The sequence below is a fragment of the Corynebacterium fournieri genome (assembly GCF_030408775.1).
GTDB classification, from domain to species: Bacteria; Actinomycetota; Actinomycetes; order Mycobacteriales; family Mycobacteriaceae; genus Corynebacterium; species Corynebacterium fournieri.
Genome location: NZ_CP047210.1, coordinates 1351247 through 1581932, shown reverse-complemented (window position 1 = coordinate 1581932; position 230686 = coordinate 1351247). Strand labels below are relative to the sequence as shown.

The window sequence follows — 230686 nt, the reverse complement described above, 5'->3', positions numbered from 1 at the left end:
ACGAGCATGAGCACCGAAAATACGGAGCGTGTCCAGTTCAGGACGGTGTTGTAGCGGAACGTGTCGTCGAAAAGCTGCAGCAACGGCGTGATCAGCTCCGCGGCGAAGGTGGGCCCGGCAAGCGGGTTGATCACCTTCGAGTTGCCCGTAATCTCCTCGAGCCAGCCCCAAGTGGTGCCGGACACCCAGGTGACCAGCTGGATGACAGCGACGTTGACCGCCAGCGCCCAGGCGCCGCCGGCGACGAGCACGCCCACCTGGCCAGCAGGTGTGGCGGCCTGCCGCTTGACTATCAGCCAGACCACGAACGGCAGGGCTACGGCAGCGGTGGCTTTGAGCGACACCGCCAGCGCAATCAGGATGATGCCCGGGGTGCACCAGCTGCGGCGCAGGCACGACAGCAACCCCGCGCTGACCAGGCCCACCATGACAGCCTCGTTGTGCATGCCGCCAATTAGATGCAGCAGCATTACGGGGTTGGCCACGCCCAGCCACAGCGCGAGCGCCGGGTCGCCGCCGACCTGTTTGGCTATGCGCGGCACAGCCCACATGATGAGCGCGAACCCGGCTAGAGAGATCAGCCGGTAGACCATCAGGCCCGCGGTGACGTTGTCGCCGACGAGCCAGGTCACTGCCTTGCCCAAGCCGAGGTGCAAAGGCCCGTAGGGGGTGGTGGTGTTGCGCCAGTCGTGCGAGACCTCCCACAGGTACGGGCCCGGGTTGACGGCGGCGCCTTCGGAGTAGGGGTCGAATCCGTCGCGCAGCATCGCGCCCTGCATGAGGTAGGAGTACACGTCGCGCGAGAGGATGGGCGCGCACAGCGCGAGAATGCCGGACCATAAACACACGGCGCGCCGGACAGCGCCCTCGGCGGGGCGGGCCTTCCACAGCATCACCCATGCGGCGATGAGCGCGAAAATGCCTGCGGTGAGCAGCAGATCCATGAGCGCGCGTCCGTGGCCGTAGGAGAGATGCTCCAACCCGGCGGCGCGCAGCGCACCGCCGCGGTAGCGGGTGGCGCCGGCGCCATAGGAACCGACGGTGATCAGGGCGCATGCAACAACGCCCAGGTGTTGCGGGCGCATCACATCCGCCGGTCGGTGGCTTTGTGCGCGAGCACCGTCAGCGCTTCTACCGTGGCGTCGTCAATGCCGGCGCCGTCCAGGTAGTCGAGGCCGGAGCGGGTCAGCTCAGCAATGCGCGCCTCCACGGCTTCTTCGGCGCCGCTGTCGCGGATGAGCTCTGCTAATCGACGCAGCTCCGCTTCATCTGCCGCCGTTCCAATTCCGTCGCGCAACTCCTGGGCGCCGGCCGGGTTGGCCTGGGAAAGTAGGTCGAGCGCCGTGGCGAACAATTCGGTGCGCTTGCCTTCCCGGAGGTCGTCGCCAGCCGGCTTGCCCGTAATTGCCGGGTCGCCGAAGACCCCGAGGAGGTCGTCGCGCAGCTGGAAGGCGATGCCGATGTCGCGGCCGTAGCCGCGGAACGCGTCGATAAGCGAACTGCTCGCACCCGCGAGAGCTGCGCCCAAGTGGAGGGGGCGCTCGATGGTGTAGGCCGCGGTCTTGTAACGGTTGACGCGGTTGGCCATCTCCACGGACTCGCTGCCGAGGCTTTCCAGCATCATGTCCAGCAGCTGACCGCCTATGACCTCGGTGCGCATGCCCACCCACGGCTCCGCCGCGCGGGCCAGCGCCTCCTGGGAAACGCCCGAATAGCGCCACATATCCTCCGCCCACGCGAGCGCGAGATCGCCCAAGAGAATTGCGGCGTTCGTGCCGTACGCCTCAGCCGTGCCGAGCATGCCCTGCTCGCGATGCTCGGCCTCGAGCGCGCGGTGCACCGTCGGATTGCCGCGCCGGGTGTCGGAGGCGTCAATGATGTCGTCGTGCACCAGCGCGCAAGCCTGAATCAGCTCCAGCGAGCTCACGGCGCGCAGCACGGCCTGCGGGTCTTCCGCTCCGTCCAACCCGCGGGCGCCGACGAAACCCGCCCAACCGTACGTGGGGCGAACCCGCTTGCCGCCGTTGAGAACGAAGTTGCGCAGGTGGCTTACCGCGTGGGCGACAGGCCCGCCGATGGTTTCGACCGCAGCTTCGCGCCCAGTGAAGAACTCCGCGAGGTTGTGCTCCACCTGCTGCGGAACGTCCTTGAGCCCCAGATCTTTCACGCCCACGCTCCTTGTGCCGAAGTGTATTGTCCTCCCGCAACCCTACCCAGTGCGGTTTTCCAGATCGAGGGCGAGGATGGCGAAGGGGCGTTTATCGCCGTAGTAAATGAAGTTGCGGGCCACGTCTCTGAACCCGAACTTGCGGTAGAGCGCGAACGCGTTGTTCGCCTCGTCGGCGACTTCGGGGGTGGACAACAGTGCCCAGCGCGCGGTCGCTTGCGAAAGTAGCGCCGAAAGCAGTTGGGAGCCGAGGCCTTCGCCTTGCCTGCTCGGCGTGACGTGCACCTCCGCGACTTCGAAGTAGTTGCGGAGCATCTCGCGGTCGAGCTCCGTGATGCCGCCGTTGGAGTCCATCGCGCGAATCAGCTGCCGGTCCCACCAGCGCTCCCGTGTGCCGATGAAGCCGTAGGCGATGCCGATGACTTGAGAGCCGTCAACTGCGGCAACGGCGGCGAAGCCGGGGGAGCGCACCTCGCCTTTCCAAACCTGGATGCGCTGGCGGCGCATGGAACGCGGATAGCCCATGGCCTCTATATAGATATCGACAAGCGTGGGGACGAGCATGACGAACTCGGCCGCAGTGAGGCGCTGGATTGAGGCAGTCACCCCTCTATGGAATCACTTTGGAGGCGAAAGGGGGAACGATTGTCGAAATTGCATTCGAACAGACGTGCTAAAGGGGTAGCGGTGGTGTCGAACGGGTGTTTTAGGTTGGGGTCATCGCAACGACAAAAGTGCAACTTGAACAGGAGAAACTCATGACGGGTAGCGTAATTTCAGCAACCACCGGCGCCGTATACGGGCAGGGCGCAAGGGTGAGCCGTGCCGACCAATTCCTCGCTGCCGCAGAAGGGCTGATTTCGCAGGCGCACGACGACTTTGAGGCGGGGCGCTACGACTTGGCGATGGAAAACGCGTACCGCGCCGCCCTCCGTGTGGCGGGTGCGCGCAACAGCGCGTCGCCTGTGGTGTGCAAGCGCAAACGATTGCCCACGAGTGCGTGGGACAAACTTGCGCTGACCGGTCTTGATGGGAAGCGCTGGGCGGAGACATTCAAGCGATATTCGGCGCAGCGGGGCCGCGTGGCCTCCGGCATCGAAACAGACCCCGGTGCGGTGGTGGTGCACCGTCTGCTCGCGGATGTCGAAGACTTCTACCTGGCAACGCGGGGCGGGGAGGTGCCAATGGCCGCCTAGGGGCTCGAAAAGTGGGGCACGGGAACAATCTGCGTACCATGGCCGTTATACGGATATTGTCAGTCCGCCATTGGTATCTGGAGAGTGAGCAGTGTCTCTATCAGAGCAGGAAATGCGGGCGTTGCGCGAAATTGAGCAGTCGCTCTTCGCGGACGACCCGAAATTTGGCAGCAGTGTCGCCACTGAGCCTGGCTTCGGTTCCGCGCCCAAAACTGGGCAGCTGACTATGCGTAGCTTTGCGTTGATCGTCCTCGGCCTGGTGCTCCTCCTTGGCGGTGTCGCGCTGGCGAGTATGAGTACGTGGACCATCGTGCTCAGCATCATCGGCTTCGCGGTGATGCTTTTCGGCGGCATCATGGCGCTTCGCACCCCGAGCCAGTCCGCGGTATCTTCGGCCCGCGCCTCCCGTCAGGTAAAGCCTCGGACGCAGCGCAGCGTGAATATGGAAGAAAGTTTCCGTCGTCGGTTCGAGGATCGGCAGTAGCGCAAAGGCCCATTTCTCAAACGCCTCCCCGGTGATCTGGGGAGGCGTTTTTCGTGCCTGCCCAAAATCCCCCACTTCTCCCCACATGTGGCCATTTCCGCGTGAAAAGTGGCTTGGGTGGCTCCACTGTCTATGTAATGAGTGGGGCAAAAGGGGTGAATGGTGGCGTGTGGTGGCTGTGTTTCGCACCTGTGCGGGTAGATTCCCCACCGCTAAAAAGCTGCTCTGACCTGCCGTTTGGTGGCATGTTGAAGTGAAACACGCCGAAGGTGTGGCGTTTGTGGGGGAAAGTGGGTTAAAGTGGGGGCCAGCGGAGTGATGTGGCGCGCATCTTGACTACGTGCGCGGCGCAGAGCGAAGCCGAGAAAATTTCACAGCCAACGTCAGAAAGTGAAGGAAGGTAGGTCGCCGGATGTTTCTGGGAACCTACACTCCCAAGCTCGACGACAAAGGTCGCCTGACGCTCCCCGCGAAGTTCCGTGAGGATCTTGCGGACGGGTTGATGGTGACCAAGGGGCAGGACCACTCGCTGGCGGTGTACCCGCGTGACGAGTTCGCCGCCCGCGCCCGCAAGGCCGCAGCGGCATCCCGCACTAACCCGAAGGCGCGCGCCTTCATCCGCAATCTGGCTGCCAGTGCGGATGAGCAAACGCTCGACGGCTCTGGTCGGATCACCCTGTCCCCGGCACACCGCGAGTACGCAGGCCTTTCCAAGGAGTGCGTGGTCATCGGTTCGGTGGATTTTCTCGAGATCTGGGACCTCGAGTCCTGGAATAAGTATCAAGAAGAAACTGAAGCCGCGTTCTCCGCGGCGGATGACGACGACATTCTCTCCGGTCTGCTGTAGGGCTGACTACCCCGTAGCAGGCAACGACTACGGAGAGCGTGTACGGACTCTGTCCGGGGCGTGAAGCGTTCTGGTGTACTTCCCCGACATCAGAACAGCCGCCCCGGGCAGGGCTCTATGCGCTCCCCGCGCTGACGACACTGACCGGGCCGAAAAGCCGCATACGCATGGGACACCGAAAGACACGGAGGGCACGCAATGGCGAACTTCACGCTCGCTGACGACCCGCACGGTCACGTCCCTGTGATGCGCGACCGCATGGCGGAGCTCCTCGAGCCCACAGTGGAGAAGTTCGGCGCAACCGCAGTGCTTGTCGACGGCACGCTCGGCGCCGGCGGCCACACTGAGCACTTCCTCACCGTGTTCCCGCAGGCTCGTGTGATTGGTGTGGACCGCGACCCGATCGCGCTCAGTCAGGCGTCGCAACGCTTGGCTCCTTTCGGTGACCGGTTTGCTGCGGTGCAAGCGCGCTTCGACCACGTCGACGACGCCATCGCTGACGGTGAGGGCGAGATCTTCGATGTCGCACGCGAGCACGGCATCGCTGGTGCATTGTTCGACCTCGGTGTTTCTTCCATGCAGCTGGACCAGGAAGAGCGCGGCTTTTCCTACCGCGGCGACGCGCCGCTGGACATGCGTATGGACCAGACCACGGGCATTACCGCCGCCGAGGTGCTCAACACCTACAGCCACGGCGACCTGGCCCGCATTCTGAAGAAGTACGGCGACGAGCGCTTCGCCGGGAAGATCGCCTCCGCAGTTGTGGCGCAGCGCGAGCGCGAACCGTTCGACCGCGCAGCCCGGCTGGTGGAGTTGCTCTACGACACCATCCCGGCGGCGACCCGCCGTACCGGGGGCCACCCCGCGAAGCGCACCTTCCAGGCGCTGCGAATCGAGGTGAACCGGGAGCTCGAGGCCGTGGAAAACGTCGTGCCCGTGATCACCGGTTTGCTCGGTGTCGGCGGGCGCGCGGTGTTCATGAGCTACCAGTCGCTGGAAGACAAGATTGTCAAGGCCGCATTTACGGATCTGACCTCATCCAAAACCCCGGTGGGGCTGCCGATGGATCTGCCCGGCACCGAACCGGCGTTTCGCACCGTCACCCGCGGCGCGGAAAAAGCGCCCGCGGAAGAGATCGAACGCAACCCCCGCGCCGCGCCCGTGAGGGTGCGCTGCATTGAAAAACTCCGCACCACCCACTAACCGCCCACCAACACAGCCCGACAAAGGACGGACACCATGGCAGCACGAGCAACGCGATCGGCAACGCTAACCCGCACCCCGAGCCGTACCCCGCGCCGCACGGAGCACCCCTCGCAGCGGGTGCGCACGATGCCGGGCGTCAAGCCGCACGTGGAACACCCCAAGTCCCGCGGCCGCCTGGGGTCCAACCAGGTCGTGTCCGTGCGCGGGCGCAGGGTGGCCACCGCGAAGGCCCGTTCGAAATTTTCCTCCCTGTCCCAGATTGCGTTGCCGCTGCTGTTTGTGGGCATTGCAGTGGCCATGATCCTTTCCGGCATCGCAACGTCGCAGACGTTCACCATCCAGGAGCTGCAATCGAAGGAGCAGCAGCTGGCCAATGAGGTGGAAACGCTCAACCGCGACTTGGAAGACCGGCGTTCTTCAGCCGAGCTGGCGCAGCGCGCGGACTCGGCTGGCATGGTGCTCGCCGGTGAGCCGGGCGTGGTTGCTGTGGATGAGGCGGGCCATGCGGAGGAGCAGCGCCCGTTCAACCCGGAGTCTGCGACCAAGATCGTGGATGTCAACGGAGAGGGCGTTGCAAACTCCCGCGCGTCTTCCGATGACCGCGCAACGAAGGAACTCGAGGATCTGCTGACGCAGCGCCCGGGCCGCACCGGCAACCCGTCGCGCGTTGCCAATCTGGCGCCGTACCAGGCCAACGTTTCGGCACAGCCGTAACGGCTGGCGTGGCGCACCCCGGTATCCGCCTGGGGCGGTGCATGATGGTTGACGATATGAAGGTGGATACCAGCCGGTGGATACGGGAGGTGAGCAGCGAAGGTGCCACGCACTAGCGTGAACGCGCAGAAGCGGACCCAACAGGGACCTGCAAAGAAAGCGCAGACTTCCCAAAAGCGCATCACGGGTGCGCGCGTCTACTGGCTCGGCATCGCCTTTCTGGCGGTGGCGGCCCTGCTTATCGGCCGCCTTTTTTGGGTACAGGTAGTCATTGGGGACGAACTGCGCGCCCAGGCGAACGATCAGCGCAGCCGCACCTACGTGGACCGCGCCCGTCGCGGCGAGATTGTGGACCGCGACGGCAACAAAATGGCCTACACCATGCAGGCGCGCTCTTTGACGGTTTCTCCCGAGCAACTGCGTAAGGAATTGAAGGAGCAGCAGGAGCTGGAGATGCGGATGGACGGGATGTCCGCCGCAGATATCGCCGCTCAGGTTGACGCGCGTGTGGAGGACACGCTGCGCACGATGGCAAACGAGATCCCGGGCATGATCGGCGACGGTGAAGTGGAACGCGACGCCCCGGCAAGCACCGCCACCGCCGAACCGACCACGAAGGTCGGCCATGTCAGCGCCAAGGAGATTCTGGATAAGCTGCACGCGGATTCCAGCTACGAGGTCCTCGTGCGCAACGTGGACCCGGATGTGGCGGCCACAGTTGCGGACACCTTCCACGGCATTGCGGCCGACCACCAGGACATCCGCCAGTACCCCAACGGCGCGGTGGGGGAGAACATCATCGGCAAGGTCTCCATGGACGGCCAGGGGCAGTTCGGCCTCGAGGCGTCACGGGACGCGGACCTGACTGGCATCGACGGCCGTTCCACCGAGGACGTCTCCGCCGGCGGGCAGTCGATTCCGGGCTCGCTTCGCGACGTCGTTCCGGCTGTCGGCGGCTCGCAAGTCGAGCTCACCATCGATCTGGACCTGCAAACGTACGTGCAGCAGGCGCTCGAGCAGGCGAAAAAGAACTCGCAGGCCAAGGAAGCGCAGGCGGTCGTGCTCGATGCCCACACCGGTGAGGTGCTGGCGATGGCGAACACGGACACCATCAACCCGAACGGCGACGTGGACAAGCAGGTGAAGCAGGGCCGGGATTTTGAGAACCCGAGCGTGTCCCACCCCTTCGAGCCGGGGTCTGTGGCGAAGGTGATCACCGCCGCCGCAGCGATTGACCAGGGGCTGACGGACCCCTTCGAGGTCCACCAGGTGCCCGGCTCCATCGACATGGCGGGTATTACGGTGCGCGATGCGTGGGAGCACGGGGTGATGCCGTACACCACCGCGGGCATCTTCGGTAAGTCCTCCAACGTGGGCACGCTCCAGTTGGCCCAGCGCCTGGGCGAGGAGCGGTACTGGGACTACCTCAACCGTTTCGGCATCGGCCAAAACACCGGCATCGAGCTGCCGAACGAGTCTTCGGGCCTTTTGCCCGTGCTCGAGCAGTGGTCCGGTGGCACGTTTGCCAACCTGCCGATTGGCCAGGGCATGAGCTGGACTGCGCTGCAAATGGCGAGCGTGTTCCAGACCCTGGCCAATGACGGTGAGCGCATCCAGCCGCGCATCATCTCCAAGATTACCGGCCCGGATGGCGAGGAGATCCCGCAGGAAGAGCCGCAGCGCTCTCGAGTGGTCAGCGAACAAGCTGCCCGCACCACCGTGGACATGTTCCGCTCCGCATTCCAGGAGGATCCGAGCGGCGTCAACAGCGGAACCGCCCAGGGCAACACGCTGGAGGGCTACCAGTTCTCCGGCAAGACGGGTACCGCGCAGAAGGTCAACCCGGACACCGGCGCATACTCGCAGAGCGCCTACTGGATCACCTTCGCCGGTATCGCGCCTGCGAACGACCCGCGTTTTGTAGTGGCCGTCATGCTGGATGAGCCACAGCGCGGCGTGCTCGACGGCGGCAGCGGCGGCCAGTCGGCGGCGCCGATTTTCAAGCAGATTGCGGGTTGGCTGCTCAACCGCGAGAACGTGCCGTTGAGCCCGCCGGCAGAACCCTTCCCGTTGCAGGGCCAGTAGAAGCAGATAGAGGAGAAGAAATGACCAGCTTGCAGCAGCTCGCAGAAATCGCCGGGGCGCGTATTGTCCACCCGCCGTCTGCGCCGCTGCCGGTGACCTTTGTCGGCCTCGATTCCGCCAACGTGGAGCCCGGGGGTCTGTTTGCGGCCTTGCCCGGCACGAGGGTGCACGGTGCGACCTACGCGTTCGACTCCGCGGCGGGGGCGATCCTCACCGACGAGGCCGGCCTGTCCATCATCCAGCAGACCGCCGACCGCCGCCCGGTGCTGGTGGTTGAGGATGTTCGGGCAGTGCTGGGCCATGTGGCGGCTGAGGTGTACGGGCACCCGTCGCAAAGCTTCACGCTCTTGGGCGTGACCGGCACCTCCGGCAAAACCACGACCACCTACATGCTGGAAAAGGGGCTCACGGCCGCCGGCTGCAAGGTGGGGCTGATCGGCACTACCGGCACCAAGATCATGGGCCGCGACGTTGCCACGAAGCTGACCACGCCGGAGGCGCCGATGCTGCAGCGCCTGTTCGCGCAGATGCGTGACGAAGGGGTCACCCACGTGGTCATGGAGGTCTCCTCGCACGCGTTGATGCTCGGTCGCGTGACGGGCGCGGACTTCGACGTGGCCGCGTTTACGAACCTCTCCCAGGATCACCTGGATTTCCACCCGACCATGGAAGATTACTTCCAGGCCAAGGCCCTGTTTTTCGATCCTGCCAGAGAGCTGCGGGCGAAGCGCAGCGTCATCTGCGTCGACGACGAGTGGGGCACGCGCATGGCGGATCTCGCGCAGGACCCGGTCACTGTCGCCACCACAGCGCAGGCGGATGTGACCGCGGAGCTTGTGCGTATCGACGACCAAGGCCGCCAACGCATCAGCTTGCAGGCTGGCGAGAACTACGAGTTCACGCTGCCGATGCCGGGCGCGTTCAATGTGGCCAACGCCGCGCTGGCCGCCGCCATCGCGACAACCGCGGGCGTGGCGCTGCCGGAGTTTCTTGCAGGCCTCGAGCAGGCGGCGGTGCCGGGGCGTATGGAGCGCATCGACGAAGGCCAGCCCTTCGTCGCGGTGGTGGACTACGCCCACAAGCCGGCCGCGATCGGGGCGGTGCTTGCTACCCTGCGCGGTCAGGTGGAAGGCCGCATCGGGATCGCCGTCGGTGCGGGCGGCGACCGCGATTCGTCCAAGCGCCCGCTGATGGGCGCCGAGGCCGCAAAGGGGGCAGACTTCGTGGTGGTCACCGACGACAACCCGCGCACCGAGGACCCCGCCACCATCCGCGCCGCGGTGCTGGAGGGCGCACGTCAGGCTGGCACGGACGCAGAAATTGTGGAGGTCGGCCCGCGCGGCGAGGCCATCGACGCGCTGGTGGCCTGGGCGCAGCCCGGCGACGCGGTGATCGTGGTTGGTAAAGGCCACGAGGTGGGCCAGCTCGTGGGCACGCAGAAGCTGCACTTCGATGACCGCGAGGAGATGCGTAGGGCACTTTCGGAAAGGGGAGCGCAAGCATGATCGACATGACCGTGGCGCGCATCGCCGAGATCACCGGCGGGCGCCTGAGCAAGGAAGCGGACCCGGAAGCACACGTGACCGGGTTTGTGGAATTCGATTCCCGCAAGATTGGCCCGGGCGGGCTGTTTATCGCCTTCCCGGGCGCACGCGTCGACGGCCACGACTTCGTGGGCAAGGCCGCAGAGGCCGGTGCCGCCGCGTCGCTGACCACCAGGGAAGTGGGCGCGCCTGCGGTGATCGTCGAGAAGCGGCCGCCGCGCGAAGGCGACAACTCTGACCTCGCCACCAACGACCCGGACGGCTCCGCCGCAGGCGTGGTGGACGGCATGTCCAAGCTCGCCGCGGAGGTCGCGCGCGAGCTGACCGCCCACCATGGGCTGACCATCGTGGGCGTGACCGGCTCTGCCGGAAAGACCTCCACAAAAGACTTGATCGCCGCAGTGCTCTCCCGCGCAGGCGAGACGGTGGCGCCTCCGGGCAGCTTCAACAACGAGATCGGCCACCCGTACACGGTGCTGCGCTGCACCGAGGACACAGACTTTCTGGTGGCCGAGATGTCTGCGCGCGGCATCGGGCACATCGCGCACCTGGCCACCATCGCGCCGCCGAAGATCGGCGTGGTGCTCAACGTCGGCTCCGCGCACATCGGCGAGTTCGGCTCCCGTGAAAACATCGCGAAAGCCAAGGGCGAGCTGGTGGAGGCGCTGCCGACGGACGGCGTGGCGGTGCTCAACGCCGAAGACGAGCTTGTCGCGGGCATGGCCCCGCGCACGAAGGCGCGCGTGGTCACCTTCTCTGAATCCGGCAACACGGCGGCGGACTACTACGCCACGGATGTCCAGCTCGACGCCGTGGCGCGGGCCTCGTTTACCATGCACACACCGCAGGGCAAGCCGCAGCGCGTGGAGCTCGGCGTGTTCGGCGCGCACCAGGTGGGCAACGCGCTGGCGGCAGCTGCCGTGGGCACCGAGCTGGGCATGGATGAGGCCACCGTGGCGCAGGCTTTGTCCGCAGCCAGCTCCGTATCCGTTAACCGCATGGACGTGAACACGCGTGCCGACGGCGTGACCGTGATCAACGACGCGTACAACGCCAACCCCGAGTCCATGCGCGCGGCGATCGCGGCGCTGGGCTACACCGCCGCAGCCCGCCCGGGCGTGCGCTCGGTTGCCGTGCTCGGAGAGATGAGCGAACTCGGTGCCGGAGTGGTGCAGGCGCACGCGGCGCTCGCGGACGAGCTGGCGCGATACCGTGTCACCCACCTCGTCGCTGTGGGCACCTCCGAGGCGATGGCGGAGCTGCGTGACAACGCGGAACGCCGCGGCATCACAACCGTGGCAGTCGGGGACACTGACGAGGCCGCGCGTGCGGTGCGCGAGCTGCTCGCGCACGCGCCGGCGGGCGAGGACCGCTGGCACGAGCGCGAAGACCGTGATGTAGTGCTGGTCAAGGCCTCAAACGCGGCCCGGCTGTGGGTGGTGGCGGAAGCGCTGCTGCAAGGGCATACGCTTAAATAGAAACTCGACGTAGAGAAATAGCAAGGTAAAACTTCCATGGTTCAAGTTATCTGCGCCGGAATCATCAGCTTCCTGGTTTCGATCTTCCTCACCCCTCTGCTCATCCGGTACTTCAACCGGCGGGCCATGGGCCAGGAGATCCGCGAGGACGGTCCGGCGTCCCACGCCCGCAAGCGCGGCACTCCGACGATGGGCGGTATCGCCATCCTGGTCGGCATCACCATGGGCTATTTGGGCGGCAGCCTCGCCGCGTTGATCACCGGGCACGCGGCATTTACCGCCACCGGCCTGATCGTGCTGTTTCTCACCCTTTCCCTGGGCTTTGTCGGTTTGGCCGACGACGGCATCAAGCTGTTCATGCACCGCAACCTGGGGTTGAACAAGACGGCGAAGCTCATCGCCCAGCTGGTCATCTCCCTGGTGTTTGGCATCCTCATCCTGCGTTTCCCGGACGAGAACGGTCTGACTCCTGGCTCGCAGTTCCTCAGCTTTGTGCGCGACATGGAAACGATCGACCTCAACTTCGGCGGTGGGGCGTTCGGCACCGTTATCTTCCTCGTGTTCATCTATATCCTGCTGGCCGCCTGGTCGAATGCCGTCAACCTCACTGATGGCCTGGACGGCCTCGCCGCCGGCACCACCGCGCTGGTGATGGGTGCCTACGTGGGCATTACCTTCTGGCAGTTCCGCAATTCTTGCGACGCGGTCGCCGCGGCCGGCTGCTACAGCGTGCGCGACCCGCTGGATCTGGCCATCCTGGCGTCCGCAGGGTTCGGCGCATGCGTCGGGTTCCTCTGGTGGAACGCGTCCCCGGCGAAGATCTTCATGGGTGACACAGGCTCGCTCGCCCTCGGCGGGTTGGTTGCAGGCCTGTCCGTGGGGTCGCGCACCGAGCTGTTGATGATCATCATCGGCGCCCTGTTCGTGCTTGAGGCAGCCTCTGTGGTCATTCAGGTCGCCTCCTTCAAATCCACCGGCAAGCGCGTCTTCCGCATGGCGCCGTTCCACCACCACTTCGAAAACGGCGGGTGGCGCGAGACCACCGTGGTGGTGCGCTTCTGGATCATTTCCGCGATGGCGGTCATGCTCGGCATGGCAGTGTTCTACGGCGAGTGGCTTTCCCAGAACGGGGCGGGCCTGTGACGCCGGCGATGCTGCCGGACTACACCCTCGTCGCTGGCGCGGGCGTGTCGGGTTTGGGGGCCGCGAAGCTGCTCGCGCATGTCGGCGCGCGGTTCAGCGTCGTCGACGACAACGAGCAAGGCCGTGAGCGCGCCGCCGCCCTCGGCTACGACACGTGCACGGGCGACGAGGCTCGTGCGCGTTTCACCGAAGTGGGTCTTGTGGTCACCTCACCCGGGTGGCGGCCGGATACGCCGTTGCTTGTCGACGCTATGTCGGCCGGCATCGAAGTCATCGGAGATGTGGAGCTGTGCTTCCGCCTCGACCGCGCCGGCGTGTTCGGCGCGCCGCGGACGTGGCTGGTGGTCACCGGCACGAACGGCAAGACCACCACGACGGGCATGCTCGCGCAGATGATGGCCGAGGCGGGCAAGGACACCAGTCTGCGCGCGGGTGCGTGCGGAAACATCGGTGTCGCGGTAGGCGAGGCGATGATGGCGCCTGAACGCTTGGACGTGCTCGTCGCCGAGCTGTCCAGTTTCCAGCTGCACTGGTCGTCCGAGCTAGTGCCGGACGCGGGCGTGCTGCTGAACCTCGCAGACGACCACATCGACTGGCACGGCAGCTTCGCCGAGTACGCCGCGGCGAAGGCGAAGGTGCTCAGCGCCCCGGTGGCGGTGGCCGGCATCGACGACGCGGAGGTCGCGCGCCTGGCGGAAGCGACCGGCCGCAGCGACATCATCGGCTTCACGCTGGGGGAGCCGGCGGACAGCCAGGTCGGTGTCGCCGACGGGCGTGTCGTGGCCAAGTTGGACGGCAAGACGGTGGACGTCGCAAGCGCCGACGGCATCGAGCCTGCCGGTGCGGCGGGTGTGCTCGACGCACTCGCAGCCACCGCGGTGGCACTCACACAAGGTGCCACCGCGCAGCACATTCAGCGTGCACTGGACGCCTACCAGGTGCAGGGGCACCGTGGCGCTGTCGTGCACTCGGGCGGCGGTGTGAACTGGGTGGACAACTCCAAGGCCACAAACCCGCACGCTGCGCACTCGGCGCTCACGGGTGCGGGCACGGTGGTGTGGGTCGCCGGCGGCCAGCTCAAGGGCGCGTCTGTGGACGCAGTGGTGAAGGCGCACGCGGAGCAATTCCGCGCGGTCGCCCTGCTCGGCGTGGACCGCGAGCTCATCCGCGCTTCGGTGCAGCAGGTGGCGCCCGAGGTGCCGGTGTTTGTCTCCGATGCGCAGGACCCGGAGCAAGCGATGGATGAGGTCGTGGCGTGGGCTGCGACCCAGGCGCAGCCGGGAGACACGGTGCTGCTGGCGCCGGCTGCTGCGAGTCTGGACATGTTTTCCGGCATGTCGGCGCGTGGCGACGCCTTCGCGGCCGCCGCAATGCGACACTGAGACTCGCACAGCAAGTAAGCTCAACTAGAGGTTGAGGTTTTCTTCCGCGGTTCCAATCGAAAGGGCAGCATGACGGTTCAACGCGCACCCCGGCAGGCCGCGCCGCGATCGGCGGGCCCGGCTGCAGAATCCAAAATCAGCGTGGCCGTTCGGCGCATCCGCGACGCGCTCGACGCCCGCCCGTTGATCGACTACACCATGATCCGCAGCATCGTGCTGTTCCTCGCCGGACTCGGCGTGGTCATGGTGATGAGTTCGTCCATGGCGACTTCCTTCGCGGCCAGCGCGAGCGTGTGGTCGCAGGCGGCGCGCCAGTGTGTGATGGTCGTGCTCGGTTTGCTCGCGTTCTGGGGCGCGCTGAAGACCCCGCCCGAGCATCTGCGGGGTTTGAGCAACTGGCTGATGGTCATCGCCGTGTTGCTGCTTGTGGCCGTGCTCACCCCGTTGGGCACCGGCCGTGAAGAGGTCGGCTCGCAATCCTGGCTGGTTGCTGGCCCGCTGCGCCTGCAGCCCTCGGAGTTCGCGCGCGTGGCCATCGCCATGTGGGGCGCGAAGATTCTGGCAAACAAGGATCCGCGCCGGTTGAGTGCACCGGAAAATGGGTTCCTCGCGTTTCTGACTGTCTCGCTCATCTGCGTCGGCCTCATTGCCATGCAGGGGGACATGGGCATGGCGCTGTCCTTCGCCGTCGTGGTGGCGTTCATCCTCCTATTCGCCGGCGTGTCCTTGAAGGCGGTCGGCGTGGTGGTCGCATCGGGCTTTTTGGCGATGGTGGTCATGTTCCTCTCGGGCGGCTTCCGCTCGAACCGCTTCCACGTCTACTTCGACGCGCTGCACGGCCACTTCGACGACACGAGGGGTGTTGCGTTCCAGTCCCACCAGGGCTTCCTTTCTCTGGCGGACGGCCACATCTTCGGCGTCGGCCTGGGGCAGTCCCGCGCGAAGTGGTTCTACCTGCCGGAGGCGCGCAACGACTTCATCTTCGCCGTCATCGGCGAGGAGCTCGGCCTGTGGGGCGGGGCGCTGGTGATCATCCTGTTCGCCCTGCTGGGCTTTTTCGGGTTGCGCACCGCGCGCCGCGCGCAGACGCAGTACCAGACGTTGATGGCTGCGTCGCTGACCGCGGCTGTCGTCTCCCAGGCCTTCATCAACATCGGCTACGTGGTGGGCCTGCTGCCGGTGACCGGCATTCAGCTGCCCATGCTGTCTGCCGGCGGCTCCTCCGCTGTGTTCACCCTCGGCGCGATGGGTGTGCTGGCATCGGTGGCCCGCCACGAGCCGGACGCGATTTCCTCGATGCAGAACTACGGCCGCCCCGTGTTCGACCGCGTCTTTTTCATCGGCGAGCCCCGCGCGCGCAAGCAGTCCCGCCCGGCACCGGCAGCCGCTCCGCGCCGCGAGCGCTACGGCACACCGGTGACGCAGGCATATCATGGGCAGCCACACCGGCCCACCCCGCGGCGTTAGGAGAGTTATGCCGAAAGAGACATTCAGTGTTGTTGTCGCAGGCGGCGGCACCGCAGGCCACATCGAACCCGCACTCGCTGTCGCGGAGGTGCTTCGCGACGCCTACGGGGCCCATGTGGTCGCGCTCGGCACGGAGCGTGGGTTGGAGACCACGATCGTGCCTGCCCGCGGCTTCGAGCTCGCGTTGATCGACCCAGTGCCCATCCCGCGGAAGAAGCCGTGGAAGCTGGCGGCGGTGCCGTGGAAGCTGCGCCGCAGCGTGCACCAGGCGCGCAAGGCCATGAAGGTCACGGGCGCGCAGGCGGTGTTCGGCACCGGCGGCTACGTCGCCGCGCCGGCGTACCTTGCCGCGAAATCGCTCGGCCTGCCGTTCTTCGTGCTCGAGACGAACGCGCTGGCTGGCATGGCCAACAAGCTCGGCGTCAAACTCGGTGGCACGGGGTTTAACGCGGTGCCGAACTCCGGCATGGCCGGGGATGTCGTCGGCGTGCCGGTGCGCCCGGGCGTGGGCGTGGACCCGGACGGTGCGAAGCGCGAGCGGGGCCTGCGCATGTGGGGCCTGGAAGACAACCGCCCCACGATCCTGGTCACCGGCGGCTCCCAGGGAGCAGTGAGCATCAATACCGCGCTCGCCGGGGCTGTGGAGCGGCTCACCGAGGCGGGGTATCAGATCCTGCACGCCTACGGGCGGAAAAACGACGCGCCCGCCAAGCACGACCATTACACGGCGGTGCCGTACATCGACGATATGGAGGCCGCCTACGCCGTGGCCGATGTCGTGGTGTGCCGCTCCGGCGCGATGACGGTGGCCGAAAACTCCGCTGCCGGCCTGCCCGCCATCTACATCCCTCTGCCGCACGGCAACGGCGAGCAGGGGCTCAACTCCGCCCACCTGGTAGCCACCGGGGCGGCGCTGCGGATCGACGATGCGGCGCTCGACGGTGACGTGCTCGTCGACAAGCTAGTGCCCCTGCTGGACCCCGAGGCACGCGCAGCAATGCGCGCCGCTCTGCAGGATTCCGGTGCCGGAAGTGTTGCCGAAGACCTCGCCGCGCGCATCGCCGCGGCAGCTGGAAAGGACAAGTAAATGACAGATCTCTCCCGCGTCCACCTCATCGGCATCGGCGGCGCCGGCATGTCCGGCGTCGCGCACATCCTGCTGGACCGCGGTGCGACGGTCACCGGCTCCGATGCGAAGGATTCGCGCCCGGTGCGCGCGCTGAAGGCGAAGGGGGCGACGGTGGCGCTCGGCCACGACGAGGCCAATCTGGAGCTTTCCGGCGAATTGCCTACTGCCGTGGTGACCAGCTTCGCCGCCATCCCGCAGGACAATCCGGAGCTGGTGCGCGCCAAGCGTGAGGGAATCCCGCTGTTGCGCCGCTCCGACCTGCTGGCGGAGCTGATGGAAGGCTCCACCCAGATCCTGCTTGCCGGCACCCACGGCAAGACGTCGACGACCTCCATGGCGGTGGTGGCGCTGCAGGCGGCGGGGGAGGATCCCTCGTTCGCGATCGGTGGCCAGCTCAACCGCGCGGGCACGAACGCCCACCACGGCCAGGGCAACGTGTTCGTGGCAGAGGCGGACGAATCTGACGCCTCGCTGCTGCGCTACGCACCGGATGTGGCCGTGATCACCAACATCGAGCCGGACCACCTGGATTTCTACGGCACGCGCGAGAAGTACTTCCAGGTCTTCGACGACTTCGCTGACATTGCCAAGCACGTGGTGGTCTGCCTCGACGACGACAATGCCGCCCCCTGCGGCGAGCGGGCCCTCGAGCGGGGGCTGACCGTGTCCGGCTACGGCACGGCGGAGGCCGCGGCGCGCCACCCGCAGATTCCGGCGGCGGCTGTCATCACCGGCGAGCGCCAGGAAGGTGAGCGCACCGTGGTCGACGTGGAGCTGCGCACCGAGCGCATTTCCGGCGAGGTGCTGTACACGATGGCCATTCCGGGCCGTCACATGGTGCTCAACTCTGCGGCCGCGCTGCTGGCCGGCGTGCTCGTGGGCGCGGATCCGGCCAAGCTCGCGCAAGGGCTGAGCGAGTTCACGGGCGTGCGGCGCCGTTTCGAGTTCAAGGGCGAAGTGGGCGGAACCCGCGTGTACGACGACTACGCTCACCACCCGACCGAGGTCGCCGCCGTGCTCACCGCTGCGCGCGACAAGGTGGCCGCGGAGGGCGACGGCGCACGCGTTGTCGTGTGCTTCCAGCCGCACCTGTACTCGCGCACCCAGGAGTTCGCCGCCGAGTTCGCCGAGGCGCTTTCGCTTAGCGACGAATGCATTCTGCTGGACATCTTCGGTGCCCGAGAGACCCCCGTGGAAGGCGTGACCTCCAGGATCATCGCCGAAAAGATGACTGCGCCAGTGCGCCTGGAGCCGGACTTCTCCGCAGCGCCGGCCACGGTGGCTTCCGCAGTCAAACCCGGGGACCTGGTGCTGACGATGGGCGCTGGCAGCGTGACCTTGCTCGCCGACGAGATCCTCGCCGCGCTGCAGGAGGCCTAAGTGTCGCGCCGCACTATCGCCATCGTCGCCGGCTGTATCGCGTTCGTGCTCGCCGTCGCGGCAGCCTTGCCCTTTACCCCGGCCATGCCGGTGGACTCCGTCAATGTGGACGGGGCCGTGAACCTGCCGGTGCAGGAGGTGGAGTCGCTCGCGGGAATTGAAGCGGGCACCCCGATCGGGCGGGCGGATGTGCGCGGCGCGGCCCACCGCGTCGCGGGCAACCCGTGGGTGGAGTCCGCCACCGTGAAGCGCAACTGGCCGAACGCGGTGGATATCTCTGTAGAAGAGCACACGCCGGTGGCGTGGATCGACCAGTCCGGGCAGCCGCACCTCATCGACAGTGAGGGCACGGATTTCGTCGTGGCTGAGCCGCCGGTGGGTACCGTGCAGCTGGTCAACATCGGAGAAGGTCAGATGCGCCAAGCTGTGGAGGTGGCCTCCTCGATCAGCGACCCGGCCCGCCCGCAGGTCCGCGAACTGACCATGGAGGGGGAGCACAGTTTCGTGCTCAAGCTGCAGGACGGCCGCGCGGTGACGTGGGGCGCGTCGGAGGACAACCGCAATAAGGCGCTCGCGCTTGAAACGGTGCTGCAGTTGCCGGGAGAAACATTCAACATTTCCAACCCGGAACTGGTCACTTCGCGCTAAAACCGCAGGTCACAACCCTAAAGTATAGGTTTAGGGTTGTGACACGCCGACCCAGAAAACAAAAATCGGCGCGCTTTCACACAAGATGGGTAGCAACTGTAAAAACCAACTTGTGAAAGGCGAGACCACCACCATGACCTCTCCCGCCAACTACCTCGCCATGATCCGCGTCGTCGGTGTCGGCGGCGGCGGCGTCAACGCCGTCAACCGCATGATCGAGGAAGGCCTGAAGGGCGTCGAGTTCGTTGCTATCAACACCGACTCGCAGGCGCTGCTGTTTACGGATGCAGACACGAAGCTCGATATCGGGCGCGAAGCCACCCGCGGCCTGGGCGCAGGCGCGAACCCGGAGGTCGGTCGCACCTCCGCCGAGGACCACAAGCAGGAGATCGAGGAGTCCTTGAAGGGCTCCGACATGGTCTTTGTCACCGCCGGCGAGGGCGGCGGCACGGGCACTGGCGCCGCCCCGGTGGTGGCCGGCATCGCCAAGAAGATGGGCGCGCTGACCATCGGTGTGGTCACCCGCCCCTTCACCTTCGAGGGCAAGCGCCGCACCCGCCAGGCACTTGAGGGCATTGAAAACCTCAAGGAGGTCTGCGACACCGTCATCGTCATCCCGAACGACCGCCTGCTGCAGCTCGGCGACGCGGAGCTGTCCATGATGGAAGCGTTCCGCGCGGCGGACGAGGTGCTCTACAACGGTGTTCAGGGCATCACCAACCTGATCACCATTCCGGGCATGATCAACGTGGACTTCGCGGACGTGCGCTCCGTCATGGCGGATGCGGGCTCCGCACTCATGGGCGTCGGCTCCGCCCGCGGCGAGAACCGGGTGATGACCGCAACTGAGCAGGCCATCAACTCCCCGCTGCTGGAGACCACCATGGAAGGCGCCAAGGGCGTGCTCATCTCCGTCGCCGGCGGCTCCGACCTGGGCCTGATGGAGGTCAACAACGCAGCTTCCATCGTGGAGGAGAAGGCCGACGAAGACGCCAACATCATCTTCGGCACCATCATCGACGACAACCTGGGCGACGAGGTCCGCGTGACCATCATCGCCACCGGCTTCGACGAGAAGGCCAACGCGCGCCAGGTCGAGCCGTCCGAAAAGGAGGCCCCGCAGCCGGAGCCGACCTCCAGCAAGGTTGTGGAGGCGGAGCCGAAGCGCGAGGACTACCAGCCGCGCCACCGCTACGAGCCGAGCAGCCGCAGCGGCCTGTTCACCGAGCGTGAGCGCGAGCCCCGCGAGCCCCGAGACGGCGGCTTCGATGGTGGTTTTGACGGCGGCTTCGATGACGTCGATGTGCCGGACTTCATGCGCTAGTTAAGCTGGCGACATGCCAGATACTTCCACTCGCCCCGTCCGCATGGTGTTTACTTCCCGTGCGGGCGGGGTTTCTGCTGCCCCTTATGATTCCTTCAACCTGGGCACCCACGTCGGCGACGACCCCGCGGACGTCGCGGCGAACCGCTCCCGCCTCGCCGGCATCCTCGGCCTGCCCGAGGACCGGTTCGTGTGGATGGAGCAGCTGCACACCAACACAGTCACGCTTGTCGACGGGCCTTCGGAGCACCCCGTCGAAGCTACCGATGCCCTCGTCACCAAGGAGAAGAACCTGGCTCTGTGCGTGCTGGTGGCGGATTGCACCCCGGTGTTGCTCTCCGACCACACCGCCGGCGTGATCGGCGCGGCCCACGCCGGCCGCATGGGCGCGCGCAACGGGGTGGTGAAGAACACGGTCGAGGCGATGGTGGAGCTCGGCGCGGACCCTGCCCGGATCCAGGTGCTGCTGGGCCCGGCGGCGGCCGGTGCGTCGTACGAGGTCCCGCGGGAGATGGCTGTAGACGTCGAAAAGCATCTGCCCGGCTCCCTGGCGAAGACGAAGAAGGGCACCCCCGGCATCGACGTCCGCGCGGGGCTGGTGCGCCAACTGATGAGCCTGGGTGTGACCCACATCGACGCCGATCCGCGCGACACCATCACGGACAACGCATTCTTCTCCCATCGCCGCGAGGGCGTCACCGGGCGCCAAGCTGGCGTAATTTGGATGCCCTATGTCTGATCTTGACCGCAACATCGATACTGTCCGCCAGCAGATCCGCGACGCAGAGCGTGCCGCGGGCCGCCCCGAAGGCAGCGTGGCGCTGCTGCCGGTGACCAAGTTCCACCCCGTCCAGCGCATCGTCGAGCTGGCTGAGCGAGACTTCACGCTGGTGGGGGAGAACCGCGAACAGGAGGCGCGCGACAAGGCGGCGGAACTTGACGGCCGCTGCGGCATCGCCATGATCGGCCAGATCCAGTCCAAGAAGGCCAACTCCGTCGCGCGGTGGGCCGCGGAGGTGCACTCCCTGGATTCGCTCAAGCTCGCCCACGGCTTGGAGCGCGGCATGGCGCTCGCGCTCGAACGCGGAGACCGCACCACCGCCACGCTGCCGTGCATGGTGCAACTGTCTTACGACGGCGATTCCGCCCGCGGCGGCGCACGCCCGGACGATGCGCCCGCGATCGTGGAGGCGGTCGAAGATGCCGAGCATCTGACCATGGCCGGTTTTATGGTCGTTCCGCCGCTCGACGCGCAGCCGCGGGAGGTGTTTGCAGCAGCACGCGAAATGACGGACTCGTATGGGGCAGAGCTCAACCGAAGCTTGAGACTTTCCGCAGGTATGAGCGGTGATTTCGCCGACGCCATCGCCTGCGGCTCCGATATCGTGCGTGTCGGAACAGCCCTCCTCGGGCCCCGCCCCGTACGCTAAAATCCACCGCGAATCACCCCCATCAAAGGAGCCACCCGCATGTCCTTTTTCGACAGCGCTAAAGACTTTTTTGGCCTCGGCCCCGTCGACCACGGCGAGGACGATGCCTACTACGACGACCCGCAGTACGGCGCAGCCGCGGCCGGCGCCGCAGCCGCCGGCTCCACCGCCTACGACCGTGCGGACCGTGCAGATCGTACGGAGCGCCCCGAGCGTCCGTCGCGCGTCGAGCGCCCCATCCACACCGAGCGCCGCGATTACGGCCGCGAAAGCGTGCGTCCGAGCTACCGCTCCACCACGCACATCGTTACCGCCGCGCCGCGCAACTACAACGACGCCAAGGAGATCGGCGAGCCCTTCCGCGACGGCGACGCGGTCGTCATGGACCTGACCGACCTGGACACCGCCGACGCGAAGCGCATCGTGGACTTCGCCGCGGGCCTGTGCTTCGCCCTGCGCGGCGGCATGCACAACCTCTCGCGCGACTCTGAGACCCGCAAGCGCGTATTCGCCATCGTGCCGGAGAACGCGAACCTGCAGAAGGAAGACCTCAAGCGCGCTGCCGGTCTGCGCTAGCCGCTAGGGTGTTGTCGCGTGGCACTTTTTGGAGCAATTCTTTACGCCCTGGTGGGGCTTTACTCGCTGCTGGTGATCGTGCGCATCATCATTGAGATGGTGCAGTCGTTTTCCAAGCAGTTCGACCCGCCGCACTGGTTCATCATGGTGGCCGAGCCCATCTTCCGGGCCACGGATCCGCCGGTCAACGCGCTGCGCAAGCTGATTCCGCCGCTGCGTCTCGGCGGCAGCGGGGTCGGGCTGGATGTGAGCGTCATCGTCCTGTTTTTTGTGCTGATGCTCGTCCAAATGCTCATCGGTGCGACGATGATTAATCCGGCGCTCCGTTAGCTTTACTTGAGCTTGAACCCAGCTTTCTGGCTAGGCTGGGCTACACTCGTCGAGCGAAACCGTTACAATTCAGCAGATAATGCTTCGCGCGAGCGAGTACTCACACGATTATCGAAGGGAACGCAAATGCCGCTGACACCAGCAGACGTGCACAATGTCGCTTTCAGCAAGCCGCCGATTGGCAAGCGAGGCTACAACGAGGACGAGGTGGATCAGTTCCTCGACCTCGTGGAGGACACTCTTGCGCAGCTGCAGGATGAGAACGACGAGCTGCGCTCCCGCCTCGAGGAGGGCGGCACGGGCGCTGCCGTTGCAGCACCGGTAATCCGCTCGAACGAGGCCAACGAGGTCGACGAAGCTGCAATCCGCCGCGAGGTGGAGCAGAAGCTGCGCGCGGACTTCGACGCTCAGCTGCGTTCCGCGAAGCAGGCCCAGGAAAAGGCTGAGGCCGAGGCACGCTCCGCCAAGGACGAGGCGGCCAAGGCCCGCAAGCAGGCGGAGGAGTCCGCCAAGGCTCAGAAGCAGGCCACCGCACCGGCTGCTGCCGTGTCCCAGTCCCAGCCGTCCAACGGTGAGAGCTCCGCAGACACCCACGTCCAGGCGGCGAAGGTGCTCGGCCTGGCGCAGGAGATGGCGGACCGTCTGACCAGCGACGCTCAGGCGGAGGCTTCCTCCATGCTGGCTGACGCTCGCGCTGCTGCAGAGCGCGAGATCGCCGAGGCCGAGAGCAAGTCCAAGAAGCAGCTCGAGGACGCCCAGACCCGCACCCGCACCCAGCTGCAGGAGGCGGAGACCCGCTCCAGGCAGCTCGTGACCGACGCCCAGAAGAAGGCGGAGGAGACCACCAGCGAGGCGAACTCCCGCGCCGAGGCGCAGATCCGCCAGGCTGAGGAGCAGGCCAACAAGCTCAAGGCTGACGCTGAGCGCAAGCACACCGAGATCATGAACACGGTGAAGCAGCAGCAGACCGCGCTGGAGAACCGCATCGCTGAGCTGCGCACCTTCGAGCGCGAATACCGCACGCGTCTGAAGACGCTGCTGGAGTCCCAGCTGGAGGAGCTGGAGTCCCGCTCTACCACCGCGCCGAACGAGAAGTAGCCTTCTCGCTCTAGCCAAAACGCCCGGCATCGTTGTACGATGCTGGGCGTTACTCGTAACACGCGTCGATCCGGCCATCACCGGGGAGCGTTTCCGGAAGAACGGCAATTGGCTTATTAGACCCGGACGTCGCACACGGAAGACGACACTTCCTTCACCGCAACGAAGTGGGAGCGCGCTTTAGCGCTCCAAGCAGGGTGGTACCGCGCAGCAATGCGTCCCTGCACGGCTGAAGGAGTGATTCCATGGTTGGTAACGTCTACCCCAAAGTTGATATGACGGGCGGCAGCGACCGGTTCCCGGACATGGAACGCGTCGTGCTGGATTATTGGAACGCCGACGAAACGTTCAAGGCATCCCTGGAGCAGCGCGAGGGCTGCGAGGAGTACGTGTTCAACGACGGCCCCCCGTTCGCTAACGGCATGCCGCACTACGGCCACCTGCTCACCGGCTACGTCAAAGACATCGTTCCGCGCTTCCGTACGATGAGCGGCTTCCACGTCCCGCGCGTGTTCGGCTGGGACTGCCACGGCCTGCCGGCGGAGCTGGAGGCCGAGAAGCAGCTCGGCATCACCGACAAGGCCCAGATCGAGGACATGGGCCTGGAAAAGTTCAACGAGTACTGCGCCAAGTCCGTCATGCACTACGCGGGCGAGTGGGAAGACTATGTCACCCGCCAGGCGCGCTGGGTGGACTTTGAAAACGGCTACAAGACGATGGACCCGGAGTACATGGAGTCCGTCATGTGGGCATTCAAGGAGCTCTACGACAAGGGCCTGATCTACCAGGGCTTCCGCGTCCTGCCATACTCCTGGGCCGAGCACACCCCGCTGTCCAACCAGGAGACCCGCCTGGACGATTCCTACCGCGACCGCCAGGACCCCACCGTCACCGTCACGCTGCCGCTGACCGGCGCGCGCGCCGGCTTCGCGGCCGAGACGACGTGGGCCGAGCACCCTGAGCTTCACGACGCCGCCGCCATTGCCTGGACGACCACCCCGTGGACCCTCCCGTCCAACCTGGCGCTGGCCGTTCACCCCGAGGTGGAGTACTCGTTGGTCAAGGTCGGGGCGGATGGGGCCGAAGGCTTCGTCGATAAGCAGCTGCTGCTCGCTTCGAGCCTGCTGGGCGCCTACGGCAAGGAACTCGGCGACTTCGAGGTCGTTGCCACCTACACTGGCGCGCAGCTCGAGGGCCTGGAGTACGAGCCGGTCTTCGACTACTTCCGCGACCACGACAACGCGTTCATGATCCTCAACGCGGACTACGTCACCACCGAGGACGGCACCGGCGTCGTCCACCAGGCACCCGCCTTCGGTGAGGACGATATGCTCACCTGCCAGAAGTACGGCATCGACCTAGCCATCCCGGTCGACGCCGACGGCAAGTTCACCTCGCTCGTGCCGGAGTACGAGGGCAAGCTCGTCTTCGACGCGAACCGCGACATCATCCGCGACCTGCGCGCGAAGGGCCGCGTCGTGCGCGATCAGACCATCGTGCACTCCTACCCGCACTCCTGGCGCTCAGGCGAGCCGCTGATCTACATGGCGCTGCCGGCCTGGTTTGTCAAGGTCACGGACATCCGCGACCGCATGGTGGAGCTGAACCAGGAGATCGAGTGGATCCCCTCGCACATCCGCGACGGACAGTTTGGCAAGTGGCTCGAAGGCGCCCGCGATTGGAACATCTCGCGTACCCGCTACTGGGGATCGCCGGTGCCGGCGTGGGTCTCGGACAACCCGGAGTACCCGCGCGTGGATGTCTACGGCTCGCTCGAGGAACTGGAGCGCGACTTTGGGCGCCGACCCGAGTCGCTGCACCGCCCGCACATCGACGACCTGGTGCGACCCAACCCGGACGATCCGACCGGCAAGTCCATGATGCGCCGCGTGCCGGACGTGCTGGACTGCTGGTTCGAGTCCGGTTCTATGCCGTTTGCGCAGTACCACTACCCGTTTGAAAGCCGCGAGGAGTTTGATACCCGCCAGCCGGCGGACTTCATCGTGGAGTACTCCGGCCAGACCCGCGGCTGGTTCTACGTGCAGCACGTGCTGTCGACCGCGTTGTTCGACCGCGTGGCGTACAAGAAGGTGGTCGCGCACGGCATCGTGTTGGGTTCCGACGGGCAGAAGATGTCCAAGTCCAAGGGCAACTACCCGAACGTGATGGAGGTCTTCGACCGCGACGGCTCCGATGCGATGCGTTGGTTCCTCATGTCGTCGCCGATCCTGCGCGGCGGTAACCTGATCGTCACCGAGCAGGGCATCCGCGAGGGTGTGCGCCAGGCGCTTCTGCCCATCTGGAACGCGTACACCTTCCTGCAGCTGTACTCCTCCGAGGAAGCTGTCTGGTCCACCGAGTCCGACAACGTGCTCGACCGCTACATCCTGGCCAAGACGCACGACCTGGTTGCCGCTTTGGGTGAGGCGTTGGACGACACCCGCATCGCCGACGCCTGCGACGAGGTGCGCCGCTACGCCGACACTCTGACCAACTGGTACGTGCGACGCTCCCGCGATCGTTTCTGGGCGGGCCAGGAGGAGCACCCGGAGGCGTTCAACACCCTGTACACGGTGCTCGAGATCGTCTCCCGCGCGGTGGCTCCGCTGCTGCCGTACGTTGCCGAGGTGGTCTGGCGCGGGCTGACCGGCGGGCGTTCGGTGCACCTGACCGACTACCCGCAGGCCTCCAACTTGCCGGCCGACGCCGAGCTCGTGGCTGCGATGGACGCGACCCGCGCGGTGTGCTCCGCTGCGTCGTCGGTGCGCAAGGCGAACAAGCTGCGCAACCGCTTGCCGCTGCCGAAGCTCACCGTCGCGCTGCCGGACGCCGCGTTGCTGGAGCCGTTCCGCTCCACCATCCGCGACGAGGTGAACGTGAAGGATGTCGAGCTGACTGACGACGTCGATTCCGCCGGATCCTTCGAAGTCGTGGTCAACGCCAAGGTGGCCGGCCCCCAGTTGGGCAAGGACGTGCAGCGCGCGATCAAGAACGTCAAGGCCGGCAACTACGAGCGCCGCGGCGACGACGTGGTGGTCGACGGCGACATCGTGCTCACCCCGGAGCTGTACACCGAGCGGTTGGTGGCGGAAAACCCGGACAGCACCGCGCGCGTGGACGCCGATGGCACCGTCGGCCTGGTCGTACTGGACACCGAGGTGACCGAGGAGCTCGAGGCAGAGGGTTGGGCAGCCGATGTGATCCGTGGCCTGCAGGACGCGCGCAAGCGCGAAGGCCTGGAGGTCTCCGACCGCATCGCGGTTGTACTCGCGGTGCCGGCAGATAAGGAGGAGTGGGCCCGCACTCACGCCGAGCACATCGCCGCCGAGACCCTGGCAACCTCCTTCGAGGTGGTCACCGAGCCCGTCGAGGGCCACGACGTGATCGACTGCGTGACCGCCACCGTGCGCAAGAACAACTAACGCGAAAGTTCTTCACCGACTATGCCGCTGCATAGTGGTTCCTTGTTGGGAGGCCATTATGCAGCGGCATAGTTTTTACGGCTGTGCTCGACCCCGGAGCCCGCGTCTGGCGGGGTGGTTGGGGGGAGAGACGGTTTACTATGCAGCGGCATAGTAAACAGATACTGCGTTCGAATTAGAACGTGGGTTCTTCGTCCCACAGTGTCCACTTCAGTGAGCATTTTTCTTTGTACCGTTGACTCGAACATATGATCGGGCTATAAAGGTGGCAATGTACATGAGTGAGGGGCGAGACCATGACATTGGCAGTGGACGAACAGGTAGAGGGCGGAACGGACGGGCGATCGGCGGAGGTGCTCGAGGACCAAATAAAGTGCAACTACTTGTCGGCGAACCATCACCGAGCGCGGATGCTCGAAGCGATTGCGCAATTCGATGAACTGGAGCTTGCGCAGCAGGTGGGGGAGCGGTCGACAGCAGCGTGGCTGTGCCGGGAGCTGAACCTGCCGGAACCTACAGCGTTTGAGTACGTGCGCGTTGCCCGGGGGCTGAGGCAGTTTCCGCAGCTGTTCAGCGCGTTTGAATCTGGCGTGATGTCGTACTCCACGGTGCGGTATCTGCTCCGGTATTTGACAGAGGAAAACGAGGCTGACGTCGTACACCTCGCCCTGACGCTCTCGTTTGCAGAGTTGAAGCTGGTGCTCGCTGGTGCAGGGCCGGAGGAAGAGGAGCCGACGGAACCGTACCTGACCACCCGGGAGCGGCAGGACGGCATGCTACGCGTCGAAGCGCTGCTTCCGCCGGTGACGGGGCAACAGCTGCTGACGGCGTTGAAGATTGCACAGCTTTCTCTTTTCGGGTTCGACGATGTCGAGCCCGAAGACCTGCAGGACCCGGAGAAAGTGCAGCAGCTTATCGACGCAGCTCACGCTGAAGATGCCGTCCCGGCCGAGCAGACTCGCGCGCCGCGTAAACGCACTGGCATATCGATCAAAGACATCCTGGGGCCGCAGTCGCGCTACGGGCCTCCGCAAAAGCAAGATTTGTACGATGCGTTCGTGGCCATGATCTCCATGGTCCGGTCACATCCGATCAGCGCTCTTCGCTGCCCCGGCGTGCAGGTGAATCTGATGGTCAATCAGGCCGGGGGCTGTTGGATGGCAGAAAACCAATCTGCCCGCTCCGAGGTGGTGCGCAGCTACCTTGCCAATGCTGTCGTGCGTCTGCACCGCCTGACTTCGAGGGGGCTGACCCTGAGTGTGGGACGTGCGCAACGCTTCGCCACTGATGGGCAAGTGCAGGCGCTGCTCGCAGTTTGGGGGTACCAGTGCGCGATGCCGGGATGCGCGCACAGACGTTTCATCGAGATGCACCACATCAGGGAATGGGACCACGGTGGCGAAACGAATGTGGATAACCTCATCCCGTTGTGCTCCAGCTGCCACTCGAGGGTCAGCCAAGGTGTGGTCCGAATTGAGCACCTGGGCGACGATATCGTCTTTACCTTCAACAATGGTGCCCGCTACGTCTCCCGCGGGCGGGGGTTGCCCCGCCGGCGAAGCAACAGGCAAGAGTTCGCATTCGATGATTGAGGCAATTGGTGCTCGGCAGGTTTTGTCGTGCACAGTGGGGGACATGAACCGCTGGGTGCTTCACATCGACATGGATGCGTTCTTCGCATCGTGCGAGCAGCTCACCCGGCCAACGCTTCGAGGCCGTCCTGTCCTCGTCGCCGGGGTGACTGGACGCGGCGTAGTAGCCGGGGCGAGTTATGAAGCGCGCAAATACGGTGCACGTTCGGCGATGCCCACGCACAGAGCGGCGCGGTTGGTGGGCAGCAAGGCGGTTCTGGTCGCGCCGCGCCGGCCGGTGTACGTCGCGGCGTCGCGGAGGGTGTTCGAGGTTATCGGCAAGCACGTCGACGTGGTCGAGCAACTTTCCATCGACGAGGCGTTTATGGAGCCCGCGGAGCTGGCCGGGGCGAGCCCCGAGGAGGTGGAGCAGTGGGCGAACGAGCTGCGCGCGGCAATCAAAGACGAGACCGGGTTGCCCAGCTCCATTGGGGCGGGGCCGGGCAAGCAGTACGCGAAGATCGGCTCGGGGCGCGCGAAACCGGACGGAGTCTTTGTCATCCCGCACGACAAACAGCTGGAAATCTTGCACCCCATGCCGGTGAGTGAGTTGTGGGGTGTGGGGCCGGTAACGGAATCCAAGCTGCTGGCCGCGGGAATTGAGACCATCGGTGATCTAGCCAACTTGAGCGAGAAAGAGCTGGACATCGCCATCGGGGGCGCAGTGGGCAGGCAGCTGTGGTGGTTGGCGCGCGGAGTAGATGAGCGCCCCGTGGCACCGCGTGCCGAATCGAAGCAGATCTCCTCGGAACACACGTATCCGCAAGATCTGACCACGCCGCCGGAGGTGGATGCGGCGCTGGAGCGCGCGGCAGCCGAATCGCACCGCCGGTTGCTCAAAGACGGCCGCGGCGCGCGCACCGTGACGGTGAAGCTGCGGATGGCGGATTTTCGCATCGAGTCGCGCTCGGCGACGCTGCCGTATGCAACAGACGACGCCGACACGCTGTTGGCCACCGCTTTTCGCATTGTGCGATACCCGGATGAGGTAGGTCCGATCCGTCTTGTGGGGGTGTCGTACTCGGGGCTGGAGGACACACTGCAAGGGGTGCTGTTTCCGGAGCTTGACCAGGCGATTGTCAAACCGGCGCCGGTGATCACTGACTATGAAACAGGCGTGAGTGACCACGAATCGGACTTTGACACCCAAGTAACGCACGAGGTCGAGGTCCCGCGCGCCGGGTGGCGGGCCACCCAGGACGTCTACCATCCAGACTATGGCCACGGCTGGGTCCAGGGGTCGGGAAAAGGCTGGGTGACGGTGCGCTTTGAAACGCGCGCGACCGGGCCCGGGCGGATTAAGAGCCTGCGCGCAGACGATGCGCAATTGCAGCCCGCGGACCCGCTGGATTCACTCGCGTGGGAGGACTGGTTCTCACAGGAGTGAGCGGGGGTTCACCCCAGTCGCCAGCGCAGTAGCTAAGGCGATGCGGGCTTGCCCGGCGCTGAGGTAGCCCGCAGGCAGCGCGCCGAGTGCTCCGAGGGTGGAGCCGCCGCCGGCGCCGCCGTAGGCGAAAGAGACCTCGCCGTACGGCACGGACGTGGCGACGACCACAGGTATCCCACGGCGCAGCAATTTGGCTACGGCTTCGCCCATCGCCGCGGACACATTGCCTGAGCCGAGGGCTTCCAGGATGAGCCCGTCGACAGGCCCAAGTGCCTCGATGAGGGAGCTGTCCGCGCCTGCCCACGCGCGCACGATGGGGATGTTCAGCCCGTCGAGCGGGGCGGGGGCGACCGCCATCGGGCGCGGCAGCGGGGAGGGGCTGGACAGGGTGAAGGCGTCGTTCGCCGTGGTCTGCGTCTTCATCAACCCTCGCGCCGGGAATGTTCCGCCCGCGAAGTGGACGAGCACGCCAGTGCCGCGCTGGGTAGCTGCCGTCTCGATGGCGCCGCGCAGGTTCGCCGGGCCGTCGGGGCGGGGGTGATCGGCGGAGTGCATCGCTCCGGTGAGGACAACGGGGCGGGCATCGGTGTGGACGAGGTCCAAGGCGAGGGCGGTCTCCGCCATGGAGTCGGTGCCGTGGGTGATGACGATGCCGGTGACGTCTTCGTCGAAAAGCGACTTGCGTACGGTGCGTCGAAGCATGTCCACCTCCGCCAAGCCCATGGAGGATGAATCGAGGTGTGCCACGTCCACCGCGCGCACCTTTCGTGTGGTGCCGCAACCGGCGACGAGCTCCTCGCCGGTGAGCGTGGGCACGAGTGCGCCACGGGCGTCTGCGGTGGAGGCGATCGTGCCGCCGGTTGAGATCACTAACACGTTCATGCACACAGAGTGCCAGAAGGTTGCGGGTGTGCAGTAACGTGAAGCAAGAGATTTACGCTACGCAAGGAGAACACGTGAAAGCACCGAAACTTGCCGCAGCCGCCGCTGTTGTCGGCCTCGCACTGAGCATGACGGCTTGCTCCGAAGACTCGGACAAGACTGAGAGCACCGACGCTGCGTCCTCTGCCGCTGCCTCCTCCGAGGCTGCGCCGGTGGCAGCCATGCCGACGGCGGAAGAACTCAACGCCGTGTTGCAGCGCGCCGCTGATCCCAACCTGCCCATCGCAGAGCGCGCGAACACGGTGCAGGGCGGCGAGACCACGCCTGAGCTGTTCGACCTGATGACGCAGTCGCAGCAGCAGTCCGGCGCGAACTTCCAGGTGGTCAACCCGGTGCTGCCGGGCTACACCGCAAACTCTGTGCTGGCTACCGTTAACTTCACCCGCCCGGACGCGGAGTCCCAGCTGGCGGAGGACGTGGAGTTCGTCAACGAGGACGGCCAGTGGAAGATCTCCAAGAGCTGGGCATGCTTCCTGGTCAGCAACACCCTCCCGCCGGAGCAGGTGCCGGAGATGTGCGACAGCGGTGCACCGGCGGCGCCTGATGCGCCGGCAGCGGACCCGGCAGCGCCGGAGGCGCCGGCAGAGGCCCCTGCGGCGCCTGGCCTGTAAGCCTTAAACTCCGTACTGCACAGCGCGGGTGATGTCCTGGACCACCCGCGCTTTGTCGTCCCCGCCGTAAATCAGGCGCGTGGTCCACGCCGTCTCGCCGGACACCGGCAGTGGGCGGGAGAGATCCACCACGATGCGCCCCTCGGACGTGGTGTTGGCGGACTGCACCTGCACGCTTTCGCCGTCATCGAGCGTGACGCTGCTTTGCTGCGGGCGCTCTTCCATCTTCGTGTCCAGGGTCAGCGTGTCGCCGTCCCGGGAGACCAAGGTGTAGGTGGTGGTGCGCTCCATGGCGGTGTCGCCCGCCACGCGGCCCTTGACGGACCAGGTCGCGCCGGGGCCGATCGGTTCGTCGGGGAAAATGACGGCGTTGTTGACCAAGGCGAGCAGGGCAGGCTCGACCTGCTGGAGGCCGCGCTCCGGGGCGTCGGCAGGCGCAAGCAGCTTCAGAGTGGAAACGCGGCCGGGTGCGTCGGTGCGCCAGCTCATGCGGAAGCCCTCGGTCGCGGCGACGTCTTGGCCCACGTCCAGATCGGAGTGCTTGCCGGCACCCACCACAAAGTCAACGCGGTTATCCGCGTCTTCTTCACCTTGGCCTGGGGCGGGCGCATCGGCGGCGGTGATGTGCAGCGGCAATGTGGTTTTGTGCACGTCCCCGCCGGCGGGGGAGTTGGCCGCCTCCGCTTCGCCGGGGGCGGCGACATGCTGGTCCACGCCCGAGGACACGGCAACGGTGGTGTCCCATTCTTGCGCTGGCGTGTAGCGGACTTCCTGGGGGTTGTCGCCTGGGGTGGAGAGGGTGACCGAAGGTGCGTCGATAGGAAATGCCGGCACCTCGGCCACCGGGTCGTCCTCGCTGGAGGAGCAGGCGGTGAGCGCGAGGGCGAGGCCGGCGGCGGCGGTGATCGTGCGGATGCTGCGGAACATTCTTACGAAGCTACCTGGCGTGCACCGTCGAATACAGGGCGGGCACGCGTAACCGGCTAAGGTAGGTCGGCGATGGAACAGGCAAACACACCCGACCGAACGCCGCGCTACCTCCGCACGGTGGTTGCGGTCATGCTTGCAGTTGCCGCGGTAGACCAGCTGGTCAAACAGCTGATACTCAACTGGTTGGAGCCCGGTGTGCCCCAGCCTGTGATCGGTGACTGGTTCCGCTTCCACCTGCTGTTCAACTCGGGCGCCGCATTTTCCATGGGGCAAAGCCTCACCGGGGTGTTCACAGCTATCCAGCTGCTGTTCGTGCTGGGAGCGCTGTGGTTCGGCCCGCGCATGTCCTCGAAGTGGGAGGCGTTGGGGCTCGCGCTGGTCGCGGGAGGTGCGATGGGCAACCTCATCGACAGGCTGTTTCGCGCCCCGGGCTTCTGGTTCGGCCATGTGGTGGATTACATCTCCGTGGGAGACTTCGCGGTGTTCAACCTGGCGGACGCGGCCATTACGATTGGCGTCGCCGTATTTATCGTGGCCACGCTGGCAGTGGAGCTGAAGGGAGGCGCCGATGGGCGGTGAGTTCAGGGCTCTGCCGGTGCCCGAGGGGCTCGAGGGCATGCGGGTGGATGCCGCCATAACCAAACTGTTCGGCGTGTCCCGCTCCGTCGCCGCGGAGATGGCGGCGCAGGGCGATGTGCTTGTCGACGGCGCGGCCGCCCAGAAATCCGAACGCGTCACGTCGGGCTCGCTGCTGGAGGTGACCCTGCCCGAGCCGAAGCAGGCGCCGCAGCCGGTGACGGAACTGGTGGACGGGCTAGAGATCCTCTACCAGGACGCCGACGTAATCGCAGTGGATAAGCCCGTCGGCGTGGCTGCCCACCCCACACTGGGGTGGGAAGGCCCTGACGTCGTCGGCGGTTTGCAAGCGATGGGATTTACCCTCCCGGACGCCGGCCCGCCGGAGAGGCAGGGCATTGTGCAGCGTCTCGACGTCGGCACCTCCGGTGTGATGATCGTCGCGGCGAGCGTGCCCGCCTACTCGGTGCTCAAGCGCGCGTTTAAGGAACGCACCGTGGACAAGACCTATCACGCGCTGGTGCAAGGCTTGCCCGACCCGATCGAGGGCACCATCGACGCACCCATCGCGCGCCACCCGTCGGCGGGCTGGAAATTTGCCGTCACCCAGGACGGCCGGCACAGCGTGACCCACTACAGCGTCATCGAAGCGTTCCGCCGCGCGAGCCTGTTGGACATCCATTTGGAAACAGGCCGCACGCACCAGATTCGCGTGCATATGTCGTCGGTGGGCCACCCGTGCGTGGGCGACCCGATGTACGGCTCGGACCCGAAGTTGTCCAAAGAGCTGGGGCTGAAGCGCCAGTGGCTCCACGCCACAAAGCTGGGCTTTGCCCACCCGCGCACCGGCGAGTACATGGAGGTCACTTCCGAGTACCCCGAAGATCTGCGCACTGCACTGGATCGGGTGCGGCAGGGCTAGATGCGCGGCATCGCACCGGTTGTTGCCGCAGCTCTCGCGGTGGCCGGGCTGTGGGCCGTGGGGGTCGTCAACCCGCCCGCCACGCCCGTGATGCAGGGCGACGAGCTCGGTGCGCGGCAGGGGGAGTCGCAGCAGCAGTACGCGCAACGCGCGGCGGCCACGCTCGACCATGAAGAGGCGTCGTTTGCGCTGGTGACGTTTTCCCGGCCAGTAAGCGCGGAGACGGCCGTCGAAGCGCTCGCGGCGGCCCCGCGCGTCAGCGCGCTTGTGGTGCCGGGGCAGGCTCCGGTGGTGGTGCCGGAGGCGTCGACAGGCAAAACGCGTCTCGACGTCCTCCGGTCCGCCACCGACTCGCCACTGTCTGCGGCAGTGGTATTTGCCACACACGGGCAGCTGGAGCAGATCAGCGCCGACAACGCGGTCCTTGCTGTGGAAATGCTGCCAGCAGATGCGGTGTGGGGGGCGTTTGCTCTCACCCCGTCAACGACAGGTGGGCGTGTATAGTTTGCGGAGTTGTACGCAGGCCCGTCTTAAACAAAGTTAAGCGAGGAGAGCACTTGATTTCCCACACCGACAGCTCAACCGGACACGCACGTCTTACTCGCGCAGGGCTGGCGGTGGTGACTTCCTCCGCGCTCTTCCTCGGCGCCTGTGGATTCGGCGGAGGCGGCGACGAGGGGGCCGAAGGCGCCGGACTCAACCCCGGTGACTACACCGTGGCCACCAACGAGGGAGTCACCGACAGCGTGGTGGTCAACGGCACGATTGAGCCGATCCGCTCCGTGAACATCTCCACCCCGGTGCAGTCTGAGGTGGAAAAGGTAGCCGTCAAGGCTGGCGATCGCGTTCAGCCGCAGCAGTTCCTCGCCTCCATGAACTCCGAGCAGCTCGAGCGCCAGCTTGAAGTCCAGCAAAAGCAGCAGGCCAACGCTCAGGCGGATGCGCAGGCGCAGGTGGACCAGGCACGTGCCGCGCTCAACGCCCACCAGGAAGGCATCAACAACGGCACCAACCAGGGCATCCGCGCAGCGCAGGCCCAGGTGGATCAGGCTCAGGCCGCTTACGACGCAGCGGTCGCCGGCAGCGGCGGCGCCCGCATCGTGGGCCGGGGTCTGGCGGCGGTGGAGCACGCTGCCGGCAACATCTCCTCCAACCTCGGCATCCGCACCGCACCGCCGGCGGCTCCGGAAGCTCCGGCGGCACCGGCACCAGGGGTTGCTCCCGTGCCCGGGCAGGATGCCAATGCAGTGCCCGGCCAGCTTGGCCAGCCGGGGCAGCCGGGTCAGCCGGGTCAAGACGGCCAGCTCACCCCGGACCAGCTGGCGCAGCTGACTGGAGAAGGCGGTGGCGGCGCCCCGGTGGGCGCGAACATGAGCAAGGACGAGGCCTACGCGGCACTGCAGGACGCGAAGGCGAACCTGGCAGCGGCACAGGCGCAGGCGGCGCAGGAACGCGACCAACTGCAGGCGCAGCTCGACTCGGCCTCGCGACAGGCTGAGACCGCCCAGCTCGGCGACGGCGACGGCACCCTGGAGTACCAGGTGCGGGAGTCCACCGTCTACGCCCCGATCGCGGGCCTGATCACCAGCGTTGATGTGCGCGAAGGTGATATCCCGCAGGGCAAGCTGCTCACCATCGCGGATGATTCGCGTTTGGTCATCCGCACCGAGGTCCGCGAGGCCGACATCCCCAACATCAAAGAGGGCGACCGTGTGAGTTTCACCTCGACCGCAACGGGCAAGAAGACGTTCAACGGCAAGGTGTCCCGTATCGCGCCCGCCTCGGACTCCGTGGCGAGCGGGCAGAACCAGGGACCGCAGGGCATGGCCATGCCGCAGCAGGGCAACAAATCCAACGAGGTCACCTTCCCGGTGGAAATTGAAATCACCGGCGACAAGGAGGGGCTGCTGCTGGGCGGCAGCGCCCGCGCGGAAATCATCACCGCCGAGGCCAAGGACGCGCTCAACGTGCCGCTGGATGCCGTCTACGGCGAGGACAACGACAAGAAGGTTCTCGTGATGGCCACAGACGGCGATGACGCAACGTCAGGCAGCGTGGAGGAGCGTTCCGTGAAAACGGGCGCCACCAACGACGTGGACGTCGCCGTCACCGGCGGCGACCTCAAGCCGGGCGACATCGTGATCAACTGGCCGGACGAGTACAAGGACCGCATCGGCGAAACAGTGGAGATTTCCGACCCGAACTTCGACGCGGAAAAGGTCCGCCAGGCGAAAGAACACAAGGAACGCACCACGGCCACGGTGACGACCACCAGCACGCGTCGTGCGGCCGAGGGGCAGTAGATGACTCAGGCTCCGAAACATGGTGGCATGGCCGAATCCGGCCTGCTCATTGACATGCGAAACGTAGTGAAAACCTACAACGTCGGCGAGCCCAGCGAGCTGACGGTTCTGCACGGCGTGGATTTTTACGCCGACCAGGGAGAGTTTGTCTCCATCGTCGGCCCGTCCGGCTGCGGCAAGTCCACGCTGATGAATCTGATTGGCATGCTGGACCGGCCGACCGAAGGGGCCTACGCCTTCAACGGCGAGCCGGTCTACGCCAAAGAAGACAAAGAACTCGCCTCCTACCGCAGCAAGAACATCGGCTTCATCTTCCAGAACTTCAACCTGATCGGTCGCATGGATGCGCTGCAGAACGTGGCGATGCCCATGATGTACGCGGGCGTGGAGCGCAAGGAGCGCGACGAGCGAGCCGCCGAACTGCTGGACCGGATGGGGATGGGCGATCGTCTCCACCACAACCCCAACGAGCTCTCCGGCGGTCAGAAGCAGCGCGTGGCTATCGCGCGCAGCCTGGCCAACGACCCGGATCTCCTGCTCGCGGACGAGCCGACCGGCGCGTTGGATTCCAAGACCGGCCGCATGGTGATGGATTTGTTCCACGAGCTCAACCAGGACCTGGGTAAGGCCATCGTGTTTATTACCCACAACCCGGAACTCGCCGAAGAGACCGGGCGTGTGGTGGAGATGATGGACGGCCGCATCGCGGGCGTGCGTGAACCGGGAGGAGCGAGCTAGATGAACATCCGGGAATCCATGCGGTTGGCCTTATCCAGCCTGAACACGAACAAGCTGCGTTCGCTGCTGACCTTGTTGGGCATCATCATCGGCATCATGGCCGTGATCATCATCATGACGCTCGGCCGCGCGCTGGAAAACGACGTCATGGGCGGCCTGCAAGATGCCGGCACCACCACCTACCCGGTGATGGTGCACGAGCGCGCCGAGGAGGGCGAGGGCGGCGACGACCCGTTTGCGGGCTTCGGCATGGCCGGGCCGACGGAAGAACGAGACGGCATGAGCTTGGACGACCTCGACGATCTGAGTGCCTCTTTCGGCGACCGGCTCCAAGGTGTCGACATCGACATCTCTGGTCAAGGCGAGGGCAGCACTGGCGACAACTCCCTGTCCGTGGGCATCAACCCCGCTCTCAGCGGCTCGCTCGATATGCGTAGCCTGAAAGTGCAGTACGGCCGCGGTATCACGCAGGACATGATTGACGGCCGCCGCCCTGTTGCGGTGGTTTCCCCGGAGCTCGTGGAGGCGCTTTTCGACGGCGATTCCGCCGCTGCCCTCGGCTCCCGCTTCGACGTCAATGTCGACAACAACACCAGCGTGTTCACCATCGTCGGTGTGCTGGAACGGGCGGACAAAGACCCGGCGTTCGGCCCGTCCGCTGCCGCCGAGATCTTTATTCCCGCCACGGCGGCGGACCGGGTGGGGCTGGACGCGAACTGGACTTCGTCGTTTAGCGTCCGCTCCGCGGCCAATGAAGATCCGGAGGTCTTCCGCGCCGACCTGCAGTCCTACCTGGACCGCAAGTACGCCAGCAACGAGAACTACGAGGCTGAGGTTTTTGACATCTCCGCGAGCCTTGAGGGGCTGACCACCATCTTCCGCACGCTGTCGACTGTGCTGTCGGCAATCGGCGGTATCTCGTTGCTCGTGGGCGGTATCGGCGTGATGAATATCATGCTCATCACCGTCACCGAGCGCACCCGCGAAATCGGCGTGCGCAAGGCGCTCGGTGCGACGCAAAACGACATCCGTGTGCAGTTCATCGTCGAGGCGATGCTCGTGTGTCTCATCGGCGGCATCATCGGCGTGATCCTCGGTGGCGCCATCGGCATGATCGCCAGCTCCGCTGTGCTGGACTTGACCTGGCCACCCATCAGTGCCGTGATTTTCGCGCTGTTGTTCTCGCTGGCAACGGGTGTGTTCTTCGGCGCGTACCCCGCCTCGAAGGCGGCGAAGATGCAGCCTATCGACGCCCTCCGGTACGAGTAGCAGAACGGACTTTCGAGGGGGTTCGCGCCTGTCGGCCGGCCGTCTAAGATGAGCCGCATGGCCAAAAATTCCTCCTTCGTGCACCTGCATAACCACACCGAATTCTCCATGTTGGACGGCATGGCGAAGGTGGATCTGCTCGCGGAGGAGGTCGTCCGCCAGGGCATGCCAGCGGTGGGCATGACCGACCACGGCAACATGTTCGGCTCGAACGCGTTTTACCGGCGCATGGTCGATGCCGGGGTGAAGCCGATCATCGGTATTGAGGCGTACATGGCGCCAGAGTCCCGTTTCAACAAAAAGCGTGTGCAGTGGGGCACCCCAGACCAAAAATCTGACGACGTGTCGGCCTCCGGCGCGTACCTGCACCAGACGATGTTGGCGGAAAACGCCACCGGCCTGCGCAACCTGTTCAAGCTGTCCTCGCTCGCGTCCTACGAAGGCCAGCTGGGCAAGTGGCCGCGCATGGATGCGGAGCTCATCGCCGAACACGCCGACGGCATCATCGCCACCACCGGCTGCCCCTCGGGGGATGTGCAGACGCGCCTGCGCCTGGGTCAGTACGACGCGGCCCTGGAGGCGGCGGCGATGTGGCAGGACATCTACGGCAAGGACAACTACTTCCTGGAGCTGATGGACCACGGCCTGCACATCGAGAAGCGCGTCCGCGATGACCTGCTGCGCATCGGCAAGACGCTCGATCTGCCGCCGCTGGTGACCAACGACTGCCACTACGTGCTCGAGTCCCAGGCACCCGCGCACGAGGCGATGCTTTGCGTGCAGACGGGCAAGACGCTGCTCGACCCGGACCGGTTCAAGTTCGGCGGCACCGGCTACTACATCAAATCTGCCGAGCAGATGCGGGAGCTGTGGGATTCCATGGTGCCGGACGGCTGCGACAACACCCTGTGGATCGCGGAGCGCGTGGGCGACTACGGCGAGTTGTGGGAGGAGCACCCGCACGACCGCATGCCGATTGCGGATGTGCCCGAGGGGCACACACCGACGACGTGGCTGCGCGAGGAAGTGCTGCGGGGCTTGAAGGACCGCTTCGACGGGGGAGACGTTCCGGAGGAGTACCTCACTCGCGCGAGCTACGAGATCGACGTCATCGACATGAAGGGCTACCCGTCCTACTTCCTCATCGTCGCGGAGCTGATCAAGCACGCGCGCGAAGTGGGCATCCGAGTGGGGCCGGGACGTGGCTCTGCGGCGGGTGCTTTGGTCGCGTACGCGCTGACCATCACCAACATCGACCCAATGGAGCACGGCCTCCTCTTCGAGCGATTCCTGAACCCGGAGCGCCCGTCCGCGCCCGATATCGATATCGACTTCGACGACCGCCGCCGCGGCGAGATGATCACCTACGCCGCTGAGCGCTGGGGCGAGGACAAGATTGCCCAGGTGATCACCTTCGGCACCGTGAAGACGAAACAGGCGATCAAGGACTCGGCGAAGGTGAACTTCGGCCAGCCCGGCTTCCAGATGGCGGACCGGATCAACGGTGCGCTGCCGCCGGCGATTATGGCGAAGGACATCCCGCTGTCAGGCATCACCGACCCGGAACACGAGCGCTACGCGGAGGCCGCGGAGGTGCGCTCCCTGATTGAGACGGACCCGGACGTCGCCAAGATCTACGAGACGGCGAGGGGACTGGAAGGCGTCGTCAGGCAGGCAGGCGTGCACGCGTGTGCCGTGATTATGGCGTCGGTGCCGCTGATGGAGCACATCCCGATGTGGAAGCGCCCGGCCGACGGGGCGATCATCACCGGATGGGACTACCCGGCGTGCGAGGCCATCGGCCTGTTGAAGATGGACTTCCTTGGTCTGCGCAACCTCACCGTGCTGGGCGACGCGCTGGAAAACGTGAAGAAGAACCGTGACGAGACCATCGACTTGGAGGCGCTGGACACCGACGACCCGGCGGTCTACGAGCTGCTGTCCCGCGGCGACACCCTGGGCGTGTTCCAGCTGGACTCCGGCGGCATGCAGGAGCTGCTCAAGCGCATGAAGCCGACCGGCTTCAACGATATTGTCGCCTCGCTCGCGCTGTACCGCCCGGGTCCGATGGGCGTCAACGCCCACTGGGATTACGCGGACCGCAAGAACGGGCGCAAACCGATCACGCCGATCCACCCGGAGCTGGAAGAACCGCTCAAGGAGATTCTGGACGAGACCTACGGCCTGATCGTCTACCAAGAGCAGATCATGAACATCTCGCAGAAGGTGGCGAATTACACGGCTGGCCAAGCAGACGGCTTCCGCAAGGCCATGGGTAAAAAGAAGCCGGAGGTGCTGGCGAAGCAATACGAGACGTTCTCCGCCGGAATGTTCGACAACGGCTACTCCAAGGAAGCCGTGGACGCGCTGTGGGGCACCATCGAGCCGTTCGCGTCCTACGCCTTCAACAAATCCCACGCAGCGGGCTACGCGTTGGTGTCCTACTGGACGGCGTACATGAAGGCGAACTACACCGCGGAGTACATGGCTGCGCTGTTGACGTCTGTGGGCGACAAGAAGGACAAGTCCGCCATCTACCTCTCCGACTGCCGCCACCTGGGCATCAGCGTGCTGCAGCCGGACATCAACGAGTCTGAAGAAAACTTCATGGCAGTCGGCGAGGACATCCGCTACGGCCTCGCCGCGGTACGCAATGTCGGCGTCGAAGTGGTGGAGTCCATCAAGAAGACCAGGAAGGAAAAGGGCAGCTTTACTAGCTTCTCCGACTACCTGGACAAAATTGAGCTCGCAGCCTGCAACAAGCGCATCACCGAATCGCTGATCAAGGCAGGTGCCTTCGACTCGTTGGAGCACCCGCGCAAGGGCCTCATGCTCATCCAGGAAGACGCGGTGGACTCGGTGCTTGCCACGAAAAAGGCGGCGGACAAAGGTCAGTTCGACCTCTTCGCCGGATTCGGCGGGGAGGACGGCGCGGACAATTCCGCGTTCACTATCGAGGTTCCGGATGATGAGTGGGACCGCAAACACAAACTCGCCCTCGAGCGCGAAATGCTCGGCCTCTACGTCTCGGGCCACCCGCTCGACGGCTTTGAAGAGGCCATCGACGCGCAGACGGACACGCAGCTGACCACGATCCTCTCCGGTGAGCTGCGCAACGGCGCCGAAGTCACCATCGGTGGTTTGATCTCGTCGGTGGACCGACGTTTTTCCAAGAAGGACGGCTCCCCGTGGGCGATTGTCACGATTGAGGACCACCACGGCGCGCAGGTAGATGTGCTGCTGTTTAACAAGGTTTACGCGCTTGTTGCTCCGCAGATCGTGGAGGACAACATCATTTTGGTCAAGGCGCACGTGTCCATCCGCGACGAACGGATGAGCCTGTTCGGCGACGACGTGAAAATCCCTGAGCTTGGCCCTGGCAACGGGGCAGGCTTGCCGCTGCGCCTGACCATGCGCACTGACCAGTGCACGGCGGACAACATCGCCAAGCTTAAGGGGGTGCTGGTAAACAACCCAGGCGACTCAGACGTCTATCTGAACCTGGTCAACGGCGAGCACAGCCAGCTGATGATTTTGGGCGACCACCTACGAGTGAAGCGATCCGCGAGCCTCATGGGCGACCTGAAGGCGACCCTGGGGGCTGGCATCCTGGGGTAAGTGGGGGATAAGGAAAACCCGCCCGGTGTGTGCCGGGCGGGTTTTTACAACCTTTTCGTGGTGCGTTCTACTACTTGAATGCACCAGTCATCTGCTTGAAGTTATCCTTCAGGCCCGGGATAGCGCCTGCAAGCACCATCAGGGCGCTGATGGCTGCACTGAGGGCACCAACCCACACGGAGATCTTAGAGATGACCTCCAGCGCCTGATCCTCGTAAGAGGACGGCTGCAGCCACTCCGGAGCGGTGTTCGACGGCGTAGTGGTGATGGTCACCATCGTGCCAGTCGGCTTCTTCTCCTTCGTGGTGGTCGGGGCGGTCGTCTCGGACGCCTTCGGCGTGGTGGTCGCCGGGGTCGATTCAGTCGTCTTCGTGGTAGTCGAAGGAGCGGTCGTGTTCGACGGCGTAACCACGGACGGCTTGGTGGCCGTCGTGGACGGCTCTGCGCTGCTGGACTGGGTCGTCGTCGAAGCTTCAGATTCGGCGGCGGCTGCGGCGCCCGCGAGGGAGCCTGCGGCGATTGCGGTGGCCGCGAAGGACACGGCTACGAAACGGGACTTCATTGATTGACCTTCCTCAGACGAGTGAGCGTGTGGGTTAGAAGGGGAGCTGGAAGTTGGGCAGCTCGATCTTCGGGGTGTGCAGGTGCGGGATGCCCAGGCCGAACTGGCTGTTGACCATGTCGATGATCTTGTTCGCGCCACGCGGGTCGGAGAACACGATCAAGGTGGTGGTCAGCACCGCGCCCAGGGTACCGGCGAAGAGGCCGACGATGGTGCCCTGGGAGGAACCGGACTGCTTGTTAGCGTTGTTCGGCTTCTCCGGGGTGGTGGTCGTCGGAGCGGGAGTGGTGGTGGTCGCCGGAGCGGTCGTATCAGTCTCCGGAGCGACCGGGGTAGTGGTTGCCGGAGCGGTCGTGGTGGTCGACTCGGTCTCCGGAGCCTTCGGGGAGGTCGTCGCGGTCGCCGGAGCAGACGGAGCGGTCGTGGTGGTCGACTCGGTCGTCGTGGCGGTGGTGGTCTCCTGAGCCATTGCCGGAACGGTGGTCAGGGACAGAGCGGTCGCGGCAGCGACGGCTGCGGTGGAAATACGCTTCATATGATCTCTTATTCTCCTCGTAGAAGATCCAAAACTGTCGTTACGGGCGCTGTGCCCGACATGACACCTGGAAGAACCTAGCAGGTTTACCGTTAAATATGTAGTGAAGTAGCGGCCTTTGTTTCATGAACAACCGTTGGCCGCCGTTCGCCGTCTACCTTGGCAGAACTGCCGCCATAGCGTTGCCTACCAGGCCCAAAGCACCGATTACCAGGGCTACTGCGGATAGCGCGAGCGCAATCACGCCGCCCCTGGACAGGCTGCTTGTCGCAGAGTTGTCCTCTGCAGAATCGGAGGGGGCAGGCGCTGTGGGGCGATCCTGCTCGATCAGGGAATCAACCTGGAACACGGTGGTGGTGCCGGAGACTTCGTTGCCCACAAGCAGAAGGTTCTCGCCGTTGGGAGAGTCTGCGGCGGGCACGAACGTCAGGCCCTCTGCGCCGAGGTCGCCGACTTTATCCAGGCCGGCTTTCACGGCGTCGTCGCCCTGCTCCGTGAGTTCTTCCATGTTCACGGTGAAGTCGCGGTTGTTGATGTATGCCTGGTAGGTCGCCTTGGCGGGGTCCGTGATGTCGTAGACGATCACCCCGCCGAGGCGCTCGAAGCCGATGAACGCGTAGGTGCGGCCGCCGATCTCTCCGATTGTGACGCCCTCCGGCTCCGGGCCCTTGTCGTCGGAGCGGGACTCGAGCTCGTTTTCCGTGTGGTTGGTGTTGAAATGCTCCGGAAGAAGTTTGGCCGTGATCTGTTCGAACTCGGCGCCGGAATCAAACACGCGTGTGCCGTCTGCGGTGAAGATGGAGAAGCTGCGGCCGCCGAACGTGTAGAGGTCTTCGAAGCAGTTTTTCTCCTCGTTCAGGCCAAACGCTGTGGTGATCTTCAACCGGCCCGCGTTTTCGTCCTCTTGGAAGTCCTCGATCTCGGCGGCGGTCATGCCTGCGTAGCCCTCGCAGATTGGCGGGACGTCCTTCTTGCCGAGCTTCTTTACGCGCTCTTCTTCGGAGTAGCCCTCCCAGTCGCGGCCGTCGCCCTCGTTTGCCAGTACCAGGTAGGTGGTGCCGTCCACCTCGTAGGCGGCGATGGAGTCCGGCTGCAGGATGCCCTTGACCGGCGCGGTGCGGACGTCGATCTTTTCGTCCTTGTCGGAAAAGTCCATGGGCACTTCGCGGCGGTCCGTGTAGCCCAGCGGCCAGACGTCCTCGACGGTGGCGGTGGCGATGTCCACCACGGCCACGGCGTTGTTCTCCTGCAGCGTCACGTACGCCTTGCCGCCTTCGACCGCGATGTATTCCGGCTCTAGGTTCTGCGCCTCGGTGGTGGAATCGCCCACCTGGCCGAAAATGTGCACGCCCTTCGCAGCCAACGTGCCCTCGAATGCGCGGAAGTCCGCGATGCGCACATCGGACTGCTTTGCGGCGCCCACAGCGGCAGGCAGCTTGACGACGGCTACGCTACCCTCCGGGTCGTAGGAGTAGTCCTCGGCTGGCTCACCCTCGTTCGCCACCAGGGCGTACTGACCATCCGGGGAAATGGTCACCATGTCCGGCAGGGCACCCACGCCGACCCGGCCAAGCACCGTGCTCGGGTTGGCGGCGTCGAAGAAGATCAGCTCGCCGTCGTCGGTCTTGTTTTCCGGCTCGACGGTGGCGACCGCGAGGCCGTCGTCACGCACCGCAACGGAGTTGATGGTGGTGTTCTCGCCGCCGGAGACCTCGCCGAGCTTCTTCGGTGCGCTCAGGTCGGTGGCGTCCAGCACGTCAATCTTGCCGCTGAGCGCGTTGACGGTGAGGATGTGCTTGGAAGCCGGGTGGAACGCCACAATTTCTGCGGCGGACTGCTCAAACGCGCCGGCGTCGTAGGAGCCGAGCACGGAGATGTCGGCTGTGGCGCCGTCGGCGAGGTCTTTCACCGGCTCAGCAACGACGGTTGCCCCAACGGGGGAGGCCGCACCGAGTGCGAGTGCGGCAGCGCAGGCGGCGGCGAGGCCGGTGCGGCGGATGCGCGATCCAGACATGGATAAACCTTTCATGGAGGCTGGGAGATTAGCTACGTGTGAATGTGTACAGCCTGAACATGGGCGCGAAGTTACGGTGAGGTGAAGGGGGAGTGAACGAACGGGCCGACTGTAGACTCGCTAACCATGCGCACAGCCACCCCAGAAGATTCCGACGACGCCTTCGATGCTGTCCACGCCGCGGACATTCGTTTCGCGCAGGGCCGGATCTCCTCGGTGATTTCTCCGACGCCGCTGCAGTACTGCCCGCGATTGTCGGAAAAGTACGGCGTGGAGGTCTACCTCAAGCGAGAGGACCTGCAGGACGTGCGCTCCTACAAGATCCGCGGCGCGTACTTCGCCATCACGCAGCTGGGGCCCGAGGAACGCGCCGCCGGCGTGGGCGCGGCGTCTGCGGGCAACCACGCCCAGGGCGTGGCCTACGCGTGCCGCGCAATGGGCATGAAGGGCAAAATCTTCGTGCCCAAGCCCACCCCGAAGCAGAAGCGCGACCGCATCCGCGTGCACGGAGGCGACGCGATCGAGCTCGTGGTTACGGGCAACACCTTCGACGAGGCCGCGCAGGCGGCCCGAGAGGACGCGCAAGCGCGCGGCGCGACCGTGATCGAACCGTTCGATTCCCGCAACACCGTCACCGGCCAGGGCACCGTCGCCGCGGAGATCGTGGCGCAGCTGGCCAGCATGGGCAAGGAAGTGGACACCGTGCTCGTGCCCGTGGGCGGCGGCGGGCTCATCTCCGGCGTGCTTTCCTACCTGGCGGACATGTCGCCGGCGACAAAGGTGGTGGGGGTGGAACCGTCAGGTGCTGCGTCGCTAAGCGCTGCAAGCAACGCCGGCGAGCCCGTGACGCTGGAGACGATCGACCCCTTCGTCGACGGCGCCGCAGTCAAGCGCATCGGCGACGTGCCGTGGCGCATCTTCAACGCCCACCGCGACGCGACGTCGCTGTACACAGCCGACGAGGGCGCGGTGTGCACCGAGATGCTCGAGCTGTACCAAAACGAAGGCATCATCGCCGAGCCTGCCGGCGCGCTGTCTGTCGCCGGGCTGGGGCTGGCGCAGCTGGAGCCCGGCTCGACCGCAGTGTGCATCATCTCCGGCGGCAACAACGACGTGCTGCGCTACGCCGAGGTGATGGAACGCTCGCTCGTGCACCGGGGTCTGCGCCACTACTTCCTGGTCAACTTCCCGCAGGAAGCCGGGCAGCTGCGTCACTTCCTCAACGACATCTTGGGCGAAGAAGACGACATCGTGCTGTTCGAGTACCTGAAAAAGAACAACCGCGAAACCGGCGCGGCGCTGGTGGGGCTCGAGCTCGCCCACGCCGAGGACCTCCAGCCGCTGCTGGAGCGCATGGACGCCTCCGCGATCGGCTGCCGCCGCCTGGAACCGGGCACGCCGGAATACGACTACATCGTGGCGGGCTAACGCATGCAGCAGTCGTACACCCGCCCCGCCGACACCCTGGCCACCCACGAGATCGAGATCAAACGCTCGCGCTTCATCTGCTGGGTGGCGCGGGCAGAAACAGAAGCGCAGGCCCGCGAGGTGATCAACGCAGCCCGCGAGCAGTACCCGGACGCGCGCCACCACTGCTCCGCGTTCATCGTGCACCAAGACGGCGCACAGCCCATCGAGCGCTCCTCCGACGACGGCGAGCCCTCCGGCACCGCCGGCAAACCCATGCTCGAAGTGCTCAAAGGCTCCGGGCTCAAAGACGTCGTCGCTGTGGTGATCCGCTACTTCGGCGGCGTCAAGCTGGGCACCGGTGGCCTGGTCAGCGCCTACACACAGTCCGTCTCGCTCACACTCGAGCACGTCGAACGCGTCACCCGCGAAGTGCGTGAGCTGGGCACGGTGGACTTCCCGCACGCCGAGGCAGGGAGAATCGGAGCGGAGCTGCGCACCGCCGGCGTCGACGTGGTCGATGTCGCCTACGGCCGCGCCGCCACCTACACCCTCGCGTTCGCGCCGGGGGAGCGCGAGCACATCGACGCATTGCTGGCCGCCGCCACCCACGGCGGGGCCGAGATGAAAGAGGCCGGCCAGCACTGGGTCGAACGCAGCCAATAAGGCGCTACACTTAGGCCCCATGACGATGCAGCCGCGCCCCAACGACCCGATCGCACAGCGCAAAGCCGCCGTGCGCCAGTACTCCAGAAACGCCGTCCTCTGGGCCGGCGGCGGTGTGGCCGGCGGCATCGCCTTCGGCTTGATCTTCAGCTCGTGGACCATCCTGGTGCTCGGACTCGTGGTGGCAGTCGCCGGCGGGTTCACCAACTGGAACAAGGTCCAGAAAATCGTCAACCACAAGGACCAGTACTAGATTGACGCAGCCAACCGCGGCGGCGGTGCGCATCGACGTGTGGCTTTGGGCCGTGCGCATTTTCAAAACCCGCAGCCTGGCCGCCGAGGCGGTGCGCGCCGGCCACGTCAAAATCGACGGCAAAGCGGTGAAACCCGCCCAGCAGGTGGTGCCGGGGGAGACGGTGCGTGTGTGGAAGGACCACCGCGAATTCATCCTCGAAGTGGCGGCGACCGTGAGCAAACGCGTCGGCGCGCCCATCGCGCGCTCCTGCTACATCGACCACTCGCCGCCGCCCCCGCCGCGCGAACTGTTCGCCGCTCCGCCTGTGCGCGAGCGCGGCACAGGCAGGCCCACCAAGAAGGAGCGGCGCCAAACCGACCGGCTTCTGGGCCGGCGCAAGTAGCTACTCGCCGCGCAGCTGCGCCAGGCGGTTAGTCAGACGCTTGCGCCGCACCTGCGGGCGGTTTCCGGCATCCCAGGTGCGCTCAATGTGCTCGGTGCCGTAGCGGTTGAGCAACAAATCATCCACGATGCGCACCTGGCCCGGCACGAAGGGGTAGGACAGCGAGTTGGAAATCGCCTCGATGTCCGCCGGATTGGTCAGCTCCGCCACGTCCGAGACGTGCTCGATGCCGTGGGCGCGCAGCAGTTCCGTGCAGAAGCGGTAATCACCCGCCCGCGACAGCGGGAACTGGTTGCCCAACAAGACGGTGAGGATGCCGGGCAGCGTCTCCGGAGATATCTCGGCGTCGACCTCGGTGTTGACCTTGTCGTCCGGGGCGTCCGGGTTCGCCAGCGCCGCAATCTGATCGAACTGCTGGTCCGCCAGCTCGATGAGGCCGGCGGCGAGGGTAAAGGCGCGATCTACCTGCGGGTTAAGATTCTCGGTGGCGCGCTTGTAGCGGATGTCGTGCTCGAACTCCGCCCACGCGTGCTGCAGGACGGTGCGGATTTGCACCTCGAAGACCTGCCCGACAAACTCCTCCAGCCCCTCGGACTGCTCCTGCACGCGAACCACCATGTGGTGCGAGCCGTAGCCGAATCCGCCGGCCACGCGTGTTTCTTCGGCTTTGTCCACGCTGCGCAGGACCTCGAATTGGTCCGCCAAAAGCCGCTGCACGGCCGGGATTTCGGTGGAGTGCAGCACGGTGACGCGCGCGCCGACGATGTCCTTGATGTCGTGCCACGGGTCGGGGTAGACCATCTCACCGTCACCGCGGACCTTGCGGGCCTTTTCCTTCAGCGACGTCCACGACTTCACGCGCGCATCCACACGGTCGAAGTTCACGCCGGCGTCGCGCATGAGTTCGTGCAGGGCGTGACGGAACGTCGTCGCGGCGTCCTCGTGCTCGCGCACCCAGGCGAAGTAGGTCGACCCGAGGCGCGCGATAGTGTCGTCCACCACCTTGTTGCGGGCCTTGCGGCCCTTGGCGGGGTGCTTGTCAGTGCTCATAACGGCCGGTTAGCTTACATGGTCAACAGCACAGCGGGCAGGTCGGCGCACAGGCGCGCCACCGCCACGGTTCCCGAGAACTCGCGGCCGGTTAACCGATCTGTCCAGATCCCCTCCGGCAGGGTGACGGTGGTGTCGCGCCAACCGCCGGAGCGTTCCAGGGTCAGCGGCTCGCGGGTAGCAAGGGCGATGACCTGCGGTGCGCGCTCGCGCACACGCGCCATGGCCACCACGTGCCTGCTCGCTGCGCCTTCGGCGAAGACCGCTTCGTAGCCGCCCTCGAGGAAGAGCTCAGGCCGTTCGCGCCGTAGGGTCAGTGCTTCTCGCACAATGCGTTGCTTATCGACGTCCTCCGGTGCGCCCTCACCCCGCAATCGCGCCGTGTAGTCCACGAACCTGCGGTTATCAGGATCCACCAGGGAAAAGTCGAGAAACTCGGTGCCTTGGTACGTGTCCGGGACGCCGGGGCCGACCAACTGAAGCAGCTTGCGGCCCAGCGACACCACCACGCCGGCCCGGTCCAGCGTCAAGGCAAAGTCGGCCAGCATGCGGGCGGCCGGCCCGTGGGTGATCTGGCCGATCCACTCGGTGAGCTGGGCCTCGTAGTCCAGGTCGTTGTCGTACCAGCTGGTTAGCACGTCCGCCTCGCGCGCCGCCTTCACCGCGTACGCCTTCATCCTGTCCACGAACTCGGAGGTGACCTCGCCGTTACGCGGCCACGCGCCGAGGAGGTTTTGGATGAGGAAGTAGCCGGTGGCGTGATCCGGCGGGGAGGCAAGCGCGAACACATCGCGGACCAGCTGAGCGAACTCGCCGGGCACCTCCGCGATGCACAGCATCCGCGCGCGGGTGTCCTCGCTGCGTTTGGTGTCGTGTGTGGTCAGGGCAGTCATGCTGCGCGGCCACAGTCGGGCCCGCTCGTCCTGCAGCAGGTGAAACTCGGCAGGACTCACACCGAAGCGGCCGGGCGCGCCGCCGACTTCCTGCAGCGCCACCAGCCGGCAGGCGCGGTAGAACAACGTGTCCTCCACACCTTTCGCCATCACGGCGCCGCAGACCTGGGCGAAGCGCTGAGCCGCCTCGCCGTGGGCGGCCAAGGCGGCTGCAACGATGTCGAGCGCGGCCGGCTGCGACGTTGCTTGCGCCAGCTGCGCCACGACGGTGGCGCCCACCCGGGACAGACTGCGATAGTCGGCGCGGTAGACGGGCATTCGGGAGATCAGCTCCACCAGCACCTCGCTCACCTGCGCGTCGCTGACCTGGCGCGCTGCAGTGGTGAGGGTGTCGCGCCGCACCGCGCGCACCAGCCTGCGCACCTCAGCGGCGAGCTCCTCTTCGGCCACCCGGGCTTTCAGCGCCCACTCGGATTCCTCCACGGCCCGCGCGTCCCAGGTGGAGCCGGAGTAATGGCGGGCAGTCTCGCCCAAGGCCTCGGCGCTGTCCGGGCGCACGAAGATCCCGTCGAACTCGCGCAGCGCGTCGTAGCCGGTGGTGCCGTCGATGCCCAACCGCGGATCCAACGGCTCGTCCACCGCCAGGATCTTCTCCACAATCAACCACGTGTCGTGCCCGACCAGCTCGCGCAGTCGGGTGAGGTAGCCGAAGGGGTCGGTCAGGCCGTCGGGGTGGTCGACGCGGACGCCGTCGATAAGCCCCTCGCGCACGAGCTCACCCAGCTTTACATGCGTGGCGTCGAAGACGTCCTCGTCCTCTTGGCGCACGCCGGCGAGCCCGTTGATGGAAAAGAACCGCCGGTAGGAGATGATGCCGTCGCGCCAGTACATCAGACGGTAGTGCTGGCGCTCGTGGACGGCCGCCGGGTCATCGTTGAGGTCGGTGTATGTGCCGGGGCACAGCGGAAAGACGTGGTCGTAGTAGGTGAGTACGTCCTCGCCGTCGATGTGCTCAAGATGCAGCGCGTCCGTGTCACCGGGCGCGCCGAGCACCGGCAGCCCAAGCTTGCCGTCGGCGCCGTTGTCGGCTGCCCAGTCGATGTCGAAAAAGCGCGCGTACTCGGAGGATTGGCCGTGGGTGAGTACGTCCCACCACCACCGGTTTCGCCTGGGCACCTCCACGCCGAGGTGGTTGGGTACGATGTCCACCACCAATCCCAGCCCGGCGTCGTGCGCGGTGCGGGCCAACAACCGCAGCCCGTCGATGCCGCCGAGTTCTGGGTTGACCACGGTCGGGTCGATCACGTCGTAGTTGTGGTTGGACTCGGGCGCGGCGGCGAAGATCGGGGAGAGGTAGAGGTGCGATACTCCAAGGTCTGCGAGGTAGGGCACAAGCTCCGCGGCCTCGGCAAAGCCGAACGTGCGGCCCTGCTCGTCGGCGCGAGGCCCGCGCAACTGGAGGCGGTAAGTGGAGGTGATGGGGCGCTTCACGCCTCACACCCTAGTGGTCTTTCGCGTGGCACAGCAGGGGAAAGCCCACCGAGTAGGCCATCACGTCCGCGCCGGGCAAACAGCGAGCCACCTCGGCGGGCTCAGCGTCGAACACGAACAGCTCGCGGGCGTCCCGGGTGGCATACACCAGGCCGTGTTCTGGTTTCAACACGGCCTCGAGGTGGCGCTGAAGCAGGGTAAACGGCTGCGGGTGGGCAAGCCACCACGCGGCCGGCACGCCGTGGCCGTCCACCTCGAAGCCCCGCGGCAGTTCCGCACAGTCAAGTGCGGCGCTGGGGCAGCGCACCAGAAATTCCGCGCCCTCAGGGCGTTGGGCGCGGCCTGCGAGCTGGTCCGCCGCGGCGTTCCACAGCTGGTGGGCGCTTAAGCCCGCCGCCCCGATCTCCTGGTGGGTCAAGCCGGAAGCGGTGGGCGAGTCGAAGACGCACACCAGCCCCGGCGAAAGGCTGATAAATGCGGTGGAGGAGGCGAACCCGGCGGCGATGCACGCGCGCGTTTCCGCGCTGTCCACCCGCGCCAGGCGCAGGGCCACCCCACCGAGGGAAACTGGCGTTGAATCAAGGAGCTGCATGGCCATTTAGACGTTGGCCCAGCCGCTCCGGTTCCGTCGGGTGCGAAACTTTTTTAAAACGGCGGTTGCTCGTCCAAACCGAGCGCTTCGAAGAGCTTTGCCGCCTGCCAGATCTGAATGTCTTGGCCCTTGTCCTGCAGCTCGCGGGCCCGCTTTTCCTTCGAGGTCACCGTGGCCCATTCGCCCACCACCAGCAAGGTGGTCTTCTTGGTCACGTTTTTGCCCACCTGCGCGCCTTGCTGCGCAATCTTGGCCCACAGCTCGCCCTTGTCGTGGGGCTCGAATTCGCCGGTGAGCGTGACATGCTCGCCGTAAAGTGGCGCGTTCGGGTCTGCGTCCGGGTTCGGCTCCGGCACCGTGTCCGGCGTCGCCACGGACTGCCAGGGGGCGGGCTTGGAGCTTTTGCTTTGCGACGTCTGCTTCGCCGGGCCAGCCTGATTGGATCCACGCGGCGCTGCGGTGGCCCCGACGGCGGCGGCGACACCGCCCTGGGCGGCGTTTTGCGCCTGCATCGCGCGGCCCGCGCCGGAGCGGTCGCGCAGCACCGGGGTCACGCGCGTCTCATCGATGGAGCCGAGAGTGAACCCGGAGTCGTGCACGAAGCTCATCAGGCTGCCGGTGTGGCCAGCCTGCCGCGCCAGGCCCACCATCACGCCGGCGCAGGCAGCTGCGTCCTCGCAGGCGTCGTGGTGGTTGTCCAAGGAGGTGCCGAAGTGCTCCGCCAGGGTGGGCAGGCGGTGATTGGCCACGTCCAGCTTGGTCGCGCGGGCCTGGGCCAGGGTGCAGGCGAAGAGCATCTTTGGCGTATCGATGCCGCAGGCCAGGCAGGCGTCGCGCAGCGCGGAGGCGTCGAACTGGGCGTTGTGGGCCACCAGCGGCAAGTCGCCGACGAATGTCACCATGTCGGCGATGCAGTCCTGCACGTCCGGGGCGTCGGCGACGTCCTGCTCGGTAATGCCGTGGATGGCCACGTTGCCCTCTTCGAACTGGGCGAGCGAGGCCGGCGGCTTGCACAGCCAAGACACGCGGTCGACCTCTTCGCCGTCGATGATTTTGACCAAACCGATCTGGCAGATGGAACCCCAGCGGCGGTTAGCGGTCTCCACGTCGAAGCCGACGAAGGAAAAACCCGGAATGCCCGCTGCGCCAGCCACGGCGGAGGTGGCCGGGGCGTCGCCGCGCTTTGCGTCGTCGAGAAGCTGCAGCAGCTGCGCAGGACCCTGGTCGTCGCCAGGAACAAACAACACCGTGAGTGCCTCGGCACCGGCGTCGATGTCCACGCGCGAGCCGGTCCACGCGTCGCCCGGGGTGGGCGTGGTGCCGGCGATGTCGGCGATGGCGACCGAGCGGCTGGCGCTATCGCCGCGCAGTGAAGCAGCCAGAGAAGTAGGCGTGAGGGTCAGCTCCTCATTGGTCACAGTCAGGGTCGCGCCGTGCGCGGTGATCATTACTTATCGGCCTCCGAATTTCCTTCGCCTGCTGGTGGTTGAGTGCGGCGCAGCACCACAGTTGAGCGCTGGCCGACGGTAACGGACGTGCCCGGCTGCACCGGCTCTTGGTCCTCGCGCACGCCGAGTGCGGCGGTGGTGTCGACCAAAACTTCCCACTCGTCGCCGAACGCCGCGTCCGGGACCGTGAAGTCGATGTCCTCGAAATGGGCGTTGAACATGAGCAAGAAGGAATCGTCCACCACGCGCTGGCCGCGTGCGTCCGGCTCGGCGATGGCTTCGCCGTCGAGGAAGACCATCAAGGCGCGACCGAATGGGGCGTTCCAATCGTCCTGCGACATCAACGTGCACCCCGGAGTCAGCCAGGCGATCTCGCGGCCGTGCTCCTCGTCGCCGAGGGCGCCTCCGGCGAGGAATCGGCGGCGGCGGAACACCGGGTGCTCGCGGCGCAGCTCGATGAGGCGGCGGGTGAAGTCGAGCAGGTCCGCGGACGTTTCCAGCAGCGACCAGTCCATCCAGGAAATTTCGTTGTCCTGGCAGTAGACGTTGTTGTTGCCGCCCTGCGTGCGGGCGATCTCGTCGCCGTGGGCGAGCATCGGGGTGCCCTGGGACAGCAGAAGGGTGGTGAGGAAGTTGCGGCGCTGGCGCGCGCGCAGCTCGAGCACCTCCGCGTCGTCCGTTTCGCCTTCCACACCGCAGTTCCAGGATCGGTTGTGGCCCTCGCCGTCGCGGTTGTCCTCGCCGTTGGCCTCGTTGTGCTTGTCGTTGTAGCTGACCAGGTCGTTGAGGGTGAAGCCGTCGTGAGCAGTGATGAAGTTGATTGAGGCGGTGGGGCGGCGGCCGTTGTGCTGGTACAAATCCGACGACCCGGTCAGGCGCGAGGCGAACTCGCCCAAGGTGGAATCCTCGCCGCGCCAGAAGTCGCGCATGGTGTCGCGGTACTTTCCGTTCCACTCGCTCCACAGCGCGGGGAAGTTGCCCACCTGGTATCCGCCTTCGCCGACGTCCCACGGTTCGGCGATGAGCTTGACCTGGCTGACCACGGGGTCTTGCTGCACAAGGTCGAAGAAGGTGGCGAGGCGGTCCACATCCGAAAACTCGCGGGCGAGGGTGGACGCCAAGTCGAAGCGGAAGCCATCGACGTGCATGTCCGTGACCCAGTAGCGCAACGAATCCATGATCAGCTGCAGCGAGTGCGGGTAGCGCACATTAAAGGAGTTACCGGTGCCGGTGTAGTCCATGTAGTGGAACTTGTCCTCGTCCACCAGGCGGTAGTAGGCCTCGTTGTCAATGCCGCGAAACGCGATGGTGGGGCCCATGTGGTTGCCCTCTGCGGTGTGGTTGTATACCACGTCCAAGATGATCTCGATGCCCGCTTCGTGGTAGGCGCGCACCATCTGCTTGAACTCCGCCACCGCATCGCCCGGAGCGGTGGAGGAGGCGTAGTTGTTCTCCGGGGCGAAAAAGCCGAACGTGTTGTAGCCCCAGTAGTTGCGCAGGCCCAGGTCGCGCAGGCGGTCGTCCTGGAGGAACTGATGCACCGGCAGCAGTTCGATGGCGGTCACGCCTAAGTCGGTGAGGTAGTCCACCATCACCGGGTGAGCCATGCCGGCGTACGTGCCGCGCAGCTGCTCCGGAATGCCCGGGTGGGTCTGGGTCATGCCTTTGACGTGGCACTCGTAGATGACGGATTCTTCCTCCGGGATCTTCGGCGCGCGGTCGTCTCCCCAATCAAAAAACGGGTTGATCACCACCGACAGCATGGTGTGGCCCAGCGAGTCTTCTTCGTTGCGGCCCGTGCCCGGCTCCTCTGCGTGCACGTCGTAGGAGAACAGGGAGGAGTGCTGGTCGAACTCGCCGTCGAAGGCGCGCGCGTACGGGTCCACGAGCAACTTGTTCGGGTCGCAACGTTTGCCGGCGGCCGGGTCCCACGGCCCGTGGACGCGGTAACCGTAGCGCTGGCCCGGGCTCACTCCCGGCAGGTATGCGTGCCAGACGTGGTTGTCCACCTCTTCGAGCGGAATGCGGGTCTCTGCACCCTCGTCGTCGATCAGGCACAGTTCCACTTTTTCCGCGACGCTGGAAAACAGCGCGAAGTTTGTGCCTGCGCCGTCGAAGGTGGAGCCGAGCGGGTATGCGGAACCGGGCCAGACGATGGTCTCACTCATGGGGCCACAGCTTAGTGCGCCCTCAGACGCTTCGCTTCAGCCCGTCGAGCAAGAACCCCACTGCCGCTGCGTGTTCGGCGGAACCGTCGGTGCGGGGTGCGGCTCCAGTGGCCTGCGCAAGTTGCGCGGCGGACTGTTGGACGGCGGCGTCGCCGAGCGTGAGGTGCAGCAGCCCTCGGGCTGCGACGCGCACATTCTCCTGCTCGTCTGCATCAGCCAAAACGGCCCTCACCGAGGCGGAAAACCGCGTTTCCAAGGACTGCCGCACGAGCGAATCGGGCTGGCTCACGGCGGCGACAACCACCTCGGCGCCGTCGCGCACCGACAACAGCGCCTCGCGCAGCTCGCTGCTGAGGCGTGCGGGGTCGGGCACCGCGCCGTCGACAAGCGGCTGCACGATGGCCTCCGCCATGAAGCCGATGAGCTCCTGCTTGTTAGCGATGTGCCAGTACAACGCGCCGGGTGCGACCCCCAACGAGTTGGCCACGCGGCGCATGGACACGTCCGCGAGACCGTAATCACCGAGGATGGCCAACGCGGCCTCGGTGATGCGCTCGCGGGTTAGTTGCATTCCTCAAACATATCCAACTCTCTGCGAACGCAGCGCGGGTACAGATGCCTCCGCGCGGAAAATGCCTCTACGAAAGCTCACAGAAACCATCCAGAATGCTTGTATAGATGTCCTACGGGAGCGTCAGTGAGTAGTTGGTACTATTTCCGACAGGTCTACACCACGACTGCATTTCGGCATATCGCAAACGCATATCGCAAACACAGTCGCTGGTGCCAGCCCGCGCCGAAAGTACGGCCGGGTCCGACAACGAGAGGTACAGGTATACCGTGAAGTTGCAATCGAAAAAGAGCATGGCAGTAACGGCGACGGCGCTCGCCCTCGTACTCCCGCTCGCCGCCTGCGGGTCCGAAGACGAAGGCACCTCCGGCGGCCTGTCCACCGCTGCCGAGGCCCCGTCTTCCGCATCCGCTGCTAACTCCGAGACTGCAGCAGACGCATCCTCCGAGGAGAGCTCCGACAAGTCCACCGTCACCGAGACGACGAAGAAGAGCGCGGACAAGGAAGCCAAGAAGGACAACAAGGACGCGAACAAGGACAACAAGCAGTCCGACAACGCTCAGGGTGCGGACGGCGAGCAGCCGCCGACACTGGTCAACCCGTTTGAAAACGGTATGCCGGAAAACACCAACCAGCCGCTGGCTGGCGGTGAGGAAGGCAGCGAGGAAGACCGCAAGCAGATGGAGGACGTCGCCCGCAACGTGCTCAACCCGGGCTCCTTCGCGGACTGGACCCCGACCATTTTGGAAAACTCCTGCAAGGCCGTCACTGAGCCGATGCTCGCAGAGCTGGAGCGCCAGGGCATGACCCTGGAGCAGGTGGAAGAGGCGAGCCGTCTTGCTGAGGAGCAGGGCCAGGGCATCGACCTGCCCCAGACCGAAGTGAGCCTGACCGACGTGCGCGTCGAGGGCGACCGCGCCTCCGGCAGCCTGACCGCAAAGAGCGACCAGGGCGAGGACACCCAGACCATGATCTTCCAGAAGGAAGACGGACGCTGGAAGCTGTGCAACTAGCTGCAACTAGCACAGTGCAGCTGAAGAAGACATCCGCACTGAGCGCCGGAGCAGGGCTCCTGGCGCTCGGTTGCGTTTTGGGGATCGCCGGTGGCGGCACGTGGGCGCTGTTGCGCCCCGCCTACGTGGGCGAAATCGCAGAAGGCGGAGTCAAGCTCGATCAATCGCTCAGCCCCGCCAACGTCGAGTTCACCGGCTTCGGCACATTCGCTCTGCTCTCCACACTGGCTGGGGTCGTGGTAGCTGCGGTAGCGCTCAACTCCGCCCGCCGCGGCAGGGTCCGCGGTTCCGTGGCCTGGCTGCTATGGGCTGGTGTGGTCAGCGCGGTCTCCGCACTCGCCCTCTACATTTTCGGCGACTGGTTCGTGGCCGTGCTGCACCCGGTGCCGGATTTGGACACCATCGCGCAGGGCGACGCCGTGACCATGGTCCCGCCCGTGCGCCCGGGGGCGGCCTGGGCGGCGGCACCGTTCGCGTCGGTGCTGTTGTATTGGGTAGTCAACCTGCTGGCGTACACCACGGAAAACGCAGATTAGTAAGTCGAGCTAGTGTCGGCCCGGCCAATCCACCACGGACTGGCCCGCCGCCTGCTGGCTGACGTGGTCGATCGCCGCCAGACACGCCGCCATCGCGGACACAACAAACTCGCTGACCTGCGCCTGCGCCGCGCCCTCCGCCACAAGCATGGTGGACTCCGCGTGCACATGCACAACGCCGTCGAACTCGTGCAAATACACCGTGGTTGCGCTGGTGCGCTCGTTGACGTCGTTGCACACCAGCCACAACGGGAGGAAGGCTGCGAGCGCGTCGCGGCCTGTGTCCCACATCCCCGTCACCCGGGCGTACTGGGGGCCGGGCTCACCGTCGATGGACAACGCGAACGCAACACCGTTGACCCCGGTGGCGATCACGCCGTCCTCGCTCAGGCCGTAGCGGAAGTCGAGCAACTCTAAGGCGGCCGAAAGTTCGTGCAAGTCCACCGGCGCCACAGCCCCTGCTGGGCCGTTTGCTTCCGCGTAGAGCTCGGGCACCGTCGTCACCTCCTGCCGGCCCCCGCGGGGCAGGTGGCGCAACGACGGATGGCGGCCCAACAGCACATTCGTGTCCTGGACCCGCATGAGCTGCGGTGGCAGCGGCTGGTCCAGGGCCGCGTCCAAAAAACGTTCGCGCAGCCGCTGGTAGAACGCCGCCGCGTGCTCGAAGGAATCGACCAATTCGGCGGCCAACTGGTCGTCGCTAAGCCCGTGCTTGATGTGGATGCCACGGCGCATCCGCGCCTGCAGATCACCCGATTCCAACAGGCGGTACGACGCCCAAGGGCCGACCCGGTCGTGGTTCCACGCGTTGATGAAGCGGGCGAGATCCGTGGAGTGCTCGAAGGCGGTGGGGATGCGCTCCGCGGTATCCATCACCAGCGACATCGGGCGCGCGTAATCCACCCACAGCGCCACGGTGAACGCGTGCGCGCCGACAACGAGACGGTCCGGGCGCACCAGAGGGTCGAACCCGAGTCCTTCCAGCACCGCGGCCACGTGGTCGAGGTTGACCTCTGCCGGGCGTTGCTCGCCGGCCGGTGCTGCGTGCTTTCCCATACAGCGAGCATAACGCCCGGCTTCGAGCTGGCGCCGGTGGAATCCCCCGCAGCGTCTACAATGTTCGCGGAATCGAGTCGGTTGCGAAGGAGGTCATCGCGGTGTCCGCTGTCGGGAACCCGGTACTGGTGGTCGTGCTCAGCATTATTGCTGGGCTTCTCGTCGGCGGAGTGTGGTCCACATATCAGCGTGGCGCGCCGCGTGCCGTGACTGCGGTGCTGGCGCTTTTGGCTGTCATGGCCGTGCTCTTCGCAGCTCTCACGCTTGTGGAGGTGATCTGAGATGGCATGGTCCAACCCGCCGCTGACCCGCGGGGAAGTTGAGTCGCTGACAAACGTGTGGCGCGCGCGAGGTCTGATCCCCGTGCTCGTGGCCGTGGCGTCCGCCTTCGCCGCGTGGGCGCTGCTGCTGCCGGTGGTGCCCACCGCCGTGATCGACGCCGGCCAGCCCGCCTCCCTCGCGGGACTTTCCACCGGCGTGTTCATGTTCGCCACCGTGATCACCCAGATGTTCACCCCGAAGGCGCTCAAGACGTTCGGCTTCGGCTGGGTCCTCGCCATCGCGTCGCTGCTGTTGGGCATTCCGGCGCTGGGCTACATGATCGGGATGGATGCGGTGCCGCTGCTGACCGTCAGCGCGATCCGCGGCATCGGCTTCGGCGCGTTGTCCGTTGCAGAGGCCGCCATCATCGCCGAGCTGGTGCCGTTGCGCCTGTTAGGCAGCGCCACGGGCATCTTCGGCATGGTGGTGGGCCTGGCGCAGATGGTGGCGCTGCCGTCCGGCCTCGCCCTGGTGGAAGTCATCGGCTACAACTGGGTCTACGTCATCGCCACATCCATCGGCGCAATCTCGTTGGTGGCGTGCATGGCTATCCCCCCGATTCCGCCGGCGGACCCGGACGCGGAATCGCAGCAGAGCGTGCGCGTTCCTATGTGGCACCTGGCGCTCGTGCCAGCGCTCGCATTGATGTTCGTTACCACCGCGTACGGCGCAATCACCAACTTCCTGCCGGTGTCCATGCGAGAGCTCGATCCGGTCTCCGGTGCCACGCTTGCGGGCGTGATGCTCGCGGTGCTCAACTTTGCCGCCATGGTGTCGCGCTACGTGGCCGGCCGGATTATGGACCGTCGCGGGTACCCGGGCTCTGTGATCATTCCGTTCCAGATCCTCGCCGCCGTGGGTGTTGCGCTGATGGCCATGATCTTGGCCATGGAGCTGCCCGCTTGGACCATGCTCATTGCCGCGCTGTTTTACGGCGCTGGATTCGGCGGCGTGCAAAACGAGGCGCTGACGCTGCTGTTCTACCGTCTGCCTCGCCATAAGACGTCCGAGGCATCTGCGATCTGGAACATCGGCTTCGACGGCGGCACAGGTTTAGGTTCGACCTTCTACGGCATGTTGGTGGCCCAGATGGCGTTCGCGCCGGTGTTCGGCATCGCGTCCGGCGTGATCACCATTGGTCTGGCCATCACTTTGCTGGATCGGCAGCTGGGCCGGCACCGCGTGGTGGAGGTCAACAACCTCTCCGCCCGACTCAAGGCAGTGCAGGCGCCGCGGCGCTACCCGCGCAAGCGCCAGTAGGTCCGGCGACGGCTAAACTACGCACCCATGAGCGAGAAGACCGCCAGCCTGGCAGCCCCCGCAGTGGCCGTGTTCGACCCTTTTGCGGGCGCAAACCAGGCCGTTGAGAAGGTGCGCGCCGCTTTGCGTGCGCAGGGGGCGAACGCGGTAATTACCGACGATCCCGCTGAAGCTGTCGCGGCCGACGGGCTCGTGCTCGCGGCGGACGGCGACGCGGCGGAGGCGTTGCGCGCGCTGCACGCGGCGCAGACGGGGCGCATTGTCGGCCAGCGCCTGGCGGGATCGCGCCCCGTGCTCGCGGTCGGTGCGGCGATGGATGCGCTGTTCGAGCGCGGTGCGGACGGGAAGGCCGGGTTCGGGGAGTGGCCGGGGGACGTCGCAAAGCTCGCAGCTCCCGTTGAGCGCGCAACGGTTCAGGCGGCGGAAGGCTCGCGACTGCTGTCCGGCTCGCACGAGTTCGTCTTCGATGCTGCCACCGGCGCACGCAACTTCGAACTCACCGAAGACGAGTTCATCGCGTACCCGACGCTGAGCTGGGCCGAGGGTGTGCTGGCGGCTGTAGAAAACGGCCCGCTGTGCGCCGTGCGGTTCCACCCCGAAGCATCCGGCGACGCCGGCGCGGCAGTGCTTAGCAACTGGATTGCGCGCCTGGGGCAGTAGCGATGAACGATGTGACGGGGAGCCTGCACGCCGCGGAGGCGGCAGTTGACGCTGCCCGCGAGATCTTCGTCAACGAACTCGGCGCCGCCCCGGCATTGCACAAAACCTCCGGTGACTTCGCCACCGCCGCCGACATCGCGGTGGAAAAACTCCTGCGCACACATCTCACCCGGGATACCGGCATCGGTGTGTACGGCGAAGAGCAGGGAGGCGCACTGGATGAGCACGCGTGTTGGGTGGTCGACCCCATCGACGGCACGTCGAACTACTCCACGGGGAACCCGAACTGCGCCATTTTGGTGTCCTTGCTGGTGGAGGGCCAACCGGTGGTGGCGGTGGTGGACGCGCCGCTTTTGGGCATGAGGCTCACGGCAACCGACGGCGAGCCGGTGCACCTCAACGGCCGTGCGCTGCCGCCCATCCGAGTCTCTGATACGGCGCCGCACGTGGGGATCGGTTCGCTATTTTCCCGTGGCACCGACGACATGCCGTCGCACCGGCGCCTGCAGCTGGTCGGGGAGTTGGCCCGGGCGCACCTGCGGCCCCGCATCAGCGGCTCGGTGGGCATCGACCTCGCCTTCGTGGCGCAGGGGATCTACCAGGCCGCGGTGAGTTTTTCGCCGAACGTGTGGGACAACGCCGCCGGCATCCTGCTTGCGCGCAGCGCCGGCGCCGTGGCAACCGCCGGAGACGGCACCGAGTGGCACCCCGGATCAACCGGGGCCGTGGTTGGCACCGCCAAGGCGCACGCCGCGGTGATGGGTGCTTTTGGCGCAGTGCACAAGGACGCGAGCAAGAAGGAGCAGCGATGACTACAGCGAGCGCAACCCCCGACAAGAAAGCGGCGCGTGCAGGCGCCGCGACGCTGGGTGTCGCTGGGGCGCTGACCTGGGCCGCCTCCCGGATGGACTGGGTGCGCGCCGACTACCTCGACGACATCTCCGGCGGCGGGTCCGCCACTGTCAACGGCACGGATTGGTCCACGGAGACCACCGCGGTGGCGGTGTTGCTCATCGCTGGCATGGTCGCAGCGTTTGCTTTGCGACGCTTTGGCCGCCGCGTCGTCGGCGCCATCTGCGCCGCGGCGTCCGTCGGATTGGCTCTCCCCGCGGTCCAGCTGTTCGTCTCGGGCGCGGACCCGGAGCGCGTCCACGCGTTGCTCACTGCCGGTGCGGATCAGGCCCAGCAGGCGAATTCCACCCCGGCGATTGCGGAGTGGGCGGAAATCACCTCCACCGCCGTGCAGCCGCTCGGGCCCGCACTGACGCTGCTGGCGGCGCTGCTCGGTGTGATCGGCGGCGTGGTGCTGATTTCTCGCCCGGGCACCGATTCGCCGAGGCAGAACAAATACGAAAAAGAAGCGGTGCGCCGGGAGAAGGTGCGCGAGGATTTGGAGGAAGACCCCCAGTCCGGCCGGGTGCTGTGGGACGCGATCAGCGCCGATATCGACCCGACGGATCCGCGCGGCGGCGAGGGTGGACCGGATTTCCGCTCCAGATAGGCCACCGGCTAGCCTTATCTGGGATAGGCCAGGGCCCCTTTCGACTTGGAGGTAGCCATGCCGGCACCGGGCACACTCGACGACGTTGTCGCTGGTGTGCTCAGCGACGTTGCGAAGCGTGAGGCCGCCGTTTCCTTCAAAGAGATCAAAGCGCGTTCGCGCGATATGGCGCCGACCCGAGACGCTCGGGCGGCGCTTTTGCGTCACGGCTGCAGCGTGATCGTGGAGATTAAGCGAAACTCCCCAGTCTTCGGCCCCACCGGCGCAGGCTACGCGCCCGTGACCACGCTGGCGCAGGACATCGAGGCTGGCGGAGCGCACCTGATTGCGTGCCAGACGGAGCGGCTGCGTTTCGACGGCTCCCTCGCGGACATGGCCGAGGCTAGGGAAGCGGTGGAGCTGCCCATGGTGTGCCGCGACGTGATTGTGGACCCGTACCAGATCCACGAGGCCCGCTGCTACGGCGCGGACGCGATCCCGCTGCAGGTGGGCATTTTGGACCAGGCTCGTTTTGAGGCGCTGCTGGACCGGGCCGAGTCCCTCGGCATGGCCGCTGTGGCGGAAGTGCGCAGCCCGGAAGAGGCGGACCGCGCGTTGCGTGCCGGGGTGACTGTGGTGGCGGTGAACTCCTGGAGCTTCGACACCAACGACTTGAACCGCAACGCGTTCGCAGAGATTGCCCCGGGGCTGCCTAGCGAGGTAATCAAGATCAGCTTGGGCGGCGTGTCCACCCCGCGCGATCTGATCAACGCCGCTTCGTGCGGCGCCGACGCGGTGCTCGCCGCGGAAGCGGTGATGGCGGCGGGAGATGTGCTTTCGGCGACACGCTCGCTGGCCACGGCGGGACAGCATCCTGCGTGCCCGTCTCGGCGGTAGGTGGCACACTAAGTGGCGTGCAAACGCTGAATTTGGCCAACATCCCCTCGCCGCCGCAGGGCGTGTGGCATATCGGTCCCATCCCGATTCGCGCCTACGCTCTGTGCATCATCACCGGCATCATCGTCGCGATAGCGATATCGCTGCGCCGCTACAAAGCGCGCGGCGGCAACCCGGAGACGGTGTGGGACGCCGCAATTGTGATCATTCCCGCCGGCATCATCGGTGGGCGGCTCTACCACGTGATCACGGACCACCAGAAGTACTTCGGTGAGGGGAAAAACCCCTGGCAAGCGTTCAACATCACGGCGGGCGGTCTCGGCATCATCGGGGCAGTGGCGCTTGGCGCACTCGCGGTGTGGGTGATGATGCGGCGCAAGGGGCTGCCGATTGCGCCGCTGGCAGACGCGGTGGCGCCGTCCGTGATTCTGGCCCAAGGCATCGGTCGCTTGGGCAACTACTTCAACCAGGAGCTCTACGGCGCGGAGACCACCGTGCCGTGGGCGCTGGACATCTATTACCGCGTCAACGAGGCAGGGCAGTACGCGCCGCTGACGGGGCGTTCCACCGGCGAGGTCATCGCCAGCGTGCACCCGACGTTCTTGTACGAGTTGTTGTGGAACGTGGCGGTGTTTTTCGTGCTCATCTGGGCCGACCGCCGCTTCCGCCTCGGGCATGGGCGCGTGTTCTGGCTCTATGTGGCCGGCTATTCGCTGGGCCGCTTCTTCATCGAGCTCATGCGCCGCGACGAGGCGAACCTGATCCTCGGCCTGCGCGTGAACACGTGGGTCACGGCGATTTTGTTCCTCACAGCGGTGGTGGTGTTCCTGCTGCTGCGCAAAGGCAGGGAAACCCCGCAGGAGGTGGACCCGGTGTTCAACGAGCAGCCCCCGGCAGACCCGCAAAATCGAGAGTACGGTGTGGCGTTGAACGACACGCAAGAAACCTACGAAGGCGAGGTTGGTACACGTGGATAGAAGGACGAAGATCGTCTGCACCCTCGGTCCGGCGGTGGCCAGCAAGGATGCGATTTTAGGGCTGGTGCGCGACGGGATGGATGTCGCGCGTTTGAACTTCTCGCACGGCGACTACCCGGATCATGAGCAGAACTACCGCTGGGTGCGCGAGGCCACCGACGAGACTGGCCACGCCGTGGGCATCCTGGCGGACCTGCAGGGCCCAAAGATCCGCCTCGGCCGCTTCGAAGGCGACGGCAAGACGTACTGGGAGACCGGTGAGACTGTCCGCATCACCGTCGACGACGTCGAGGGCACGCACGACCGCGTGTCCACCACCTACAAGCAGCTCGCCCAGGACGCGAAGCCGGGCGACCGCCTGCTTGTCGACGACGGCAAGGTCGGCCTCGTGTGCACCGACATCGACGGCAACGACGTGGTCTGCCGCGTCACCGAGGGCGGCCCGGTATCCAATAACAAGGGTGTTTCCCTGCCGGGCATGGACATCTCCGTGCCAGCTCTGAGTGAAAAGGACAAGGAAGATCTGCGCTTCGCGCTGCAGCTCGGCGTGGACATCATCGCCTTGTCGTTTGTGCGCTCCCCGGCGGATGTGGAGCTGGTCCACGAGATCATGGACGAGGTTGGCAGGCGTGTACCGGTCGTCGCAAAGCTTGAAAAGCCCGAGGCTGTGGACGCGCTTGAGTCCATCATCCTCGCCTTCGACGCTGTCATGGTCGCCCGTGGCGACCTGGGCGTGGAGATCCCGCTCGAGCAGGTACCCGCGGTGCAAAAGCGCGTGATCCAGATTGCTCGCGAGAACGCGAAGCCGGTGATTGTGGCGACGCAGATGCTCGACTCCATGATCGAGAACTCTCGCCCGACCCGCGCCGAGGCTTCCGACGTGGCCAACGCGGTGCTCGACGGCGCGGACGCGGTGATGCTCTCCGGCGAGACGTCCGTGGGCGTGGACCCGCACAATGTCGTGCGCACCATGAGCCGCATCGTGCGCTCCGCAGAGACCATGGGCACGGTCCCACCGCTGAACCACATCCCGCGCACGAAGCGTGGCGTCGTGTCGTACTCCGCCAACGACATCGCAGACCGTCTCAACGCCCGCGCGATTGTCACCTTCACCACCTCCGGCGACACCGCCCGTCGGGTGGCGCGCCTGCACCCGGACCTGCCGCTTTTGGTGTTTACGCCGGTGCAGCAGGTGCGCTCACAGCTGGCCATGACGTGGGGTGCGGAGACGTTCCTGTGCGAGCAGGTGCACAGCACCGACGACATGATCAAGGTGGTCGACAGCCAGCTACTCGCCATGGAGCAGTACAACGAAGGCGACACGATGGTCGTGGTCGCTGGCACCCCGCCCGGGGTCTCCGGCACGACGAACACCATTCACGTGCACCAGCTCGGCGAGGACACGCAAAAGGGCTAAGCAGTTACTCTGGTGGGCATGCCTGGAATTGAAGTTCGCGATGCCCACCTACACAATCTCCGCAACGTGGACGTGGACATTCCGCGTGGCACGCTCGTCGCGGTAACCGGGGTGTCGGGCTCGGGGAAGTCCTCGCTGGCATTCGGCACCATCCATGGCGAAGGCCAACGGCGCTACCTGGAATCGGTGGCGCCGTTCGCGCGCCGTCTCATCGGCTCCGCGGTGGACCCGCAGGTCGGCTCGGTGGAGGGCCTGCCGCCCACTGTTGCGCTGCAGCAGTCCACCTCCGGCGGCGGTGCGCGCTCGACGGTGGGTACCGTCTCCGCACTGTCCAACAGCATCCGCCTGTTGTACTCGCGCTCCGGCGACAACCCGAAGGGGCTGTACTCCGACTCGTTTTCTCCGAATACACCGGAGGGCATGTGCCCGACGTGCCAGGGCACGGGTGTGGTGCACGAGCCGACCGAGGAATCGATGGTGCCGGATCCGACGCTGTCCATCGAGGACGGCGCCATTAAGGCCTGGCCCGGCGCCTGGGCGGGCAAGAACTTCCACGACATCCTGGCCACCCTGGGCTACGACCTGGATTCGCCCTGGCAGGACCTGCCTCAGAAAGACCGCGAGTGGATTCTGTTCACCGACGAGCGCCCCGTGGTCACCGTCAAGCCGCTTCGCGGCGAGGATCAGATCCAGCGCAACTACAAGGGCACGTGGCGCTCCGTGGCGTCGTACTTGACCAACACGCTCGCGGAGACCAACTCTGACACGCTGCGCAAACGCGTGCTGTCCTACATGGAATCGCGCGTGTGCGAGACCTGCCGCGGCCGCCGCCTCAATCCGGAGGCGCTCAAGGTCACCTACGCAGGCATACCTATCGACGAGCTCGGCGCCCTGCCGCTGGACCAGGTCTACGAGGTGCTCTCCGCGCAGGATCCGCAAGAAGGCTCCGCCGAGGATCTGCTGCTCAGGCAGATCCTGCCCGCGCTGCAGTCCGCGCTCGATTTGGGCCTGGCGCACTTGAGCCTGGACCGCCCCGCGCCGACGCTGTCCGCCGGTGAGCTGCAGCGCATCCGGCTCTCCGCCCAGCTGCGCTCGGGCTTGTTCGGCGTGGCGTACGTCCTGGACGAGCCGTCTGCTGGCCTGCACCCCGCCGAGCGCGGCGCGGTGCTGGATATCTGCCGCCGCTTCATCGATGCCGGCAACTCGGTGCTCTTAGTCGAGCACGACATGGAGCTGGTCGCCCAGACCGACTACTTGGTGGACGTCGGCCCGCTCGCCGGCGAACGCGGCGGCGAGGTGGTCTATGCCGGTCCCACCAGCGAGTACACCGGTGACGCGCCCACCGCGAAGGCGTTGGCGAACCGGGCACTTTCGCTCAACGACGACCCGCGGTCCGCCACCGGCCAACTGTCGCTTTCCGGCGTGCACGCGCGCTCCATCGACGGCCTCGATGTGGACTTCGGCCGTGGCCAGTTCACCGCCGTGGCGGGCGTGTCCGGCTCCGGCAAATCCACGCTGGTGAGCACCGTGCTCGCCGGGGTGCTGCGCGAGGCGGCGTCCACCGTCGTCGATGAGGACGATGAGGTAGGGCAAGACGGCGAGTGGGTCGTCGATAAGCAAGAAGGCTTTGATGCTGTCAGCCGCGTCGTGCAGATCACCCAAAAGCCCATCGGGCGCACGCCACGCTCGACGCTGGCGACGTACACTGGGCTTTTCGACGGCGTGCGCAAACTGTTCGCCGGCACCGACGAGGCGAAGCACCGCAAATGGACCGTGTCGCGCTTTTCCTACAACGTGAAGCAAGGCCAGTGCCCCACCTGCGGCGGCGCCGGCAAGATCGAGGTTGAGCTGGTGTTTCTGCCCGGCTCGTACACCACCTGTCCGGACTGCGGCGGTGCGCGCTACAACGACGAGACCCTCGAGGTGACCTGGGAGGGGCTGACCATCGCGGAAGTGCTCGAGCTGACTGTCGACGAAGCCGCGGACGTGTTCGCCGACGAACCGAAGATCCTGCGCGCCGTGGAAACCCTGCAAGCCGTTGGGCTGGGCTACCTGCGGCTGGGCCAGGGCGCGCCGGAATTGTCCGGCGGCGAGGCGCAGCGCATCAAGCTGGCCACGGAGCTTCAGCGTTCCCGCAATTCGCGCCGGGGCCACACCGTGTACCTGCTGGACGAGCCGACCACCGGCCTGCACCCGGCCGATATTGCGCTGCTGGTGCAGGAACTCAACAGTTTGGTCGATGCGAGCCAAACCGTGATCGTGGTCGAGCACGACCTTTCTGTCATCGCGCAAGCGGACCGCGTGATTGAGATGGGCCCAGGCGCCGGCGCCGACGGCGGGGAAGTGGTCGCTGCAGGCACTCCGGCCGAGTTGGCTGAGCGCGATACCGCGACCGGGAAGGTGTTGGCGGAGCGGTCAGCCTAGATCGGTGTTGGTGGGGACTATGCAGCGGCATAGTCGGGAGGGCTTGATTCTCTATGCAGTGGCATAGTTTTTCCCGAGTGCGAATCACTATGCAGTGGCATAGTCTGGCGGGCTCGATTTACTATGCGGCGGCATAGTCGCGTGAACGGGGAGCTCACTATGCAGCTGCATAGTGTGGCGGACGCCACGCGAACTGGATGGTCTGACGCACCGGTAACTAGTCGTCGAATTCGATGCCTGCTGCTTCGGCTTGCTCGACCAGCCCTGCGATCTTCGACGGAGTTTCAGCGATTCTCCTGAAAGCAGTCTGGGCTTTCTCGACGTGTGCGGGGTTGCCGTAGATGCCGATGCCTTCGCCTTCTGGGTCGAGTTGGAGGCTGGGATCAATGCGGTCGGCTGATTGGAGGTAGCACGCCAGTCCTTCGAGGAAGTAGCCGTTTGCTTCGTGTCCGGTGGCGGTGATCGCATGGTCGAGTTCTGTATCGACGAGCACTTGGATGTAGACGGTGTGTTGGCCTTCGAGTTCACCTGTCGAGGCGTCGAGTTCTACCTTGCGCATTTTTAGCCCGGTCGGCGTTTCCGATTCTTCGGCGTCGTGGTCGATGTCCTCGTCTGGTGGGCTTAGCTCTGCTGGGATGTCTTGGTCGAGGTGGTAGCAGCGGTACTGCTCGAGCCACAGATCCAGGAACCCGAGCGGATAATACGTCCAGGGGATGAGCTGGTAGGAGCGTTCTTCTTCGGTGGCGGCGCGAGTTGCTGACCCTCCGACCCACATCTCGATGTCCCAGTCTGTGGGGTCGACGCTTTCGACGTTGAGAGGGATGTCATCCTTCAATTCGTATGGAATGTACGCTGGCGGTCCCGGGCGGTACTGCTCTCCGCCTACGACGACCTTCTGGGGGTCGAATCCGTCTGGGATGTGTTCTATCTTTCCGTCGCGGATGAAGGGTCCGCCTTTACGGAAGGCGCTCTTCAGCAGTGGGAATGGTGGAATGATCCATGGTGACTGCTTCCCGGTGTTGGCGGGAAGACCGAGCACCGCCAGGTTTTCAGCCGTGCGGGGGACGCCGACCAACGAGGCGCCGCCGCTTCGGTGTTTTGCTTCGTAGACGTGGACTTCAACGTCTCCGGTATCCGTCGGCATGCGCAGACGCGTGTTGTCGGACGGGCGGATCGCCTTCATCGACTCATCAAATCGCATGAAGTACGTCATCGGGGAAGTCCCTAGTTGTCTTTCCAGATGCTCAGCAGCTGGTTTTCGGTGTAGGCGAAGTCCGGGTCGACCGCCTCGATCGCGGTGGTGAGACGTTCCTCCCACTGCCTCATGATTTCGGTGCCGACTGGTCCGATCGGCCCATCCGGATATTCAACTGCGGCCTCGAGCACGATGCCGGCAATCTCAACGTCGGGGCGTACCCAATTGTGCCCGTCGCTTACCTCCAAAAAGGCGCGACAACCTGCGAGCGCCGTATTCGGGTCATCGAGTGGTGCTTCGTTGTGCAGCATCGCGGTGGCCCAGTGGTGCATGGCAAGAAGTTCATCGCTTTGCGACGGCGCTTCCGCCGCCTCGACGAACCGGTGCAGATCCAGCGGAGAATACTGCGCTGCCTCGTAGACCTGAAGCATCATCACCGCCCAGAGAGCGACAGGGGAGTCGGCGAGCAGGTCTAAGACTTCCTTGCCGGGGATGCTGCGGGAGGTGCTGAAATTGCGCGCGAGTGGGGCAATGACAGCAACGTGCGTTTCTGGGTCGTTGGACTCGGCAAAGATCGCCTTGGCTTCCTCCCACGCCAGGTCGGGCATTGGGGCGGGTTCGGTGTCGGCGAGGTACTGGTCGAGGTTGATTGTCGGCGAGGACATGGCAGCACTCCTATTTTTTGTCGGGTCGGTAGAAGTAGGGGTCTTTGTCAACCAGCCGAATGCGGGTACCACGGGTGTCGAAGTTTGCTTTGAGCCATTCTGCAAATTCGGCGGTGTAGTACTGGTCCATCCACAGGTCGGGGTTGTCGGGTGAGGTTCGGATTCGGAACACCGGAGTATGGGGTGTGTCCTCGAAGAGGTTGAATGCGCGGAAGCCGACGTAGTCGCCGAACTGGCTCGTCAGCGTGCACTCGGCGATGCGGGCACCCTGCTGGTTGAGAGCGTCTCGGATAGCGGGGGCTGCATCGGCTGGAGCGATAAGCATGCCGATGGATTCGGTAATGCCGTAACGCGGGTAGGGGGATCCGTCCGAGGCGTAACAGCTTTCCAACACGTCGAAATGCTGGCCGTCGATCATGCTGAAATGCTGGGCTTCTTCCATATCCAACATGGAGATCGATGGGTCGAATACAAAGTCCACCGTGCCGATCGTGTGCTCAATTTTGTGGCAAAGCACCGTGTTCTCCTTGACTTCCTGAGTTAAGCAACGGATGGGCGTCCTGGGTAGACACCTTCGGCGACACCGAGTTCGTGGAGCTTGCTCAAAATGTCGTCACCGGCGAGGTATGCCTGCAGCTCGTCGGCGTAGAGGGGGTAGACGCCGAAGAAGTGGACGGCTTCGTCGCCCACGGGGGTGCGCAGAAAATCTCCTTCTGCATCAACCGTCAGTGCACCGCCGATGATGAAGCCGGAGAATTCGCTGCCCGGATAGGTCTCGCTCGGGTCGAGCCCCGCCTGGCTCGAGGTTCCGTAGGACAGCCATGTCTCCATGTCTTTGGGCAGGCGAGCGGTGGACTTGAGCAGGGTTACTGGCCAGCTGATCGCGTCACCTTCGGGGCCGTTTTGAGAACCGATCTCTGCAAGCGGCCAATCGTCCGGAAGCGTCATCACCAGCTCTGTGCGGTTGAACTCTTCCTTTCCGGGTGGCATCTGCATCCGGTACTCGTTCATCCCCGAGGTGCACAGCGTCCAGAATTGACGCTGCTCGGTGGGGGCCCAGCAATATACGTCGATGTGCAGCTCGTCCGAGATGAGCTCGTGGAATACCGAGTATTCTTCACCCAACAGTGGGGCAAGGCGGTAGTCGACAATGTCCTGTGGGGTCTGCGCGTTGGTCATGTGACCGAAAATACACAAATCGCGAGAGTGTGACTGATAGTGAGCTGTCAGTTCTCCGTGATGTGTTCAAACTCGTGTGAGAAGCCGCCCCACCACCAGTCGCGCCATTCGTCGGAACAGGGGTGTGCCGGGGGAATGATCACGGCGTCGCCTGTGTGCAGCTCGCGCACCGGGCTGATGCCGTGCAGGGAGTTGAGGAACCACAGGGGGTGCTCGGTGGCGAGTTCGGGTGTGAGCCGACGCCGCTCCACGCGAATGCCTAGCCGCTCAGACCGCGCAAGAACCTGGTGCAATGTCACGCTCGGCAGCCACACCCCGTCGGGCAGACACAGGGTGTCGCCGTCCCACATCACCAGCGCGCCGGTGGTGGTCTCCAGCATCGCGCCATGCTTATCGATGATCACCGTGTCGTCCGTGCCCGCCACCTGGTACCGCGAACGGTATGCGCGAAACGCGGCGAAGTCGGGCCCCTTCACCTCAGGACGGGTGCGCGGGTCCGGGGCAGGGGCATAGGTCAGCGAGGTGGTGGGGCGTGCGGGAGGGGCGGGGCGGACGTCGAGAAGCAAGAGCCCCTGCAACAGCGCGATGCGGGGGAACAGCTCGCCCTCTCGCAGGAGAGGCATTAGCTTATCGACGAATCCTTCGGGCAACCCGCCCGCCGCACGAGAAAACCGCTGGAGGTGCAGGTCGAGGCCGTTGGTGCGGCCGTTGGAGTGACGCCAGGAGTCGGCCACATCGAGGGGGCTGTCGAGGGGGCCGTCAGAGGCAGCGGACTCCTTGAGCGCACCGCGCCAGACGTACCTACACATCCCATGCTCCCAGCACCGACTGGGCTTTGAGGTTGCGCTCGGCGAGCTCAGCGTGTGCGTCGGAGGCGAGCACGACCGCGCCGCCAGCGCCGACGGTGACTGTGTCGCCGGCTCGCACAGCGGTGCGGATGACCACCGATAGATCGGCCTGACCATCGAAGCCGAAGTGCCCCAGTGCGCCGGAGTAGACGCCGCGCGGGGAGGTTTCCAGCCTGTCGATGATCTCACAGGTGCGCAGTTTCGGCGCGCCGGTCATAGAGCCGGGCGGAAACGTCGCGCGCACGGCGTCGACGGCGGTGAGCCCCTCGCGCAGGCGACCGGTGATGGTGGAGACCAACTGGTGCACCGTCGCGTACGACTCCACCTGCATCAGCCCGGGCACGCGCACGGTGCCGGGGTCGCAGACGCGGGAGAGGTCGTTGCGCAGCAGGTCCACAATCATGAGGTTCTCGGCGCGGGTTTTGTCGTCGCGAAGCAGCTCCGGATCCTCGTTTGCGGCGATGGTGCCCTTGATCGGCTTGGCCTCCACCTCGCGGTCGCGCACGGTGAGGAAGCGCTCGGGTGAGGCGCTGGCGACCTCCACGCCGTCGAAGACAAGGTGCGCGGCGTACGGCGCGGGGTTGTGCTCGCGCAGCGGTTCGTACAGCTCGCCGGTCGCCTCGGCGGTGTAGGTGTCGGTCAAACACACCTCGTAGCTCTCACCCGCGCGCAGCAGTTCCTGCGCCTTGTCGATGCTGCCCAGGTAGTCGGGGTTGCTCCAGGAGCCTTTGCTTCTCGACGCACCTTCGGCACCGTTTGCGCCCTCAAGCATCCGCTCGAGCCGGTCGAGGAGCTCCTCCGAACCCTCGCCGGCCAAAGCGCACAGGTGCGCGGATTCAGCGTCGTGGTCGTAGACGATGAAGGACTGCGGGCGGACAAAGTAGGCGTCCGGGTACGGCGAGGTGTGTGTGAGCGTGATCGGGAGCGTCAGCTGCGCACACTCGTAGCCGAGGTAGCCGATCCACCCGCCGGTAAACGGCAGGTCCGGCGCGCCGTGGATGGGGGTGGATAGCTCCTCGTTGAGGGTGTGCAGAATGTCGCCGTCGTCAAGCGAATAGCAAATGGAGCGTGACAGCGGGCCCGCGGTGTCGCCAAGGATGGAAAAACGGCCGCGCGCGTCGGAGGAGTCGAGGAAGAACGCGTCGCGGCCATCTTCGCGGATGGCGTTGAAGACCCGCTGGCAGTCCAGCGCACCTGGCACCTCCCGGTGGATAAGACGCCAGCCGCCAATGAAGTTGCGCATCAGCGCCGCTCCGTGCTGGGTAAGCACGGATTCAGGGTGGAATTGCACGCCCCAGTGCTCCCGCCCGTCGACCTTGAGCGCCTGGACCACGCCATCTTCGCTGCGCGCGTGGACGGTGATGCCGGGGGCCTCCTCAACATCACAGCCGACGTGCAGGGAGTGGTAGCGCACCACCTCAAAATCCTGCGGGATGCCGGCGAAGATGCCCTCGCCGGAATGGGTCACGGTGGAGATGAAGCCGTGGCGCGGCTCGGGCGCGCGGGCGACGGTTGCACCGGCGAGCATGGCGAGTCCCTGGTGGCCCAGACACACCCCGAGCAGTGGGACGTCCGCTTCCGCCGCCGCTTCAATCACGCGGCGTGAGGCGCCGAAGTCCTCCTCGCGCTCGGGTGTGCCGGGTCCGGGGGAGATGACGACGTGGCTGAACTCGCCTGCGCGCACGCGCCGGGGAAGATCAGCGGCCTCGCCCGCGGGCACGACAAGCGGTTCGCGTCCGCTCGCTTCGGCAATGAGGTGGGCGAGGTTGAATGTATATGAGTCGTAATTGTCAACGAGCAGAATCATTGTGCCGAAAATCGTATAGCGTGGTGGCGCATGGACGCCACCATCCGGCCAGCGCAGCCAAGCGATGCTGCCACAGTCGCCGACGTGCACAACCGCTCCCGCGCCCAAGCCTTCCGCGGCCACATCGCCGACGAGGTGCTGGACAATCACGCGCCCCTCGAGCGGGAATGGGAGGAGTATTTCCGAGCGCCGGACGGGCGCGTCTTCATCGCCGAGGTTGACGGACAAGCAGTGGGGATCGCATACGGCATCCCCGCCCAACACCCCGGCGAGCGCACTGAGCTGCGCAACCTCTACCTGCTTGAAGCGGCCGCCGGTTCGGGCGTGGCGGTGCAGCTCTTAGACGCGGTTGTCCGCCCCGGCGAGCCTGCCTTCCTCTGGGTGGCGGACTTCAACGACCAGGCAAAAGCCTTTTACCGCAAGCACGGCTTTTCCTTCGACGGGGAAGATTCGCACCACGCGGGCGACGACATCACCCTCAAGCGCATGGTGCGCGGCTAGTTAGTTAATCGGGGTGGGCGCGATCTTCCACACCTCTTCCGCGTAGTCGCGGATGGTGCGGTCGGAGGAGAATCGTCCGGACTCGCAGATGTTGATCCAGCACATCCGCGCCCAGCCGTCCGGGTCGGAGTAGTAGTCCGCGACCATGCGGTCGCGGGTTGCGCGGAAGTCCGCGAAGTCGCCCAACACATAGTAGACGTCCTGCTCGCCGTAGCCGTTGTCCTCCAGCAGGGAGGCGCGGATGTCGTGGAAGGCGCCGGTGCCGCGGTCGTCCAACGTGCCGTCCACAAGCGCGTCGAGCGCGCGCATCAGCCCCGGGGTCTGCTCCGCCACCTGGCGCGGGTTGTAGTGCGCCTTCAGCTCCGGCAGCTCCTCCTCGCGCGCGCCGAAGATGTAGGCGTTGTCCTCGCCGACAGCGTCGACGATCTCCACGTTCGCGCCGTCCATGGTGCCCAGGGTCAGCGCGCCGTTCATCATGAACTTCATGTTGGAGGTGCCCGATGCCTCCTTGCCGGCAGTGGAGATCTGCTCGGAGACATCCGTGGCCGGGATGATCTGCTCGGCGGGGGAGACGTTGTAGTTCTCCACAAACACCACGTGGATGTACTTCGAGGCCACCGGGTCGTTGTTCACCAGCTCAGCGATGGTGTTGATGAGCTTGATAATGCCCTTGGCGGCGACGTAGCCGGGGGCCGCCTTCGCGCCGAAGATGAAGGTGCGCTTCGGCACGTCCTGCTCGCCGTCGACCGTAATGCGGAAGTACAAATCCAGGATGTACAGCGCGTTCATCAGCTGGCGCTTGTACTCGTGCAGGCGCTTGATCTGGGTGTCGAAGATGGAGTTCGGGTCGATCTGGGCGCCCTGGCGGGCTGCGATCCACTCGGCGAAGTCGCGCTTGTTCGCGGCCTTGATCTCGCGCAGCTCGTTGAGCACCTGCGGATCGTCGGCAAGCGGGCGCAGCTCCTTGAGCTTGTCCAGGTCGGTGACCCACTCGTCGGAGCCGGAGAGTCGGTCCAGCAGCTCCGAAAGGCGCGGGTTGCACATGCGCAGCCAGCGGCGCGGGGTGACACCGTTGGTTTTGTTGTTGAAGCGCTCCGGGTAGAGGCCGTGCCAGAAACCGAGGGTGTCGCGTTTGATGATGTCGGTGTGCAGCGCCGCCACACCGTTGACGGAGTACGAGGCGTAGCAAGCGATCCACGCCATGTGCACGCGCCCGTCGTGGACCGGGGAGTAGTGGTGCGCGGTTTCGGCGTCGACGCCGCGGCCCTCCATGTCCAGGCGGTAGCGGCGGTCGATCTCCTCCACGATCTCCCAGATGCGCCAGAACAGCTGCTTGAAGATGGACTCCTCCCACGTCTCCAGCGCCTCTTGCAGCACTGTGTGGTTGGTGTAGGCGAACGTGTGGGTGGTCACCTCCCACGCCTCGTCCCAGCCCAGGCCGTGCTCGTCCATGAGCAGGCGCATCAGCTCCGGGATGCCCAGGACCGGGTGGGTGTCGTTGAGCTGGATCGAGTTGTACTCGTGGAAGTGGCGCAGGTCGTCGCCGTGGGCGGCGACGTAGTCGTCGATGAGCTCCTGCAACGAGGCAGAGCAGAAGAAGTACTGCTGGCGCACGCGCAGCAGTTTGCCGGCGTAGGTCGAATCGTTCGGGTAGAGCACGCGCGTGATGTCGTGGACGGCCTCGCGCTCCAAAATCGCGTCGGCGAAGCGCTGGGAGTTGAACGCGTCGTAATCGAACTCCGCGATCGGGGAGGCGTCCCACAGACGCAACGTGCCCACGTTGTCGGTGCCGTAGCCGGTAATCGGCATGTCGTAAGGGATGGCGCGCACGTGCATGTCGTCGAACCGCACGATGCGCTGCTCGGAGCCGCGGCGGATGATGAAGGGGTAGAACGACTCCTTCCACGCGTCCGGGTGCTCGCGCTGGAAGCCGTCCTCGAACTCCTGGCGGAACAGGCCGTAGCGGTACAGCAGGCCGTAGCCGGTCAGCGGGTAGTCCTGGGTGGCGGCGGAATCCAAAAAGCACGCCGCGAGGCGCCCCAGGCCGCCGTTGCCGAGGGCGGCGTCATGCTCGGCTTCCAGCACGTCCGCCAGCTCGAAGCCGTTGTCCTTCGCAATGGCCTGCGCCTTATCGACGAGCCCAAGGTTGGTCAAGTTATTCAGCAGCGCCCGCCCTTCCAGGAACTCCGCCGAGAAGTACGCGGCGCGCCGGGACTTTTTGTAGGTGGTGCGGGTCTTTGCCCAGTCGTCGGCGAATTGCTCGACGGTGGCGGCGGAGAGCCCCGTCCAGAACTTCTTCACCGTGGAATCCTCCGGCGCGCGGCCGGAGAAGGCGCGGACGTGGCCCGCGACGGTCTGCTCGAATGCTGGCGTGGTAGCAGTCATGTGCCCCGAGCGTACCGGCGCGCCGGGGTGTGTGCAGGTGCTACTTGCCCAGGTACGTCAGCACCGCAGTCAGGCCCGCGCGGGTGGAGGCGCTGATGGTCGGCTCGAATTCCGGCAGGAACGTGGACATGTGGTTGACCGGCACGTCTTCGCCCACGCGGTCTTCTTCCACAGCCTTGTCCCACACGTCGTGCGGGGTGCAGCCGATGAGCCAGAAAAAGTACGGGGCGCCGAAGGCCTGGCCGATGACGGGGAAGTCCTCGGAGACGGTCTTCGGGTCGGCGGTGACGGATTCGGCGCCGAAGACTTCGTCGAACTGTTCGCGGACGCGGGAGAAGACAGCCTCGTCGTTGTCCAAAAGCTCGCCGTGGGCGAAAAAGGAAATCATGGCTTGATCCAGCGAGCCGGAGGCGAGCACCTCGGCGTGCACCACCCGCTTGATTGCGGAGTAGACCTTCGCTTTGACCTTGTCGGAGTAGAAGCGGCAGTTGAGCACCAGCTCCGCCTCGCCCGGGATGATGTTGTTGGTGGTGCCGGCGTGCATGCTGGCCACGGTGACCACGGCGAAGTCGGCCGGGTTGACCTCCCTGCCCACAATCGCCTGCAAGCGGGCGATGATCATCGCCGCCGTGTAGGTCGGGTCGATGGCGTTGTGGGGCATGGAGCCGTGCGCGGCGCGGCCCGGGATGAGGATGCGGATGGAATCGCACGCCGCGAACTGGGGGCCGGGTTTGGACATGACCTCGCCTGCGCGGCCGGGCATGACGTGCTGGCCGAAGACGACGTCGGGGGCGGGCACCTTCTCCGTCAGCCCGTTGTCCGCCATGTCCTGGGCGCCGGCGCCGATCTCCTCGCCGGGCTGGAACAGGGCGATGAAGGTGCCGGACCAGTGCTCGCGGGTGTTGTCCAAAAAGTCGCACATGCTCAACAGTGCGGTGGTGTGGATGTCGTGCCCGCACGCGTGCATGGTGCCCACCGTCCGCCCGTCGGCGGTCTTGACCACCTTGTGGGAGGCGTACGGCGCGCCGGTCTGCTCGGTTACAGGCAGGCCGTCGAAATCCGCGCGGTGCATCACGGTAGGGCCTTCGCCGTTTTCAAAGATGGCGCAGATGCCGAACTTGCCAATCGGCGCGACAACTTCGCAGTCGAAACGCGACAGCTCCATCATGAGGCGGCTGTACGTTTCCTCCTCCTGCAAGGACAACTCCGGGTTGGCGTGCAGCAGCTCGTACAGGCGGCGCTGCCAGACCTCGTCCACGGAGTAGGAGTTCAAAACCTCGGAAATATTACTCACTATTCATCCCTCCAAATTCGGGTTATAACGCAAAAGGTTCGGAGCCGGGGTGCATTCCTCGGCAATGCGGATGGCGGCGACGCGCCCGTCGTTACGCAATGTGCGAAGCGCGGCGGTGACGCGGTCGCGCACGTCGAACGGCGACAGCGTATTCACGTACACCTGCGTCCCGCCCTCGAAACCGGCGAGGGTGGAGATGCGCCACTTTAAGTTGATCCGCCACGGCATGGGCACATCAAGATCCATCGGCCGGTAGTGCCACTCCTCGTTGGTGGCCACCTGCCCGCCCGTGGCCGCGTGCGCCGCGTGCAGCAGGTCGGACACGCCCCGCACCTCGTCTGCCGTGTGCTGCCACGGCTCGCTGGCGCGGGACTTCGAATACACCGTCATGGTGGGGTAGCGGTGGCCCACGCCGGCGGTGAGGATGGCGTGCTCGTTCTCCGCGATGACCAGGTTGTGGTAGAAGGCGTGGTTGACGCCCCAGTCGTTGTACAGGTTCACATTCTGGCGCAGCTTCGCGGTCTCGGTCTCGGCGTTGACGCCTCGTTCGTCGATAGCAACTAACTGCTTGTGCAGGTGCTCGAACGACGCACCGGCGGGCGAGAGCCAGTTCTGGAACACCACCACGTAGCGCGCGTAAGTGTGCTGCTCAACCAGGTCGCGCAGCGAATCGACGGTAAACGCGATGAAGCGGTAGTGCTCCTCAGGGCTCAACGCGCCTGAACCGGCGAGCTGGTCGGAACGCTGCGCGCCGTCCGCGTAGTGGCGCCGGGCGATGATCACGTCGTGGCCGCCGCCGAAGTACGCCGGCGCCAACTCCAGCAGCTGTGCGTCCGGCATCTGAGGGTCTTGGCCCGCGGCGGCAAGGCGGGTGCGCACCGTCTCCAGCACGTGGCTGCGGCCCGCAGGGTCGGCCAGGTAGCGCTCCATGTGCTCGCGCCTCGCGTCCGGCATCTGGTAGCCGTAGTTTTTCCGCCAGTAGTCGTAGGAGACGATTTCGAACAGGTTGGGCACCCGCCGAAACTGCGCGATTGTGTCGTCCAACTCGCCGGGCATGACGTCGCGCAGGATGGCAAAGCCATCGCCGCTGTCTACCAGTCGCGCCTTTTCCGGGGGCGTGCGCAGTTTGCGCGCCTCGCAGAAGTTGCAGGTGTCCGTGTGCGCGCCGGGCTGAAGCGGCTCAGGCGGCGCGGCTGGGGCGCCGAGGGGACGGTTGCCGCGGCCGGGAACCGTCCACACCTCCGTGCCGGAAAACGGGTTGACCTGCTTCAGCGTCCCGTCCGCCATGGTCCGCAGCGCAACGTGGTACGAGTGCGCTGGGTTCACGGCGGGGTTGGACATGCCCGCAACCTTACCGGTTAGCCTTACACGCATGTCTGTGATCCAATTCGACGTCCTTGTCCCGCCCGCCGCCGCCGGCGAGGTCAACGACGCGTTCCAGCGCGCCCTGGACATCCTGGTGCGCCGCGAGATGCTCACTGCGGGCACTGTGGGCATGGAGCGTGTGCTTATCGACGACTTCGTGCGCGCCCAACTGGCAGAAACCTACGAGCGAGACCGCGGCGAATCCCCCGAAGGCGCAGAAGTGCACCGCTACCGAATCGAGGTGGACGGCGCCGACAGCCTCAACAGCTTGGCCATGGGCCTGTCGCGCATCCTCACCCCGAAGGCGGAGCTGCCGCGCGACCCGGTGATGCTGGAGGACCAGGACCGCTTCGAGGCGGCCTCGATCTACCCCTGGACCGTGGAAGTGTTTAGGTAGGCCACGGCAATCTCTGCGCCGGCCTGGACGAGCTGCTCGCGCACGTCGTCGATCTCGGGCAGCGTCACTGCGATCGTGCCCTCGGCGGGCTGCTCGTCGAAGCGCCCGGCAGCAACGGCGAACGACGCGCCAGCCTGAGCCGCCAGCTCGCCGACTACTGAAGCGACCTTGCCGGTGCCCGTCTGGCCGTCAAAGCGGCCTTCGCCGGTGATCACGAGCGCGGCGCCGTCCACCTGCTCCGACAAGCCGTTGGAGTCTGCCACCACCCGCGCGCCGGGCAGGATGTGCACGTGGGAGGAGTCCCCGCGCAGCATGGTGGACAGCCAGGTCAGACCGATGCCCACGCCGCCGGCCGCGCCCAGGCCCGGGGTAGCAGGGTCGACCTCGGCGACCTCGCACAGCCGCGCCAAGCCGCGGTCCAAAACCTCGATGTCCGCCTCCGTGGCGCCCTTCTGCGGGCCGAAGACATGGGCCGCGCCGTGCGGGCCGGTGGCGGGCGCGGTGGTGTCCGTGAGCAGGACCCACTCCACGGCGCCGGCGGGGACGTTGACCTTCGCGGTGTCGAAGTCGGCCAGCTGCTCCAGCGCGCCGCCGCCGGGTTTGAGCTGGTAGCCGTCCTTGTCTAAGGGGTTGGCGCCCAGGGCGACGAGGATGCCGGTGCCGCCGTCGATCGTTGCGGTGCCGCCCAAGCCCAGCACGATGCGCTCCGCGCCGCGCGTCTGCGCGTCCGCGATGAGCACTCCGGTGCCGTAGGTGTCGCCGGTCAGCGGCACCGGCTCGCCCTCGACTGCGGGCAGGCCTGAGGCGGCGGCGACGTCGATGTAGGCGGTGCTGCTCGGTGCGTGGAAGGTGTATTCCGCCTCTGTCAGGCGGCCGGCCGCGGTCGTCGTCGGCAAGCAAATGCGCTCGCCTTCGAACAACGAGGACGTGCCCTCGCCGCCGTCCGCCATTGGGGTGAGCACGATCTGCGCGTCGCGAATGACGGAGCGCACGCCTTCCGCGAGCCACTCGGCGGCCTCGGCTGCGGTGGCAGTGGACTTGAAGGAATCTGGTGCGACGACAACTTTGGGCGACGGTACTGGGTCGAGGGGAGAAGCCATGCGGGAAATTTTAGCGGGCGCCAACGAGGAGCCGTCGAGTGCTGTAAAGTTCCTCCGGTACGCAATTCTGCCCGTCTATAGATATCGGAGGGAATGCCCATGAGCACCATTGATCAGGAAGTTGCCGGCTACTACCAAAAGTTGCTGGAGCGCAACGCGGGTGAACCAGAGTTCCACCAGGCAGTGGCCGAGGTGCTGGATTCGCTCAAGATCGTCTTGGGCAAGGACCCGCACTACGCGGACTACGGCCTGATTGAGCGCCTGTGCGAACCGGAGCGCCAAATCATCTTCCGCGTGCCCTGGCTCGACGACGACAACAACGTGCGCGTCAACCGCGGCTTCCGTGTGCAGTTCAACTCCGCGCTCGGCCCCTACAAGGGCGGCCTGCGCTTCCACCCGAGCGTGAACCTGGGCATCATCAAATTTCTCGGCTTCGAGCAGATCTTCAAAAACTCGCTGACCGGCCTGCCCATCGGCGGCGGCAAGGGCGGCTCCGACTTCGACCCGAAGGGCAGGTCCGACGGCGAAATCATGCGCTTTTGCCAGTCCTTCATGACGGAGCTGTGGCGCCACATCGGCGAGTACCGCGACGTGCCGGCTGGCGACATCGGCGTCAGCGGCCGCGAGATTGGCTACCTCTTCGGCCAGTACCGCCGCCTGGTCAACCAGCACGAGTCCGGCGTGCTCACCGGCAAGGGCCTGACCTGGGGCGGCTCCCTGGTGCGCACCGAGGCGACCGGCTACGGTTCGGTGTACTTCACCGACGAGATGATGCGGGCCAAGGGCGACTCCATCGACGGCGCGAAGGTCATCGTCTCCGGCTCCGGCAATGTGGCCATCTACGCCATCAAGAAAGCCCAGGAGCTTGGCGCGACCGTGGTCGGTTTCTCCGATTCTTCCGGCTGGGTGGAAACGCCGAACGGCGTGGACGTGGAGCTGCTGCGCGAGGTCAAGGAGAAGCGCCGCGGCCGCGTGTCCGAGTACGTCGAAGAGACCACTGGCGCGACCTACCACTCGGACGGCTCCATCTGGAGCCTCAAGGCCGACGTCGCCCTGCCGTGTGCGACGCAGAACGAGCTGGACGGCGACCACGCACGCACGCTCGTCGACAATGGCGTGCGCTACGTGGCAGAGGGTGCCAACATGCCGTCTACCGCGGAGGCGATTGAGGTCTTCCGCGACAAGGGTGTTTGCTTTGGCCCGGGCAAGGCCGCCAACGCGGGTGGTGTGGCCACCTCCGCGCTGGAGATGCAGCAAAACGCCTCGCGCGACTCCTGGTCCTTCGACTACACGGACGATCGCCTGCAGAAGATTATGTCCAACATTTTCAAGGTCGCCAGCAATACCGCCGAAGAGTACGACCGCGCGGGCGACTACGTGGTGGGTGCGAACATCGCCGGTTTCAAAAAGGTCGCTGACGCGATGCTTGCTCAGGGCGTAATTTAGCGTCTGGGCGGGTACGCTTGGGCACCATGTACCGCGTTTTTGAAGCCCTGGATGAGTTAGTTCAGACGTTGGAGCAGGCCTATGGCGTGCCCATGACCTCCAACTGCATGGTTCCCCGCAACGAGATGCTCGGGCTTCTCGACGACCTCCGAAACGCCCTGCCCGTCGACCTCGACGACGCGCAGGATGTGCTGGACAAGCAGGACGAGATCCTGCGCGGGGCGCAGGACCGCGCTGACGTGCTCGTCGGCGACGCGGAGGAGGACGCGCGCCGGATTGTCTCGGACGCGCACTCCGAATCCGAGTCCATGCTCTCTGACGCCCAAGCGCGCGCAACCGCGTTGGTCACCGACGCGGAAGAAGAGTCCAACATGATGGTCACCCAGGCGCAGAACGTCGCCGAGATGACTGTGAATAACGCGCAGCGCGAGGCGGACAACATTGTCGAATCGGGCAACGCGGAGTACCAGCGCTCCGTGGACAAAGGCCTCGCCGAGCAGGAGCGCCTCATCTCCGAGTCCGAGGTCATGCGCCGCGCGGACGAGGAGGCGCACCGTCTGGTTGACGACGCCACCGCGGAGTCGAACCGACTGCGCTCCGAGTGCGACGACTACGTCGATTCCAAACTGGCCGAGTTCGAGGACGGGCTGCGCAGCGTGCTGCAGACCGTCTCTTCTGACCGTTCCGCGCTGCGCCGCGGCGCTGGCGCCGCAGGTGCGGCAGCCCGTGGCCGCCGCACCGAGTACACCGACCGGTCCAGCAGCTACAGCGACGAGTACTAATCGGGGTAATCTGTGGGGGCTATGTCTACCAATCCTTTCGTTTTCGATGTCAGTGACGTGCTCGGCGGGGACGGCACGCCAGAGACTGTGACGCTTAAGGGGCCGTCGCCCTCGCGAATCGGTCCGGAAATGATCGCCATCCCGGAAGGCCGCGAAGTCGAGGTTGAGGCGACGTTGATCCCGCTCGGCTCCGGCGTGATGGTGGACGCCACCGCCACCGCGCAGCTCGAAGGCCAGTGCGTGCGCTGCCTGGCAGAGCTCACCCCGACGGAGACGCTGCGGGTCTCCGAGGTGTTTTCCGCCTCCGACGACTTCATTACCGGCGACAGCGAGTCTGAGGAGGACCAGGGCTCCGGCGACGAGGTGCGCAAGGTTGTCGACGGCACCGTCGACCTCGAGCAGGCGTTTGTTGACGAGGCCGGCCTGAACTGGCCGTTCAACCCCACGTGCCAGCCCGAGTGTAAGGGCGACACCGACGTGCCTTCGCCGGACGCGGTCGAAGGCGAGGAGCAGAACCTGGTCGATCCGCGCTGGGCTGGCCTGGAGAAGTTCCTGTGAGCCGCTCGCGCAAGAACAAGGCAAACGCGGATGAGTCGTGGGAGGCGGCGTTCGACGCCGTCGACCACGCGCCGCTGATTGAGCGGCTCGGCGTGGACATCGAGCGCGACGGGTTGAAGCTCGCGCTGACCCACCGCTCTTTCGCCAACGAGCACGGGCACCTGCCCAACAACGAGCGGCTGGAGTTTGTCGGCGACGCCGTGCTGGGGTTGTCCGTGGCCACCAAGCTTTTTCAGCTCTACCCCTCGCGCCCTGAGTCCGATCTGTCGCCGATGCGCGCCGCAATTGTGTCGCGCTACGGCTTGGCCGACATCGCCCGCGAGATCGATTTGGGCAAGCACGTGCTCATCGGCAAGGGCGAAGAGCTCACCGGCGGCCGCGAAAAAGAATCCATTCTCGCAGACACCACCGAGGCGATCTTCGGCGCGATCTACCTGCAGCACGGTTTCGAGGCCGCGCGCGACGTCATACTCAAGCTTTTCGACGAAAAGCTTCGCACCGCCACCGTGAACAAGAAGCACCACGACTGGAAGACGGACTTGCAGGTGCGCCTTGCGGAGCTGAAACTGCCTGTGGCGGAATACGTCTCCGAGGCAGAAGGCCCGGAGCACAACCAGACGTTTACCGCGCAGACGCTGGTGGGCGGTGTAGCCCGCGGCACTGGCACCGGCCCGAACAAGAAGCTGGCGGAGCAGGAAGCGGCGCACCAGGCCGTGCTCTACCTGCGCGACCACGCTGCGGAGGCCGTGCGCGACAATGCCTGAGCTGCCTGAAGTTGAGGTGGTTCGGCGCGGTCTGGAAACGCACGTGGTCGGCCGCACCTTCGGCCGCGTTGACGTGCTGCACCCGCGAGCGGCCCGCGGCAACACCGTGGATTTGGAGCTCACCCTGCCGGGGCTGACCGTGACCGGCACTGGCCGCCGCGGCAAGTACATGTGGCTGACGCTTTCCGACGGCGCCGCGTTGCTTGTGCACCTGCGTATGAGCGGGCAAATGCTCGTTGCCGAGCACGGTGCTGTCACCTCGCCCCACCTGCGCATCCGCGCCGACATGGGAGAGGTGGAGCTGGACTTTGTGGACCAGCGCACCTTCGGCTTCTGGCAGTACACGCAGCTTGTCAACGGCATTCCGGAGCCAGCGCTGCACATCGCGCCCGACCCCTTCGAGACCGACTTCGATCTGCGGGAGACCGCGCGTGCGATGCGCCGGCGCAAGTCGCCGCTGAAGAATGTGCTGCTCAACCAGGAGGTCGTCAGCGGAATCGGTTCCATCTACGCCGATGAGGCGATGTGGGCCGCACGCCTGAAGCCGTGGCGCCTGACAAAAACCATGCGGCAGCGCGACGCGGAGGCAGTGCTGGACGCCTCGCGGGAGGTCATGGCCCGGTCGCTGGAGCAGGGCGGCACGAGTTTCGATGCGTTGTACGTCAACGTCAACGGCGCGTCCGGGTACTTCTCCCGCTCACTCAACGCCTACGGGCAGGCGGGCAAACCCTGCGCCCGCTGCGGCACCCCGATCGAGCGCGTTGCGGTCGGCGGCCGTTCCAGCTACTTCTGCCCGGCATGCCAGGTGTTGTAGCGCGCGAGTACGGTGGTGCGACATGGTTGATCAGTCAGCATTCAAAGACGCAATGAGCCAGCTGGCTGCCGCGGTGGCGATCGTGACCACCGGTTCTGCGACGGACCCGCACGGCACCACCGTCAGCGCTTTCATGTCGCTCTCGCTGGATCCGCCGATGGTGCTGGTCTCGCTGGATCAAAGGTCGTCGCTGTTGGCGTTGTTGGCCGAAGGGGCGTCGATAGGCATTAATGTGCTCTCCACCGAGCAAGACGTGCTGGCCCGGCGGTTTGCGGACAAGGCCATAGACCGGTTCGCGGGAGTGCAGTGGTCCATGGTGGACGGGGCGCCGCAGCTGGCTGGCAACCACACATGGGTCGCGGGCACTGTCTCGCAGCTGATTGCGGCGGGCGATCATGTGCTGGTGCTGGTTCGCGTGGAAGCGACGGAAGTGGACTCGAACTGCCCGCTGTTGTACTGGCAGCGCGAGTTTGGCACCCACGGCTCGATTCGCGCGGGACAAGTGCACACCCAGGCGGTTGAGGGGGAGAACGATCCCGCTGGCCCCCAAGTTGGGTATGGTGCCGTCCGGGAATAGGTGTGCGTGTTATGTGAGTAACACATTCTGGGGATACACTGCCCGCCATGGATACAGCCACATCATTCGTTGAGGATTCTCTCAACGGCTTCATCTGGAACGTCGTTCCAATCTTCCTCATTCTCGCGGGTGTCTACTTCGGTCTTCGCACCTTCTTCGTCCAAATCCGCATGTTCCCGGACATGCTCAAGGCAGTCGCCGAAACACCGAAGGGCAAAGACCGCGAAGGCCGCGACCTCGACGAGGACTTCGGTGGCCTGTCCGCCTTTAAAGCGTTCACCATCTCCGCCGCCTCCCGCGTGGGCACCGGCAACATCGCCGGCGTGGCGCTAGCGATCTCCATCGGCGGCCCGGGCGCAGTGTTCTGGATGTGGATGCTGGCGCTGCTCGGTGGCGCCACCGCATTCGTGGAATCCACGCTGGCGCAGCTGTGGAAGACCAAGGACGCCGACGGCCACTACCACGGCGGCCCGGCCTACTACATGACTCGCGGCCTGGGCTGGAAGCCACTCGCGGTAATCTTCTCCGCCTTTTTGGCCATCACCTACGGCTTCGTCTACAACGCCATCCAGACCAACTCCATCGCGGAAGCCGTCGGCGGCTCGCTGGGCAACGACTCGGTGGCGATCAAGGCAATTGTCGCCGGTGTTGTGGCTCTCCTGACCGCGCTGATCATCTTCGGCGGCGTGACCCGTATCGCCTCCTGGACGCAGATCATCGTGCCGTTCATGGCCGGCGCCTACATCCTTCTCGGCATCGCGGTGCTGGTGATCAACTGGCGCGAGATCCCGGGCATGATCGAGCTCATTGTCGGACACGCGCTCGGCCTGAAGCAGGTTGTCGGTGCCGGCGTGGGGGAGGCCTTTACCCAGGGCATGCGCCGCGGCCTGTTCTCCAATGAGGCCGGCATGGGCTCCGCACCGAACGCGGCTGCAACCGCCACTGTGTCCCACCCGGTCAAGCAGGGCCTGGTGCAAACACTCGGTGTGTACTTTGACACGCTGCTGGTGTGCTCCATCACTGCATTCGTGGTGCTGCTCGGCCCGGCCGTCTCCTACGGCCGCCACGATATTCAGGGCGCGTCTTTGACCCAGTCTGCCCTGGCGAATTCCGTGGGTGCCTGGGGCGCGCACGCCATCACCTTCATCCTTTTCTTCCTGGCGTTTTCCTCCGTGATCGGTAACTACTACCTCGCGCAGGCCAACTTGGAGTACCTCACCGATTCCAAGACCGCCATGACGGTGTTCCGCATCGTGGTCATCGGCTTCGTCATTTTCGGCGCGTTCGGCTCCGTGCCGCTAGTGTGGGCGCTCGGCGACACCATGGCCGGCCTGCTTGCCATCTTCAACATCGTCGCCATCGTCCCGCTGGGCGGGGTGGCGCTGAAGCTGCTGAAGAACTTCAACCAGCAGCGCCGCAAGGGCATCGACCCGGTGTTCCACCGCGACATGCTCCCGGAGCTGAAGAACGTAGAGTACTGGGACGGCTCCGACCCGGTGACCCGCCGCAGCGAAGGTGACCGCATCGTGGCGGATTACAGCAACGACTAGCGGTCGTCGGCACTACGCTTGGGCGGCATGACAATGACACGCATGACCGCCCACGTCCGCGGCCACGTCCAAGGCGTCGGATTTCGTTGGTGGACCCGCTCCCGCGCGCTCGAGCTGGGTCTTACCGGCTACGCCAAGAACCTGAGAGACGGCCGCGTTGAGGTGGTTGCGGAAGGTGCCGAAGGTGACGTCGCAAAGCTGAAAACGCTCCTCGAAGAACAGCCCACCACCACTGGTCGGCCCGGTAACGTCGAGCACGCGCAAGCGCAGTTTTCAGCGCCGAAGGGCGCGGAAGGGTTTGAAGAGCGATGAAGAAGCGAATCGCGGCAACCGCTGCGGCAGTGGCACTCGCAGCGGTCCCGGCACCCGCCCAGGCGCAGGACCTGTCTTCGAGCATGGCGGCCATGAGCAGCCTGCCCACCCGCCAATACGACCCCGGTCTGCCGTGGGACGTGGCGGAAGCATCGCGGGCGAAGACGTACCGCAACATCAACTTCTACCGCATTCAAAACGGTCGCCTGCCGTGGCTGCGCACCCGCCAGCTGGACGCGCAGGCGCAGGCGTGGGCAGAAGAGCTCAGCCGCACCAACAGCTTCCGGCACTCTGAGGCGAACCTGCACGAAAACATCGCGTTTAGCTCCCACAGTCCGGAGGCGGCCTTCGAGCAGTGGCGCAACTCGCCGGGTCACAATGAAAACATGCTCTCCAACGCGACAACGGTCGGCATTGGCGCGGCGCACGCGTACGTCGACGGCCGCGGGTGGGGCTTCATCGTGGTCATGCAGGCGCGCTAGCGCGTTGCCGGTAACATCCACAAAATGCACCTCAAATCGCTGACGCTCAAAGGATTCAAGTCCTTCGCGTCGGCGACCACGATGAAATTCGAGCCCGGCATCTGCGCCGTGGTGGGGCCGAACGGCTCCGGCAAATCGAATGTGGTGGACGCGCTCGCCTGGGTGATGGGCGAGCAGGGGGCCAAAAACCTGCGCGGCGGGAAGATGGAGGACGTCATCTTCGCCGGCGCGGGCGCTCGCAAGCCGCTCGGGCGCGCGGAGGTCACGCTCACCTTCGACAACACCGACAAGCGCCTGCCCATCGACTACACGGATGTGGCCATTACCCGCCGCATGTTCCGCGACGGCGCGAGCGAGTACGAGATCAACGGCTCCAAGGCGCGCCTGATGGATATCCAGGAGCTGTTGAGCGATTCTGGCATCGGCCGCGAGATGCACATCATCGTCGGCCAGGGCAAGCTCTCTGAAATCCTGGATTCGCGCCCTGAGGAGCGCCGCGCCTTCATCGAGGAGGCCGCGGGTGTGCTCAAGCACCGCCGCCGCAAGGAGAAGGCGCAGCGCAAGCTCACCGGCATGCAAGCGAACCTGGACCGCCTCACCGACCTCACGGAGGAGCTGGGCAAACAGCTCAAACCGCTGGCACGTCAGGCCGAGGCCGCAAAGCGGGGTGCGGCAGTGCAGGCGGAGCTTCGCGACGCAAAACTCAAGCTCGCCGGCGACCAGGTGGTGCGCCTGCGCGCGAAATACGCCGATGCGCAGCGCGCGGCGGAGATGCTGGCGGAGAAGGTGGAAACCGTCACGGCCACGCTGGAGACGACAGTAGAAGAACAGGAAAGCGTCGAGGCGCACCAGCAGGAGCTGCAGCCGCAAGCGGAGCAGGCGCAGCAACTGTGGTTCGCGCTGTCCACCCTGGCCGAGCGGGTCAGCGCCACGCAGCGCATCGCCTCCGAGCGTGCCCGCAGCTCCAACGCGTTCGCGCCGTATGCGGGCCAGGACCCGGAGGATCTCGAGGCGCGGGCGCAGCTTGCCGACGAGCGCTACGCCGAAGCCCTCGAAGCCGCTGAGGAAGCCGCGGAACGGTTGGAAACCATCCGTGAAGAGGTCGCCGAACGCCAGGAGGCTTTCGACGCCGCCGAGCGCGAGCACATGGCGCAGGTGCGCGCGATTGCGGACCGCCGCGAAGGCGTGGTGCGCTTGATCGCGCAGGAGGAATCCCAGGCAGCGGCCGTGGAGGCGGCGCAGGAGGAGGTCCGCCGTTTCGAGGAAACGCTGGCAGAGACCAAGCAACGCGCCCGCCAAGCCGACGCGGAGGTTGCTGCGGTGGAAGAGCGGATTGCCGGGTTTGAGGCCGAGCGCGCGCCTTTGGACGACGCCTTCGCCCGCGCCCACACCGAATCCGACGCCGCCGATAAGCGCTTGGACCAGTTGCGCGCGCAGCAGCGCGAGCACGAGCGTGCGGTGGCCACGCTGCAGTCGCGCATCGACACCTTGGCGGAGCAGGCGCCGAAGCACTCGGCCGAGGACGTGCTCGACGGATTTGTCGCGCTCGCCGGGTTAGTCACGGTGGAGCCGGGGCTGGACCGGGCGCTCGCCGCGGCGTTGGGGGAGCACGCAGAAGCCCTCGTCGGTGAGGTCACCTCGGATGCGATCAAAGCGCTGGAGTCGGCGGCGCGCACGGTGGTTGTGGACCGCCGGGGTGGTTCCGCCTGGCGCCTGGACACCGATAGCGCGGTGGATTGGCTGCTCGACCACGTCACGCTCGCCCCCGAGGTACTCGGGCCGGTGACCCGCCTGCTCGCAGACGTGGTTGTATGTTCCGACCTGGATGCGGCGCGCGCCACGGCGGAGCAGGACCCGCGCCTGCGCGCGGTGACAACTGACGGTGTCCTCGTCGGCGAAGGCTGGGTCGCCGCCGGGACCGGCCAAACCTCCGCAGTGGAGGTCACCGCCCGCATCGAGGCGGCGAAGCTGGAGCTGAACCAGGCGCAGCAGCGGTTGGACGAGCTGGCCGGCACGCTCGAGGGCGCGACCGTGGCCGCGGACGAGGCCCGGGTGCACGCCGCGTCCGCCAAGGCCGCCCTGCGCGAGCACGACACCGAAGTCGAATCGTGGCGCCGCGACCGCGCCCGCCTGGTCAAGCAGAATGAAGTGAACAAGTCCGAGCACGAACGCGCGGCAGCCCGCGCGAACGAGGCGGACGCGCGCCTTGCGCAGCGCCGCACCGAGCTGGAAGAGACGCGCGACCGCCTGACCCGCGTGGACACCGACGTGGCGGCCTCGCCGGAAGAGCCGTCGACGGAGCAGCGCGACCAGGCCAGAAACGCGTTGAACAACGCGAAGTCGCTGGAAATGGAGGCAACGCTGGCCTCGCGCACCGCGCAGCAGCGAGCCGAGGCAGAAGCCGGTAAGGGCGACGCATTGCGCCGGCAGGCGGAGCAGGAGCGGCAGGCGAAGGCCCGGCATGAAGCGGCGATGGCGCGCCGGAGGGCGGAAGCGGAGTTGGCGGGCGCCGTCGAAAAGCATGCACGCGACTTGTCCGCCCGCATCGACGACGCACTGGCCCGCGCCACCGCACAGCGCGACGAGCTCACCGCGCAGCTGAGCAGCCTGCAGGGCAAGGTGCAGCAGGCGCGCCAGCAAGTTAACGCCACCCGCCAGCAGCTGGCGCGCCTGACGGACAGCGCGCACCAGTCCGACATCGCGCGCTCGCAGGCGCAGGTGCGCATCGACGAAGCGGAAGCGAACATCACCTCGTCCCTGGGTATTGCCGTGGCCGATCTGCTCGCCGGATACACCCCGGGCGAGGACTTCGACCGCGAGGCCGAGCAGGCCCGTTTGAAGCAGGCGGAGAAAGACCTGCGCGCCCTGGGCAAGGTCAACCCGTTGGCGCTGGAGGAGTTCAAGGCGCTGGAGGAGCGCTACACCTTCTTAAGCACCCAGCTCGACGATGTGATTCAGGCGCGCAAAGACTTGACCGGCGTGATCGAAGACGTCGACGCGCAGATCTTGCAGCTGTTCACAGACGCGTGGGCGGACGTTGAAGCGGAGTTCCCGCGCGTATTCCAAACGCTGTTCCCGGGCGGCGAGGCACGACTCGTGCTCACCGAGCCGGATGACATGCTCACCACCGGCATCGAGATCGAAGCACGCCCGCCCGGCAAGAAAGTCAAGCGTCTGTCCTTGCTTTCCGGTGGCGAGAAGTCACTGACGGCGCTGGCGTTTCTGGTGGCCATCTTCCGCGCGCGGCCCAGCCCGTTTTACGTGCTCGACGAGGTCGAGGCAGCGCTTGACGACGTCAACCTCCGGCGCCTCATCGCACTACTTGAGGAGCTGCGCCAGGATTCCCAGCTCATCGTGATCACCCACCAGAAACCGACCATGGACGTGGCCAACGTGCTCTACGGCGTGACTATGCGTGGCGACGGCGTGACACGAGTGCTTTCGCAACGCATGCAGCCTGCGGGGGCTGCGCCCGCGTGATGTCGGCTGGGCTGGCACACTAGAGCGCATGGATCTCAACGCCTTAATCAACAGCACTGCGTTCTGGATTGTCCTCGCGGTCGTCGTCATCGCGCTGATTCTTATCGGCATCGTCTCTGCCGGGAAGAAGCGCAAGGAGTCGAAGACCGTTTCCTTTGACAAGGTCGAGGAGCCCAAGGAGCTCACCCAGCAGGAGAAGTCGGGCAACTACCAGGCGAAGGGCGGCTTCAACTTCGCCCAGGCGGACGCCCAGCCGAAGCAGCCGGAGCCGGTGCGCCGCGAGCAGCCCAAGACTGAGGCGAAGCCGCAGGCGGCAGCCGCTTTTGTCCCGCCGGAGCCGAAGGAGCCGGAGACCCCAGAGCCGAAGGACGAGGAAAGCGTCATCGAACGCGCCATCGCGCGTGACGACGAACCGCAGGTCCCCACCGAAACCGTCGAGCAGACTCCGGCGGAGCCGGTGGTAGAGGAGCCGGTGGTAGAGGAAGCGGAGCCCGTCGAGAAGCAGCCTGCAGCTGAGCCGCCGCGCGTCGATGAGGAGATGCGCGAGCAGGAAGAAGAACTGCCCGCCGCCGAAGAGGTCGTGCAGGAACCCGCCGCCCCAGCTGAGCCGGAACCCTCCGACTCGAAGGCGGAGGCCGAGGAAGCCGCCGCGGCAGCTGCTGCGGCGCAGGAAAGTGCGGACGAGGCGCGCCAGGACGGTGCCGAGGTCTCCGATGACGCCGTGGTAGTTGAGGCGCCGACCGAGGAGCCGCTGGACGACATCGCCCCGGCCGCAGGCCGCATGGGCAAGCTGCGCGGGCGCCTGTCGCGCTCCCAGAACGCGATCGGCCAGGGGCTGCTGGGCATCCTCACCGCGGGCGACCTGGACGAGGACGCCTGGGAGGAGATCGAAGACACGCTGATCATGGCGGACCTCGGCGCCGAGCTGACCATGAAGGTCACCGACTCGCTGCGCGAGAAGATCGCCGAGCGCGGCGTGGAGACCGAGGACCAGGCTCGCGCAATGCTGCGTGAGACGTTGATCGAGGCCGCCCGCCCGGAGCTGGACCGCTCCATCAAGGCCATGCCGAACGACGGCAAGCCTGCCGTGATCCTGGTCGTCGGCGTCAACGGCACCGGCAAGACCACCACCACCGGCAAGCTCGCACGCGTGCTGGTGTCTATGGGCCACTCCGTGGTCCTCGGCGCAGCCGATACCTTCCGCGCGGCGGCTGCGGACCAGCTGGAGACCTGGGGCAAGCGCGTCGGCGCGTCCACCGTGCGCGGCAAGGAGGGCGCAGATCCGGCGTCCGTCGCCTTCGACGCGGTGGCCACCGGTGTGGCTGAGGGCGCGGACGTGGTGCTCGTTGACACCGCGGGCCGCCTGCACACCTCCACCGGTCTGATGGATCAGCTGGGCAAAGTCAAGCGCGTGGTGGAGAAGAAGAGCCACGTCGACGAGGTCCTGCTGGTGCTCGACGCCACCGTCGGCCAGAACGGCATCATGCAGGCCCGCGTGTTCCGCGAGGTCGTGGACATCACCGGCGTGGTGCTGACCAAGCTGGACGGCACCGCCAAGGGCGGCATCGTCTTCCAGGTCCAAGAGGAGCTCGGCGTGCCCGTCAAGCTCGTCGGCCTGGGCGAGGGCGCGGACGACCTCGCCCCCTTCGAGGTGGAGAGCTTCGTCGACGCGTTGCTCGGCTAAGCAGAAGCTTTACGACGCCTTCGCGCCCCCGGTGATGTGCCCATCGCCTGGGGCGCGCGCTAGTCTTGTGGGGATTATTTTCCGCTAGCAGCACAAGGGAGCGTGCACACCGTGTTCGAGTCACTGTCCGACCGGCTTCAATCAGCCCTCGGCGGCCTGCGAGGCAAGGGCAAGCTCACCGAGGAAGACATCAACGCCACCGCGCGCGAGATCCGTCTCGCGCTGCTGGAGGCGGATGTCTCGCTGACGGTCGTACGCGCGTTTATCAAGCGCGTGAAGGAGCGCGCCCTCGGTGCAGACGTCTCCGCGGCGCTGAACCCTGCGCAGCAGGTGATCAAGATCGTCGACGAGGAGCTGACCAACATCCTCGGCGGCGAAACGCGCCGGCTGAACATGGCGAAAAACCCGCCGACCGTGATCATGCTGGCCGGTCTGCAGGGTGCCGGTAAGACCACCCTCGCCGGCAAGCTGGCCAAGCACTTGGCCAAGCAGGGGCACACGCCGATGCTGGTCGCCTGCGACCTCCAGCGCCCGGGCGCGGTGCAGCAGCTGCAGATCGTTGGCGAGCGCGCCGGCGTGCCCACCTTCGCACCGGATCCGGGTACCTCCCTGGACTCCTTCGAGCACGAGATGGGCACCTCCCACGGCGATCCGGTCGCAGTGGCGCAGCAGGGCATCGAGTACGCCAAGCAGCAGAAAAACGACGTGGTGATCATCGATACCGCGGGCCGGTTGGGCATCGACGAGACGCTGATGACCCAGGCGCGCAATATCCGCGACGCGGTGAACCCTGACGAAGTCCTCTTCGTCATCGACGCCATGATCGGCCAGGACGCCGTCAAGACCGCCGAGGCCTTCGCCGAGGGCGTGGACTTCACCGGCGTGGTGCTGACCAAGCTCGACGGCGACGCCCGCGGCGGCGCGGCGCTGTCCATCCGAGAGGTCACCGGCAAGCCGATCCTGTACGCCTCTACAGGCGAGAAGCTGGAGGACTTTGATGTCTTCCACCCGGAGCGCATGTCCAGCCGCATCCTCGGCATGGGCGACCTTCTCTCCCTGATCGAGCAGGCGGAGCAGACATACAACGACCAGGACGCAGAGGCGGCGGCGAACAAGCTCGCCTCCGGCGAGCTCACGCTCGAGGACTTCTTGGACCAGCTGCTGATGATTCGGCGCATGGGCCCCATCGGCAACCTGCTCAAGATGATGCCCGGCGGCAAGGCCATGAACGAGATGGCGGACATGGTCGACGAGAAGCAGCTCGACCGCATCCAGGCCATCATCCGCGGCATGACCCCGGAGGAACGCCAGAACCCGAAGATCCTCAACGCGTCGCGCCGCAAGCGCATCGCCAACGGCTCCGGTGTGAAGGTCTCGGACGTGAACCAGCTGGTGGACCGCTTCTTCGAGGCGAAGAAGATGATGGGACAGATGGCCAGCCAGTTCGGCCTGCCGGGCATGCCTGGCATGGGCGGGGGCCGCTCCGCCACGAAGAAGAAGCCGAAGGGCCGCAAGGGCAAGAACGGCAAGCGCAAGCCGCCGAAGCGCGGAGGCGGCATGCCCAAGATGCCGGGGATGCCGAAGATGCCGGGTATGCCTGGCGGCATGCCGGATCCGAAGGAGCTGGAGAAGCTCCAGGAACAGCTGCCGGCAGGCATGCAGGGCATGGATCTGAACAACCTGGACTTCAATGAGGCGATGAAGCGCATGCAGAAGGGCAAGTTCTTCTAGCTCGCCCACGCACCAGGAGTAGGAAACCCCGAGAAGGCGCGATTTCGGCGCAATCTCGGGGATTTTTGCGTGTGTGTGCAGGGCAAGGGATGCCGGTGAGAGCTACGGGGTGGCCGGAGGTGCGTCGAGAAGCGAAAGCCCGTCGAAGATGGGCAAGAGCTGCTCCCACAGCAACGGCGTCAGCGATTCCGCGTAGGCGTTGGAGATGTGGTTCTGGTCGCGGTAGATGTACACGTTGCCGATCTGCGGCGGGCAGACGCCGTCGACGCAGTACCAGCCGGCGGTGTCGATGGCCCACTGTGAGAAACCGCCGTCGACGAAGAAGGCGGCCGGATCCTCTGGCGCGTAGACCATGTCCGCGGCCATGGAGCACGCGTACTCCGGATACCCCTCGACCACGCACAGGTTCGGGTCCATCTGCTCGCCGGTGGGGGTGAACATCCACGGGTTGTCGCGCAGGCCCACAAACGGGATGCCCGATTCAGCGAGGCGCTGCCACAGGTTCGCGTAGGCGTCCGGCACGTAGTCCGCGGATACGAGGCCGCCGCCTGCGTGCCCCGCAGGGCGGGTGGACGTGGAGATAACCATGTCGGGCGAGAGGTTGATGATCTCCTGCAGCGCATTTTCGCCCCACTCGGCGCAGGCGGGCGAGACGATGTCGTTGGCCGGATCCTGCGGTCCGCCAACCACCAGCGGGCATTCCTGGCGCACGTATGCGGCGACCTTGAAGTGGTGCTCTTTGCCCAGCTTGTCCAGCGGGATGATGAACGGCTCGATGTGGGAGCCGCCGGCGAGCACGATGGTGGTCTCCGCATCCACGTCGCCGTAGACGCAGTCCGGGCCGGGCATGGAATCCGGCGCTTCGGGCAAAAAGATCATGCAGCCCTCCTCCCCGATAGGCGGGAAGACGCCGGCGATGAGGTTGGGGTTCGGTCGTGCCTCCACTTCCGGTACCTCAGCGCCGAGCAGTGCGCGGGCACCCGGGTAAACGGCAGGGTCCAGCGGCTTTTCCTCCCGGTCGACGCGGTGGTCCCAGTACGGCTGGACCGCAAGAGCCGCTGCAAAAAGTGCTGCCGCGAGCAGACCTCCCACCGCGCGGAACGCCCCGGACAGGGTACGCATGGACCCCATTGCGTCAGCCACCGGAGTGTCATCGCCGCGGGGGCGGGAACGGTGCTGGCGCAGCGGGTCTTCCACCAAAGTGTGGGTGACGTGGGCCAGGCACAGCGACACCAGGATCACCAGAGAGCCCAGCCACGCCGGCGGGGTGTCGTAGCCGCCGATGACTGTGACGATGATCAGCAGCGGCCAGTGCCACAGGTAGAGGGAGTACGCCACGCTGCCCAACCACGTCATGGGTGCGGACGCGAGCACACCGGAAACGGGGTTGGCGTTGCCGGAGAGAATCACTAGCGCCGCACCAACCAGCGGGATCAGCGCGACCGGGCCCGGAAAGGCCAGCGAGGTGGGCACGATCAGCCCGGTCACGGCGATGAGAACCACGCCCAAAAGCGCGGTCAGCCACGCAGTGGATTGGGGGAGGAACCGCTTTGCGGGCACGAATGCCAGCAGCGCGCCGAGGGAGAGCTCCCATGCGCGCGAGAAGGTGGAGTAGTAGTTCTCGCCCGTGCCTTCCAACCCGAAGCGTGACGCCCAGGCGAAGGACGCCACCGTAATGACAGCCAGAAGCACGATGGCACCCCGGCGGGCGTGCTCCGGCTTCGCCCGCAGCTTGGTCACCGCTACCGCGATGATCCAGCCGAGGAGAATGCCAAAGACGTAAAACTGTCCCTGCACGGACATGGACCACAGATGCTGCAGGGGAGAGGTTTCCTGGCTGGCGGCGGCGTAGTCCGCGTTTTGTGCCATCAGCTCCCAGTTTTGGAAGTAGAGCATGGACGCGGTGACCTGGCGGGCCAGCTCCGTGTTCATCAACTCAGGTGTCAGCGCCAGCACGATACCGATAACGGACATCACAACCAGCGCCAGCGCCGGCACCAGCCTGCGAATCGTGCGCCACAGCGGCCACCACGGGTTCAAGTTGGGGTTCGGACGCAACGCGTAGCGCAGCTGGCCGCCCAGGAAGAAGTAGCCGGACAGCAGGAGAAACACGTCCACGCCGCCGGAGACGCGGCCGACAAAGACGTGGAAGAGCACCACGAGCGCGATGGCGAAACCGCGCAGGCCGTCGAGGTCGACTCGGTAGGCGGAGGAGCCTTGCTTCGGCTGTGGAACTCGCCCTGCCTTCGTGGTCAACTCCGTCTCCAACCCGTCGCGCCGTATCTGTTGTTGTGGCTACTATCGTCACAAGCGGTTTAGCACCTTACCGTTCCTCAGACCCGGCACCGAACTGGATGCGAGGCGGTGGGGTTTTGTCTCTGTCGGGATTGCGCGTAGAGTGCAACGGGTTGTCTGGCGTATTTCGATATGCCGTGGCACCGCAAGTTCATAACTGCGTACGCGCCGGATCCGTCTTGCCCCTCGTCCCAAGCGAGGCAGGTCGCCCGGCCAGGCACGCGCAGGGTAAATAAGAAGGGTTGAACCGGCTCGTCGGCAAGCGGCGAGTGTCTGCACTGCCCAGTGACCTACAAGGAAGTACATCATGGCTGTAAAGATCAAGCTGCAGCGCGTTGGCAAGATCCGCAACGCGCAGTACCGTGTCGTCATCGCTGATGCCCGCACCCGCCGCGACGGTGCCGTCATCGAGAACATCGGCATCTACCACCCGAAGGAAGAGCCGTCGCTCATCCGCATCGATTCCGAGCGCGCACAGTACTGGCTGGGTGTCGGCGCACAGCCGACCGAGCCGGTGCTCGCACTGCTGAAGGTGACCGGCGACTGGCAGAAGCACAAGGGCCTCGACGGCGCTGAGGGCACCCTGAAGGTGGCCGAGGAGAAGCCGTCCAAGCTCGACCTGTTCAACCAGGCGCTCGAGGAGGCCAAGAACGGCCCGACCGCCGAGGCCATCACCGAGAAGCGCAAGAAGGCCAAGGAAGAGGCTGAGGCCAAGGAGGCCGCTGAGGCCGCCGCCGCTGCCGAGGCTGAGGTTGCCGAGGCTGAGGGCGAGTCCGAGGCTTCCGAGGACGCTGAGGCTGAGGAGAACTAAGCCTTTCTCACCTCACGCGAATAATGCCCAGCGGTTTCGCTGGGCATTATTGCTTTTCTACGCCTTTCCGCGCGCGGTTTCCCGAAACGCCTCTGCCGCCAGCACGTGCTTGCACGGACCCCGGGTATCCTTGTGTTTGGCAAACCAGAAACAGGTGCATGCGAACGCGTAAGTCTCGTGTTCGAGCCTCACCGTGTAATCGTTGGAGCCGGAGCGCACCGTGAACCCGTCGTCCCGACCGGCGAGCGGGGAGACAGCGTTGCGGGTCAAGAGCTCCTCGGCGTTAGCGAGGCGGGGGTTGAGTTTGCCCACCACATCGGGGTCGAGCGGCAGCGGGCGGTGGAAATATGCGCCCAGGGTGAGGTCGTAGCCAACCTGGCCCGTCGACGCGAGGACTTGGAGTGCGTCTTCAACACGGTCTGGAGTGAGTCCGGTCTCCGCCACGAGGTGGCGGACGTCAATGCGGGGATCGAACGCCAGAACTGCTGAGACTAGGTCAGCATCATCGGCTGCGTGCCGGCTGTTCAGTGACATCAACAATGCGCCTTCGCCGGAAAACCCGCGGGTTTTTGCCGGGCTGATCACCACTGTGAATCGCGCGCCAGGAAGCTCAAACACCCAAGCGGACGACTTTGGTTGGGAATACGTGTCGCTCTCGGTGCTGTAGACCGACAGTTTTGTCACGTACGGCAGGAGGGGGATGAGTGGTTTCAACCGCTCCGGCCCGGCTAAGCAGACCGCGCCTTGCGACGGCTTCGACGCCAGGCGCAGACTCCGCAATGCGGGCGTGGCCCACATCACGGATTTTGGTGAAGTTGTCCCGGGCAGCGACGTGATGAGCTTTGTCGTTTCCGGCCCCGTGAGTTCCAGCTGTTTCGTCATGGAGGCGCTAATTCGCTGCGACTCTGCAAGTCCTTTTACCCACCGCAGCGGCAGGTCGACCCTTTTCTCGTCCAGTGTGGTGTCCATCGTCGTGACGTGAAGTGCGTCGTCGGCAATGGTGAGGCGGAGTGGCGAGCCCGGTGTGATTGCCGTAAGAGCCTCACGCAGCGGGAGATTGATGTCCACGTTGGTGACGCCTGACTGTTGGGATTGCGCGTCAAGGTCGGTGACATCCAAGCGGGCGTAGGTGCTGCAGCAGCCTGAGAACGATTCGAACCGCAGACCTTCCGGAGTGGAGGTGACCACCGGGTCCAGCGCGGCGATAGCCGCGGTGTCCACCGGAGTGTAGAAACGTTTCGCGGCGTAGTCCGCGACGGTGAGCACCCCGCGCGCGACGATGTGGGGGTTTTCTACGAATCCGCTGAAAAAGTGCGGTTCGTCCACTCGGTAGAGCGTGCCACCACTGGTGGCCAACTGCAGGCCCTGGTCAGTCACGGCGGACGGGTGGGTGTAGGAGTAGTGCACCTATGCCTCCTTGAGCAACGCCGACGCTGCCAGCGCTGCCTTTGATTTCCCGTTGAAGTTTGCAAGCCACTCGCGCAGCCCTGCACCAAGCTCCGATTCTCCGGTTGCTAGTCGCACGTTTCGGTACAGCTCAATGAGTTTGCCGAGGTCGCGCGACTTGTGATCCAACTTGGGCAATAACTGCGCAAGGAGATCACAGACGTAGATTGGGTTAAGCGTTGCGGCGTCTTCAAGCGAGGCAGCCCATCGGCCAAGGATGACGTCTTCTAACTTGGACCATTCTTCCGCGGCGGTGTCCGCCCCGATGGCTCGTGGGAGTGCAGTCGCCACAAGCTCGGTGGCGATTGTGCGAATTTCAGTGTCTTTGTTTGCCATGGCTTTGCCCAAGAACCGGGCGGTGTGCGGCGACCATTCTCCTGGGTGCCAAGTGAGTACGTCGACAATGGCGGGATCCTGCTTTTCTGGGTAGTTCGACATCCCGTCGTCCAGGCCGCTCTCCATGTCGTGGGTGTAGGCATCCAAGCAGCTCGGGGCGACGATGGCGCGCCCGGCAGCGGAGTAGGTGACGCTGAACGGGGCGGAAGCCAGAAATGGCAGCTTCTCTTCGAGCTGTGTGCTTTGGTGTTTCCACCCTTGTGAGGTGCGGAGCCATACGCGGCTTTCACCGCATCCGGTGCATCGGTCTTCGGGCGGGGTCCACAGGACGCAGTCGCACCCAGCTCGCACTCCCTGTAGGGGCACACGTCCGGTGCTGTCTTCCTGAAAGTCCACTAATCGCAGGTGGGCGAGGAGGGCATCGTCGGGCCAGACGTCTTCGGGGTTTGAATATGTGGCGAGGCGGCGGGCGAATTCCTTGTTGTCCACGCGGCCGAAGGTGTCCGTTGGCGTTGAAAGTAGGGTGCGCGTGGGTTCGAGCCCATGCACGATGGCAACGACCCGCAGGAGCGATTTCCTCCTCATATCAACCGTCAGCCGATACGCGTTGGCTTCTTCTACCTCGGCAGGAGTGCTGCGGCATTGCACCAATAGCCACCGCACATCGGGGAGAGTAGACGACGGGCTGTCGTTCGGCAGCACCGGTTTGAGAATCTCCAGCGCGCGCGGCCCAGTTTCCGCCAGCCACGCAACGAGCAACGCAAAGCCCACCGCGTCTGGTGCGGCGAGCAACTCTCGGGTGCGAAACAAAGCATCCTCGTCCGTCCACGGGGCGACAGGTTGCGCTTCAGCGGGCTGCCCTAACGGTGCGGAAGTCTCTGTGGGGGCTTCCGGGCTGGTGTACCGGGGGCCCAGCAATTCGAGCGCCATGACAGGGGACAGGACGTCGCGGGCGGCGTCAACGAGCTCCTCTTTGCCCAACGTGCGTAGGAGCGCGGCACTGCGTCGTACGACGTCGTCATTTGCGTGGTATAGGCCGGTTTGCGCGGCATCAGCGATCCCCGCGGCCAGATCTTCGCGCTCGGTCGCGATCTTCTCCAACATTTTCAGCGCCGTGATTGCAGTCGTCTTCGACCCGCTCAGGGCGTGGGTGCCGGCGGCAACAAACCCGTCCGCATCCAGCTCCGACAGGCGAGAAAGTTGCTTGACTGCGAACGTGGTAGTAGAGCCGATCCCCGAGCCCATAGCGGCGATGAGCAGGTGCTGTCGCTTCGTGGTTTCTTCCTCGGTCGGCGCGAAATCCTCGTAATGCTGGGTAAACCAGCGAACGCGGTACGCGGGGAAACCCCGGTTCAGCGCCGTGAGCATTTCGTCGAGCAGGCGTTCGCGGTCCAGCAGACCTTCGTCCACCAGCGCAACAAGCGATTCTGCCCAGCCTGGCCAGTACGTCTTCTCCATGGTGGTGAAACTGACTTCTTGGGTGCCCGCGAGCGAGAAGAGCGGCCAAATCAGTTCTTCTCGGAGTTCGGTGTCGTGCCAGAGAAGAAAGTCGCGCTCAAATCCGGCCTGGCCCATCAACCCAATGAAATACGGATCGCCGTGCTCTATTGCGTATCCCTCGAACAGTTCGCGCAGACGAATCTGGATGAACGTGTCACCTCTGAATTGGTTCCACGCCCCCTGCTCGGGCTGGCTCGGGTTCTCGATCTCGTGTTTTTGATCAATTGGGAGGGCACGAATCGTCTCGTAGGCTTCTTCCAAGGTCATGCCGGGGCGCCACCATTTGACGGACATCAAATGGTCCTTTTCCGACATGTCTTTGGCAAGTTGCTCGAAGTAGGTCATGTTGCTTCCTTAGGAATCGACTGAAGCATTTGCTCGTCGACGGTTACGTGACCGGCATAGTGACACAGATTACGCTCTGGCTCAACAGTTGGGCTGCGTCGCAGCTTTCTGCTTAAGGGGGCGAAGTGGTCGCATTCACCGCTGATAGTCTTGGCACCCATGGAGCTGCAGATCGGCCGCGTGGTCAAGTCCCACGGCGTGAAAGGTGAAGTTGCCGTCGAGTTGTTGGCGGACGAGTCGGAAGAACGCATCGTCGTCGGCGCTGTGCTTGCCGGCCGCCAGGCGGGCAAAGAGCGGGAGCTGACCGTAAAGACGGTGCGCCCGCACCAGAAGCGCCTGCTGGTCAGCTTCGAAGAAGTTCCGGACCGCACCGCGGCAGACAGCCTGCGGGGCATGAAGTTCTTCGCCGAGCCGCTGGAGCGTGGCGAGGACTCTGACGAGTACTACAACCACGAGCTGATCGGGCTGAAGGTCCGCCACGGCGACGAAGAGGTCGGTGAGGTCACCGGCGTGATGGATGTGCCGAACCGGAAGATCTTGGAGATCGACTACAAGGGCAAGGACGTCATGGTCCCGTTCGTGATGGACTTCGTGCCGGAGCTCGACGCGGACGCGGGCTACCTGGTTATCACCCCGCCTGAGGGCCTGCTTGATGTCTAACCCGCAGCTGCGCTTAGACGTTGTCACCATCTTCCCCGAGTACCTCGACCCGCTGCGCCACGCGCTGCTGGGCAAGGCGATCGAACAGGGGATCCTCTCCGTGGGCGTGCACGACCTGCGTGATTGGGCGGAAGGCAACCACAAGTCCGTGGACGCACCGCCGCTGGGAGGGGGACCGGGCATGGTGATGAAGCCGGAGGTGTGGGGGCCCGCACTCGACGAGATCGCGAAAGGCCGCACCGGCACCGACCTCGATTCCGCTGTCGCTCACCGCAACGACAAGCTGCGCCACGACGACGTCCACGCGGTGGCTCCCCGTCCGTACGGCGAGGGAGAGGACTCGGACAAGCCCTTGCTGCTGGTACCCACCCCGGCCGGTAAGCCGTTTACGCAGAAGGATGCGCAGGCCTGGTCGCGCGAGCGCCATATCGTGTTCGCGTGCGGGCGCTACGAGGGCATCGACCAGCGCGTCTTCGAGGACGCCGCACATCGTTACCGGGTGCGCGAGGTCTCCATCGGTGACTATGTGCTCATCGGCGGCGAGGTCGCCGTTCTGGTCATCGCGGAGGCCGTGACGCGGCTGATCCCGGGCGTGCTCGGCAACACGGAAAGCCACGAGGAAGACAGCTTCTCCGACGGCTTGCTCGAAGGGCCCAGCTACACCAAACCGAGGGTGTGGCGCGGCATCGAGGCACCGGCGGTGCTCACGTCCGGCGACCACGCCAAGGTGGAAACCTGGCGCCGCGAGCAGTCGCTGAAGCGCACGCGTGCGGTCCGCCCGGAGCTGTTGGAGCAGGCAAATCTCAGCGACGACGACCGGTTCATGCTCGACGCCCGCGACGTGGTTACGACGTTGCAGGTGGGTGGGGCGAAGCGAATCGTCGCAAAGCAAATGCGCAGGGCGCTGAAGAAGGCGGGATACCGGGCAACCCGGATTGCGCAGGAGGGCGGCGTGCTCACCGTCGAGGGGAGAACCGCGTTGCCGCTGGAAGAGGCCACGCGCGCGGTCGGTGATGTTGTAGGAACCTGTGAGTCGGGGCGGACCGTAGAGGTTTAACCGATCTGGTGGCTAACATCACCCTGTGAGAATTTAATGATCTGACCATATCTGCATAGGGTTGAGAGTGTTACGCGTGTTCACAAGAAAGGACACCCATGCTCGCGTCAGTGCTCGACCCAACCTCCGCGGTCGCCATCGTCCTGCAAATCGTCATCATTCTCGGCGCCCTGCTGCTTGGCACCCGCTACGGCGGGCTGGGGCTCGGCCTCATCTCCGGCATCGGCCTGATGCTGATGGTGTTCGTCTTCGGGCTCGAGCCCGGCGAACCACCCGTCGGCGTGATGCTCACCATCATCGCCGTGATCGGCTGCGCCGCGACGCTGCAACAATCGCGCGGACTGGAGGTGATGATGCAGCAGGCGGAAAAGGTGTTGCGCGCCCACCCCGAGCGCATCACCATCCTCGCGCCGCTGACCACGTGGTTTCTCACCGTGCTGTGCGGCACCGGCCACGTCGTCTACACCATGTTCCCGATCATCGAGGACATCGCGCTGAAGAAGGGTATCCGGCCGGAGCGCCCCATGGCTGTCTCCTCCACCTCGGCGCAGATGGGCATCACCGCCTCCCCAGTCTCGGTGGCGACGGTGTCGCTCGCGTCCATCCTGGCTGAAAATGCGGGTGTGATTGACAAGGCATACTCCATCCCGCAGATCCTCATGGTCGCCATTCCGGCGTCGCTGTCCGGTGTCATCCTGGCCGCGCTGTGGTCGCTGCGCCGCGGCAAAGACCTCGACCAGGACCCGCACTTCCAGGAGCGGATGAAAGACCCGGTGTTTGCGCAGTCCATCAACCAGTCCAGCCACTCGCTGATGGACGAGGTCTTCCCGCGCACCGCCAAGAACGCAGTGTGGGTGTTCCTCGCCGCGATCGCATTCGTGGTCGTCCTCGGCGCCTTCGAGGGCCTGCGCCCGGCGTTCTACGACGGCGAGGGCGGCATGAAGCCGCTTTCGATGAACCTTGCCATCCAGATGGTGATGCTGTTCGCGGGTGCGTTGATCCTGCTGTTTTGCAAGGTAGACCATAAAAAGATCGCCTCGACCCCGGTGTTCAAGGCTGGCATGACCGCGGTGTTTTCGGTCTTCGGTGTCGCCTGGATGGCGGACACGTTCTTCGCGGCGCACATCGACCAGCTGGAGGAGGGGCTCGGCTCGGTGGTGGAGGCCGCGCCGTGGGCCTACGCGATCGTGCTGCTTATTGTGTCCAAGCTGGTCAACTCCCAGGCTGCCGCACTCGTGTCCATTGCCCCGATCGGTCTGGCGCTGGGCATCGACCCGAAGGTGATCGTGGGCTTCTACGGCGCCGCCTACGGCTACTGGATTTTGCCCACCTACCCGTCGGACCTGGCGTGCATCGGCTTCGACCGCACGGGCACGACGCGCATTGGCAAGTACGTGATCAACCACTCCTTCTTAGTCCCGGGTGCGATTTCGGTGTTCACCTCGTGTGTCGTCGGTTCGGTTCTGGCGCAGGTTCTGCTGTAAAGCTGGCCCAAAACAGGCGCGACTAAACTCGCCCGAATGACATCAATCGCAGCCACCATCGCGAAAGAACTCAACGTTCGGGACAACCAGGTCGAGCAGGCCCTCAAGCTGCTGGCTGAGGGCAACACCGTGCCGTTTATCGCCCGCTACCGCAAGGAGGTAACGGGCGGCCTCGACGACGCGCAGTTGCGCCACATAGAGGAGCGCAACACCTATCTGGTCGAGCTCGCCGAGCGCAAGCAGGCAGTGCTGGAAAGCATTGAGGAGCAGGGCAAACTCACCGACGAGTTGAAGCAGGCGATCCTCGCCGCCGACACCAAGGCGCGCGTGGAAGACCTCTACCTGCCGTACAAGAAGCGTCGCAAGACCAAGGCAGACATCGCGCGCGAGGCGGGCCTGGAGGCGCTTGAGCAGCAGCTTATCGACGACCCTTCGGCCGACCCCGAGCAACTCGCCCAGGCCTTCCTCTCCGAGGGCTTCCCGGATGCGAAGGCCGCGCTCGAAGGCGCGCGCGCCATTTTGGTGGACCGCTTCGCCACCGACGCCGACCTGGTGGGCGAGGTGCGCGACCGCGTTTACGGTCAGGGCGCGATGCGCTCTGCGGTGGTGGAAGGCAAGGAGACTGAAGGGGCGAAGTTCGCGGACTACTTCGAGTTTTCCGAGCCGTTTGAAAAACTGCCCAGCCACCGCATCCTGGCATTGCTTCGCGGCGAGGCGGAAGGCGTGCTCACGCTCGATATGGATCCGGGGGAGGAGACCGTCTACGAGGGCATGATCGCCGAACGCTTCGACCTGCCAGTGCAGGATTCCCAGTGGCTGGCCAAGGCCGTGCGCTGGGGCTGGCGCACCAAGCTGCAGGTTTCTGCGAACTTGGATACCCGTATGCGCTTGAAAGAGAAGGCGGAAGACGGCGCGCTGCAGGTGTTCAAGACCAACCTGCGCGACGTGCTGCTCGCTGCGCCCGCCGGACAGCGCGCCACCCTGGCGCTGGATCCGGGGTACCGCAACGGTGTCAAGTGCGCGGTGGTGGACGAGACCGGCAAGGTGCTGGCCACCACCATTGTTTACCCGCACCAGCCGCAGAACCGTTGGGACGCCTCCCGCGCGGAGCTGGCGTCGCTTGCCGCGCAGCATGGCGTGGAACTGATTGCGGTGGGCAACGGCACCGCTTCGCGCGAGTCGGAGAAGCTCGCGGGCGAGGTCGCGGATCTGATTGCGCAGGCCGGCGGGAAGCGGCCCACCCCGGTGGTGGTCTCCGAATCCGGTGCGTCGGTGTATTCCGCCAGCCCGATCGCGGCGGAGGAGTTCCCGGACATGGATGTCTCGCTGCGCTCCGCGGTGTCTATCGCGCGGCGCTTGCAGGACCCGCTGGCGGAGTTGGTCAAGGTGGACCCGAAGTCCATCGGTGTGGGCCAGTACCAGCACGACGTGAACCAGACCGCGCTCGCGCAGACGCTGGATGCGGTGGTCGAAGATGCGGTGAACTCCGTCGGTGTGGACGTCAACACCGCCTCCGCGCCGCTGCTCGAGCGCGTTGCCGGCCTGTCCGGCACGGTGGCGAAAAATATCGTGGCCTACCGCGACGAGCACGGCCGGTTTACCACCCGCAAGGAACTGGGCAAGGTCCCGCGCCTGGGTCCGAAGGCGTTCGAGCAGGCTGCCGGCTTCTTGCGCATCCAGGGCGGCTCAAACCCGCTCGACGGGTCGGCGGTGCACCCGGAGGCCTACCCGGTAGTCGAGCGTGTGGCTCAGGCCACGGGGCTCAACACTGAGCAGCTCATCGGCAACACGGCGGTGCTGACGAAGCTCAAGCCCGAGGACTTCGCCGACGCCACCTTCGGCGTGCCCACCGTCACCGACATCCTCGCCGAGCTGGATAAGCCGGGCCGCGACCCGCGCCCGGAATTCAAGACCGCCGAGTTCAAGGAAGGCGTCAACGAGGTCAAAGACCTCACTCCGGGCATGATCCTGGAAGGCACGGTGACCAACGTCGCCGCCTTCGGCGCCTTCGTCGACGTGGGCGTGCACCAGGACGGCCTGGTCCATGTCTCCGCCATGAGCCACTCCTTCGTCTCCGACCCGCACGAGGTGGTGCGCTCGGGTGAGGTGGTGAAGGTCAAGGTCATGGACGTTGACGTGGCCCGCGACCGCATCGGGCTGAGCTTGCGGCTTGACGACGAACCCGGCCAACCCGCACCGAAAAAGGGACGCAACCAGGGTGGCAAGAACCGGCAGGGCAAAAGGAACCGTGGTGGAGGGCGGCCGGAGGAGCGTCGTCAAGCATCCGGCTCCATGGCGGACGCGCTCAAGCGCGCCGGATTTGGCAAGTGACCGGCGCGTATGTAACATCTTGCAGGTTCTTGTAATCGACACGAACCGGCCGAGCGCCCCAGAGGGGAAGTGCCGCCAGGGTCCTCTGTCCGAACACGTAAAGGATTGCTTTCATGAGCAACGGCATCATTGATCTTGTCGACGCAGGCCAGCTGCGCGACGACATCCCGGACTTCCGCCCGGGCGACACCCTCGACGTCCACGTCAAGGTTATCGAGGGTTCTGTGACCCGTACCCAGGTCTTCACCGGCTTCGTCGTGCGCCGTCAGGGCGCTGGCATCCGCGAGACCTTCACCGTGCGCAAGGTCTCCTTCGGTATCGCGGTTGAGCGTACCTTCCCGGTGCACTCCCCGAACATCGAGAAGATCGAGGTTGTGCGCAAGGGCGACGTCCGCCGCGCCAAGCTGTACTACATGCGCAACCTGCGCGGCAAGGCTGCCCGCATCAAGGAGCGCCGCTAGTTTCAGCGCGTACCAGTGCCCCGTCCGAGTTGTCTCGGGCGGGGCGCTTCGCATTTGCGGCGCACCGTTGCTCGTCGGGCAGTATCGGTGGCGTCGGTGGCGGTGCTAACGTATCCCGGGTGACCAACGTGAACGGACCCGCAGGCGAACCGAACGCTTCCACGCCTGCACAGCCCCGCAACCCCTACGCCGCGGCCGACTCGCAGTTCGAGGTCGAGGCCCAAACCACAGCCCGGGAAGAGAAAAAGGAGCTTCCCTGGTACGTGGAGATCCCGGTCGTGGTCGTGCTGACGCTGCTGATCATGTTCGTGATCCAGACGTTCATCGGCCGCCTCTACGTCATCCCGTCCGCCTCCATGGAGCCCACGCTGCACGGCGAGGCAGGCTCCGGCGACCGCATCTTCGTGGAGAAGGTCAGCTACTACTTCTCTGACCCGGAGCCGGGCGACGTGATCGTCTTCGCCGGCACCGACTCCTGGAACACCGGGTTTGACTCCAATCGTTCCTCCAACCCTGTCGTGCGCGGCATGCAGGAGGTCGGATCCTGGGTCGGCTTAGTGCCGAAGGACGAAAACACTCTGGTCAAGCGCATTATCGCCACCGGTGGACAGACCGTGTCCTGCCAGGCGGGGGACCCGGCGATCATGGTCGACGGCAAGCCGATCGACCAGTCTTACACCCTGCAGCCCAACTTCTACCCAGTGGACCTGACAACGGGCTCCGACGCGTGCGGCGGGCCTTACTTCGGCCCTGTGACGGTGCCGGAGGGCAACTACTTCATGATGGGCGACAACCGCACCAACTCCCTCGACTCCCGCGCGCACATGGGTGACCAGTTCGAGGGCACCATCCCGGAGGAGAACATCCGCGGCAAGGTCAAGGCCGTGGTCTTCCCGGTCAACCGCATGCAGGGCGTGGACGACCCGGACATCCAGCAGTAGCGACGTGCGCCGCCTGAAGCAGCTGCGCACCTACGAGGTCGCCTTGGACAAGGCCGGCTTCGGCCCGGTCGCTGGGGTGGATGAGGCAGGCCGCGGCGCTTGCTTCGGCCCCGTGACCATCGCCGCGTGCGTGCTTCCGCCGGCCCCGCAGGCGGCGCTCGAGGGGCTCACGGACTCCAAAAAGCTCACCGCGCGCAGGCGCGAGATCCTCTTTGATGCGGTGGTGGATATCGCGGTAGCGTTTTGCGTCGTGCACATCCCAGCGGCCGAGATTGACCGCCGCGGCATCCAGCACGCCAACATCGACGGCGCGCGCCGCGCCATTGCGGGACTGGCGGTGCAGCCGGGCTATGTGCTTGTCGACGCGTTCCGTATCCCCGGCCTGCCCTCACCCCAGCTGCCGGTGGTCGGCGGCGATTACACCGCCCGCTGCATCGCCGCCGCGAGCGTGCTGGCGAAGGTGAGCCGCGACCGGCTGGTGTGCGAGATGGCCGATGAGTATCCCCAGTACGGGTTGGAAGGCCACAAGGGGTATTCCACGAAGGTGCACATGGACGCGGTGCGCCGCCACGGTGCGAGCCCTCAGCACCGTTATAGTTATGCAAACGTCAGGGACGCTGACGACTTCTATTGGCAGTCCAGCATGAAGGGGCACGAATGAGCGCCGAGGATCTTGACAACTACGAGGCTGACGTCGAGCTTTCCCTCTACCGCGAGTACCGGGACGTGGCCAGCCAGTTCTCCTACGTGGTGGAAACGGAGCGGCGTTTCTACCTGGCCAACGCGGTGAAGTTGATCCCGCACACCGAGGGCGGCGACGTCTACTACGAGGTGCTCATGTCCGACGCGTGGGTGTGGGACATGTACCGTGCGGTGCGTTTCGTGCGCTACGTCCGCGTGATCACGTACAAGGACGTCAACATCGAAGAGCTGGACAAACCGGAGTTGACCTTCCCGGAGTAGCTTCCGGAGGCCGGGAGCGCACCGCCTGCGCCCGGTCCATTTTTCGCGCCTGATGGAACCGAGGCGCTCTTCCTTGCGTCATATGGGAAGTCAGTTGTTGATTTTCCAAACGTTGGGGAGGCACCGTGCACGTGGACTATAAAGCCCAGGACGCGCTGGGCAAGGCGGGGGAGCACGCCGCCATCAGGTGGTACGAACAGGAGGGATACACCCTCCTCGGGCGCAGGCAGCGCATGCGCGCCGGCGAAATCGATGCCGTGGTGGAGGCCGAAGACGGCACCGTGGTGTTCGTGGAGGTCAAAGCGCGCCGCGGCAGCGCCTTCGGTGCCGCTGAAGCTGTGGGGGAGAAGAAGCTGCGCACGATGCGCCGGTGCGCGGCGCAGTGGTTGGAGCAGCACTCTGGCGGCGAGTTCCGCCCAATCCGCTTCGACGTGGTGGAGGTGGTCCGCGACGGGGAGGACTTCGTGCTGCGCAGGTTTCCGGGGGTTGAAGATGGCGCTTGCTAGCACGATGAGCGCCACCGTGGAAGGGGTTGCCGCCCGCTTGGTCACGGTTGAGGCGAATGTGGGGGCGGGCCTGCCGGGGATGCACATGGTGGGGTTGGGCGACGCGGCGGTCAAGGAATCTCGCGAGCGTATCCGCACGGCGGTGGCAAACTCCGCGCTGCCGTGGCCGCGCACGAAGATCATGGTGTCGCTGTCTCCCGCACACCTGCCAAAGGCCGGTTCGCACTTCGACTTACCCATCGCCCTCGCGGTGCTGGGCAGCCTTGATCCGCGGGTTGAGCCCACGTTGCAAACCACAATGTTTTGCGGCGAGCTCGCGCTGGACGGCACTTTGCGACGGGCCGAAGGCGTCCTGCCCATGCTCCTTGCAGCACTGCACAACGGCGAGGGCGGAATCGGCACCATCGTCGTGCCGCGGGCGAACGCCGCGGAGGCAGCCCTGCTCGGCCGCCGGAATATTGTGGTGGCGGATTCGCTGCTCCAGGTCTGGAAGTGGGCCGCAGGCGAGGCGCAGCTCGAGCACGCTACCGCGCCAGCGGCTGTAACCGCGCCGCCCGCCGCTCCCGATTTCCGGGATCTCGCGGGCATGTCCGAGGAACGCGAGGCGCTTCAGGTCGCCGCCGCGGGCGGGCACCACGTGATGATGATCGGCCCTCCCGGCTCCGGCAAGTCCATGCTGGCGGAGCGCATCCCTTCAATTCTGCCCGCGATGGATGTGGCAGAGATGGTCGAGGTCACCGCCATCCACTCCGCGGCGGGGGTGTCCGGAGGCGGGGTCGTTGCCTCGCGGCCGTTTATCGCGCCGCACCCGTCGCTGACCCGCGCCGCGTTGATCGGCGGCGGCAGCGGCATCCCCACGCCGGGGGCAGTGAGCCAGGCTCACCGCGGGGTGTTGTTTTTGGACGAGGCCTCCGAGATTGCGGCGCCGGTGCTCGACGCGCTTCGCATCCCGCTAGAAAAGCGCGAGGTGCGGCTGGCTCGAGCTCGCAGGGAGGTGGTCTACCCGGCCGATTTCCAGCTGGTGCTGGCGGCGAACCCGTGCGCGTGCCAGCGCATCAAAGGTCAATGCGTGTGCAAGTCGACGCAGCTCGCCCGGCACTTGAGCAACCTCTCCGGCCCGCTGAAGGACCGGCTGGACGTGTTCATCACCACCTCGGGCGAGACAAAGGTGCTCAGCCCGGATGGGGTGGAGCCCTCGAGTGTGATTGCCCAGCGCGTCGCTGTGGCGCGTGAGCGTGCCGCTGCCCGGTGGGCGCAGGCGGGGTTGGAAGAGTCCGTCAACGCCCGGGTGCCGGCGACAGTGATCAGGCGCCACTTCCCGGCCCGCGAATCGGCGATGGCGCTGCTGCAGTCCCACTTGGTAGATGGAGTGATCACGCAGCGGGGCGTGGATAAGTGCCTGAAGCTCGCCTGGACGTTGGCGGACCTGGAGCAGGAGGACCAGCCCGACATCGACCACGCCTACCGGGCAGTGCAGATGCGCGCGGCGCAACTGCAGCAGGAGGTGGCGTAGATGGCATCGCAAGCATCATGGGCTTATCTCAGCAGGGTGGTGGAAGGCCCGTCCCACCACATCCAAGCCCTGCTCAGCGTGGGCAGGACTGCTGACGAGATCGCGCACGGAGTGCGCACCCGCGCCAGCTGGGTAGGCGGGCTGCTCAAGCAGACGGAAAACCGCTACTCATGGGACCGCCCTACGCACGACCTCGAACAGGCGGCGGAGCTCGGCTTCACACTGCTGACGCCTGAGTCGCCGCACTGGCCGACAGAGGCGATCCAGCGCTCGTTCGGCTGCCAGCAAACGGGCGCTGCCGCCAAAGAAAGCCATCAACCGGACGGGATCGCCCCGCACGCGCTGTGGGTACAGGGCAACGCGAACCTGGCCGGATTGTTCGCTCATTCTGTGGGCGTAGTAGGCACACGCCACGCCACCAAGTACGGCCATGTGGCGACCAAGGACTTGGTGGCGGGACTCGGCGGGCACAACTACACCGTTGTCTCCGGCGGCGCGCTCGGCATCGACACCGTGGCGCACCAGACGGCGATCGACGTGTGCACGCCCACCGTCGTCGTCGCCGCCTGCGGCCCAGGCGAGCACTACCCGCGCTCCAACAAGGCGTTGTTCGAACGCGTGGTGGCGCGCGGTGGTGCGGTGGTGACTGAATATCCGCCTGGGACGACGCCAGACCGGCACCGGTTCCTCACAAGAAACCGCTTGGTGGCAGCGCTGACTCTGGGCACTGTCTTGGTCGAAGCCCCGTTTCGCTCCGGGGCGCTGAACACCTTGAAGTGGGTCAACGTGTTCAACCGCAAAGCGATGGCGGTGCCGGGGCCGATCACCGACCCGCAGTCCCTCGGCGCAAACCTGGCCATCCGCAGACAGGAGGCGCAGATGGTGCTCAACGCGGACCAGATCCACGAAGAGCTTTGCGCAGTCGGCGAGTTTGACGCACAAGAGCAGCTGGAAATGCAGTTTCCGCCCAGCGTGGTGCAGCAGCTTTCCCGCAACGAACTGCGCATTTACGACGCGCTTCCGCCCGTGGGCCGCCAGGGCCGGGAAGCGGAAGCTGTCGCCGCCGACGCAGGGCTATCAATCGCGCTGACGGTGCACATCCTGATGGATCTGTCTAAGCGCGGGCTCGTGCAACGTGACAAGCGCGTGTGGTCGCGCGTGGAGCAACCCGAGCAGTGAAGTGAGTAGACTGCCGTGACATGAGTGAACAGCTGGGGCAGTTGCAGGCGGCGGTGGAGGACTTCGCCGAACATGCCGAACTCGTCCTCGGCCGCTCCCCGAACACGGTCAAGGGCTACGTAGCGGACCTCAAGGGGCTTGCCGGCTACGCGGACACGTTCGACGCGTTTACCCTCGACGCTCTGCGGCGCTGGCTGGCTGACGCCCTCGCCGCCGGCAAAAGCCGTGCGACCCTGGCGCGCCGCACCGCCGCCGCCCGGGCGTTTTCCACGTGGGCGTACCGCCAGGGATACATCGGCACCGACGCCGCCGCGCGCTTAAAGGCTCCGAAGGTGAACCGTCCCTTACCCGCCGTGGTGCAAGGCGAGCGCGCCGGAAAACTCGTGGAGGCGGACACGGCCGACGACGCCCACCCGGCCGAGCACCTGCGCGACAGGGCCATGCTCGAACTGCTCTACGCCACCGGGATCCGCGTCGGCGAGCTCACCGGACTCGACATCGGCGACGTGGACCTTGCCCGTGGGCTGGCCCATGTTACCGGCAAGGGCAACAAGCAGCGCGTCGTGCCGTTCGGCAGCGAAGCTGCGGCCGCGGTGTCTGAATGGCTCGAATTCGGCCGCGGCGAACTCGCCGGCGAAACGTCAGCCATGTTCGTCGGCTCACGGGGCGGACGCATCGACCAGCGCCAAGTGCGGCGGGTGGTGGAGCGCGCCGGGCAGCGCGCGGGCGTGGAACAGGTCAGCCCCCACACACTGCGCCACACCACCGCCACCCACATGCTCGAGGGCGGGGCAGACCTGCGCGTCGTGCAAGAGATGCTCGGACACACCAGCCTGCAAACCACGCAGATCTACACCCACGTGTCCGCGCAACGGCTCAAGCGCGTCTACGACCAGGCGCATCCCCGCGCGTAGTGGCACCGTCCAGGGGCTTGAGGCGGATGCGCGGCGACTCGAGCAGCGTCAGCGGGTCGATGTACGAGTCCTTGCCTGTCAGTGCGCCCCAGTGCAGGCCGTCGTGGGAGCCGGCAAACCCCGCGGGCGCGTGCACGAGGGTGCCCACTTCTTGGCCTTCGCGCACCTGCTCGCCGACCTTGAACGTGGTGCGCACCGGTTGGTAGGTGGTGCGGATGCCGCCTGGGTGGTCGATGGAGAGCACGGGCGTGCCGGCGACCGCACCGGCGAAGGCGACCACGCCGTCGCCTGACGCGAGCACCGGCTCGCCGACGCGCAACGGGAGGTCGACGCCTCTGTGGCCGGGCTTCCAGTTCTGCTCCGGGATGTCCGCGGGGCGGGCAACGGCAGCCGGATACGGCGTGCCGGCGGCCGGGTCGACCCAGGCCGCTGCCGGGGCGGCGGCGAGAAGGGTGAAAAAGAGGGGCAGGGAGAACAAGGCGGTGGTGGGCCGAAGGATCGTCGATAAGCGCATGGCTCGAATCTGAGCACGGCCGGGCCAGCTGCGCCAGGGGCTCAGTAGCGCATTGTGGATAACCGGTCGTCCGCCCGGATGTTATCCACAGAAGGTGCAGTTGAGATTAGGTTTTTGGGCCGTCAGAGGGTAGTGTTGCACGGGCAGCTTTTATGGGCTGACTACGCGCGCCGGATAATGCCTGCTCAGCGACGGTCCCTCTCACAGGGGTGCAGGGCGAGCACGGTGCCAGGGTGCGGGATAAAAACCCGCATGTGAGACAAGCAAGAAAACCGAACTACTTTCTCCGAAGGAGACAAAACCATGGCAGTTGTAACCATGAGTGAACTCCTCGACGCTGGTGTGCACTTCGGCCACCAGACGCGTCGCTGGAACCCGAAGATGCGCCGCTTCATCTTCACCGACCGCAACGGCATCTACATCATCGATCTGCAGCAGACGCTGACCTACATTGATGAGGCATACGAGTTTGTCAAGGAAACCGTCGCTCACGGCGGCACCATCCTGTTCGTCGGCACCAAGAAGCAGGCACAGGAGCCGATCCAGGAAGAGGCGCAGCGCGTCGGCATGCCGTACGTCACGCACCGCTGGCTGGGCGGCATGCTCACCAACTTCCAGACCGTGTCCAAGCGCATCGGCCGCATGAAGGAACTGCAGGCCATGGACGCAGCCGAGGACGGCTACGCCGGCCGCGGCAAGAAGGAAGTCCTCATGCTCACCCGCGAGCGCATCAAGCTCGAGCGTGTGCTGGGCGGCATCGCCGACATGACCAAGGCGCCGTCTGCGCTGTGGATCGTGGACACGAACAAGGAGCACATCGCCGTCAACGAGGCGCAGAAGCTGCGCATCCCGGTTGTGGCAGTGCTGGACACCAACTGCGACCCGGATGTCGTCGACTTCCCGATCCCGGGCAACGACGACGCCATCGGCGCCGTGAAGCTGCTCACCCACATCGTGGGCGAGGCTGTCATCGCCGGTAAGCAGCAGCGCGAGGAGCGTAAGCTCGCTTCCGCACGCGACGCTGCAGGCGACAGCGACGCAAAGCGTCAGGCTGAGGCCTCTGAAGCTGCTGCCCAGGCTGCAGCTTCCGAGGAAGTCTCCGCCGCCGACGCAGCGAAGGCTGCTGCCGCTGCCGAGACCGCAGCTCCGCAGGAGGTCGCCGAGGTCGAGCAGCCGCACGCTGTCCGTGCAGCTGAGCAGGCCAAGGCCAACGAGTCTGGCGACGAGTCTGCAACCCAGGCGTAAGCTTTCGGCTCACGCCACCTGCACGCGCACCCCGCGTCCCGCTCACGCCCGCCGGCTTTCGTGCCCCGGGAACGTGCGGGCGCGGGGTGTTTTGCGTGTCACCCCGGTTCACGCCGTGCCATAACGGAAGCTGTCGGCTACGCTTGAAACGGTTTGAAAACTTTTAGCAACACATTCACGAGGAGGATCGCCCACTATGGCGAACTACACTGCTGCTGACGTCAAGAAGCTCCGCGAGATCACCGGCTCCGGCATGCTCGACTGCAAGAAGGCACTCGAGGAGACCGACGGCGACTTCGATAAGGCCGTCGAGAACCTCCGCATCAAGGGCGCGAAGGATGTGGGCAAGCGCGCTGAGCGCAACGCCCTCGAGGGCCTGGTCGCCGTCTCCGGCAACACCATCGTCGAGATCAACTCCGAGACCGACTTCGTGGCCAAGAACCAGGAGTTCAAGGACCTCGCCGCTCAGATCGCTGACGCTGCCGCCGCTGTGAAGGCGAACTCCGAGGAGGAGCTGGCGAACGCAGACGTGAACGGCGAGACCGCGCACGACGTGCTGGAGCGCCTCTCCGCAAAGATCGGCGAGAAGCTGCAGCTGCGCCGCGCCGCCACCGTCGAGGGTGACAAGGTCGAGGCTTACCTCCACCAGAAGGCCGCGGACCTGCCGCCGGCCGTCGGCGTGCTCGTCGCTTACACCGGCGACAACGCTGAGGCCGCACACCAGGTCGCTCTGCAGATCGCCGCGATGAAGGCTCGCTACCTCAACCAGGAGGCTGTGCCGGCGGACGTCGTGGAGAAGGAGCGCGCGGTCCAGGAAGAGATCACCCGCAACGAGGGCAAGCCGGAAGCTGCCATCGCCAAGATCGTCGAGGGCCGCATGGGCGGCTTCTTCAAGGACGTCGTGCTGCTGGACCAGCCGTCGCTGGCCGACTCTAAGAAGACCGTCAAGCAGTACACCGAGGAAAACGGCATCGAGGTCACCGACTTCGTCCGTTACGAGGTCGGCCAGGCGTAAGCCTGTCCACCTTAGTGCAGCTGCCCTGGCTTCGGCCGGGGCTTTTGCTTTGCGACGAAGCTCCGCCCGCCTACCAGCCGGTCAGTTCCCACGTCCTGCCGTGCTTTTCGAACGTGAGCGACCCGTCGGTGCCCACATCTTCGGCAGCGAACGGGGCGCTGGCGCACAGGTCAATGTCTGCACGGTGCATTTCCACTTTGACCACCCTGCCGTTGGGTTCTTTCACGGCAACCCAGTTGCTGCCCTCCGATGTGTCTTCGGGGACCGTGAACGTTTCGAAGCCGAGCAGCTTGTTGGCTGCGGCGCCGCCATAGGGGCACACCAGCACGACCTGATGCGTGTCGGGGTAAATCTCCCTGACCGGCAGTGTGATCGGGCCGTTGCCGTCTGAGGCTTCGAGGGCTTCCGCCAGCGCCTCGGCGCGGTCGGCGTTGGCCTCGATGATCCCGCACCCGATGAGGGACGCACCGGCCGCTGCGCACGACGCCAACGCGATCGCTGCGCGACCGTGGCCGCGCCGCCCGCTGGGGAAATGGGTGTTGAGCCGGTACATCGGGATCTCCGTTCGCTCCGCGTAAGATGACGTTGAGCGTAACCGTACCCCAGATGACAAGGAGCTGAAATAACGTGACTGAGGCGCTAACGCGTACCGGTTTCAAGCGAGTGATGCTGAAGTTGGGCGGTGAAATGTTCGGTGGTGGCAAGGTCGGCATCGACCCGGACGTGGTCGAGTCCGTTGCCCGCCAGATCGCCGATGTGGCACGCGGCGGCACCGAGGTGGCAGTGGTCATCGGCGGCGGCAACTTCTTCCGTGGTGCGCAGCTGCAGCAGCGCGGGATGGACCGCGCGCGCTCGGACTACATGGGCATGTTGGGCACGGTGATGAACTGTCTCGCGTTGCAGGACTTCCTTCAGCAGATGGGCGTGGACTGCCGCGTGCAAACCGCTATCAATATGGCGCAGATTGCAGAGCCATACCTGCCGCTGCGCGCTGCGCGTCACCTGGAGAAGGGCCGTGTGGTCATCTTCGGCGCCGGCATGGGCATGCCTTACTTCTCCACCGACACCACGGCCGCACAGCGCGCCCTGGAGATCGGCTGCGAGGTGCTGCTGATGGCCAAGGCGGTCGACGGCGTGTACGACTCCGACCCGCGCGAAAACCCGGACGCGAAGATGTACTCGGAGATTTCCCCGCGCGAGGTGATCGAGCACGGTTTGAAGGTGGCCGACGCCACGGCGTTTAGCCTCTGCATGGACAACAACATGCCCATTTTGGTGTTCAACCTGTTGGAGGAGGGCAACATTGCCCGCGCTGTCTCCGGAGAGCAGGTGGGAACGCTCGTGGCCTAGTCGGTGAGCAACCGCTCGGCCTCTAGCGCCAGGCCGAGCAGCTCCGGGCCAGACAGCCGCAGGCTGCCGAGGTGTACATCCGCAAGGGCAATGGCGGGGGTGCCCAGCATGTTGAACACCGAGCACCACGGCGACCACTCGGTCTGCGCGTGGAAACTCTCCGCGGGGCTCAGCGCGGAAAAATAGCCGAGCGGCGGCGGGTCGTACGCGAGGGTGGGGCAGAGCACCGCATCGACGTCCCATTGCGCCGCGACAAGGCCAAGCAGTTCACCCGCGTGCGCGCGCGCCGCGCCGATCTGTTCCGGGGTGAGCCGCCGCGCCATTTCCCACAACCACCCGATGTATTCGCTGTCCAGCGGATCGACGGATTTGAACGAGTGCTGGATCAGGGTGCTGAAGTGGGCGTAGGTTTCACGCGATTCGGCGTAGGGGGAAATTTCAACGACGTCGTGGCGGCGGCCTAAGAGTGCAGCGAGCTTTTCGACGTCAGCTCCGCGCCTGTCCGAGACTTCTGGGCGGGCGAACACGCCGCGGGTGAGCACGCCGATGCGCAGCCTGCGCGGAGCCGGAACCTCCCAGCCTGTGAGTGAAATTAGGTCTCCGACGTTGCGGGTGAGAAAGCCGTGGGCGGGGAGTTGCCGGCTGGCAAGCTTCAGCCCCACCACCCCGCAGGCGGCGGCTGGCACACGGATGGACCCGCCCGCGTCGGTGCCGTGCGCCGCGCGTTCCGTCCCGTCGGCTACGACCACTGCGGCGCCCGCGGAGGACCCGCCGGGAGTGCAGCCGGGGTAGGCAGGGGACTCGAGCACGGGCACACCAGGTCGCTCCGCGTAGCAGGTAGCGCCCAGTTCAGACGTCAACGTTTTGGCGGTCACGCTTGCGCCTGCGTCGATAAGCAACTGCACAAACGGGTCCGTGTCGCTCGCGGTGTACGCGCGGGCGGGGTTGCCGTTAGTGGTGGGCATGCCCGCGACATCCGTGCCGTCCTTGACTGGGATCCGCCAGCCAGAAAGACGCCCGCCGGCCGGCCCTGTCAGCGCAGTGCCCGCTTCGGCGACGAATGTGAAGGCTGGGTGCGGCATGGCGACAGTCTAGGCTCGCGCTCCGCGCTGGTAAGTTAAGGGGGACGCAAACCCGAGAAAAGATAGGGGTAACACCATGATTGATGACGTTTTGCTGGACGCTGAAGAGCGCATGACCTCCTCCGTCGAGCACACCCGCGACGAGCTTGCCACCATCCGCACCGGCCGCGCGAACCCGGCCATGTTCAACGGCGTGATGGCGGACTTCTACGGCTCGCCCACCCCGATCAACCAGATGGCCACGATCTCGGTGCCGGAGCCTCGCATGCTGCTGATCAAGCCGTACGACATGTCCACCATGGGCGAGATCGAAAACGCCATCCGCAACTCCGACCTCGGCGTCAACCCGACGGACGACGGCCAGGTCATCCGCGTGACCATCCCGCAGCTGACGGAGGAGCGCCGCAAGGACCTGGTCAAGATGGCCAAGCAGAAGGGCGAGGAAGGCAAGATTGCCATCCGTAACGTGCGCCGCCAGGGCATGGAAGCGCTGAAGAAGATTCAGAAGGACGGCGACGCCGGCGAGGACGAGGTCACCACCGCCGAAAAGGCGCTGGACAAGTCCACCCAGGGCTTTGTCGGCCAGATCGACGAGCTTGTGCAGCGCAAGGAGTCCGAGCTGCTGGAGGTCTAAACCGACGTGTCTGAGGCGCAGACGGACCCTACTGAGCCGACCCAAGCAGCGGAACCCGCAGAGGCATCGCCGAGCCGCTGGCCCACCCATGCCCCGAAACCGAAAAATAAGGCGGGGCGCGATCTGCCGGCCGCGATCACGACGGGGGTGGTGCTCGGCGCGCTGGTCATCGCCGCCGTGTGGATAGGTCCGGTGGCGTGGTACCCGCTCGTTGCCGCCGCTGTGGCGCTGGCGATGTGGGAGGTGATGACGCGGCTGCGCGAGGCCGGCTACGTCCAGCCCCGCACGCTGCTGATCATTTTGGGGCAGGCCATGCTGTGGTTGTCTGTGCCCTACGGCACCTCAGGGTTGGTGTCCGGATTCGCCTTCACTGTGCTCGTGGTGATGTTCTGGGGGATGTTCCACCGCGGCAGGCACGCCCGTCCGGAGAACTACTTGCGCGATACCGCGGTGGCGATTTTTGTGCTGGCGTGGATCCCGCTGTTCGGCACATTCGCCGCGATGATTTCCCTCATTACCGAGGCAGGGGTGGACGGCTCCGCCTACATTGTCGCATTCATGCTGTGCGTGGTGGCCAACGATGTCGGCGGTTACGCCGCGGGCGTGATGTTCGGCTCACACCCGATGGCACCAGCGGTGAGCCCCAACAAGTCCTGGGAGGGCTTTGCCGGGTCCATGACGGCCGGCATCGTCACAGGGGTCCTGGTGGTGAACTTCCTCATCAATGGACCGTGGTGGATGGGCGTCGTGCTCGGTATCGCCTTGGTCATCTGCGCCACGATGGGCGACTTGGTGGAAAGCCAGTTCAAGCGCGAGCTGGGCATTAAGGACATGTCCAACTTGCTGCCTGGCCACGGCGGGATCATGGACCGCCTTGACGGGATGCTGCCGGCGGCCGCCGCCACGTACATCCTGCTCACCGCCATCTCTTTGATGAACGGCTAACTGCGGTTTGTAGCGCGTGCCCGGCCAGCGCCAGATTCGAAATTCCCGGCACAGCGTGCCAAGATGGGGCGCACTATGAGCGATTTCCCCCAGATCCAGCTGCTCGCGCCGAAGCGCGGCATGCCGCCGAAGCATTTCGCAGACCTGACCAAACAAGAGCGCATCGACGCGCTCAAGGAGCTTGGCCTGCCCAAGTTCCGCGCAGACCAAATCGCGCGCCACTACTACGGCAAGTTCGAGGCGGATCCGTTGACCATGACGGACTTGCCCGAGACGCAGCGCCAGACCGTCAAGGACGCGCTGTTTCCCACGCTGCTCACTCCGGTGCGCACGATTGAGACCGACGAAGGCGATACGACGAAGACGCTGTGGCGGCTTCACGACGGCATCCTGTTGGAATCCGTACTCATGCGCTACCCGGGCCGGGCGACCCTGTGCATCTCCTCCCAGGCTGGCTGTGGCATGGCCTGCCCGTTTTGCGCGACGGGCCAGGGCGGCTTGGACCGCAACTTGTCCACCGCCGAGATTGTGGACCAGGTGCGCGCAGCCGCGGCAATGATGCAGGCCGAGGGCTCGCGCCTGTCCAACATCGTGTTCATGGGCATGGGGGAGCCGCTGGCCAACTACAAACGTGTTGTCTCCGCAGTGCGGCAGATTACGCAGCCTTCCCCGGACGGCTTCGGCATTTCCCAGCGCAACGTCACCGTCTCCACCGTGGGCCTGGCGCCGCAGATCCGCATGCTCGCGGACGAGGGGCTGTCTTGCACCCTGGCTGTGAGCCTGCATACGCCTGACGACGAGCTTCGCGACGAACTTGTCCCGGTGAACAACCGCTTCGAGGTTGCGGAGGTGCTCGACGCTGCCCGCTACTATGCGGACCAGACCGGCCGGCGCGTCTCCATCGAGTACGCGTTGATCCGCGACATGAACGACCAGGATTTCCGCGCGGACATGCTGGGCAAGAAGCTGCACTCGGCGCTCGGCTCGCTGGTGCACGTCAACGTCATCCCGCTCAACCCCACGCCGGGCTCGAAGTGGGATGCCTCCCCGAAGGCGCGTCAGGACGAGTTCGTGCGCCGGGTGGCAGCTCAGGGCGTGCCGTGCACAGTGCGCGACACCAAGGGGCAGGAGATCGCCGCCGCGTGCGGTCAGCTCGCGGCCGACGAGAAGGCGGTGTAGCTCGCCGCCTCTTTGGGGACGGAAAAACCCCGCCGGTTGGATAACCGGCGGGGTTTTCGTCGTCAGGCTTAGATGCGGTGCTTGCCGTGGGTCGGCTCGACGGTGACGACCTCGACGTCCTCGCGCTGGTGCGCAGCCTCGACCGGGCGGGCGGCGGTGCGCTCGACCACGCGCTCCTGGCCGTGCGCCGGACGCAGGTGAGCAACGCGGCCCGGCTCGATGTTGAGGGAACGCAGCTGGGAGTCGGTGAGGTTTTCGTACACGTCACCGGAGAGGGTGGCCTGGTTGTAGATCCAGTCCGGCTCCTGGTGGCCCACCGGCTTGTTGTGGGAGGTGACGGTGCGCACCTGGCTCAACTTCGGCTTGGTGGCGTGCAGGATCAGGCCGAGTGCCAGCAGCACAGCGAGGGCGATGAGCCAGATGGTCTCAACGTGGCCCTGGTGGTTGCCGAAGTTGTAGGCGATGAGGAACAGGACGGAGATCCAACCAGCGATCTGGATGGTGCGGTCAGTGAACGCGCTCCAGCCGAAACGAGCGGACGGAACATCCGCCTCAGAAACGCCGTTGTACACCTGCGGTGCGTTGTCCTTCGCGTGGGCCACTGGAATGCTCCTTCAAAGCGTGGGTAGCGGTTGCCAAGATTGGTAAAAACTGTCAGCGCCTATCATCGCACACAGGGTGGACGAACGGGGACACGTTACCCCCAATGTGTTCAAACTTTCGCACCACCGTCCACGCGATTGTGGCCGCATAGTGCCAGAATGCGCCCATTCATGGCACAATGGGTGCGTGAAGAATGTAATCATCTTGGGCTCAACTGGTTCGATCGGTTCACAGGCGATTGATGTGATCCGCGAGCATCGCGACCAATTCAACGTGGTCGGCCTTGCCACCGGCGGGACTCGTCCCGACCGGGCGATCGAGCAAGCCCTTGAGTTTGGGCTGAGCGCTGACCAGGTCGCTGTGCGCGACTTGGAGGGCGCGAAGAAGGTGTCCAAGGAGCTCGGCGGTTTCGTCATCACCGGCGACGCGTGCGCGGCCGCCTTAGTGGAGTCGCAGGAAGCGGACTTAGTGCTCAACTCACTCGTCGGTTCCGCCGGATTGCCGGCCACGCTGGCGGCGCTGAAAGCGGGGGCGACGCTGGCGTTGGCGAACAAGGAGTCGCTTGTCGCTGGCGGACGCTTCGTCTTGGAGGCGGCGCGCCCGGGGCAAATCGTGCCCGTGGATTCGGAGCATTCCGCTATGGCCCAGGCGCTGCGCTCCGGCAAGCGCGAGGAAGTGGAGTGTTTCGTGCTCACGGCGTCCGGCGGGCCGTTTAGGGGCAAGTCTCGCGAGCAGCTGATGGATGTCACGTTCGAGGAAGCGCTTGCACACCCGACGTGGTCGATGGGCTCGATGAACACGCTGAACTCGGCCACGATGGTGAATAAGGGCCTCGAGTTGATTGAGGCCTCGCTGCTGTTCGACGTCGAACCGGACAAGATCGACGTGACGGTGCACCCGCAGTCCATCGTGCACTCGATGGTCACCTTCAAAGATGGCGCGACTATCGCCCAGGCGTCGCCGCCGTCGATGCTCCTTCCGATCTCTCATGCGCTGAATTGGCCGAACCGCATCCCCGGGGCGCAGCCGGCGCTGGACTTCTCCAAAGCTTTTGAGTGGACTTTCGAGCCGCTTGACGACGATGCGTTCCCCGCGGTGCGACTGGCCCGCCAGGCGGCACAGCAGGGGGATCCGTACCCGGCGATCTACAACGCGGCGAACGAAGTTGCTGTGGACGGCTTCGTGCAGGGCCGGTTGAAGTTCCCCTACATCGTCGACGTGATCGCGGAGGTCCTCGACGGTGCCGGGGATTTCGCGGAGGCTCCGGCCGACGTCAACGCTGTGCTGCGCACCGAGGCTCGCGCCCGCGAGCGCGCCGCAGCTGTGGTCGAGCGTTTCGCTGACGCGTAGCGTCAAAGGGGTTTTGTGGGTGCTCTAGGCATTGTGGCGTTCGCTCTGGCGATCGCCGTGTCCATCGCACTGCACGAGGCCGGGCACATGTTCACTGCCCGGGCCTTCGGTATGCGAGTGCGACGCTACTTCATCGGTTTCGGCCCCACGGTGTGGTCGACAACAAAAGGCAACACCGAGTACGGCATAGCCGCGCTGCCGTTCGGCGGTTTCTGCGACATCGCGGGCATGACCGCGATGGATCCGGTCACGCCGGACGAGGCGCCCCACGCGATGGTAAACAAGCCTGCGTGGCAGCGTGTCGCCGTGCTTTCTGGCGGCATTGCGATGAACCTGCTCATCGGCGTGGTCATCACCTACTTCGTGGCCATATTCTCCGGCATCCCCAACCCTGACGCGGACTTCACCCCGCGGGTGGGTGAGACGGTGTGCGTTGCAGACCAGGTTGATGCGCAGACGCTGGGGGAGTGCTCCGGGCCGGGGCCTGCAGGGCAGGCCGGCGTGCGCTCGGGAGACACGCTTGTCGCGCTGGACGGGCAGGAGCTCGAGCGGTTCGCGGATCTGCGCGAGGCCGTCGCTGACAAACCCGGTGAGACGGTCACGCTCGACGTTGTGCGCGATGGCCAACCGATGACCATCGATCTGACCGTCGGCGAGGTCGAACGCATCGATCCGCGCACCGGTGAGCAGATAGCCGCCGGGGCCGTCGGCATCGTCGCCGCCCCCGTGGAAGACGCGGTAAAGGCGTACGGGCCTGCTGAGGCCGTGCCCGCCACGCTGCGATTTACAGGACAGATGCTGCGTGCGACGGTGGACGGCATCGTGTCGTTCCCCGGCAAGATCCCTGGGGTGGTGGCCTCCATCTTCGGCGGGGAGCGCGACATCGACGGCCCCGTCAGCGTGATCGGCGCCTCGCGCACCGGCGGCGAGCTGGCGGAGCAGAACATGTGGTCGGCGTTTTGGATGATGCTGGCCAGCCTGAACTTCTTCCTCGCGCTGTTCAATCTCGTGCCGCTGCCGCCGTTGGACGGCGGGCACATTGCGGTGGTGCTGTACGAAAAGATTCGCGATGCCTTGCGACGCCTCCGGGGCCTGCCGCCCGGGCCGCCCGCCAACTACGAAAAGCTCATGCCCTTGACGTATGCCATGGCTGCGCTGCTGCTTGGAGTGGGTGTGCTGGTGATGGCCGCGGACGTGGTCAACCCCGTCAGAATTTTTGGCTGACGGTGCTAGAGTTAGCCACCATGAACACCCCCATCGGATTAGGTATGCCAGAAGGCCCGGCACCGACGTTGGCTCCGCGCCGCCAGACTCGTCAACTGATGGTGGGGGATGTCGGCGTCGGCTCCGATCACCCGATCTCCGTGCAGTCGATGACCACCACGAAGACGCACGACGTCAACGCCACCTTGCAGCAGATCGCTCAGCTGACCACCGCTGGCTGCGACATCGTGCGCGTAGCTTGCCCGAAGACGGTTGATGCGGACGCGCTGCCGGCGATTGCCGCGAAGTCCCCGATCCCGGTGATCGCGGACATCCACTTCCAGCCGAAGTACATCTTCGCCGCGATCGACGCTGGCTGTGCCGCGGTGCGCGTGAACCCGGGCAACATCAAAGAGTTCGACGGCCGCGTCAAGGAGGTTGCGAAGGCAGCTGGAGATGCGGGCATCCCAATCCGTATCGGCGTCAACGGCGGCTCGCTCGACCCGCGCCTGCTGGCCAAGTACGGCAAGGCTACGCCGGAGGCGCTCGTCGAGTCCGCGATCTACGAGGCCGGCCTCTTTGAGGAGCACGGTTTCGGTGATATCGCCATCTCTGTGAAGCACTCGGACCCGGTGCTGATGGTGGAGGCTTACCGCCAGTTGGCGGAGAAGACCGATTACCCGCTGCACTTGGGTGTCACCGAGGCGGGCCCGAAGTTCATGGGCACCATCAAGTCCTCCGTCGCCTTCGGCGCGCTGCTGTCCCAGGGCATCGGCGACACCATCCGCGTGTCCCTGTCCGCGGACCCAGTGGAGGAGATCAAGGTCGGCGACCAGATCCTGCAGTCGCTCAACCTGCGCCCGCGCAAGCTGGAGATTGTTTCTTGCCCGTCTTGTGGCCGCGCCCAGGTGGACGTGTACAAGCTTGCCGAGGAAGTCACCGCGGGCCTCGACGGCATGGAGTTCCCGCTGCGTGTCGCCGTGATGGGTTGCGTTGTCAACGGCCCGGGCGAGGCGCGCGACGCGGACCTCGGCGTGGCCTCGGGCAATGGCAAGGGCCAGATCTTTGTCAAGGGCGAGGTTGTGGAGACCGTGCCGGAGTCCAAGATTGTGGAAACGCTCATCGATTACGCGCAGCGCATCGCTGAGGAGGAGGGCCTCGAGGAGGTCGCCGGCGCCAAGGCAGAGGTCAAGGTCACGCGCTAATATGCTCCGTCGCAGTGTTGCGGGGGTGGCGGTGGTGGCGCTTGCGGCGTCGATAAGCAGCTGCACCCCGCGCCCTAATGATGCTGAACCCGCCGCTGCGTCCTTTTTGAGCGCGCTTGAAAAGCGCGAGGTGAACGCCTCGCTTATCGACGATCCTTCGGCCGCCGACACCTCCCTCAACGAAACCTGGGGCGGGCTGCAGGCGGATGGGCTGGAAGCCACGCTTGAAGACGTCCACCAAGACGGCAACCTGGCCACCGCCACCTACGAGATGCACTGGCAGCTGCCGCGCGAGCGCGACCTGACCTATCAGGCGCAGATGACGCTGACGCAAAGCGGCGACGAATGGAACGTGCGCTGGCAGCCGTCTCTTCTGCACCCGCGCCTGGGCGCGAACCAGCATCTGGAACTGCGCGCAGTCGCTCCCGCACAAGCCAGCGTGGTCTCCTCCGACGGCGTGGAGTTGCTCAAGCCGGGCACGGCTTACCGCGTGCTGGTGGATACCGACGCAATGCGCTCTGCCAGCGCCGCCGCGGAGGGAATCAGCGCTGCGTTGGCTCAGGCCCACGAGGCTGACCGTGGCGTGCCGCTGCGCGACGCCGAGGGCCTGGCTAAAGACCTCGAAGGCGCCTCCGGTACCTTTTCGGCGGCAGTTGTGCCTGCGCCTGCGCGCGACGCGTTCGAGCAGGCGCTGGCTGGCGAGCCGGGGGTGCGCCTCAACGAAGAGGCGGCGATGGTCAACGCGCAGCCAGAGTTTGCCCCGGACATCATGGCCCGGGTGGGCGAGCTCGTGCGCGACGACCTGCAGGGCGACTCCGGTTGGAGCGTCGACGTGGTCAACGAAAACGGCGCGTCCTACGAGGAGATCACACGCGAGGACGCCGCCCCGGCACCCGCGGTACACATCAGCTTGGACCACCGCGTGCAGCGCGCCGCCGAGATGGCGCTTGAGCCGGTGGCGGGCCAACAAGCCATGATCGTGGCTATCCGCCCCTCCACCGGAGGCATCCTGGCCATCGCGCAGACACCAGCCGCCGACGCGGAGGGCAACTTGGCCACAATGGGCCAGTACCCGCCGGGGTCGACCTTTAAGATCCTGACAGCTTTCGCCGGGCTGACCAAGCAGGGGCTGGTGCCCGGCTCGTCCGTGCCGTGCCCGGGCACGATGAACATATTCGGGCGCACCGTGACTAACTACGCGGGGTTCGGCCTGGGCACGGTGCCGCTGGAAACGGCGTTCGCGCGCTCATGCAACACTACTTTCGCCGACATCTCCACAAAGCTCGCGCCCGGCGAGCTCAAGGATGTGGGCAAGCAGTTCGGGCTCGGCGTGGACATGGAAATCCCGGGTGTGGAGACCATTACTGGCTCCATCCCGGACGGCGAGGAACCGCTCGACCGCACTGAGGCTGGCTACGGCCAGGGCCTGGACTTGGCTAGTCCCTTCGGTATGGCGCTCGTTTCAGCGGCCGCCGCGCGTGGCGCGATGCCAGTGCCGTTTTTGGTGCAGGGGGAGCAGACTCAACTCAGCGAAGCTCCGGCACCGCTTGACCCGGGGGCCGCAGATGAGCTGCGCCAGCTGATGGCGGCCGTGACCGGCCCTGGCGGCACCGCAGGCGGACTGACTGCGGGAGGCGACATACGGGGCAAGACTGGCGAGGCCGAGATCAACGGCGGCTCCCACTCGTGGTTTACCGGGTACCGGGCGGACGACGACATCGCCTTCGCCACTCTCGTAGTTCTCGGGGGCGGCTCTGAAGCGGCGGTCGCCTTGACCAACCGGATGCTGCTGAACCTCGACGCGCCTGCACAGTAGGACTGCCTGCTTGCAGGTGCGGCACTGTTTGACCGCAGGACTACCATTGAGACCATGAATAAACGAGGTCTACTCACCCCTGGAAAACCCACCCCCGAGCGCAAGGTGCCGAAGTCCATTGAGCGCCCCGAATACGCATGGAAGGACGAGGTACAAGAAAACGTCGGTGAGCCGGTCATTCAAACACCGGAGACCATCGAGGCGATGCGCGAAGCCTCCAAGATCGCCGCGAATGCGCTCGCGCTCGCCGGCGCCGCTGTGGCACCGGGCAAGACGACAGACGAGATCGACGGCATCGTGCACGACTACCTTGTGGAGCACGGTGCCTACCCGTCCACGCTGGGCTACCGCGGTTACCCGAAGTCCAGCTGCATCTCGCTCAACGAGATTGTCTGCCACGGCATCCCCGACACGACTGTGATTCAGGACGGCGACATTGTCAACATCGACGTCACCGCGTACAAAAACGGCGTCCATGGCGACACGAACGCCACGTTCTTCGCTGGCGAGGTGGCGCAAGAGCACAAGGACCTCGTCGACCGCACCTACCAGGCGCTCATGCGCGGCATCAAGGCCGCGAAGCCCGGCCGCGAGATCAACGTGATCGGCCGAGTCATCGAGTCCTACGCCAAGCGCTTCGGCTACAACGTGGTCACCGACTTCACCGGCCACGGGGTGGGCACCACGTTCCACAACGGGCTCGTGGTGCTGCACTACGATTCTGACGCCTACACGGACGTGCTTGAGCCGGGCATGACGTTGACCATCGAACCGATGATCAACCTCGGCGAGCTGCCGTACCGTGTGTGGGACGACGGCTGGACGGTGCAGAACATCGACGGTGAGTACACCGCGCAGTTTGAGCACACCCTCGTCATTACCGAGGGCGGCAACGAAATCCTCACCATCCCGGATGCCGATGTGGCCGCAGGGCAGCACATGTTAGGGGAGTAGCGTTCTCTAGATAAAAGCAACGGGTCTGTACGGATGCTCCGTGCGGACCCCATTTTTGAGCATGGTTGTATAAAGAGAAACCCCCGTTGCCAGAGGCAACGGGGGTTTCAGGCTCTAGGCCGCAAAGCTTACTTGCTCAGCGGGTGCTGCAGCCAGCCATTGTAGAAGGCGTAGTTGGCGCCAGCAATGATCAGGCCAACCAGTGCGCCGATGCCGGCAACGATGGAGCCGTCGATCCAGTAGCGAGCCCACTGCGGGACCTCTTCAGCGTTCGTCTTCTTGCCGAAAGCGTCGGTCGGGAAGAACGGCTCTTTGGCGTCGTCGAAGTAGTGGGAGGAGCCCTTCTGATCAGCAGAACCCTTGGTGCCGTCGGAGATGACCTCGCCGAAGGACTTGTCGCCCTCCTGCTTGCCAGCGAAGATGACCTGACGGTCCTTGCTGTCGGTGGTGGCAGCCTCTTCAGCGGAGGCGATAGCGGTGCCGCCAGCGATGACGGTCAGAGCGGTTGCAGAAGCAACTGCAGCGGTGCGGAAGTTACGCATCGTATTCCTTCTTTCGAAATGTGAGTTGGAAGTGGTTTGCGGAAATCCGCGAACTTAGATGTTGAAGTCGCCGTGGACGAAGTAGTTGTACAGCGGGCCAACGACCAGACCGATGATTGCGGACACAACGGTGAAGATGGTTGCGCCGTATGCCACCTTGGCGTAACGCGGCTGCTCCTCGAAGCCCTCCTTGGAGGAGCCGAAGAGAGCCTCACCGTCGGTGCCCTGGAGCTGGTCGTCCTTGCGGAACTCGAGCCACTCGCTGTTAGCGATCTTGTTGGAGGAGCCCGGCTCGACGCCTTCCTTGCCGTCGACGGTCTTGTCCACGGGGCGGGTATCGCGCTCGGCGGTGGTGGTGGTCGCGTCAGCTGCGGGGGTGGTGGTCTCGTCCGCTGCAGTTGCGACTGCGGTGGAGCCGAATGCCACTGCGGCGGCGGTAGCGCCAGCGAGGGCTGCCTTACGGAAATTACGCATGAAACGAAATCCTTCTCTGATAGTTCTTGCACGACGTCCGGGTGGAATTCAAAGAATCCCAGGGGCATTGAGCTCCTAGGACCGTAGCAAGCCCGGTGGGCTCGGTCCCGGTGTCTGCTCCGACAATAGCCGACGGGTTCCAGCTGAATGCAAGTTGGGCACGAAAGTTTCCCAAAAGTTCAACCAAAGGTTGGAAACCTTGGCATTTGCTGAAAAGCTTTGGGTAATGCAAATAACGCTTACGTGGCCTTTTCGACTGTTGTGCTGGATATGTCGTATCTTTTGGTGCTTTCCCCCGAAAGAGGGGGTGAAGTGAAGGTTTAGAGTTCTTTGAAGGTCAAGTCAAGGCCGAGGATCGCGTTTTCAGTCACCTCAGCCAGGGCCGGGTGGATCCAGTACTGCGACCGCGGGAACTCGCGAAGATCCAGGTCGTAGGCCATTACCGTGATCATCTGCTGAATCAGAGTAGAAGCCTGCGGCCCCATGTAGTGTGCGCCCAGCAGCTTGCCGGTGGTCCGATCTGCCACCAGCTTCACTATGCCTGTGGAATCCTCCAGGCCCCAGCCGTAGGCGACATCGCCGTAGTTCTGCACCTTCACGGTGACATCGAAGCCAGCCTCTTTTGCTTGTTGCTCTGACAGTCCCACAGTGGCGATCTGCGGGTGGGTGAAGATCGCGGAGGGAACATGATCGTGCGGCATCGGTACGAGGTTCGCATTCTCGCCGCTTTCCCACGCCTGCAGCACGTTGTACGTGACGGCGCGCTGCTCGGCGTTCGCGACGTGCTTGAGCTGATAGGGGGAAGAGAGATCCCCAAGCGCCCAAACACCCTCTGCGGTTGTGCGCCCGAACTCGTCGACGACGACGCGGCCGTCGGGGTGGGTGTCTATCCCGCCGGCGGCAACATTCAGGATGTCGCTGTTGGGCACACGCCCGGTCGCGATGAGGAGGGCTTCGGAGGTGACCGTGGTGCCGTCGTCAAGCGTGAGCGTGACGCCCTCATCGCTGTTTGAGGCGCTTTCGACGGTGCGCCCGATGTGGGTGGAGTAGCGCTCGGTGGCGAGGTCGTTGAACGCCGTCGCCAAGTCCTGATCGAGCTGTCGCAGCAGCGGCGAACGGTTCACGATGGTCACTTCCGTTCCCAGTGCGTCAAAGACGTGCGCGAACTCCATCGCGATGAAGCCGCCGCCGACGATGGTCAAAGACTTCGGCTGGCGCTCGAGCCGCATGATGTCTTCGTTGGTGTGGAACGGCACAGCGTGGGCCCACTCGGGAATGAACGGACGTGCGCCCGCCGCGAGGATGATCGTGTCGGAGGTGATGAATTCCTCGTCGTCGCCACGTCCAGTCTTCAGGGTGCGGGGTCCGACGAAGGACGCCTCCATGTCGTAGACGGTCACGTTCGAGCAGCCGTTGCGGCGGTAATCCTCGCCGCCTTTCGCGATCAGGTCGATGCGGTTGTCAAAGACGCGTTCCACGATGGCAGGCCAGTCTGCACCCTTGTACTCCAAGGCGATACCGAGCTTGCCGGCCTCGCGGGCGGCGTACGCCTTTTCGGCGGCGAGCACGTACATCTTGGTGGGGATGCAGCCGACGTTCAGGCACGTGCCGCCGAACGCGCCCTTTTCCACCATCGCGACCTTCTTGTCGTCGAAGTCGGGAGTGAGGATCGAGTTGCCTGAACCCGCCCCCACAATGATCAGGTCGTAGCGTGTGGCATCCTGCAAGTCGCTTGCGAGAGCGGGCATGATCTTCTCCTCTATATATATGTCTCTTTCGCGTGTAGACGTTACTGCGCGAATTTATGGCCGTCGAGCCACCCGAAAACTGCCTTGAATGCGGCTTCGCGGGCGTGGCGCTCAGACAAGAACACGTCGTGGCGTGCGCCGTCGATGACCTGCACCTGCGAGTCCTGGGCCAGGGTGGGAGCCCAACGCTGAATCTGGTCCACATCCAGCACCGTGTCTGCCGTGTCGGCGGCGGGGGAGTAGTCCTCGCCCAAATACGAGTGTGAGGACCGCAACGTCAGCATGGGCACACCAGTATCAACCTCTCCCGCGTGAATCTGTTCCTGGCCTTGAATGACCGCGCGCATCCACCCCAGGTACTTGCGGTGGCCGTCCAGCGGCTTCCACGTCGTGTTGAAGTCCCACTCGCCGTGGGCAGCTTTGTGGATTGACTCGCCGTACGTGCCTTCGCCGCGCTGCAATAGCGGCAACGACGGAAAAATCGCCCCGAGTGAGTTGAGCACGGGTTTAAGCGCCACCACCTGCCACCGCGGGAACTGCAGGTCCAGCCACGGGCTATTCAAAATGATGCCGGCGAGCTTCGCGTGATCTTCAGGCTGCTCACGGCGCAGGTGGTCAGCCCACAGCGGCACGATGAGCCCGCCGGTGGAGTGCGCGAGCACCACCACGGAACCGTGGTTGGCGGCAAGAATGCGCAGCGCTTGCGTCAGTTCCGGATAATAACGACTCATAGACAGCGTGAAGTGGGCACGCTCGCCTCCCTTCAGTGCGCGGCCGCAGCGGCGCAAATCCAGCGCGTAAAAGGGGTAGCCGTGCCGGGAGAACTCATCGGCCACGTGCGCCTGGAAAAAATAGTCGGACATGCCGTGCACCCACAGCACCGCCGGCTTGCCGTGGCGCTGTGAGCTTTGTTGCGCCCTCACGTCCCGCACCAGCACCGCATCCACATTGGTGCCGCTGTCCGGGTCCTTGCCTTGAGGGAGAACGGCCTGCTCAAAGCCGTCTCCGAGGGGATCTGGCTGCCAATTGAGATGGAGGTCACTGTCGTTCATGCGCACGATGATACTGACAATGACGTGGGGGACCTGTGGTCGTCGTCAAGCCTTTGCACTCTTGCCATCGACGCGACGTAATATGGTCTGCACTCCCCAAAAGTCGAAAACCTCAAAGGATGACTACGAATGTCTGACAACGGTGGTAATAAGTACGCGGACGAGGTGGACATCCTGCACGTCGGCGCTGGCATCATGAGCGCGACGCTGTCCTCGATGCTGCACGAACTGGAACCCGAGTGGTCCCAGATGATCTTCGAGCGGCTTGACGGCCCAGCCGAGGAGTCCTCCTATCCGTTCAACAACGCTGGCACCGGCCACTCCGCGCTGTGCGAGCTGAACTACACGCCCGAGAAGAACGGGCGAGTGGATGTGTCCAAGGCGATGGCCATCAACGAGAAGTTCCAGCTGTCGCGCCAGTTCTGGTCCCACCAGGTGGAAAACGGCGTGCTCACGGACCCGCGTGCGTTTATCAACCCCGTGCCGCACGTGTCCTTCGCCCAGGGCGAAGACCAGATCAAGTACCTGCGCAAGCGCTACGACAAGCTGTCGGCGAACCACATGTTCCCCAACATGCAATTCGCGGACGACCGCGACACCTTCGCACAGAAGCTGCCGCTGATGTCGCAGGGCCGCGACTTTGACGCCGAGCCTGTGGCAATCTCCTGGACCGACGCGGGCACAGACATCAACTACGGCGCGTTGACCGAACAGTTCCTCGACGCCGCAAAGCGCAACGGCACCGAGATCCGCTACGGGCGCGAAGTGACCAACATCAAGCGCGAAGGCAACTTCTGGAAGGTCACGGCGAAAAACGTCCACACCGGCGACAAGCAGGTCGTGCGCGCACGCTTCGTCTTCGTCGGCGCCGGTGGCTACGCGCTGGACCTGCTGCGCAAGGCAGGCGTGCCCGAGGTCCACGGCTACGCCGGCTTCCCCATCTCCGGCATGTGGCTCAAGACCACCAACCAGGAGCTTGTGCAGCAGCACAAGGCCAAGGTGTACGGCAAGGCCAAGGTCGGTGCCCCGCCGATGTCCGTGCCGCACCTGGACCTGCGCGTGGTCGACGGCGAAGAGTCACTGCTCTTCGGCCCGTACGGCGGCTGGACCCCGAAGTTTTTGAAGCAGGGCTCCTACCTGGACCTGTTTAAGTCCATCCGCCTCGATAACATCCCGTCCTACCTGGGCGTTGCCGCCACCAACGTGGATCTGGTGAAGTACCTGGTGCAGGAAGTCTTCCGCGACTTCGACGGCAAGGTGGACGTGCTCCACGAGTACTACCCGGCCGCCGAAGGCAAGGACTGGGAGGTCGTGGTCGCCGGCCAGCGCGTGCAGGTGATCAAGCCCGCCGCATTCCCGCGCTTCGGCACCCTGGAATTCGGCACCGCCCTGGTCAACGACCAGAACGGCACCATCGCCGGCGTGCTCGGCGCATCCCCGGGCGCATCCATCACCCCGGCCGCAATGATCGAGCTGCTGGAGCGCTGCTTCGGCGAGCACATGATCGACTGGGCCGACAAGCTCCACGAAATGTTCCCGACGTACGGCAAGTCCCTCAAGCGCGACAAGGACGCCTACGACGAGCAGTGGGCGTGGACCCAGAAGACGCTTCAGCTGGACACCAACGAGAACACGCTGTAGAGCTCCTTCGTCGCTCTACAGGGGCATGCAGGGCCCTACGTCCCGCAGAAAGTGACGTAGGGCAGCTGCCCCTCAGGCCGGGCCATCCATTCGGGCCCGGCTTTTTCGTTGTACGGGTCGCTCACCGCGGCGAGCAATTCGTCGTATTTCGTGTAATCGCCGTGGTTTTCAGCCGCGTCGATCGCCGCTTGCAGCAGCTGGTTTCGGGGGATGAAAAGCGGGCCCGGTTCGCCGCCGATGCCGTGTGTGCGGTTGTAGGTGGTGATGTCGGCTGCAGCGTTGAGCCCGTCGTGGTCGTCGCCGATCCATTTCGCCCAGGCCTCGTTCCACAACGACTGCACGGTTTTTACGTACGCGTTGACCTTCTGCTCGCCGAGCAGCGGGTAGAGCGCTTCCGCCAGCCGCGCCATATTCCAGGCGATGATGTTGGGCTGGTTGCCAAATGCGTAGCGTCGCTGGCGGTCAATCGAGCTGAAGCTCGCGTTGCCGTCGAACCGCTCCGTAAACGCGCACGGGCCGTAATCGATGGTTTCTCCCGACAGCGCAACGTTGTCTGTGTTCATCACCCCGTGGACGAATCCCAGACGCATCCAGTGCGCCACCAAGTCGAACTGGCGCCGTGTGACCGTTTCGAGCATGTCCTCCGCATCGCTGAAGCCCGCGGCGTGGACCACCTTGTGCACGAGCTCCTCCGACTGGGTGGCGGCGTATTGCACCGAACCCACCCGCAGGTGGCTTTTCGCCACACGCACCACGATGCCGCCGGGGACCGCTCCCTGCTGGCGGATCACCGTGCCGCCGGTGGTCAACACCGCCAGCGAGCGGGTGGTGGGCACGCCGACCGCGTGCATGAACGTGGAGATGAGGTGCTCGCGCAGCATCGGGCCGATCGCGCCGACGCCGTCGGAGCCCGGGCGGGAAAACGCCGTCAGACCTGAGCCTTTGAGCTGGATTTCGCGGCCGGCGATATCGCCGAGGAGCAGGGCGCGTCCGTCACCGAGCAGGGGAACGAACTGGCCGAATTGGTGGCCTGCGTACGCCATGGCGTGGCCGCCGTCGGCACCGGTGAGGAACTTCAGGCCTGCGTCAGACTGCAGCCACGCAACATCGAGGCCGAGCTCGGCGGCGAGCGGCTCATTGAGCGCGACAAGCTGCGGGTTTTCAAACTCCGTGCCGGTCTCTTCGTGCGCGAGCTCCGGCAGGGCGTCGGCAAGCGTGTGGGCGAGCTGGGGTCGTGTCATGGCTCCACCCTAAACTGATGAGCTATGACTACCGGCCACATCACACTCGTAGGCGGCGGCCCAGGCGCGTGGGACCTGCTGACCATTCGTGGTTTGCGCGCGCTCGAATCCGCCGATGTCATCCTCGCCGACCACCTTGGGCCCGCGGCTGAGTTGGAGCAGTTTCTGGATCTGCGAGGCAAAGAGGTCGTGGACGTGGCCAAGCTGCCGTACGCGAAGCAGGTCGCGCAGGAGCGCATCAACGAGATGCTGGTGGAGTACGCGCGCGCGGGCAAGCACGTGGTGCGGCTCAAAGGCGGGGACCCGTACGTGTTCGGTCGCGGGTTTGAGGAGCTGCAGGCGTGCGCGGCTGCCGGGCTGGGGTGCTCGGTGGTGCCCGGGGTGACTTCCGCGGTGTCCGTGCCAGCGGCCGCTGGGGTGCCGGTGACGCAACGCGGGGTCACGCACGGGTTTGCGGTGGTCTCCGGGCACTTGCCGCCCGGCCACGAGAAGTCGCTGGTGGACTGGGCAGCGCTTGCCCGAGTCGGCGCAACGATCGTGGTGGTCATGGGTGTGCGCAACGTCCGCGCGATCACCGCGGCGCTGGTGGAGGCCGGTATGGATGGGGCGACGCCCGCCGCCGTGATCCAGGAGGGCGAAACGGACTCGCAGCGGGTCTACTTCGCCACCGCAGCGAGCTTGGCCGACGTGATGGAGGCCGAGAGTGTCGCGGCGCCGGCCGTATACGTGGTGGGGGAGGTCGCAGGCCTTGCGCACGCTGGATAGCTTGATCTGGGGTACCGCTTTCGGGGACGGCGCTCCGGTCGCGCCCGCCGCTGCTGCACACCCTGGGCGGCAAACCCTGGGAACGGCGCAAAATCGGCCGATGACAGGGTCTGGCTCCCAGGGGTTGGGGGAGGTGGACCAGCAGACGGTGCTCATCTGCCACGACCTGACGCTGGATCTCACCCGCGCGGCGGTGGCGACGGGCGCGCCGGTGGTGTTTCTGGACTCGGACTATGCGCGAAGCCGGAAGGCGTCGGCAATGGGCGCCGAGATCGCGGGCGACGTGCGGTTGGACGAGTTCTTGGCCGGGGCAACTGGTTCAGCCGTGGCGATCGGGGAGATGCCCAAGTCTCTGGCCCGGCTGGACTACCTGGCGCGCTCCATCGCAGGCGCGGGCTACGACGGTGTGCGTGTTGTGCTCGGCGCGAATAACAAGCACCTCGCACGCAGCATGAACGCGGTGTTGGAGGAGTCCTTCGACGACGTTTCAGCGTCACTCGGCCGCGGCAAGTTTCGCTGCCTCGTCGCTTCCGGCCCGCGCGAGGTGGCCTACGAGTCAACGCTAGGTGACGGCCTGGTCGCCGTCGGCGGAGTCTTTTCCGGCGCAAAGCCGGACCGGGGTGGGCAGCTGCTTCGCTCCTGCCTGCCCGCCGCTCCCGGCCGCCTGCTCGACCTGGGCTGCGGCAACGGCTCGGTCACTCGGGGGATGGGCGGGGTGGCTACGGACGCGGACGCGGACGCGGTAATTTCCGCGCGCGCCATCGGGCTGGAGGCGACGTGGGACGACGCCGGCTCACGCTTGCCGGATGCGTCCTTCGACACGATTGCGCTGAACCCGCCGTTCCACGACGGCACCACCGTCGACGCCACCCTCGTGCAGCACCTCCTTGACGCCTCCGTGCGTCTGCTTGCACCCGGCGGTGCGCTGTATTTGGTGCACAATTCGCATCTGCGCTACCGCGGCGAGGTGGAGCGCAGATTCGCATCCGTGGACCAGGTCACGCGGGATACAACCTTCACGGTGCTTCGGGCAACGCGCTAGCCCAAGAGGGCAGGCAGGGCGTTGGCGGCGGTGTCCTCAACGACCACGTCGGCCAGGTGGGACAGATCCGTGCGCATCGGGGTGACCTCGATGATGGGGATTTCGCGGGCATGTGCCATTAGTGGCAGGCCGGCGGCGGGGTAGACCACCCCGGACGTGCCCACGATCACCAGCGCGTCGGCGGTGCGCATGCGACGCTCCGCCTCTTTCCACTCGGCTTCCGGCAGGGCCTCGCCGAACCAGACCACGCCTGGGCGCACGGAGCCACCGCAGACCGGGCAGGCCGGGGGAGTGATTGCCGCCACGGGTTCTTTGGGGAGGTCGATGGGTTGGGCGAAGTTCTCGTCGCAAAGCGAGCAGCGAAAGTCGAACAGCGAGCCATGCAGGTGGACGACCTTCTTGCTGCCTGCGCGCTCGTGGAGGTTGTCGATGTTTTGGGTGGTCACCGTAGTCTTCGGCGACTTAGCGACGGCAACGTGGCCCGCGTTCGGCTCCGCCTGCTGCGCGAGGTGCGCGCGCCAGAGGTACCACGCAAACATGGTATCCGGGTCGTTGTGCCACGCGTCGATGGACGCCATGTCCTGCGGGTCCACGTTCTCCCACAGGCCGGTCTGGGCGTCGCGGTAGGTGGCGATGCCACTGTCGGCGCTCATGCCAGCGCCGGTGAAGACCTCGATGTGGGAAGCGTCGGCGAGAAGCGCGCGGGCTGTGTCGATGGTGGTGTGGGAGGACATGGCTGCGACGGTACCCCGAAACGAGCAGGCTTTAGCCGATTTGGACCTTTGAAGCGCAGTCGATCTTCGCGTACCGGCGCCCGTTTTTGTCCACGTTGTTGAGGGCGTAGTTACCTCCGTAGGCGCGGCAGCCCGTGTATTTGTCTGAGGAGGGCGCAGGCGGGGCGGCGGGAACCGGGACTTGCTGCTCCTGTTCGCTGCGCAGCCGCTCGCGCTCACGGTCCTGTGCTTCCTGCATGCGTCTAGCTGCTTCGCGCTCAGCTTCGGCTTGTCGGGCCGCTTCGCGCTCGGCTTCGGCTCGTCGGGCTGTTTCGCGCTCAGCTTCGGCTCTTCGGGCCGCTTCGCGCTCAGCTTCGGCTTGCCGGGCTCGTGCCTCGGTGTCGTCGACCTGCGTGGCAGCAGCACCGGCACGTCGTTCAACGTCGTCGAGGAAGCGCGCCATGTCATCTGTGTAGAAGAAGTCGTTGCTGCTGGTGCTCGTCCGCACTCTGCGCAGTACACGGTCGATGGTGCCGAGATGCTTTCGGGCCGCAGCCACGGAACCGGGGTCATTGAGGTCGAGGGAGCGTATGGTGCGGTCCTCCCGATCAAGCTCGTCGAAGTCGGCTTGCAGCTCACGGTCAGCGGCAAAGCAATCAGCGCTCGCCGCAAAGATCTTGGATCCCGCGTTACGGGGCGCTTGCTCCGCCGCCCGGATCCTCTCAAAGAAGCGGGAGTTCGGCTCGACCAAAATTGCGCGCGCCAGCCCTTCGCTCGCGAGCTGCTCGTTGACGAAGGTGTCATCTCGAAAAACCCCGGCCAAGGTACGGCCGTACTTGTCCGTGCGCTCCACGTCGTACTCCAGGTGGATCTTTGCACCGGGCGGGACTAGCGCTTCCAAGCGCTGCTTAGCCTCCTCGGCGTAGCATTCGCTGGGATTGCCGTCGTGCCCGAGCTCAGGGGTATCGATGTTGAGCAACCGGATACGCACCGTCTCCCGTGCAACCGAAGCATCCAATGTGTCGCCGTCGACGATGCGTTGCACCGTCACATCCTCATCCCCGCCCGAAACAAGCTGAACGCCGCCCCACGCAACGGCGCAGGCGACAATGAGGGCTACAAGTTTTTTCACCCGCCCAGTATAGGTTTCCCGCATTTGGCAAAACGCCTCACCGCAGCAGGCTGAGGGCTAGCTGATCCGCTGCGGCCGGCCCCGATCCAGCAGGTATTGGCCGAGGTAGGGCTGCGCGAACTCGACCACGCCCCAGCCGGCGGGTGTGATCAAGTCACGCTCAATGAGCCGGGCCCGGATATCGGAAAGCGACGTGGCTGGGCGGCCAAGGTGCTCCGCCAGCGCCGAGGTGGCAATCTCGCCTAAGCCTGTTTCGTTTTCGATGGCGGCCATGGCCTGCAGGTAGTCCATTTGCCGTGCGGGAACGTCGCGGATCGCAGGCTGGTGTACCTGCACGCCGAGGCGTTCGAGCGTGCGCGGGATCGCAGTAGAGACAGCGTGGGCGTCGATGCGCTCCAGCACGAGTTCGTCCGCCGCCTCCCAGGACAGGAAGCCGACCAGCTGCACGAGATACGGGTAGCCCTTGGTGAACTCGGCGGCGCGCCGGGCGTCGTCGAAAGGCCTGCCGCCGTCTTGGGCGGTTTCCGCGAGCGCACTGTGGGCGTCTTCAAGCGTGAGCGGCCCAAGCTCGTAGTGGCGGGCGCGGCGCAGGAATGTCGCGCCGGGCAAATCCAGCAGCGCGTTGATGCCGTGCGTCAGGCCCGCCATGGCCACGGCCACGGGTAAGTCGTCGCGCACCAGGTCTTGGTAGGCCACGGCGACCTGGGTGAGGTCCTCCGGGGAGGCGTCCTGCACCTCGTCGATGGTGATGAGCACACCCGTGCCGCGCAGGTGCGAGATGAGTTCGCGCAGCTGTGTGGTCAGCCGGGGGACGGGATCGTTGGATTCCATGTCGGTGCGCACCGACCCGATGCCGGCGACCGATACTCCGGTGATGCGGCGGCGCTGCGGAGGTGCGAGGCGGTTGATGGCTTCCGGGATCGCGGACTCGATGAGGGATTGCGTGATCTTCTCTCTGGCCGATGCGCGCAGCACGAGCCACCCCTGCCGTGCCGCGATGTCCTCGAGCTCGGTCAGCAGCACGGTTTTGCCGATACCCCTGGACCCGGAGATCAGAATCGACCGGTCCGGGTTGCCTGCGGCGCCTGTGATCGCGCGTTCGAAATCGGTGAGCACAGTGGCGCGGCCGGCCCAGACCAGTGGGCTGGCCCCGAACGTCGGACGAAACGGGTTGTTCATGCCGCTCAGCCTAGCGCAACCGATAAACCGATAAAGTGCCCGGAGCCGATAAACCGATAAATCGATATCTTCGCGGCGGTGGCACGCGTGAGCTACACCGCGATCGCGACGGCCACGCACGCAACCACGATCACCACCACGCCGAGGGCCATGCGACGCAGGTAATGCTTGCCCGGCGCGTGAGCGGTGTTCACCGCGATCTTGCCCGGGTTCGACGGCAGCACTGCCGCCACCATCGGGTCGTGAGGCGCTGAGTACGTGCCCATGCCCCCTTGGTAGCGCAGCTGAACGTTGCGGGCCTGTTCATCCGCATCGGGTTCGAGGCCGTCTTGGGCGGAGGTCACACGCAGCGCGACAACCACCGTATAAACGATGAAGCCGATCCACATCGCGAGCTCCAGCCAAAACGGGAGGGCGGCATCCGGCACCACCAAGGAGATGTTCGTCACCGCGAACAGTGCGGCCAGCGCGAGGATGATCTTGGACATCACGTCTGCGGTGGCGTGACAAAGCTTCTCGACGCGCCGGGCCGCCGTCTCCGAAAACGGCAGCGTATCTTCGTTCGGGACATCGACGGTGCGCCGGGCAAGCGCCCGTGGCGGCAGACACAGCGGCAACGCCGCCGAGATGATAATGCCGACGACCATCAGCACCGTAGTGCTGAGCAGCGTCTTTGCCGCGAACCCGTCCGCCTCGCCGGTGGGGCCGACGTGCACCGGCACCGGGTCGGGGATGGTGTCCCAGCGCAGCAAGATGTACGCGAACCCGGCTGCGTAGATGAGCGCGGTCGCGGCGTAACGGCGGTAGTGGGAGGGCATGGCTGTCACTGTATCCGTCTCCGCTGTATCCGCCTCACACGCGCATGGTCAGCAGCGTGCCGTTGAGGGCAACGTTGAAGCTGGCAGCGGCGGCAATGTCGGCGACGTCTTCGGCGCACGCGGCGAGATGTGGCGCCAGCGCTTTGGCCAACTCGCCCTTGTACTTCTTGTTGAAGTGGCTGACCACCTTGCCCGTGACTGCCTGTTCCACGCGCACCGTCACCGCGCCCGGCACAGGGCCGAGCTGCTGGTAGGCGCCGGAGCGCATGTCCACCACGAAGTCCTGCTCGGCCAACGCTTCCGTCACGGCCGAGCCCCACCACGCCTTCATCGTTGTCCCGCCCAGCTTGGAGCCGCCGGAGACGCGGTAGCGGGGGATGAGATCCCCGGCGCGAACCAGCCCGAACAACGCCGATCCCACGGCAAGGCGGGGCAGGGCGTCCGCGGGCAGCGTGGCCGCGTCGAGCGCGTCGTAGAGCACGCCGGTGTAGCGCTGGATCGCGGGCATGACCGGCGCCGTGCGCAGCGCCAGGTTCTCCTCGGCCTCTTGGCGCTTGCCGGCGGGGATTTTCAGCTCGGACATCATGGTGTTGACGGGGGTGTGCGTGAGCTCGTCGAGAAGCAACGTGCGCACCGGATCCAGCGAAGAAAACGACAGTTCCATCGGGGCGGTTGTGCCGCCGGGTGCTTTGGTCTCAGATGGCGGGAGCACGATCAGCATGCGCAAAACCCTAGCGGTAAACTGCCAAACCATGATTACACGCCTGTCCACGCTGTTCCTGCGCACCTTGCGCGAAGACCCTGCCGATGCTGAAGTGCCCAGCCACAAGCTGCTGGTGCGCGCGGGTTATGTGCGCCGCGCCGCGCCCGGCGTGTACTCCTGGCTGCCGCTTGGCCTGCGCGCGCTGCGCAAGATTGAGGGTGTGGTGCGTGAGGAGATGGACGCGATGGGCGGCCAGGAGCTGCTCTTCCCGGCGCTGTTGCCGCGCGAGCCCTACGAGGCAACCAACCGTTGGGCCGAGTACGGCGACGACCTGTTCCGCCTCAAGGACCGCAAGGGCGCGGACATGCTGCTCGGGCCGACGCACGAGGAGATGTTCACCACCGCGGTCAAGGACCTCTATTCCTCCTACAAGGATTTCCCGGTCACGCTGTACCAGATTCAGACCAAGTACCGCGACGAGGCGCGTCCGCGCGCTGGCATACTGCGCGGGCGCGAGTTTGTAATGAAAGACAGCTACTCCTTCGACATGTCGGATGAGGGCCTGGAGCAGTCCTACGCCAACCACCGCGCTGCCTACCAGCGCATCTTCGACCGTGTGGGCCTACGCTACGAGATTTGCAAGGCCACCTCCGGCGCGATGGGCGGCTCCGCGTCCGAGGAATTTTTGGCCTACTCCGACAACGGCGAGGACACCTTTGTCATCTCCACGGCGGGCGATTACGCCGCCAACGTGGAGGCAGTGACCACGGTGGCACCGGCACCGCGCGCGTTCGACGGGCTGCCCGAGGCCGTCGAGCACGACACACCGTCGTCCGAGACCATCGCTGCGCTCGTGGAGTGGGCGCAGGGCGCAGGTGTGCTTGTCGACGGGCGTTCCGCCGAAGCCGCCGACACCCTCAAGTGCATGATGGTCAAAGTCGACGACCCGCGTGCAGTGGATGACAACGGTGAGCCGGTCGGCCCGCAGCTGGTGGGCGTACTCATCCCGGGTGACCGTGAACTGGACGAAAAGCGCCTCGAGGCCTCGCTAGAGCCGGCCACCTTCGAGCTGGCCAGCGACGAGGACTTTGCAAAGAACGATTTCCTGGTCAAGGGTTACGTCGGTCCGCGTGCGCTGCAGGCCAACGGTGTGCGGCTGCTTGCAGATCCGCGCGTGGTCGACGGCACCGCCTGGATCACCGGCGCCGACGCCCCGCAGCGGCACGTGGTGGGCCTTGTCGCCGGCCGCGACTTCACCGTCGACGGCACCATCGAGGCCGCCGAGATCAAGGCAGGCGACCCGTCGCCGTCCGGCAACGGCACCGTGGAGCTCGCCCGCGGCATCGAGCTGGGCCACATCTTCCAGCTCGGACGCAAGTACACCGAGGCGATGGACGTGCAGATCCTGGACGAAAACGGCAAGCGCGCCGTGCCCACGATGGGCTCCTACGGCATCGGCATCTCCCGCATGCTCGCCGTGGTTGCAGAGCAGCGCCACGACGACAAGGGGCTGATCTGGCCGGTGGAGATCGCCCCGTACCAGGTGCACGTTGCGGTGGCGAACAAGGATGCGGCGGCGCTCGAGGCGGGCGACCGCATCACCGCCGAGCTGTCCGACGCGGGCCTCGAGGTGCTTTTCGACGACCGCCCCAAGGTTTCCCCGGGCGTGAAGTTCAAGGACGCCGAGCTGCTGGGCATGCCGTTCATCGTCATCCTGGGCCGCTCGTTTAAAGACGGCATTGTGGAGCTGCGCATCCGCGGCGGCGAGACCTTGGAGGTACCGGCCGACGAGATCGTGGCGAAGGTGCAGGAGCTCGTCCGCGGCTAAGAAAGCCGGCGCCGCCTACGCGCGCTGCGCCTGGGCCGCGAGGCGTATTGCGTTCTCGCGCCACTGCGCAGATTCGGCGTGGGCGGCCTGGTAGCGCCACTGTTTGACCAGGTCGCTCTGCATGGTTTTGACCAGCTGGGCGGCCTCTTCGGCATCTGCCGGCTCGGCGTAGCCGTCGGCGAATTCGTACCCGCTGGCCGGAACCTTCGCCTCCCCGTCAGCGGTATCCAGTAGCTGGGACAGTACAGCGGTGCGCTCGTGGCAGGCCTTGCGCAGGATGCCGATGCGCTCGCGCAGTTCGGGGCCGGCGTATGCAAGAGCGATGCCGAGCCCGTAGTCGACAGCGTTTTCGCGGGCGAGCATGTCGCGCACAGCTTCGGCGTCAGCGGGGTCTGCCACTGGGACTGTCACTGCATCCGAAGCAGGATCGGTCAGGGCATCGAGGTCGACGGGGGAGAGCGCGAGTGCGTCGATAGCCTGGGCGACGACGAGGTCGACGGTTTCGGAGGGAACCTTGTCAGCAGCTGCGACGGTGCGCTCGAGCAGCGCGTCCGCGTTCGACGCGGCGGGCAGGTCCGTGTCGCCGTAAGCAACGTCGCACGAGGCAGGCGTGTTGCCGGCGGTGTCGAGGCCGCACAACCTCCGCGCCTCGTTTTGCAGCTCATCGCCTTGCGCTTTGCGCAGTTCGCGCCACTGCTCGCTGGCCGGGTCGCCGAAGACCCAGTCGGCGGAGGCCTGCTTCGCAAGCGCCATCACCTCACCATTGGCTCGCGGGCCAACGATGTCCATCACGGTGCAGCTGGTGAGCAAAAGCGCGGCGGCGGGAAGCAGGAGGAGTTTCTTCACGCGCTGCACGTTACACGCTAGGTTTGTTCGCATGGCTTTTCCCACGAACGACGACCTCGAGCGCATGGTTGCACCCGTTGCGCGCACCTACGGCATGGACATCGAAAAGATCCGCACGGTGAAAGCCGGCAAGAAGTCGCAGGTGGTAATCGCACTCGATTCGGACACCCACCCGACGCTCGACGAGCTCGAGGAAGTCTCCAACGAGCTGTCGCAGCTGTTCGACGACGCAGAACAGCGCGGCGAGGTGAACTTCGGCGCCGGGTACACCCTGGAGCTGACCACACCGGGCGTAGACCTGCCGTTGACTGAGGCGCGACATTTCCGCCGCAACCGCGGCCGCAAGGTGAAGGTGGGCGAGCAGCAGTGGCGCGTGGGCCCGCTCGACGCTGAGGAATCGCACGTCGCGCTTGTTCGCGTGAACAAAAAGGCTGAAGAGGTCCGTATTTCCCCGGTTTCTGAAATTTCTGGCGCAGTGGTAGAAATTGAGTTCAAAGCCCCGCCGGCCGCAGAGGCTGAGCTGGCGGACCGGGCGTTTGAAGATCTTGAGGCCGCAGCAGCGGAAGGAAAGGAACACAAGTGAATATCGACTTGAACGCGCTGAAGGCGATCGAGGAGCAGCAGGGGATCGCCATGGAGGATTTGCTGGCGACTATCGCGAACGCGCTGCTGTTCTCCTACCGCGAGTTCAAGGAGGGGGAGTCCAACGCCGACGCTAAGGCTCGCGTGGACATCGACACCGAGACCGGCGATGTGGCTGTCATTGTCAGCGAGTTGGACGCCGAGGGCGAGGTCGTCTCCGAGTACGACGACACGCCGGTGAATTTCTCCCGCATCGGTTCCGTGGCAGTGCGCGACGCCATCAAGGGGCGTCTGCGCCAGGCGGAGGCGGGCCGCGTCTACGACGAGTACGCAGGCTTTGAGGGCGAGGTCGTCTCCGGCATCGTGCAGCGAGACGCGCAGGCGGAGTCCCGCGGGCTGAACATCGTTCAGCTGGGCACAGAGGCTGATCCGCAGGACGGCATCCTGCTGCCGGCGGAGAAGATCCCGGGTGAAGTGCTGCGCCACGGCGACCGCATCAAGGCTTATGTGGTGGGTGTGAACAAGGGTGACAGGCGCGTGCAGGTTAACCTGTCGCGTACGCACCCGGAGCTCGTGCGCGGCCTGTTCGCGCTCGAGGTGCCGGAGGTCGCGGACGGCTCGGTGGAGATCGTGGGCATCGCCCGCGAGGCCGGCCACCGCTCCAAGGTTGCCGTGCGCGCGACCGTCAAGGGCGTCAACGCGAAGGGTGCCTGCATCGGCCCCCGCGGCGCCCGCGTTACCAACATCATGTCCGAACTCGGCGGCGAGAAGATCGACATCATCGACTGGGACGAGGATCCGGCAAAGTACGTCGGCAATTCGCTCGCCCCGTCGAAGGTGGTCAACGTCGAGGTGCTGGACCGCGAGGCGCAGGCCGCCCGTGTGACCGTGCCGGATTACCAGCTCTCCCTGGCCATCGGCAAAGAGGGCCAAAACGCCCGGTTGGCTGCCCGCCTGACTGGCTGGAAGATCGACATCCGCTCTGACGCGGACTCGGCTGAGTAGACGGCAGTAGCCCCTCAGGAAAATTACACCCCTGTAACCAGGAAACCCGCTGGAAATATAGATCCAGCGGGTTTTGGCGTACAGTGTTATACGGCTTTTGTGTCCGCACGTTCAGGTGCGGCGACCGAGTTAGCAGATGAAAGGACGGGATGCGAATGGGTGTTGCTCGCAAGCAGCCGATTCGCACCCGCACCTGTATCGCCACCCGTACCGCGCAGCCGGATACCCAGCTGCTGCGGGTCGTCGCCGATCCGGACGTGCCGGGGCGGATCCTCGCAGACCCGGGCAGGAACCTTCCTGGCCGGGGCGCGTGGATTACGCCCTCGCTGGATGCAGTCGAGCTGGCGGAACAACGTCGCGCCTTCGGGCGAGCGCTCCGTCTGTCCACTGCGGTGGACCTAGGTCATGTACGTACGTACCTTGCGTCGTCGCAAAGCACTTGCGACGAGGTGAACGACCCAGACGAAAAAGGAAAGACTGAACACTGATGAGTACGCAACGATGAAGCAGCATCAGCGATGAATGTCACTGACCACGTCTAGGGGCAGGTAGCCGGAAGGGCACTGCTCCTAGCAACAACGAAGAGGAGATACGTGTCCGGAAAGCTACGCGTTCACGAGTTGGCCAAGCAGCTCGGCGTAACAAGTAAGGAACTGCTCGCCACGCTCAAGGAGCAGGGCGAGTTTGTGAAGACGGCGTCGTCGACGATCGAGCCGCCTGTCGTGAAGAAGATGAAGGCGCACTACGCCAAGCAGAACGGCGGCGACGATGCCGACGCCGAAAAGAAGAAGGAAGCTGCGCCGAAGAAGCCGCCGCTGAAAAAGCCGGGCCAGAACCGCGCCAAGCCGGCGGCGCCGAAGCCTGCGGCCTCCAAGCCCTCGAAGGCTGGAGAGAGCAAGCCCGCGGCACCCAAGCCGGTGCCGGGTGCCCCGAAGCCGTCTGCGGCGAAACCCGCTGCGGCGGAGCCGGCCCCGAAGCCGGCTGGTGGTGCGCCGAAGCCGGGCGCTCCCAAGCCTGGCGCGCCGAAGCCGGGCGCCGCGAAGCCTGGGGCGCCGAAGCCGGGTGCTGCGAAATCTGCCGCACCCAAGCCGGGTGCGCCGAAGCCGGGTGCGCCGAAGCCGGGTGCAGCGAAGTCGGATGCCCCGAAGCCGGGCGCTATGCCGCGTCCCGTGCCCAAGCCGGGCCGTCCGCGCGTAGCCAACAACCCGTTCTCTTCCAACACCGGTGGCCAGCGTCCGCCGCGTCCGGGCGGCGGACGTCCGGGCCAGGGCCAGGGTCGTCCCGGCCAGGGTGGCCCGCGTCCTGGTGGCGCACGCAAGGGCGGCGGCTCCCGTCCGTCGCCGGCTGACATGCCGGCAGGTCCGTCCCCGACACAGATGCCGTCCAAGGCAGCTGCTCCGGGCGGCCGTGGTCGCGGCGGCGGCCGTGGCCGTGGTGGCGGCCCGGGCGGCCCGCGTTTCGGCGGCGGTGGCGGTTTCCGCGGTCGCGGTGGTCGTCGCGGCGGTACTGCGGGCGCATTCGGCCGTCCGGGTGGTGCACCCGGCAAGCGCCGTAAGTCCAAGGGCCAGAAGAGGGCCGAGTACGAAGAGATGCACAAGCCGAACGTCATCGGTGGCGTTCGTCTGCCAGACGGCGGCGGCAAGACCGTTCGCCTGCGTCAGGGCGCGACCCTGTCCGACCTGGCGGAGAAGATCAACACCGATGCGTCGTCGCTGGTGCAGGCGCTGTTCAACCTCGGTGAGATGGTGACCGCAACGCAGTCCGTGTCTGAGGACACGCTGCAGTTGCTCGGCGCCGAGATCAACTACGAGGTGCAGATCGTCTCTCCGGAGGACGAGGACCGCGAGCTGCTCGAGTCCTTCGACCTGCAGTTCGGCGAGGACATCGGTGGCGAAGAGGCGCTGGAGAAGCGTCCTCCTGTGGTTTCCGTCATGGGCCACGTCGACCACGGTAAGACCCGACTTCTGGATTCGGTCCGAAACGCCAACGTGGGCCGCGGCGAGGCCGGCGGCATCACCCAGGGCATCGGTGCGTACCAGACCGAGGTCACCCTCGAAGACGAGCCGCGCAAGATCACGTTCCTGGATACCCCGGGCCACGAGGCGTTTACCGCCATGCGTGCCCGCGGTGCGAAGTCGACCGACCTTGCCATTTTGGTGGTCGCGGCGGACGACGGCGTGATGCCGCAGACCGTTGAGGCGATCAACCACGCCAAGGCGGCGGACCTGCCCATCGTGGTTGCCGTGAACAAGGTGGATAAGCCGGAGGCGCAGCCGGACAAGATCCGCGGCCAGCTCACCGAGTACGGCCTGGTGCCGGAGGAGTACGGCGGCGACACCATGTTCATTGACATCTCCGCGAAGCAGGGCACTGGCATCGACGACCTGCTCGAGGCCGTCTTGCTCACCGCAGATGCGGCGCTGGAGCTCACGGCGAACCCGGACATGGACGCCCAGGGTGTGGCCATCGAGTCCCACCTGGACCGCGGCCGTGGCCCGGTGTCCACCGTGATCGTGCAGCGCGGCACGCTGCGTGTCGGCGACTCCATCGTCGTCGGCGGCAACTTCGGTCGCGTGCGTCGCATGGTCGATGAGTGGGGCAACGACGTCGATGAGGCGGGCCCGTCCCGCCCGGTGCAGGTCCAGGGCCTCAACGGCGTTCCTGGCCCTGGCGACAACCTGCTGGTGGTGGACGACGACCGTGTCGCTCGCCAGATTGCGGCGCAGCGCGATGCCCGTCACCGCGCCGCGATCCAGGCGCGCAGCAAGAAGCGCGTCTCCCTGGAGAACCTGGATCAGGCGCTCAAGGAGACGAGCCAGCTCAACCTCATCCTCAAGGGCGACAACGCCGGTTCGGTGGAGGCCCTGGAAGAGGCGCTGCTCAAGATCGAGATCGACGACGAGGTCGAGGTCAACATCATCGACCGCGGCGTCGGTGCTGTGACGCAGACGAACGTCTCCCTTGCTGCGGCGTCGGATGCGGTGATCATTGGCTTCAATGTTCGCGCTGACGGCAAGGCCACCGAGGAGGCGAACGCTGAAGGCGTGGAGATCCGCTACTACTCGGTGATCTACCAGGCCATCGAGGACGTCGAGAACGCGCTCAAGGGCATGCTCAAGCCCATCTACGAGGAGCGCGATCTGGGCGAGGCGGAGATCCGCCAGATCTTCAAGGCCTCCTCTGTCGGCCTCATCGCCGGCTGCATGGTCACCGAGGGCAAGGTCAAGCGCGGTGCAAAGCTGCGCCTGGTCCGCGACGGCAACGTCATCACTCCGGACGCGACCATCGAGTCGCTGCGCCGCGAGAAGGACGATGTCAACGAGGTGGCCAAGGGCTACGAGTGCGGCATGGTGCTGTCCTACCCGGATATCCAGGTCGGCGACACCATCCAGACCTACGAGATGGTTGAGGTGCCGCGCGATTAGCCGTTGCTGAAGCAATTGCTTCTCGACGCCAACCCCCGTTCCGCGCGACCCGCGCAGGACGGGGGTTACACTATTGCAAGTTTCGTTCAAAGGAGTTGAGCATGGCTGAGAATCCTCGCGCGCAGCGCCTGGCAAAGCAGATTCAGACGATCGTTGCGTCGGCTATCGAGCGTGAAGTGAAAGACCCCCGCATGGAGCTGGTCACTGTCACCGACACCCGCGTCACCGGCGACCTGCACGACGCTACGGTCTACTACACGGTGCGCGGCCGCGACATCAACGACGAGCCGGACTACGACCAGGCGGCAGAGGCACTCAACCGTGCCCGCGGCCAGATCCGCAAGATCGTAGGCGACCAGCTCAGCGTTCGCTTCACCCCGACGATTTCCTTCGAGCGCGACACCGTGCCGGAGTCCTCCGCCCACATGGAGGAGCTGCTCAACCGCGCCCGTGCGCGCGACGAGGAGCTGGCGAAGCTACGGGCGAATGCGACACCGGCGGGGGAGAGCGACCCGTACAAGCGCACTGGTGATGATGTCTAGCAAGACACCGAGGTACCTGCAGGAGGCGGCGGCGCTGTTTGAGGCCGCCGCCTCCCGTGTGCGAGAGGTTGAGAAGGTGTCGGTGGTGGCGCACATCAAACCCGACGCGGACGCGATCGGCTCGGCGTGCGCTCTGACGGCGGGTCTGCGCAAGCTGGGAAAGGACGCGCAGGCCTATATCGGCCAACCGCTGCCGCACTCCGCCAACATGCGCACGATCCCCGGCGTCGAGGACATCCGCTACGGTGAGCCGTTGCCTGAGGACGGGTTGGTGATCACCGTGGACTGCGCCTCCGCCGACCGCACCGGCGCACATATGAGCACGATCCTGAAGGACCCATCGCGGGTGGTTGTGATCGACCATCACAACACCAACCCCGGCTTCGGCGGGTTGAACATGATCGTGGAAAGCGAATCCACCACAGTGATGGTCCGCGAGCTGCTGGGGTACTTGGGCGTGGAGCTGGATCCGGACATTGCATACGCGCTGTACGCGGGGCTGATCACGGATACCGGCAGCTTCCGGTGGGGCACCCCGCGGATGCATGAGCTCGCCGCCGAGCTGATGGAGTACGGCTTAAATACCCGCCAGATCGCTCTCGATCTGATGGACACGATGGGCCCGGTGGATTTGCAGCTGATGGGCGCGGTGCTAGCTAAAACCCAGATCGTGCCCGCGAACGGGCTTTCTGTGGCAGTGTTGACCATCCCGTCCGGCATCCACTCACGGATGAGCCAGACTGCCGTGGAGGCGATCATCGACTACGCAAGGGCGCTCGAGGGCACCGACGTGGGAGTGGTGCTTAAGGAGCAGTCCCCGAAGAGCTGGGCGTTGTCGCTGCGCTCCACGGTGGTGGACGTCTCCGCCGTCGCCCAGCGCCTCGGCGGCGGCGGACACAAGGCGGCGGCGGGGTATTCCGCTTCCGGCCACCGCAACGAGGTCATCCGCGATCTACTCAGCGCTTTGCCGCAGCGCGACGCGTCCGATGAGTAGGGCGCGCGGAGCAGCTGAGCGCTCGCTCGGCCACCAGATTTTGTTGCTCGCCCTGCCCGCGCTTGGCGTGTTGGCGGCGAACCCGCTGTACCTGCTGCTGGATACGGCAGTCGTGGGACGGTTGGGCACCGCTGAACTCGCGGCGCTGGCCGCAGGCGCGGCTATCCAGTCCACGGTGACAACGCAGCTGACGTTTTTGTCCTACGGCACCACCGCGCGCAGCTCCCGGTTCTTTGGGGCCGGCCGGCGCGAAGATGCAGTGGCGGAAGGAGTGCAGGCCACCTGGGTTGCGCTCGGCGTCGGCACACTGCTGGCGCTGATCGTGGGCATCTTCGCGCAGCCGCTCGCCCAGGCACTCGCAGGCGACCACGCCACGGGTGCGCGCGCGGCCCAGTGGATGCATGTCTCCGCGTTCGCGGTGCCGATGACATTGGTGATCATGGCTGGCAACGGCTGGATGCGCGGCGTGCAAAACACCAAGCTGCCCTTTTACCTCACATTGTGCGGGCTGGTACCGGGGGCTGCGCTGCTGCCCGTTTTGGTGGGCCGCTTCGGCCTCGTCGGCTCTGCGGTGGCCAACGTGATTGGCATGGGCATCACCGCGACGCTGTTTCTCGTGGTGCTGGCGCGCGAGCACCGCTCCTACGGCGGCAGCTGGGCGCCGCGCTGGAGCGTGATCAAGCGTCAGCTCATACTCGGCCGGGATCTGATTTTGCGGTCGTTGTCCTTCCAGGTTTCGCTGCTTACCGCGGCTGCGGTCGCAGGCCGCATCGGGGTTGTCGCGCTGGCCGCGCACCAGCTGATGCTGCAGCTGTGGAATTTCCTGACGCTCGTGCTGGACTCGCTGGCCATTGCGGCGCAGACTCTCACCGGTTCCGCGCTGGGGCGCGCCGGCGCGGAGGAAGCGCGCGACGTTGGCGCGCAGACGCTGCGGTACTCGCTCGGGTTCGCAGTCGCGCTGTCAGCCGTCTTCGCGGTGTTTGCCGCGCCGATCCAGGGGCTGTTTACCTCGGACCCGGAGGTCGTCGATGCGCTGCGTATCCCGTGGTTCCTGCTCATCGGCATGATCCTGGTCGGCGGAGCCGTCTTCGCCCTCGACGGGGTGCTCCTCGGCGCTGCCGACGCCGCATTCTTGCGCAACCTGACACTGTTTTCCCTTTTGGGAGTAGCACTGCCGATCATCCTCGCCTCCGGCGTGTTTGGCTGGGGGCTGACTGGCATCTGGGTCGGCCAGCTCGGCCAGGTGCTCGCCCGCCTGGTCGGCGTGGTGTGGCGCTTTCGGTCAATGCGGTGGGCCGCAGGTGGTGCGGATGGTAAGAATGAGGAATGACCACCACGCTCTGGGCCGTCAGCGACCTGCACGCGGCGGTGAAGCGCAACGGCCCGAAAATAGACGCCATCACGCCGGCTGACCCGTCGGACTGGCTCATCGTCGCAGGCGATGTGGCCGAGCGGCCGGAGCTGATCATCCAGGTGATGGAGGATCTTGCCAGCCGGTTCCACACAGTGATTTGGGTGCCAGGCAACCACGAGCTGTTCTGTCGTTCCGCAGATCGCCACCGGGGCCGCGAGAAATACACCATGTTGGTGCAGGCGATGCGCTCCATCGGGGTGGTGACGCCGGAGGACCGCTACCCGGTGTTCGGCGGGGTGACTATTTGCCCGCTGTTTACGCTCTACGACTACTCGTTTCGTGCCCGCGACCTGACCGTCGAAGAAGCGTTGGCCGCAGCGCATGACCACAACGTGGTCATGACCGATGAAGTTGCGATCGCCCCGTTCGTGGATATCCGCGCGTGGTGCTGGGACCGCCTCGCCTACACCACAAAGCGGCTTTCCCGCATCAACGGCCCGACTGTTCTGGTCAACCACTGGCCCTTAATCCAGGAACCTGTGCAGCGCATGCAGTGGTCGGACATCGCCCTGTGGTGCGGCACGCGGCATACCCGCACGTGGGCCCAACGCTACAACGCGCAGGCAGTCGTGTACGGTCACCTGCACATGCCGGGGGTGACAACTGTCGACGGAATCCCGCACATCGAGGCCTCCCTCGGCTACCCGCGCGAATGGGAGCACTACCCGTCCGCCCGGCCGTTTCCGTACCCGGTCATGGAGGTTGAACAGTGATGCAGGACATCTCGCTGTTTCCTCCCGAGGCGCGCTGCGTGTTCTTTCTCACCGACGATGCGTCGGATCTGACCCGCTACGAGGACCTGCTGCCCGACGAGCGCGACGAGGTCAGCGCGGCCGTGGACGTGCGCAAAGGCGAGTTCGGCGACGCACGCTGGTGCGCCCACCAGGCGTTGCGCGAGCTCGGCGTGGAATCCGCCGGTGCGATTTTGCGCGGCGAGCGCGGCATGCCGTTGTGGCCTGAAGGCTTCACGGGGTCGCTGACACATACCGAAGGCCTGCGCGCCGCCGTGGCCGCGCCGAAGCGCCACGTGCACTCGATGGGGCTGGATGCCGAGCCCGCGGAGCCGTTGCCGGACGGGGTGTTGCGCTCTATTGCCAGCCCCACCGAAATCGAGATGGTTTCGCAGCTGCAGGCGGACGGCTACACCTGGGCGGACCGGCTGTTGTTCTGCGCCAAGGAAGCGACATATAAGTGCTGGTACCCGATGACGCGGCGCTGGCTCGATTTCGACGAAGCGGAAATCGAGCTGCGCCCGGACGGCACGTTTACCTCCCAGCTGTTGGCGCGGCCTGCGCCGGTCCCGCTGTTCGAGGGGCGCTGGGTGCAGCGCTGCGGCTACGTCATCGCCGCCACCTACGTGCGTTAAGCGCGGCGTGTTGCCGCTACAGCGCGCTATAGCGTCGATGGCCGCGCAACAAACACCGTCGCTAGCCGCTTGCCCTTTTCTTTCACCAGCGCCACCGCGCGCCCGTCCGGTCCGACAGCGGCGTGCACGCCGTGCAGCCCTCTCGGCTCGAGCCATTTGCCCATCGCCAACGCGTCGTACTCCTTGGCCGTGACCTCGAGCACCGGCCATGCGCGGGTGAGCGCCTCGTCCAAGCTGAGGGAGAGTTCAGCCGCGTTTTCGAGTTGGTCGAGCGTGCGGGCATCGGCGAGGGCGAAGGATCCGACGCGGCAGCGTCGTAAAGCAATCAAATGCCCGCCCACACCGAGCGCTGCGCCGAGGTCGCGCCCCAGCGAGCGAATGTAGGTGCCGGAAGAGCAGTGCACACGCGCGTCCACGTCCACGTATTCGGCGTTGCGGCGAATTTCGCCGAGCTCGAAGGAATGGATGGTGACTTCGCGCGCGGGGATGTCCACCTCCTCTCCGGCGCGCACCAGCTCGTGCGCGCGGCGTCCGCCGATCTTGATGGCGGAGACCTTCGACGGCACCTGCATGATCGTGCCGGTCAGCTTCTCCACCTCCGCGCGGATCTCCTCCTCGCGCACCTCGGACGCATCGTGCTTGTCGACGAGTTCACCTTCGGCGTCGTCCGTCGTCGTTGAAGCCCCGAGGCGGATCGTGGTTTCGTACACCTTGTCCTCGGCCACGAGGTGGGCCAAAAGCTTCGTGCCGCGCTCGATGCCCGCCACCAACACCCCGGTGGCCATCGGGTCCAGCGTGCCGGCGTGGCCGACCTTGCGGGTGCCGAAGATGCGGCGCAGGCGTGCGACAACGTCGTGGCTGGTCATCCCAGCGGGCTTGTCCACGACGACGATTCCAGAGGTTGCGAGGGCATCGTTCATGCTTGCCGAGTATGCCGTACTGTATTGCCCCGTGGATATTCTGCGCGGGCTTGCGAGTGTGCCGGCTTCCTTTGCGGAGACCGGAACGGTAGTCACTATCGGTGTGTTCGACGGAGTGCACCGCGGACACCAGTTGCTCATTTCCCAGGCGGTGGACGCTGCCCGCGAGCTTGGCACGCCGTGCGTGGTGATGACTTTTGACCCGCACCCGGTGACGATTTTCGCGCCCGAGCACGCACCGCAGGAGCTGCTGCCGCTCGAGGAGCGCGCCCGCCACATCGCCGAGCTGGGGGTGGACGCGCTTCTCGTCATCGACTTCCGCGAGGAACTCGCCGGACTGAGCCCGAAGGCCTACATGGACGACGTGCTTGTGGGCACCCTGGGCGCACAGCACGTCCTGGTGGGGGAGAACTTCACCTTCGGCCGCGACGCCGCCGGCACCGCGACGACGATGGCCCAGCTGGGGGAGCAGGCGGGCGTGGACGTGACCATCGTGCAGCTGCTCGGCGACGGCGACGTGCGCATCTGCTCCACCGCGATTCGGGATCACCTCTCAGGCGGCGATGTCGCCCTGGCCACGGATTACATGGGTCGGCCGTTTTCCGTGGTTGCTCCGGTTGAGCGTGGGGCTGGCCGCGGCGGCAGGGAGCTGGGCTACCCGACGGCGAACCAGTACGCGTCCGAGACCGCCGCCGTGCCGGCGGACGGTGTCTACGCCGGGTGGCTGACCATCATCGACGACGGCGCGATCGACGGCGACATGGAACCGGGCGTGCGCTACCCGGCGGCGATCTCCGTCGGTACGAACCCGACGTTCGGGGACGCGCGGCGCAGCGTGGAGTCATTCGTGCTGGACCGCGACGCAGATCTGTACGGGCGCATGGCGCGCGTGGAGTTCGTGGAGAAAGTCCGCGACATGCTCAAGTTCAACTCGGTGGACGAGCTGCTGGATAACATGGCCCGTGACGTGGAAAAAACCCGTGAGATTTTAGGAGTGGCGTAAATGGCCCGCAAACTCATTCTGGACGTGGACACCGGTATCGACGACGCGCTCGCGATCGCGTACGCACTCGCTTCGCCGGAGCTCGATCTCATCGGTGTCACCTGCACCTACGGCAACGTGGAGGTGCCGCAGGCGGTGCGTAACACCCTGGCCATCCTCGAGCTTTTCGGCCGCACCGACGTGCCCGTGTACGCCGGCCCGCAGCGCGACGGCTTCGAGGTCATGGAGATCTCGCAGTTCATCCACGGCGTCAACGGCATCGGCGAGGCTGAGCTTTACGACGCCGCACGTGCCGTCGAGCCCGGCTCCGCCGTAGGTTTTCTGGTGCAGTCGGTCCACCGGTACGGGCAAGACCTGGTCATCGTGCCTGTCGGGCCGCTGACCACGGTTGCTGCGGCTGTTCAGGCCGACGAGAACTTCGCATCCCGTGCCCACATCGTGTGCATGGGCGGCGCGTTGACCGTCCCCGGCAACGTCACGGCGTGCGCCGAGGCGAACATCAACCAGGACCCGGAGGCGGCAGACTTGGTGTTCCGCCAGTGCGAGGACGTCACCATGGTCGGCTTGGACGTCACCTTGCAAACGCTTCTGACCACCGTTGAAACGAAGCGCTGGAAAGACCTCGAAACCGCCGGCGGGGACTTTTTGGCCGAGGCGACCAACTACTACATCAAGGCGTACGAGACCACGTCGCCGCACCTGGGAGGCTGCGGCCTGCACGACCCGCTGGCAGTAGCCGTGGCGGCAGACCCGAGCCTGGTGGAGACGCTGGCAATTAACCTGAAGGTGGATACCGAAGGGCCGTCGAGAGGCCGCACCATCGCCGACGAGACGTGCCTGAATGATCCGGTGAAGTCCGCCCGCGTCGCGGTGGGAGTGGACGTCGAGCGGTTCTTGGAGGAGTTCATGCGCCGTTTGACCGGTTTGGCCCGCCAGACGGAGGTCGTGTAACCTCTTGCGAGGTCTTGCACCATCCGACTGTGGTTCGCGGCAGTCACGGTGCAGCTGCAAAGACTTTCCGTAGAGCGCGAACTGAAATACCCAAGGAGCACACTCATGGCACTGTCCACTGAGAAGAAGGCAGAGATCCTCAAGACGTACGGCCTGCACGAGACCGACACCGGCTCTCCGGAGGCACAGGTTGCGCTGCTTACCGAGCGCATCAACAACCTGACCGAGCACCTGAAGGATCACCAGCACGACCACCACTCCCGTCGTGGCCTGCTGCTGCTGGTCGGCCGCCGTCGCGGTCTGCTGAAGTACCTGCGAGAGAACAACGTCGAGCGCTACCGTGACCTGATCGGTCGCCTGGGCCTGCGCCGCTAAGCTAGCGCCCGAAAAGACGCCTCACCTGCGTGGTGGGGCGTTTTTTGTTATCATCATTGGCCGTTGCACGAGTACACGACACAGGCGGCACCGATGATCGCCAGAAACCTTCAAGGAGAGGGATCCTTTTGAGCAACTTCAAGCCCAAGAATACTTTCGACGTCCAGGTGGACGAGGAATTCGGCATCACCGAGGCAGTAGCCACCCTGGATAACGGCGACTTCGGCTCCCGCATCATCCGTTTTGAAACCGGCCAGCTGGCCCGCCAGGCGGACGGCTCTGTGACCACCTACCTCGACGAAGAGACGATGCTGCTGGCCACCACCACCGCATCCAACCAGCCGCGCGAGGACTTCGACTTCTTCCCGTTGACCGTGGATGTGGAAGAGCGCATGTATGCCGCCGGCAAGATCCCGGGCTCCTTCTTCCGTCGCGAGGGCCGCCCGTCCACGCAGGCAATCCTGGCCTGCCGCCTGATCGACCGCCCGCTGCGCCCGACCTTTGTCAAAGGGCTGCGCAACGAGGTCCAGGTTGTCATCACCGTAATGTCGCAGCACCCGGAGGAGTACTACGACGTCGTTGCCATCAACGGCGCCTCCGCCGCCACTCAGCTGTCCGGCCTGCCGGTGTCCGGCCCGGTCGGCGGCGTGCGCATGGCCCTGTTGGCGGACGACAAGCACCCGGAGGGCCAGTGGGTGGCCTTCCCAAACCACGAGCAGCACGAGCGTTGCCTGTTCGAGATGGTTGTCGCCGGTCGCATGGTCGAGCGCAAGCGCGGCCGCAAGACTGAAGAAGACGTCGCCATCATGATGGTCGAGGCTGGCGCCGGCGTGAACGTGGTCAAGCAGGTCGAGGCCGGCTACCCAGCACCGACCGAGTCGACGGTCGCCGAAGGCATCGAGGCCGCCAAGCCGTTCATTGAAACCCTGTGCCGCGCCCAGCGCAGCCTGGCGGAGGAGATGGCCAAGGACACCAAAGAGTTCCAGCTCTTCCCGGCCTACTCCGACAAGGTCTTCAACGCCGTGGAGAAAAAGGCGTCGAAGAAGCTGTCCAAGCTGCTCACCATCAAGGGCAAGGCGGAGCGCGACGAGGCGACGAACGCCTACATGGAAGAGATCGAGGAGGCGCTCATCGACGACTTCGACATCGACGACGACGAGCGCGAGGAGCTCGCTGCAGCTTCCAAGGAGATCCGCGCCGCTTACAACGCGGTAATGAAGCAGATCGTGCGCGAGAAGATCCTCACCGAGGGCTTCCGCATCGACGGCCGCGGCGTGACCGACATCCGCGACCTTGAGGTCGAGGTGCAGCTCGTCCCGCGCGCGCACGGCTCGGCGCTGTTCGAGCGTGGCGAGACCCAGATCCTCGGCGTGACCACGCTGGACATGCTGAAGATGGAGCAGCACCTGGATTCACTTCACCCGGAGGTGTCCAAGCGCTACATCCACCACTACAACTTCCCGCCGTACTCCACCGGTGAGACCGGCCGCGTCGGCTCCCCGAAGCGCCGCGAGATCGGCCACGGCGCACTCGCGGAGCGCGCGCTGGTGCCGGTCATCCCGTCGCGCGAGGAGTTCCCGTACACCATCCGCCAGGTCTCCGAGGCCCTCGGCTCCAACGGATCCACCTCCATGGGGTCTGTGTGCGCGTCCACGCTGTCGCTGTACAACGCGGGCGTGCCGCTGGCAGCTCCTGTCGCCGGCATCGCGATGGGCCTGGTGTCCGGCGAGGTCAACGGCGAAACCGAGTACGTGACCCTGACCGACATCCTTGGCGCCGAGGACGCGTTCGGCGACATGGACTTCAAGGTTGCCGGCACCCGCGAGTTCATCACCGCGCTGCAGCTGGACACCAAGCTCGACGGCATCCCGTCGTCTGTGCTGGCAGGCGCGCTGAACCAGGCGCGCGACGCCCGCGAGGCGATCCTGGACACCATGGCTGAGGTCATCGAGGGCCCGGATGAGATGAGCTCCCTGGCGCCGAAGATCACCACCGTGAAGGTTCCCGTGGGCAAGATCGGCGAGGTCATCGGCCCGAAGGGCAAAACCATCAACCAGATCACCGAGGACACCGGCGCTGAGGTCTCCATCGAAGACGACGGCACCGTGTTCGTCTCCGCGGCCTCCGGCGAGGCAGCGGACGCGGCGATTGAGAAGATCAACGCCATCGCCAACCCGCAGATGCCGAAGGTGGGCGAGCGCTACCTCGGCACCGTGGTCAAGACCGTGGCGTTCGGCGCGTTCGTGTCTATCCTGCCTGGCACCGACGGCCTGATCCACATCTCCAACCTGGGCGGCAACACCCGCGTGGAAAACGTCGAGGACGTCATCAACGTCGGCGACAAGGTCGAGGTGGAAATCCGCGACATCGACAACCGCGGCAAGATCTCGCTCGTGCCTGTGGAGGACGGCGAGTAACTGTAGACGTCGAAAAGCGGGCGCCCTTTCTCATGGGTGCCCGCTTTTGCTGTTGCTTGACGACGTTTCCTACGGCAAAAACCGCAGCTTCCGGCCGAGGTCCAGCGCCGTGGTGAGCAGCTGCCCGTAGTACTTGCGCGGCAGGAAGCCGGGGCCGCGCATTGGCATGATGCGCTGGGCAGAGATGTTTTTCACCTCGGTGTATTTGGTGATGCCCTCGGGCCCGTGGCGGCGCGCCATTCCGGACTCTTTGACGCCGCCGAGCGGGGTGGAAACGCTCGCCCATGTGGAGGCGTAGCCGTCGTTGATGGTCACGCTGCCGGACTCGATGCGCTCGGCGAGCTTCCAGGCGGTGGACGGCGCGGCGAAGACGGAGGCGTTCAGGCCGTAGTTGAGGCTGTTGGCAAGGTCGACAGCCTCGTCGAGGTCGCGCACCTTTTGCACGTAGACGACTGGGCCGAAGACCTCCTGGTCACGCAGCTTCGCGTCCTCGGGCACGTCGGTGAGGATGGTCGGGGCGAAGTGGAACGGGCCGACGTCCGGGCGGGCCTTGCCGCCGGTGACAATGTTCGCGCCCTTGGACACAGCGTCGTCGACGAAGTCCTGGACGCGCTCCAGTTGCTCCTGGTGGATCAACGAGCCCATGGAGTAATCCCAGTTCAGGCCTTTGCCCAAGGTGATGGATTCGGTTGCCTTCTGCAGCGCCCGCAAGAACGTCTCGTAGACGGATTCGTGGACGTAGATGCGCTCGATGGACACGCAAAGCTGGCCGGAGTTGGAAAAGCACGCGGTAGCAATAGTGTCGGCGTGCTTGGCGATGTCTGCATCCGGGGCGACGATCATCGCGTTTTTGCCGCCGAGTTCCGCCGAGTAGCCCACCAGGCGCTCGCCGACGGTGCGGCCGAGGATCTTGCCGGTGGCGGTAGAGCCAGTAAACATCAAGTAGTCGCACTGCTGGGCGATAGCGCCGCCGACGACGGTGCCCGAGCCGGTGACGATTTGGAAGAGATCCCTGGGAAGACCGGCGTTGATGAGCAGCTTTTTGGCGATGATGTTGGAAAACGGGGTGGTGGAGTCCGGTTTGGCCACCACAGCGTTGCCTGCGATCAGCGCGGCGATCGCATCAGAGATGCCCAGCGCCAGCGGGTAGTTCCACGGGCTGATCTGGCCGACCACTCCCTTGGGGTAACGCTGTTCCTTGGTGGTGGTGATCAGCGGAAAGGCGCCGGCGCGGCGCTTGGGGGAAAGAAAACGCTCTGCATTGTTGGCGTAGTAGCGGGCGTTGTTAAGTACGTCGAGCACCTCGTCGAAGGCGGCGGCGCGGTCTTTGCCCGTTTCGAGCTGGACGATGTCCGCGAGCAGGTCCTGGCGCTTGAACACGATTGTGTGGAACCGCTCGAACACCTTCACCCGGTCGGTAAGAGGCGTTTCGGCCCACTGACGTTGTGCGGCACGGGCGAGCCGGAACGCCTCATCGACGTCGGAGACGGTGCCGTTTCCCACGTAGCCCAGGTCGTCGGCGAAGAAAGGGGAGCGCACGACAGTGCTGTCTTCGGCGGTGAGGGATCCGGTGGCGTAATTGGTGGTGAGCTCGAGAAGCCCGTCTACGAAGCGCTTCGGCAGCGCTTCTTCCTTGAGGCGGTTGGGAAGCATGGGTGTGTTTCTCCCGGGGTTTTCGGTGGTGTAAACAACCACGCCCCAGACCGTGGGCCCTGCTGGGTGGGTCTGGGGCGCGGTTGCTCAGATCAGTTTAGAAGGGGCAGCCTGCCGCGCGGCGTTGCGCGACCGGGTCGTCGCCGTCTTTCGGCGCGGCCGCGGACGCGCCGCTATCCGCGGTGCTCTTGGGCTGGTACGGGGTGATCTTCTTCGGTTCCTTGTACTTGCCGTCGATCATGCCGTTTTTAATCATCAACGACCGGCCCGGTTCCATGTAGCGCTTGTCCTCGGGCAGGATCTTGAACACACCGCGCACGAGGTTGGCAACGCGGTCGAAGCGGCGCTGGTCGCGCTTGGTCCACTCCAGCTCCAGGATCTCGCGTTCCTTGTCGTTGAGCGTGCCGATGGTCAGCCAGATCACGCTGTTCATCAGCGGCTTCCAAATCACTTTCCACACGGCCTCGGACACGCCGTCCGGCGCCTTGACCGGCTCAACGCGTGCGGTGCGCAGCGCGAAGTCCACCGTCTCATTGCGCTCCAGGACAGTGTCCTCCATCTCGTCGATGTAGGCGACCAGGTCGTCGTAGTTGTCGATGACGGGGCGCTCGGACAGGCCGTACATGTCCCACCAGGTCACGCCCTCGCGGACCAGCTGGTCCTTTTCGGCGTGGGTGAACGGGGTGCCAAACAGCTCCTGGGCGAGGATGACGCGGTAGACGAAGGTGGCGTGCGCCCACCAGTAGGTCTCCGGGTTCAGGGAGTGGTAACGCTCGCCATCGCGAAGCTTGCCCTTGATGTCTACGTGGTAGTCGCGGATCTGCTTGCCCAACTCGCCGCTTTCGTCGTAGATGGAGGCGATGATCTGCGGGGTGGAGCGCTCCAGACGGGCAAACGGCTCTTCAAAGAACTTGGAGTGGTCCAGAAGCGACTGGCCGATAGCCGGGTGCATGTTCTGCAGCACGCCCGTGTAGCCGCGAAGAAGTTGGAGGCGGCTGTCTGCGCCCCACTGCCACAGCAGGGAATCCGGTCCGAGGGGCGCGCGCTTCAGCTCGCGCCCCCGACCTTCTTTGACGGTGCCGTCGAGCAAATCGTCATAGCTTTCTTGAGACATGAGTGACCTCTTTCTTTTGGGGAAGGTCCGATGATGTGTGAAGCGTAACACAGGGGCATATGAGTGACGGACTGGGTCACGAAATATGTTTCTGCTGGCCTGGGCCATGCTTGGTGACAGAGGTAACTTGACTCATGATTTGTGTTAAATCATTGAGTCGGTGCGTGCTAGTGTGTGACGAATCATAAGCGCGGTGCCGTTTTGGGGCCGTGTGCACATCCCCCTAAGAAAGGTCTGCACATGGGCAAGATCAACATGAAAAAGACGGGCGCGGCGCTCGCCACCGGGCTTTTGGCTTTTGGGGCCACCGGTGTTGCTGTGGCGCAGGGCGGCCTGACTGCGAACTTGGCGCTGTCCGGCGCGTTTTTTAAGGTGACGATGACCCACCTCGACGGTGAAGGGATTTCCATCTTCATGGACGGCGAGCAGATGGCGCAGGAGCAGCTGCCGGTGGCGCGCCTGAAGTTCGAGCACGCGTACGCCTCCAACTTGTGCCTGTCCACCACGCTGCCGGATATCCCGATGATCGGTGAAGGCACATTCCGCCTGCTTGCCAAGGGCGACAACAGCGTCGAGGTGCGCGACCTCGTGGTGGGCGCGACCGACATTTCCGGCGCCCTCGATCTGACGGATGCCTCCGTGGGCATCGACGCCAGCAAGTACAACGACATGGCGCAGCCCGGCGCGTGGGGCCTATTCGCGGAGAAGGTGTCACTCAGCGCCGACGATATCCGCGCCACCTCCGTGGGCGCGAAATCGCTGAAGGCATCCGGCGTGAACGTTTCGGTGAAGAGGGATAATTCGGATGCCTGCTAGGGAAGAGCATCAGGACGAAGCGGAATTCGACGACTTCTTCGACGACGACACCGACGGCGACACTGCCGAGGCTGACAGTTCCGACACTGTCGAGGCCGACAGCGCCGACAGTGCCGACAGTGCCGAAGCGACCGATGGCGCAACCGCCGCGAAGGAGCGCGCAAAGCACTCCGACGAGCGCAGCAGGCGCGAGCGCTTCCGTGAGTGGCGCAGCACCAGGCCGTTCGCTGGCGGGCTTCTCATGCTGCTCTCCGGCATCATCATGGTCGCCCCGGCGTATTTTACGGTGCAGATTTCAGACCTGTTGGTCATGATTTCGACCATCTCAGGCGTATCGACGCTGCTCATCGGCGCGCTGTTGATCATGTTCGGCATCGGCACCTGGCTCCAGCCGTACGCGGCTACCTACCTGGGCGTGCTGGGCATCATCGTGTCGATTGTGGCGGTGCCGACGTCGAACCTGGGTGGGTTCTTCGTTGGTTCGCTGTTGGGCATCATCGGTGGTGCGTTGGCGCTCGGCTGGGAAAAGGATGCCAAACACCGTGGCGCGAAGCACTCGCGCCGCAAACCCACGTCCGCTGCGACATCGGTGCTTGCAGTAATGGCCAGCTTGAGCGTTGTGGCAGGCATGCTTCACGACGAACCAAAGGTCAACGCCCAAGAAGGCCTGCCCCTGCCGCAGCTGCCCACCAGCATCGCACTGCCGCAACCGCCCCAACTGCCGCAGCTTTCGGCGCCTCAATTGCCGCAGCCGAGCCTGCCGCAACCTCCTGCGCCGAGCGATGCTCCGGGCCCTGTCTCCGAGCTGCTCACCCCGCAGCCGATTGATACGCCGCTGAAGGACGTGCCGCCGGGCAACATCAGCACGGTGCGGGCAGATCACGTTGCCATCACCGGAAACGTGCACGCGACCTTGGGCATGGTCAACGTCGGCGGCGTGCCGCAGCGCACCCTCGTGCTCACGGGCGATGAGCTTCGCGCACGCAACCTCTCCCTCGAGATCCCGGGCTTCCCGGGACGCGGTTTGCTCACCACCGGGCAGGTGGAAACGAAACTTTCCAACGGCCCTGTGCGCATCGTCGCGACGGGGCTGACGGCAACTCCGGCGGTGGCCAACGTGCCCACCTTGCCGTTGACGGTGGACCTCGGCGGCGATCTCGGGGCGATTCTGCAGCAGCTCGGCGTCCCGGACGCGAAGCCGGTGCCCAACGTGCCAGTGCCGGACATGGTGATGCAGCAGGTCTCGCTCAATAACGCCAATCTGCAACTGGTCAGCCTCTCCGGGCTGCGCCTGCATGCCCCGGCAGTAAAGCTGACCTCCTACATGCGCTAAGGAGCGCACAAACAAAGGCCTGCACCGTTTGCGGTGCAGGCCTTTGGTCGTCGAGAAGCGAAGAGTTAGTAGTGGAAGCCGCCTTCCGCCTCCGCGCGCTCGAACGCTCGGGTGGCGATGGGCACCATGCGCGCCTTACGCGGCAACAGCGAGAAGATGCCGCGCGTGGCACGGGAGAACACTGCGAGCTTGCGCTGGTCCGCCTTGGTCCACTCCAAGCCGAGCGTGTTGCGGACCTTCTCGGGCAGCAGGCCGATGGACACCCACAGCAACAGCTTCGAGGCGAACGGAGCGACAGGCTTCCACGCCCAGCGCGGCACAGATGGGTCCGGCGGATCAAGCGTCAGGCCGTTCATGATGCGGGAGCGGTCGATGGTCTCGCTGGGGCCGAGCTTGTCGTACATTGCGTCCATATACGCGACGTACTCGTCGTAGCTCTGCGGGGCGCCGTCCGGCTCCGCAACGCCGTAGAAGCTGTACCACGTGCGCGACTCCTGGAAGAGCTGCTCGCGCTCCGCGTGCGTCAGGTCCGGCATGAAATTGCCAGCCATGAGGTAAGGCATGGCGGTAAACGTGGCGTGTGCCCAGTAGTAGACCTCGGGGTTGAGTGAGTGGTAACGGGAACCGTCCGGATGGGTGCCCTTGATGTCCTTGTGGAAATCGCGAATCATCGCGCCGACCTCAGGGCCTTCATAGACGGTGCGGATGATCGGGAATGCGGAGCGCACCAGGCGGGCGACTTCGTTGTCGAAGACGTTGGACTGCTGCACCAGCGAGCGGCTGATGTCGCGCTGGGCGATCTGGAGCACGCCGGCACTGAGCGCCACAAACATCGAGCGCCAGTCGCCGAAACGCTGCCACAGAATCGAATCCGGGCCGAGGGGCAGGCCGGCAGCTTCCGACGCAGCACGGTCGGACGGATAATCCTGCGCGTTCTCGGTCGAGGGGGCGATTGTCTCGGTGGGCTTTAGGGTAGTCATTGGATCTCCTCGTAGTTTTCCGTGTTCGCGCTGGTTAGCTGGCCGTTGCTTGCAGCGGGCGACGAGATGCGGCCTGGTGGTTTGCGGCGCGGGTGAAGTCGTGCACGTCGGGCTCGAATTCGACCAGCACGCTCTTGAGGCCGCGGACAGTGCCGGGCTGGACGCGCCACTTATCCGGTTTGACCGTCAGCGCACCCGGGCCGCGGATTTCCAGCTGGCGTACGTAACGGCGGGCGTAGTCGCCGCGCGCCTCGAATACGGCCCAGGACTTCTCGTCGAACTTCGGGTCCGGGGTGTGGTAGTCCACGAAGAGGGCGTTGGGCAACCCGACTACGTCGATACCGTTGTGCAGGTAGAGCTCGTCGGCGCTGATGTTCTTGCGCCCGGGCACGGCGATCCACGGGGAGGGCTCGCCGGTGGCGCGGATGAGGACGTCGAAAAGCTCGGTGTGCTCACGGCCGTCGCGCACCACCGTGACTTCCCATTGGCCTTCGTCCGCGTTCCACTGTGCGCCGGTGACCTCGGAACGAGCGGTGAAAGTCGCACCTGACTTCGCCACCGCTGCCTCGAGGTGGGCAATGACGGAACGGGGAGTGCCGTCAGTTCTGGTCAGCTTCAAATACGGGGTACGGAAATGTTGCCGTTTGGACACGTTGGCGGCCTCCGGGGAAGTGAGGTGCCCGCCGATGTAGTCCTGGCGGTCAAACAATGTGGTGTCGAAGCCGGAAAAGGCGCATTCTGCTGCAGCAGTGCACCCGGCGATTCCGGCGCCGACGACAGCCACCGTGGGGCGGCGGTACGGATCGAACATCGCGCAAACCTTTCGCACTGAGTGTTTAACTCCGGCAACAATCTGTTGTCGGTGTGTTCCCGTTCACTCTAGACCCTCTTGCGGTCGCGCCCAACACAAATCGCCGATTTTGTGCGGAGCTTGCTTAGTTGTCCGGTGTGTGTTTTGGGGTGTTGTCTGGCTTGCTACCTGCAGTGTTGTCGGTATCTCCACCGGCGTCGCCCGGATTTTCGTCAGCGTGTCCGAACAGCTCGTTGCGCCGCTTGTAGGTGTACACACCGGCCAGAGGTGAAAAGCCCATGAGAAAGCCCCAGCGGCGCTTCGAATCTTCGTCCATGTTGCTGCGTTGGATCTCGCGAGAGGTGTTGCCCACAACGGCGATTCCGCCGATGGCCAAGAGCACGACGAAGGCGAGGCCCAGCCACGAAACGAGGTTCATGCGCTCCTCCTACTTTTGAAAGTCCTATTTTTGAAAGTCCACGACGAGACGCGTCGGGTTGTCCAGCATGTACAGGTGGTACGGGCGCTTCGCGTCCAGGCCGATCACGTACTGCGCGTTTGCTTCGAACACGCCTCCGTCGGCGATTTCCGCAATGCCCCCGGCCGCGACGCCGGCCGGATCCGACTTGGCAATGTCGGCTTCGTCCAACGACATGGATTGCGGGACACCCTGGATAATCAGGTCGAAATAGGCGTTGCCAGCCGGCACGAGCGGGTAGCCGGACGCCTGCTGGCGCGGATCCGCGTTGTACCCGGCGAGCACATTGGGCTGCCCGGTGCCGGAAAAATCCACCACGACGCGATCGTATCCGTCGTGCGAGCCTGCCCGGATGCCCTCAATTTTCAGGTCGGAGTACCCGGGGGTTTCCAGGTGCGTGTCCTCGAGCGTGAACGGCGAGTTCGCTTGCCCGGCGGCCGGCGCAGCGGCGGCGGCGACGTCGTTTGTCTGCGAGGCGCTTGTCTGCGAGGCGCGATCCTCGCTGCCCGCAGGCTGCGACGCTGCAGAGCTTTCGGTCCCCGGCGCGGATGCAGCGGTAGAAGTCTGGGAGGTCGCCGTCGTGGTCTCGGCGGTCGCGTCACCGGAGGCGTCGTCGGTCGGACCGCCGCACGCCGCTATGGAAAGTGCGGTCACGGCGAGTGCGGATGTGAGAACTGTGCTGCGGTGTGACATAACTCCACCCTAGCGGGGGCTACCATGGCCTGCGGACGCAAAACGAAAGGATTCGCATGATCAAAGTTGGTGTGCTCGGCGCGAGCGGCAAGGTCGGTTCCGCCGTCGTTGCCGGGGTAGACAAGGCAGAAGATTTGGAGCTTGCCGCAAAAATCGACAGCAAGGACTCGTTGCAGACGCTGGTGGACGAGGGCGTCGATGTCATCGTCGACTTCACCACTCCGAACGCAGTGATGGGCAACCTGGAGTTCTGCATCAACAACGGCATTCACTGCGTGGTGGGCACTACCGGCTTCGACGACGAGCGCTACCAGCAGGTTCGCGACTGGTGCGCCGCGAACGAAGAAGTCGGTGTGCTCATCGCCCCGAACTTCGCTATCTCCGCAGTGCTCACTATGGCGTTTGCGCGCCAGGCGGCCCGCTTCTTCGAGTCCGCTGAGGTGGTGGAGTTCCATCACCCGAACAAGCTGGACGCGCCGAGCGGCACCGCGGTCAAGACCGCGCAGGGGATCGCGGAAGCTCGCCGCGAGGCCGGCATGGACAACATGCCGGACGCGACCGAGCAGGCGCTCGACGGCTCCCGCGGTGCCAACGTGGACGGCGTGCCAGTGCACGCGGTGCGCATGCAAGGCATGGTTGCGCACGAGGAAGTCATCTTCGGCACCACGGATCAGTCCCTCACTATCCGCCAAGACTCCTACGGACGCGAATCCTTCGTCCCCGGCGTGCTCACCGGCGTGCGCGAAGTGGCCAACCGTCCGGGCCTGACCATCGGCCTCGACGAGTATCTCGGGTTGTAAATGCGGGTTGATCTGGTTGCGGCCACAGCGCTGCGCACGCCTGCGACCGAGGAAGTCACCCCAGGTGAGGCCGCGATCGCTTTCGCCTCGCTGAGCGACGTACCTCCGGCCGTCTGGCTGCGACGGCGCTTTGACAGCCTGGTCGGCGCTCGATCAGAGCTTCTGGAGCACGCGAGCGCCACCCTGCGTATCCAGGATGTTTCCCGCGATGCTGCCGCGGCGATTCGCAGGCACGGCCTCGCCGTGAGTGAGCGTGCCGGTACCGGAGCTGTCACCCCGACCGCAATCTCCGCCGACGAGGAGCTGACCCGGCTGTTCGAAGCGGCGGTGGAAGAGTCCGCATTCGTGCGCGGGGAACTGCTGCAGGCGCTCGAGGAAGCGATGGCCGACGAGCCGAACGTGCTTGTGCGGCGCAAGCGCGCCCGCGAGGCGGCGAACGCGCTGATTCCGGCTGCGGCGGCGACCGAGCTTGTGGCAACCGGCAGCTACCGCGCGTGGCGGGAGTTCATCGTCGCCCACAACGGCCGTTTCGAGCACGAGGAAATTCGGGAATTGGCGCATGCCGTGCTCGAGATCATGCGGGGCGAGGCGCCGCTGTTGTTCGGCGATTTGGCCGAAGGGGAACGTCGATAAGCAATTGCGTCGGTGGGGCAGGTATCCTACTGGGTCATGGGCATTTCTCTCAAAGCTGATCGAGGAGCCGAGATCTTCGGCTGCGTCGGCGTTGCTATGGTCACGCCGTTTGATTCCGACGGTGAACTCGACCTTGCAGCAGGCCGCGATCTTGCTGCCCACTTGGTTGACCAAGGAATCGACTCACTGGTACTCGCAGGCACGACGGGTGAATCCCCGACAACCACAGACGAGGAGAAAGTTGCGCTGCTGAAAGCAGTGCGCGAAGAGGTAGGGGACAAGGCCCAGCTCATCGCGGGCGCGGGGTCCAACGACACCCGGCACGCGGTGGCAATGGCAAAAGCGGCCAAAGAAGGCGGCGCAGACGGCCTCTTGGTAGTCACGCCATACTACTCCAAGCCCTCCCAGGCAGGCGTTGAGACGCACTTCCGCGCAGTAGCGGAGGCGACCGACCTGCCAATTTGCCTCTACGACATCCCCGGCCGTTCCGGTATCCCGATCGATTCCGACACCATCCGCAGGCTTGCGGAGGTAGAGACGATCCAGGCGATGAAAGACGCGAAGGGCGACTTCTTCGCCGCTTCCGCGCTGATCCAGGAAACCGGGCTGGCCTGGTACTCGGGCGACGACCCGCTGAACCTGCCGTGGCTCGCCGTCGGCGCGACCGGAATGATCTCTGTGGTGGGGCATGTCGCACCGAAAGCACTGCGTGAATTAGTGACTGCATACGAGAATGGCGATCTCGCCCGCGCACGGGAAATCAACGCCGACACACTCAACGTGCTCGCGCGCCAACAGGGCGCGCTGGGCGGCGTGACATTTGCAAAGGCAGCTCTGCGACTGCAGGGCATCGAAGTAGGAGACCCGCGCCTGCCCGTCGCCAAGGCGACGGACGAGCAGGTCGAGCGGCTCCGCGAGGATATGAAACAGGCTGGAGTCCTATAAAGATGAATGAACCCCGCAACCGCGCACGAAAGGTGACGCGCAAGGCCGGGCCGCCGGAGGCAACCGACCAGCAGCCGGTGTTCCAGGCACCGAGCGACGCCCCCGCACAGGGCGGCGGCGACACGCCAGCGCAGCGCGACGGCGGCAATGATGCCGGCGCCGGCAACGGCAACAACGGTGGCCGCGGCGGTAACAACGGTGGCCGTCAAGGTGGCAACGGTGGCAACAACCGCGGCGGCCGTGGCGGCGACGGCCACGAAGGCAACAACGGCGGCAGCTCCCGCAACCGCCGCCGTCGTGGCCGCGGCGGCAATGGTGGGGGACAGGGCGGCGGACGCCGCAACCCCATGAAATCCATGCAGGGCGCCGATCTGACGAAGCGTCTGCCGGCGCCACCGAAGCTGGCCAAGGACACCCTGCGCATCTACGCGCTCGGCGGCATTTCCGAAATCGGCCGCAACATGACGGTCTTCGAGTACAACGGCCGCCTGCTCATCGTGGACTGCGGCGTGTTGTTCCCGAATTCCGACGAGCCGGGCGTGGACCTGGTGCTGCCGGACTTCGGCCCGATTGAGAACAAGCTGGACAAAATCGACGCACTCGTGGTCACCCACGGACACGAGGACCACATCGGTGCAATCCCGTGGCTGCTCAAGCTGCGCCACGACATCCCGATCTACTCCTCCAAGTTCACCAACGCGCTGATTAAGGCGAAGACGCAGGAGCACCGCCAGCGTCCGAAGCTCAACGACGTGAACAAGGACTCGGAAGTCACGGTCGGCCCGTTCCGCCTGCGCTTCTGGCACGTCAACCACTCCATCCCGGAGTGCCTGGGCGTGTCCATCAAGACTGGCGCGGGCCACGTGGTGATGACCGGCGACGTCAAGGTGGACCAGACTCCATACGACGGCAAGCCCACGGACATCCCGGCGCTGTCCCGCCTGGGCGACGAGGGCATCGACCTGTTCATGTGCGACTCCACCAACGCGACCATCCCGGGCATCTCCGCCTCGGAGGCAGGCATTGAGGAAACGCTGACGCGTCTGGTCGCGGCTGCTCGCCAGCGTGTGGTGATCGCTTCGTTCGCGTCCAACGTCTCGCGCGTGCAGATGGCGATCAACGCTGCTGTGGCCAACAACCGCAAGGTCGCGTTCAACGGCCGCTCCATGCTGCGCAACATGGAAATCGCCGAGAAGATGAACCTGCTCAAGGCCCCGAAGGGCACGATCATTCCGATCGAGGAAGCTGCGAAGATGGCGCCGCACAAGACGGTGCTTATCACCACCGGTACCCAGGGCGAGCCGATGGCGGCGCTGTCGCGCATGTCGCGTCGCGAGCACCGTCAGATCACCATCCACGACGGCGACACGATCATCCTGTCGTCCTCCCTGATTCCGGGTAACGAGGAAGCCGTCTTCGCTGTGATCAACAACCTCGCCCAGATCGGCGCAAACGTGATCACTAACGCTGAAGCGCACGTGCACGCGTCCGGTCACGGTTACGCCGGCGAGCTGCTTGCGCTCTACAACGCGGCACGTCCGCGCAACGCCATGCCGGTGCACGGCGAGTGGCGCCACATGCGCGCGAACAAGGAGCTGGCTATCTCTACCGGCGTCAAGCCGTCCAACACGGCGCTTGCGCAAAACGGTGTCGTGGTGGACATGCACAAGGGCCAGATCAAGGTCGCCGGCCAGCTGCAGGTGGGTCAGCTCTACGTCGACGGCACCACCATGGGCGACGTCGACCCGGACGTGCTCGGGGAGCGTTCCTCCCTGGCATCCGGCGGCGTCGTGTCTATCACCTGCGTGATCGACGATCGCACTGGCCGTCTGCTGGAGATCCCGCAGGTGTCCACCACCGGCTACACCGATGACGACCGCGACTTCAACAAGAAGGTCATCGAGGGTGTCGAAGCCGTGATGGGCGATTTGGCAGCTGAAGGTGAGAACGATCCGTTCCGCATGGTGCAGCAGATCCGCCGCAAGGTCTCCCGCGCGATCGAGCAGAACTACAAGCGTCAGCCGGTGATCCTGCCGACCGTGGTGCCGATGTCCTCCGACAACCACGCCGCAACCGAGGACGAAATCGCCTCGACGCGAGAGTCCCGCTAAGCATTTGCTTGGCGACGCCCCTTCGGCCCACCCCGTGGCAGCCGAGGGGGCTAACGCGTCTTCGGGGTGTTGCGATACAAGAGGCATGAGACACCTCAACCGCGCCACAGCAGCCGTCGTACTTTCCGCATCCCTCCTTGCGCCAGTAGCCGGCGCCGAAGAGACCAGCTGGACCGGGGGACACCCGGTTCCACCGGAAACGCAGGTACCGTTCGATCCCGGTTACGCTACCCAGTGGCGCAGCTACGACGTGGTGAAGTGGGGTGACCCCAATTTCCGCAACCAGGACGTGCCCGGCGTCCGCGTGGTCGGGCAGTACAACCAGGATTCGATCCTGTGCCTGGAAAACGCGAAGGCCGGCATGTGGGGCTGCTACGTCGACGGCGAGGAAGCGCCGGAGCTGACGTACTTGCGGTACGGGAAGGTTGTTGCCACTGATCCTTTGGCAAAGACGTTCGCCCCAGTGATCCGTGTGTTCCTCCACCTGCAGGAGCGCATCAGCCTGTCGAGCTTCTAGGGAGGCTGTTTTACGTTAGAAGCGGAAAGCGTACGGTTCAGTAACAACCCTGCAACAGTAGCTGGCACAATCTGTGACAGGTGTGCACAATGTGGCCTATGAAGAACGCAACGAAGAACGCAACGAAAATCGCCGCGGCTGCGCTGGCTGCCGCGATGGCACTGGCACCCGCAGCACACGCGCAAGACGATGTTGACTGGACCGGTGGCCGACCGCTGCCGCCCGGCACCGAGGTGCCGTTCGAACCCGGCTACGCCTCCGCGTGGAAGATGTACGACGTAATCCGCTTCGGCGACCCGCGCTTCCGCGACTACAAAGTCCAGGGGGTTCGCGTGATTGGCGAGTACGACCGCGACTCCATGATGTGTCTGATGAACGCGAAGGGCGGCAGGAACGGCTGCTACGTCGACGGTAAGCCAGTCACCGACTTGGGCTGGGGCGCCGGCGGTCAGCGCGTCACCGTGGATCCGACCGTGGCCAAGTTCGCGCCCATTATCAAGCAGCTGGGAGCGCTTGAGCTCGAGTTGTCAAGCACTCAGGGCTCGTCGCTGTCCAGTTAATCCGAGCGGCGGGCAATGAAACGTCGCTAGGCTAAAGCGCATGTCTTTCGCTCAAAAAGAACGTGAACGTCTTGCCGCGTTGTTGCTAAGGGTCGGCCCCGATGCGCCGACGTTGAACGAGGGGTGGACCACCCACGACCTGGCGGTGCACCTGCTCATCCGTGAGGCCAAGCCGGCTGCTGCGCCCGGCATCTTCATCGACGCCCTTTCCGGTGTGACTGACAAGGAAACGGAAAAGCAGAAGGCGCGTCCGTACGATGAAGTCGTGCGTGAATGGGCTGCAGGTCCGCCGTTGTGGGTGAAGCCGTTCGACAGTGCAATGAACACTTCGGAGCACTTCATTCACCACGAGGATGTCCGCCGCGGTGGGGGAGAGGTAAAGCCGCGCGAGTTCTCTCAGGCGGTCAACCAGGAGCTGTTCGCACTGGCGAAGCGCTTTGGCAAACTCACTCTGCGCAACGCCCCGGTGCCGGTGATCCTAACTCCGCCGACGTTTCCGCCAGCGACGCTTGGCGACAAGGCCGGTGTGGCCGAGCGTGGCGATAGGGTGCTGCGGGTCTCAGGTGAGCCCGGCGAGTTGCTGCTGTGGGCTTCCGGCCGAAAAGCGGTTGAGGTGGAGCTGACCGGAGCTGTAGACGCCTTTGAGTGCTACGAAGTCAAGCTGTGACGCTTGATTCACAGTCGCCGGTGTGGCGTAAGGGGTGAATGTGACTTAAGGCGTTAGAGTTACACCCATGTCTGTCAAAAACACCGCGCCGCGCTCGTCGCGGTCTTCTACACGCCGCCCTGCCGGTGGCACCCGCTATGGCGGTCCGGTGTCCATGACGCACCCGCCGACGTCATCTAACGTGGCCGCCAACACCGCAGACGAGCGCGTCGGCTCCGCGTACAAAGTCGTGGGCAGCTCGCTCGGCGCGGCCGCCCGCGGTGTCGGGTCATTCTTCCGCCGTGAGAGGCATTCCCACGACGGTGACGACGCTGCACCCGAGCGCCGCCCGAGGCGCAGCCGCGACGACTGGGACAACTGGGACGAAGATTTTGACATGCCGGAAAAGCGAGAGGAGCGTGACCAGCACATCACCGGGCAACAGGATCGGCCACACCGCGAAGGGCCCAGCACCTTTGAAGCGCACGCGGACGCATGGGGTCTGATCCTCATCGGCCTAGCCGCCATCATCGGCGGCTCCGTCTGGTTCGACGTGGCAGGACCGGTGGGAGACCTCATCTCCACCGGCTCGCACTGGCTCATCGGCGCGGGCGCTCTCGTGCTGCCAGTCATCCTGGTTGGCATCGCCATCGCGCTGATGCTGAATGTGCGCACCTCTGACGCGGTGCGCGCCCGAGTCACTCTCGGGTTCGCCATCATCGCGGTGGGCATGCTTGGGCTGATCCACGTCTTCGCCGGCAACCCCGCCGAATGGGCGGAGCGCAAACTCGCCGGCGGCGCCGTCGGCGCTGTCACCGGCGGCGTGCTCGCCGCAGGTTTTTCCTCCTACGTCGCGGTTCCCTTGCTCGGCTTGGTCATCGTCTACGGCGCGTTGAAGGCTACCGGCATCACGGTGCGCGAGGCCTACGACTACATCAAGAACCTCGTCATCGGGATGCTTTCGAGCCCCGACACTCCTGACGACGAAGACTCGGACCCCTACAGCTACGTCTCCGACGACCTGGACGACATCGCCGAGGGGCGCGAGCGCCGCCGCAACCCGCGCGAGCGCGCAAGCGCCGACACGCGCACCACCGCACGCCGCGGCCGCGGTGCCGCCGAGCGGCCTTCCCGCCCGGCACGGCCGGCACGCACGCTGCGCAAACCGACGCCGATGGAGAGCTACCCGGCAGGCGGCGACACCGAAGACGACCTGTTCGACTTTGCCGACGAGGTAGACGACAACAGCGGCTACGACGTCGACGACCAGGCCGCGGAAGAAACCACTGTGGTGCAGCGTCCGGCCCCTGCCGCTCAACCGGCGTCCGCGCCGAAGAAGCGCACGCCTGCTGCGCCGACCGCACCAGCTGCACCGAATGCTCCGTCTGCTCCGGAGCCTGCGCAGCGCGACAACGAGACGAAGGTGCTGCAGCGTGAGGAACCGGAGGTTGAACGTCGCCAAGCAACTGCTCCCGACGCCGTAGCTTCCTCGCGCGAGCAGATGGCCAAGGCCATCGCGGCGCGCTCCGGCATCGACGCCTCCAAGATCCCGGCGACAACGCCAAAGTCTGAGACTGAACAGTCGGCGCCGAAGCAGGTGCGCAAGCTCCCGCAGGGCGACTACGCGCTGCCATCGACGGATCTGCTGTTGGCCGGAAACGCGCCGAAGACGCGCACTGAGGCCAACGACCGCATGATCGAGGCGATCACCGACGTCTTCGAAGAATTTAACGTCAACGCCCAGGTCACAGGATTCTCGCGCGGCCCGACAGTCACCCGCTACGAGGTGGAGCTCGGCCCGGGCGTGAAAGTCTCCAAGATCACCAACCTGCAGTCCAACCTCGCCTACGCCGTGGCCACGGACAACGTGCGCCTGCTCACCCCGATTCCGGGCAAGTCCGCCGTCGGCATCGAGGTGCCCAACGCCGACCGCGAGATGGTGCGCCTGCGCGACGTGTTGGACGCGCCGAAAGTCGCGGCGCAGGACGACCCGATGCTCATCGGCCTGGGCAAGGACATCGAAGGCGAATTCATCGCCAGCTCGATTCAGAAGATGCCGCACCTGCTGGTGGCTGGTTCCACCGGCTCCGGTAAGTCCGCGTTTGTGAACTCCATGCTGGTCTCGCTGCTCACGCGGGCGACGCCGGAGGAAGTCCGCCTCATCTTGGTGGACCCGAAGATGGTGGAGCTGACGCCGTACGAGGGCATTCCGCACCTGATTACGCCGATCATCACCCAGCCGAAGAAGGCGTCTGCGGCGCTGCAGTGGCTGGTAGAGGAGATGGAGCAGCGCTACATGGACATGAAGTCCGCGCGCGTGCGCCACATCAAGGACTTCAACCGCAAGGTCCGCTCCGGCGAGATCACCGCACCTCCGGGCTCCGAGCGGGAGATGCGCCCGTACCCGTTCATCGTGTGCGTGGTGGACGAGCTGGCGGATCTGATGATGACTGCGCCGAAGGAGATCGAGGAATCCATCGTGCGCATCACCCAGAAGGCGCGTGCGGCCGGCATCCACCTGGTGCTGGCGACGCAGCGTCCGTCCGTGGATGTGGTCACCGGCCTGATCAAGACGAACGTGCCGTCGCGTCTCGCGTTCGCCACCTCCTCCCTGACGGACTCCCGCGTCATCCTGGACCAGGGCGGAGCTGAGAAGCTCATCGGCATGGGCGACGGCCTGTTCATCCCACAGGGTGCCGGCAAGCCGCAGCGCCTCCAGGGCGCCTTCGTCACCGACGAGGAGATCCAGGCCGTTGTCGATGCGGCGAAATCGCAGCAGGAGGAGCCCGACTACGTCGAGGGCGTCACCGACGACAAGCAGGCGGAAGCCAAGGTCATCGACGATGACATTGGCAAGGACATGGACGACCTGCTCGAGGCCGTCGAGCTCGTGGTCACCTCGCAGCTCGGCTCGACCTCCATGCTGCAGCGCAAGCTGCGCATCGGCTTTGCCAAGGCGGGCCGCCTGATGGACCTGATGGAATCCCGCGGCGTCGTCGGCCCGTCCGAGGGGTCCAAGGCCCGCGACGTGCTGGTCAAGCCCGAGGAGTTGGAGACCATCATCTGGATGATCAAGGGCGCAGACCCCGCCGAGGCACCGAAGGATGCCATGCTTGACGACGCCTCCGGTGCCAACGATTCCGGCGAGGCAGCCGAGAGCGCCGACGGGGCTGATGGATCGGGTGACGCACGCACCGTGACCGCAACGTACAACCCGACCGGAGGTGCGTTCTAGGACATGGCTCTTCCAATGCCGCAGAGGATCTCTGTAGTGAATTTCGAGGATGTGGAGCTCCTCGATGTGGCCGGCCCGGTTGAGGTGTTTTCAAAGGTCTCGAACCTTGAAATAGAGATGCTTTCTCCAAGGGGGCCGCCTGTGACATCCACGCAAGGCGTCAGCCTTGGCGCGGATGCCGATTACAGCGCGATCTCCGGCGACACACTGTTGGTTCCAGGCGGACAAGGCACGCGTCAGCTCGTTTACGATGAAGCTTTCTTAGCGGCGCTCAGGCACATGGCGGCGAATGTGGAAACCATCATGTCAGTTTGCACGGGATCAGCGCTTCTTGCAGCTGCGGGGCTTTTGGAGGGCTACGCGGCGACCAGCAACAAACGAGCGCTGGATTGGGCAACGAATTTCGGAACGGATATTGAATGGCACCGTTCGGCGCGTTGGATTCACGATCGCGACCGTTGGACGTCGTCTGGAGTGACAGCGGGAATCGACATGACTGCGGCTTTCGTTGCGAATAGGTGGGGCAGCGACATTGCGTTGGACATCGCCGATTCGATCGAACTCCGGTTGAATCTCGATCCTAATGACGATCCATTTGTGGCATAAATGCGACGTACTCGTCTTAAGACCGCGGTGTGTGCGTTCGCCTGACCTATCGCGTAATGTGTTGCGCACTTGGAGGGGAGTACCCCGGAAGCGCCTAGGATCGTCAGCACGGAGCCGTCGAAAAGCGATAGCCCCGGTCCGGGCCGCCCGCGTAGGTGGGGGAGACCTCCGGTCGTTTCTGCAACTCTGACCGGAGGCTTACATATGCATGTGCCCTTGTACATTTGGTTGATCACTTCAGCGGTGATCCTGGGATTTTTCATCTTCGACTTCGTCTCGCACGTGCGCACCCCGCACGAGCCGACGATGAAGGAGTCGGGCGGCTGGGCGCTGTTCTACATGCTCATGGCCACCATCTTCGGCGGAATTGTATGGTGGCTGTGGGACGCTGAGCACGGCGTGCAGTTCTTCACCGGCTACATCACCGAGCTTTCGCTGAGCGTGGACAACCTGTTCGTCTTCGCGTTGATCATGGGCTCGTTCAAGATCCCGCGTGCCTACCAGCAGAAGGTGCTGCTTATCGGCATCGTCATCGCTCTGGTCTGCCGCCTGCTGTTCATTCTGCTCGGCGCGGTGATCATCGAGGCGTGGTCGGACGTGTTCTACCTCTTCGCGGCATTCCTCATTTACACCGCCATCAAGCTGGTCTACGACGAGGTCACGGACCAAGAAGATCCTGACCCGAACGACATGTTCGTGGTGAAGACGCTGCGCAAGATCATCCCGGTGACCAAGTCGTACCACGCCGACCGCCTCATCTCGAAGACTCAGGCCGGTAAGAAGGCCGTCACCCCGCTGTTCGTTGCGCTGCTGTCGATCGGCTTCATCGACGTGATGTTCGCGTTCGACTCCATCCCGGCGATTTACGGCATCACCCAGGAGTCTTTCCTGGTGTTTACGGCAAACGCGTTTGCGCTGCTCGGCCTGCGTCAACTGTACTTCCTGCTCAACGGCCTGCTGGACCGACTGGTGTACCTTCCGTACGGCCTCGCGGTGGTCCTGGGCTTCATCGGCGTGAAGCTGCTGCTGCACGCTCTGCACGAGAACAACCTGCCGTTCATCAACGGCGGCGAGGGCCTGCCTGTCCCGGAGGTGGGCACGGTTGCCTCGCTGCTGGTGATCGTGGGCACCTTGGCAATTACCGCCATCGCGTCGCTGGTCAAAGACCGCGCTGACGTGAAGGCTGGCCGCCGAGACCCCAACGAGAACCAGTACCACCTCGATTACGACGACCACGGCAACCGCCGCAAGGTGGACAAGCACGGCCACCACGTCGAGTGGATCGATGACCCGGCGACGTCCGGCAAGGGCGATCACACCGCGACCGGCTCCCGCGACACGGCGCACCTCGATGTCGCCCGCGGCGGCCGCAAGAGCTAGCTGAAGATATTCATTACCGGGTTCCACTCCCGGATCTCGCGGGCAGAAAGGGCGCCGGCGACCGTGTAGGGATCCTCATCCAGTATCGTCGCGGCGTCTGATTCCGTGGCGGTCTCCGGCAGCTGCAGGATGATCAGGGCTTGGTCTCCGCCGGCGTAGGGGCCGGATCCGACGATGCGTCCCAGCGACAGCTGCGAGGAGATGAACTCGCGGTGGGCGGGACGTGTGGCGTCGACAAGCGACTGCTCGCCGTAGGTGTAGGTGGCTACGAAATACTTCATGGTTTGGAGTCTAGGTGGGGTGGGTATGGTGGAGGCCGTGATGCAACCCGACAAGCCGTCGAATTGGAACCTCCCGAACATTTTGACCTCGCTGAGGATCCTGTTCATTCCCGTTTTTGCCTGGCTGGTGCTCTTGCAGCACTGGTGGTGGGCGTTCGGTCTGTTCGTGGCGCTGATGATCACGGATAAGCTCGACGGCGACATCGCGCGCGCCCGTGGGCTGGTCACGGACTTCGGCAAGATTGCGGACCCTATTGCGGACAAGGCGCTCATGATCACTGCGCTTGTCACCCTCAATATCGCTAACTCGCTGCCAATGTGGGTGACGGTTGTGATTGTCGCGCGTGAGCTAGGCATTACTGTCTGGCGGATGGTGCTGCTGCGTCGTGGCCGCGTGGTGCCGGCGTCGAAGGGCGGCAAGCTGAAGACTGCCCTGCAAACCCTCGCCGTGGGGCTGTATCTATGCCCGCTGCCCGAGTGGATGAACACGCCGACGTTTGTGGTCATGCTGCTTGCAGTCGCGGTCACCGTGGTCACGGGCGTGCAGTACTTGGTGGACGCAGGAAAGGTGAATAAGTGACCACAGCGCAATTGCTTATCGACGAGCTCCGCTCCCGCAACCAAACCGTCGCTTTCTGTGAGTCGTTGACGGCCGGTCTGGCAGCCGCGACGTTGGCGGACGTGCCGGGGGCCTCGGACGTGCTGGTCGGAGGGCTGGTGACGTATTCGCCGGAGCTGAAGACCTCGCTTGCAGATGTTCCCGCGGCGCTGATCGAGCGTGAAGGCGTGGTCTCGGCCGCTGTGGCCCGCGAAATGGCCCGTGGTGCGCGGCGGGTGTGCGGGACTGATTGGGCAGTGGCGCTGACCGGTGTGGCTGGCCCCGATGCGCAAGACGGCGTGCCCGCCGGGACGGTATGGATCGGCCTGGCTGGGCCGAAGTGGACTGCGTCGTCCCAAGCGGCGGAGCTGCTGGACCCGGAGTGCGGGCAATACGCGCTGATGGCGGGAGCTCCGGAGCCGGTGCGCGTGCTCTCCGGTGCACGAAATGAGGTGCGCCGATTGGCCGTAGAAGCGGCGCTGATCGGAGCGCTTTCGGGCATTCGGGAACAAAGCTAGACGCTGAACCGTTGAACCTTCTGATGACCACAACGACACTGCTGCACGAAACCCCGGTAGAACTGCCCCTCGCTCCGGCCGGGGCTGCACCCGAGTCCGCGGAGCGCTCCCGCGAGCCGCTGTTCCGCGAAGCGCTGGGTATGTCCCTGCGCGCTTTTCGCGCGGACAAGGGCGTGACGCTGCGCGCGTTGGCGAAGGAAGCGCGCGTGTCTTCCGGCTACATCTCGGAGCTGGAGCGCGGCCGCAAAGAGGTCTCCTCGGAGTTACTCGCGTCGCTGTGCGAAGCGCTTGGCACCACTGTTTCCGAGGTGTTGCTGGAGGCTGTGGCGAACATGTCGCTGCATTCCTTCACCGAAGAGCTGGAGCGCACCTCGCCGGCTGCAGCGGAAGCGTAGACGGCAGTCCGCGACTACAGTGGTTGGCGTTTAACGCAATCTACTGACAGAAAGGTCACGGTGTTATAGCCATGGCAAATCCGTTTACCAAGTTCTGGAACTACCTGATGGCCCTCTTCGATAACAAGATCGAAGAGAACGCGGACCCGAAGGTCCAGATCGAGCAGGCTATTAACGACGCGCAGCGCCAGCACCAGGCGCTGTCCCAGCAGGCCGCTGCTGTGATTGGTAACCAGCGTCAGCTGGAGATGCAGCTCAACCGTCGCCTTGAGGATGTGGAGAAGCTGCAGGCGAATGCCCGCCAGGCGCTCCAGCTTGCCGACAAGGCCCGCGGTGAGGGCAACGCGCAGAAGGCGCAGGAGTACGAAAATGCGGCGGAGGCGTTCGCGGCGCAGCTGGTGACTGCAGAGGCCGGTGTTGAGGACACCAAGCAGCTTCACGACCAGGCACTGCAGCAGGCGGCTCAGGCGAAGCAGGCCGTGGAGCGCAATTCTGCCCACCTGCAGCAGCAGGTTGCTGAGCGCTCCAAGCTGCTCTCCCAGCTTGAGCAGGCCAAGATGCAGGAGAAGGTCTCCGAGACCATGCAGTCGATGAACTCCATCACGGCTTCCGGCCCGAACCTGGACCAGGTGCGCGAGAAGATTGAGCGCCGCTACGCCAACGCTCTCGGCGCCGCGGAGCTTTCGCAGAACTCCATCGAGGGCCGCATGGCCGAGGTGGAGCAGGCTGGTATCCAGATGGCTGGCCACGGCCGCTTGGAGCAGCTGCGTGCCGAGATGGCCGGTGAACTGACCGCAGGTAAGAAGCAGGCGATTGAGCAGGGCAACTCGCAGCAGACTGGTTCCACCGCGCCGACCGGTGCTGACGTCGCAGACGACGCGGTTGCTCAGCGTATGCGCGAGCTGCGCGGCGACGCTTAGATACCAGCTCGTTTTTGTGGCCCCGGGATGTTTCCCGGGGTTTATTTAATTGTTCAAGTTTTATTCACTTGGACGTTCGCGCAAATTCACGCAAACATACTACTTTTCCAAACGTTTTCCAAGTTTGTTATGAGACCTCCCCAAGGAGGAAGTTCCCGTGAAAAGTAGTTCCCGTGCGCGTCAATTTGCTGTGCCATTTACCGTGATGCTCGTGTCTGGTTTTGCGTCGGTGCCCGTGGCAGCGGCAGCGTCAACTGACGTCGTCATCAATGAGGTGGTCACCAACTCTGACCCGATCGGCGACTGGGTGGAGCTGGCCAATCCAACCGACAACGACATTGACATTTCGGGCTGGACCGCCATCGACAGTGGGAAGAGCAGCAAGCCGATCACATTCCCAAAGAACACCGTCATTCCGGCGCGCGGATACTACGCCTTCTACACCGATGGCACGGACGTCACTCCAGATGGATCTAAAGGGTTCGGCCTTGGTGGCAGCGATCAGATCACCATCAAGGATGAGAAGGGCAACCAGATCGACGAGAAGAAGTGGTCGTCTCACGGCATGAGGGATGGTGTTCACACCTCACAAGGCCTGGTGCCGGACATAACTGGAAAATGGCAGATCACGGACGGGCCGACACGTGAAAGCTCTAACGCCAAGTCTGGTTTTGACAAGGTCTTTATCAACGAGATCACGACGGACGGCGTCGATTTCATCGAGTTGGTGAATAGCGGCGACAAGGCGGTAAATATCGGCGGTTGGGTGGTCGTCGATAGCGGCGATGGCAAGGGCAACACCTACATCACCTTTGCACCGAATACGATCATTCCCGCAGGCGGTTATCACGTTTTGACTCCGGACGGGAAAGAGGGCGGCGTAGTCCCAGACGGCACTGATGGGTTCGGGCTTAGCGCTAAGGACAGCCTGACTCTCAAGACGGCTGCAGGAGAGCTCGTTGATGAGTTCGGCTGGGCGAAAAGCCCGGTGTGTGAGGGCGCGGCGACGTCGTGGTCCCGCTACTCAGAAGCGAACAACGACTTCAAGATGTCTTCGGCGAAGTCTAAGGGTGACGCTAACGCAGTTCCTTGCGGGGTGGAGGACGAGGAGCCGAACCAGCCGGAGGTGCCGTCGTCGACAAGCCAAAAGCCCTCGAACACGGGTCGGATCAGAATCAATGAGATCCAGACCAAAGGTGACTTTGTTGCCGATTGGGTGGAGTTGTACAACGCGGGCGATACGCCGGTGGACATTTCGGGATGGAAGTTTGCAGACGACAAGCAGGGGCGCACTCCGATCGTGTTCCCGAAGAATACGGTGATCCAACCGGGCGGGTACTACTCGTTCTATACCGAAGTAGAGACTCCCGACGGTTCGAAGGGGTTCGGGCTTGGTGAGGCAGACAGTGCGCGCTTGTACAGGCCAGACGACAGCAAGCCATTCGACGAAGTGAGCTGGACGTCGCACACTCGCTTCTCCTGGGGACGCACCCCAGATGGCGAGGGTGATCTCGTCGCGCTTGCAGAAGTGACAAAGGACGGCAAGAACGCTGAGGAACTCGTATGGCCGACGGGCGAACCGTGGCCGGACCAGATCGACTCAATCAATACGGTCGGCGGTTTCGCGGGCGAGAACTTCTCGGGCGTGGATTTCGACGGCAACGGTAATGCCTGGATTGTGAACAACAACCCGGGGCGCCTGTTTGAGCTGGAGTACGACGAGGACAAGAAGACCTACAGCAAGAAGAACGAATGGACTCTCACCTATGAAAATGGCGCAGGGAATCCGGACGCGGAAGGCGTGACCGTAGGCAAGGACGGCAAGATCTACATTGCCACCGAGCGTGACGGTGACGGCTCCTCCCGTCCGTCCATCCTCGAGTTTGACCCTTCCCGGGGCAAGGTGACTGGCGAGTGGAACCTCAAATCAATCACTGGTGAAGTACCACCGAACTTTGGTTTGGAAGCCATCGCCTACTTGCCGGACCTTGATGTGTACGCGGTGGGTGTCGAGTACACGGGCTTTGTCCACTTTGTTCGCCTGCAGCCTAATGGGGAGTTCGAAGAGGTTGGCAAGTACGAAAACCCTGAGCTGCGCAGCGTCATGGCGTTGGATTACAACGCGAATAGCAAGGAGCTTCGCGTGCTTTGCGACGAAGCCTGCAACGGCCTTTCTGTAGTCGTTTCCTTCGACGGCGAAACCGCGCATGAGGTATCTGGGGTTCAAGCACGACCCGTCCTCATGGAGAACTTTGCAAATGAGGGCTATGGCACGTACGAGAAGATTGGGGAGTGCACTGTCGATGGGCAGCGTACCGTGGTTACCCGTTTCTTGTGGTCTGATGATGCTCCAAATGATCCGAAGAACGGCCTGGCGTTGCGCGCTGCAGAAGCAGAGCGGACGGAGTCTTGTACGCCCGCAGAACAGCCGACCCCAACGGTGACTTCGGGCAACACCACTACGAGCGCTGCTCCGACAACCGTCACAGTCCCGGCGGCTACCGAGACTGTGACTCCGACCGTGACTACTACTGACACCGCGGTGACAACCACGGTGAGTACCGAACCTACGACCGTCACTGCGACCCCAACTATTACATCCACCGTGACCACGACTCCGACGAAGACGGCTGCGGCGGTGACTGCAACGCAGACGGAGACGGCTGCGACGAAGACTGTGGTGCCGACCGAGACGACGAAGGTGACCGAAACGCCGGTGACGACTGCTGCGGCGGTGACTGCAACGCAGACGGAAACGGCTGCGACGAAGACTGTGGTGCCGACCGAGACGACGAAGGTGACCGAGACGCCGGTGACGACGGCTGCGGCGGTGACTGCAACGCAGACGGAGACGGCTGCGACGAAGACTGTGGTGCCGACCGAGACGACGAAGGTCACCGAGACGCCGGTGACGACGGCTGCGGCGGTGACTGCAACGCAGACGGAGACGGCTGCGACGAAGACTGTGGTGCCGACCGAGACGACGAAGGTCACCGAGACGCCGGTGACGACGGCTGCGGCGGTGACTGCAACGCAGACGGAGACGGCTGCGACGAAGACTGTGGTGCCGACCGAGACGACGAAGGTCACCGAAACGCCGGTGACGACGGCTGCGGCGGTGACTGCAACGCAGACTGAAACGGCTGCGACGAAGACTGTGGTGCCGACGAAGACGACGAAGGTCACCGAGACTCCGACGACGACGGCTGCGGCGGTGACTGCAACGCAGACGGAGACGGCTGCGACGAAGACCGTGGTGCCCACGGAGACGAAGAAGGTCACCGAGACTCCGACGACGACGGCTGCTGCAACCATCGTGTACACGACGGTGAGCGCGCCGGAGGTGACCGTGACGCCGACTGAGACGAAGAAGGTGACCACGACTCCGACGACGACGGCTGCGGCGGTGACTGCAACGCAGACGGAGACGGCAGCGACGAAGACTGTGGTGCCGACGAAGACGAAGAAGGTCACCGAAACACCGGTGACCACGGCTGCGGCGGTGACTGCGACGCAGACGGAAACGGCTGCGACGAAGACCGTGGTGCCCACCGAGACGAAGAAGGTCACCGAAACACCGGTGACCACGGCTGCGGCGGTGACTGCGACGCAGACGGAAACGGCTGCGACGAAGACCGTGGTGCCCACCGAGACGAAGAAGGTCACCGAAACACCAGTGACCACGGCTGCGGCGGTGACTGCGACGCAGACGGAAACGGCTGCGACGAAGACCGTGGTGCCCACCGAGACGAAGAAGGTCACCGAAACACCAGTGACCACGGCTGCGGCGGTGACTGCGACGCAGACGGAAACGGCTGCGACGAAGACCGTGGTGCCCACCGAGACGAAGAAGGTCACCGAAACACCAGTGACCACGGCTGCGGCGGTGACTGCGACGCAGACGGAAACGGCTAAGGCTGAGACGGTCACGCCGACGGTGACGGAGCAGGTTGATGTCACGCCGGTGGCAACAGCTGATGCGGTGACGGAGACAGTAACGAATACGGCACAAACCACCACGGTTACCGCAGCCCCAGTCACAACCACTGTCGCTGGTCGCTCGGAGACCGAGACTGTGACGCCGACATCCACGGTTCAATCGGACCAGGACGCAGTCGACGTCGATGCACCTGTCACGACGACACGTACCGCCCCGAAGCTGACTAAGATCGTCGCGGGTGAAACAAATGTGTACTACCGGGTGGCTGCGGCTAATGGGGCAATCGTCGAGGTTAACGACCTGCCGGAGGGCCTCGAGTTCCGCCCCGAGGACAACGTCATTGCGGGCAGGGTTGCAAAGCCCGGCAACTACACCGCGGAAGTGGTGACGACGACCGGAAACTCTACGATCGTTGAAAAAGTCCGTTTCGAGGTGGAGGCCGCTCCTAAAACATCGACCGAGCACCCGCTCACTACGGTGACCCAGACAGCAACGGCACCGGCGGAGTCTCAGGGGTCGTCGTTGGACGGCAAGTGCGTCGCTGCGCTGACCGGATGGTCGCTTCCGCTTGTGGCGCTGATCCCGCTGGGGATTGCATCGCAGGTCGACCTTCCGCTGCCGGCAGGCGTTCAGGATTCACTCCATGCACTGAGGGATCAGGCGCAGCAGGTGCTCCCGCAGGGTGATCCGCAGATCGGAATGATCGCGGGCGGCTTGGCAGCGGCGGCACTCGGTGTCCTTGCTATCGTCAGCATTGTCAATGCATGTGGTGGCGGTGAAGGTAGCTCCGCAGGTAGCAGCAACCAATAGCTAGCCCGTCTCAGCACATTCCGCCCGGTCCCTCACAGCAGGGGCCGGGCGGAATGTCGTCGTCAAGCAGGTGCTAATCCACGGCGCCGCGTGCCATGAGCGCTTCTCCCATCATCTTCGCGCGGCGCACAGACCGAATCACCAATGGGATGCCGAATGCGGTGAAGGAGAACCCGACACCGCGGGCCTTGCGCGCGTCGAGCACCTCGTTCGCCGTGGCGAGGGTGAGGGGGATAAGCCGGATCGTGAGCGCGATGGTCAAAGAGATCAGTTCGCCCGCGCGACCGAAGGGGGACAGGGCGCGGTCCAGCGCGGTGAGGAGTTCCTCGACCGGGGTGGTCAGCGTCAACAGATTCGCCGCAGCGATGGTGGCAAGCAGCCCGACAAGCAGTGTGAGCGCAGAGGCAACGCCGTTTTGCCACACCATGAACGCGCCGAAGAAAGCCAGCACGGGCAGCAACGGCACTAGCTGGCGCCACGCTACGCGGGCGGGGATCCGTGCCCATACATAGAGCGCCAACACGAACGCGAGGGCGGCCACAGCGTGCCACGGCTGCGTCGGCAACGCGGTGACGCCGACGATGAACGCCACGAGTAACACAAATTTCAGCGCTGCACCCGTGCGGTGCAGCAGAGTCGTCCCCGGCACGTATACGCCGAGGGGCAGTTCGCGGATCACGGTTTCGCGTCCATCAGTTCGGTGTAGAACTGCACTGCATTGGCAGGTGCGCCGTCGTAGACCAACTTGCTTTCGTCGATGACTAGCACCCGTTCGAAGTCGCGCAACATCTCCAGATCGTGGGTGACCACGATGAGCTGCTGCTCCAGCGCCATCAGCTCGCGCACGATGCGGCGCCGGTTGCGCAGATCCAGAAGCGTCGTCGGCTCGTCGGCGATGATCGTCTCCGGCTGGATCACGAGTACAGAGGCAAGCGCGAGCATTTGCTTCTCGCCGCCGGAGAGGGTGTGAGGGGAGTGCTCAGCACGATCCGTCAGGCCGAAACGCTCGAGAGCTTCAGTAACGCGGCGCTTGACCTCCTCGCGGGGCAGCTTGAAGCGGCGCAGGGAAAACGCCACGTCGTCGGCGACTCTCGGCATGACAATCTGCGATTCAGCGTCGGAGAAGACAAACCCGACTCGCTTGCGGATTTCTTTGCCGTGTTTTGCCGGCGTGAGACCGTCGTAAAGCACCTGTCCTGAGGTCGGTTCGATTAGCCCGTTGATCAGGCGCACAGTGGTGGATTTGCCGGAGCCGTTTGAGCCAATGATGCCGATGCGCTGCTCGGTGAGGCTGACGTTGAGCGGTGCGAGGATCTGCTCGCCGTCGTAGTTTACGGCTGCGTCGCGAAAATCAATGGCGGGCATCGTGCTTAGCGACGGCTCCCGCGCAGGTCCGGAAACGCCTGGTGCACCGCGAACGCGATGGCGATCATCAGCGCGGTCTTGCCGGCGTCAGGCACGAGGAACGGCGCCTGTGCCGCCCAAGCCGCACCGAACGTCATGTCCGCACGCCAGATCAGACCGAACACGCCGCAAAGGTACTGGAAGAACAGACCGACAAATCCGGCCAAAACCAGCACGCCCACCGTCGCCCCCTTGTTCGAGCGGAAGGGGGCTGCGTACGCGATGGCGCCGGCAACAGCGGCCGAGACGATGTAGCCCGCCAGGTAGCCCACAGTGGGCCCGCCGAGTGCGGAGATGACGGTGCGGCCGCCCGCGAGAACGGGCAGCGCGAGCCCGACAAGCAGGAAGATGGCGGCGGCGAAGAACCCGCGCCGCCACCCCAGCACGAGACCGGCGAGGATGACAGCGGCGTTTTGCAGCACGATGGGCACACCCGCGGCGCCGACGGGAATGGAGACGAAGCCGAGGACGATGATGATGGCGGCGAATACCGCAACTAGAGCGATGTCCTGCGCTGTGGAGTTTTTGCTCATACGCGGGAGTGTACCGCGCAGGTCCACGTGTACCCTCGGCTCCATGCGTTTAACCGAGTTTCACCAGCTTGTGCAGGACGAATTTGGGGCGGCCCGCGCGCAGTGGATTGTTCAGACTCAGGTGCTGCCGGGGTCTGAGAAGACCTCGGCGGAGCTGATCGATGAGGGTGTCGATCCGCGGGAGGCGTGGCAGGGGCTGTGCAACGCGTTCGACATTCCGGAGGAACGGCAGCTGGGCATCGATCGCCCTGGCAGTTAAGGCAGGTGCTTGGCGACGGCTCCGCGCCGCCAGCGTGTCGTTGAAATTCGAACACGTTTGCGTGTATTGTCTGGCGTGTCGCCGTCGCGTTCTACAGTGAGCCCTGTTTCCGCTTGGACAAAGTTCCTTGGCACCTAAGGGAACCGAAGCGGTATGGCGATACGTCTAATGAGGAAACTGTGCACGCGACGCTCCCCGCGCCGCCGACTACTTGGAGGTTAAATACCACATGGCAACAAAGAAGAAGTCTGCCGCCTCGGCTGGCAACGACCGCCAGAATGCGCTCGACGCCGCACTGGCGATGATTGAGAAGGATTTTGGCAAGGGTGCGGTGATGCGCCTGGGTGATGAAAATCGCCCGCCGATCCAGTCCATTTCCTCCGGCAATACCGCCATCGACGTCGCACTCGGCATTGGAGGTTGGCCGCGCGGGCGCATTGTGGAGATCTACGGTCCGGAGTCGTCCGGTAAGACCACCGTGGCGTTGCACGCTATTGCGGAGGCGCAGCGCGGCGGCGGCATCGCCGCGTTTATCGACGCGGAGCACGCGCTCGACCCGGACTACGCCCGAAAGCTCGGCGTAGACACCGACAACCTGCTGGTTTCCCAGCCGGACACAGGCGAACAGGCGCTCGAGATTGCGGACATGCTGGTGCGTTCCGGCGCGATCGACATGATCGTGATCGACTCTGTTGCGGCACTGACGCCGAAGGCGGAGATCGAGGGCGAGATGGGCGACAGCCACGTCGGCCTGCAAGCTCGCCTGATGTCGCAGGCGCTGCGCAAGATGACCGGTGCGCTGTACAACTCCGGCACGACCGCCATCTTCATTAACCAGCTGCGCGAGAAGATCGGTGTGATGTTCGGCTCGCCGGAGACCACCACCGGCGGCAAGGCGCTGAAGTTCTACGCGTCCGTGCGTTGCGATGTCCGCAGGATCCAGACCCTCAAGGACGGCCAGGACTCCATTGGCAACCGCACCAAGATGAAGGTAGTCAAGAACAAGGTTTCCCCGCCGTTCAAGATCGCCGAGTTCGACATCATGTACGGCGAGGGCATCTCCCGAGAGTCCTCCATCATCGACCTGGGCGTGGAAAACGGCATTGTGAAAAAGTCTGGCTCCTGGTTCACCTACGAAGGCGACCAGCTGGGCCAGGGCAAGGAAAAGGCCCGCGTGTTCCTCAAAGAGAACCCGGACCTGGCCAACGAGATCGAGGACAAGATCTTCCGCGCGCTCAACGTGGGCAAGTACGCCAACGCCTCCGATGAGCTGACGGATGATCCGGTGGACATGGTGCCCAACATCGACTTCGACGATGAAGACGATGCGGCGGGCGCGGCCCCGGCGAACGCGGAGTAGTAGGTGCCGGATCCGGAAAAGATCGCCCGGCTCCAAGCTGCGCTTGACGCGTACGAGCCGGGCACCGGTCTGTTCGACCGCGAGCACGAGCAAGCCTTAGCTCCAGTGCGCAAGCGCGCCCTTGGGTTGCTTGACCAGCGGGCGCGCTCTCGCTCGGAATTGCGCGAGCGCCTGCTCAAGGCTGAATTCGAGCCGCAGCTTGTCGATGAAGTGATCGACGATCTCGCCGGCTCCGGACTGCTTAACGACGCGCAGTTCGCGCACGAGTGGGTGCGGCAGCGCGCTGCGCGCCGAGGAAAATCCGCTCGCGCGCTCGATATGGAGCTGCGCGATAAAGGCGTGGCTGGCGCCGACCGCGCTGCGGCGCTGGAGCAGATTTCCGACGCCGATGAGGAGCGCACGGCGCGAGCAGTAGCGGAAAAGTCCGCGCGAAAGGTCAAGTCTGCCCCTGCGGATCGCGCGGAATACGACAAGCATCTCCGACGCATCGTTGGCGCGCTCGCCCGGCGCGGCTTCAACCAGGGGATGGCGCTGCGCATCGCGCGCGAGGAACTGGACGCACGCATTGCGGAATGCGAGGAATAGCGCCGAAAACTGAACGGTGTTCAAGACGGTCTCTTACACTAAGAGGCATGTCCTTGTTCAGCGTAAAAATGCGTTCCAGCGCACGCGGCACCCACATCTCGGGCGCGGAGCGCATCGTGGGTGAGCAGGAGATCGACGAAGTCTGCGCTGCGATGAGCAGGCGGGCACTGGCTCACGGCAAAGGCCAGCCGGATTCGATCACCATCACCGTTTCGGCTATTGAACGCGAGGTCGTGCGCGTCCCCGCGTTGCCGATTACCGAGGCGACGTCGCGCACTCCGGCTGAAGCGCGCGACGTGGTGCTCGGCGCCATCGCCCCGCTAACTGCTCATGCAGCACAAGCGTGGGAACTAGTGACGAGCGTGCGGGATATGCGCGGAGCGATTTTGTTCGACGCGGCTACCGGCAACCGTCTCGAGCCGGACTATGCGCGTGGCGTGCGGGTGACGTCGATGGATGCAGCCACCGCGACAGGGGAGCGGCCCGAAGCGGGCTCTGGAAAGACCCGCGTGGCCGACGCGCTCGTGCTCGCCTCGAAAGTGGCGCACCATCCGTCGGTACTGGCGGAGGTGTGTATTTCGGACGACCCGGACTACACCACGGGTTACGTGGCAACGAACACGCTCGGCTACCTGCGGGTGCCCAATATGAAACCGGCAGGTTCTGCGGTGGGCGGGCGCCTGTTTGTGGTGGATACAGCGGCACCAGCAGACCTCATCGAGTACCTCGAGCACACGCCCGTACTCGTCGGGGAGTCATAGTGAACTGGCTCAACCAGCGCGCGCGGCAGCACCTCATCGACTGGCGTGCGGCGGGACTCGAGCGCACCCCGTCCGTATTCAGCGCAGGGCAAGAACCGGTGTGCACCATCGACGGCCGCGAGTACGTGCTGTTTAGCTCCTCGAACTATTTGGGCCTCGCGGAGCACCCGGAAGTCACCGCGGCCGCCGAGCAGGCGCTGCAACTATTCGGCGCAGGCTCCGGCGGCTCGCGCCTGACCACGGGCACGACTGGCCTACACACGCAGGTAGAGCGTGCCTTCGCCGATTTCCTCGGTTACGAAGACGCTGTGTTCTTCTCCGCTGGCTTTCTCGCCAACACGGGGGTGCTGCAGGCGCTGGCTGGGCCGGACACGCTGATTCTTTCCGACGAACGCAACCACGCCAGCATCATCGACGGCTGCCGCCTGGCTAAGGCAGCCGGTGCGGCAGTAGTGGTGTGCCGCCACCGCGACCCCGCGCACGTCGACGAGCTTCTCGCGCAGCACCGCGGTGACGCGCTAGTTGTCACCGATGGGCTGTTTTCCATGGATGGCACGCTTGCGCCGGTGCCGGAGTTGCTCGCTGTGTGCCGCTCGCACGGCGCGGCGCTCATGGTCGATGACGCACACGGCACCGGCACGCTCGGTGCCACGGGCCGGGGCATCAACGAGCACTTTGCGCTTGACGGCGACCGGCCGGACATCCTCGTGGCAACCGCCTCCAAGGCACTTGGTGTGGAGGGCGGGGCAGTGGCTGCGTCCGCCCCGGTAGCCGCACTGCTTCGGCAAAAGGCCCGGACGTTCGTGTATTCGACGTCGTCGACCCCAGCCACGTGCGCAGCAGTTGTCGCAGCACTTGGCGTTGTGGAGGGAGAGGGCAGCCCTGTTAAGGCACTGCACCGCAACATTGCTCGCCTTACGGAGCACCTTGGCATGGGGCAGTGGCCGAGCCCCATTATCCCTGTTCCCGTCGGCGACGAAGCCAGGGCAGTTCAGGCCGCGGACACGCTGCGCCAGGCCGGCTTTTTCGTACCTGCAATCCGTTGGCCAACCGTGCCTCGCGGGGCGGCGATGTTGCGGGTGACAGTGATGGCCACGCACACAGACGAGCAGATCGACGGGCTGGCTCACGCCATTTCGCAGTTGTAGTTTGCCTGGTTAGACTGTCTGGCCGTGACTACGGCGAGCACCACCCAAACCAGCAACCCCCGCACCTACGAGGTGCGCACGTTCGGCTGCCAGATGAACGTGCACGACTCCGAGCGTCTTTCCGGCATGCTCGAGGACGCGGGCTATGTCGCGGCCGAAGCTGGCGAGGAGCCTGACCTGGTGGTCTTCAACACCTGCGCGGTGCGCGACAACGCGGACAAGCGCCTCTACGGCTCGCTGGGCCAGCTAAAGAACACGAAGGCGCACCACCCGGGCATGCAGATCGCTGTGGGCGGCTGCTTGGCGCAGAAGGACCGCGACACGGTCATTGAGAAGGCGCCGTGGGTCGACGCTGTCTTCGGCACGCACAACATCTCTGCTCTGCCAGCGCTGCTGGACCGCGCCCGCGTCGAGGACGAGGCACAGGTGGAGATTGTGGAGTCGCTCGAGGTCTTCCCGTCGGTGCTTCCCGCCAAGCGCGAGTCCTCGTACGCGGGCTGGGTGTCCATTTCGGTGGGCTGCAACAACACCTGCACGTTCTGCATCGTGCCCAGCTTGCGCGGCAAGGAGATCGATCGCCGCCCGGGAGAAATCCTCGCCGAGGTCAAGGCGTTGGTGGATCAGGGCGTCTCGGAGGTCACGCTGCTGGGGCAGAACGTGAACTCCTACGGGGTGAACTTCGTCGACGACGACATGGAGCGCGACCGTTCCGCGTTTTCTAAGCTGCTGCGCGCCTGCGGCGATATTGAGGGCTTGGAGCGCGTTCGCTTTACCTCTCCGCACCCGGCGGAGTTCACCTCGGATGTCATCGACGCGATGGCGGAGACCCCCAACGTGTGCCCGCAGCTGCATATGCCTTTGCAGTCGGGCTCGGACAAGGTGCTCAAAGAAATGCGCCGGTCCTACCGTTCGAAGAAGTTCCTGGCCATCCTGGACGAGGTGCGTGAGAAGCTGCCGCACGCCGCGATCACCACCGATATCATCGTCGGGTTCCCGGGGGAGACTGAGGAAGATTTTCAGGCAACGCTCGACGTGGTGGAAAGGGCTCGGTTTAGCTCCGCATTTACGTTCCAGTACTCTCCGCGCCCGGGCACGCCGGCTGCGGAGATGGCGGATCAGATTCCCAAGGCTGTGGTGCAGGAGCGCTTCGAGCGTCTCCACGCGTTGCAGGAGCGCATCAGCGCGGAGGAAAACGCGAAGCTCGTCGATACGCGCCAGGAGCTTTTGGTGCAGGAGGACGGCCGCAAGAACGACCGCACCCAGCGCATGTCGGGCCGCGCCCGCGACGGTCGGCTGGTGCACTTCGCGCTCGAAGGAGACATCGACGGTGAGGTCCGTCCGGGCGACTACGTCACCGTGACCGTCACTGAGGCGAAGCCGCACTACCTGATTGCAGATTCCGGCATCCACGAGCACCGCCGTACGAAGGCTGGCGACAATTCGGAGGCGGGGAAGGTTCCCACCACCGCACCGATCGGCGTGGGGCTCGGGCTGCCGTCTATCGGCAAGCCCGCGTCAGCTCCGGCGGATTCTGCCTGCTGCTCCGGCTAGGGCTACAGTTGGGCGACATGACGCAGCCCAACACCGACGTACTCGCCCGAGCAGAGAAATCCGCCGCTTCTACCGTGGATATGGGTGCCAAACGCTGGGTGCTCGCCGGGGCTTGCGTGTTGTACCTGGTGGCGCTGTTTCTCCCCTTCGTGGGCGAGGCGTCAGGCTGGCAGGTTCTCGCAGCCTCTCGTGCAGCCGAAGGTGCGCACACGGCGATCACCGAATACGCCTTTGCGTGGCTGTCGCTTCTCGGGGTGGGCATCCTCACCACCTTGGCGGTTGCGCTGCAGCGCTTCGCGCTGGCGGTGCCTGCGTGGATGGTCACCACTGTCTCCCTGGTTGCCTCTGTATTGGGAATTTGGCTGCGAAATTCCGGCGGCGTCGAAATCAGCCGCGGCCCCGGCTACTACCTGGCCATCCTTGCGGTCGTGGTTGTGGTTTTCACGCTTTTCCCGCTGATTCTCTCGCGCAACGCAAACCAGGAAGACGCCGCGCGCGAGCGCGCTTTAGCCCAAGGCAGCGACGAGGTTGCGCTTGCGCAGCGGGCGGCGACGAGGGAGCAGCAAAACCCGTTGCTTGTCGACGACCGCAGGGCCCGCGCCGCCCAGCGCCACAAGCGGGCGAACTAGCGCTTCTGCCACGCCGTGGTCGAAGAGACTACTTCCGCCCCGACCGCGCGCATGATCGCTTCGGCTGCGGGAGAAGCGGCCGGGTAGGAGCAGTAGACCGTCTCTAAGTCTTCCCACACTCTTCTCGCGTGAGCCAGCGACGCGCGCAGCATCGCCGATCCGACGCCGCGCCCGCGGTGCTCGGGCAACACGTAGATCAGGCCCAGCTCGCATACCTTGGGGTCGTCGGACAAGTAGCGCACAACTTCGCACAGGCCCACAATCTTGCCGTCGCTGTAGGCAAGGCCCGTCAGCTGCGCGCCGCCGCGGTCGTTGAGGCGTTCACCGGCATCCCGGATGCGGGCAAGATCCCACTCGATGGTGTCCATGACCAGCTCGCCACGCGGGTAGTCGCGTGAGGCGGCGGTGAGCAGCTGAGAAAACTGCTCCACCTCCTCCGGCGGTGCGGTGCGCCGGGAGAAGAAGCCGGGACCTTCCACGACCGCGAACTCGGCCGGCGCAGAGTCCAGCAGCGATAAGGCGGCGGATGCCGCGAATGCCGCCTGGTCCTCACGGAACGCAGGAACGTAGCCGAAGGCGCGCACATGGGGTGGTTCGTCCGCATCCGTGGCATGGGTGACCCAGATCTGGCGAATGGGCCGGTTGAGGTGCACCGAGAGGTCGTCGAGAAGCGAAAGTGCGCTCGCCCATGGCGCTTCAGGGGCGGGCTCGCCGGGAAGCGGCGCGAGCTCGGAGTCGAAGGTGAAATTGGCTTCGATCACCCCGCGGTCCTCTAACAGGGGCAAGGAGACGAACAACCAGGCGTCGAGGAAGTCCAGATCGTCGCTGAAAAGCTCGGGGTAGCCCAAGTCGGTCACCGGACGCAGCTGCTGCCGCGAGGTCAGGCCGAACAACAAGGCTTCGGACTCTGCAGACGGCTCGAGGCGCTTGGCAATGTGGGGCGCGGACACCCCCGACGTAGCCAGGCCCGTGATGTCCTGGATGGCCAACGTGGCGGAAAAGGCATAGCCCCCGACCACGGCTTCGGCATTATCGCCGCTACCCGGTCGGGGGACGTACTGGTGCGGGTGGAGCACTAGCCCTCGTTGACTGCCTTGGCGGCCACGTCGGCGAACTCCTGCCACTGCTTCGCCTGCTCGCGCAGGGACGCTGCCTTGGAAGCATCCCCCTTGGCCTCCGCAGCCTCGGCCTGGCGCACGAACTCGTCGGCCTTGACCTGGAACTGGTTGACCTTGTCCTGCTGCGCCGGGTCGGTCTTGCGCCAGCGGGAATCCTCAGCGTCGGACACGCGCTGCTCGATGCGTGCGATCTTGTCCTCGAACTCGCGCACACGTCCGCGCGGGACAAAACCGATCTCGTCCCACTTGTCTTGCAGCTCGCGCAGCTTCGCCTTGGCGCCGCCGAGGCCCTTCGCCGGGTCGATCAGCGAGTCGTACTCCGCAAGCAGCGCGTCCTTTGCTTCCGCGTTGGCCTCGAACTCGCGGTCTCGCTCGGCGTTGACTGCGTTGCGGGCCTCGAAGAAGTGGTCCTGGGCGGCTCGGAAGCGCTCCCACAGCTTGTCGTCCACCTCGCGCGGGGCGCGGCCGGCTGCCTTCCACTCCGTCATCAAATCGCGGTACGCGCGGGCTGTTTCGCCCCACTCGGTGGAATCCTTCAGCGCCTCTGCGCGCTCCACCAGCTCCTCCTTGGCCTTCTTGGCCTGCGCGCGGTTGCGGTCCAGCTCGGCGAAGTGGGAGCCGCGGCGGCGGTTGAAGCTGTCGCGGGCGCGCGAGTAACGCTTCCACAGCTCGTCGTCCGTCGCCCGGTCGATGCCGCGGATGCCGCGCCATTCCTCCAAGATGTCGCGGATGCGATCGCCTGCGGCCTTCCATTCCGTGGAGTTCGCCGCCAGATCCTCCGCCTCCGCGGCGAGCTCTTCCTTGCGCGCGATCGCCTCGCGGCGCCGCTGCGCCTTCTGCTCCTTAGCCTGTTCACGGGCAGAATCGGACGCGTCGATGGCCTTGTCCAGGCGGGCTTCGACGGCATCGATGTCGCCGATCACGGCAGCGTCGGCCAGCGACGCCTTGAGCGCCTCGGCGGACTTGCGGAGGGAATCGGCGTCCTCCGGGTGCGCGCGCAGACGCGTTTCAATCAGCTCTACCTCGGTGACCAGGTCGTCGTAGCGCTGGCCGTAGTGTGCGAGCCCTTCTTCGGGGGTGCCCGCCTGCCAGGAGCCGATCTGGCGTTCCTCGCCGCCGCGTGTGAGGAACACGTTGCCCTGCTCATCCACCCGGCCGAACTTGGATGGGTCCGACGGCTCGCGAGCCGGCACCGGAGCCGGGGTGACCGGGGTGGTCTTGGCCGCGGACGGGCGGGGCCCCGGCTTTTTCGCCAGCGCGGCCGGAGACGGCACCTTCGTGCCCGGGGTGGGGGTGGAGTTCGGGGTGTTGGACTCGGTCATCGGAGACATCCTTTCCGCGGCCTCGGAGGCCGCACTGTGCCGCGCGTCGCGGCTGCCTTGCGCAATGCGTGAGATATTACCGGCACTTACGCCGCAGCGGGCAGCAATAGGGGAGCTGGGTAGGGTTATTTGGGTGAGATCGAACCTGTGGATTGTGCCGGGGTCGCCCGCACTTGCGCTTTCACCTGACGACGCAGCTTCGCTGCGCCTCACCCAGGCCGTTCGCAAACTTGCCGGGACCGCCGAGGGGCGGGCGATCGACATCGTGTGCAGCGTGGACGAGCGCTGGGCCACCGCCCATACCGGTTCCTTCGCCGCCTGGGGCGCGCCGGAGATCACGGTGCGCGACGGTCGCTACCTCGGTGAGCTCGTCGCCCGTTTCGCGCTGGGAGACCCGCCGGTGCGCGAGGTCCGCGGCGAACTCGGCGCGCTCGATCCGGACGCGGTGACCGTGGTGGTGCTCGACGGCCCGGCCGGCCTCACGCCGCGGGCGCCGTTGGCCCTGGTGGAGGGGGCGCCGGAATACCACCAGCAGATTCTTCGGTGGTTGGGCGGCGGGGAACCTGTGGTCGTCGATAAGCAACTGCTCGAGCCCACGTTGTGGCACGAGCTCGCGGCGCTTCGGCCGCACCGGGCGGAACTGCTCGACCACGACGACACACTGGGCGTCGGGCGTTACGTGGCACGGTGGTGCGTATGAGACCGATCGCAGTAGTAGGGCCCACCGCCAGCGGCAAATCGGCGCTCGGCATCGCCCTCGCGCACGAACTCGGCGGCGAGGTGGTCAACGTCGACTCCATGCAGCTGTACAAAGGCATGGACATCGGCACAGCCAAACTGCCCGAGGAGGAACGCGAAGGCATCCCACACCACCTGCTGGACATCTGGAACGTGACCAAGACTGCCTCGGTGGCGCAGTACCAAACGCTCGCCGTGGAAACGGTGGAAGACATCATGGCCCGCGGCAAGGTGCCGGTGCTGGTGGGCGGGTCGATGCTCTACGTGCAATCGCTCATCGACGCCTGGTCGTTCCCGCCCACCGACCCCAAGGTGCGCGCCCGCTATGAAGCCCGGTTGGGCGAGATCGGCGTGGACGCGCTGCACGCCGAGCTCGCGCAGGTGGACCCGGAGGCCGCCCGCATCATCGAGGACAAGGACCCGCGGCGCACGGTGCGCGCGCTCGAGGTGATCGAGCTGACCGGCAAGCCTTTCAAGGCGTCGCAGCCGCCGAAGCACGCCGCGCCGCGCTGGGGCACCCGCATCCTGGGGCTGCGCACGCAAGCAGAGTGGCTCAACCCGCGAATCGAGCTGCGCACCCGCCTGATGTTTGAACAGGGTCTCATCGAGGAAACGAGGGGGTTGCTGGACCAGGGGTTGGTGCGCGACTCCACAGCGGGACGCGCAATCGGCTACGCGCAGGTACTGGCTATGTTCGACGGCGAGCTGACCGAAGAGGAGGCAATCGAGCAAACCATCACGGGCACACGCCGGTATGTGCGCCGTCAACGCTCCTGGTTCAACCGCGACCCGCGCACGCTGTGGTTGGACGCTGCCGGCGCGGACGTGGCGGGTGCCGCGTTAGACTCGCTGGCGTGAAATTTCTCAAAGCGCACGCCACCGAAAACGATTTTGTCATCCTCATCGACGTCGATGACCAACTCGACGTGACCCCGGAACAGGTCGCCTTCCTCTGCGACCGTCGCGCCGGTGTCGGCGGCGACGGGCTGCTGCGCGTGGTGCGGCGTGGGGGAACCGAAGAGGGGGTGTGGTTCATGGACTACCGCAACGCCGACGGCTCCGTCGCCGAAATGTGCGGCAACGGCATTCGCGCATTCGCGCACGTGCTGGTGGCCGAGGGGCTGGAAGAGGCCGACGAGTTCGACGTGGACACCCGCGCAGGTGTGAAACGCATCCGGATGATCTCCGCGGATTCCGCCGAGGCGATCGTGTCGGTGGGGATGGGCCGTGTCGCAGTTACCGGTGTGTCTACTGCAGCTATGGGGCAGCGCCAGTTCGCCGGCATCGGTGTGGATGTGGGCAACCCGCACCTCGCCTGCGTCATTCCAGGTCTGACCCCGGAGGCGTTGGCGCAAATGGAGTTTGTCTCGCCGCAGTTCGACCCGGAGTTCTTCCCGCAGGGCGTGAACGTGGAGGTGCTCACCGAGATGGACAAAGGCAACGTCCACATGCGTGTGTGGGAGCGAGGGGTAGGCGAAACCCGCTCCTGCGGCACCGGAACCGTGGCCGCTGCACAGGCGGCGCTAGCAGATGCAGGCATCGAAAACGGCTCGGTGGTGGTCAACGTGCCGGGCGGCGCCATCGAGGTTGTCCTGCAGGACGGTCAGGCGCAGATGACTGGGCCGTCGAACATCGTCTTCCGCGGGGAGCTCGCCGACGAGCTGTAAACGCCGAACCGGTAGCGCAGCGCTTACGCCGGGCCGATTTCCTTCGCGGCCCGGCGTGCGTCGTCCCAGGCCTCCTGTAGCTCGAAGGCACGCTCGTCGGCGACGGTGAGGATGCGCTCTAGTTGTGCCTTGTCGGTGGATGCGGACTCCAGGTAGCCGTCGATGCGCTCCAAGAAGCGCCGGGCGGATGACGCGCGGAGTAGAAACTCGTTGACCTGTGGCACCGAATTATCTGGGTTCGCCAGGGCGGGGTAGTGCAAGGTGCGGTCCGCGATGTCGGATGCGTTCGCGCCGTGCTTTAGCTGCTCGTAGGCGTCGAGCACCTCGGCGATGTCGTCGCGGGCGTATTGCAGCGACGAGCGGATTGCCACAGTCTCCGGGTTGGTCTGCAGCCGCCGGGCGAACAAGAACGCGCCGATCACCAGCAGCACGGAAAGCAGCAGGCCGGGCAACTTCAGCGTGAGCACGAGCAGCACACAGGCAGCAAGCACCAGCGCTCCGAGGAGCGCTCGGGAAAGATCCTTGTCCGGTGAGCTCATGGTGCACCTCTTACACGGCTAGTGTCCGCCGCACCCGCAGGACCCGCCGCAGCCGCAGCCGCCGTTGGACGGGGTGGGGATAGAACCGGCCATCACGGCGGTACCCGCAAGCACCGAGTCGCGCGCAGGCAGGTCGCCGTCGGGCAGGCACACGTCGAACGGGAAGGCCGCGTCGACGGAGACGTGGATGAAGCGCTGGCCAGTCAGCGCGGAGGTGCGGTACTCCGCTTCCAGCACGCGGGCGGAAAACTCCGCGCTGGCGTCCGGGGTCGTCGCGCTGGCGTTCGCTACTGCGTCCGCACCCGGGGAAGAAATGGTGCCCACGACCTCGCCCGGGTGGAGGGCGAGGTAGGCGTCGGTGGACTCGTAGCGCTCCACAGCCAGGCCGAGTGCTGTCACTGCGAGCTCCTGCCACTCCAACGCCGAGTCGTCCACAAGCAAAGGCTCCTGCGCCAGATTCACAGTCAGCGTCGCCATGGAGTTGCCCCGCGGGTCGATGATGTCGGCGAGCGCGACCACGTCGCTGAGCGGCGTGATGTGCGCGTAGGTGCGGGTGACCGACTCAAAGCCGGCGAAGGTTGCGAACGGCTCGACGGCGAGGATGTTCAGTTGCGCGCCTGACGGGTCCGTGTACTGGATCAGCTGGCCCCCACGTACCTCGCCTACCACGGCGAGACGGTCCGTGGCGATGGCGGCTTCCACTGCGTCTTGCCACTTGTCAAAGTTGAAACCGAGTGCGGAAAGATCAGTGCTCACTGCTGTGCTCATGGGTGTCGATTCTAGACCGTGGCGCAAAAGGGAGCCCAAACCATGGCGCAAGCCGGGAAGAATTCTAGGCTTGCCCGTGTTCTTTGGGGTAGATATGACTGTGATAGATACACAAGACAGGAAAGATCGCTTTTTGCTTGACGACGAATTGACGCCCGAGCAGCGTGCCCACGAGGAGCTGCTGCAGCAGGCGTTTCGCCACAACGAGCCGCAACCCGGCGCGGAACCGACGGTCGGCGCGATGGACTTGGCGGAGCGTAACTCTTTTCGCTCCGTTACTGGAGCCACCGAGCTGCGTTCAGAGGACTCTGCCGGCGAATACGAGGTGGAGTACCGCAAGCTGCGCCTCGAGCAGGTGCTCCTCGTCGGTGCCTGGACCGAGGGAACGGTCGGCGAAATTGAGGCGAGCATGTGGGAACTCGCCGCGCTGGCGAAGACCGCTGGCGCGCAGGTGCTGGACATGCTCTACCAAAAGCGCGACAAGCCGGATCCAGGCACGTACATCGGCTCGGGCAAGGTGGCGGAGCTGCGCGAGATTGCGCAGGCCACGAGTGCGGACACCGTAATCTTCGACGGCGAACTCTCGCCGTCGCAGATGATCGCGCTGGAGGAGGCGTTGAAGATCAAGGTGATCGACCGCACCATGCTCATCCTGGACATCTTTGCTCAGCACGCGAAGAGCAAGGAGGGCAAAGCCCAGGTCAGTTTGGCCCAGATGGAATACCTGTACAGCCGCACCCGCGGTTGGGGCGGCAACCTGTCGCGCCAGGCAGGTGGCCGCGCTGGCTCCAACGGCGGCGTGGGCCTGCGCGGTCCTGGCGAGACCCGTATTGAGGCGGATCGTCGCCGTCTGCGCACCGAGATGGCCAAGCTGCGCCACCAGTTGCGCGACATGACCACCGCACGCGAGGTCAAACGTGCACAGCGACAGCGCTCCACCATCCCGAAGATCGCTATTGCCGGCTACACCAACGCCGGCAAGTCCTCGCTGATCAACGCGATGACGGGGGCGGGTGTGCTGGTGGAAGACGCGTTGTTTGCCACCCTGGACCCCTCCACGCGGCGGGCGAAGTTGGCCGACGGGCGCAACGTGGTGTTCACCGACACGGTCGGTTTCGTGCGCCACCTGCCCACGCAGTTGGTGGAGGCGTTCAAGTCGACGCTGGAAGAAGTCGCCGGCGCAGACCTCGTGCTCCACGTGGTGGACGGCTCCGACCCGTTTCCCTTGAAGCAGATTGAAGCCGTCAACGAGGTGCTGGCGGAAGTCACCCGCGATTCGGGCGAGGAGATGCCGCCGGAGATCGTGGTGGTGAACAAGATCGACGAGGCTGATGCCCTCGTGCTAGCGGAGCTGCGGCACGCTTTTGAAAAGACCGGCCGCACGGCGGTGTTTGTCTCCGCCCGCACCGGTGAAGGCATTGAGGAGTTAGAGGGACGCATTGAGCAGCACCTCAACTCCATCGAAGCGCACGTGACCATGGTCGTGCCCTACACCCGCGGCGACGTGGTCAGCCGCGTCCACGATGAGGGCACTGTGCGCAACGAGGAGTACGAGGAAGCGGGCACGCGTATCGACGTCCGCCTCCCGCGCGTGCTGGCCGAGCAGTACGCAGAATTCGTGGTGAGCTAGCGCTCAAGCTTCGACGCCGCGTCTTCGTCGAGGATGATGGTGGCTCGCGGGTGGTTTTGCAGCACCGATGCCGGGCACCCCGGAGTCACCGGGCCCTCCACGAGCGCCTTGACCGCTTCGGCTTTGTGTGCGCCGGTGGCGATGAGCACGATGGTGTGCGCCTCCATGATCGTGCCCACCCCCTGGGTCAGAGCTGTGCGCGGCACTTGGTCCTCGTTGTCGAAAAAGCGGGCGTTGTCGGCAACGGTGGTGGGGTGCAGGTCGATCTGGCGCGTGCGTGAATCCAGCGGACTCGGCGGCTCGTTGAAGGCGATGTGGCCGTTGGCGCCCACTCCGAGAATCTGCACATCCACCCCGCCAGCCGCATGGATACGCTCCTCGTAGCTTCGGGCCTCCGCCTCCGGATCCTCCGCTAGGCCGTTGAGTGAGTGGACCTTTTCGTCGTCGATATCGATATGGCGGGTGAACTCGCGACGAATGGTGGCGTAGTAGGACTGCTCGTCCGTGCGCTCCAGTCCCACATACTCGTCGAGGAGGAACGCGTCGCACTCGGCAAAGCTCAGGTCCTCTTCGCGGTGGCGGCGCGCCAGCTCCATGTAAAGCGGGTTCGGCGTCGAGCCCGTGGCCAGGCCAAGGGTTGCACCCCTGCGCACGAACGGTTCAATAAGGTCGGCGGCGGCGACGCCGACCTTTTCAGCTGTGGGGCGCACAATGATATCCATGCAGCTCAAGATAGCAAGGCTGCGTTGAGCGTCAGGCCGGTCATCCCCTTCAATCCGGCAGCCGCCACCCCCGCGGCGGGAGAATTGCTCTTTGGGGCGATAATGGTGCTTTGTGACGCATAAATTTGGTTGGTCCCTGCATGGAGATGGGCGCACAGTGCGCCCCGGGGCGGTTGTCGCCCCGGACGAGCGGTTGAGCTGGCCGCGCACCATCGGCATCGGCATGCAACACGTCGTGGCTATGTTCGGCGCGACGCTGCTCGTACCTACACTCACCGGTTTCCCGGTCAACACCACGCTGCTGTTTTCCGGCGTGGGCACCATTATTTTCCTGCTGCTGACGCGCAACAAGGTGCCGAGCTACCTCGGATCCTCCTTCGCCTTCATCGCTCCGCTGACGGCGTCGCAGCAGTACGGGGTGGGAGCCCAGCTCGGCGGCGTGCTGCTGACCGGCGTTGCACTTATTCTCGTGGGCGTTGTGGTCGAATGGGCGGGCAAACGCGTCATCGACGCTGTGATGCCGCCGGTGGTAACCGGCGCCATCGTGGCGCTGATCGGTTTCAACCTGGCCCCGACGGCGGTTTCCAATGTGGAAACGCAGCCGTGGGTGGCCGGGGTGACGCTGCTGACGGTCGTGGTGGTGACAGTGGCCACCAGGGGCATGCTGTCGCGCCTGTCAATCCTGATCGGAGTGCTGGTGGGCTGGATGTTCGCCGCGTGTACAGGCGGGCTCGGCGAGGATGCGATGCAGACCATCGCCGACGCGCCGTGGGTGGGCCTGCCGCAGTTCCACCGGCACGAATTCCACCTCTCTGCGGTGCTGGTGACGCTGCCGGTGCTGGTCGTGCTGATCGCCGAAAACGTCGGCCACGTCAAGGCTGTATCCGAGATGACCGGCCGCAACCTCGACGACATGCAGGGACGCGCGCTGATCGGCGACGGCATCGCCACCACGCTCGCAGGCGGCTTCGGCGGATCCGGTACCACCACCTACGCAGAAAACATCGGTGTGATGGCGGCGACGAAGGTGTACTCGACCGCCGCGTACTGGGTCGCCGCCGCGTTCGCAATCGTGCTGGCGTTCATCCCGAAGTTCGGCGCGGTCATCTTCACCATCCCCGCCGGCGTGCTCGGCGGCGCATGTCTCGTGCTCTACGGCCTGATCGGCATGTTGGGCGTGCGCATCTGGCAGGACAACAAGGTCGACTTCACGGATCCAGTCAACCTCACCGCCGCTGCAGTGGCGCTCATCGTCGGTATCGGCAACCTCACTTTCGACCTTGGTGCGGTCACGCTTGAGGGCATCGCGCTGGGATCCGTGGGCATCATCGTGATCTACCCGCTCATGCGTTTGGCGTACAACACCTTCGGCGAAGGGCGCTACCGCTCCGGCTTCGACACTTCCAAGCCGTCGACGTTTTCGCAGTAGGCAAAGCGGCACCATGCAAAGCAAAACGCCCGGACCGTCGTCCGGGCGTGAGCTCGTCGTCAAGCGGAAGCTGGCTACTCTTCGTCCAGGTTCTGCTCAATGAGCGCTGCAATCTTTTCCACAGCGTCGGCGTTTTCGGAAGTGACGGTCACTTCATCGCCGTGCTCGGCGCCCATGGCCATAATCATCAGCGACGAAGCAGCATCCGTCTCGTCATCGTCATCGCCGCCCACGAGGGTGAGCAGGATTTCGTCGTCGTATTCTCCGGCAGCATCGGCGATGACGGTAGCGGGGCGAGCGTGCAGCCCGACAGTGGAACCGACCTTGACGGTCTTGGAAGCCATACGGGGTCCTTTCTGATTTTCTGTTGCAGTACTTTGTACCGAGTGTAGGACCGTTCACGGCCGCGCCGCCACAACGGCCGTCTAGGACTGAGCCGCGGGGCTTACTGCGCGCCTGCGAGGACCACTTCAATACCGTGGGAGCGAAGTTCGTCGAGAAATGTCGGGGGAGCCTCGCTGTCCGTGACCACCACATCAATCTCGCTCAAGGGTGCAAAGCTGACGACGTAGTCATTGCCCAACTTGGTGGAATCGCACAACACAACCACCTTGTGGGCGTTCGTGACCATCGCGGCTTTGACTGCCGCCTCTTGCGCATCAGCCGTGGACAGGCCGTGCTGTATGGACAGGGCGTTGGTGCCGACGAACGCGACATCGGCTCGCAGAAGTGCGAGGGTGCGCAGTGCCGTGCTGCCCACTACCGCCTGGCTGATTGGGCGGACCGTTCCCCCGAGCAGCTGCACATCGTGGAGGCCGGAGACGCTGAGGTCCAAGGCAGTGGGAATTGAATTGGTCACCACCGAATACTCGCGATCGGCACTGGTTTCGGCGATGCGCTGACCGAGCATGCCAATGGAAGATCCGGAATCGAGAAAGATCGTGCTGCTCGGGCTTTCCGGAATGAACTGGAGGGCGCATTCCGCGATTGCGGCCTTCGCTGACGACGAGGCACGCTGCCGAGCATCCAAAGGCAGCTCGGTGCTGCGGTAGGACTGGCTGGCAACCGCGCCACCGTGTACGCGGTGGACGACGCCTTCGTCGTGCAGAGCTGACAGATCGCGGCGAATCGTCTCTGCCGTCACGTCGAAGCGCTCCGCCAGCTCGGTGACGTTGACGCGGCCTTCCACAGCGGTCAGCGACGCAATCTGGCGTCTGCGCTCTTCGGCGTACATAGATTCTCCTGCGCGTATATTCGGGACCTTGTCCCTATGCGTAAAGCTGCTGGTGAGGCGCTCGCGTGTGCGAACGCGCACTGCTTACAGCGTACGGAACACCGAGATGACGCGACCCATGATCTCCGCTTCGTCGCCCTTGATCGGCTCAAACGCCTCATTGTGGGGGAGCAGCCAGACACCGGAGGAATCGCGGTGGAACTCCTTCACCGTTGCCTCTCCGTCGAGCAACGCCGCAACAAACTCGCCCTCCTCGGCGTTCGGCTGCGAGCGCACCACAACCCAATCGCCGTCCAGGATGCCGGCTTCGCGCATGGATTCGCCGACGACTTTCAGCATGAAGAAATCGCCGTCGCCGAGCAGCTCTTCCGGCAAGGGGTAGTAGTTATCCACGTTCTCCTCGGCGAGGATGGGAGCGCCTGCGGCGATCTGGCCGACCACCGGCACGTAGCGAGCGTTCGAGGAATCTTCCGGCTTCTCCTCCTGCGGCTTGCGCTTCTTGCGGCCGTGCTCCGGCAACTGGCGCAAGTCCACTGCGCGCGGCTTGTTCGGGTCGCGCCGCAAAAAGCCCTTCTTCTCCAGCTCCTTGAGCTGGTACGCAACGGAGGAGGTGGATTGCAGTCCGGCGGCATCTCCGATCTCGCGGATGCTCGGCGGGTAGCCCCGCAGCACGACAGCGTCCTGGATGACCTGCAAAATGCGGCGCTGGCGGTCGGAGAGCGAGTTGTAGTCGGGCGTGCCCTGGTCGGCCTTCTTTCGTGCCATGTTTGCTCCTAGTGCTCGGCGAGTGGTCTCTGCGCAAACAACCTACCAGATAGGGCACTCATGTTCGATGATTTCCTGTGTGGGCTGGACACGGGGCTACCGCTTTGCTATAAATCGAACACGTCAGCGTATTCGAACACATGAACGTTAGAACATTCGAGCGTGTCGGCGCCGAACGTAAGGTGTGCCGCAGAACGAAAGGAGACGGTAATGGCCGTTGCAATCAACCCAGCACAGAATGCATTTCACTTTGGCAGCACCGCGCCGTCTGTGGTGCCTCCCGCGGAGGTTTGGGACGTTGAGTCGACTCAGCCGCGCCGGACTGGCGGCGGATCAGTTCGAACGATTTCCGCGACTCATCGAAAGTACGATCGTTCGGACCGGGAGGAGGCAATCGCGGGGTCGGGTGACGTCAGCGCGTTCGAAACCCGACGCGAGCGGAGAGATACGTTGCTGTTGGGGGCGGGTATGACCGCTGCGCTGCTCATTGGTTCCGCATTCGGCGGGGTTTTCGCGGGAGCAGGTGACGGCCAGGTGGCGACCAGCGGACACGCTGCCCAAAACGCTGCGATGACGTCGGCGCGTTAGGCGGGGCGTAGACTCGGGGCAAGGCCACACCGTTTAGACAACCGGGGGAGTACGCAGTGTTTTGTCCCTTTTGCCACAACGAGCAATCTCGCGTCACTGATTCCCGCTTAGTCGAGGCTGGATCCGCCATTCGCAGGCGGCGGGAATGCACGGAATGCGGGGGCCGGTTCACCACGGTAGAAAAGGCCGTGCTGACTGTTGTGAAGCGAAACGGCGTGAGCGAGCCTTTCGACCGCGACAAGCTGATCGTCGGTGTGCGCAGGGCGTGCCAGGGAAGGGATGTCTCCGACGACGCACTCAAACGCCTCGCCCAGGAGGTGGAGGAAACGGTTCGGGCGCAGGGAAGCTCGCAGGTGCCGGCAAACGAAATCGGCCTGGCGGTGCTCGAGCCCTTGCGTGCACTCGACGAGGTTGCCTACCTGCGATTCGCCTCCGTGTACAAGTCGTTCGAAAGTGCCGACGACTTCGAATCGGAAATTCGCCTCATGCGGCGCCGAGACCGCGAGGACTTCTAGGGCGGCGCCTCTGCGGTCTCGCAGCGTTACCGCAACGCGTCGATCTTCTTCTCGATGCGCCGCTGGCTCACCGGCTTCGGTGTGCCCAATCGCTGTGCGAACAAGCTCACCCGCAGCTCTTCGATGAGCCACAAGATGTCCTTATACGCTTTCGTTTTCGTTCGGCCCGCGGGGAGGGACTTCATCCGCTGCGCCAAATAGCGCTTGACCGCATCGATCACGGACTGCCTGTCGGCATCCCGGTCCGGGTCCAGCCGCATATCCTCCAGGCGGATCCGCATGGCTTCGATGTAGCGCGGCAGGTGCTGTAGATGGCCGATACCGTGCACGGTCACAGCATGTTTAGGCAGGAAAAACGCGAGCTGCGAGTTCATGTCGTCAATGGCTGGGCCTTCCCAATGCAGCAATTCCGAAGCCATGTTGGCGTAATCCGCCAGCGCCGGAGCGAGCGTGACTACTACTCGCCGTACCGCGCCAGCGACCTGCGGCCGGATCTCTGCAACCAGCGCCTCAAACTCCTCAGGCGAGCGCACCGGCCCGCCGCTGGAGAGCATCACATCGCGGATGACGGCCACTCGGGCATCTTCCACCAGACCCTCGGCGCCGCCGTGCGGGTAGCGGTCCACGGCCACCTTTTGACGCAGTGGCAGCCCCTTCGTCATCTGGGTGGGGTTGACGGTGATCTCGCGCAACAGCAGCGTCAGTGTCGCGGTGATCATGGAGGCGTCTGCGGCGGCCTTCGTCGGATGCACCGTGACCTTCACACCGTCCTTCGTGGCTTCCAGTGCCGGGAAGGCGTCGACGTCGTTGCCGTCGATCGTGGTGGTGACGGTTTCCGGCACAGCGCCCAAAGAGTCTGCGGTCCACTTCGCTACAGCTTCAGACTCGGAGGTGCGCCCCGCCTTGGACACCGAAGACTTGATCTTGCCCGCTTGCCGGCGTTTTAAGGCGTCGAGGTCTTTGTCGTGGTCGACGACCTTGCCGCGCCTGTCGATCGCCGCGAACGTCACCTTCAGGTGCGCGGGCAGGGCAGCTGGGTTGAAGTCGGAGCCATTGATGCCGCGTCCGCCGATCGAGCGCAGTGCGTCTGCCAAGACGTCGCCGAAGGGCTCCTGCCGCAACTGCTGCTCACTCGCGCCGTCCGCGGCCTTTCGGTTTTGTATCAGCTCGAGCGCGCGTTCCGCGAAGTCCGGTGCGGGCACCACGGTTTTGCGCAGTGCCTTGGGCAGGGTCCGGATGTATTCGGCAGCCAGTTCTGAGCGCAGCCCCGGCACGAGCCAGTCAAAGCCGTGCGGGCTGAGGTTCGCCAACAGCGGGACGGGTACGTCGACGGTCACGCCGTCGAAAGGATCGCCCGGCTCGAACTTGTAGCGCAGCGCGTAGTCGATGGTGCCTTGCTGCCAGACTTCGGGAAAGGCGTTGGTGGAGGAGTCCACGCCTTCGTCGTCCAGCAGTGTCGCCGGATCAAAGTCGAGGTAGTGCTTGTCCTTGGCGCGCTTCTTCTTCCACCAGGAGTCGAAGTGGCGTGCGGTGGTGACGTCCTCGGGCAGGCGTGCGTCGTAAAACTCGAACAGTGTGTCCTCGTCGACCACTAAGCCGCGGCGGCGCACCTTTTCCTCCACCTCGGCAGCCTCAGCCAGCAGCGCCTCGTTGTGGTCGATGAAGTGGTGGTGGCGGTTCCAATCACCCTCCAGCAAGGCGTGGCGGATGAACATATTGCGCGCACCCGCGGGGTCAACGCGGTGGTAGGGCACCAGCCGGTCGCGCACGATGGTCACGCCGTAGAGCATGGATTTTTGGTGGACCATTGCGGCAGAGCGTTTACGTGACCAGATTGGCTCGGAGTAGCTGTGCTTGAGCAAATCGCCGGCGGCAGCTTCGACCCAGGCCGGCTCGATCTTTGCCACGTCGCGCGCCCAAAGGCGCGAAGTTTCCACCAGTTCTGCGGCCATGATGAACTCAGGGGGCTTTTTGCTTAGCGACGACCCAGGGAAGACCAGAAACCGCGTACCGCGCGCGCCTTGGAACTCCTTCGAGTTCCCGTCACGCGCGCCGATGTTGGACAGCAAGCCGGTGAGCAACGACTTGTGTATCGCGTCTGCGTCGCGGTCGCCTGCAACGTTTTCCGCGCGCGACCACCCCAGCTGGCGTTCGACGTCGCGCAGCTGGCGCACGAGGTCGAACCACTCGCGGATGCGCATGTAGTGCAGGAATTCGCGCTTCATGCGTTTGCGGAAGGCGTTGCCGGACAGCTCGTGGCGCGAGTCGCCGATGTAGTCCCACAGCTTCAGCGACGCCAAGAAGTCTGACGTGGCGTCTTTGAACCTGGCATGCGCCTGGTCCGCCTGTGCCTGGTGTTCCAGCGGGCGCTCCCGGACGTCTTGGATGGTCATGCTGGCGACGATGACGGTGACGTCGTCGAGCACGCCGAGGCGGTTGGCTTCTACGAGCATGCGGGCCATCTTCGGATCGACCGGGATGCGGGCGATGTCTCGTCCGACCGCCGTGAGCACTGGCACCCCGCCGCGCTCCTTGTCGGAAATCGCGCCCAGCTCGTGCAACAAAAGCAGCCCGTCGCGCACGGCCTTGTGGTCTGGCGGCTGGATGAAGGGGAACTCGGTGATGTCTCCCAGGCGCAGCGAGATCATCTGCAAAACCACAGACGCGAGGTTGGTGCGCAAGATTTCCGGGTCTGTGAATTCCTGGCGGGCCTCGAAGTTGTCCTCCGAGTACAGGCGGATAGCCACGCCATCGGCGGTGCGGCCGGAGCGGCCGGAGCGCTGGTTGGCGGAGGCTTGAGAGATCTCCTCGATGGGCAGGCGCTGCACCTTGGTGCGTGTGGAGTAGCGCGAAATGCGGGCCAAACCGGTATCCACCACGTAGTGGATGCCCGGTACCGTCAAAGAGGTCTCCGCGATGTTGGTGGAAAGGACGATCCGCCTGCCGGAGTGCGGTGAGAACACCCGGTGCTGCTCGGCGTTGGACAGCCGGCCGAACAGCGGCACGACCTCCACGCCGCGCCAGTGCTGCTTTTCAATGGCCTCCATACAGTCGCGGATGTCTCGTTCCGAGGCGAAAAAGCACAGGATATCGCCCTCGCCTTCGCGCATGAGCTCTTTGCAGGCGTCGACGACACCGTCGATCATGTCGGTGTCGATCTCCTTGACGGAACCGTCCTTCGCCTGCACCTGCTCTACTAGGGGGCGGTAGCGGATCTCCACCGGGTAGGTGCGGCCCGAGACCTCGATAATGGGTGCCGGGTTGCCGTCGGCGTCGGCGAAGTGGGAGGCAAACGCCTCGGGGTCGATGGTCGCGGAAGTGACAATGACCTTCAAATCCGGCCGTTTCGGCAGCAGGCGTTTGAGGTAGCCGAGCAGAAAGTCGATGTTGAGTGAGCGCTCGTGCGCCTCGTCGATGATGATCGTGTCGTAGGCGTTTAAGAACCTGTCGCGCTGCATCTCCGCGAGCAGGATGCCGTCGGTCATCAGCTTGACTGCGGTGGATTCGGACACGCGGTCGTCGAAACGGATGGCGTAGCCGACGGATTCGCCGATGTCTTGGCCCAGCTCGTCGGCGATGCGCTCTGCCACCGTGCGTGCGGCCAGCCTGCGCGGCTGCGTGTGCCCGATCAGGCCGCGGCGTCCGCGGCCCAGCTCCAGCAACATCTTCGGAATCTGAGTGGTCTTGCCGGAGCCGGTTTCGCCTGCAATGACCACCACCTGGTTGTCGCGCACCAGCTCCATGATGTCGTCGCGCCGGGCGGAGACCGGGAGTTGTTCCGGGTAGGTGATCTCGGGGATGTGCGCGTTGCGCTCGTCCACGGCTGCCCGTGCTGCTGCCACGTCGCCTGCAATCGCTGCGAGCGCCTCGGGCGATTTGGCGTTTTTCAAGCGTCGCCGGAACCTGCGGACATCGGCGATCGGGACACCGTCCAACGCCTCGTACAACTGCGGCTTCGTCGGCGGAGTAGTGGGGGATGCGTGCTCATTCATAACCAGAGCGCGAGTCTAGCGCGGCAGCAGCTCCCGGCTCGATTCTGTCGCTTCATCCAGGGCGCGCTTGACCAGCTCACCCAGTTGCTCGAATTCCTGGCGGCGGCGCGAGGACGCCCGCATAGCCAGCCCAACGGTTCGCTTGGCGTCCACTCCGTCCGCGAATGTGGCTACGGCGACCCCCGGTCGCGCGCACTCGGTGGCCAGGGCGGACATGGGCACAAGCGTGGAGCCGAGTCCCGCCACCACAAGCTGCACCACCGTGGTCAGCGAGGCTGCTCGGGTGACCGATTCCGAGCCGGGGGTGCGGTTGACCTCGGCGATCTTGCACAGCTCCACGATCTGGTCGCGCAGGCAATGACCGTCGTCGAGTAAGAGAAGTTCGATATCGCCCAGCGAGTTAAGGTCGAGGTCCTTGCGCCCCGCCAGCGGGTGCTCGGGCTGGGTGACCACGGCAAACGCTTCGTCGTAAAGCGCAATGTCCTCCACCCCCGAGGCCGCGGTCGGAGTCGCCAGCACGGCGACGTCGATCTGGCCGTCGCGCAGCCTCTGCAGCAACTCGTCGGTCTGGTTTTCAACGATGCGCGGTTTGAGATCAGGGAATTCATCTTCGATCAGCGTGAGCAGCGACGGCAGGATGTACGGCGCAACCGTGGGGATCACGCCAATGTTGAGCGGGCCTGCCAACACGCCGTGCGCGCCGCGGGCTTGCGCCACAAACGCGTCCGCGGCTTCCAGCGTCGCCTTGGCAAAAGGCAGCAGCTGTTCGCCGGTGGGGGTGACAATGACGCGCCGGGTGGAGCGTTCGATGAGCTGGATGCCCAGGCCCGTCTCTAAAGCGGCGAGCGCCTGGGACAGCGACGGCTGTGAGATGCCGAGCTTGGTTGCCGCGGCGACGAAGTGTTTCTGCTCGGCAACGGTGACAAAGGTCCGGAGCTGAGCGAGTGTCGGTTTGTACTCTTTATTGCTCATGCCTATTAACATACACGTAGTTCATAGGTTTTTACGTTGAAAGACGCGGGGAACTGTGTCATACTGGAGTTGTCCGTTGAAAATACGTTTGACCAGTTTCTTTGGAGGAAATCATATGCCGATCATGACTGTTGGGGAGCGCTTCCCGGAGTTCGACCTCGTCGCACTGAAGGGCGGCAACCTGAAGGAAGCAAACGCCGCTTCTCCGGACGACTACTTCGAAAACGTCTCCCTGGATAAGTACGAGGGCAAGTGGAAGATCGTCTTCTTCTACCCGAAGGACTTCACCTTCGTCTGCCCGACCGAGATCGCCGCCTTTGGCAAGCTCAACGAGGAGTTCGAGGACCGCGACACCCAGGTGCTCGGCGGCTCCACCGACAACGAGTACTCCCACTTCAACTGGCGCGCGACCCACGAGGATCTGCTGGACATCCCGTTCCCGATGTTCGCGGACGTGCGCCACGACCTGATCCGTGCTCTCGGCGTGGAAAACGCCGACGGTGTCTGCGACCGTGCCACCTTCATCATCGACCCGGACGGCATCATCCAGTTCGTCTCCGTCACCCCGGACGCTGTCGGCCGCAACGTCGACGAGGTTCTGCGTGTCCTCGACGCACTGCAGTCCGAGGAAGTTTGCGCCTGCGACTGGCAGAAGAACGACCCGACCAAGAACATCGACAAGATGGCCGTGGTCCAGGAGTCCCTGAAGTAAAACCCCGCCGATACGTTCGGCACCCCGCAAAGGAGTACACGATGTCCATTGAGAATCTGCGTGGCGCACTGCCCGAGTACGCGAAGGACCAGAAGCTCAACCTCGGTACGCTGACCCGCTCCACCGAGCTCAGCGAGCAGCAGCTCTGGGGTACCCTGCTCGCGTCCGCGGCAGCCACGCGTAACGCGAAGGTCATCGCCGAAATCGCAGAGGAAGCCAAGGAGCACCTCTCCGAGGAAGCTGTGGAGGCCGCTTGCGGCGCCGCCACGGTCATGGCGATGAACAACGTCGCTTACCGCGCGAAGAACTGGTTGGGCGACGACTACGCCAACGTGAAGTTCGGGCTTCGCATGAACATCATCTCGAAGCCGGGCGTGGAAAAGGCGGACTTCGAGCTGTGGTCTTTGGCCGTGTCAACCATCAACGGCTGCGAGCACTGCGCTGTGGCCCACGCGAACACCGTCCGCGAGGAGGGTGTGACCAAGGAGCAGGTCTGGGAGGCCGTCAAGGTCGCCAGCGTGGTCCAGGCTGTGGCCCAGGCAATCGCCATTGAGGACGCGTGCTAAGCACTCGCTTATCGACGACAAAACCTCCGGTAGCACCCGCATTGCGCGGGGCACCGGAGGTTTTTCGTCGTCAAGCAACCGCGCCCTAGAGCGGGCTGAGCACGTAGCCGGCCAACTAGTCCTGCCGGATGCCTGCAGGGTCGTGGATGACGCCGAAGCGGTGCAACGTGGCGGAGACAGACTGCTCGAGCAGGTAGGGCAGGAGCTCGCGGCGGCCGTCGAGAAGCGCCGGTCCGTCGAAGACAGCTGTGGCCACGTCGCCGTACAGGTGCTCCGGCGCGTCGCCGATCACGCGGATCCGTGCAGGCGAGCCGCTCACGCTTGAAGCGTGGACCGGCACGCCGGAGGCCTCCAGTTCACGCGCGATGGCATCTTGCGCAACCACGCGCACCGGCGTGCCTGTAATCGCGGACGCGAGCAACTGGCGGTACACGGCGCGCAGCGCGTAGTGCTCGCCGACATAGACCACCACCGGTTCGAGCGCGTTGCGGTAACGGAAGATGTTGGCCTCCGAGCGCAGCCCGGAGTAGTCGTGGCCGTGGCCGAACTCGCTGTCCCACGCGCGCTGGTCGTACTCGGCGCAGCGGCTGAGCCACCCGAAGTCCTCGGCCGAGAGGTTGGGACGGAACGCGTCGAGAAGCTCCCGCACCGGCGCGGCAATGCTCACGCCTAACGACGGCGCAAGCTCCGCGCGATCCCGCCACGTGCCCATCTGCGCCACGTAGTTCGGGCCGCCCGCCTTCGCGCCGGGGCCGACCGAAGACTTCTTCCAGCCGCCGAAGGGCTGGCGCTGCACAATCGCCCCGGTAATGCCGCGGTTGACGTAGACGTTGCCGGCCTCGACACGGTCAAGCCACGTGGTGATTTCCTCGCCGTCGAGCGTGTGGATGCCGGCAGTAAGCGCGAACCCGGTGGAGTTCTGCCACTCGATCGCCTCGTCCAGATCCTTGGCGTGCATGATGCCGAGCACCGGACCGAAGCACTCGTTCTGGTGGTACCAGGACCCGGGCATCACGCCGTCGCGGATACCGGGGGACCAGAACTTGCCCTCCTCGTCCAGCTTTTGCGGTTTGAGCAGCCACGTCTCACCCGGCTCAAGCTGAGTCAGGCCGCGCTCCAACTTCTCGCCCGGCGCCTCGATCAAACCGTTCATCGTGGTGGAAAGATCCGTGCCTGGTCCGACAACCAGGGTGGAGGCGGCATCCAGCAGCTGGGTTTTCAAACGCTCGGATTCGCCAGCGGAACCGATGAGGATTACCAGGGATGCCGCGGAACACTTCTGGCCCGAGTGGCCGAACGCAGACAGGTACAGATCGTTCACCGCAAGGTCCGGGTCCGCGGAGGCGGTGATGATGATGGCGTTTTTGCCCGAGGTCTCCGCCATCACGTTGAGTTTCGGGTTCCATGACTTAAACAGCTGCGCCGTCTCGGAGGCACCCGTGAGAATGATCGCGTCGACGGCATCGTCAGTCAGCAGCGCCTTTCCTGCCGCACCTTCATCCGCGCGCACGTACTGCACCGTGGCAGGATCGATTCCCTTGTCCTCGAAGACAGTCTGGATGCAGTCGGCGATGAGCTTGGCGCACTGCGTCACCTGCGGGGCCGGCTTCAAAATGACCGCGGAGCCGGCGGCCAGCGACGCCATCACACCACCGGTGGGAATCGCGATGGGGAAGTTCCACGGCGGCACCACCACGGTGAGCTTGTTCGGCTCGAAATCCGCCGCCACGTCCGTCAAGCGGCGGGCGCTGTCGGCGTAGTAGGCGAAGAAATCGATGGCCTCGGAGATCTCCGGGTCGGATTGTTCGATGGTCTTTCCCGCCTCGTGCGCGGCAACGGCAACGAAGTCGCCTCGGCGGCGGGCAATCTCGTCGCCGATGGCCTCGAGGACTGCGGCCCGCTCGTCTGCGGTACGCGCACCCCACGACGCCTGGGCGCTCTTCGCGCGGGAGATGTACTTCGCGACGGCTGCGGGGTCGGTGACCTCCTCGCCAGTGTCTACAGCGGGCGGGTGTTGCAGGTGCTCGACCGCCCACGCGCGGTTGGCCTCCAAAGCGGGGTCGGTGTCGGGCTCGTTGTGGAACCGACCGGTGGTCTGCGAGGAGTCCGCCACGGCGCGCCGGGTCTCCTGGTTGCGGTCCTGCAGGCGGTTAGCGCCGTTGTGCACGTCCCACCGGTTGTCTACCGCCCAGCGGAAGACCTGCTCCTGCTCCTTGATGGGGTCGCGCTGGGCGGTCTTCGGCGCGAACAGTGCGTGGAGGAAGTTCTGCGGTGCGGCGTTTTCCTCCAAACGGCGGACGAGGTAGCTGACCGCAACATCGAAATCCTCCTTGCGCACGACCGGCGTGTACAGGATCTGCCGGCCGAATGCCTCGCGGACGATCTCCTGCTGCGCGGGCGACATACCTTGGAGCATTTCGGAGTCGATCATGCCGCCGACACCGCGGCGCTGCGCCAGCTCGTATGCGAGTGCGGAGGTAAACAGGTTGTGCGAGGCGATGCCGATGGACACAGCGTCGGCATATTCGGCGCGAAGGATGAAGTCGAGCAGCCGGTAGTAGTTCGCGTCTACTTCGTCCTTGGTCAGGTACGGTGCCTGCTCCCACCCCTTGACCTCGGCGTGGTGGCGCTCCATGGACAAATTGGCGCCCTTGACCAGACGGATCTTGATCTTCGACCCGCTGGCGGCGACACGCTGCTGCGCAAAATCAGCCAGGTACTCCAGCGCGCCCAGCGTGTCCGGAAGATAAGCCTGCAGCACGATGCCGCCTTGGTAGTCCTTGAACTCGTCTTCGCTGAGCAGCTGGGTGAACACGTCGATGGTCAGATGCAGGTCGTGGTATTCCTCCATGTCCATGTTGATGAACACCTGCGGGCTGCGGTCGCGCGCCGCGCGGTAGAGCGGGCGAATGCGATCTTTGACGAGCCGCACGCACTCCTCGTAATCCCAGTGGTTGAGCTGGGAAACCATCGAGGAAGCCTTCACGGACACGTAGGTCACGCGCGGGTTTTGAATGAGTTTGAGTGTGCGTTCAGCCCGATCGGTCGCCTCCTTCTCGCCCAGCACAGCCTCGCCGAGAAGGTTGAGGTTGAGCTGCTCGCCACGCTTTTCGGCGCCGTCGAGGAGGCGGTTTAATGCCTCCGATTCTGCGTCCAGCACGAGGTGGCCCACGAGTTGGCGCAGGCGCATGCGAGCTGCAGGGACCACAACGAACGGCAGGAACGGGCCGACAAACGCGCCGGTGCCGACCAGCAGAGCGTTGATCTTGCCCAAGAAAGACGCGTCGACGCCTTTGGTGATGGAGCGCAGTGCGTTCGCCGCGACACGGTTGTTCTCCGGGCGCATGACGCGGTCGACGAAGTCCATGGTGAACCGGACGCCGTTGTCGTCGCGCAGCATCTCTGCAAGCTGCTGGGTCTGCGCGTCGTCGGCATCGGCGTCCGCGGTGGCCTCCATCCAGTGGTACGCGCGGGCAATCGCAGCGTCGACGACAGCGTCGAGGTCCGCGCTGTTAGTTGGCGGGGTCTGAGTGGTTGACAGCTTTGGCACCGTGTGCTCCTTATCACGTAAGTAAACCGGTGTGATATACAACAATGTAGAGCAAAAGGTGTGCGCTCGGACAAATATTTACCGCGCGAGTTTTCAGCACGCCAAAACCCCGGATACGAGGCGTATCCGGGGGTGCCTGGTGGTGGCTAGAGGCCGCCGAAGGGGCCGCGCAGCGGGTCGAAGGGTTTAATGGTGTCGTCCACCACACCGGTTTCAATTTGCTTAGCCAGCATCTTGCCGGACAGCGGACCGAGAATGATGCCCCACATGCCGTGGCCGCCGTTGGTGTAGACGTTCGGAACCTTGGTGGTGCCCACCAGCGGCAAGCCGTCGGGTGTGACCGGGCGGGAGCCCACCCACTCGTCTTGGCGGTCGTCCCAGTCGATGCCCTGGAAGAAGGGCTTCGTGGTGTGAATGATAGAAGCAATGCGGCGCGGCTGGAACGGCTCGTCCGGACCGCGGAACTCCATGGTCCCCGCGATGCGGAAGCGGCCCTGGTACGGGGTGCACGCGATCTTCGGGTCCGGCAGGTACACCGGGCAGGTGGCGGGGGAGTCCGTCTCCACCGAGAAGGAGTAACCTCGGCCCGCCTGCACCAGCGTGGTCACGCCCAGATCCTTCGCCAACTTGGGCAGCCACGCGCCCGTGGCCAAAACGACGTTGTCGGCCTGGATCCACTCGCCGGACGCCAGATTTACAGCCGGCTTGCGGGTGGAGGTGACCTCAACAACTTCGACGCCGGTGGTGACCTTGCCGCCGCTCCACGATGGAATCCGCGATGGCCTGGCAGTAGGGGCCCGGCTCGATGAAGCGCTGGCCGCCCATGCGGTACGTTGCGCCTACCTTGTCCGTGAGCATCGGGGCATCGGTACGAGCGTCGTCAAGCGTGATCTGCTCGAAGGGGATGTCCTGGCCGTGGCGCTGCGCCCCCTCGACCTCTTTGAGAAAGCCTGCGGCCTTGCCCTCGTTTTCAAAGCCGATGATGAACGGGCCCTCGTTCGTTGCGGCGTTGACCCCGCCGGCCTCGAGCTCGTCGAACGCCGCGAGGGCGGCGAGGTCAGCCTTGGTCAGACCCGCCATTGCCTTGTCCCAGGCGCGCCCAGTGGCGTGCGCCATGAAGTTTGCGCAAAAGCGCCACAGCTTCGGGTCGATGCGCACGGGCACGTCGAGGGCGGCGTGTTTATCGAACAGTGCAGTTGGGCCGTACGCCCACAGGCTCGAGTTGGACAGCGGGATGGTTTTGCCGGGGGCGAGCCACCCGGCGTTTCCCCACGACGAGCCTGCTGCCACGTCGATGCGCTCAAGCACCTCCACCTCATGGCCGTACTCTTGCAGATGCCACGCGGTGGAAAGCCCGGTCATGCCGGCGCCCACGACGATCGTGCGGGTCATATATGTTCCTCCTCACAAAGAAAATCGATTGTGTTGAAGGCAATGTAACCCAACGAAAGTAGCGGCACCCCGCTTTTCGCCTATCGACGTCTCCTCCGGCTAATCCTCGCTCATGCGAAGCGAGGACAGGCGAACCTCTCCGGCCTCGTCGGAAGCGTCCAGGTCCACCACGCCGTGCAGCTGGAACGCGTTGTCGCCCTCTGGGTCCTTAATAATCTGGGTGATGTTCCACGACCTGCCCGAGGAATCGGCGAGGCGGAAAAACTCCGGCCCGCGCGCGTCCGGTCCGAGGTCCACATCGTCGTACTCGTCGAAGTAGTCGTCCATCGCTGCCGGCCAGTCCACCCGAGCGTCCGGCTCGAGATAGTCCAGCATCTCCGCCAGTTGATCTTCCTTCTCGTAGGCGAACAGCTCCACCAGGCGGAAGAAATAGTTGCGCACCATGATGGTGAATGCGCGGCGGTTCGCGGTCAGCGCCGTGGGATCGTCGACGCCGAAGGCGAGCTCGCGGTCGATGGTGTCCTGGCTGACCGGCTGGTCGTCTCCAGTCATGTGCGCCCACTCGTCAATGAGGGAGGAATCCACCTGCTTGATCAACTCGCCGAGCCATACCACGATGTCCTCGAGCTCGTCGTTCATGTACGCGTCTGGAATGGAATACGACAGGGTGCGCCAGGCATCGGTGAGGTAGCGCAGCACCACTCCTTCTGAGCGGGCCAGGCCGTAAGTGGCGATGAGATCTGAAAAGGTCATCGCGTGCTCGATCATGTCGCGGACCACGGATTTCGGCGACAACTCGAATTCCTTCGCCCACGGGTTTCCTTCGGTGAAGGTATCGAATGCCTCTTCCAGCTCGTCTTCGAGCGGCTTGGGGTAGGTCACGTCCTCGATGATGGCCATGCGTTCGGTGTAATCGACACCGTCTGCCTTCAGCGCGGCGATCTCCTCGCCGCGCGCCGCTGTCTGCTGCGCCTGGAGCAACTGCCGCGGATCGTCCAAAATCGCCTCGAAGGCGGAGATGACATCCAAGGTGTACGTCTCCGACTCCGGGTCCAGCAGGGTGAGAAACGCCAGCGCGAAGGGGGACAGCGGCTGGTTCAACGCGAAATCGCGGTCCAGCTCCTGGGTGAGCGTGTACGGGCGAAACGCTGGCGAGTCCGGCGTGCGCTCGACCACACCGGCGTTGATCAGGCCGCGAAACAGGTTCACTGCCTGGATGATGTCGCGGTTTTGCTTCGCTCGTGCATCGTGGTTTGAGCGCAGCAGGTGGCGCATGTGCTCATAGCCGTCGCCGGGGCGTGCGACCACGTTGAGCAACATCGAGTTGGACACCTTGAACTGGCTGGTCAGCTCCTCGGGCTCGGCAACCTTGAGCCGCTCAAAGGTATTCTCGGACCAGCTGACCTCGCCGTCGCGGGCCGACTTCTTCCGGATTTTCTTCAGCTTCTTCGGGTCGTCGCCGGCCTTGCGCCGCAGCTTGACGTTTTCGATTTCGTGTTCAGGTGCTTCCACAACGACAGTGCCTTCGGTGTCGTATCCCGCGCGACCGGCACGCCCCGCAATCTGGTGGAACTCACGCGACTTCAAGATGCGTTGGCGGGTCCCGTCGAACTTCGCGAGCCCCGTAATGAGCACCGTGCGAATCGGCACGTTGATGCCGACACCCAACGTGTCTGTACCGCAGATGACCTTTAACAGCCCCGTCTGTGACAGCCGCTCAACCAAGCGCCGGTACTTCGGCAGCATTCCTGCGTGGTGCACACCGATGCCCTTGCGGACAAGCTTCGACAGCGTCTTGCCAAACGTCGTAGTGAAGCGAAAATCCCCGATTTCCTCTGCAATCCGCTGCTTCTCTTCTGGGGTGATGATGTTCATGCTCGTCAACGCCTGAGCGCGCTCGGTTGCTTCACGCTGAGAAAAGTGCACCACGTAGATCGGTGCTTTGCCGTCATCGAGGAGCTCTTGAATCGTCTCATGGACGGGCGAGAACACGTAGTGGAAATCCAGGGGAACAGGACGCTCAGCTCCGCCGACATAAGTGGTTTTACGCCCGGTGCGTTCGGTAAGGTCCTTTTCCAGCCACTCCGTGTCGCCCAGGGTGGCGGACATCAGCAAAAACTGGGCCTTCGGAAGCTCCAGCAGCGGCACCTGCCAGGCCCAACCGCGCTCGGGTTCGGAGTAGTAGTGGAACTCATCCATCACCACTTGGTCGATCTTCGCGTCCGCGCCCTCGCGCAAAGCGATGTTCGCCACGATCTCGGCCGTCGCGGCGATGATCGGGGCGTTGGAATTGACCGTGGCGTCGCCCGTCATCATGCCGACGTTTTCGGCGCCGAAGATCTCGCAGAGAGCGAAGAATTTTTCGCTCACCAACGCCTTAATAGGGGCGGTGTAGAAGGAACGCTGCCCGCGCGCCATCGCGATGAAGTGCGCGGCGTTGGCCACCATGGACTTTCCAGAGCCGGTCGGTGTCGCCAAAATAACGTTGTCGCCGGCTAGGAGGGCGAGCGATGCCTCCTCTTGCGCAGGGTAGAGCGAGATTCCGCGGGAACTCGTCCACGCGTTGAACGAGTCCCAGACAGCGTCCTCAAACAGCGATTCGGGGGCCTGCGCAATATCTTCAAGCAAATCGGTCAGCATCACAGCATTCACCGTAGCCGACCGCCCGACATCACTAGTGAGTGTCGGAGTCTGGGCCCTCGTCGCCGTCGCCTTCAGGGCGGGCCCCTTGGCCGTCGTCAAGCGGCTGCTGCGGCGCCGACGGATCGATGGTGAAGTGGTCGCGCAAACGCTGGTCCGTCTCCTCGCTGTGGGGGAGACTGCGTTGCTGGTCGCGGTCCCGGTCCTCAATGGCGGTGAGGTAGTTCTCGAACGCCTCGCTGATCTCCTCGCCGGTGGGCATCTGCGCCTCACCCGGCATCATCGCCTGCGGGTGGCGGTCGCGGTACTCCTGCATTTCACGGTCGTAGTGCTCTTCCAACGCCTGCACGACGTGCGTGATTTCATCCGAGTTGTTGGTCTGCTCCGCCAGCTGCTGCGACACACGGCCCATGTCCGCCTCCAAGGAACGCAGCGGGAACTGCAAGTTCGTCGAATCTTCTACCGACTGCAGCAGCTGGAACGTCGCATGCGGGTACGGCGAAGCCGCAACGTAGTGGGGAACGTGAGCCGTGTAGCCGGCCACGGGACGGCCGCGCTTGTGCAGCTCCCGCTCAATGAGGATGGAGGCGGAACCCGGCACGCTGACCATGCCGTCAAACGTGAACATGGAGCCGACGAGCTCGCGGTCGTTGCCGTGGGCGGAGACAACCAGCGGGCGAGTGTGCGGCGCACCCATGGGGGCGGCGTAAAGGCAAATGGTCTTGCTCACGCCGAAACGGTCCGCCAGATCAGCCACCGCGCTGCTGAACGCCTCCCACCGCAAATCCGGTTCCGGCCCGGACAGCAAGAGGAACGATGTGCCCTTCTCGTCGCGCAGCACGCGCATGTCAAGCTGCAGGTCCGCCACGTCGGTGATCTCCGAGTGCGCCAACGTCACGGTCGGGCGGCGCGAGCGGTAATCAATAAGCTCGTCGTTGCTAAACGTTGCCACCGTGTGCGACTCCAGCGCCGCCTTGAGGTGATCGGCGGCGGATTCAATGGCGTGGCCCGCATCTGCGTAGCCGTGCATAGCCACGATAAGGGCGGGGCCGTTGTTTGCCTCCCCGCTCACCTGCGGGGCGGGATACTCAAGTTCGTACATGCGACGTTCTTGCGTCATGGTCGAGGCCTCCTACATTCGCTCGCCTTACCGGCTTTGTTGCTCCACCCCCACAACGGATGGCAAAGCAGAATCATTCCATTGTGCCCGATCCCAGTCGATTTGCCACCACCAGCGCGTATCGCGCCCGGACGGGAAAAGTTTCGTCTGCGAGGGAACCGAAGCGGGAATCCGGTGGTCTAAGGGTTATGGATATTCAGCCGCAACCGCACGAAACAAATCCGCCGACAACCCCCGTCACTCCGCATCCGAATGCGCGAGCCCTGCGCTCCCCGTCGAACCTCATCGCCTCTATCCCGGGCGCCCTGGGATATTTTCCCAATGAGGCGGTGGTGCTGATTAACGTATACGCCCCATCTGCGAACACCTCAACCTTCGACATCGGGGCATATCTGGAGGCCGATGTGGGAAATACCGAAAGTATCCAGCGCGCGCTCCAACGGATTCCCCTCGGCCGCCATGTAGCCACCTTCGCCGTCATCGTGACTCGGGTCCCCGACTCCAAAATGGTTGCGGTTGCTGCGGAAGGGCTACGAATGGCGGCCGACGAGTTCGGAGAGATCATTGAGGCCTGCTGGATTGTCTCCGAGGTCGCAGACGGCACGCATTACCAGCTTCTGTTCGGTCCCGACCCCGACACTGCCGGCGCAGTCTGGAACTGGCGGGCCGGATACGAACGCGGCACTGTCTCCTCCGTGGCAAGAGCAGAGCCGATGCGTCCGCTCATCGACCACGGAGCGCTGCCCGAGCTGCACAGAAGTGAACTATTTGCGCATTTCGAACCTGTCGTTGCAGCGGATGTTCATGCTGCCGAGCTCATCGCAGCGGATGCGCACCAACACGGCGCGACGCTGATGTGCTGCATCGACGACGACCCAGAAGTAGCGCTTGCCCGCATCCGCCAAGCTTGCGACGTGTTCAAACACGCTCCCAACGCTGGCCTCATCGATAGCGACGGCGGTTTGGTGATCGGCGAGGTGTTCTCCAGCCCCCGAGACATCGAGCTTCTGGCAGCCATGCTTTCTCGAAGCACGTTGCGCGACTGCCTCATCGTCGATGCCTTGGCGCGGCCCTATGCCGCGGGCGCAGTGTTTGTGACCATCGCGCGCAACTTCAGCGGCACCATACGGGCCAACGCCCTGTGCCTGTGGGCGATGGTGGCCGTTTCACTCGGACTCAACGGCTGGGCGGGAGCCGCACTGACCTGCGCTGAAGACGAAGTGCCGAGACACAATCTTTCATCGCTGTTAGCCAACGTCATCGGCATCGGGCAGGGCCAAGCGTTGCTTGAGCTGAGCCGTCAAGGTTGCTTGGCGACCTGGGAAGGACTCGGAGGTAAAGCAGCCTAGCGTGCGGAGTGGGACCGGTCGCCGAGCTGGCGGGTGAACTCCCAGGCGTCCTGCACGATTGTGCGCAGCTCAGTGCGTGAAGGGTTCCACCCGAGGGTGCTGCGGATCTTCTCGGAGGACGCGATAAGCACCGCCGGATCGCCGGCGCGGCGCTCAGCGACCTCGGCGGGGATCGGGTGACCGGTAACCTCCCGGCAGACCTCCACAACCTCGCGCACCGAGTACCCGTCGCCGGAGCCGAGGTTGTAAATCTGGTGTGTGCCGGGGGTGTTGGCCTCCAACGCGAGGACGTGCGCATCAGCGAGGTCCCGGATGTGGATGTAATCGCGCACGCAGGTGCCGTCCTTGGTGGGCCAATCGTCGCCGTACATCATGATCTTGTCGCGGTAGCCCATGGCTACCTGCAAGACGATGGGGATCAGATGTGTTTCGGTGATGTGGTTTTCACCAATTCCGTTGTAAGCGCCCGCGACATTGAAGTAGCGCAAACTGGTCGCGCCCAGCCCGTAGGCGTTGCAGTACGAGGTGATGGCGTAGTCGATGGCCAGCTTGGTCGCGCCATACGGGTTAGTGGGGCGGGTAGGTGCGTCTTCCGTGATCGGCACCGTCTCCGGCTCGCCGTAGGTGGCCGCGGTGGAGGAAAAGACCAAGGAGTTGACGTCGTGACGGCGCATCGCGTCCAGCAGCGCGAGCGAAACATCGAGGTTGCCGTGCCAGTACGACGCCGGGTCCTCCATGGATTCGCCGACGAGGGACTTCGCGGCGAAGTGGAGGACGCCATCGACGGGAATCCCACTTCCGTCAGACAAGACGTCGTCGATGACATCGCGGATCTCGCCGCGGACAAATGTGGCTGCCTCCGGCACTGCGTAGTCGTTGCCGGTACTCAAGTCATCTACGACGGTGACATCGTGGCCGGCCTCCAAAAGGGCTGCCGCGCAAACACTTCCGACGTAGCCGGCACCGCCGGTGACCACGAGTTTCATTGCTGCGTCCTTCCTTGCTCAGCGCTGTCTAATCTTCGCGCTCGACGCGGAGCGCATGCGCAATGTCCGCGGTGAGCTCGAACCGATCGCCGTTATCAGTGGCGACCTCCACCGCGCCGTCTTCTAACGGCGTGAGCGCCACAGTTTCACCAACGAGCTGGCCTGCAGACTTCGGCAACGCACCGTCCTGCAGAATCTCGCTGATCTGCACCACTTTCGCCCGCACGGGCTCCTTCAGCCGCAGATCTGTCACGCGAGTGCCTGTGTGCTCGGCCGTATCGGAGGAAACCCCCAGCTCGTCGAGTGCGGGGATCGGGTTGCCAAAGGGGGAGCGGGCCGGACTTTCCAATACAGCGACAACCCGGCGCTCCACCTCCTCGCTCATCACGTGCTCCCAGCGGCACGCTTCGTCGTGGACCTGGGAAAGGTCCAACTGTAAGACGTCGGTAAGTAGCCTTTCGGCGAGACGATGTTTGCGCATCACTGCGGTGGCGCGCTTTCGGCCTTCTTCAGTAAGCGACAGCGATCGGTCGTGCTCAACCACCATCAACCCGTCGCGCTCCATTCGGGCTACGGTTTGGGAGACAGTGGGACCGGATTGCTCGAGGCGTTCCGCGATACGTGCGCGCAGCGGCGTGATGCCTTCCTCTTCCAGTTCGTAGACGGTGCGCAGATACATCTCTGTGGTGTCGACGAGGTCACGCACTATGATGCTCCCTTCCAATCGCGGTGCTGGCTGGAGGTTTTAGAAAACCATTGTGGAAATACTCTAGCCCAGCACCTGCGACAGCACTGATGAAGCTGCGTGCGGTGCCGGGCTAGGGCAAAAGTGGCCCGGAATCGGGCTAGAGGGCGTAATCGCGCAGGCGATCAGCGCGCTCACCTGCGCGCAGCTTCGCCATCACCTCTCGCTCTATCTGGCGTACGCGCTCGCGCGAAAGGCCGAACTGCCGGCCAATCTGGTCGAGGGTGCGCGGAACACCGTCGGTCAGGCCGTAGCGCATCCGGATTACGTCTTGCTCACGCTGCTCCAGGCCGCTGATGATGTCTTCAATGTCGTCGTGACGCAGCGTGGTCACCACCGCGTCCTCTGCGTCAGTCGCCTCAGCGTCCTCGATGAAGTCGCCCAAGGGCGCTTCCTCGTCCGCGCCGACCGGCATGTCCAAGCTCACCGGGTCGCGAGATTGGCGCAGCAGCATCTCAATCTTGGATTCTTCGATGCCGGACTCTTCCGCCAGTTCCTCGTTCGTCGGTTCGCGGCCGAGGGACTGGTACATCTCACGGCGGATACGCGAGAGCTTGTTCACCTGCTCCACCAGATGCACTGGCAGGCGGATGGTGCGTGATTGGTCGGCCATGCCGCGCGTAATGGCCTGGCGGATCCACCATGTTGCGTAGGTGGAGAACTTAAAGCCCTTGGAGTAATCGAACTTTTCCATCGCGCGGATCAGACCAAGGTTGCCTTCCTGAATCAGGTCGAGCAGCGGCATCCCGCGGCCGGTGTAGCGCTTTGCCAGGGAGACGACGAGGCGCAGGTTGGCCTCGAGCAGGTGGGCGCGAGCCTTTCGGCCCTGCTTGGCCAGGATCTTCAAATCGCGTTTCTTGGCGCGGGTGAGCTTGACTTCCGGGTCGTCCAGGAGGTGCTGGGCGTAGAGGCCGACCTCAATTTGTTGCGCGAGCTCGACTTCTTCCTCCGCGTCGAGGAGGGCAGTTTTGCCGATGCCGTTGAGATAAACGCGGACAAGGTCCGCAGAAGGGTTGTCGTTCGTCTGATTTCGACGGCTTCCGCGGTCGACGGTTTCCTCGGAATTCTGGGTTCCCTGTGCAGCGTGATCCGGCTGGCTCATGTAGCAATGCCTCCTCGGACTAAGTGGAACAGCTGGGCAGTCTAGAGAGGCAACGCTTGGCTGTAGCGCAGTGTTCCCGCCCGCCGGATTATTATTCAGATCACGCTTCTACGATGACGGTGAATGGCCCGTCGTTGACGCTTGCCACCTGCATGTGGGCGCCGAAGCGTCCCTCTTCGACGTGGATGCCGCGCGCACGCAGCTCTGCGGCGATGGATTCGATGACGGGGGCGGCCTCGTCGCCGGGTGCCGCATCGCTCCAAGATGGGCGTCGACCCTTGGCGGTGCGGCCCATCAGCGTGAACTGACTGACCAGCAGCACCGGCGCGCCAGCATCTTCCACAGAGCGCTCGCCGTCCAAGATGCGCAGCTCCGCAATTTTGCGCGCGACCTTTTCCCACGCGTCAGGGGCGTCCTCGCGCCCTGCCCCGACCAAAGCGAGAATCCCGCCGGTGGCGGGGCAGTCAATCGCTCCGACTACCTCCCCGTCAACCGTCACAGACGCCTGGGTTACGCGTGTGAGTACCGCCTTCACAATCCTGCCTTTCGTTTCTAGAGGTGGGTCAGTTGCGCAATTTCCGCAGGAAGCACGAGCCCGTGCCTGACAAGGTCCACGATCGCCGCTGCTGCGTCCGCCTCAAGCTTTGCGACGTCCTCCGGTTGCCCAAAACCGTGCGAGGCGGCGTAGAGGCCCACCACGTCGCGCAGCGGCAGCCCGTTCGGGTGCAGGCCAGACAACAGGGAGAGGATGCCCGCGTCGATGGTGTGGGAGAAACGCGGCCCGTCGGTTCTGGTGATACGCCGGGTCTCATCGGCGAAGCCCATGCCTAGGTCCGTGTCCGCGAGCTTGATGTCTTCCAGCGCCACCGTCGGGCGGACCAGGTAGGAGGTGTCGAGCACGTCGTCGCGGTCCTTGCCGCGCAGCCAGGCGGTGCGGATGAAATACTCCTCCGCCTCGGGCCCCAACGGGTCTGTGAAGGGCTGGGCCAATTCCTCGCAGGTAATTTCGCTGGGCTCGTCGCCGATGTCCTCCAACAGGATCCAGCCGAAGCCGACGGCGTGCACGTCGTGCTCTTCGAAGTGGTCGAGCCATTGCAAGGTGCGGGAGACGCCCTCATCTGAGCGGGGGTCGACGGATTCATCGCGCAACCACGTTGAGACGTACATGCCGGGGTCGACGACGTCGCGCTGCAGCACCCACGCGTTGATGCCGTGGGACGGCAGCCAGGACGCCACACGCGCCTGCCAGTTCTGGTCGAGCACGTGCACCCACGAGCCGAGAATGAACGCGCGCCCGCCCGCGGCAAGATGCTCCGGCGCGCGGCTGAGCACCAGCTCGGTTGCTCCGTCGAGGTCCAAGCCGGAATCGCGGTAGACGTGGCCGACTTCCGGCAGACCCACGACGAACGGCGGGTTGGCCACCAGCCGATCGAAACGCTCGCCACTGACAGGCTCAAACCACTCGCCTTGGCGCAAGTCCACATTGTCCACACCATTTGCGCGCATGGTGGCTTCGGCGAACTCCAGTGCGCGCCCGTGGATATCCGTGGCGACCACTCGGTTGGCCGCGCTGGACTGCGCGAGCGCCTGGATCCCGGAACCGGTGCCCAGATCCAGCACGGAATCTACCGGCGTGCACGGCGTGGCGGACAGCAGAGACAGCGAAGCCGAGCCCACCCCTAGGACGTGCTCGCGCCCCGGTACGTGGTCCGTCATTGAAGCGTCCAAGTCCGAAAACACCATTCGTGGTGTGCCCGCCACCACGTGCGGCCGAACTTCAACGGCAACTTTGTAGGTCGACGAATCCGGTACTGGTGCAACCAGGTGGTCGTCGATAAGCGAAAGTGCGAGCTTCGGCGTTAACATATCGCCGATCGCTTCCGCGGTGGCCGGGCGGCGCAGCACGAAAAACTTGATCAGAGCCGACAGCCGCGAACCGTCGGCGCAGGCGGCGAGCACAACACCGGGTTCGTGGCGATAAAGCGCCTCTGTCGCCTCCGGACCGAGGTGAGCTGCGATTCCCTCGGCGGTGAAACCGGCCGCTACAAGCTCCTCAGTTAAAGCTTTAGCTATCGCAGGAAAGTTGGGTGAAAGGGGGCCGAGCTCAGTCACGCGAAACTCCTACATTCCGATCGATCTTCGGCACTCATCGTCGTGCCTAATCGTTGTGGTCGATGATAGCGGGGGAGTTGCTGCCCTCCGCGCGGGGAGAATCCAGCGCTGCCCGCTGCTGCTGCGCCAACATGCGTTGCTGTTGGCGCGCGGCGGCGGGCTTGTACACGTTTTTCTGGCGGGTATCGCGGACTTCGCCCTGCGCGTTGCCGCGCACCACCGCAATCCACGGCAGCGGCACAGACACGACAAACAACACACCAGCGAGCACCCACCAGTGCGCCCACGCCGCTGCCATGGCAGCGACGATGAACGGCAGCCGCAGGCCCTGCAGCAACGCGTACTGCCGCTCCCGCGACTGAATATTTTGCTCGTGCGTATACGACGCGTCCGTGATCAGCTCACGGGAGCGGCGGCGCCGGAACATGCGCCGAGACACACCAGACACCCGAGTCGAACCGGAAGACGGGGAATAATCCGCATCCACCGTTTCGGGCTCAGATTCCGGGTCGGAGGGGGTGTGCTCGTTGGCGCTCATGAACGTCGAGGTTAGCCTTCCGGCTTAACCTCTCGCCCAAATTGGGGCATGATGGTTGCCGTGAATACGACGACGAAGACGCTCGAGCGCCCCGATCTCAGGGAAGACACCTCGTCGACCACGGACGACGGCACCCCGAAGTTCTTCCACTACGTAAAAAAGGACCAGATCGTCGATTCGGCGATCTCCGGAAAAATGGTTGTGGCCCTGTGCGGCGAGACCTTCCCCGTGAAGAAGCAGGCTAAACCGGGCTCCCCGGTGTGCCCTGACTGCGAGCGGATCTATAAGGGGCTGCGCCGCAGGTGACCGCCGCGTCTTCTGGGCCCCAGCTGCGTAAATGGCAGCAGGAGGCCCTTGATTCGTTTCTCCGCGACAAGCCCCGCGACTTCATGGCGGTGGCGACCCCCGGTGCGGGAAAGACCACCTTTGCGCTGACGCTCGCGTCGCGCTTGGTGGAGGATAGGACAGTCCAGCGCATCATTGTCGTGGTGCCTACCGAGCACCTCAAGCACCAGTGGTCGGACGCAGCGAAGCGATTCGGGCTGTCCTTGGACCCGAACTTCACCAACTCTTCCGCCGTGAACGCCTCCTACGACGGCATTGTGGTTACCTATGCGCAGGTCGGCATGCACCCGTTCAAGCACCACGCCGTGGCCTCGGCGCGGCGCACCTTGGTCATTTTGGACGAGATCCACCACGCCGGCGACTCCAAGAGGTGGGGCGACGGCGTGTACGAGGCGTACAACGACGTGGAGCACCGTCTCGCGCTGACCGGCACGCCGTTTCGCTCGGACGACTCGCAGATCCCCTTCGTGCGCTACGTCGAAGACGGCGAAGGCCATCTCGTCTCCGAGGCGGACTACACCTACGGCTACTCCCACGCGCTCGCAGACGGCGTCGTGCGCCCGGTGGTCTTTTTGGCGTATTCCGGCGAAGCCCAGTGGAAAGACTCCGCGGGCGAGGAGTACTCCGCGCGGCTGGGCGAGGCGCTCAACGCCGAGCAGACAGCGCGCGCGTGGCGCACTGCGCTGGACCCGAAAGGCGACTGGATCGCTGCCGTGCTCACTGCGGCGCACACCAGGCTGATGAAGATTCGCGCCAACATGCCGGACGCAGGCGGTCTTGTCATTGCCACCAACAAGACCACCGCGCGTGCTTACGCGAAGATTCTGGGCACGCTTTCCAACACGCCGGTGACGGTGGTGCTGTCGGACGAGCCGGGAGCGTCGGATCGCATCGACGAATTTTCCGCGTCCCGCGACGAATGGATGGTGGCGGTGCGCATGGTCTCTGAGGGCGTGGACGTGCCGCGGCTATCCGTGGGCGTCTACGCCACTTCTGCGTCCACGCCGCTGTTTTTCGCGCAGGC

208 protein-coding genes and 2 pseudogenes (2 of these 210 cut by a window edge) are annotated in these 230686 nt (G+C 65.0%); 136 read left to right on the top strand and 74 right to left on the bottom strand.

Annotated elements, in window-relative coordinates:
- The 3 genes in view from CFOUR_RS07630 to CFOUR_RS07620 are tightly spaced (at most 42 nt apart) and all read right to left on the bottom strand, a layout consistent with a single transcriptional unit that may run on beyond the window.
- On the bottom strand, positions 1-1085 hold the 5' portion of the coding sequence (locus CFOUR_RS07630; RefSeq protein ID WP_085958269.1) for an alpha-(1->6)-mannopyranosyltransferase A. Its footprint begins 421 nt before the window's first position; only the first 1085 of its 1506 coding nucleotides appear in the window; it begins with the start codon at positions 1083-1085; its stop codon lies off the left edge, out of view.
- Positions 1085-2167 carry a polyprenyl synthetase family protein gene (locus CFOUR_RS07625; protein ID WP_413540791.1) on the bottom strand — a complete coding sequence of 361 codons (1083 nt, stop codon included), beginning with the start codon at positions 2165-2167 and terminating at the stop codon, positions 1085-1087. The genes CFOUR_RS07630 and CFOUR_RS07625 overlap by 1 nt, the downstream gene beginning before the upstream one ends.
- A 42-nt stretch (positions 2168-2209) precedes the next feature.
- Entirely contained in the window at positions 2210-2773 is a 564-nt protein-coding gene (locus tag CFOUR_RS07620; RefSeq protein WP_085958267.1) for a GNAT family N-acetyltransferase, read from the bottom strand.
- A 152-nt stretch (positions 2774-2925) separates the two neighbouring features.
- Between CFOUR_RS07620 and CFOUR_RS07615 the strand changes: the two genes are divergently transcribed.
- The 23 genes from CFOUR_RS07615 (at position 2926) to CFOUR_RS07505 (ending at position 30068) form a co-directional block, all read left to right on the top strand.
- Positions 2926-3363 carry an SAV_6107 family HEPN domain-containing protein gene (locus tag CFOUR_RS07615; protein WP_085958525.1) on the top strand — a complete coding sequence of 146 codons (438 nt, stop codon included), beginning with the start codon at positions 2926-2928 and terminating at the stop codon, positions 3361-3363.
- Between the two features lie 91 nt (positions 3364-3454).
- Positions 3455-3847, top strand: coding sequence for a DUF3040 domain-containing protein (locus CFOUR_RS07610; RefSeq protein WP_085958266.1), 393 nt, complete (start codon positions 3455-3457; stop codon positions 3845-3847).
- A gap of 412 nt (positions 3848-4259) precedes the next feature.
- Positions 4260-4694, top strand: coding sequence for a division/cell wall cluster transcriptional repressor MraZ (gene mraZ / locus CFOUR_RS07605; RefSeq protein WP_070422186.1), 435 nt, complete (start codon positions 4260-4262; stop codon positions 4692-4694).
- A gap of 198 nt (positions 4695-4892) precedes the next feature.
- Positions 4893-5897 carry a 16S rRNA (cytosine(1402)-N(4))-methyltransferase RsmH gene (gene rsmH / locus CFOUR_RS07600; protein ID WP_290179078.1) on the top strand — a complete coding sequence of 335 codons (1005 nt, stop codon included), beginning with the start codon at positions 4893-4895 and terminating at the stop codon, positions 5895-5897.
- Positions 5898-5933: 36 nt separating this feature from the next.
- A complete protein-coding gene (ftsL, locus tag CFOUR_RS07595) occupies positions 5934-6614 on the top strand; it encodes a cell division protein FtsL (RefSeq protein ID WP_143339034.1) in 681 nt (226 codons plus the stop codon).
- Positions 6615-6731: 117 nt separating this feature from the next.
- Entirely contained in the window at positions 6732-8699 is a 1968-nt protein-coding gene (locus tag CFOUR_RS07590) for a peptidoglycan D,D-transpeptidase FtsI family protein (protein ID WP_101706416.1), read from the top strand.
- 20 nt (positions 8700-8719) lie between these two features.
- Entirely contained in the window at positions 8720-10204 is a 1485-nt protein-coding gene (locus tag CFOUR_RS07585; RefSeq protein WP_085958262.1) for a UDP-N-acetylmuramoyl-L-alanyl-D-glutamate--2,6-diaminopimelate ligase, read from the top strand.
- Positions 10201-11721 (top strand): UDP-N-acetylmuramoyl-tripeptide--D-alanyl-D-alanine ligase, encoded by a 1521-nt coding sequence (locus tag CFOUR_RS07580; protein ID WP_085958261.1) that lies wholly within the window; start codon positions 10201-10203, stop codon positions 11719-11721. The genes CFOUR_RS07585 and CFOUR_RS07580 overlap by 4 nt, the downstream gene beginning before the upstream one ends.
- A gap of 36 nt (positions 11722-11757) precedes the next feature.
- Positions 11758-12864, top strand: coding sequence for a phospho-N-acetylmuramoyl-pentapeptide-transferase (gene mraY, locus CFOUR_RS07575; protein WP_085958260.1), 1107 nt, complete (start codon positions 11758-11760; stop codon positions 12862-12864).
- A gap of 8 nt (positions 12865-12872) precedes the next feature.
- A complete protein-coding gene (gene murD, locus CFOUR_RS07570) occupies positions 12873-14246 on the top strand; it encodes a UDP-N-acetylmuramoyl-L-alanine--D-glutamate ligase (protein ID WP_085958524.1) in 1374 nt (457 codons plus the stop codon).
- Between the two features lie 69 nt (positions 14247-14315).
- A complete protein-coding gene (locus CFOUR_RS07565; protein ID WP_085958259.1) occupies positions 14316-15713 on the top strand; it encodes an FtsW/RodA/SpoVE family cell cycle protein in 1398 nt (465 codons plus the stop codon).
- A gap of 7 nt (positions 15714-15720) precedes the next feature.
- Positions 15721-16800 (top strand): undecaprenyldiphospho-muramoylpentapeptide beta-N-acetylglucosaminyltransferase, encoded by a 1080-nt coding sequence (gene murG / locus CFOUR_RS07560; RefSeq protein WP_085958258.1) that lies wholly within the window; start codon positions 15721-15723, stop codon positions 16798-16800.
- Complete coding sequence (murC, locus tag CFOUR_RS07555; protein WP_085958256.1) at positions 16801-18222, top strand: UDP-N-acetylmuramate--L-alanine ligase; 1422 nt, start codon at positions 16801-16803, stop codon at positions 18220-18222.
- The gene (locus tag CFOUR_RS07550; RefSeq protein ID WP_085958255.1) at positions 18223-18870 is read left to right on the top strand and encodes a cell division protein FtsQ/DivIB; all 648 of its coding nucleotides are present in this window, start codon (positions 18223-18225) and stop codon (positions 18868-18870) included. It abuts the gene before it with no gap.
- 133 nt (positions 18871-19003) lie between these two features.
- Positions 19004-20194, top strand: coding sequence for a cell division protein FtsZ (gene ftsZ, locus CFOUR_RS07545; protein WP_085958522.1), 1191 nt, complete (start codon positions 19004-19006; stop codon positions 20192-20194).
- A gap of 13 nt (positions 20195-20207) precedes the next feature.
- A complete protein-coding gene (pgeF, locus tag CFOUR_RS07540; RefSeq protein ID WP_085958254.1) occupies positions 20208-20933 on the top strand; it encodes a peptidoglycan editing factor PgeF in 726 nt (241 codons plus the stop codon).
- On the top strand, positions 20926-21624 hold the full coding sequence (locus tag CFOUR_RS07535; protein WP_085958253.1) for a YggS family pyridoxal phosphate-dependent enzyme: 699 nt from the start codon (positions 20926-20928) through the stop codon (positions 21622-21624). Before pgeF ends, CFOUR_RS07535 begins: the two co-directional genes overlap by 8 nt.
- Positions 21625-21663: 39 nt before the next feature.
- Entirely contained in the window at positions 21664-22200 is a 537-nt protein-coding gene (locus CFOUR_RS07530) for a cell division protein SepF (RefSeq protein ID WP_290179077.1), read from the top strand.
- Between the two features lie 18 nt (positions 22201-22218).
- A complete protein-coding gene (locus CFOUR_RS07525; protein ID WP_085958251.1) occupies positions 22219-22530 on the top strand; it encodes a YggT family protein in 312 nt (103 codons plus the stop codon).
- A 126-nt stretch (positions 22531-22656) separates the two neighbouring features.
- The gene (locus CFOUR_RS07520) at positions 22657-23628 is read left to right on the top strand and encodes a DivIVA domain-containing protein (protein WP_085958250.1); all 972 of its coding nucleotides are present in this window, start codon (positions 22657-22659) and stop codon (positions 23626-23628) included.
- A 245-nt stretch (positions 23629-23873) separates the two neighbouring features.
- A complete protein-coding gene (gene ileS / locus CFOUR_RS07515) occupies positions 23874-27050 on the top strand; it encodes an isoleucine--tRNA ligase (protein WP_290179076.1) in 3177 nt (1058 codons plus the stop codon).
- Positions 27051-27346: 296 nt separating this feature from the next.
- Positions 27347-28642 (top strand): HNH endonuclease signature motif containing protein, encoded by a 1296-nt coding sequence (locus CFOUR_RS07510; protein ID WP_143339033.1) that lies wholly within the window; start codon positions 27347-27349, stop codon positions 28640-28642.
- Positions 28643-28685: 43 nt separating this feature from the next.
- Complete coding sequence (locus tag CFOUR_RS07505; RefSeq protein WP_085958521.1) at positions 28686-30068, top strand: DNA polymerase IV; 1383 nt, start codon at positions 28686-28688, stop codon at positions 30066-30068.
- On the opposite strand, the gene CFOUR_RS07500 is transcribed toward CFOUR_RS07505, so the two are convergent.
- A complete protein-coding gene (locus CFOUR_RS07500) occupies positions 30057-30950 on the bottom strand; it encodes an asparaginase (protein ID WP_085958247.1) in 894 nt (297 codons plus the stop codon). The genes CFOUR_RS07505 and CFOUR_RS07500 overlap by 12 nt on opposite strands.
- Before the next feature lie 74 nt (positions 30951-31024).
- Between CFOUR_RS07500 and CFOUR_RS07495 the strand changes: the two genes are divergently transcribed.
- Positions 31025-31621, top strand: a complete 597-nt coding sequence (locus CFOUR_RS07495; protein ID WP_085958246.1) for a WKL family lipoprotein — start codon at positions 31025-31027, stop codon at positions 31619-31621.
- Between the two features lie 3 nt (positions 31622-31624).
- Here CFOUR_RS07495 and CFOUR_RS07490 read toward each other — a convergent pair whose 3' ends face one another.
- Positions 31625-32548, bottom strand: a complete 924-nt coding sequence (locus tag CFOUR_RS07490; RefSeq protein WP_085958245.1) for a DUF6263 family protein — start codon at positions 32546-32548, stop codon at positions 31625-31627.
- Between the two features lie 72 nt (positions 32549-32620).
- On the opposite strand from CFOUR_RS07490, the gene lspA reads away from it, so the two are divergent.
- The 7 genes from lspA to dnaE are packed head-to-tail and all read left to right on the top strand — an operon-like array spanning position 32621 to position 41977.
- The gene (gene lspA, locus CFOUR_RS07485; protein ID WP_085958244.1) at positions 32621-33130 is read left to right on the top strand and encodes a signal peptidase II; all 510 of its coding nucleotides are present in this window, start codon (positions 32621-32623) and stop codon (positions 33128-33130) included.
- Positions 33120-34049, top strand: a complete 930-nt coding sequence (locus CFOUR_RS07480) for an RluA family pseudouridine synthase (RefSeq protein WP_085958243.1) — start codon at positions 33120-33122, stop codon at positions 34047-34049. Before lspA ends, CFOUR_RS07480 begins: the two co-directional genes overlap by 11 nt.
- Positions 34050-34553, top strand: a complete 504-nt coding sequence (locus CFOUR_RS07475; RefSeq protein WP_085958242.1) for a hypothetical protein — start codon at positions 34050-34052, stop codon at positions 34551-34553.
- A gap of 53 nt (positions 34554-34606) precedes the next feature.
- The gene (locus CFOUR_RS07470; RefSeq protein WP_143339032.1) at positions 34607-36352 is read left to right on the top strand and encodes an efflux RND transporter periplasmic adaptor subunit; all 1746 of its coding nucleotides are present in this window, start codon (positions 34607-34609) and stop codon (positions 36350-36352) included.
- 27 nt (positions 36353-36379) lie between these two features.
- On the top strand, positions 36380-37090 hold the full coding sequence (locus CFOUR_RS07465) for an ABC transporter ATP-binding protein (RefSeq protein ID WP_085958240.1): 711 nt from the start codon (positions 36380-36382) through the stop codon (positions 37088-37090).
- A complete protein-coding gene (locus CFOUR_RS07460; RefSeq protein ID WP_085958239.1) occupies positions 37091-38359 on the top strand; it encodes an ABC transporter permease in 1269 nt (422 codons plus the stop codon). It begins immediately after the preceding gene.
- Between the two features lie 57 nt (positions 38360-38416).
- Positions 38417-41977 (top strand): DNA polymerase III subunit alpha, encoded by a 3561-nt coding sequence (dnaE, locus tag CFOUR_RS07455; protein ID WP_085958238.1) that lies wholly within the window; start codon positions 38417-38419, stop codon positions 41975-41977.
- A 70-nt stretch (positions 41978-42047) separates the two neighbouring features.
- On the opposite strand, the gene CFOUR_RS07450 is transcribed toward dnaE, so the two are convergent.
- The 3 genes from CFOUR_RS07450 to CFOUR_RS07440 form a co-directional block, all read right to left on the bottom strand.
- Entirely contained in the window at positions 42048-42539 is a 492-nt protein-coding gene (locus CFOUR_RS07450; RefSeq protein ID WP_143339031.1) for a hypothetical protein, read from the bottom strand.
- Between the two features lie 34 nt (positions 42540-42573).
- Positions 42574-43074, bottom strand: a complete 501-nt coding sequence (locus CFOUR_RS07445) for a hypothetical protein (protein WP_179154861.1) — start codon at positions 43072-43074, stop codon at positions 42574-42576.
- Between the two features lie 154 nt (positions 43075-43228).
- Entirely contained in the window at positions 43229-45088 is a 1860-nt protein-coding gene (locus tag CFOUR_RS07440) for a choice-of-anchor I family protein (RefSeq protein WP_179154860.1), read from the bottom strand.
- Positions 45089-45214: 126 nt separating this feature from the next.
- On the opposite strand from CFOUR_RS07440, the gene ilvA reads away from it, so the two are divergent.
- The 4 genes from ilvA to CFOUR_RS07420 are packed head-to-tail and all read left to right on the top strand — an operon-like array spanning position 45215 to position 47799.
- The gene (gene ilvA / locus CFOUR_RS07435) at positions 45215-46516 is read left to right on the top strand and encodes a threonine ammonia-lyase IlvA (protein ID WP_085958235.1); all 1302 of its coding nucleotides are present in this window, start codon (positions 45215-45217) and stop codon (positions 46514-46516) included.
- A 3-nt stretch (positions 46517-46519) separates the two neighbouring features.
- Complete coding sequence (locus tag CFOUR_RS07430) at positions 46520-47161, top strand: YigZ family protein (RefSeq protein WP_290179075.1); 642 nt, start codon at positions 46520-46522, stop codon at positions 47159-47161.
- A 19-nt stretch (positions 47162-47180) separates the two neighbouring features.
- Positions 47181-47414, top strand: a complete 234-nt coding sequence (locus CFOUR_RS07425; RefSeq protein WP_085958233.1) for a hypothetical protein — start codon at positions 47181-47183, stop codon at positions 47412-47414.
- Between the two features lies 1 nt (position 47415).
- On the top strand, positions 47416-47799 hold the full coding sequence (locus CFOUR_RS07420) for an RNA-binding S4 domain-containing protein (RefSeq protein ID WP_085958232.1): 384 nt from the start codon (positions 47416-47418) through the stop codon (positions 47797-47799).
- Here CFOUR_RS07420 and CFOUR_RS07415 read toward each other — a convergent pair whose 3' ends face one another.
- From CFOUR_RS07415 to CFOUR_RS07390, 6 genes are read right to left on the bottom strand one after another with little or no spacing between them, the layout of a single operon-like run.
- The gene (locus tag CFOUR_RS07415; RefSeq protein ID WP_085958231.1) at positions 47800-48849 is read right to left on the bottom strand and encodes a GTP pyrophosphokinase; all 1050 of its coding nucleotides are present in this window, start codon (positions 48847-48849) and stop codon (positions 47800-47802) included.
- 14 nt (positions 48850-48863) lie between these two features.
- Positions 48864-51233, bottom strand: coding sequence for a malto-oligosyltrehalose synthase (treY, locus tag CFOUR_RS07410; protein ID WP_085958230.1), 2370 nt, complete (start codon positions 51231-51233; stop codon positions 48864-48866).
- A 10-nt stretch (positions 51234-51243) separates the two neighbouring features.
- Positions 51244-51831, bottom strand: a complete 588-nt coding sequence (locus CFOUR_RS07405) for a hypothetical protein (RefSeq protein WP_290179074.1) — start codon at positions 51829-51831, stop codon at positions 51244-51246.
- Between the two features lie 47 nt (positions 51832-51878).
- Positions 51879-53273: an exonuclease domain-containing protein gene (locus CFOUR_RS07400; RefSeq protein ID WP_290179073.1), complete on the bottom strand. Its 1395-nt coding sequence runs from the start codon at positions 53271-53273 to the stop codon at positions 51879-51881.
- Complete coding sequence (gene glgX / locus CFOUR_RS07395; protein ID WP_085958228.1) at positions 53273-55441, bottom strand: glycogen debranching protein GlgX; 2169 nt, start codon at positions 55439-55441, stop codon at positions 53273-53275. The genes CFOUR_RS07400 and glgX overlap by 1 nt, the downstream gene beginning before the upstream one ends.
- Before the next feature lie 22 nt (positions 55442-55463).
- Positions 55464-56012 (bottom strand): TetR family transcriptional regulator, encoded by a 549-nt coding sequence (locus CFOUR_RS07390; protein WP_085958227.1) that lies wholly within the window; start codon positions 56010-56012, stop codon positions 55464-55466.
- A 293-nt stretch (positions 56013-56305) separates the two neighbouring features.
- Here CFOUR_RS07390 and CFOUR_RS07385 point away from each other — a divergent pair, with 293 nt between their 5' ends.
- Together CFOUR_RS07385 and CFOUR_RS07380 are read left to right on the top strand one after the other, a co-directional pair.
- Positions 56306-57025, top strand: a complete 720-nt coding sequence (locus CFOUR_RS07385) for a hypothetical protein (protein ID WP_085958226.1) — start codon at positions 56306-56308, stop codon at positions 57023-57025.
- On the top strand, positions 57016-57561 hold the full coding sequence (locus CFOUR_RS07380) for a hypothetical protein (RefSeq protein WP_290179072.1): 546 nt from the start codon (positions 57016-57018) through the stop codon (positions 57559-57561). The genes CFOUR_RS07385 and CFOUR_RS07380 overlap by 10 nt, the downstream gene beginning before the upstream one ends.
- Positions 57562-57570: 9 nt before the next feature.
- Here CFOUR_RS07380 and CFOUR_RS07375 read toward each other — a convergent pair whose 3' ends face one another.
- Positions 57571-58617, bottom strand: coding sequence for a YbjN domain-containing protein (locus tag CFOUR_RS07375; RefSeq protein WP_085958223.1), 1047 nt, complete (start codon positions 58615-58617; stop codon positions 57571-57573).
- Positions 58618-58718: 101 nt separating this feature from the next.
- On the opposite strand from CFOUR_RS07375, the gene CFOUR_RS07370 reads away from it, so the two are divergent.
- Genes CFOUR_RS07370 through CFOUR_RS07330 form a run of 9 tightly spaced genes read left to right on the top strand, consistent with a single transcriptional unit; the run spans position 58719 to position 68053 of the window.
- Entirely contained in the window at positions 58719-58898 is a 180-nt protein-coding gene (locus CFOUR_RS07370) for a hypothetical protein (protein ID WP_290179071.1), read from the top strand.
- 1 nt (position 58899) lies between these two features.
- The gene (locus CFOUR_RS07365; protein ID WP_290179070.1) at positions 58900-60198 is read left to right on the top strand and encodes an MFS transporter; all 1299 of its coding nucleotides are present in this window, start codon (positions 58900-58902) and stop codon (positions 60196-60198) included.
- 27 nt (positions 60199-60225) lie between these two features.
- Complete coding sequence (locus CFOUR_RS07360; RefSeq protein ID WP_290179069.1) at positions 60226-60858, top strand: type 1 glutamine amidotransferase family protein; 633 nt, start codon at positions 60226-60228, stop codon at positions 60856-60858.
- A 2-nt stretch (positions 60859-60860) separates the two neighbouring features.
- Positions 60861-61670: an inositol monophosphatase family protein gene (locus tag CFOUR_RS07355; RefSeq protein WP_085958221.1), complete on the top strand. Its 810-nt coding sequence runs from the start codon at positions 60861-60863 to the stop codon at positions 61668-61670.
- Positions 61667-62359: a TIGR02234 family membrane protein gene (locus CFOUR_RS07350; RefSeq protein WP_085958220.1), complete on the top strand. Its 693-nt coding sequence runs from the start codon at positions 61667-61669 to the stop codon at positions 62357-62359. The genes CFOUR_RS07355 and CFOUR_RS07350 overlap by 4 nt, the downstream gene beginning before the upstream one ends.
- Positions 62360-62416: 57 nt before the next feature.
- Positions 62417-63235 carry an indole-3-glycerol phosphate synthase TrpC gene (locus CFOUR_RS07345; RefSeq protein ID WP_085958219.1) on the top strand — a complete coding sequence of 273 codons (819 nt, stop codon included), beginning with the start codon at positions 62417-62419 and terminating at the stop codon, positions 63233-63235.
- Between the two features lie 26 nt (positions 63236-63261).
- Positions 63262-64212 (top strand): prolipoprotein diacylglyceryl transferase, encoded by a 951-nt coding sequence (gene lgt, locus CFOUR_RS07340; protein WP_085958518.1) that lies wholly within the window; start codon positions 63262-63264, stop codon positions 64210-64212.
- Positions 64205-65629, top strand: a complete 1425-nt coding sequence (pyk, locus tag CFOUR_RS07335) for a pyruvate kinase (RefSeq protein ID WP_085958218.1) — start codon at positions 64205-64207, stop codon at positions 65627-65629. The genes lgt and pyk overlap by 8 nt, the downstream gene beginning before the upstream one ends.
- An 18-nt stretch (positions 65630-65647) precedes the next feature.
- Positions 65648-68053 carry an excinuclease ABC subunit UvrA gene (locus CFOUR_RS07330; protein WP_085958517.1) on the top strand — a complete coding sequence of 802 codons (2406 nt, stop codon included), beginning with the start codon at positions 65648-65650 and terminating at the stop codon, positions 68051-68053.
- Positions 68054-68270: 217 nt separating this feature from the next.
- On the opposite strand, the gene CFOUR_RS07325 is transcribed toward CFOUR_RS07330, so the two are convergent.
- From CFOUR_RS07325 to CFOUR_RS07300, 6 genes are read right to left on the bottom strand one after another with little or no spacing between them, the layout of a single operon-like run.
- Positions 68271-69266: a hypothetical protein gene (locus CFOUR_RS07325; protein ID WP_085958217.1), complete on the bottom strand. Its 996-nt coding sequence runs from the start codon at positions 69264-69266 to the stop codon at positions 68271-68273.
- Between the two features lie 11 nt (positions 69267-69277).
- Positions 69278-69913: a hypothetical protein gene (locus tag CFOUR_RS07320; RefSeq protein WP_085958216.1), complete on the bottom strand. Its 636-nt coding sequence runs from the start codon at positions 69911-69913 to the stop codon at positions 69278-69280.
- A 10-nt stretch (positions 69914-69923) separates the two neighbouring features.
- Positions 69924-70430, bottom strand: coding sequence for a hypothetical protein (locus CFOUR_RS07315; RefSeq protein WP_085958215.1), 507 nt, complete (start codon positions 70428-70430; stop codon positions 69924-69926).
- Between the two features lie 23 nt (positions 70431-70453).
- Positions 70454-71092, bottom strand: a complete 639-nt coding sequence (locus tag CFOUR_RS07310; protein ID WP_085958214.1) for a suppressor of fused domain protein — start codon at positions 71090-71092, stop codon at positions 70454-70456.
- 47 nt (positions 71093-71139) lie between these two features.
- Complete coding sequence (locus tag CFOUR_RS07305) at positions 71140-71901, bottom strand: aminotransferase class IV (protein ID WP_085958213.1); 762 nt, start codon at positions 71899-71901, stop codon at positions 71140-71142.
- Entirely contained in the window at positions 71894-73747 is a 1854-nt protein-coding gene (locus CFOUR_RS07300) for a chorismate-binding protein (protein ID WP_085958212.1), read from the bottom strand. Before CFOUR_RS07300 ends, CFOUR_RS07305 begins: the two co-directional genes overlap by 8 nt.
- 30 nt (positions 73748-73777) lie before the next feature.
- Between CFOUR_RS07300 and CFOUR_RS07295 the strand changes: the two genes are divergently transcribed.
- Positions 73778-74248: a GNAT family N-acetyltransferase gene (locus tag CFOUR_RS07295; RefSeq protein ID WP_085958211.1), complete on the top strand. Its 471-nt coding sequence runs from the start codon at positions 73778-73780 to the stop codon at positions 74246-74248.
- On the opposite strand, the gene CFOUR_RS07290 is transcribed toward CFOUR_RS07295, so the two are convergent.
- Genes CFOUR_RS07290 through CFOUR_RS07280 form a run of 3 tightly spaced genes read right to left on the bottom strand, consistent with a single transcriptional unit; the run spans position 74249 to position 79268 of the window.
- The gene (locus CFOUR_RS07290) at positions 74249-76633 is read right to left on the bottom strand and encodes a glycogen/starch/alpha-glucan phosphorylase (protein WP_085958210.1); all 2385 of its coding nucleotides are present in this window, start codon (positions 76631-76633) and stop codon (positions 74249-74251) included.
- A 40-nt stretch (positions 76634-76673) separates the two neighbouring features.
- A complete protein-coding gene (locus CFOUR_RS07285; protein WP_085958209.1) occupies positions 76674-77927 on the bottom strand; it encodes an amidohydrolase in 1254 nt (417 codons plus the stop codon).
- Positions 77928-77930: 3 nt separating this feature from the next.
- On the bottom strand, positions 77931-79268 hold the full coding sequence (locus tag CFOUR_RS07280; RefSeq protein ID WP_290179068.1) for a DUF4921 family protein: 1338 nt from the start codon (positions 79266-79268) through the stop codon (positions 77931-77933).
- Positions 79269-79299: 31 nt separating this feature from the next.
- On the opposite strand from CFOUR_RS07280, the gene CFOUR_RS07275 reads away from it, so the two are divergent.
- Positions 79300-79689 carry a hypothetical protein gene (locus CFOUR_RS07275; protein WP_085958208.1) on the top strand — a complete coding sequence of 130 codons (390 nt, stop codon included), beginning with the start codon at positions 79300-79302 and terminating at the stop codon, positions 79687-79689.
- Here CFOUR_RS07275 and CFOUR_RS07270 read toward each other — a convergent pair.
- Entirely contained in the window at positions 79659-80789 is a 1131-nt protein-coding gene (locus tag CFOUR_RS07270) for a glycerate kinase (RefSeq protein WP_085958207.1), read from the bottom strand. The genes CFOUR_RS07275 and CFOUR_RS07270 overlap by 31 nt on opposite strands.
- Before the next feature lie 99 nt (positions 80790-80888).
- Between CFOUR_RS07270 and gdhA the strand changes: the two genes are divergently transcribed.
- From gdhA to ffh, 12 genes are all read left to right on the top strand, one after another.
- The gene (gene gdhA, locus CFOUR_RS07265; RefSeq protein WP_085958206.1) at positions 80889-82235 is read left to right on the top strand and encodes an NADP-specific glutamate dehydrogenase; all 1347 of its coding nucleotides are present in this window, start codon (positions 80889-80891) and stop codon (positions 82233-82235) included.
- Between the two features lie 26 nt (positions 82236-82261).
- The gene (locus CFOUR_RS07260; RefSeq protein WP_085958205.1) at positions 82262-83017 is read left to right on the top strand and encodes a DivIVA domain-containing protein; all 756 of its coding nucleotides are present in this window, start codon (positions 82262-82264) and stop codon (positions 83015-83017) included.
- 21 nt (positions 83018-83038) lie between these two features.
- On the top strand, positions 83039-83575 hold the full coding sequence (locus CFOUR_RS07255; protein ID WP_085958204.1) for a YceD family protein: 537 nt from the start codon (positions 83039-83041) through the stop codon (positions 83573-83575).
- Entirely contained in the window at positions 83572-84339 is a 768-nt protein-coding gene (rnc, locus tag CFOUR_RS07250) for a ribonuclease III (protein ID WP_085958203.1), read from the top strand. Before CFOUR_RS07255 ends, rnc begins: the two co-directional genes overlap by 4 nt.
- Positions 84332-85153, top strand: a complete 822-nt coding sequence (gene mutM / locus CFOUR_RS07245; RefSeq protein WP_085958202.1) for a bifunctional DNA-formamidopyrimidine glycosylase/DNA-(apurinic or apyrimidinic site) lyase — start codon at positions 84332-84334, stop codon at positions 85151-85153. The genes rnc and mutM overlap by 8 nt, the downstream gene beginning before the upstream one ends.
- Positions 85154-85175: 22 nt before the next feature.
- Entirely contained in the window at positions 85176-85730 is a 555-nt protein-coding gene (locus CFOUR_RS07240) for a flavin reductase family protein (protein WP_085958201.1), read from the top strand.
- A 47-nt stretch (positions 85731-85777) separates the two neighbouring features.
- Entirely contained in the window at positions 85778-87280 is a 1503-nt protein-coding gene (locus CFOUR_RS07235; protein ID WP_085958200.1) for an alanine/glycine:cation symporter family protein, read from the top strand.
- A 27-nt stretch (positions 87281-87307) separates the two neighbouring features.
- The gene (locus tag CFOUR_RS07230; RefSeq protein ID WP_179154858.1) at positions 87308-87592 is read left to right on the top strand and encodes an acylphosphatase; all 285 of its coding nucleotides are present in this window, start codon (positions 87308-87310) and stop codon (positions 87590-87592) included.
- Positions 87589-88074 carry a CAP domain-containing protein gene (locus CFOUR_RS07225; RefSeq protein ID WP_085958198.1) on the top strand — a complete coding sequence of 162 codons (486 nt, stop codon included), beginning with the start codon at positions 87589-87591 and terminating at the stop codon, positions 88072-88074. Before CFOUR_RS07230 ends, CFOUR_RS07225 begins: the two co-directional genes overlap by 4 nt.
- Before the next feature lie 24 nt (positions 88075-88098).
- Complete coding sequence (gene smc / locus CFOUR_RS07220; protein ID WP_085958197.1) at positions 88099-91554, top strand: chromosome segregation protein SMC; 3456 nt, start codon at positions 88099-88101, stop codon at positions 91552-91554.
- Between the two features lie 28 nt (positions 91555-91582).
- Positions 91583-93238, top strand: coding sequence for a signal recognition particle-docking protein FtsY (gene ftsY, locus CFOUR_RS07215; protein WP_085958196.1), 1656 nt, complete (start codon positions 91583-91585; stop codon positions 93236-93238).
- Positions 93239-93349: 111 nt separating this feature from the next.
- A complete protein-coding gene (ffh, locus tag CFOUR_RS07210; protein WP_085958515.1) occupies positions 93350-94969 on the top strand; it encodes a signal recognition particle protein in 1620 nt (539 codons plus the stop codon).
- A gap of 102 nt (positions 94970-95071) precedes the next feature.
- Here ffh and CFOUR_RS07205 read toward each other — a convergent pair whose 3' ends face one another.
- Positions 95072-97225, bottom strand: coding sequence for an acyltransferase family protein (locus tag CFOUR_RS07205; RefSeq protein ID WP_085958514.1), 2154 nt, complete (start codon positions 97223-97225; stop codon positions 95072-95074).
- Positions 97226-97571: 346 nt separating this feature from the next.
- Here CFOUR_RS07205 and rpsP point away from each other — a divergent pair, with 346 nt between their 5' ends.
- Positions 97572-98075, top strand: a complete 504-nt coding sequence (gene rpsP, locus CFOUR_RS07200) for a 30S ribosomal protein S16 (protein WP_085958195.1) — start codon at positions 97572-97574, stop codon at positions 98073-98075.
- Between the two features lie 57 nt (positions 98076-98132).
- Here the strand turns inward: rpsP and CFOUR_RS07195 are convergent, their stop codons facing one another.
- Both CFOUR_RS07195 and CFOUR_RS07190 read right to left on the bottom strand, forming a co-directional pair.
- Positions 98133-99482 carry an SWIM zinc finger family protein gene (locus tag CFOUR_RS07195; protein ID WP_085958194.1) on the bottom strand — a complete coding sequence of 450 codons (1350 nt, stop codon included), beginning with the start codon at positions 99480-99482 and terminating at the stop codon, positions 98133-98135.
- Positions 99483-101702, bottom strand: a complete 2220-nt coding sequence (locus CFOUR_RS07190; protein WP_085958193.1) for a DUF6493 family protein — start codon at positions 101700-101702, stop codon at positions 99483-99485.
- Positions 101703-101861: 159 nt separating this feature from the next.
- On the opposite strand from CFOUR_RS07190, the gene rimM reads away from it, so the two are divergent.
- The 12 genes and pseudogenes from rimM (at position 101862) to CFOUR_RS07130 (ending at position 113711) form a co-directional block, all read left to right on the top strand.
- Entirely contained in the window at positions 101862-102362 is a 501-nt protein-coding gene (rimM, locus tag CFOUR_RS07185) for a ribosome maturation factor RimM (protein ID WP_085958192.1), read from the top strand.
- A gap of 7 nt (positions 102363-102369) precedes the next feature.
- Positions 102370-103191, top strand: a pseudogene (gene trmD / locus CFOUR_RS07180) (tRNA (guanosine(37)-N1)-methyltransferase TrmD); the annotation flags it as partial.
- 326 nt (positions 103192-103517) lie between these two features.
- Positions 103518-104903: an anaerobic C4-dicarboxylate transporter gene (locus CFOUR_RS07175; RefSeq protein ID WP_085958191.1), complete on the top strand. Its 1386-nt coding sequence runs from the start codon at positions 103518-103520 to the stop codon at positions 104901-104903.
- Positions 104904-104939: 36 nt separating this feature from the next.
- Entirely contained in the window at positions 104940-107234 is a 2295-nt protein-coding gene (locus tag CFOUR_RS07170) for a Tex family protein (protein WP_085958190.1), read from the top strand.
- Positions 107235-107347: 113 nt separating this feature from the next.
- Complete coding sequence (gene rplS, locus CFOUR_RS07165; protein WP_085958189.1) at positions 107348-107695, top strand: 50S ribosomal protein L19; 348 nt, start codon at positions 107348-107350, stop codon at positions 107693-107695.
- A 263-nt stretch (positions 107696-107958) separates the two neighbouring features.
- Positions 107959-108636 carry a signal peptidase I gene (gene lepB, locus CFOUR_RS07160; RefSeq protein WP_230471917.1) on the top strand — a complete coding sequence of 226 codons (678 nt, stop codon included), beginning with the start codon at positions 107959-107961 and terminating at the stop codon, positions 108634-108636.
- A 4-nt stretch (positions 108637-108640) separates the two neighbouring features.
- A complete protein-coding gene (locus tag CFOUR_RS07155; protein WP_290179067.1) occupies positions 108641-109297 on the top strand; it encodes a ribonuclease HII in 657 nt (218 codons plus the stop codon).
- On the top strand, positions 109294-109599 hold the full coding sequence (locus tag CFOUR_RS07150; protein ID WP_085958187.1) for a DUF2469 domain-containing protein: 306 nt from the start codon (positions 109294-109296) through the stop codon (positions 109597-109599). The genes CFOUR_RS07155 and CFOUR_RS07150 overlap by 4 nt, the downstream gene beginning before the upstream one ends.
- A 131-nt stretch (positions 109600-109730) precedes the next feature.
- Positions 109731-110105: a YraN family protein gene (locus CFOUR_RS07145; RefSeq protein WP_085958511.1), complete on the top strand. Its 375-nt coding sequence runs from the start codon at positions 109731-109733 to the stop codon at positions 110103-110105.
- Positions 110092-111618: a YifB family Mg chelatase-like AAA ATPase gene (locus CFOUR_RS07140; protein WP_085958186.1), complete on the top strand. Its 1527-nt coding sequence runs from the start codon at positions 110092-110094 to the stop codon at positions 111616-111618. Before CFOUR_RS07145 ends, CFOUR_RS07140 begins: the two co-directional genes overlap by 14 nt.
- A complete protein-coding gene (locus tag CFOUR_RS07135; RefSeq protein WP_085958185.1) occupies positions 111619-112797 on the top strand; it encodes a DNA-processing protein DprA in 1179 nt (392 codons plus the stop codon).
- Positions 112798-112817: 20 nt separating this feature from the next.
- On the top strand, positions 112818-113711 hold the full coding sequence (locus tag CFOUR_RS07130; RefSeq protein ID WP_290179066.1) for a tyrosine recombinase XerC: 894 nt from the start codon (positions 112818-112820) through the stop codon (positions 113709-113711).
- Here the strand turns inward: CFOUR_RS07130 and CFOUR_RS07125 are convergent.
- On the bottom strand, positions 113674-114225 hold the full coding sequence (locus CFOUR_RS07125) for a M23 family metallopeptidase (protein ID WP_085958184.1): 552 nt from the start codon (positions 114223-114225) through the stop codon (positions 113674-113676). The two genes, CFOUR_RS07130 and CFOUR_RS07125, sit on opposite strands and share 38 nt — an antisense overlap.
- Positions 114226-114528: 303 nt before the next feature.
- On the opposite strand from CFOUR_RS07125, the gene rpsB reads away from it, so the two are divergent.
- Both rpsB and tsf read left to right on the top strand, forming a co-directional pair.
- A complete protein-coding gene (gene rpsB / locus CFOUR_RS07120) occupies positions 114529-115470 on the top strand; it encodes a 30S ribosomal protein S2 (protein ID WP_085958183.1) in 942 nt (313 codons plus the stop codon).
- Positions 115471-115666: 196 nt separating this feature from the next.
- A complete protein-coding gene (gene tsf / locus CFOUR_RS07115; RefSeq protein WP_085958182.1) occupies positions 115667-116485 on the top strand; it encodes a translation elongation factor Ts in 819 nt (272 codons plus the stop codon).
- A gap of 70 nt (positions 116486-116555) precedes the next feature.
- On the opposite strand, the gene CFOUR_RS07110 is transcribed toward tsf, so the two are convergent.
- On the bottom strand, positions 116556-117038 hold the full coding sequence (locus CFOUR_RS07110) for a hypothetical protein (protein WP_085958181.1): 483 nt from the start codon (positions 117036-117038) through the stop codon (positions 116556-116558).
- 113 nt (positions 117039-117151) lie between these two features.
- Between CFOUR_RS07110 and pyrH the strand changes: the two genes are divergently transcribed.
- Positions 117152-117835, top strand: a complete 684-nt coding sequence (gene pyrH, locus CFOUR_RS07105; RefSeq protein ID WP_413540800.1) for a UMP kinase — start codon at positions 117152-117154, stop codon at positions 117833-117835.
- Here pyrH and CFOUR_RS07100 read toward each other — a convergent pair.
- The gene (locus CFOUR_RS07100; RefSeq protein ID WP_085958179.1) at positions 117832-118917 is read right to left on the bottom strand and encodes an amidase family protein; all 1086 of its coding nucleotides are present in this window, start codon (positions 118915-118917) and stop codon (positions 117832-117834) included. The genes pyrH and CFOUR_RS07100 overlap by 4 nt on opposite strands.
- A 76-nt stretch (positions 118918-118993) precedes the next feature.
- On the opposite strand from CFOUR_RS07100, the gene frr reads away from it, so the two are divergent.
- The 3 genes from frr (at position 118994) to rlmN (ending at position 121675) form a co-directional block, all read left to right on the top strand.
- Positions 118994-119551 (top strand): ribosome recycling factor, encoded by a 558-nt coding sequence (frr, locus tag CFOUR_RS07095; protein ID WP_085958178.1) that lies wholly within the window; start codon positions 118994-118996, stop codon positions 119549-119551.
- Between the two features lie 6 nt (positions 119552-119557).
- Positions 119558-120496, top strand: coding sequence for a phosphatidate cytidylyltransferase (locus CFOUR_RS07090; RefSeq protein WP_085958177.1), 939 nt, complete (start codon positions 119558-119560; stop codon positions 120494-120496).
- 75 nt (positions 120497-120571) lie between these two features.
- On the top strand, positions 120572-121675 hold the full coding sequence (gene rlmN / locus CFOUR_RS07085; protein ID WP_085958176.1) for a dual-specificity RNA methyltransferase RlmN: 1104 nt from the start codon (positions 120572-120574) through the stop codon (positions 121673-121675).
- Between the two features lie 68 nt (positions 121676-121743).
- Here the strand turns inward: rlmN and CFOUR_RS07080 are convergent, their stop codons facing one another.
- Positions 121744-122277 carry a DUF2631 domain-containing protein gene (locus CFOUR_RS07080; RefSeq protein WP_085958175.1) on the bottom strand — a complete coding sequence of 178 codons (534 nt, stop codon included), beginning with the start codon at positions 122275-122277 and terminating at the stop codon, positions 121744-121746.
- 187 nt (positions 122278-122464) lie between these two features.
- Between CFOUR_RS07080 and dxr the strand changes: the two genes are divergently transcribed.
- From dxr to map, 5 genes are read left to right on the top strand one after another with little or no spacing between them, the layout of a single operon-like run.
- Positions 122465-123628, top strand: coding sequence for a 1-deoxy-D-xylulose-5-phosphate reductoisomerase (gene dxr, locus CFOUR_RS07075; RefSeq protein WP_085958174.1), 1164 nt, complete (start codon positions 122465-122467; stop codon positions 123626-123628).
- 15 nt (positions 123629-123643) lie between these two features.
- Positions 123644-124852 carry a M50 family metallopeptidase gene (locus CFOUR_RS07070; protein WP_085958173.1) on the top strand — a complete coding sequence of 403 codons (1209 nt, stop codon included), beginning with the start codon at positions 123644-123646 and terminating at the stop codon, positions 124850-124852.
- A gap of 20 nt (positions 124853-124872) precedes the next feature.
- Positions 124873-126036 (top strand): flavodoxin-dependent (E)-4-hydroxy-3-methylbut-2-enyl-diphosphate synthase, encoded by a 1164-nt coding sequence (gene ispG / locus CFOUR_RS07065; RefSeq protein ID WP_085958172.1) that lies wholly within the window; start codon positions 124873-124875, stop codon positions 126034-126036.
- Position 126037: 1 nt separating this feature from the next.
- Entirely contained in the window at positions 126038-127852 is a 1815-nt protein-coding gene (locus CFOUR_RS07060; RefSeq protein WP_085958171.1) for a penicillin-binding transpeptidase domain-containing protein, read from the top strand.
- A 54-nt stretch (positions 127853-127906) separates the two neighbouring features.
- Complete coding sequence (map, locus tag CFOUR_RS07055; RefSeq protein WP_085958170.1) at positions 127907-128806, top strand: type I methionyl aminopeptidase; 900 nt, start codon at positions 127907-127909, stop codon at positions 128804-128806.
- 128 nt (positions 128807-128934) lie between these two features.
- On the opposite strand, the gene CFOUR_RS07050 is transcribed toward map, so the two are convergent.
- The 4 genes from CFOUR_RS07050 to CFOUR_RS07035 form a co-directional block, all read right to left on the bottom strand.
- Positions 128935-129348: a hypothetical protein gene (locus CFOUR_RS07050; protein WP_085958169.1), complete on the bottom strand. Its 414-nt coding sequence runs from the start codon at positions 129346-129348 to the stop codon at positions 128935-128937.
- Between the two features lie 54 nt (positions 129349-129402).
- The gene (locus CFOUR_RS07045) at positions 129403-129822 is read right to left on the bottom strand and encodes a hypothetical protein (protein WP_085958168.1); all 420 of its coding nucleotides are present in this window, start codon (positions 129820-129822) and stop codon (positions 129403-129405) included.
- 320 nt (positions 129823-130142) lie between these two features.
- Positions 130143-131570 carry a mycothione reductase gene (gene mtr, locus CFOUR_RS07040; protein WP_085958167.1) on the bottom strand — a complete coding sequence of 476 codons (1428 nt, stop codon included), beginning with the start codon at positions 131568-131570 and terminating at the stop codon, positions 130143-130145.
- Between the two features lie 41 nt (positions 131571-131611).
- On the bottom strand, positions 131612-132622 hold the full coding sequence (locus CFOUR_RS07035) for an alpha/beta hydrolase (protein WP_085958166.1): 1011 nt from the start codon (positions 132620-132622) through the stop codon (positions 131612-131614).
- 129 nt (positions 132623-132751) lie between these two features.
- Between CFOUR_RS07035 and mqo the strand changes: the two genes are divergently transcribed.
- Entirely contained in the window at positions 132752-134263 is a 1512-nt protein-coding gene (gene mqo / locus CFOUR_RS07030; RefSeq protein ID WP_085958165.1) for a malate dehydrogenase (quinone), read from the top strand.
- 35 nt (positions 134264-134298) lie between these two features.
- On the opposite strand, the gene CFOUR_RS07025 is transcribed toward mqo, so the two are convergent.
- Positions 134299-135504, bottom strand: coding sequence for a protein adenylyltransferase SelO family protein (locus tag CFOUR_RS07025; RefSeq protein ID WP_085958164.1), 1206 nt, complete (start codon positions 135502-135504; stop codon positions 134299-134301).
- A 24-nt stretch (positions 135505-135528) separates the two neighbouring features.
- On the opposite strand from CFOUR_RS07025, the gene cobA reads away from it, so the two are divergent.
- Positions 135529-136269, top strand: coding sequence for a uroporphyrinogen-III C-methyltransferase (gene cobA / locus CFOUR_RS07020; protein ID WP_085958163.1), 741 nt, complete (start codon positions 135529-135531; stop codon positions 136267-136269).
- Between the two features lie 100 nt (positions 136270-136369).
- Positions 136370-137311 (top strand): class I SAM-dependent methyltransferase, encoded by a 942-nt coding sequence (locus CFOUR_RS07015; protein WP_085958162.1) that lies wholly within the window; start codon positions 136370-136372, stop codon positions 137309-137311.
- Here the strand turns inward: CFOUR_RS07015 and CFOUR_RS07010 are convergent.
- The 5 genes from CFOUR_RS07010 to CFOUR_RS06990 all read right to left on the bottom strand — a co-directional run bounded on the left by CFOUR_RS07010 (position 137308) and on the right by CFOUR_RS06990 (position 141874).
- On the bottom strand, positions 137308-138045 hold the full coding sequence (locus CFOUR_RS07010) for an NAD-dependent deacylase (RefSeq protein WP_085958161.1): 738 nt from the start codon (positions 138043-138045) through the stop codon (positions 137308-137310). The two genes, CFOUR_RS07015 and CFOUR_RS07010, sit on opposite strands and share 4 nt — an antisense overlap.
- A 31-nt stretch (positions 138046-138076) precedes the next feature.
- Positions 138077-139156, bottom strand: coding sequence for a thermonuclease family protein (locus CFOUR_RS07005; RefSeq protein ID WP_179154857.1), 1080 nt, complete (start codon positions 139154-139156; stop codon positions 138077-138079).
- A gap of 57 nt (positions 139157-139213) precedes the next feature.
- The gene (locus tag CFOUR_RS07000) at positions 139214-140335 is read right to left on the bottom strand and encodes an ATP-binding protein (RefSeq protein ID WP_085958159.1); all 1122 of its coding nucleotides are present in this window, start codon (positions 140333-140335) and stop codon (positions 139214-139216) included.
- Between the two features lie 92 nt (positions 140336-140427).
- Positions 140428-141153, bottom strand: a complete 726-nt coding sequence (locus CFOUR_RS06995) for a DUF1648 domain-containing protein (protein ID WP_085958158.1) — start codon at positions 141151-141153, stop codon at positions 140428-140430.
- Between the two features lie 34 nt (positions 141154-141187).
- A complete protein-coding gene (locus CFOUR_RS06990; protein WP_085958510.1) occupies positions 141188-141874 on the bottom strand; it encodes a YaaA family protein in 687 nt (228 codons plus the stop codon).
- A gap of 31 nt (positions 141875-141905) precedes the next feature.
- Between CFOUR_RS06990 and CFOUR_RS06985 the strand changes: the two genes are divergently transcribed.
- The gene (locus CFOUR_RS06985) at positions 141906-143684 is read left to right on the top strand and encodes a proline--tRNA ligase (RefSeq protein ID WP_290179065.1); all 1779 of its coding nucleotides are present in this window, start codon (positions 141906-141908) and stop codon (positions 143682-143684) included.
- 15 nt (positions 143685-143699) lie between these two features.
- On the opposite strand, the gene CFOUR_RS06980 is transcribed toward CFOUR_RS06985, so the two are convergent.
- Positions 143700-144530: a DUF4439 domain-containing protein gene (locus tag CFOUR_RS06980; protein WP_230471860.1), complete on the bottom strand. Its 831-nt coding sequence runs from the start codon at positions 144528-144530 to the stop codon at positions 143700-143702.
- Positions 144531-144561: 31 nt separating this feature from the next.
- On the opposite strand from CFOUR_RS06980, the gene rimP reads away from it, so the two are divergent.
- The 9 genes from rimP to CFOUR_RS06935 all read left to right on the top strand — a co-directional run bounded on the left by rimP (position 144562) and on the right by CFOUR_RS06935 (position 153858).
- Positions 144562-145113: a ribosome maturation factor RimP gene (gene rimP / locus CFOUR_RS06975; protein WP_085958156.1), complete on the top strand. Its 552-nt coding sequence runs from the start codon at positions 144562-144564 to the stop codon at positions 145111-145113.
- Complete coding sequence (gene nusA, locus CFOUR_RS06970; protein WP_085958155.1) at positions 145110-146117, top strand: transcription termination factor NusA; 1008 nt, start codon at positions 145110-145112, stop codon at positions 146115-146117. Before rimP ends, nusA begins: the two co-directional genes overlap by 4 nt.
- Positions 146118-146272: 155 nt before the next feature.
- Complete coding sequence (locus tag CFOUR_RS06965; RefSeq protein WP_101706457.1) at positions 146273-146605, top strand: YlxR family protein; 333 nt, start codon at positions 146273-146275, stop codon at positions 146603-146605.
- A 105-nt stretch (positions 146606-146710) separates the two neighbouring features.
- Positions 146711-149542: a translation initiation factor IF-2 gene (gene infB, locus CFOUR_RS06960; RefSeq protein ID WP_290179064.1), complete on the top strand. Its 2832-nt coding sequence runs from the start codon at positions 146711-146713 to the stop codon at positions 149540-149542.
- Between the two features lie 101 nt (positions 149543-149643).
- Positions 149644-150084 carry a 30S ribosome-binding factor RbfA gene (gene rbfA / locus CFOUR_RS06955; RefSeq protein ID WP_085958154.1) on the top strand — a complete coding sequence of 147 codons (441 nt, stop codon included), beginning with the start codon at positions 149644-149646 and terminating at the stop codon, positions 150082-150084.
- Entirely contained in the window at positions 150077-151078 is a 1002-nt protein-coding gene (locus tag CFOUR_RS06950) for a DHH family phosphoesterase (RefSeq protein WP_085958153.1), read from the top strand. Before rbfA ends, CFOUR_RS06950 begins: the two co-directional genes overlap by 8 nt.
- Positions 151071-152408, top strand: coding sequence for an MATE family efflux transporter (locus tag CFOUR_RS06945; RefSeq protein WP_085958152.1), 1338 nt, complete (start codon positions 151071-151073; stop codon positions 152406-152408). Before CFOUR_RS06950 ends, CFOUR_RS06945 begins: the two co-directional genes overlap by 8 nt.
- Entirely contained in the window at positions 152405-153205 is an 801-nt protein-coding gene (locus CFOUR_RS06940; protein WP_085958151.1) for a metallophosphoesterase family protein, read from the top strand. Before CFOUR_RS06945 ends, CFOUR_RS06940 begins: the two co-directional genes overlap by 4 nt.
- The gene (locus tag CFOUR_RS06935) at positions 153205-153858 is read left to right on the top strand and encodes a 4'-phosphopantetheinyl transferase family protein (protein WP_085958150.1); all 654 of its coding nucleotides are present in this window, start codon (positions 153205-153207) and stop codon (positions 153856-153858) included. The genes CFOUR_RS06940 and CFOUR_RS06935 overlap by 1 nt, the downstream gene beginning before the upstream one ends.
- Before the next feature lie 26 nt (positions 153859-153884).
- Here the strand turns inward: CFOUR_RS06935 and truB are convergent, their stop codons facing one another.
- Positions 153885-154778: a tRNA pseudouridine(55) synthase TruB gene (truB, locus tag CFOUR_RS06930; RefSeq protein ID WP_085958149.1), complete on the bottom strand. Its 894-nt coding sequence runs from the start codon at positions 154776-154778 to the stop codon at positions 153885-153887.
- A gap of 31 nt (positions 154779-154809) precedes the next feature.
- On the opposite strand from truB, the gene CFOUR_RS06925 reads away from it, so the two are divergent.
- From CFOUR_RS06925 to CFOUR_RS06910, 4 genes are all read left to right on the top strand, one after another.
- Positions 154810-155781 (top strand): bifunctional riboflavin kinase/FAD synthetase, encoded by a 972-nt coding sequence (locus CFOUR_RS06925; RefSeq protein ID WP_085958508.1) that lies wholly within the window; start codon positions 154810-154812, stop codon positions 155779-155781.
- Entirely contained in the window at positions 155782-156732 is a 951-nt protein-coding gene (locus CFOUR_RS06920; protein WP_085958148.1) for a nucleoside hydrolase, read from the top strand.
- A 105-nt stretch (positions 156733-156837) separates the two neighbouring features.
- The gene (gene rpsO, locus CFOUR_RS06915; RefSeq protein ID WP_085958147.1) at positions 156838-157107 is read left to right on the top strand and encodes a 30S ribosomal protein S15; all 270 of its coding nucleotides are present in this window, start codon (positions 156838-156840) and stop codon (positions 157105-157107) included.
- Between the two features lie 128 nt (positions 157108-157235).
- A complete protein-coding gene (locus CFOUR_RS06910) occupies positions 157236-159524 on the top strand; it encodes a polyribonucleotide nucleotidyltransferase (RefSeq protein WP_085958146.1) in 2289 nt (762 codons plus the stop codon).
- A 69-nt stretch (positions 159525-159593) separates the two neighbouring features.
- Here CFOUR_RS06910 and CFOUR_RS06905 read toward each other — a convergent pair whose 3' ends face one another.
- Both CFOUR_RS06905 and CFOUR_RS06900 read right to left on the bottom strand, forming a co-directional pair.
- Positions 159594-161177: a succinic semialdehyde dehydrogenase gene (locus CFOUR_RS06905; protein ID WP_085958145.1), complete on the bottom strand. Its 1584-nt coding sequence runs from the start codon at positions 161175-161177 to the stop codon at positions 159594-159596.
- Positions 161178-161274: 97 nt separating this feature from the next.
- Complete coding sequence (locus tag CFOUR_RS06900; RefSeq protein ID WP_085958144.1) at positions 161275-162291, bottom strand: oxygenase MpaB family protein; 1017 nt, start codon at positions 162289-162291, stop codon at positions 161275-161277.
- Between the two features lie 240 nt (positions 162292-162531).
- Here CFOUR_RS06900 and CFOUR_RS06895 point away from each other — a divergent pair, with 240 nt between their 5' ends.
- Both CFOUR_RS06895 and CFOUR_RS06890 read left to right on the top strand, forming a co-directional pair.
- Positions 162532-163107 carry a DUF6230 family protein gene (locus CFOUR_RS06895; protein ID WP_085958143.1) on the top strand — a complete coding sequence of 192 codons (576 nt, stop codon included), beginning with the start codon at positions 162532-162534 and terminating at the stop codon, positions 163105-163107.
- Positions 163097-164440 carry a DUF6114 domain-containing protein gene (locus tag CFOUR_RS06890; RefSeq protein WP_230471859.1) on the top strand — a complete coding sequence of 448 codons (1344 nt, stop codon included), beginning with the start codon at positions 163097-163099 and terminating at the stop codon, positions 164438-164440. Before CFOUR_RS06895 ends, CFOUR_RS06890 begins: the two co-directional genes overlap by 11 nt.
- Positions 164441-164505: 65 nt before the next feature.
- Here the strand turns inward: CFOUR_RS06890 and CFOUR_RS06885 are convergent, their stop codons facing one another.
- The 4 genes from CFOUR_RS06885 to CFOUR_RS06870 form a co-directional block, all read right to left on the bottom strand.
- On the bottom strand, positions 164506-165420 hold the full coding sequence (locus CFOUR_RS06885) for an oxygenase MpaB family protein (protein WP_085958142.1): 915 nt from the start codon (positions 165418-165420) through the stop codon (positions 164506-164508).
- A gap of 34 nt (positions 165421-165454) precedes the next feature.
- A complete protein-coding gene (locus tag CFOUR_RS06880) occupies positions 165455-166231 on the bottom strand; it encodes an FAD-dependent oxidoreductase (protein ID WP_085958141.1) in 777 nt (258 codons plus the stop codon).
- Between the two features lie 124 nt (positions 166232-166355).
- Complete coding sequence (locus CFOUR_RS06875) at positions 166356-166649, bottom strand: hypothetical protein (RefSeq protein ID WP_085958140.1); 294 nt, start codon at positions 166647-166649, stop codon at positions 166356-166358.
- Between the two features lie 24 nt (positions 166650-166673).
- Positions 166674-167381: an AMIN-like domain-containing (lipo)protein gene (locus CFOUR_RS06870; protein WP_143339029.1), complete on the bottom strand. Its 708-nt coding sequence runs from the start codon at positions 167379-167381 to the stop codon at positions 166674-166676.
- A gap of 56 nt (positions 167382-167437) precedes the next feature.
- Between CFOUR_RS06870 and dapB the strand changes: the two genes are divergently transcribed.
- The 10 genes from dapB (at position 167438) to CFOUR_RS06820 (ending at position 178814) form a co-directional block, all read left to right on the top strand.
- The gene (dapB, locus tag CFOUR_RS06865; RefSeq protein WP_085958138.1) at positions 167438-168181 is read left to right on the top strand and encodes a 4-hydroxy-tetrahydrodipicolinate reductase; all 744 of its coding nucleotides are present in this window, start codon (positions 167438-167440) and stop codon (positions 168179-168181) included.
- The gene (locus CFOUR_RS06860) at positions 168182-168814 is read left to right on the top strand and encodes an FAD-dependent thymidylate synthase (RefSeq protein WP_085958137.1); all 633 of its coding nucleotides are present in this window, start codon (positions 168182-168184) and stop codon (positions 168812-168814) included.
- A 36-nt stretch (positions 168815-168850) separates the two neighbouring features.
- Positions 168851-169759: a 4-hydroxy-tetrahydrodipicolinate synthase gene (gene dapA, locus CFOUR_RS06855; RefSeq protein WP_290179063.1), complete on the top strand. Its 909-nt coding sequence runs from the start codon at positions 168851-168853 to the stop codon at positions 169757-169759.
- A gap of 2 nt (positions 169760-169761) precedes the next feature.
- On the top strand, positions 169762-171870 hold the full coding sequence (locus tag CFOUR_RS06850; RefSeq protein WP_290179062.1) for a ribonuclease J: 2109 nt from the start codon (positions 169762-169764) through the stop codon (positions 171868-171870).
- Positions 171871-171955: 85 nt separating this feature from the next.
- Positions 171956-172387, top strand: coding sequence for a hypothetical protein (locus tag CFOUR_RS06845; RefSeq protein ID WP_143339028.1), 432 nt, complete (start codon positions 171956-171958; stop codon positions 172385-172387).
- Between the two features lie 98 nt (positions 172388-172485).
- A complete protein-coding gene (locus CFOUR_RS06840) occupies positions 172486-172947 on the top strand; it encodes a hypothetical protein (RefSeq protein ID WP_085958135.1) in 462 nt (153 codons plus the stop codon).
- 40 nt (positions 172948-172987) lie between these two features.
- The gene (locus CFOUR_RS06835; protein WP_085958134.1) at positions 172988-173614 is read left to right on the top strand and encodes a TIGR03085 family metal-binding protein; all 627 of its coding nucleotides are present in this window, start codon (positions 172988-172990) and stop codon (positions 173612-173614) included.
- A 67-nt stretch (positions 173615-173681) separates the two neighbouring features.
- Positions 173682-176828 carry a DNA translocase FtsK gene (locus CFOUR_RS06830; RefSeq protein WP_290179061.1) on the top strand — a complete coding sequence of 1049 codons (3147 nt, stop codon included), beginning with the start codon at positions 173682-173684 and terminating at the stop codon, positions 176826-176828.
- 36 nt (positions 176829-176864) lie between these two features.
- Entirely contained in the window at positions 176865-177434 is a 570-nt protein-coding gene (locus CFOUR_RS06825; RefSeq protein ID WP_230471858.1) for a DJ-1/PfpI family protein, read from the top strand.
- Positions 177435-177638: 204 nt separating this feature from the next.
- On the top strand, positions 177639-178814 hold the full coding sequence (locus CFOUR_RS06820; protein WP_085958133.1) for a TerC family protein: 1176 nt from the start codon (positions 177639-177641) through the stop codon (positions 178812-178814).
- Here the strand turns inward: CFOUR_RS06820 and CFOUR_RS06815 are convergent.
- On the bottom strand, positions 178811-179095 hold the full coding sequence (locus tag CFOUR_RS06815) for a YciI family protein (RefSeq protein ID WP_085958132.1): 285 nt from the start codon (positions 179093-179095) through the stop codon (positions 178811-178813). The two genes, CFOUR_RS06820 and CFOUR_RS06815, sit on opposite strands and share 4 nt — an antisense overlap.
- 40 nt (positions 179096-179135) lie before the next feature.
- Here CFOUR_RS06815 and pgsA point away from each other — a divergent pair, with 40 nt between their 5' ends.
- From pgsA to CFOUR_RS06790, 5 genes are all read left to right on the top strand, one after another.
- Positions 179136-179675 (top strand): CDP-diacylglycerol--glycerol-3-phosphate 3-phosphatidyltransferase, encoded by a 540-nt coding sequence (gene pgsA, locus CFOUR_RS06810; RefSeq protein WP_085958505.1) that lies wholly within the window; start codon positions 179136-179138, stop codon positions 179673-179675.
- The gene (locus tag CFOUR_RS06805; protein ID WP_085958131.1) at positions 179672-180211 is read left to right on the top strand and encodes a CinA family protein; all 540 of its coding nucleotides are present in this window, start codon (positions 179672-179674) and stop codon (positions 180209-180211) included. Before pgsA ends, CFOUR_RS06805 begins: the two co-directional genes overlap by 4 nt.
- 23 nt (positions 180212-180234) lie before the next feature.
- The gene (locus CFOUR_RS06800) at positions 180235-180606 is read left to right on the top strand and encodes a helix-turn-helix domain-containing protein (protein ID WP_085958130.1); all 372 of its coding nucleotides are present in this window, start codon (positions 180235-180237) and stop codon (positions 180604-180606) included.
- Between the two features lie 71 nt (positions 180607-180677).
- Positions 180678-181526, top strand: a complete 849-nt coding sequence (locus CFOUR_RS06795) for a PspA/IM30 family protein (protein ID WP_085958129.1) — start codon at positions 180678-180680, stop codon at positions 181524-181526.
- A gap of 211 nt (positions 181527-181737) precedes the next feature.
- Positions 181738-186276 carry a lamin tail domain-containing protein gene (locus CFOUR_RS06790; protein ID WP_290179060.1) on the top strand — a complete coding sequence of 1513 codons (4539 nt, stop codon included), beginning with the start codon at positions 181738-181740 and terminating at the stop codon, positions 186274-186276.
- Between the two features lie 73 nt (positions 186277-186349).
- Here CFOUR_RS06790 and CFOUR_RS06785 read toward each other — a convergent pair whose 3' ends face one another.
- Genes CFOUR_RS06785 through CFOUR_RS06775 form a run of 3 tightly spaced genes read right to left on the bottom strand, consistent with a single transcriptional unit; the run spans position 186350 to position 188213 of the window.
- Positions 186350-186955: an energy-coupling factor transporter transmembrane component T family protein gene (locus tag CFOUR_RS06785; protein WP_085958127.1), complete on the bottom strand. Its 606-nt coding sequence runs from the start codon at positions 186953-186955 to the stop codon at positions 186350-186352.
- On the bottom strand, positions 186952-187641 hold the full coding sequence (locus CFOUR_RS06780; protein WP_085958126.1) for an energy-coupling factor ABC transporter ATP-binding protein: 690 nt from the start codon (positions 187639-187641) through the stop codon (positions 186952-186954). The genes CFOUR_RS06785 and CFOUR_RS06780 overlap by 4 nt, the downstream gene beginning before the upstream one ends.
- Before the next feature lie 5 nt (positions 187642-187646).
- Complete coding sequence (locus CFOUR_RS06775) at positions 187647-188213, bottom strand: biotin transporter BioY (RefSeq protein WP_085958125.1); 567 nt, start codon at positions 188211-188213, stop codon at positions 187647-187649.
- A gap of 43 nt (positions 188214-188256) precedes the next feature.
- Between CFOUR_RS06775 and CFOUR_RS06770 the strand changes: the two genes are divergently transcribed.
- The 7 genes from CFOUR_RS06770 (at position 188257) to CFOUR_RS06740 (ending at position 194506) form a co-directional block, all read left to right on the top strand.
- Positions 188257-188472 (top strand): DUF3046 domain-containing protein, encoded by a 216-nt coding sequence (locus CFOUR_RS06770; protein ID WP_085958124.1) that lies wholly within the window; start codon positions 188257-188259, stop codon positions 188470-188472.
- 229 nt (positions 188473-188701) lie between these two features.
- Positions 188702-189832, top strand: coding sequence for a recombinase RecA (gene recA, locus CFOUR_RS06765; protein ID WP_085958123.1), 1131 nt, complete (start codon positions 188702-188704; stop codon positions 189830-189832).
- Positions 189833-189835: 3 nt separating this feature from the next.
- Positions 189836-190417, top strand: coding sequence for a recombination regulator RecX (gene recX, locus CFOUR_RS06760; protein WP_085958122.1), 582 nt, complete (start codon positions 189836-189838; stop codon positions 190415-190417).
- A gap of 47 nt (positions 190418-190464) precedes the next feature.
- Positions 190465-191178: a 6-carboxyhexanoate--CoA ligase gene (locus CFOUR_RS06755; RefSeq protein WP_179154852.1), complete on the top strand. Its 714-nt coding sequence runs from the start codon at positions 190465-190467 to the stop codon at positions 191176-191178.
- The gene (locus CFOUR_RS06750; protein WP_230471857.1) at positions 191178-192326 is read left to right on the top strand and encodes an aminotransferase class I/II-fold pyridoxal phosphate-dependent enzyme; all 1149 of its coding nucleotides are present in this window, start codon (positions 191178-191180) and stop codon (positions 192324-192326) included. The genes CFOUR_RS06755 and CFOUR_RS06750 overlap by 1 nt, the downstream gene beginning before the upstream one ends.
- A gap of 93 nt (positions 192327-192419) precedes the next feature.
- Positions 192420-193877 carry a tRNA (N6-isopentenyl adenosine(37)-C2)-methylthiotransferase MiaB gene (gene miaB, locus CFOUR_RS06745; RefSeq protein ID WP_230471914.1) on the top strand — a complete coding sequence of 486 codons (1458 nt, stop codon included), beginning with the start codon at positions 192420-192422 and terminating at the stop codon, positions 193875-193877.
- Positions 193878-193894: 17 nt separating this feature from the next.
- Positions 193895-194506: an Rv2732c family membrane protein gene (locus CFOUR_RS06740; protein WP_085958119.1), complete on the top strand. Its 612-nt coding sequence runs from the start codon at positions 193895-193897 to the stop codon at positions 194504-194506.
- Here CFOUR_RS06740 and CFOUR_RS06735 read toward each other — a convergent pair.
- Both CFOUR_RS06735 and CFOUR_RS06730 read right to left on the bottom strand, forming a co-directional pair.
- Positions 194503-195582 (bottom strand): GNAT family N-acetyltransferase, encoded by a 1080-nt coding sequence (locus tag CFOUR_RS06735; RefSeq protein ID WP_085958118.1) that lies wholly within the window; start codon positions 195580-195582, stop codon positions 194503-194505. The genes CFOUR_RS06740 and CFOUR_RS06735 overlap by 4 nt on opposite strands.
- A complete protein-coding gene (locus CFOUR_RS06730) occupies positions 195582-196946 on the bottom strand; it encodes a DUF349 domain-containing protein (protein ID WP_085958117.1) in 1365 nt (454 codons plus the stop codon). Before CFOUR_RS06730 ends, CFOUR_RS06735 begins: the two co-directional genes overlap by 1 nt.
- Positions 196947-197079: 133 nt before the next feature.
- On the opposite strand from CFOUR_RS06730, the gene CFOUR_RS06725 reads away from it, so the two are divergent.
- From CFOUR_RS06725 to dapF, 3 genes are read left to right on the top strand one after another with little or no spacing between them, the layout of a single operon-like run.
- Positions 197080-197646, top strand: a complete 567-nt coding sequence (locus CFOUR_RS06725; RefSeq protein WP_085958116.1) for a class III extradiol ring-cleavage dioxygenase family protein — start codon at positions 197080-197082, stop codon at positions 197644-197646.
- Positions 197643-198542, top strand: coding sequence for a tRNA (adenosine(37)-N6)-dimethylallyltransferase MiaA (gene miaA, locus CFOUR_RS06720; RefSeq protein ID WP_085958115.1), 900 nt, complete (start codon positions 197643-197645; stop codon positions 198540-198542). Before CFOUR_RS06725 ends, miaA begins: the two co-directional genes overlap by 4 nt.
- Positions 198539-199351 (top strand): diaminopimelate epimerase, encoded by an 813-nt coding sequence (dapF, locus tag CFOUR_RS06715; protein ID WP_085958114.1) that lies wholly within the window; start codon positions 198539-198541, stop codon positions 199349-199351. Before miaA ends, dapF begins: the two co-directional genes overlap by 4 nt.
- A 23-nt stretch (positions 199352-199374) precedes the next feature.
- Here dapF and CFOUR_RS06710 read toward each other — a convergent pair whose 3' ends face one another.
- Positions 199375-199890: a hypothetical protein gene (locus CFOUR_RS06710; protein WP_085958113.1), complete on the bottom strand. Its 516-nt coding sequence runs from the start codon at positions 199888-199890 to the stop codon at positions 199375-199377.
- Positions 199891-199908: 18 nt separating this feature from the next.
- The gene (locus CFOUR_RS06705) at positions 199909-200658 is read right to left on the bottom strand and encodes a hypothetical protein (RefSeq protein WP_085958112.1); all 750 of its coding nucleotides are present in this window, start codon (positions 200656-200658) and stop codon (positions 199909-199911) included.
- Positions 200659-200752: 94 nt separating this feature from the next.
- Here CFOUR_RS06705 and hflX point away from each other — a divergent pair, with 94 nt between their 5' ends.
- Complete coding sequence (hflX, locus tag CFOUR_RS06700) at positions 200753-202288, top strand: GTPase HflX (RefSeq protein ID WP_085958111.1); 1536 nt, start codon at positions 200753-200755, stop codon at positions 202286-202288.
- Here the strand turns inward: hflX and nagB are convergent.
- The gene (gene nagB / locus CFOUR_RS06695) at positions 202285-203010 is read right to left on the bottom strand and encodes a glucosamine-6-phosphate deaminase (RefSeq protein WP_085958110.1); all 726 of its coding nucleotides are present in this window, start codon (positions 203008-203010) and stop codon (positions 202285-202287) included. The two genes, hflX and nagB, sit on opposite strands and share 4 nt — an antisense overlap.
- Before the next feature lie 112 nt (positions 203011-203122).
- Here nagB and CFOUR_RS06690 point away from each other — a divergent pair, with 112 nt between their 5' ends.
- Positions 203123-204439, top strand: coding sequence for a uracil-xanthine permease family protein (locus tag CFOUR_RS06690; RefSeq protein ID WP_085958109.1), 1317 nt, complete (start codon positions 203123-203125; stop codon positions 204437-204439).
- 74 nt (positions 204440-204513) lie between these two features.
- Here CFOUR_RS06690 and CFOUR_RS06685 read toward each other — a convergent pair whose 3' ends face one another.
- From CFOUR_RS06685 to lexA, 3 genes are all read right to left on the bottom strand, one after another.
- A complete protein-coding gene (locus CFOUR_RS06685; RefSeq protein ID WP_085958108.1) occupies positions 204514-204783 on the bottom strand; it encodes an HPr family phosphocarrier protein in 270 nt (89 codons plus the stop codon).
- 101 nt (positions 204784-204884) lie between these two features.
- Positions 204885-205673: a DeoR/GlpR family DNA-binding transcription regulator gene (locus CFOUR_RS06680; protein WP_085958107.1), complete on the bottom strand. Its 789-nt coding sequence runs from the start codon at positions 205671-205673 to the stop codon at positions 204885-204887.
- Between the two features lie 84 nt (positions 205674-205757).
- A complete protein-coding gene (lexA, locus tag CFOUR_RS06675; RefSeq protein WP_085958106.1) occupies positions 205758-206438 on the bottom strand; it encodes a transcriptional repressor LexA in 681 nt (226 codons plus the stop codon).
- A gap of 644 nt (positions 206439-207082) precedes the next feature.
- Here lexA and nrdR point away from each other — a divergent pair.
- Positions 207083-207541: a transcriptional regulator NrdR gene (gene nrdR, locus CFOUR_RS06670; protein ID WP_085958104.1), complete on the top strand. Its 459-nt coding sequence runs from the start codon at positions 207083-207085 to the stop codon at positions 207539-207541.
- A gap of 26 nt (positions 207542-207567) precedes the next feature.
- On the opposite strand, the gene hrpA is transcribed toward nrdR, so the two are convergent.
- Together hrpA and CFOUR_RS06660 are read right to left on the bottom strand one after the other, a co-directional pair.
- Positions 207568-211533, bottom strand: coding sequence for an ATP-dependent RNA helicase HrpA (gene hrpA / locus CFOUR_RS06665; protein WP_085958103.1), 3966 nt, complete (start codon positions 211531-211533; stop codon positions 207568-207570).
- Between the two features lie 15 nt (positions 211534-211548).
- The gene (locus CFOUR_RS06660; RefSeq protein WP_085958102.1) at positions 211549-212505 is read right to left on the bottom strand and encodes a hydrogen peroxide-inducible genes activator; all 957 of its coding nucleotides are present in this window, start codon (positions 212503-212505) and stop codon (positions 211549-211551) included.
- Between the two features lie 115 nt (positions 212506-212620).
- Here CFOUR_RS06660 and CFOUR_RS06655 point away from each other — a divergent pair, with 115 nt between their 5' ends.
- Positions 212621-213217 carry a peroxiredoxin gene (locus CFOUR_RS06655; RefSeq protein WP_085958101.1) on the top strand — a complete coding sequence of 199 codons (597 nt, stop codon included), beginning with the start codon at positions 212621-212623 and terminating at the stop codon, positions 213215-213217.
- 41 nt (positions 213218-213258) lie between these two features.
- Positions 213259-213783 carry an alkylhydroperoxidase, AhpD family gene (ahpD, locus tag CFOUR_RS06650; protein ID WP_085958100.1) on the top strand — a complete coding sequence of 175 codons (525 nt, stop codon included), beginning with the start codon at positions 213259-213261 and terminating at the stop codon, positions 213781-213783.
- 115 nt (positions 213784-213898) lie between these two features.
- Here the strand turns inward: ahpD and CFOUR_RS06645 are convergent, their stop codons facing one another.
- From CFOUR_RS06645 to CFOUR_RS06630, 4 genes and pseudogenes are all read right to left on the bottom strand, one after another.
- The gene (locus CFOUR_RS06645) at positions 213899-217333 is read right to left on the bottom strand and encodes a bifunctional proline dehydrogenase/L-glutamate gamma-semialdehyde dehydrogenase (protein ID WP_230471855.1); all 3435 of its coding nucleotides are present in this window, start codon (positions 217331-217333) and stop codon (positions 213899-213901) included.
- A 146-nt stretch (positions 217334-217479) separates the two neighbouring features.
- Positions 217480-218725: pseudogene (locus CFOUR_RS06640) on the bottom strand (NAD(P)/FAD-dependent oxidoreductase).
- Between the two features lie 99 nt (positions 218726-218824).
- Positions 218825-221365, bottom strand: coding sequence for a DEAD/DEAH box helicase (locus CFOUR_RS06635; protein WP_085958502.1), 2541 nt, complete (start codon positions 221363-221365; stop codon positions 218825-218827).
- Positions 221366-221399: 34 nt separating this feature from the next.
- Positions 221400-222485, bottom strand: a complete 1086-nt coding sequence (locus tag CFOUR_RS06630) for a PAC2 family protein (RefSeq protein ID WP_085958099.1) — start codon at positions 222483-222485, stop codon at positions 221400-221402.
- 59 nt (positions 222486-222544) lie between these two features.
- Here CFOUR_RS06630 and CFOUR_RS06625 point away from each other — a divergent pair, with 59 nt between their 5' ends.
- Complete coding sequence (locus tag CFOUR_RS06625; protein WP_085958098.1) at positions 222545-223834, top strand: DUF4192 domain-containing protein; 1290 nt, start codon at positions 222545-222547, stop codon at positions 223832-223834.
- On the opposite strand, the gene galE is transcribed toward CFOUR_RS06625, so the two are convergent.
- From galE to CFOUR_RS06595, 6 genes are all read right to left on the bottom strand, one after another.
- Positions 223831-224820, bottom strand: a complete 990-nt coding sequence (gene galE / locus CFOUR_RS06620; RefSeq protein WP_085958097.1) for a UDP-glucose 4-epimerase GalE — start codon at positions 224818-224820, stop codon at positions 223831-223833. The two genes, CFOUR_RS06625 and galE, sit on opposite strands and share 4 nt — an antisense overlap.
- 28 nt (positions 224821-224848) lie before the next feature.
- Positions 224849-225526 (bottom strand): metal-dependent transcriptional regulator, encoded by a 678-nt coding sequence (locus CFOUR_RS06615; protein ID WP_085958096.1) that lies wholly within the window; start codon positions 225524-225526, stop codon positions 224849-224851.
- Between the two features lie 139 nt (positions 225527-225665).
- Positions 225666-226667: a sigma-70 family RNA polymerase sigma factor gene (locus CFOUR_RS06610; protein ID WP_085958095.1), complete on the bottom strand. Its 1002-nt coding sequence runs from the start codon at positions 226665-226667 to the stop codon at positions 225666-225668.
- A 100-nt stretch (positions 226668-226767) separates the two neighbouring features.
- The gene (dtd, locus tag CFOUR_RS06605; protein WP_085958094.1) at positions 226768-227202 is read right to left on the bottom strand and encodes a D-aminoacyl-tRNA deacylase; all 435 of its coding nucleotides are present in this window, start codon (positions 227200-227202) and stop codon (positions 226768-226770) included.
- 17 nt (positions 227203-227219) lie between these two features.
- The gene (locus tag CFOUR_RS06600; protein WP_085958093.1) at positions 227220-228779 is read right to left on the bottom strand and encodes a DUF7782 domain-containing protein; all 1560 of its coding nucleotides are present in this window, start codon (positions 228777-228779) and stop codon (positions 227220-227222) included.
- Positions 228780-228825: 46 nt separating this feature from the next.
- Positions 228826-229317 carry a DUF3099 domain-containing protein gene (locus tag CFOUR_RS06595; RefSeq protein ID WP_085958092.1) on the bottom strand — a complete coding sequence of 164 codons (492 nt, stop codon included), beginning with the start codon at positions 229315-229317 and terminating at the stop codon, positions 228826-228828.
- Positions 229318-229368: 51 nt separating this feature from the next.
- On the opposite strand from CFOUR_RS06595, the gene CFOUR_RS06590 reads away from it, so the two are divergent.
- The gene (locus tag CFOUR_RS06590; RefSeq protein ID WP_085958501.1) at positions 229369-229623 is read left to right on the top strand and encodes a DUF3039 domain-containing protein; all 255 of its coding nucleotides are present in this window, start codon (positions 229369-229371) and stop codon (positions 229621-229623) included.
- Positions 229620-230686: the 5' portion of a DEAD/DEAH box helicase gene (locus tag CFOUR_RS06585; RefSeq protein ID WP_085958091.1), read on the top strand. It continues 694 nt past the right edge of the window; only the first 1067 of its 1761 coding nucleotides appear in the window; the start codon lies at positions 229620-229622; its stop codon lies beyond the right edge, outside the window. Before CFOUR_RS06590 ends, CFOUR_RS06585 begins: the two co-directional genes overlap by 4 nt.

Coding starts and splice junctions, on each gene's coding strand:
- rimM (WP_085958192.1), top strand. CDS start 101,862: ATGGAGCTGCAGATCGGCCGCGTGGTCAAGTCCCACGGCGTGAAAGGT.
- CFOUR_RS07015 (WP_085958162.1), top strand. CDS start 136,370: ATGACAGGGTCTGGCTCCCAGGGGTTGGGGGAGGTGGACCAGCAGACG.
- miaB (WP_230471914.1), top strand. CDS start 192,420: ATGAACGTGCACGACTCCGAGCGTCTTTCCGGCATGCTCGAGGACGCG.
- CFOUR_RS06845 (WP_143339028.1), top strand. CDS start 171,956: ATGAGACACCTCAACCGCGCCACAGCAGCCGTCGTACTTTCCGCATCC.
- murG (WP_085958258.1), top strand. CDS start 15,721: ATGCCGAAAGAGACATTCAGTGTTGTTGTCGCAGGCGGCGGCACCGCA.
- CFOUR_RS07140 (WP_085958186.1), top strand. CDS start 110,092: ATGGCGCTTGCTAGCACGATGAGCGCCACCGTGGAAGGGGTTGCCGCC.
- CFOUR_RS07400 (WP_290179073.1), bottom strand. CDS start 53,273: ATGATCACCGCGCACGGCGCGACCCTGACTGTGACCAATGAGGAGCTG.
- CFOUR_RS06685 (WP_085958108.1), bottom strand. CDS start 204,783: ATGGCTTCCAAGACCGTCAAGGTCGGTTCCACTGTCGGGCTGCACGCT.
- rlmN (WP_085958176.1), top strand. CDS start 120,572: ATGAGCGATTTCCCCCAGATCCAGCTGCTCGCGCCGAAGCGCGGCATG.
- CFOUR_RS07355 (WP_085958221.1), top strand. CDS start 60,861: ATGAACGATGTGACGGGGAGCCTGCACGCCGCGGAGGCGGCAGTTGAC.
- ftsL (WP_143339034.1), top strand. CDS start 5,934: ATGGCAGCACGAGCAACGCGATCGGCAACGCTAACCCGCACCCCGAGC.
- rpsB (WP_085958183.1), top strand. CDS start 114,529: ATGGCAGTTGTAACCATGAGTGAACTCCTCGACGCTGGTGTGCACTTC.
- ileS (WP_290179076.1), top strand. CDS start 23,874: ATGGTTGGTAACGTCTACCCCAAAGTTGATATGACGGGCGGCAGCGAC.
- dapA (WP_290179063.1), top strand. CDS start 168,851: ATGGGCATTTCTCTCAAAGCTGATCGAGGAGCCGAGATCTTCGGCTGC.
- CFOUR_RS07295 (WP_085958211.1), top strand. CDS start 73,778: ATGGACGCCACCATCCGGCCAGCGCAGCCAAGCGATGCTGCCACAGTC.
- CFOUR_RS06835 (WP_085958134.1), top strand. CDS start 172,988: ATGTCTTTCGCTCAAAAAGAACGTGAACGTCTTGCCGCGTTGTTGCTA.
- CFOUR_RS07305 (WP_085958213.1), bottom strand. CDS start 71,901: ATGTGTAGGTACGTCTGGCGCGGTGCGCTCAAGGAGTCCGCTGCCTCT.
- CFOUR_RS06850 (WP_290179062.1), top strand. CDS start 169,762: ATGAATGAACCCCGCAACCGCGCACGAAAGGTGACGCGCAAGGCCGGG.
- frr (WP_085958178.1), top strand. CDS start 118,994: ATGATTGATGACGTTTTGCTGGACGCTGAAGAGCGCATGACCTCCTCC.
- CFOUR_RS07365 (WP_290179070.1), top strand. CDS start 58,900: ATGGCATGGTCCAACCCGCCGCTGACCCGCGGGGAAGTTGAGTCGCTG.
- ispG (WP_085958172.1), top strand. CDS start 124,873: ATGAACACCCCCATCGGATTAGGTATGCCAGAAGGCCCGGCACCGACG.
- glgX (WP_085958228.1), bottom strand. CDS start 55,441: ATGAGTGAGACCATCGTCTGGCCCGGTTCCGCATACCCGCTCGGCTCC.
- lexA (WP_085958106.1), bottom strand. CDS start 206,438: ATGGCACGAAAGAAGGCCGACCAGGGCACGCCCGACTACAACTCGCTC.
- CFOUR_RS06680 (WP_085958107.1), bottom strand. CDS start 205,673: ATGTACGCCGAAGAGCGCAGACGCCAGATTGCGTCGCTGACCGCTGTG.
- CFOUR_RS06635 (WP_085958502.1), bottom strand. CDS start 221,365: ATGCTGACCGATTTGCTTGAAGATATTGCGCAGGCCCCCGAATCGCTG.
- CFOUR_RS07025 (WP_085958164.1), bottom strand. CDS start 135,504: ATGACACGACCCCAGCTCGCCCACACGCTTGCCGACGCCCTGCCGGAG.
- CFOUR_RS07110 (WP_085958181.1), bottom strand. CDS start 117,038: ATGTACCGGCTCAACACCCATTTCCCCAGCGGGCGGCGCGGCCACGGT.
- CFOUR_RS06920 (WP_085958148.1), top strand. CDS start 155,782: ATGGCCCGCAAACTCATTCTGGACGTGGACACCGGTATCGACGACGCG.
- pgeF (WP_085958254.1), top strand. CDS start 20,208: ATGCCAGATACTTCCACTCGCCCCGTCCGCATGGTGTTTACTTCCCGT.
- ahpD (WP_085958100.1), top strand. CDS start 213,259: ATGTCCATTGAGAATCTGCGTGGCGCACTGCCCGAGTACGCGAAGGAC.
- CFOUR_RS07150 (WP_085958187.1), top strand. CDS start 109,294: ATGAGCGCCGAGGATCTTGACAACTACGAGGCTGACGTCGAGCTTTCC.
- CFOUR_RS07375 (WP_085958223.1), bottom strand. CDS start 58,617: ATGGGAAAGCACGCAGCACCGGCCGGCGAGCAACGCCCGGCAGAGGTC.
- CFOUR_RS06870 (WP_143339029.1), bottom strand. CDS start 167,381: ATGTCACACCGCAGCACAGTTCTCACATCCGCACTCGCCGTGACCGCA.
- CFOUR_RS06950 (WP_085958153.1), top strand. CDS start 150,077: ATGTCTAGCAAGACACCGAGGTACCTGCAGGAGGCGGCGGCGCTGTTT.
- galE (WP_085958097.1), bottom strand. CDS start 224,820: ATGAAACTCGTGGTCACCGGCGGTGCCGGCTACGTCGGAAGTGTTTGC.
- CFOUR_RS07430 (WP_290179075.1), top strand. CDS start 46,520: ATGCAGCAGTCGTACACCCGCCCCGCCGACACCCTGGCCACCCACGAG.
- CFOUR_RS06830 (WP_290179061.1), top strand. CDS start 173,682: ATGTCTGTCAAAAACACCGCGCCGCGCTCGTCGCGGTCTTCTACACGC.
- CFOUR_RS06965 (WP_101706457.1), top strand. CDS start 146,273: ATGGGTGTTGCTCGCAAGCAGCCGATTCGCACCCGCACCTGTATCGCC.
- CFOUR_RS07405 (WP_290179074.1), bottom strand. CDS start 51,831: ATGGCCATGCAGCTCCTTGATTCAACGCCAGTTTCCCTCGGTGGGGTG.
- CFOUR_RS07415 (WP_085958231.1), bottom strand. CDS start 48,849: ATGAGCACTGACAAGCACCCCGCCAAGGGCCGCAAGGCCCGCAACAAG.
- lspA (WP_085958244.1), top strand. CDS start 32,621: ATGGAACAGGCAAACACACCCGACCGAACGCCGCGCTACCTCCGCACG.
- mraY (WP_085958260.1), top strand. CDS start 11,758: ATGGTTCAAGTTATCTGCGCCGGAATCATCAGCTTCCTGGTTTCGATC.
- tsf (WP_085958182.1), top strand. CDS start 115,667: ATGGCGAACTACACTGCTGCTGACGTCAAGAAGCTCCGCGAGATCACC.
- CFOUR_RS06740 (WP_085958119.1), top strand. CDS start 193,895: ATGACGCAGCCCAACACCGACGTACTCGCCCGAGCAGAGAAATCCGCC.
- CFOUR_RS07010 (WP_085958161.1), bottom strand. CDS start 138,045: ATGTCCTCCCACACCACCATCGACACAGCCCGCGCGCTTCTCGCCGAC.
- CFOUR_RS07490 (WP_085958245.1), bottom strand. CDS start 32,548: ATGTTCCGCAGCATCCGCACGATCACCGCCGCCGCCGGCCTCGCCCTC.
- CFOUR_RS06660 (WP_085958102.1), bottom strand. CDS start 212,505: ATGAGCAATAAAGAGTACAAACCGACACTCGCTCAGCTCCGGACCTTT.
- rbfA (WP_085958154.1), top strand. CDS start 149,644: ATGGCTGAGAATCCTCGCGCGCAGCGCCTGGCAAAGCAGATTCAGACG.
- CFOUR_RS06710 (WP_085958113.1), bottom strand. CDS start 199,890: ATGAGCTCACCGGACAAGGATCTTTCCCGAGCGCTCCTCGGAGCGCTG.
- CFOUR_RS06755 (WP_179154852.1), top strand. CDS start 190,465: ATGTCCTTGTTCAGCGTAAAAATGCGTTCCAGCGCACGCGGCACCCAC.
- CFOUR_RS07225 (WP_085958198.1), top strand. CDS start 87,589: ATGAAGAAGCGAATCGCGGCAACCGCTGCGGCAGTGGCACTCGCAGCG.
- CFOUR_RS06990 (WP_085958510.1), bottom strand. CDS start 141,874: ATGCTGATCGTGCTCCCGCCATCTGAGACCAAAGCACCCGGCGGCACA.
- nagB (WP_085958110.1), bottom strand. CDS start 203,010: ATGGATATCATTGTGCGCCCCACAGCTGAAAAGGTCGGCGTCGCCGCC.
- dapB (WP_085958138.1), top strand. CDS start 167,438: ATGATCAAAGTTGGTGTGCTCGGCGCGAGCGGCAAGGTCGGTTCCGCC.
- CFOUR_RS06895 (WP_085958143.1), top strand. CDS start 162,532: ATGGGCAAGATCAACATGAAAAAGACGGGCGCGGCGCTCGCCACCGGG.
- CFOUR_RS07465 (WP_085958240.1), top strand. CDS start 36,380: ATGGCCGAATCCGGCCTGCTCATTGACATGCGAAACGTAGTGAAAACC.
- CFOUR_RS06935 (WP_085958150.1), top strand. CDS start 153,205: ATGCAGGACATCTCGCTGTTTCCTCCCGAGGCGCGCTGCGTGTTCTTT.
- CFOUR_RS07350 (WP_085958220.1), top strand. CDS start 61,667: ATGACTACAGCGAGCGCAACCCCCGACAAGAAAGCGGCGCGTGCAGGC.
- CFOUR_RS07505 (WP_085958521.1), top strand. CDS start 28,686: ATGAACCGCTGGGTGCTTCACATCGACATGGATGCGTTCTTCGCATCG.
- murD (WP_085958524.1), top strand. CDS start 12,873: ATGCTGCCGGACTACACCCTCGTCGCTGGCGCGGGCGTGTCGGGTTTG.
- CFOUR_RS06815 (WP_085958132.1), bottom strand. CDS start 179,095: ATGAAGTATTTCGTAGCCACCTACACCTACGGCGAGCAGTCGCTTGTC.
- CFOUR_RS06860 (WP_085958137.1), top strand. CDS start 168,182: ATGCGGGTTGATCTGGTTGCGGCCACAGCGCTGCGCACGCCTGCGACC.
- CFOUR_RS07325 (WP_085958217.1), bottom strand. CDS start 69,266: ATGACGTACTTCATGCGATTTGATGAGTCGATGAAGGCGATCCGCCCG.
- CFOUR_RS07500 (WP_085958247.1), bottom strand. CDS start 30,950: ATGAACGTGTTAGTGATCTCAACCGGCGGCACGATCGCCTCCACCGCA.
- CFOUR_RS07310 (WP_085958214.1), bottom strand. CDS start 71,092: ATGACCAACGCGCAGACCCCACAGGACATTGTCGACTACCGCCTTGCC.
- rpsP (WP_085958195.1), top strand. CDS start 97,572: ATGGCTGTAAAGATCAAGCTGCAGCGCGTTGGCAAGATCCGCAACGCG.
- CFOUR_RS06795 (WP_085958129.1), top strand. CDS start 180,678: ATGGCAAATCCGTTTACCAAGTTCTGGAACTACCTGATGGCCCTCTTC.
- CFOUR_RS07390 (WP_085958227.1), bottom strand. CDS start 56,012: ATGCAACTAACCCGCGAGCGCATCACCGAGGCCGCGTTGGCCATCCTC.
- CFOUR_RS06905 (WP_085958145.1), bottom strand. CDS start 161,177: ATGCTTCCCAACCGCCTCAAGGAAGAAGCGCTGCCGAAGCGCTTCGTA.
- CFOUR_RS06995 (WP_085958158.1), bottom strand. CDS start 141,153: ATGCCCTCCCACTACCGCCGTTACGCCGCGACCGCGCTCATCTACGCA.
- CFOUR_RS07510 (WP_143339033.1), top strand. CDS start 27,347: ATGACATTGGCAGTGGACGAACAGGTAGAGGGCGGAACGGACGGGCGA.
- CFOUR_RS06625 (WP_085958098.1), top strand. CDS start 222,545: ATGGCAAAGCAGAATCATTCCATTGTGCCCGATCCCAGTCGATTTGCC.
- CFOUR_RS07275 (WP_085958208.1), top strand. CDS start 79,300: ATGTCTGTGATCCAATTCGACGTCCTTGTCCCGCCCGCCGCCGCCGGC.
- CFOUR_RS06875 (WP_085958140.1), bottom strand. CDS start 166,649: ATGAACCTCGTTTCGTGGCTGGGCCTCGCCTTCGTCGTGCTCTTGGCC.
- CFOUR_RS06985 (WP_290179065.1), top strand. CDS start 141,906: ATGATTACACGCCTGTCCACGCTGTTCCTGCGCACCTTGCGCGAAGAC.
- CFOUR_RS07130 (WP_290179066.1), top strand. CDS start 112,818: ATGAGTGAACAGCTGGGGCAGTTGCAGGCGGCGGTGGAGGACTTCGCC.
- CFOUR_RS07445 (WP_179154861.1), bottom strand. CDS start 43,074: ATGAAGCGTATTTCCACCGCAGCCGTCGCTGCCGCGACCGCTCTGTCC.
- CFOUR_RS07125 (WP_085958184.1), bottom strand. CDS start 114,225: ATGCGCTTATCGACGATCCTTCGGCCCACCACCGCCTTGTTCTCCCTG.
- CFOUR_RS07060 (WP_085958171.1), top strand. CDS start 126,038: ATGCTCCGTCGCAGTGTTGCGGGGGTGGCGGTGGTGGCGCTTGCGGCG.
- CFOUR_RS06770 (WP_085958124.1), top strand. CDS start 188,257: ATGCGTTTAACCGAGTTTCACCAGCTTGTGCAGGACGAATTTGGGGCG.
- CFOUR_RS07460 (WP_085958239.1), top strand. CDS start 37,091: ATGAACATCCGGGAATCCATGCGGTTGGCCTTATCCAGCCTGAACACG.
- murC (WP_085958256.1), top strand. CDS start 16,801: ATGACAGATCTCTCCCGCGTCCACCTCATCGGCATCGGCGGCGCCGGC.
- mutM (WP_085958202.1), top strand. CDS start 84,332: ATGCCTGAGCTGCCTGAAGTTGAGGTGGTTCGGCGCGGTCTGGAAACG.
- CFOUR_RS06840 (WP_085958135.1), top strand. CDS start 172,486: ATGAAGAACGCAACGAAGAACGCAACGAAAATCGCCGCGGCTGCGCTG.
- CFOUR_RS07530 (WP_290179077.1), top strand. CDS start 21,664: ATGTCCTTTTTCGACAGCGCTAAAGACTTTTTTGGCCTCGGCCCCGTC.
- CFOUR_RS07230 (WP_179154858.1), top strand. CDS start 87,308: ATGACAATGACACGCATGACCGCCCACGTCCGCGGCCACGTCCAAGGC.
- CFOUR_RS06800 (WP_085958130.1), top strand. CDS start 180,235: ATGACCACAACGACACTGCTGCACGAAACCCCGGTAGAACTGCCCCTC.
- gdhA (WP_085958206.1), top strand. CDS start 80,889: ATGAGCACCATTGATCAGGAAGTTGCCGGCTACTACCAAAAGTTGCTG.
- ilvA (WP_085958235.1), top strand. CDS start 45,215: ATGCGCACAGCCACCCCAGAAGATTCCGACGACGCCTTCGATGCTGTC.
- CFOUR_RS06820 (WP_085958133.1), top strand. CDS start 177,639: ATGCATGTGCCCTTGTACATTTGGTTGATCACTTCAGCGGTGATCCTG.
- dnaE (WP_085958238.1), top strand. CDS start 38,417: ATGGCCAAAAATTCCTCCTTCGTGCACCTGCATAACCACACCGAATTC.
- CFOUR_RS06630 (WP_085958099.1), bottom strand. CDS start 222,485: ATGACGCAAGAACGTCGCATGTACGAACTTGAGTATCCCGCCCCGCAG.
- CFOUR_RS06595 (WP_085958092.1), bottom strand. CDS start 229,317: ATGAGCGCCAACGAGCACACCCCCTCCGACCCGGAATCTGAGCCCGAA.
- CFOUR_RS06880 (WP_085958141.1), bottom strand. CDS start 166,231: ATGTTCGATCCGTACCGCCGCCCCACGGTGGCTGTCGTCGGCGCCGGA.
- CFOUR_RS07255 (WP_085958204.1), top strand. CDS start 83,039: ATGTCTACCAATCCTTTCGTTTTCGATGTCAGTGACGTGCTCGGCGGG.
- CFOUR_RS07170 (WP_085958190.1), top strand. CDS start 104,940: ATGACATCAATCGCAGCCACCATCGCGAAAGAACTCAACGTTCGGGAC.
- CFOUR_RS07615 (WP_085958525.1), top strand. CDS start 2,926: ATGACGGGTAGCGTAATTTCAGCAACCACCGGCGCCGTATACGGGCAG.
- CFOUR_RS07385 (WP_085958226.1), top strand. CDS start 56,306: ATGGCAGTAACGGCGACGGCGCTCGCCCTCGTACTCCCGCTCGCCGCC.
- CFOUR_RS07260 (WP_085958205.1), top strand. CDS start 82,262: ATGTACCGCGTTTTTGAAGCCCTGGATGAGTTAGTTCAGACGTTGGAG.
- CFOUR_RS07425 (WP_085958233.1), top strand. CDS start 47,181: ATGACGATGCAGCCGCGCCCCAACGACCCGATCGCACAGCGCAAAGCC.
- CFOUR_RS06890 (WP_230471859.1), top strand. CDS start 163,097: ATGCCTGCTAGGGAAGAGCATCAGGACGAAGCGGAATTCGACGACTTC.
- mtr (WP_085958167.1), bottom strand. CDS start 131,570: ATGCCCGCTCTCGCAAGCGACTTGCAGGATGCCACACGCTACGACCTG.
- CFOUR_RS07300 (WP_085958212.1), bottom strand. CDS start 73,747: ATGATTCTGCTCGTTGACAATTACGACTCATATACATTCAACCTCGCC.
- rsmH (WP_290179078.1), top strand. CDS start 4,893: ATGGCGAACTTCACGCTCGCTGACGACCCGCACGGTCACGTCCCTGTG.
- rpsO (WP_085958147.1), top strand. CDS start 156,838: ATGGCACTGTCCACTGAGAAGAAGGCAGAGATCCTCAAGACGTACGGC.
- CFOUR_RS07450 (WP_143339031.1), bottom strand. CDS start 42,539: ATGAAGTCCCGTTTCGTAGCCGTGTCCTTCGCGGCCACCGCAATCGCC.
- ftsY (WP_085958196.1), top strand. CDS start 91,583: ATGGATCTCAACGCCTTAATCAACAGCACTGCGTTCTGGATTGTCCTC.
- CFOUR_RS07240 (WP_085958201.1), top strand. CDS start 85,176: ATGGTTGATCAGTCAGCATTCAAAGACGCAATGAGCCAGCTGGCTGCC.
- CFOUR_RS07585 (WP_085958262.1), top strand. CDS start 8,720: ATGACCAGCTTGCAGCAGCTCGCAGAAATCGCCGGGGCGCGTATTGTC.
- CFOUR_RS07345 (WP_085958219.1), top strand. CDS start 62,417: ATGCCGGCACCGGGCACACTCGACGACGTTGTCGCTGGTGTGCTCAGC.
- CFOUR_RS07135 (WP_085958185.1), top strand. CDS start 111,619: ATGGCATCGCAAGCATCATGGGCTTATCTCAGCAGGGTGGTGGAAGGC.
- hrpA (WP_085958103.1), bottom strand. CDS start 211,533: ATGAATGAGCACGCATCCCCCACTACTCCGCCGACGAAGCCGCAGTTG.
- smc (WP_085958197.1), top strand. CDS start 88,099: ATGCACCTCAAATCGCTGACGCTCAAAGGATTCAAGTCCTTCGCGTCG.
- CFOUR_RS06900 (WP_085958144.1), bottom strand. CDS start 162,291: ATGTCTCAAGAAAGCTATGACGATTTGCTCGACGGCACCGTCAAAGAA.
- CFOUR_RS06655 (WP_085958101.1), top strand. CDS start 212,621: ATGCCGATCATGACTGTTGGGGAGCGCTTCCCGGAGTTCGACCTCGTC.
- CFOUR_RS07580 (WP_085958261.1), top strand. CDS start 10,201: ATGATCGACATGACCGTGGCGCGCATCGCCGAGATCACCGGCGGGCGC.
- rimP (WP_085958156.1), top strand. CDS start 144,562: ATGGCTTTTCCCACGAACGACGACCTCGAGCGCATGGTTGCACCCGTT.
- CFOUR_RS07290 (WP_085958210.1), bottom strand. CDS start 76,633: ATGACTGCTACCACGCCAGCATTCGAGCAGACCGTCGCGGGCCACGTC.
- CFOUR_RS07045 (WP_085958168.1), bottom strand. CDS start 129,822: ATGCGTAATTTCCGTAAGGCAGCCCTCGCTGGCGCTACCGCCGCCGCA.
- CFOUR_RS06590 (WP_085958501.1), top strand. CDS start 229,369: ATGGTTGCCGTGAATACGACGACGAAGACGCTCGAGCGCCCCGATCTC.
- CFOUR_RS07235 (WP_085958200.1), top strand. CDS start 85,778: ATGGATACAGCCACATCATTCGTTGAGGATTCTCTCAACGGCTTCATC.
- CFOUR_RS06705 (WP_085958112.1), bottom strand. CDS start 200,658: ATGAGCACAGCAGTGAGCACTGATCTTTCCGCACTCGGTTTCAACTTT.
- CFOUR_RS07175 (WP_085958191.1), top strand. CDS start 103,518: ATGCTCGCGTCAGTGCTCGACCCAACCTCCGCGGTCGCCATCGTCCTG.
- mraZ (WP_070422186.1), top strand. CDS start 4,260: ATGTTTCTGGGAACCTACACTCCCAAGCTCGACGACAAAGGTCGCCTG.
- CFOUR_RS07050 (WP_085958169.1), bottom strand. CDS start 129,348: ATGCGTAACTTCCGCACCGCTGCAGTTGCTTCTGCAACCGCTCTGACC.
- CFOUR_RS07520 (WP_085958250.1), top strand. CDS start 22,657: ATGCCGCTGACACCAGCAGACGTGCACAATGTCGCTTTCAGCAAGCCG.
- CFOUR_RS07565 (WP_085958259.1), top strand. CDS start 14,316: ATGACGGTTCAACGCGCACCCCGGCAGGCCGCGCCGCGATCGGCGGGC.
- CFOUR_RS06610 (WP_085958095.1), bottom strand. CDS start 226,667: ATGAGCCAGCCGGATCACGCTGCACAGGGAACCCAGAATTCCGAGGAA.
- CFOUR_RS07480 (WP_085958243.1), top strand. CDS start 33,120: ATGGGCGGTGAGTTCAGGGCTCTGCCGGTGCCCGAGGGGCTCGAGGGC.
- CFOUR_RS06780 (WP_085958126.1), bottom strand. CDS start 187,641: ATGCCCGCCATTGATTTTCGCGACGCAGCCGTAAACTACGACGGCGAG.
- CFOUR_RS06940 (WP_085958151.1), top strand. CDS start 152,405: ATGACCACCACGCTCTGGGCCGTCAGCGACCTGCACGCGGCGGTGAAG.
- CFOUR_RS06885 (WP_085958142.1), bottom strand. CDS start 165,420: ATGACTACCCTAAAGCCCACCGAGACAATCGCCCCCTCGACCGAGAAC.
- ftsZ (WP_085958522.1), top strand. CDS start 19,004: ATGACCTCTCCCGCCAACTACCTCGCCATGATCCGCGTCGTCGGTGTC.
- cobA (WP_085958163.1), top strand. CDS start 135,529: ATGACTACCGGCCACATCACACTCGTAGGCGGCGGCCCAGGCGCGTGG.
- hflX (WP_085958111.1), top strand. CDS start 200,753: ATGACTGTGATAGATACACAAGACAGGAAAGATCGCTTTTTGCTTGAC.
- CFOUR_RS07320 (WP_085958216.1), bottom strand. CDS start 69,913: ATGTCCTCGCCGACAATCAACCTCGACCAGTACCTCGCCGACACCGAA.
- recA (WP_085958123.1), top strand. CDS start 188,702: ATGGCAACAAAGAAGAAGTCTGCCGCCTCGGCTGGCAACGACCGCCAG.
- truB (WP_085958149.1), bottom strand. CDS start 154,778: ATGAACGATGCCCTCGCAACCTCTGGAATCGTCGTCGTGGACAAGCCC.
- CFOUR_RS07330 (WP_085958517.1), top strand. CDS start 65,648: ATGCCTGGAATTGAAGTTCGCGATGCCCACCTACACAATCTCCGCAAC.
- pyrH (WP_413540800.1), top strand. CDS start 117,152: ATGCTGAAGTTGGGCGGTGAAATGTTCGGTGGTGGCAAGGTCGGCATC.
- CFOUR_RS07360 (WP_290179069.1), top strand. CDS start 60,226: ATGAGCGAGAAGACCGCCAGCCTGGCAGCCCCCGCAGTGGCCGTGTTC.
- CFOUR_RS07440 (WP_179154860.1), bottom strand. CDS start 45,088: ATGTCTGGATCGCGCATCCGCCGCACCGGCCTCGCCGCCGCCTGCGCT.
- CFOUR_RS07280 (WP_290179068.1), bottom strand. CDS start 79,268: ATGTCCAACCCCGCCGTGAACCCAGCGCACTCGTACCACGTTGCGCTG.
- CFOUR_RS07190 (WP_085958193.1), bottom strand. CDS start 101,702: ATGACCTACTTCGAGCAACTTGCCAAAGACATGTCGGAAAAGGACCAT.
- CFOUR_RS06945 (WP_085958152.1), top strand. CDS start 151,071: ATGAGTAGGGCGCGCGGAGCAGCTGAGCGCTCGCTCGGCCACCAGATT.
- CFOUR_RS07000 (WP_085958159.1), bottom strand. CDS start 140,335: ATGAACAACCCGTTTCGTCCGACGTTCGGGGCCAGCCCACTGGTCTGG.
- miaA (WP_085958115.1), top strand. CDS start 197,643: ATGAGACCGATCGCAGTAGTAGGGCCCACCGCCAGCGGCAAATCGGCG.
- CFOUR_RS06775 (WP_085958125.1), bottom strand. CDS start 188,213: ATGAGCAAAAACTCCACAGCGCAGGACATCGCTCTAGTTGCGGTATTC.
- CFOUR_RS07035 (WP_085958166.1), bottom strand. CDS start 132,622: ATGAACGACAGTGACCTCCATCTCAATTGGCAGCCAGATCCCCTCGGA.
- CFOUR_RS07100 (WP_085958179.1), bottom strand. CDS start 118,917: ATGCCGCACCCAGCCTTCACATTCGTCGCCGAAGCGGGCACTGCGCTG.
- CFOUR_RS07475 (WP_085958242.1), top strand. CDS start 34,050: ATGCGCGGCATCGCACCGGTTGTTGCCGCAGCTCTCGCGGTGGCCGGG.
- CFOUR_RS07535 (WP_085958253.1), top strand. CDS start 20,926: ATGTCTGATCTTGACCGCAACATCGATACTGTCCGCCAGCAGATCCGC.
- CFOUR_RS07270 (WP_085958207.1), bottom strand. CDS start 80,789: ATGGCTTCTCCCCTCGACCCAGTACCGTCGCCCAAAGTTGTCGTCGCA.
- mqo (WP_085958165.1), top strand. CDS start 132,752: ATGTCTGACAACGGTGGTAATAAGTACGCGGACGAGGTGGACATCCTG.
- CFOUR_RS06730 (WP_085958117.1), bottom strand. CDS start 196,946: ATGACCGAGTCCAACACCCCGAACTCCACCCCCACCCCGGGCACGAAG.
- pgsA (WP_085958505.1), top strand. CDS start 179,136: ATGCAACCCGACAAGCCGTCGAATTGGAACCTCCCGAACATTTTGACC.
- map (WP_085958170.1), top strand. CDS start 127,907: ATGAATAAACGAGGTCTACTCACCCCTGGAAAACCCACCCCCGAGCGC.
- rplS (WP_085958189.1), top strand. CDS start 107,348: ATGAGCAACGGCATCATTGATCTTGTCGACGCAGGCCAGCTGCGCGAC.